The following is a 230,686-nucleotide window of genomic DNA, read 5'->3' on the forward strand; positions in this document are numbered from 1 at the left end:
TAGTATTGCGTCTAATAAAGCAGTACCTGATTCATTACCGCTCACAAATCCTGAATAGCGTTGTGCTCTCACTGCATCGAGGTCGGTTAAGGCTTGAGCAGTATTTCCTAATCTGTAATTCGCTTCTGCTCGTGTGAGATACACTTCTTCTATACGAATGTATTTGCCATCTACTATATTAGCACTACCTCCATCTCTACCAAGATATTTAGAAATTGTGTTATATAACCCAGAATCATAGGTATCAGTAGAAATAGTAGTTGATTTGCGTATATCGGTATTCTGATACAATTGGTATAAATCATAGGAACAAACAAATTCAGCTTTATTTTGTCCATTTGTTTTTTGACCGTAGGCAGATCCTATTTGTATTCTATCTTTTTCAGTAAAAAGAATACGGAAAAGTACATTTTTAGTATAAGCGTCTTTCCATACATTAGCAAACTGGTCACGAGGAGCAATATTAAATGAACCATCAGCTATAGCTGCATCAGCATAATCTTTTGCTTTCTGATAGTTTCCATAATAGAGATACACTCTTGAAAGAATAGCTTTAACCGCTGTTTTATTTAGCTGACCGTCCTTTTTGGTATCGTCCATTAGGGTAAGAGCTGTTTCTAAATCGGATATAATTTCCTTATAGGTATTATCCACAGTAGTCCCATAACGACGAGGTTTTCCTTCTGGGTCAAAACTCTTCAAGTAAGCTATCCCCATACTTTGTTTAGCATCTGCTGACTGTGTAGGGATTTTGCAATATACGCGTGCTACATCAAAATGACCAATAGCTCGAAGAGCTAAGGCTTCTCCTTTTATAGCATTTTTTACAGCATCGGTAGCCTGTTTTAGGTTATCGAGATTATCCAAAATGTTGTTGGCTCTACTTACAAGAAGGTATCCTCTTTTATAGAGATTATAACCATTCTCAGTTTTATTGTAGCGCATCTCGTATAAGGTACGAAAAGTTCCTCTACCTTTTGGGTTATAGGTAAGATTGTCCGAAAGGATATCTGGGCATATAAAAAGCCCTCCGTTATTGTGATAGTAGCCATAATTTTGGAAACTTGTATATACACCTTTTAAGGCGGTTTGTGCTCCTTCGACAGTAGAGAAGAGTTTTTCTGATTCTATCCCATCATAAGGTTCACGGTCTAAATCACAAGCCATAAATAATATGGTAAGTGATAATAAAAGTCCTAATTTTTTATATATTTTTTTCATAGTTATACGATTAAAAAGTTAAGTCAAGTCCCATTGAGAAAGTGCGTAAAGTAGGGTAAGAGTATAGATATATTTCACCTGAAATAAACTCTTGACCTGCTCGTAATTGTGATTCAGCAGCCCCAATGGACACTTCAGGGTCTCCTTCAAATTTCGTCCAAGTGTACAAATTTTGTCCTTGTACAAAGATACGCAATCCTAAACCATTTACAGCATCTTTAGGGAAAGTATAACCGAGTGATAGAGTTCTGAATCGCAAATAAGAACCATCTTGCAAAAATCTATCAGATGATTGATTGAAACTTGCGTCTAAGCGTGGTAATTTGTTATCTCCTGGATTTTTCCAATAATCCAAGGCGTCTTTTCTTTGATTCATATTTACATTAGCCCCATCACTGAGCAAATCTTGGGCAACTTGGTTGTAAATATAGTTACCTAATTTAAATGAAAAATCAGCATTTAAATCTATTCCTTTATAGACAAAAGAAGTGTTAAACCCTCCAAATTGTTTTGCAAAAGGACTTTTTCCTGACAATACAAACTGACTAGCGTCTTTGTAATTATTAGTTGTTTTTAGTTCGCCTGTTTCATTGCCATTTCTATCGTATAGTTTTTGGTAATAAAGTGCATCACCATTTGCGGGGTCTACTCCTGCATAACGTTTCATATAATACACAAAAGGTAGTTCACCCACTTTTAGCATACTTGAATTACCCACAGTTAAGTCATCTCTGCCATCTCCTAAACTTTCTATATTATAGTTCATAAAGGTAATGTTAGCTCCTAGATTCCATTTGAAATTAGGAGTTTTTATCACATCTCCACTCACCGAAAGCTCAATACCTGAATTTTTCATATTACCTGTATTCACGTATTGGGTATAGCCTCCTTCTTCCCAAGAGTGAGGTATTTCAAACAAGAAGTTTTCACGAGTATTGGTAAAGTAACTACCTGTTACTGACAATCGATTGCTAAAAGCTGCCAATTCTGCTCCCACATTAAAAGATTTTTGTGTTTCCCAAGTGAGGTTAGAGTTGGCAATACTACTTTTGAATACAGCAGCTGGAAAATCTCCATAAGAAGTTGATAGATAATACCCTTTGGCAGCATAGTTAGGAATATCCCAGTTACCAGTAGTACCATATGATACCGTTAGTTTAGCGCGATTAAGCCATTCGGCACTTTTCATAAACTCTTCTTTGGCAATATCCCAACCAGCTCCTACACTCCAGAAGTTTCCATAACGATTGTCTTTTCCAAAGCGTGAAGCTCCATCTCTACGTACTGACCCTGTAAGACTATATTTTTCATTGTAATCATAGTTTAGAGCAGCCGCAACTGAGAACATTGCACTTTCAGATTTTGTAGTTTCTACATTTTCAGGTTTAGCACCATTATCTTGAGTCGTTAAGAACTTAGACATATATCCTTTACTATTTAGATAATAGTAGTGATAGTAATTATCAGTATATTCACTAAATAAGGTAGCATTAACATTATGCTTGCCAAATGACTTTAAGTAAGTCAATTGGTTGAGCCAAGTATAATTATATCTATCACTTCCTGAATCGGCTTTGGAGCCAGGGTTTGTCTTACTTCCTGTTATTTGGTCTAATATAGAACCTGGCTGAACGTAGTACTCTTTTTTGTAACGTTTATAGTTAGCCGAATAACGTGTGGTGAAAGTAAGTGCAGGAGTTATATCATAGCTCGCAAAAGCACTCGCTAAAAGCTGAGTTGTTTTTACTTCTTCTGGTTGTGCTTGAAGAGCTTCTATGATAGATAGTACTTGTGATCCCACTTCATATACGTATTCTCCTGTTTTTTTATCTTTTATAAACTGACCTGTATTCTCATCTCTTTCATATATATTTTCGTACGGATTGTACCAATACATTGCCGCAAAGGGGTTCTGTTGGTTATATCTATCACGAGGTTCGTCTGTTTTAGTTTGTGACAAACTCGAAGTAAAACCAAATTTCACTTTATCAGTCATCTTTGTATTGAGATTTAAACGAGCTGTATAGCGATTAAAACCATCTAAGTATTTCAATATACCTGTATTTTTATCCCAACCACCTGATATAAAATAATTAGTGTCTTCTGATGCTCCTGAAGCCGAAAGCATATGTGAAGTAATAAAGGTTGTTTTCAAGATATTCTTTTTCCAATCATTGTCATAACTGATGAGTCTCTCTTTCTTATCAGCTGTTCTTCTATAAGTATTTGGGTCTACGGCTTCTTCATAACGTATCTTTTCTTCAGCATTCATCATTTCGAAAGGATCTGGAGCTTTGTCTCCAAAGCCTGTACGAGCTGTATAGGTGAACTTTGTACGTCCTTTTTTCCCTTGCTTGGTAGTAATCAATACTACTCCATTAGCCCCACGCGAACCGTAGAGAGCAGTTGCCGACGCATCTTTCAATACTGACATCGATTCTATATCGTTGGGGTTTAGTATATTCATATCGTCTTTATCTACAAATACTCCATCTACTACATATAATGGTTGCGATTTATCTCCTCCTTTTACATTTAAGGATACGGCACCACGCACTTTCATATAGGCTGTTTGTCCTGGTTTACCATTTAAGGCAGTAACATCTACCCCTACAGCTTTACCCTGTAGCATATTATCGACAGAAGTAGACGGATTTAACTTACTTAAGTTTTCAGATCCAATAGTCGTTACCCCGGCAGAGACTGCATCCTTTTTAGTTTGCATATAACCCGTTACTATTACCTCATCAATCACTTGGGCTTCTTCTTGCATTACTACATCAATGCGACCTGAAGGGCCTACTTTGCGATTTTGGGTTTTCATTCCTAAGAATGAGAACTCTAAGGTCTTACCTGGAGCAACCTTGATGCTATAACGACCATTAAAGTCGGTTTGAACACCGTGTTGTTCTCCTTTTACTACTACAGCTACGCCCATCATTTCGGTTCCACTAGCATCGCGTACTGTTCCTGTCACTTCTCGTTCCTGCGCCCACGAGAAGCCTTGCACTATTAGCATTAAAAATAGTGCGAAAGATACTTTGTTTAATCTCATCTTCTATAACATTATTTTATAAACTGGTGCAAAGGTAGAAAAGTTTTCTGTTAAGCTCCAAATTTATCCTTAACAAATTTACTCATTTTGTCTGCCAAAAAATAGATGAGAAAAAAATCATAAAAACGCAATTTCTTTGCGTTTTTTGCAATAAAATAGGCATTTCTTTGATGAAAACGCAAAGAAAAGCCTATTATGCACTGTTTTTATGCAAAATTATTTCGGTAGAAAAACACTATTTTTGTTACAAAATAACTAATAGAATGTTACAAATATCACAATGAGGAAATAAGGAAATGAGAGAATTTGGAAATTATAAATTAACGTGAGTCTGATGTAAGAAAAGTGTAGCTTACGCTACAGAAATCTTACAAATCTTTAAAAAATTAAACAAATAGTAGCAAGCTACCTTTAGACACATACTCTGCTATGCCAGCTCGCAGACTACACACAGATTATGATACAAACATAGGTGTGACTTTGGTAGTTTTAAAAGCTTTTAGATAGTTTTATGAGGGAATTATAAGTTATAAGGATCAGATCACTCTTATATAAATACAAAAGAGGCTGTTTATAAAATTATAAACAGCCTCAAGTATATTGATGATAAATATTGATTACTTAGGGTAGAGGATTAAAATCAGTTTCACTTGCAGGAACATCAAACCACTCTAAATATTGATAGTCTATAGTACAAGCCTCGGTAGTACCATCAGCGGCGACTACTACATTGGCATTAGTACGACCACCTCCTTGAGCTACGGGTTTGAGAATGCCCCAACGACGTGCATCATAGAAAGAAGTCCCTTTAAGGAACAAGCCTATACGACGTTCTTTGCGGAGTTCTTCCAAAGCTTGAGCTTTAGTCAAGCCTGTACCTGCAACAGCTGTTAACCCTGCATTTTGATAAGTACGCACTGCATCTACAAGGGTTAAAGCCCCATCAATATCATTATCTTTTCTCAATTTTACCTCAGCAAGCATCAATTGGTTTTCTTCATAAGTACCTGCAAAAGGCAATTCTACAACACCAGCGCTAGTACTTGCGTAATCACCACCATCTTTAAGGGTGTAGCGAGTACCTATACCATAACCACGATCTCGAGGGTTAAAAAGAGCACTACTTCTTCTTAGTACATTTCGGGTATAGCGATTATCTCCAGCCTTAAAATCTTGCACTAAACGCTCAGAAAGGAATTCCCATCCTACGAGAATCCTATAAGGAGTCCAAGCTGTTTCACTTACAAAACACAAACTGCTAGGTGTTATAGAGCGCATTATAAAAATCTTATCTCCTTGTTGAATACCACTATTCACTAAAGTTTCTATTTGCGACAATTCAGCTGAAGTAAGCTCTGAAGCATATTTGTTTACCAAAAGATTACGCGCCATATAAGTGTTGATATTGCGGATAAACATTTGAGGAGTTATAATTCCTCCATTGCCTTCTTTAAACTGAGAGGGAATAAAAGTATCAATGAGACCACTATAAGTAGTGTCTCCCTCGGGAATAGTAGCTAAGATTGCTTTTGCTTGTTCAAAGATACGATTGGCTTCACTGATTATTGCTTCGTGTGATTGGTAGTTATTGCTAAGCACATTGTATTCATTAGTAATCACTCCCTTTGCATAAAGAGAACCAATACGAGAGTAAGCAAAAGCTTTCCACCATAAGAACCAAGCTTGGTAGGTTTTTTTCTTTACTTCAGCATTATCTCTAAAAACTACTTCATTGTTATCAAGGAGTTTAAGAGCTAAATTACAATGTCCTAATACACCATACATAGCCATCCATTCATTATTGAAAGCATTTTCAGTCCCATTTTCTCTGATATTTAATTGTTTCAACACTGCTCCTTGAGTTTTTCCTCCTAACAAAGAAGATTTAATAACAGAGCCATCGGGACGTGTAATGCTAAATATTTGGTTACTATAACAGAATCCAAAATTAAGAGCGACAGCAGTTGTGGCATCTCCCATCAAATTATGAAGGGTAAGCGCAAACCAAGCGTAATAATTAACCCCTCCTCTCATTGGAGCATACACCCCTAAGGCAAATTTTTGGATACCTTCTTCTGTTTCAAGATTTTCCAAACCAGGTTCATTAGGATTGTGTAGTTTAAGTGAATCCTTACTACAAGCAGTAAAGAGTAAAGCTACTACAGCGATTATTGTATATATCTTTTTCATCGTATTTCGGTATTAAGGGTTAAAATCTAACATTAAGTGCCATCGTAACAGTGCGCATATTAGGAAAAGTGTACAAATCGATACCACGATAGAGCGGATTGTTGAGTGATACCCCTACGGCTTCAGGGTCTAATCCTGAATAGTTAGTAAAAGTAATCAAATTTCTTACTGAGGCAGTAAGTGTCAATCCTTTGATAAAGGTATCTTTTAGGATATCGGTCATATCATAGCTAAGTGACACATTACGTACTCTTACATAAGAACCATCTTCTATAAAATAAGAAGTGGCTTGTGCCTTGTTATACAAAGATACATAATAGTTTGTATAGGGTAAATTCTTATCTACAGGTATAGGTGTATCAAGGTCACCGTGGGTTCTATTGAAATACATACGTTGTTTTGTACCATTGTAAATATCACCTCCTTTTGTCCAATCTACTTGCACAGAGAAGGTCAATTTTTTGGCAAAGGTAATATCATTAAAGAACGACATCGTAAAATCGGGGGTAGCATCACCCATTTTTTCCTGTTCAGTGCTAAATATTACTTCTTTGCTTTGTTTATTTACTACCATCCCATTTACCAATTGATAATTGTTCAAATCAGCATCAGCAATATAACGTTCACCTTTAGAATTAGTTTGAGTAAGTGAGCTGAGTGGCTTGTACCCAAAGAAAGTACCTACGCGTTCACCTTCATTGAGAGTACTTTGCCCTCCACCTGTTATACCTACTACAATACGTTTGCCGTTAGAAATTTTATCGACTACTGTTTCTCCTTTGCTAAAGCGTGCACTAAAAGTCCAATCTACTTTATCAGTGCTCAACACTCCCAAATCCAAAGAAGCTTGCAATCCATTGCTGGATAAGTCTATTGCATTGGTAGTAAGTTCTTGAGCTCCTAAGGAAGGAGGTGTTTCGATATTATAAATTGTTCCGAACGATTTACGATCCCAATACACTATATTCCCGCTGATACGATGAAACCAACCTTCTCCGAGACGGAATCCATAGTCTAAGCCTACTTCTAACTCTTTACTTTTTTGTACCTCTAATTCAGGGTTACGAGCCGTAGTAGGCAGATAGTAATATCCCTTATCACCCAACTTATCATTAGAAAGAGTAATCAAACGGTCGTAAGCATCAGGTTGAATACCTGCTTCACCATAAGCCCCGCGAAGTTTCAATTCTGTAACTTTTTCTAATTTAAGTAAATCGGCTATACGAAAATACGCATCCGCACGAGGAAAAGTAAATGGTTTACCTCCTTCACCAAAAGCAGACGAAAAGTCGGAACGTACCCCTACGGATACTCCAAAAAGATTCGCATAATCAAACTTTTGGTTCACCAAATAACCAAAAGTTACAAACTCTTGTTCAAAATCACTAGAGGTTGAAGTGTTGGCTGAGGAAATGGTAAAAGGTGGCTCCACTCCATAACCTGAACCAGTAGCAGTAACACGATAATAATTATCTTTACGCCAATCATAAGATAACTGAGTAGTAGATTGGATAGGTAATTTCAATTTTAAATCTCTTTGAAAATCAAGGCGTAAATAAGCACTTAATAAGGAGTTTTGAAGAATATGACGAATAAAACGTTCGGTAAGTTGCCCTGCTAAAGGAGAGATTCCTGAACCAGGTGTATTGGTGTTCTTTTGATTTTTAATAAATTCACTATTATCGTAACGAGTATGGTCATAACCATATTTGTAATCAAAGTCTAAGTTTTTGCTAAACTTGTAGTTAGCATTTATACTCTGTATCACACGGTTAGTTTCGGCTAAATTGCTTTGATTTTCATAAATATAAAAAGGCGATACTTCATTAGAGTCAGGATCGTAATGTACAGGAAATTTTCCTGCTGTATCTCTAAAGTGTAAATCTACATAAGCAGGAGTTCCTAAAGCACCGCCAACACCAGAGTAAATACTACTTCTACCATTTACTCCAGCTGTAGTATTTTTACTATTGATAAGCTGGGTATTAGAACGAAGAGTAAGCCCCTTAAACACCTCTACTCCTACATTAGCTGATAGATTTTTCTTTTTATAACTACCATTCACAGGGCTGGTTTGATCTAACAAAGAAGCACCTATGGCATAATCTACATTCCCAGCAGATCCTGTAATATTTACAGAATGCTGAGTAGTATAAGCAGTTTTGTAGTACTGTTTTAAATGATCGTATGTTTTCTCTTTGTATGAATAGATATTAGCTGTTGTGTCCTTAATAGTAGGATCTGGTTTTGTCCAATATCCAGTCTCTGGATCTACCTTTATGGGTCTTTTATTTTGCCCATCAATTATATAACCTTCTTTATCAGTTTTATAAGGGTGTTTTTGTGCAAACGAAAGATTTCCTGTAAGAGCTTCATCTACACTGAGAGAAGAATTATAAGTTATTTCTGTGCGTTCTCCTTTTTTACCCTTTTTGGTAAAGATCTGGATTACCCCATTAGCTCCTTGTGCTCCATAGATAGTAGCGGCGGCGGCACCTTGTATCACTTCTACACGTTCTACATTAGAAAGGTCTAAATCGGCTAAACGAGAAGAAACAGCACTGCTACCTGATGTTAAAGCATAGTTGCTTGAGTTTACCTCTACCCCATCTACAATAATCATTGGTTGGGTGGTACTGAGTGAGTTTATACCACGTAAGATGATATTAGCTTGCTGCCCTGGTTGCCCTGAGGTTGACTGGATTTGAGCTCCTGCAATCTTACCGCTAAGGGCATCGTCTATGCTTTTTACAGGTGTACGTTTGAGACTTTTCTCAGAAACGGCATCTACTGAAATCGCTACTTTGCGCTTATCGGTAGCGACCCCAACACCCGTAACCACTACTTCGGTGAGCTCTTGGGCTTCTTCCCGAAGAATCACATTAATACTACGAGCTTTGCCTACCGCCTTTTCTACGGTTTTCATACCTATTTGCGAAAAGACTAACACTGCTTTGTCGTTAGGCACTTTAATACTATAGTTTCCATTGAAATCGGTGGCTACTCCGTAAGAAGTGCCTTTTACAACCACAGTTACTACAGCCAAAGGAGTGCCTGCTTCATCTTTTACTGTTCCTGTCACTTCTCGTTCCTGCGCCCACGAGAAGCCTTGCACTATTAGCATTAAAAATAGTGCAAAAGATACTTTGTTTAATCTCATCTCTATAACATTATTTTATAAACTGATGCAAAGGTAGAAAAGTCTTCTGTTAAGTTCCAAATTTACCCTTAACAAATTTACTCATAATGTTTACAAAAATAGATGAGAAAAAAATCATAAAAACGCGATTTCTTTGCGTTTTTTGCAATAAAATAGCCATTTCTTTGACGAAAACGCAAAGAAATGCCCTCTATACACTGTTTTTATGCAAAATTATTTCAGTAAAAAAACAGTGTTTTTGTTACAAAATAACTAATAGAATGTTACAAATATCACAATAAGAAAATGAGGTGCGAGCCGCACGGGCAGGGAAAAAAATTAGAGAATGAGAAAATGAGGGAATTTGGAAATGAGAAAATGAGAAAATGAGGGAATTTGGAAATGAGAAAATGAGAAAATGAGAAAATGAGAAAATGAGAGAATGAGAAAATGAGAAAATGAGAGAATGAGAAAATGGGGAAATGGGGAGGTAACTTTTTGGAACATCAACTTTGCCAAAATTTCAAACTTTGGCAAAGTGCGTACCGCAAAAGTGATGTGTTAGGGCTGTTAGGAGTGCTCGAAAGAGAACGGAGAGATTCGGAAGAGGAGAGGGAGAGTTTTTGATGAAAAAAGGGTATTAGATGGGTGGGGTTAGCTTATAGAGAGCTTATAGGAAGCTTATACGAATCTTGGACGATTGGTATAGAAAGGATGTGTAAAAAGTTGATTAATAGCTTAATACAACAAAGCTAAAAATGGTAAAAACGGGGTTTCGAGGCGAAAGAAAGAGAATCCTCACCCCGTTCACATACTCTCCTATTCGGAGACTTCTCCCAAGGAGAGGGGGTGTAGTGACAAGGGAGGAGTGACGAATGACGAGAAGCAAGTGAGGAAAAAAGGGGAATGTAGCGACGGAAAGATGAACTTACAAGGTGAAATTAGCAAGATAGGAAAAGACTACTTTGGAAAAGTGCCGTATCTTTGCCACAGAAATTCAAAATAAATCTGTATGAAATTCATTACTCATAACGATTATACTCAGCGTATCAACAAAGTGGCGGAATACATCAATGGTCATCTCGATACTTCTATAAAGATAAAAACACTCGCCAATGTGGCTAACTTATCTGATTTTCATTTTTGTCGCATCTTTAAAGCGCTTAAAGGAGAATCGCCCATTGCCTTTATTGCTCGTTTGCGCATAGAAACGGCAGCTCAGCTGTTACGCTATTCGACGCTTTCGGTAGAAGAAATAGCTTTTAATATAGGGTATGAAACGCCTGCCTCTCTTTCCAAAGCGTTTAAAAATCAATATGGTATTACCCCTACTCAGTATAGAACAAACAGAGATATTTATATTATGAAGAAAGAAATAAACAATCCAGAAGTAGTGCTCAAAGCTCCAAAGATAGTAGAGCTTGAGCCCAAAAGTCTTATTTACATAGCTCTTACAGGAGAATACGGGACACTTAACTACAACAAAGCTTATGAACAATTGTGGGGTGTTGTAAAATCGCAAAAACTCTTTACCAAAGGCATTGAGTCGATATGTGTTTCGTATGACGACCCTAAAATTACCGAAGCCTCTTTGCAACGTTCCGAGGTGAGTTTGGCTATTCACAAGCCGGCTAAACCCTCAGGTGAAGTAAGTTGCAAAACCTTAGCAGGAGGCAAATATGCAATCTTTTTCTATCAAGGTAGTTATACTCAGCTCTCAGCCGTCTACGATGCTGCTATGCGCTGGGTGGTAGATAGTGAATACGAAGTGCGCGATGAGCCTATGTTCGAAAAATACCTCAACGACTGCCGTCGTACCCCCGAAGAAAAATTGAAAACTGAGATATATATCCCAGTGCAAACTGCACGGGCAATTTCCTAACTTCTAATTTCTAACATTATGAATCTTACAAAAACAGAAAAAATCACAGGTATCGCTTTGGCGATTGTCTTATTATTGCTTACGCTTTCAGGGAGTGGTTACTTCTTTTTTACTCTGAAAGTAAACTTTGTGCAATGGTTGGCTTACAACGCTTGTTCTCCTAGTAGCTTGGTGTATTTAGGTTGCCTTATCGTCTTTTGGGTGACTAAAAAGACTGTTTGGCTACCGCTTGCCTTCCTGCCAATGTACTATTTTGGTACGATGGGGCTCTTTACTTTTACGTGGAGTGGTGCTAACATCTTTGCTCAAATGTCGCATATTACAATGACACTCAACCTAATTTGGGCAGGCTATGTACTCTATCGCATTGGTGATTACAAAGCGTTTGCTCGCGGTTTAGTGTGGAGCATCGTTCTCTTTGTGCCTTACATTGCTTTTGTGATGTACTACTGTCGTACACACGCTGAGGAAATTAGTCAATTACTTGAAATGGCGTGAGCTATATAAGCAGTTTATATCAGATTTTAAAATAATAGCACAATGAAAGAAGCTTGTCCTGAGTGTTATGCGATAGATAGTCGCATCACGCCTTTGTTAAACCCCAAAGAGTGCTTGCTACACCACAGACAGTATATTTGTAGTACTTGTGGCAGATGTATCTGTGCTGATGTAGATGATAAGGGGAAGTTCCGTGCTCTCTTCCCTTTTAAAACTCTTGCTATTGCTACCTTATATTTGCGTACTGCTGAGGTAATATGGAAGCAAGCCTGCGGTATTTACGAAATAGAAGATATTAAAGGCAGAAAACAATACAAAATCTTTCCTTCTTTATCGGAATTGAACAGCTATTTGCAGAAGAATAAGCAAAAGCGTAGCCTGCTGTCAGAGCCTTTATTAGTCACTCCTCAGTATAAGGCTTACCAACCTGAGCAGTTGCGAAAACTATCGACGGAAGAAGTAGCTATTTATATGAAAGAGAAATCAGCGAAAGGTTTGTAATTAAAAAGAGTAGTTGTGTTTTTGCACCAATAGTAATTTAAAAAAGTAATAAACGATGAAAAAAGCAATTCTATTATTAGTAGCCTTTGTAGGAATGTTTGCTTGCGGAAAAGACAACAACAATGGTACAGAAGAAGGGGACATCTCTACGGCAAGATTTATGCCTCCAAAGTGGATTCAAGGCTCTTGGACAACGAACAACAAGCAGTTCGGTTATGCCTTTAAAACCGATGACTTTTGCCAAATAACCTTAGGTAATACCAACTGTTTTAAGGAAAAGAATCTGCCGGTTACTAATATAAAAGACCTAAAAACAAATAATACTTATAAGGTTAGCTATAAAATAGGTTCCTATGAACAAGTTTTTGTATTCGAAAAAGAAGGAGATAAGAAGATAAGAGTAACTCATAATGGTCGTGTTGAAGGAAGCTATACCAAACAGTAAATTAGTTGAAATGGGGAGAGCCACACAGTCTATTACAGTATGAAAAGCAATAGAACAAAGTCCTTTATTCTAAATGAGTAAAAGACTTTTATTTGTTTAACTTGCACAGTTCTTCCACAGTGATGCCGAACACCTCAGCATATTGTTGTAGCGTTTTAGAAGATAGTTTTTTGAATACCGAAGGTTTGGCGTGATGCTTGATAACCCATTGCCAGCGGCGCATTGCATCGGCAAGGACTGCCCAATCCATACGGTTGAGGAGCATATAATACACTATGGGGCTTTTGCGTCCTGCAAGCACATCGGCTTTTGCTTGGTCAATCTGCTCTTGCAAACGGCTGAGCGAGGCTTCTAAGGCAATGCTCTTCACCTCCCAGCCCGAACTGGATAGGGTGGTGTAGTTGCCTTCGTCATCGGTTACATAGCACAGTTCTGTAAAGTCCTGTAAGGCACCTTTTTCCTGAGGTAGTTCGGTTTCTTTCATTCCGTTAGATTTTTAATTACTAAGTTCATTTCAGCAGTTGCCATAAGAATATCTCCTACAAAGGCATTACAGCGCATCGAGCAGATGTAATACTCATCGGTATCGAAACGAGAAAGCAATTCGGCTTCGGTGCGCACGACCTCTTGTACCTTAGGCAAGGCGAAGAGTTCCAATCTCTTAATCGCACTGATATAGCCTATCACATAGTTTGATGTGTCTTCTATACCAAAGAGAAACTGTCCCACAATTGCCGAACAGGTTTGCGCCATATTCTCAATGAGTCCTACTTCGGCGAACTTCCCCTCTTCCACAAATATGCAAGTAGACTTCACCTCAAACTCAGTAACTACGTGTGTATTACTGATGTCGGTAATGGTATCTACCATTTGCATCGGCGGACGGTGGGGGAGGTATTTGTGGATTGATATGTTCATATTCAGGGGTCAGGGTCAGGGGTTAGGGGCAAGTACGGTTTTCATTTCGCCTTGGGCAATGAGGGTATCACCTACAAAGGTTTGCATTGTTACCAAAGTAACATCCATAAACTCTTGCTGGATAGTGATGTGTGTTTTGAGCGTGTCGCCTACTTTGGGTAGCGATTGTATCTCTATGTTTTTAATCGCTCCTATATACCCCATAGGAGCAGGTTTTCCGTTCAGATAGTAGTAATAACCTTTATGCAAGGCAATGCTTTGGGCGATGTGTTCTATAAGTCCGCTTTCTAAGAATGTCTCTTGCTGTACAAAAAGGTTGCTGGGGGCAATGGTGAGCCCTGCTACCCCGTTAGTAGGGGTATACTCCCAAAGAGCATCTACCATTACAATGGGAGTACGCTGGGGTATAAGAGTGAGGATTTCGTTTTTATCTGTAATTGGTAAAACCATAGTTAAACAACCTTTAAAAAAGCATAAGAATAGGAGAATCTACCACTCTCAGGCACTGATAGCAACACCGTATCGCCCGTTTTGAGTTTGCCTGAGTGCATCAAGGCTTCTAACATCAAATAAGCAGAAGCAGAACCTACATTGCCTACTTCGGGTAGATTGATAAACCAACGTTCTAACGGAAGGTCGATACCTACTGTTTTGAGGGCTTCATACAAGCGTTCTTTGAAATAACAAGACGAGATATGAGGCAAGAAATAGGTAATATCATCTGCCGATAGTTGGTGTTTATCTAAGGTAGCACGCATACTTTCAGCGCCTTTTAGCAAAATATTCTCGTTAAGTAGCTTCACATCTTGCTTGATAGCAAAGATAGATTCACTAAGCCACGCTTCGGCAGGGTATTCACTCCAAGCTTTGAGGTTGCCATCGGGGAGCTTGTCGCCACCGGCATACATACACGCTTCGAGCTCGTGAGCATACGAATAAGCGTCCATCCACTCTATTTGCAAAGCACCTTCACGCGGTTTGTTTTCTAACAGAAAAGCCCCAGCCCCATCGGAGAGCATAAAGCGCAAAAAATCTTTTTTAAAGGCAATGGCTGGGTGTGCTTCCAATTCGGCTAAGAGTTGTACTTCGTTTTCGTATTTATCGGCACGCAACCACGCCGATACACGTTCAGAGCCCGTGCATACTGCATTCACACTATTGCCCGCCTTTACTGATAAGTACCCAAATTTGAGGGCATTCATTCCTGAGTTACACACCCCTGAAGAGGCATTCAGTTCTACCGAGTGTCCGCCCAAGAGTCCGTGCACCATAGAAGTGTGCGAGGGCAAGAGCACATCGGGGGTAGAGGTACCGCAAGAGAGCACCTCGATAGTATCCCAAGGCACTTCGCCGTCCAATAGATTCTGTACTGCTAAAGCCGTAAGCTGGGCATTGTTATGAGTGGGGTTACCTTGCTCATCGAGGGCATAGTAACGGGTGAGAATACCATTGTTGCGGAGCACGAGGCGTCGTGCTTTAGAGGCATTTTGGTTTATGAGACCTAAGAAAGTCTCCATTTGCTCATTGCCAATGGGATTGTTAGGTAAATATTTACTTGCTTTTGTTATATAAACGTTCATATTATTCAGGTGACAGGTTTTTATTGAAAACAACTACTACAAAGTTCCATTCCTCTTCGCCTGTTGTTCCATATAATCTTTTGCTTGTTCTGTTGTTAAAGAATTCATAAATTCTTTTGAACGTCTCGCCGCCAAGAGCCCGTCCATTGTTTGTTGTAGCCATCCAATACCGTAACTCTCGTAACCGTTCAGTAGCATATCGACTGTTAATAGGTCTTTGTGCGGTCCGAATTGCAGATTCTTATTTTCAGAGATATTTTGTTGTTCCATTTTATTATTTTCTTTGTATATGTTTATCAAAAATAGACTATACTATTCCTGATGAAATACTATTCTTCTATGTTCTTCTAAGTAAGGTTTGTTTTTAGGATAAACCTTAAAGAGTCTATCATTAGGACTAATACCTAAAACTTTATACTCTTCTTCTTTTATAAGAGGAGAAATAATTATTTTGCCATTATCTTCAAAAGAAATAAGTCCTTTGTCAAATAATTTGTCGTAGTTAGGTAATAGCAAGAGTCCATTATAAGAGTCTAACTTTTCTATATTAGTAGATTTTCTCCAAGGTTTTATATGTGATGCGATTAATAATTCTGTCATTTCACATTTAGAAACAGCACATTTCTTCCAAAGATTTATTAATTTGTTTCTATAATTTCCTTGTCCTATTCTTGCAGATATTAATTGCTCTTTCTCGGTTTTAGGAATAATTTCATCTTTTATAATTGTTTCTATATCATCAATTAAATCAGATTTCTCAGCAATAAACTTTCTGTACTTATTGAGAGCCGCTTTAAAGTCGGAATAATCATTGTTGTTTTCATTTAGATATATGCTTCTCTTAGATTTATTTTTTTCAAGATGATTTATAATAGTATTATTATCATCCATATTTCTTCCGATTCTAATTCCCTCTTTCGCTATAAAACGCAACCAACTAATATAATGAGCTTTTAAACCTTCTTTTTTCATAAAGGCTTTAAACTCATTTTCAAATTCTATATATTCCATATTCTTTAATTATCAATTGTCAATTCTCAATTGTGAATTTTTTCTTGTCTCTCTCTACTTTCCAAAAGAACAGAGGATAGGTGAGCCAGTATAGCAACCATACTATGGGCATTAGCGCCCAAATAGCGATGTACAGATAGATGCGGAAGCATTTCAGCAGGAATTTACGCTTCTTACTGCCGTAAATCATCTTTGCCCAAATGCCGAAAAGGCGGTTACCTTTCTTCTCTGCCGAAAGGAGAAAACGCCTGTAATGCACGCCTCCGTGGGCTACTATTGCTTGTTGCAGTCCTGTGTAATCACCGGTTTGCAGGTGAGGGGCAATGAGCGTGCCGTATACACTTGCACTCTCTATGTCTTTATCGGCAACGCCCGCTTTGGGAAACACACCGAGATAGCGTTTGTTCTTGTCGCCCGAAAAGAGCCACTGCACAATGGTAATCACGCTGATATAATTGTGGTGCCTATCGGTAAGGGCAATATTGCCCACTAAATGCGCCCCACAGTCGGTTAAGAGTTTTTTCACTTTCTGGTGCGCCATTACCCACATATTGCGTGTGCCCGACACAGTAATTACAGGTTTGCCTTGTAACAGTTGCTTACCTGCTTCACTCTGCAAAAAGGAATTAAACGGAATAGAAGGCGACAAATACCACACTTGGTAGCCCAAAATCACTAAATCGTAATCAGTATGCACCAATTCAAAAGGCTTTAAGGGCTGAGGTATTTGCAAATACGACTCTGGGAAAGCTCCAAAAAACGCCTCGCCTGTCCACGGAAAAGGAAAAGATTCTGCCGTATCAATAGGCAAAAAGTCGATAGTTACCTCCGTGAGTGGGGATAGTACACTATCGATAATCTCTTTGAGTTGCCCCGATTGGGTGTAATATACTACCAATACGCGTTTCATTGTTCATCCCAAAAGTTGAAATAATTAAACCATTGTAGCGGATACTTTCGTAGCATCTGCTCCATATTCTCGGTATAAGCATCAAGTAGTGCTTGGGCATCGCGACTTTTCACCTCAGCTACTTGGGCATACAAGTGGTAATGCAATCTACTTTCCTTCATCACATAAACGAAAAGCACCGGCACTTTCAAGCGCGAGGCTATAAAGAAAGGACCTGCGGGGAAGGTAGCTTCTGCGCCCAACAGTGTTCCTTTGAGCGAACGCACTCCCTCAAAATATCGGTCTCCCGTGAAACACACTATCTTATTGTCGCCAATAGCATCGTTGATTTTGAAGATATGCGACATATCTTCTTTCACATAGATAAACTGATTCGAGGGTTTATTTTTAGAAATCGACTCCAAATACTCCTTAATTACCGAGTGTTCCATATCGGTAGTTACGGTGCTTATCTTAAAATCAATATCTATTTTCCTGAAAAAAGGTTCAGCAATTTCAAAGTTGCCTATGTGTGCGGAAATAAGTATTCCGCTCTGCTGTTCGTCTAATAGTTTATGTAAGCTTTCTACTCCATCAAACTCATAAGTAAATTTCTCTTCCAAGCCCGCCAAGATAGCAATCTTATCAATAATAGTTTGCCCGAAAGTAAAATAATTTAAGTACAAGTTCACTACCGCTCTCAGAGGCGAATAGCCCAAGCGGTGACGGAAATAGTAGTACATATAGCCATTGGAGCGCCACTCAAACAAAAAGTAATAGAACGCTACAAAGATGAGCAAAGCATAAGCAGCATAAATACCCAAGTGTTTCATCAGCCACACAAAGATACTATAGCCTAATACGGTACCCTTAGATTTGCCTTGCCATTTCGTTTTGGCTTGTTCGTTAGCGTGCATTCACTTTATTTTCTAAGGTAGTATAAAAGTCGTTGAAGGTTACGATAGGCTTAAAATCGGCTTCTACCAATTTCACACCAAATTCTTGTTCAATCAGCACCACCAAATCCACATAATCAAGGCTATCTAATCCTAACGATTCGCGGAAGTTTGCCTCAGGGGCAATCACACTGCCTTCTACTTCAAATTCCTCAACAAAAATACGAGTAGTAAGGTCTATAATCTCCTGTCTGTTCATTCTTCTTTTTATTAGCTAATACTTTTAAGGGGCAAAGATACGAATATTTTGTCAATAACCAATTTTCCTAACAAACATCATCTTGCAAAAAGACCAAAACTACATCGTTATAATCGAACAACCCTCTAAAAAGTCACTTTTGCGTCACACACTTTGCCAAAGTTTAAACTTCCAGCCCCTCTCTTCCAGAGCTTCTCCCCAACCTATCCATTTTTCTTCAACAACCCATACTAATTTAACGTCAGTTCTATATATATCAATACTGATTTACAGTTGTGTTTATATTGTAATCTGTGAAATCCAGCAACGCAGTTGCCAATTCGTGTCCATCACATTTGTCAATTATCAATTGTCAATTGTCAAATGAAAGACTATCCGTGCAATCCGTGTAATCTGTGCGAGATTTTTAGGCAATTTGTTGCCTATTTGTTTGATTTTTTTAAAGATTTGTAAGATTTCTGTAGCGCAAGCTACACTTTTCTTACGTCGAACTCACGTTAATTTACTAATTTCCCAATTTGCTAATTTCCCAATTTACTAATTCTCTAATTTCTCTCCCCTTTCCCGTCACCACATTCCCCCTTTGAACAGAAGTCCGCATTCGTCACTCGTCATTCGTCATTCGTCATTTCTCCCCTTTTTCGTCATACTCCCGCCTAGTGCCTATGGCCTAAGGCCTATCACCTATTCCTTTTTCTTTCGCCTCGAAACCCCGTTTTTACCATTTTTAGCCTTGTTGTATTATACTATAAGCCAATCATTTATATACCCTTCCTATACCAATCGTTCATCATTCGTTCATCATTCCTATATCCTTTCTATATCCTAACCCCACCCTTCTTACACCCTTTTTTCATCAAAAACCCTCTCTCCTCTCTTTCGAACTTCTCCGATATCTTCCGAAAGTTCAGAACTTCTCTAAGATTCTCCCAAAACTCCGACGAACCTCTCTCCCCATTTCACAAGGCATAGCCTCATTCCTCTAACTCAAGCTCGAACCTCATTTCCTCATTTCCAAATTTCCTCATTCTCTCATTTACTCATTTCCCTGCCCGTGTGGCTCGCACCTCATTTCCCAATCTCCCCTTCGCACAAATATTTCTCCTCTTTTTATTCGTATTTCATAATTATTTCTTATCTTTGCCCCATCTATTCCTCATATCCTAACATCTAATTATTAAAACATTATGAAAAAAACACTTTTTTCAGTGCTCTCACTGATGGCGTTTAGCCCTCTGTTATGGGCACAAGAAACTGAAATGATTACCCATCCACAAAGCCAATACCAAAAGGCAGTGGAACTCTACAATCGCAAGCTCTATCAGCCTGCACAGAACTTGTTCCGAAAAGAACAAACCTCCAATCCCGATAGAGCTATCCAAACCCAAAGTGAATACTACGTAGCCACTATTGCCGCTATCCTCAATCAAGACGGAGCCGATGCGCTGGTGAATAACTTTATCGTCAATCACCCCGACTCTCCTCTGAGCTCCGAAGCCTATTTGCAAATGGCTAACATCTATTATCAGCAGGGCAACTACGAAGATGCGCTCGCTTGGTACGAAGCTATCGACGACCAAAGCATAAGCAGTAGCGATAAAGCTAAATACAACTTCCAAAAAGGTTTTTGCCTCTTCCAAACCGGAAAACAAGCCGAATCTAAACCTTATTTCGAGTCGGTACAAAACACCAAAGAATACGGTGCCAATGCCAAGTATTACTTAGGATATATCGCCTATGATAAAGACGATTATTCTAAGGCTGAAAGCTACTTCCGCGAAGTACAAGAAGAAGATGCTTCACTCACCAAAAACGTGTCTTACTTCCAAGCCAATATGTACTTCAAACAAGCTCTTTATCAAGAAGCTATCACCGAAGGACAGAAACAGCTCGCTAAAACCAAAAATGCTCAAGAAGTATCTGAGCTCAATAAGATTATAGGCGAAAGCTACTTCAACCTCAAAAAATACAAAGAAGCAATCCCTTACTTACAAAACTATAAAGGTAAAAAAGGTAGGTTCTCCAATACCGATTATTACTATATCGGATACGCTTATTACAAAAATAACGACTATAAAGCGGCTATCGAGCAGTTCAACAAAATCGTAGGAGGAAACGATAGCGTCGCTCAAAATGCCTATTATCATTTAGCCGAATGCTATTTGAAAACCAACCAAAAACAAGAGGCGCTTAACGCTTTTCGCAATGCCTCTCAAATGGACTTCGATAAGCAAATTAAAAAAGATGCTCATCTGAACTACGCCCGCCTCAGTTATGAAATCGGGAACCCTTACGAGAGTGTCCCCAATGTGCTACAAGCATACGCTTCGGCTTATCCTAACGACCATAAAGACGAAATACAGTCGCTCTTAGTCGACTCTTATATTTCATCTGGTAACTATCAAGCCGCTATCAGTCTGCTCGAAAAGTCTAACGACCCTAAGGACAAAGAAACCTATAAAAAAGTAGCCTTCTATCGCGGGTTAGAGCTTTTTAATGAATTGCAATACAACGAGGCGTTAAAATATTTGCAGAAAGCCATCGGTGGTAATTCTGCGCTTGCCGCTCGCGCTACCTATTGGGCTGGTGAAACTGCTTATCAGCTGAAAGATTACAAAGGTGCCGAGTCCTATTTTACTCAGTTTCTCCATAATTCATCAGCTCCTAAAACCGAAGAGTATGCCAAAGGCTTTTACGGTTTAGCTTATGCTAATTTCAATCAAAAAAACTATGCAGGTGCTATCGCTAATTTCGAGAAGTACCTCAAACAAAACCCTAAGAACAGTAGTTGGAAGCACGACGCTATACTCCGTCTCGCCGATTCTTACTTCGTAACAGGTAAATACTGGCCTGCAATGGAAGGGTATAACAAACTCATCGAAGCTAAATCTTCTGACCAAGATTATGCCGCCTACCAAAAGGCTATTAGTTATGGGTTCGTAGACCGCCTCAATAGCAAAATTGAAGACTTAGAGCGTTTCGTTAAGAACTACAAAAGCTCTAATCTGCGCCCTAACGCTTTGTTTGAATTAGGGAATGCTTATGTAACCAAAGGAAATACTCAAAAGGGATTACAGTACTATCAGCAACTCGCCAAAGAGTATAAAGGCAATGTACTCGTACCTCGTGCAATGCTCCGCGAAGGTTTAGTGTATTATAATAGGAACGAAAACCAAAAAGCCTTAACGCTTTTCCAAACTATCGCGAAAGACTATCCTAATACCAACGAAGCCTCACAAGCGGTAGCTTCCGCAAAACTCATTTATGTAGATATGGGTAACGTAAACGAATACGCATCGTGGGCTAAAGGGTTAGGATATGTAGAGGTAACCGACCTCGAACTCGAAGGTGCTACTTATGAAGCTGCCGAACGACAATATATGCAAAACAATACCAAAGAGGCTATTTCAGGTTTTGAAAAATACCTTAAAGAGTTCCCTAATGGTATGCGTCGCACCAATGCCGAGTTTTACTTAGCACAAATGTATTTCAATAGTGGACAAAAGTCCAAAGCACTTACGCATTACGAAAATGTAACCAAAAGCGGTTCTAATGAATACGGCGAGCAATCGCTTACTCGTGTGTGTCAAATCCTTCTTGAAGCAGGTAGCTACCTAAAAGCTAAACCTTATCTCGAAGACCTCGAACGAACCGCTACTATCGCACAGAACAAAACTTATGCACAAAGCAACCTAATGCGCGTGTGCTATAACGAAAAACTGTACGATAAAGCTATCGAATATGCCAATAAGGTATTAGAAGAAAAATCTATCGATACCCGTATCAAGAACGATGCTTATATAGTGTTGGCTCGTGCTTATAGTCAAGCAGGAAATGAAACCCAAGCTCGCAAATATTACCAAGAGGTACAGAAAACCGCTACGGGTAGCCTTGCTGCCGAAGCCTTGTATTACGATGCTTATTTTAAAAATAAAGACGGTAACTACAAAGCCTCTAATGACGTAGTTCAAAAGATTGCTAAAGACTATGGCGGACACAAAGAGTTCGCTGCTAAGAGCCTTATCGTAATGGCTAAAAACTTCTACGGACTCAAAGACGCTTATCAAGCCTCTTACGTCTTAGAAAGTGTAATTAAAAACTTTAAAGAGTTCCCTGAAATAGTAGCCGAAGCCAAAAAAGAACTCGCAGTAGTAAAAGCCGAAGCCGCTAAAAGTAATTCATCAGTAAAATAATGGTTAATGATTAATGGTTAATGGTTAATATACACTTTGTCAAAGTTTTTGCCTGTGTGGCTCGCACCTTTGGCAAAGTTGAATCTCCCTCCTAAACCCTAATTTCTAAACAAATGAACAAACACATCACATATATTCTAACAATGCTTTTGTTCTCTGCCTCAACAATGGCAGTCGCTCAAAGCCGTAAAGACAGCCTCTCTACCAAAGTGGTAGATGTGGTAAAATCATATGCTCCTACAATTGCCGACGCCGACAAAAAGCGTGAAGATGCAAACGTAAAAGATTCGCTTACCGTTAAGAAAAAGCAAATCAACTATACCATCTATTCGGTACCGGTAGCCTCTACTTTTGTTCCCGAAAAAGGCAAAGCAGCTTCGGTGAAACCAAAAGTCGTTCGCGAAGACTATTTAGATTCTTATTTCGGTGGAGGTTTCGGTATGCTCAATACCTTTTATGCCGATGCCAATATCACTCTCCCTGTAACTGATAACAGTAACGCTTCTTTCTTACTGAATCACATCTCAGCCAATGATGATATGGACGAGGTATACACCGATACCAATTATGTGCTCTCATCGGCTGAGTTGCGTTATGATTTTCAGAACCAAGATGTACTCTGGGGGCTCAATGCCGATATAGGTCGCCGTTTGCACAACTGGTATGGTATCCGTCCCGCTTCTTATACAAGACAACAATTGATTGGAAAAGTAGATGACGTACACCAAACCTATTTCGATTATGGTGTAGGAGGTTACCTCCAATGGTCTAATCCTTACTTTAAAGGACTTGATTTCAGCGTACGTGGGCTCTACGACCATTTCGATAGTAAAGAATTGAATGTAAAAGCACAACCCACCTTCGAAATTCCTCTTACCGATGACCAAAAAGTTCGTACCAATGTAATTCTCGATTATTACAATGGTAGTTTTACTCGTCAAAATAACTCAGTAAACGAGCTTAACAATCGTTGGACGCTCTTTGGGGTAAATCCTTCTTATCATTTGTCTATTGAGAATTTAGACTTAAAATTAGGCGTTGCTTTGATGTATGTAGATGCAAACCAGTCCGATGAAAGCAAGTTTAAAGCTTATCCCGATGTAGAGGCTTCTTATCCACTTACTGCCGATGCTATTTTGCACGCAGGTATACGCGGTATTATGCAACAAAACACAGTAGAGAAACTCACCAAAGAGAATCCTTTTCTCTCACCTATGCAAGAAATTAAGCCTACCAATGTGCAAGCCGATGCTTTTGTAGCCCTTAAAGGAAAAGTAACTTCCGATTTGCTTTACCGCATACAAGGAAGCTACCGCCAATACAAAGAGATGCCTCTGTTTACTACCAATTCCGAGACACCTACTATCGCCACCGAAATATTGCCTTATCAATATAACAACTCTTTTAAGTTAGTGTACGACGAAGTAAACGATATGGAGCTTTTGGCTTCTATCGGAGGAAATATAAAAGATGTTTTCTCTTTTACCTTCGAAGGAAGATATAATAACTATAACGCCCGTGTACAGAAAAATAAAACCGCTTGGAACTTGCCCAGCACACGAGTATCTCTCTTCACTGATTTTAGAATATTACCCAATCTATTTGCTGGATTCGACTTCTTTTATGTAGGAAAACGTTACGACCTCGATTACGTAACTGTTGCAAATCCTATTCCCGAGAAGCTCTCTTTGGAAGGTTATTTTGATATCAATTTCCACGCCGATTACACTTTCAACAAACATTGGCAAGTATTCTTAAAAGCCAATAACCTCACCAGTGAACACTATAAAAAATGGTTGTATTATCCTTCACAAGGTGTACAAGCCTTTGCAGGAGTACGTTATCTGTTTAGCCTAAGTAACAAGTAACAATTATATACTAACAAAACAAACAGCGGTATGAATAAAGCATTCATACCGCTGTTGCTGTTATTTAATCTCTCTAAACAACTGGGTCATCTTATTGTTCCAGACCTCCCAATTCAATCGTTTTTTTGCATCTTTCTGAGCCAATATACAAAGAGATTTATATCTCCTCTTATCTGTGTAAAGCTTAATAATTTGTTGAGCATATTCTTCTCCCTTGGCTTCAATTGGCAGTAAATATCCATTAATCCCCTCTTTGATTACTTGCCTTACTCCTCCTACATCAGTACCAAAAGAAGGTATCCCAAAAGAAGCTGCTTCAGCATATACAATACCAAAGCAATCAAACCTAGTAGGCATCAAAAAGATATTTGCTTCTTTATATTTTTTTATTAAAAGCAATAAATCTTTAGGATTTGATTTATCTAAATAACCTATTACCTCAACATCAGGATTTTTTAAATCTATAGAACAACCTATAACCGTAAGTTTATAATGAAAATCTTTTGTTTTTAAATATTTACAAGTCTCCAAAACAATTTCTCCCCCTTTCTCTCTCCAGTCCTTTGCAACAAATAGTAAATGACAACATTCTTTCCATTGTGGTACAGATGAATAATCAGTAGTAAAATTAGCTCCAAATTCAATTACTTTTATTTTTTCAAGAGAAGCTTTATAATGCTCAATCGCATTTCGTGCAGCCCATTCCGAACTGTAAACCACAAAGGTAGCTTGTTGTATAGCCAATTGTTCTATCTCATCTGCAAAAGCAATAAATTGAGGAGAAAGTTGTAAGTAAGACTTCATTAAATCTAAAGTAGTATCTCCTATGTATACAATAGGGATGTTAGTTTCTAATTGTGCAATAAAAAATAATCTCTTGCAATAATAACATCAAAGATATGATGTTGAAAAAAATCATTGAGTAGCTCAGCCCAATAATCTATATACATCTCTGGAATAAAAACACGTTTAGGATATTGTATAGAGTGAACACTACGTTTCTCAGCAAAGAAATCTCCTCCTACCCAACAGACTTGATGTGAATGTTGTAAGACCGCAAGCATTTGGTATAGTGTTCCCGACCAAGACTGTATATTATAAGGGTCTAAAGATGATAAAAAAGCAATTCGCATAATAATTGTAATGGTCGAGATATATTATTCTTTATACCGCAGAATACGTTCTAAAGGTTCCCAATATTTTTGAAATTTAGTTTCATTGGTATAAAAACAGGTATTATCTATAAGGCTATTTTCTTTATGAATTATAAATAACTTCTCAATATTTTTATATTCTTTCCCATTTTCTTTAAGGTAAAGTGTAGGAAGTAAGCTAAAAGTATACTTAAAAGCTGTATTAGCATTAAAGACTTTTTTAGCTTGCTAGGGAGTGTAATGAGTTACTTTTTCTTGCCTTTTCTCGGCTGTTTTTTCCAAGTAAGTAGTTATCTATGGTTCATCTTCCATTTTCTTTATTAGTAGCATTGATGACAGTATCAAGAGATAGAAATACAAACATCTCATTATCTTTTGATTTAAGAAATGAATAATCGCATCCCCAACCATTAGAAACGCTACACCTCTATGCAAAATAAAGTTTTATATCAGATAGGCTGTAATTTAATGAGTCATAATCTTTTAAACATTTTTGTTCTTATCCTTTATTTAGGAGTGATTTCATATATAGCATTTAATCCTTTAATCTTAGCAGTAGGACATAGTAATTATAAATTCTAAAGCCCTCACTATTAAGAGTTATACTTTCTAAAACTACAAAAACTACAATAGTTGGTAAATCTATCTAAAAATGATAATTATTTCCCTATACTGCATTTGCCTAAATAATCTTTTAAAAAAGCTCGATAATCCTTAATGTCTTTACTAATAGCACCATAGCCTTCTATCAAAGTACCTGCTCTTTGATAAAAGCAGAAATTATCTTCCAAATAGCTAACTGCACACTTACAATTAAAATTCTTCTCCAATAAGCCTTCTATCACCTCTTTTGCTTTTTCTTTATTTAAATACTTCTCTATAACTTGATTCAAAGAAATTTTAATTGTTAGAGGGTCTATTTGTGTGAAATTGGTAAAATCAAAATGATTAAAAATAGATATTAACTCGGAGTTTTGAGGTTCTTTTAAACCGTACTCTTGGAGTTTCTTACCTGACCATTCACTCATTTTCCTAATTTGCTTAATAATCTGTTCTCTTTCCTTATGAGCTACGCCGTAACTCTCCAATTGACTATTAAGAACTTCTAATGCTTTATTAAAATAACCATATACTGAATATATCTCAAAATCTTTTTTTATAGTTCTGAGCCTTATAGTCAATTGTTGTCCTGTATACATCTGTCCTACTCTGAAATTTTCACAGTCAAAAGGGTGTTCTTCTTGTGCAAATAAAAAAACAGATAAAAAAAACAAAAATAAAGTCATTATTAATTTCATATACCGCATTCTTTCCACCAATCTTCGTTATTTTTGTATTTCCGATCCTCTCCCTCTAATCCTTTCATCCCTTTTATAGATCTCATTTCGTGAAATTTTGTAATATCATATTTAACTTCCCTAATGCCCGTAGAACTTAGAGAATCAGCAATTGTCAGTTTGTTGGTTTTCGAATCATATCCTACAATAACTACCGCGTGCCCATCTTTTACAGAATTTGTACGCCCATCATAGTCTCCATAAACAGAAATAATAGGGTTACCCAATTTCAAAGACTCAGTAACTTTATAAAATTCATCACTGTAAATCTTCTCATTCTCAAAAAATGTATCTGCAATCTTCTTATATCCATCCCCGTCTATCCCTATATTCTTAAAAAAGAAGTTATCAAATGCTTTTTCTTTACTATCTATCCCTATTAATTCCGCAAAATCACTTTTGTTTATTCCCTTTTTATCTCCACCATAAATTTTAGAAATATAATCAAACGCAAAGATACCACACATAGCTGTTCTTCCTACCTGTGGGCACATATGAGGTAAGTTTTTTAATTTTAAAGGAGGGTCTGTAGGTGGCGGAGTGTTAGGAATATATCCTTCTCCTCTACCACCATCATAACGAGGTACATATGGAGTTTCTTCTCGATTATCATTGGGATTTGTAGGATAATAAAAAGGATAACCTTTATAGTCTCTCACATCACCATAATTATATGATGGCTGAGGTTTGGGTACCGTAACAGTAACTTCATCTAATTGAAAGGGATCTTTTTCACTTCCTTTTCCAGGCACAGTATCCCAATCACTACCTCTTGAAACTCCTCCTCCTACATTATCCGAAGGATAAATAGGATTATCAGACGGGGACAAAAAACCTCCTGTACCCCCTCTAATCACAAAGCCCGAAAGATTACCATACTCGTTATACCCTCCAAAACCTCCATACCCCGCTTTACAACTGTCCAACTCCTCTGACTCGAGGAGTTCTAATTCGGCTTCGAGCTCTGCTAAAAGCAATTTAGCTCTTTCTCTGTTTTTTGATGTGTTTTTCATCTATATAAGTTTAAATTTGTTTTATATAAGATATTATACTACTCCTTAAATCTCACCGACAAATACATCTGATTAATAAGATCACTTATATATTCTTCATTCTCCTTATTATAGAATAACAAAATAGAAATACGACCTACACCTTCCTTTTGTATATAAACTTTTTTGCATAAAGAATATTTAGATTCTAATGATTTTCTCATTTTTAAATAAAAAAAGGCCCCTTCTGTAGCATTATACTTATCCCTAAGCACATTTTTATCAATATAATAAACTCTACCTAAATCTATATCTGCTTCATAAAGAGGGACAAACATATTACAATCATTACACACTTCTTTACCATCAATTCTCTTAGGAAGAACTTCATATACTGCACAAATATCTTTTTCATTATTTACTGTTTTATGCATAATAACAAAACAATCTAATCTTGGGTGTGAGCAAAAAGATTTTGTCTCTCCTACGTCTATAACATCAAAACCTTTAAAATCTTGATATTCTATTTCTGCATTTTTTAACATATAAGCAAAAAAGCGTTCCGTATCATTCTGTGAATATCCACAAAAAAACAACAATAAAGCAATTACTACTAACTTATTTTTCATCGTTAAATTTTAATGACAGTTACCCGTTACAGCGAGATAATTTACAATTTGATCTTTTTTAATTACTTTATAACTACTTTTATCTTGCGGATCTACACAAAGTATTGTATCTCCAAAGATACGTTCTACAACGACAGCGTGTTGTTCAAACACCCCATCAGAGCCCATTCCAACATTATAAATAACTATTAAAGAGTTGTTAGGATTAGCTACAAAGTTCTCCATTGTGTTAGGAGAATCAAGGTTTAGATATGAACGTGAAAAATAGTTTGAACTAAACGAATCTATATAAGAAGGATTTATTCCCATTCCTCTTTCACCATAATTGGAATAGTATTGATTTTCATAATATGAGGAATCATAATGATACCCATATTTACTAGAGATGTATCCTAAGCACTGAAAAAAGCAATCCGTTTGTGGAGTGACTCCCCCATAAGAAGAAGAAGAAGAAGAAAAAGAAGAACTTTCTCCACCTCCCCCTCCATTAGAAAAACTTCCTCCTTCGTAAAATGAACTTCCTCCGTAAAATGAACTTCCTCCATAAGAAGGGTTACTACTTGAAGATCCTCCAACTTCCACTTCCTGTAGCTGGTAAGGGTCTTCTTCACTTCCATTTCCAGGCACAGTATCCCAATCACTACCTCCTCCATTAGAGTTAGAGTTATCGTGAAAAAATCCTCCTGTTCCTCCCGCAAAAAAGTACCCCGTAGGAAAGTTAGGCACAGGACCTCCATAACCTGCTTTACAACTGTTCATTTCCTCTGCCTCGAGGAGTTCTAATTCGGCTTTGAGCCCTGCTAAAAGCAATTTAGCTCTTTCTCTGTTTTTTGATGTGTTTTTCATTTTGTTTATTTTTTAATTTATCTCGCAAAGGTATGTATAAAGCAAATACTTGTCAAGCTTTTATTAAAAAAATAACATAATTTTTTGAGTCACTTTCTAATGTGTTTTTCTGTTTTTATATAGTAAAATCCCTTATAACTATTAAGTTTTCAATTGTTTTATGAGCATACAAAACATTAACTAATTTTAATATTATCAAGTCAAGAATATGTGTATTCTCTCTTGCATATGTATCCTCATTTGTTCGTATGGGTCACATCGTACTACAACCGTTTATCAGTTGTTTAGTTTCTCTCGAAGTATATTTCAATATAAAATACTATAAATAAAGTATATACACCCCTTTTATATAACAATTGTCTAAACTTTGTATAAGCTAACCATAAAAATTCTTTAAGCAAGAAAGCTCTTTTTTGTTTTTTTATAACTTTCCTTTCTTATCTTATCTTAGCAAAAAGTTCTACCATTTATCACATCTTCACTTCAGAAAATTTTCCCTAAAACATTTCCAATCTCAAAAAAATTAATACTTTTGCATCCAAAATAAAATCTCACTGTTTAATTTACCAATCCTATGAATATAGATAATGTAGCTATTCCTACCTATGTGGTAAACCTAAAATCTCGCCCCGACCGTTTAGCCCATATAAAAAGAGAGTTCGAAAACAAACCAGAATTTAATATTAAATTTATTGAGGCTATTACGCACGAAATAGGAAGTTATGGACTATATCTATCATTGAGAAAAGTAATTGAAACCGCTCAAAAAAATGAAGATGACGTAATAATTTTCGTAGAAGATGACCATTTTTTTACTAAACATTACTCTTGGGAATATTTGCTGAAAAATATCATCATAGCCGGAAAACAAGAAACCGATATCCTCTTGGGGGGCATTGGAGGTGGTTTCAGAAGTATTATTCCCATCGCAAAAAACCGTTTTTGGATAGACGCTTTTTGGTGTACCCAATTCGTTGTTATTTACAAACCGTTTTTTTCGAAAATTTTAAATACCAATTTTGTAAAAGGACAAGATGTTATTGATGAATGGCTATCAAAACTTACCAACAAAAAAGCAACCCTTTTCCCCTTTATTTCTGAACAAAAAAACTTCGGTTATTCTGATATTACAACCCAAAGAAATAGAAGTATTTCAGAATTTTTTGAATATAGTCGCAGAGTATTTACTGATTTTACTTCAAAAGCGATAAATATTAATCCTAAAAACAAACTAAAACAACTATGAAGTTTAAAACCTTCCCTCTTGATAGGCAGATGGATATGATGGACTGCGGAGCAGCCTGCTTGAAAATGATTTGCAAATACTATGGCAAATACTACTCTCTTCAGTACTTGCGAGACTTGTGTGGAGTAACAAAGGAAGGGGCTTCATTACTTGATTTATCGTATGCTTGTGAAAACCTTGGACTAAGGTCTCTCTCAGTGAAATGTACCATTGATGATTTACTTTATAAACTCCCTCTCCCTGTAATCATTCATTGGGATAACAGCCATTTTATAGTAGTCTACAAAACCAATCCTAAAACATCTAAAATTTATGTAGCCGACCCTGCCAAAGGCTATCTTACCTATAACGCTGAAGAATTTAAGGAAAAATGGTATAAAAAAGGTGAAGAAAAGGGAGTGGCGATGGCTATAGAACCTCAATCTACCTTTTATGAAAAAACCGCTGAACAAAAAGAGAACCGACGTAAAACCTTTGAATCCTTTTTAGGCTATTTACGTCCTTATAAAAGTAGTTTTATCACTCTTTTTGTGGTAATGTTCTTAGTCACTGTATTGCAAGGACTATTGCCCTTCATCTCCAAAGCTGTAATTGATGTAGGTATACAAACTCACGATATTGATTTCATCAACATCCTACTCATCGGCAACATCGCTATCTATGTGAGTATACTGCTTGCCAACTTAGTACGCGACTGGATACTACTACACATCACTTCGCGTGTCAATATAGCTCTCATATCCGACTACCTTATCAAGCTAATGTCTCTCCCTATCACTTTCTTTGAAAATAAAATGACAGGAGACATCCTCCAACGGGCTAACGACCACGAGCGTATTCGTAGTTTTATAATGAACAACTCCATTGGTATGCTCTTCTCTATGCTCACATTTGTAGTATTTGCGGTTATTTTAGCTCTTTATAACAGCATTATTTTCTATATTTTCCTCTTTGGGAGCATTTTGTATGTAGTATGGGTAATGGCATTCTTAAAACTTCGCAAAAAATTAGACTGGGAGTATTTTGAGTTAGTTTCTAAAAATCAAAGTTATTGGGTAGAAGCTATTGAGGGTATTCAAGATATTAAGATTAATAACTATGAGCGCCCTAAACGTTGGAAATGGGAAAATATTCAAGCTAAACTTTACAAAGTGAATGTCCGAGTCCTCAATGTTACTAATTTGCAAAATATAGGAGCCCAGTTTATCGATAATATTAAGAATTTAGCCATTACTTTCTTCTGTGCCAAGGCTGTGATAGCAGGGCAAATGACCTTTGGAGTAATGATTTCTACTCAGTTTATCATTGGTATGCTCAACGCCCCTGTAAATCAGTTTATCCAGTTTATCATTTCTTATCAGTTTGCCAAAATTAGTTTCTTGCGACTTAATGAAATACACGAACTCAAAGACGAACAAGAAGGTGTAGGTAATAACACGCTTGACTTATCAACTTCTAAAAATATCTTTGTAAACAATGTGAGCTTTCAATACTCTCGTAATGCCCCTTTCGTACTGCAAAACGTATCTTTGCTTATCCCCGAAGGAAAAGTAACCGCCATCGTAGGCGATAGTGGTAGCGGGAAATCTACTTTGCTAAAACTCATTTTGCGCCTTTACAAGCCCTCGTATGGCGAGATTATGATAGGCAATATGAACATCAACAATATAGGATTAAAACAGTGGAGAGAAAAATGTGGATCAGTAATGCAAGACGGTAAGATTTTTAATGATACTATTCTCAACAACATTGTGCTCGACGATGAAAATATCAATTATGAACGTCTAAAAAACGCCCTCGAAACAGCTAATATTGCACAAGAAATTGAGCGTCTCCCGTTAGGATACCAAACTAAAATGGGAGAACATGGTCGCGGGTTAAGTGGCGGACAAAAACAGCGTATCCTAATCGCTCGTGCCCTTTATAAAAATCCCGATTTTCTCTTTTTAGATGAAGCTACCAACGCCTTGGATACGGTAAACGAACAGAAAATAGTAACTGCTCTAGACAATGTTTTTAAAAACAAAACAGTAGTGGTCATTGCTCACCGCCTAAGCACAATTCGTAAAGCTGACCAAATAGTGGTAATGCAAAACGGAACTGTGGTAGAAATAGGCAATCACGAAGTGTTAATGCAGTTGGGAGGACGCTATAGTCAGCTTGTAAAATCTCAATTAGATATTAACACATAACCTTACGACTTACCAACACAATACATCAACAAGTTTTCTCGCAAATCATTGTCTTTAACATTAAAGATTTTTATCAATTTATCTATCCAATAAACTAACTTTTCTTTCTTTTCTGATGAATCGAAATACAGTTTCATTTTACGAGAGAGAATCGCTGCCTGCATTTTCATTTCTTCTGTGTCTAAAACTACTCCTGCATTCTCTAAATTATCTAACACTAATTCTAAAGCACTTTCTTGCTGCTTTTTTTGGTTTTTTAATGATAAATTTTCTTTATGCAACCGGTAATAAGTAGTATATTGAGGAATATTTCCCACTTTATATTTTCTAGATATATCAAACCACAATGCATAATCTTCACAATATGAATAGACATCATAGTAAAGAAATTCTTTAAATACAAAACTTCTAAACATTACAGTAGGATGCGAAAATGAATTAAAAAAATATTTAAATAGTTGTATTTCGGCATTAGTTTCAGGATAAGATACATATTGCAATATATTATCTTGTTCATCTACCAGTATATGATTACTCCCTACCATAGCATAAGTAGGATTTTTATCTAAAAAATCTACTTGTAAAGCAATTCTGTTAGGCAACATCATATCATCAGCATCTAAACGCGCAATATATTTCCCCTTTGCCTCAGCAATTCCTCTGTTTAAGCTATATACAATTCCTCTATTTTTTGTATTGCGAATAACCTTTAGTCTACTATCTTTGATCTGAGAAACTATCTTATAAGTTCTATCCTTTGAAGCATCATCTACTAAAATAATTTCTATATTCTCATAAGTTTGATTCAATACGCTTTCAATACATTGGTTCAAATATTTTTCGCCATTATAACAAGGAATAACTACACTTACCAAATCAGTAATGTGAGAGACGTATTTTTCAGGATTAGTAGCAAATGCTCTTTCATATACTTGCATCGTCTTGGTAGCCATTACCTCAGCACTGAAATTGTCTCTTACCTTTTGCAAAGATTTTTCACTATATTTTCTAATCTGTTCAAGATCAAATAAGGCAGTGTGTATATTATCTGCTAAATCTTCAATATTAAAAGTAACTTTCTCAGAAGTAAATTCTAAATGAGACATTAATCCCACTCCATCATTTATTATTTCATTTAGTCCTTCTATGTCAGTAGCAACAATAGGTAGCTGGTTAGCTAACATTTCAATAGCCGTATAGCTACATTGTTCTGCATACGAAGGGATAACCCCTACATCTGCTAGAGTATAAAATTCATATAATTGTTCTTTTGAGAGATTCCCTGTAAGAGTTATTAAACTATAATGATGGATTTTTGAGTAAACCCAATCATAATCTCCCTTACCACAAATAATCAATCGGTAATTTTGAGAGGAGTCCTTCTCTATAAGTTTTTCAAAAGCCTCTATTAGCTCTGCGACTCCTTTATTTTCGCATAATGTCCCTGCAAATAACACAATCTTTTCAGAAATAGAAAAATGATATTTTCTTCTCAACTCTCCTTTATTCTCTCTTACATTAATCTCGTTCAAATCAATACCATTATGAATAATAGTAATCTTATTTTTAGGAATATCGAAAAGGTGCTGTAATATATCCGCCGCATCGCTCGTAACAGTAATAATATGGTCTACACTGTAATATGCTTTCGCTTCATTCCCTAATCTATTTCTTAATATAAATGATATTTTTTGTCTTTGAATAAAAGCCTTCCGTATTTTAAAAAACAAAAAATAATCCGACTTTATAAAATCTCGCCAAGGCACACAATGCACCGTCAGAACAGTTTTACACTCTGGCATATAGCGCTTCAAAACACGAGCAAAAGGTGCCTGATTTATCCAATTGAAATGAAACACAACCTTCTCTTGTCCCTTCGTTTTTTCTTGTAGAAACAAACCTATCTTATTCTCTTGTTCATTTATTGCGCTGGCAGAAACAAGATCACAAGGCAAATAAATATGCTCTACAGCATCAAGCATCTCCGTTTTAATAGTTGTTACAAAAGCCACCTTCACCCAGATGAGATGCAATACCACTCCTTCAGTTTTTTTTAACTGCTTAGTAAGTTGAGTAACGTAACTATTCAAACCATTATTTTGTAATGGGTTGTGATAATCTATCAAATAAATGTGTATCATATTTTATAGTGGTTTTACTGTTTTAGATATTTTCGCCTACTGTTGATAAAAGTAACCTCTTAAACTTATCTCTTTTAAATGCAATAACAATGAAAACCAATGCAAATACAATAATAGGAATATATATATGCTCCAACAAATATAGATAGAAAGGCGCATAATACTGACTTGGTATATAAGTAAATAAATTAATGAAAAAATGTGCTAAAATTAATAACAATGCATTCCCTGAGTGTATGAATAAATAGGAAAGTATCACTCCCATTACAAAAGCTGCTATCACAAAGTTTATATTCTTTATGTGCAATATTCCAAAAAGCAATGATGTCCCTATTATCAATAACCAGTTTGGCAACTTCCCTTTAAAAGTATTGATAATCCCTATCCGTATACTTAATTCTTCTAAAATAGGAGCAATTATCAAAACACCTAATACAAAATTTTCACTCATAAATGATATACCTTCTTGTGAAATTTCATTAAGTACATATCCATAATAATTTATCAGAAATAACAAAGGATGTAAAATAACCGCTAAAACAAAAGCAAAGAATACAGTCCTAAATATATTCACTTCTTTAAACTGCTCTTTCTTAATTTTTTTTTACAAATAAAAATTACAAGAATAAGGGTTATAATCAAAGAAAAAACACCTGTTCTTATAAAAAAAATCTTATTCCAACTTATAGGCTTCCATAACTCTATGAGAAAAATACATAGAGGTATGAAAGCCAAGATACCTATAAACTTTATTAGGTTGATAATAAATTTCATTATAGAGGTGCTCTATTAAATTCCTAATATCTTTTCATACAATTTCTTCGGGCGCTTTCTATCTTGCTCACATTCTCCATAATGATTATAATATTCATTTTTATGGTGGTTAGAATGGTTCAGAGTCTGCCCTGCAATATTTCCAAAACTAGGCTCTAAATGGCTCCCTTTTGTTCCTATTCCACAAGAGCATTCTGAACAATTGTCAATATCATACTTCCCTACTTTTTTCCAATGATCATTCATATCATTTTGCTTATCACCATTTTTATAGCCAAAATACATATTCCCATTATTGTCTTTCACCCAACCTCCTTTAAATGAGGGATTAGTATGCAAGTTGTTGAACTCCGTTTGTGTGTAGGGGTTACTCTTTCTGCCATCACCTCCTCCATAATTACCAAAACTGGTAGGATAATAGCCACTATAAGGGTTATTTTCTGGTTGAGGAGGAGTCAAAGGATCAAATTCTCCTAAACCTGTAGGAAAAGGACGCCCTGCATAACCCGCTCTACAACTGTTCATATCCTCTGCCTTGAGGAGTTCTAATTCTGCTTCAAGAGCTTCTAAAAGTAATTTTGCACGCTCTTTGTTTTTTGTCATTTTTGTCATTTTTTATTTATTTAATAATAATTAGTTTTGCAAAGGTACGTAAAAAGAAAATTCTTGTCAAGTATCTATATAAAAAAAACATAATTTTAACACTGTTTTTAAATGGTTTTCATTCTTTTATAGCAAAAATATCTTATAAATATTGCTTTCTTATCATTACTCTTGCTCTAGAATATTAAAAATTTAACATCGCTATTTTTGAAAAACAATAGACATATTTAATATTTTAATATTGCTATTTTTATATCTCTAAGTATGTTTTCATAAAAATATATCTACAATGAATATTATGAAAAAGTAAAAAAATATTTTTCTTTTAAAGATTAATACTTACTTTTGCATTCGAAAGTAATCTATATAAATCAGATAAATTAAGAAGAAACTAAAATATACATAATGGAAACAGATACCAACATATACTACAAACATCAGCGTACTGAGGAAGTACAAGATATTATAGACAGGATGCCCCATAAATTTGGTAGATATACCTCCTATATCATCATCTTTATAGTTGTCGCATTCTTTTTCTTTGGTTTCATAGTGAAATATCCGGATATTATTGTAGGAAAAATTACCATTAATAGTACAGCCAAAGAAATAAAGTTAGTTGCCAATAGCTCCGGAAAAATACACTTATTTTCTGATAAATTCCTGTCAGACGTAAAGGAAAATGAGCCTATTGCTTATATCCAAAACACGGTTTCTTACGATACAATCATAAAAATAAAAAACAATTTGTCAGATTTTTTAACCTCTCCTCAATATACTGATATTTTGAAGAAGCTACCTAATAAAATTACCTTAGGAGAACTTACCGTCTCATACTATGACTTTTTATCCAATGTAGAACAATTATATCTCTATGAAACTGAAAAACTTTATGATGTACAGATAAATAATCTACAGCATATCTATCAAAAACAACTACGAGAGTTACATATTTTTCAAGAACGATTAGCAATTGATGAAAACTACTATATCTTTGCTAAAAAAATACACCGCAGAGACTCCTTATTATTTTCTTCTCAAACAGTTGCTGAAGCCGATATGGACAAATCGAATATGACGCTCTTACAAACCAAAAATAATATAACCTCCGATAAAGAAAATTTTGCCTCTATGGAAAAACAAACTAAGCAAACTACCAATACCATAAAAGAACTTACTACACAAAAAGCAATTAAATATAATGATTTAAAAACTAATATTATTACCTCCTATAATAAACTTATGGAAGAAATAAATAAATGGGAACATCTATATATTATCAAATCTCCTATAAAAGGTAAAGTACAAACTCTTAACTTTTGGACAGAAAACCAATATGTAACTGCAGGTACAGAAGTTTTTTCGGTAATACCTACGCAAGAAAAGAGTTTAGGACAGATGCTTTTACCTACCCTAGGAGCAGGTAAAGTAAAAGTAGGACAAGAAGTAGTTGTAAAATTAGATGATTTCCCTTATTTAGAATATGGTTCAGTACGAGGAACTGTTATTTCCATCTCAATGAGTAAAAAAGAAGAAAAAACTACACAAGGAGAAATGGAGGTTTATTTAGTACTTGTACAATTTAATGAAGGACTAAAAACTAATTATGGAGAGTATATTAAAACTGATAAAGCAACTTCTGGTACAGCAGAAATCATCACCAAAGACCGCCGTCTTATCCAACGACTCTTTGACAATCTAAAATATGTAATAGAAAAATAAAAGAGTAAACTATATAGCTAATCACTTACCATCGACTTCTTATAATTCCTCCATTTCTCTATACACTGTTGCATATCATTAGGAAGTTCACTATCAAAGCTAAGGTACTTGTGAGTTACGGGGTGTTCAAAACCTAAGGTTTTAGCGTGCAAAGCTTGGCGAGGTAATACCGCAAAGCAATTCTCTACAAACTGCTTGTATTTGGCAAAAGTCGTTCCTTTCAAAATCTTGTCGCCCCCATAACGTTCATCGTTGAAAAGGGTATGCCCTATGTGTTTTAAATGCACCCTTATTTGGTGTGTACGCCCTGTTTCTAACTTGCAAGAAATGAGTGTTACATAACCAAAACGCTCTAACACCTTGTAATGGGTTACTGCCTCTTTACCGTGAGAACCATCGGGGAAGACGTCCATTTGCAGGCGGTCTTTTAAGTGTCGCCCAATATGACCACACACCGTTCCTTCGTCTTCTTCTATATTACCCCATACAAGGGCTATATATTCGCGCTGAGTAGTTTTATTAAAAAACTGTTGAGTAAGGTGTAACATCGCCTCTTCGGTTTTAGCCACTACTAAAAGTCCACTAGTATCCTTATCGATACGATGTACCAACCCAGGACGATTGCTACTGTTGTTAGGCAAGTTCTCAAAATGATATACCAATGCGTTGATGAGCGTTCCGCTGTAGTTGCCGTGACCAGGGTGTACCACCATACCCGCAGGTTTATTTACCACCAAAAGGCTATCGTCTTCGTATACTATGTTTAAAGGAATATTCTCGGGCACCAATAAATCCTCGTGAGGAGGGTGAGGAAAAAGTACCTTTACTTCGTCATTAGCTTTCACACGATGATTAGACTTTACAGGCTCGCCATTCACAAAAATATTACCCTGCTTGGCTGCTTGTTGCACCTTGTTACGGGTGGCGTTCTCTACAAAATTCATCAAGAATTTATCCACGCGCAAAGGTTCTTGCCCTTTGCCCGCCGTAAAGGAGTAATGCTCGTAAAGAGAAGGAGCTTCCTCTCCGTCTGGTTCTAAATCGTCTAAATCTTCTATCTCGTCTATATCACGCATTACCTTACATTTGCGCCACAAACTTTGCCAAAGTTTCTAATAGCGTGCGTACTACGCCCCTTACCAAAGTTTAAATTTATAATAGCCTGCATTGCTCACACTTGCCCGTGCGACTCACACTTGCTAGTGTGGCTCACACCGCCCGTCGTGCTACGACTGCCTGTGCGGCTCGCACTAGTCCCCCATCAGTTCTTCAATAGGTATTTCGGTAGGGATAGTATCCCGAGCCTCTAAGCCGTTGCCACACACAAGGTCTATACGTGAGGTTTTAATAAGCTTATCGCCAGGTTGTACGGGTTTACCGTCGTGTTGCATCTCCAATACCATATCCTTCCCTATATTGTTCACATAAGTAACTCTACCGATGGCAAGCCCTACCGATTGCAAGGTAGCTACTGCATTCCGCCGCGTTACTTGTATCACCTTAGGCACTGTTACTTTATGATAGCCCGACGGATTGATGTTAAGGTATATTTTGCGGTTCTTCTTTACTCTCTCGGTAGCCTCAGGCGTCTGACTGATTACCGATAGAGGAGGGTATTTAGGGTCGTATTCAGTAGAATCCAACACCTCATAACGCAATTGTTGCTTATCTAATATCACCCCTACTTCGGTAAGTGTTTTCTTGCTCAAATTCGGTACTGTAATGTACTCTCCGTGCGCCGTATAGATGCGCAAGAGTTGCAATACACACCAAACTAATATAATACACGCCACTATGGCAAAAGCAAATTGCCAAGCTAGTTTCTTTCCTGAGTTTTTTAAGAATTCTTTAATCTTTTCCATACTTTGCAAGTATTGTTATGGTGCAAAGGTACAAATATTTTTGAAAAGGACAATACAGCCCCCTACAATATCCTCAACCACACCTTCTCCCCTTTCTCTATGGGGGTATCGTTGTAGAAGTACACTTTCCCTTCTACCGAAGTAGCTTCTATAAGGTATTGTGCTCCTTGAAAATAACAGTATTGTACAGTAGCTTCCCAATCAGAGGTTGCTGTAATGGTAATCTGTTGGGGTTTGAAGAGCTTACCGTTATGCCAACTCACTTCTCCAAACAAAGAAGCAGTGTAATAATCGGTATTTTGAAAATAAACTGAGAGCGTATTGTTAAAAAACAATAGCTTTCCGTCGCGCATTATAAGGGTTTTATCGGAGTAAGAAAGTGCGTCTTTACCGTCGTGAGTAGCCACTATACAGCTAATGTTTTGCTCTTTCAAATAGGTGAAGAGAGTGCGTTGTAGTTCGCTCTTTCTAAAATTATCCACCTGACTAAAAGGTTCGTCAAGCAATAACAATTGAGGTTCTTGTGCCAATGCCATTGCCAATGCCACACGCTGTTTCTCACCACCGCTGAGGTTCAGTGCTTTTAAGGGCGCAAAACGTTCCATTCCCACCAAGGTAAGCAACTCCATTACACGCTCTTTTTTATAGGTTAGATCGAGGTTAGAGATAAACTTTCCTACATTTTCAGCTACTGTGTGATAAGGACCTAACCCAAAGTCCTGTGCAAGGTATTTCATCGTTTTAAACCCAGGCACTAACTGCCAAGAAGGTCCTCTTACGCGCTCGTTATGGAAGTGTATAGTACCTTCTTGCACATCAATGAGACCATAAATAGCTTTCAGCAAGGTACTCTTGCCACAACCACTTTCTCCCATCAGCGAAAGGTGCTCACCTTGCGCCAACTCAAAAGAAATGTCTTGCAGTATAGGGTCTTGCCCTTCATAAGCAAAGAATATATTTTTAAGGTTTAGCATTGTTTATTTATATGTAAATATTGGCGCTTTGCAAATTATGCAATTCGTATATTGCTTCCTATACTTTGGCAAAGTTTCCCTGTGACCTAAGAACTCATTTCCTCATTTCCTCATTTCCTCATTTTCTCATTCCCTAATCGGCTCGCACTTAAAGCGCACTTTTAAACTGTTCCAAGAAACGCATATCGTTCTCATAGAACATACGTATATCCCCTATTTGGTACAAAAGCATTGCAATGCGTTCAACGCCCATACCGAAGGCAAAACCACTGTATACCTCACTATCAAAACCACAGTTTTTAAGTACGTTAGGGTCGGTCATACCACAACCCATAATTTCCAACCAACCAGTACCTTTGGTAATGCGGTAATCCACCTCGTTATTGAGTCCCCAATAGATGTCTACCTCAGCACTCGGCTCGGTAAAAGGAAAGTACGACGGACGCAAACGTATACGCGACTTGCCGAACATCTCCTTAGTAAAGTACAACAAAGTTTGTTTCAGGTCAGCAAACGATACGTTTTTATCTATATATAAGCCTTCTACTTGGTGGAACAAACAGTGTGAACGTGCCGAAATAGCTTCGTTGCGGAATACTCTACCCGGCGAAATCGTCCGTATAGGTGGCTGATGTCCCTCCATATAGCGTATTTGCACCGAACTGGTATGGGTGCGTAGGAGAATATCCGGATTAGTTTGTATAAAAAACGTGTCCTGCATATCACGAGCAGGGTGATATTCAGGAAGGTTGAGGGCAGTAAAGTTATGCCAGTCGTCTTCTATCTCAGGTCCGTCCGATACGTTAAAACCTATATTGGCAAAGATATTCACAATTTCGTTTTTAACTATCGAAATAGGGTGGCGCGCCCCGATAGGCGAAGGGGTCGCAGGACGACTCAAATCGCCGTATATACCTTTGCTTTCACTGTGTTCTTCCAAACGCTCGCGCCATTCTTGTACTTTGGCCTCTACTTTTTGTTTGAGCTCATTCACTACCTGCCCAAAAGTCTTTTTCTCCTCCTTAGGCACCTCTTTAAAAGCGGTAAAAAAGTCGTTGAGCACCCCTTTTTTACCGAGGTACTGAATGCGGAATTGTTCAAGTTCTTCCTTAGTTTTCGCGCTAAAATCTTCTATCTTAGCAATATGCTCTTTTATTTTATCAATAATCATACAGTAATACGATTTCTCTTTTGTTTTTCCCAAGACGCAAAAGTATAAATAATTTTCCATTTAGCAAATTTACCAATCTACTAATTTTTTAATTTGCCAATTCTCACATCTGCCAATTCCCTCATTTTCTAATTCTCTCATTTCCTAATTCCCCTTTTTCGTCGCCACATTCCCCCTTTTTCGTCACTCGCTCCTCGTCATTCGTCTCTCGTTCATTCGTCATTACTTCCCTTTTCCGTCATACTCCCCCCTAGCACCTATGGCCTAAGGCCTAATGCCTTTTCTCTTTCTTTCGCCTCGAAACCCCATTTTTGGCATTTTTGGCATTGTTGTATTAAGCTATTAATCAATTTTTTACACACCCTTCCTATACCAATCGTCCAAGATTCGTATAAGCTTCCTATAAGCTCTCTATAAGCTAACCCCACCCTTCTTACACCCTTTTTTCATCAAAAACCCTTTCTTCCCTCTTCCGAAACCCTCCGTTTCCTTCCGAATTCCCCTAATGCCCCAAATACATCGCTTTTGCGACACACACTTTGCCAAAGTTAATCGCCCGTCGTGCTACGACTGCCCGTGCGGCTCGCACCTCATTTCCTAATTACCCTGTCGTACCACGACCTCGCTCCTCCGAGTTTCTCCGAAAAATCCGACTAACCCCCCCCTTTCCACAAGGCACAGCCTTGATTTGTTTAAATTTTGTTTAATTTCTGAGGCACAGCCTCATCTCCTCAACTCAAACTCGCACTTCATTTCCTAATTCTCTCATTTCCTCATTTGCTAATTTCCTAATTATTTTCTACTTTTGCACCCCAAAATCAAATACTCTCAGATCAGACGTGTCTAACAAGTCTAATCCCTGACACCTAATAATGAAAAAACACTTACTTATACTTTTCCTATCATTTACAACAATGATTTTCGCGCAGAAAATACCTGCTGTGAAAGATACCATTACTAAAGATACTACTAAAACCAAAACAACTGAAAAACCCGAAAAGACTCCTGAGCAAAAGCGCGCCGAAGAGTACGCTAAACTCATCAAAAAAAAGGGTATAGAGCGCAACGGACTCTTTACGATTCGCAAAATTGAAGATAAGTGGTACTTTGAAGTCCCCGATTCCCTCCTCAATCGCTATTTGCTATGCGTAACGCGACTCAAAGCAGCTCCTCATAACTTCGGACTCTATGCAGGCGAAAAAGTGAATGAACAAACCGTCTATTTCGAGCAGAAAGGCGAAAAAACACTCCTCTTGCGCTCGTTTCTAAATCTGCAAGAAGCCGGCACCGACGATAATATCTCGGTGGCAGTAGCCAATTCGAGTGCAAATCCTGTGGTGGCATCATTCACCGTTATCGGGCGTAACCCCAAAACCAAAGCACAGCTCATTGATATCACCGATTTCTTCAAGCAAGACAACAGTGTTACCTCTTTTTCATCGAATACAAAAACCCAAATGAAAATAGGCGCTATCGCTACCGATCGTTCTTTTGTAGACGATATACGTCCTTATCCTATCAACGTAGAGGTCAATGCTCTCAAAACGTTCAGCGCTTCACCCAGTACCATCCCGTCGGCAAACAAGGTGGGGGCTATTACCTTAGAACTGAATATCTCTATGGTGCTTTTACCCAAAACACCTATGCAAAAACGCCTCTTCGACCCTCGTGTGGGCTTTTTCGCTACCCGATACATCAAGTTCAGCGACCAGCAACAACGCACCGAAACTGAATATTATATCCACCGTTTCCGCTTAGAACCTCGCAAAGAAGATGTTAAAAAATACCTCAGCGGTCAGTTAGTACGCCCCAAAAAGCAAATCGTTTTCTATATCGACCCAGCTACCCCTAAACAATGGCAAAAATACCTCATTTTGGGCGTAAACGATTGGAATGTTGCTTTTGAACAAGCGGGATTCAAAGAGGCTATTGTCGCAAAACCTTGGCCTAACGACCCTTCTATGAGTTTAGAAGATGCCCGCTTCAACGTAATTCGCTACCTCCCTTCCGAAAAAAGTAACGCCTACGGTCCTAACATCGCCGACCCTCGCAGTGGTGAAATTATAGAATGTCACGTGGGTTGGTATCACAACGTGATGAAACTCCTCAATCAGTGGTATATGATTCAGGTAGGTGCTGTGGATAAACGCGCTCGTACTATGGAGTTCAACGAGGAACTAATGGGCGACCTCGTGCGTTTTGTGTCCTCTCACGAAATAGGGCACTGCTTAGGCTTGCGCCACAATATGGGCGCCAGTAGCCAAACGCCTGTCGAAAAACTCCGCGACAAAAAATGGGTTGAAGCCAATGGGCATACTGCTTCTATTATGGACTATGCGCGTTTTAACTATGTGGCACAGCCCGAAGACAATATTAACAGCAAAGGACTCTATCCACGCATAGGCATCTACGACAAATGGGCAATTGAATGGGGATATCGCTATTACGGCAACAAATATAAAGACGAGTATGCCGAACAAGAAGCTCTTGCCGAAATGGTTACCCAAAAACTCAAAGCCAATCCGCGATTGTGGTTCGGAGGGGAAGGCAAAGATGAAGACCCTCGCGCACAAACTGAAGACCTTTCGGACAACGTGATGAAAGCCAATACCTACGGATTAAAAAACCTCCGCTACATCGTGCAACACCTCCCTGAATGGACAAAACAACCTAACGACAAATACGAACATTTAGACGAAATGCAAACCGCTGCCTATATGCAGTATTTCCGCTATTTGAAGCACGTGCTCAAACACATTGGCAATAGATATGTGGGCATCATCGGTGAGAAAGAAGTTTATAAAGAAGTACCCAAAGAGAAGGTAAAAGAAGCTATTAACTACTTAGATAAAGAACTTTTTGAAGCGCCTTTGTGGTTATATCCTCAGGAAATAGTAGAAAAAACAGGAGCAACCCCCGATAAGAACATCATCAGTATGCAAAACCTTACCCTGAGTGTGCTTTTAGGAGAGTCAACCCTCTACAACCTTTATAACCAATCGCTCACCTCCAAAAATCCTTATCCGCTAAACGAATATCTGCAAGATGTATTCAAAGCGGTATGGAAACCCCTCAACAACCCCGATGCGCGTCAAAACACCTATCGCCGTGGTATCGAACGCTTGTACCTCTCTCAAATCGATAGACTCATCAACGCGCCTGCTGAGGCTAAAAACAGTAAAGCTGCGAGCATACAGCAAGTATCGGATGTGCGCCTCTTTGCCTTGCAACATTTAGATATGATTGAGGCTTTTGCCAAACAAGCTCTTGCTAAAGAACCTGCTTCATCTATTAACCATCTACACTACCAAGAAATTGTAAAGGAAATAGAACGTATTAAAGACCCTAAAAAATAGAATCTCTCTTCGGAAGAAAAATTAAACAAATCATTTAAATGCCTGCTGTGCTATGGCTTGTTCGATTTGTTTTTATATTTGTAAGATTTCTAAGACGTAGTCTTATCTTTTATTTTTTCAAAGATTTTTGTTCAATTCTGTAGTGCAAGCTACACTTCTTTTTTCTAATTTCAAGAAACTGATAATGCAACAACAACACGAACCCAAACCCGACCTACTGTTTATCCTCATTATGGGACTCCTATCGATGCTCACCCCGCTGGCTATCGATATGTATCTCCCTGCTTTTGTGAAGATTGCTAACGATTTGAACGTATCTGAAGAGATGATTTCTCAAACCTTAGCGCTCTTTACCCTTGGTTTTGCTTTTGGGCAACTCTTCTGGGGACCTCTTTCCGATAGTTATGGGCGCAAACCTATCATTCTCATTGGGATTATCACCTCGGCACTGGTGTCGTTAGCGATTACGCAAATTCATCATATCCATCACTTTTATATACTGCGCTTTGTACAAGGCTTTTTTGGAGCATCGCCGGCGGTAGTAACGGGCGCGCTCTTACGCGACCTTTTCGCCAAAAATGAGTTCGCCCGCCAAATGTCAATGATTATGATTGTCACGATGATTGCCCCTCTCATCGCCCCCGTACTGGGCGGTCACCTCACCGACTGGTTTCATTGGCATATCATCTTCTACGTGCTGATGGTTTTAGGACTCTTGGCGGCGCTCTTAGTGAGTTATAAAATCCCTGAAACGCTTCCTAAGTTCAAGCGTGTTCCTTTGAAAATAGGCAACACCTTGCGTATTTATGGAAAGCTCCTCAGCAACAAAAAGGTATTGGGGTATATTTTCTGCAATTCGCTTTCCTATTCAGGAATGTTTTGCTTTATCACCACGGGCTCTATTGTGTACACCAAACTCTTTGGGGTAGCCCCTCAACACTTTGGGTATTTTTTCCTTCTCAATGTAATTGTAATGATGACAGCAACCTCACTCAATGGCAAATTCGTCACCAAAATAGGCGTAGAAAAATCCTTGCGGTTGGGGCTAACTATCCAACTCATTGCAGGAGCGTGGCTGGTGATATGCGGTATTTTCCATTTGGGATTATGGGCTACGGTAGCAGGCGTTTCAATGTTTGTAGGTTTGGTATCGGTAGTGTCCAGCAGTGCCAATGCCGCCATTTTGGATATGTACCCCGAAGTAGCGGGTACCGCCAATTCACTCACAGGAATGTTGCGTTTTGGTATCGGTTCAGTAGTAGGAGCAGTGCTCTCGCTTTTCGCCATCACCTCCGAGCGCCCAATGGTATTTGCAATGGCAATATGTATAGGAGTAGGTGCCCTCAGTTATGTGCTGTTAGTCGCCCCTCGCACCATTAGCAAATAACTATACCATTTCTCTGCCCCTCTAAGTCTCTCCAAAACAAAAATTTTATAGTTTATCATAGCTCGATATTTACCTTATATCTATCATCAATCAGTATCAAATTAGTGTTATGTTTCTTTGCAAGGGCTAAAAATTGTGCATTATCATCTAAAACACTTTCCATTGTACACCAATCATCATCTAAACGCTTTTCTATGGCATTTGCATATTTCTTTATATCCTCAAAGTGGGTTTTAATATAGTTTTCACTCATTACAAGACAATAACATTTAATATCATCGAGATATTTTTTTGTAAAATCTTTTTCCCAGTCAAAAGGAATGTATACTCCTTCAATGATAAGATTTTGTTTGTTTTCTATGGCTGTCTTAATCATTTCACGAATAATAGGCCACATATAATCTGTAAGTGCTTTATCATTTTCTAAGGTAAGTTTAGTATAACCACTGCGAATTAATCCCATTTTCAAGTGATCTATTGATAGATATGGGTATTTATATTTTTCTAATAGCTTTTGAGCTAAAAAAGTCTTACCTGTGTGTGAAGCTCCAGTAATTAAAACAATCATTTTTATACCTCGTTTACCTCTGATAAAACCGCACCCAATCAATATACATTCTCACCGGTTTATCAAATGGCTTTACTTCGCCTACCCATTCACCTCCCAGTTGCATATCAATAATCAAATAAAAAGGCAAATCAAACGGGAATTGCTTTTCACTCTCCTTACCAGGCATACGCGAGTAGACAAATGAAGGCAGTCCGTTTACGTAAAACCGTATCACATCTCCTTCAAAATCCACTGCATAAGTGTTGTAGTCATCAGGATTAATAGGGAAAGAAGTAGAGTTTTTTGGTCCTGCTTTCTTTTTATATGTAAACGGCGAATGCACAGTGTGATACACAAAAGGGTCGTAATTTAAGCGTTCTATAAGGTCTATCTCTCCTCCTTCTTCAGGCCATTTAGTGTCTTTGGTAACCAACCATATAGCAGGCCACGCTCCTTGCGTACCTTCTAACTTACAGCGTACTTCTATCTTCCCTTTTTGGAAAAACTTCTTCCCTTTAGTCCAAACTCCCGCAGTAAGGTAAGGCGAAGGGTCTTTTTCTAAATCTTTATTGGTCACCCCTAAAAGAATCATCTTCCCGTCCTTTATCTCAAACAAACTCGGGTCACTGCTCATTGTGTTGCAACAGTTATCTCCCCAACGGTTCATTTTTGTCCACACACCCGTTGAGAAAATATCTCCCCTATCGAAATTATCTTCCCATACCAATTTCCAAGGTTTCTCATTAACCTCCTCTTTCTTTGAACAACCCCAGCTCATAAGAGCCAACGTAAATAGTAATAATGTAAAAGGTTTCATATTCATACAGTTTAAGTTATTATCTTTTCATTTTCTCTTTCTTCATATGCCTTACCTAAAAGCGCTAAAAACTCTTTGCGAGGTATTTCCTCTGCTCCCAAACGCTCTAAATACTCGCTGTATATTTGGCAATCTACCAATGCTATATCGGGGTGTGCTTGCAGGTAGGTGATAAAGCCGTATTCTGACGCATTATTGCGCTTGCTAAACATACTCTCCCCACAAAAGATTTCGCCCATTTTTAGCCCGTATAAACCTCCTATGAGCACATCTCCTTCCCACACCTCTACCGAGTGCGCTATCCCTCTTTTATGCAAGCCTGTATAGGCTTCTATCAGTTCAGGGTGAATCCACGTACCGTCTTGGTTTTTACGCGGAACAGTAGCACACTGTCGCATCACCTCAGTAAAACAACGGTTATAAGTAACGCTATAAGGTGCTTCGCGTAGCATCTTGCGCATATGCTTGCTGATATGCAATTTCTCCCGAAACAGTACAAAACGCGGGTCAGGACACCACCAGACTACCGGCTCTCCTTCGTTATACCAAGGGAAAATACCCTCCGAATACGCCTCAATAAGCCGTTCAGGGGTAAGGTTCCCTCCTAAAGCAACAATTCCTTCCTCCGAAGCCGTATCGGGGGAAGGAAAAGATGTTTTATCGTTCGTTAAGTATATCATTCTTTAGAATGGCAAATCGTCTTCCTCAGTAGGGGCAGAAGCTCCCTGTGCGGGGTCTGGTGCACTAAAAGCCTGTTGAGGGGCTTGTGGCGGATACTGAGGGGGCGTTTGTTGGTATTGTGGTGGGGCTTGCTGATATTGCGGAGGCGCTTGCTGATATTGTGGTTGTGCATATCCTTGTGGCGGATAAGCAGGTTGCCCCTGTGGTGGATATTGCCCTTGCGGAGGGGGATAGGCTCCTTGTGCCACCTCAGCATTTTCAATACGCCATCCTTGTAAGTTCACAATATATTTAGTTTCACCTTGCGGGTTTACCCATTCACGACCGCGAATATTGAAACTGATGCGTACCAATTGCCCTACCTGAAAGTTGTCGAGAAGTACACATTTTTCTTGTACAAAGTCAAAGGGGATATACTGAGGGTATTGCTCCTCAGTAGAAATCACCACATCACGGCGTTGGAAGCCGTTTTGTCCTACGGTTTGTGTAGGGCTAATCTTTATAATTCGTCCTTGAATTTCCATATTGGTATTCCTTTTTATTGCTTATTCTGATAATATTTACAAGGGCAAAGATACTATTTTTTTAGTTATCGGCAATACTTATACCCTAAAATATTACAAAACATTTTACTTTTTGCCCAAAAATATTCTATTTACAAGTCTTTGTATAATCATCTACCAACTGTATCATTCCTTCTTTCGTTTTGGTGTTGTATTTAGTAACATCTAACGAAGGACAGTTGATATATTTAGCCAATATTTTTTGTATTTTATCCGCACTCTTCGAACCAAAAGTTGCTTTATCTCCCAAATATACCGCTTTGTCAGCTCCCTTAATCTTCAAATAGTAATCCTCAGGATATCTGCTGTGTGCCAACACGTAATTGCCATTGTTATCATACAGAATTTCAAAGAACTGAGCAGCCCCCGAAAGTACGTTTAGCTGTGAACCTCCGTGAGCAAAAAAGCCGTCTTCTGCACTTTTTGAACCTATAAAACAACGCTCTTCTATGCAGAATTTCACACCGTCTTTCGCTTTAAAATAAGCGTCTTTCTCACCTTCCTTTTTGAGTTTCATCGTTGCTCCATATGAAGTAAGGTCTGATACATTCTGCTCTTTGTTAAGTATCGCTCCTACCGACTGGAATTCAATCGTAATAAGCCCCTCTTTCTTATCCCCTTTAGCATCTATCACATAACCCGGAGCATCGTAAATATTTACCGTTTGCTTTTTCGCTTCCTCCAACATTTCTTTATTTTGCTGGTCGATAGCATTCTTTCTACCTTCTAAATATTGACTAAAAGCCTCAGTCATATCGCCAAACGGATAGCCATTGGCATAAAGCCTATTCACAATTCTTTTATCAGCCACCCCTATTTTGGTAAGAGGAACAAATACCGGAAACTCTTTTTGGTCGTAGGTTTTTATAACGAAATAATCTTCGTTTTTATACGAATGATGATGCGCAGTAGCCACTACGTGACCTTTGATATCTGTTACCGTAAAATCAGTGATAACAATACCCCCATCTCCGTTTTGCACTTTGCGCACAATAATGCCTATCTGCTTGCCGTTTTTAAGAATCGCTTCTCCCTGTACCAAAATTTTATCAGCCATAGCCAAGTTATCTTCCGTTTGAATAGTATTCCGCTCTTGTTCAAACACAGCGTCCCATTTCTCTGAGAACGGACGATGAGTACTCTCAAAAAAAGCCGTTACCACCGCAGGGTCAATACCCTTTTCTGTGAGCATTCCAGTCCCCGATTTAAACACACAGTCAAGCAGGTACTTCTCACCCGAAAAAGTAAATTTCAATTTATCCGGAATTGCCACTTCCCGAATTACCCCATTAGCATTAGAAAACTCTATCCAACGGTGAGGAGCTAAATTACCTTGTGCCGTTTCAGCCGTAAGAACCACCCTGTACAACAAATGATTCGAAAGGTCACTAAATTGATATTTACCGTCCTTTTTCTCAATCTTAGCAACGGAAGTACCATTTGATAGAAGTTCACCCTTTTTCACTTTAAAATCTTGCGCACAAACATTCATTACTGAAAGTACGCCTATTAAAAATAAACATTTCATTTTATTCATCTTGAAAAAACAATTAAATTACAACCGCAAAAATAATGATTTTTGTAATATATACAAAATACATAAAAGAAAACTCTATCATTTCCCCCTTCACCCTTCTGTTTTCTCTCGCTACATTCCCCCTTTTCCGCCACTCGCCCCTTGTCATTCGTCACTCGTCACTCGTCATTTCTCCCTTTTTCCGTCTCTATATTCATTCTTTTGCGTCACTACATTCTCCCTCTCCTTGGGAGAGGGACGGGGTGAGGATTCTTTTTCTTTCGCCTCGAAACCCCGTTTTTAACATTTTTAGCACTGTTGTATTATAGTATGAATCAACTACTTATATGCCCTTTCTATACCAATCGTCCAAGATTCGTATAAGCTTCCTATAAGCTCTCTATAAGCTACCCCCACCCATCTTACACCCTTTTTTCATCAAAAAACCTCCCAGTCTTTTTATGATTTCTTCCGTTTCCTTCCGATAGCTCAGATGTGTCACTTTTAGGGGGATACACTTTGCCAAAGTTTCAAACTTTGGCAAAGTTAATCTTCTCTGGTGCAAGCTTGTAACTCGCACCCCATTTGCTAATCTCTTAATTCCCTAATTTTCTCATTCTCTAATTTTCTCATTCCCTCATTTTCTAATTATTTATTGTAACTTTGCCAAAAGTTTAAACAGATTTTGTTATATTTATCTTTGTCTTGTAATATTTCTCGTATTATTAACGTATAAAACTAAACTTTTATGGATACCATAAATTGTATTTTAGGAGTGTTTTACATAACAATGGGATTCCTAATCTCAAAATTCCCTAACTTATTATCAGGCTATAACACATTGTCTGATGAAGAGAAAGAACCTTTAAAAAACACAGATTATACGCTGTATCTGCGTAATGTCTTTATTATTTGTGGATTAGCTTCTATTTTTTTAACTTTTTTGTCTCGTTCCGTTGTTTGGGACATTGGTATTTCCATATTACCAGGCTTGCTTATTCCCATTTTATCCGTACTACGATTTAATCCTATAAAAAAACAAGCTTTTTCTAAAAAAGATTTTTACATTGTTCTTTTCTTAATCGGGGCTGTGTGTATTTTTCTTTTTTATGGGATGAGAGAAAGTGATATTGAGGTTAGCAAAGAAAGAATTGAGAATTCAGGTCTTTATCATTTTAATATTAAAATGAAAGATATTGATTCAATAACTCTTGTTAACGAATTACCTAAATTTGTTTTGCGAACTAACGGATTTGATGTAGGAATCATCAAAAAGGGATTTTTTAAAACCGAAAAAGGAGATGTATATAAACTTTCTTTACGTGTTAATACAAAACCTTACATTAAGATTTATCACTCCAAAAATCAAATACTTCTTTTGAATTATGGCGATTCTATACAAACTTTACAATTATTCAATAATATCAAAACACATATGAAATGAACCCAAATTTTATAATTTCGCCTAAAACATTAACTCTTATTACAAACATTCAGTTGTACAGCCACATAGTCGTGAATCCCCTTTAAATTTTGTAGTTTTTCCATTGATAACAACTATTAAAAATTGTATAACGCATTACAATGGCATAATTATTGCAACAAACTTTAATATTAATTTTTTAAATTGAATCAAGTATGAAAAAAATTATTGCTTTAGTATCAGTGATTTGTTTATCACTAGTAGCTTTTTCTTCTATATCTTGTAGCAAGAATGATGACCCAGCAGACAATGACCTCTTTGTAGGAACCTACAAAGGTAGTATCTCTTACTCAAATGGAAATGAGAAAAAATCTGCTGATAACGGAGCCGTAACAGTTGTTAAAACAGGAAATGACTATTATTTCCGTTTTTCAGATGGTATTCCTGACCTTAAAGGTGTTAGCTTCAAAAAAGAAGGAGATAACATTTTAGTAAATGTTGATTTGCAAGATGGTTTAAAAGTAATCAGAATTAACGCCTCTTCATTGTACATTCTGTATACTACAGATGGAAAGACCTGGACTGCTAACGCCAGTAGGTAATTCTAAAAGAAGTACTAAAAAACCCCCGAAAATATATATTTTCGGGGGTTTTTCATTTTTAATATGTGCTCTTCCTTCCTTATTACTTCTTTTTAAATATCAAATTTATCAAGAATAAAATAACGATAGCTCCAATAGCTCCTGTCAAGATAGCACCAATCCATCCTCCTCCAAGTGAGACGTGAAACACATCTCCTAAAAGCCAATATCCCACGATACTTCCAAGAATACCAATAATGATATTGCCAATAAGACCTAATCCACTACCTTTGTAGATAGTTCCTCCTAACCATCCAGCGATGGCTCCAATAATAAGTGTTGCGATAATACCCATAATTTTTAATATTAAATTAGGGTACAAAGGTAAGAATTATCATCTAAAAAAACAAATAAAAATCATAACGTTGTATTGTGAATTGTTTTCAAATTTTGTAGTTTTGCGATTGATAACAACATCACTGCCCTATTGGCTCTGGCAAGTCTGTTGTGAATTGCTTTCAAATTTTGTAGTTTTGCGATTGATAACAACCCTGCTATTTCTGAAACACAATTCTTAGATGTTGTGAATTGCTTTCAAATTTTGTAGTTTTGCGATTGATAACAACCTTGGGTTATATTCGTAAGGGACAAGTTCCGTTGTGAATTGCTTTCAAATTTTGTAGTTTTGCGATTGATAACAACTTTTTATTTAATCTTCATCAGCAGGACACGTTGTGAATTGCTTTCAAATTTTGTAGTTTTGCGATTGATAACAACGAACCTTGCATTATAGAGGTTGATAAGCAAGTTGTGAATTGCTTTCAAATTTTGTAGTTTTGTGATTGATAACAACAATTTTCAGATGAACAAATTGATATACTAAAAAGGTTGTTATTTAGAATTTGTTAAAAACAATACAAAGTCTACAATTAAAAGTTAAAACAATCTTAAACTTTGTTAACTTACTTGACAGAGAAGAGAATATCTTATAACTTTGTCGCAAAACTCTAAAATATTTAATCAAGAGAAGAAGGAGAAGAACTAATACTCCCATAATTAATCATTTTTATTATGAAAAAGTCAGTACAAATCTTTTTAGAACTTATCTCAGCTATTGCACTTTACTTGTTTATAAATTCAATAGCCTATGGAGATCATTTGGTAACCCTACCCCTATACTTAACAGGTGTAGTGATTATGAGTTATCTCTTTGTAAGAGAGAGACCCCAAGAATGCCTACAAAGTGCCTTACGCATTGTTCTTCCGTTTACGGGGTTAATGCTTATTGCAGGGAGTCTGCCTGATGCACATTTCAGTTTAGCTCTGATTTATATTGTGAGCACAGGGGCAGCTTTTTTATTAGGAATGCTCATTGCCACCGTGAGCAAGACGTACCAGAAGATAGGCTTATCGGCATTGACTTTTCTGCTGGTAGTTGCCGTACGGTTGTCGTTTTCAGCGGAGTTTCAATATTTGATAGGCGTACATTGGTATACCTTAGGAAGTTAATCATCTAATAGAATATAGAAAGAGGTTGCTCAGAAGTCTGGGCAACCTTTTTTATGCTTTGTTACTTATAAAATATTTTTTTTGTGTCTTTGCGCTTTATTGTTGAACTATTTGATAAATCAAACATTTATGTTGTGAATTGCTTTCAAATTTTGTAGTTTTGCGATTGATAACAACAATGCCCTTAATAAAAAGGTACATTTGGGCGTTGTGAATTGCTTTCAAATTTTGTAGTTTTGCGATTGATAACAACACTGTCATTAAATTCTTTTAATCCCATCTTGTTGTGAATTGCTTTCAAATTTTGTAGTTTTGCGATTGATAACAACTTTCCTATGTTTCTGAGTTTTTTGAGGTAGGTTGTGAATTGCTTTCAAATTTTGTAGTTTTGTGATTGATAACAACGGACTCTCAAGACTTCCTACGCTCAGCTTTGTTGTGAATTGCTTTCAAATTTTGTAGTTTTGCGATTGATAACAACAATAAAATACTATATCAACTAAGCATACAAGTTGTGAATTGCTTTCAAATTTTGTAGTTTTGCGATTGATAACAACCAGGAATAATACCACTGTTTACCTTCTCGTGTTGTGAATTGCTTTCAAATTTTGTAGTTTTGCGATTGATAACAACTAAGTGAGTTATATGAATATCTAATCAGTAGTTGTGAATTGCTTTCAAATTTTGTAGTTTTGTGATTGATAACAACGTGCACCCCGATAGGCAAGCTCTCACGTTCGTTGTGAATTGCTTTCAAATTTTGTAGTTTTGCGATTGATAACAACGTAGTAGCAAGGCACAAGGAACAGTACACGGTTGTGAATTGCTTTCAAATTTTGTAGTTTTGTGATTGATAACAACATAATGCTTGTACCTCCTTTGCCCGAACCAGTTGTGAATTGCTTTCAAATTTTGTAGTTTTGCAATTGATAACAACGTTTAACAATAACCTAAATAAATATACAAGGTTATGAATTGCTTTCAAATTTTGTAGTTTTGCGATTGATAACAACTTAATGACTCATATAACTTCAAATGAGCAGGATTGCCTATGTAAATAGAACGGTATAACATAGTTTAAAGAGTGTTTTATTGGTTTTTAAAAAGGGGTTTTAATATTCGCCTATGCTTACAATATCGCCTAAGTGATTAATACGGACTTTTACGATATCTTTTAACCCTGACAAGCCTTCTCTTTTCCAAGTTGTATTTTTTAGAACATTATCTGTCTCTACATTAGTTTCTAGGTGATGTCTAAAGAAATAATCTTTAGTAGCTATTTTTTGTACTCTAAACAAATTGGAGCTTATCAATTTTTTATTTTTAGGATCTAACAAATCTATTTCAGCGGGATTAAAACCTGTTGTTGCATTAGGAAATACAAACATTTCATTCTGTTTCATCGTAAACAGAAATTGCCAACCTTCTTCTTGTTTATAGGTTTTATCAATAATAGGAAGCCCTTGTTGAGTACGTACTACCGCTTCAAAGAAGGAAACTATTTGTTCCTGCAAATTACCTTCTTTATCCCGATAAATAGCCACGTGGTGGTTATTGCCTGTACTTACATAATCTACAGGAATTTCATTTCCTTCTTTATTCAATGTAGTTTTTCCTAAATGGTCTTTTCCTATGTGCAAAGGTTGAGCGTTGTTCACGCCACTTATAGTAACGCGTTTAATCGCAATCCCTTTTTCTTTATTGAGCCAAATAGGATTCTTTTCTAAGTCTACAAAAGCTTTTTTAGGATCATTATCGTAGTCTTGGAGTCGCTTGATAAGAATGCGTTTTACTCCTTGGTCAATTACTTTTTCAATAGATTTCAAATCTTTGAAATTGTCAGGAGAAATATCCTTGCGGATAGAAAAGTCTTCTTCCAAATAGGTGAGATTTACTTTTTCTGGCAAAGTTTTAGTTTTTGCTTCATCTAAATAAATAGGTTTTTTAGATAGTGCGTTCTTACCTGTAAAGGCTTTTTTAGGGTCGTTGTCATTAGCTTGCAGTCTTTTCAGCAATGCTTCGCGATAAACAGGATTAGAGACTTTTGCGATAGTTTCTTTATCAAACTTTACACCTATTTTTTCTTCTTTATTGACATAATATTGGTATTTACCATATATAGTTTCTTTGTGTAGCTGACCTCGTGGCGTGAGTGTGATTTGTTGTTTATCAGTGCCAGCAGGTTTATTTACATTTTTGGTAACTACTTTATTCTTTGCTTTGTGCGAAATGAATATTTCTTCGAGGTGTTTTTTTGCTACTTGTCTAAAGTTAGGTATAGGTTCTATAAAAACTCTTTTTTCATTACCATTTTCATCATGTATTTTAATGGTTTCTTTTCTTTCTATACCTGAAATATCAGTATATAGTTTATTGTTTTCATCTTTTCGAGCATTTAGATGATTGAGATATTGTATATAGGAAGGTTTAGTAAAGGCGACAGTAAGGGCATCCATTGCGTGGTGGCGATGGTCGTTACGCTTTGTCCAATCTTTTATTACTTCTACTTTTCTACCATCTCGACGTTCTATTATTTCAGTAAGTCCTAACGACTGATATTTAGGCATATTTAGCTCTTTCATCACATCTACCAAGCCCCAGTCTTCGCGCAATCTATCGGTGATACTTCCTGAGGTAGAAAGTACATTTTTAGTTACTTGGAAAAGTATTTCTTTAGCTTTTTTAGCTATGTACTGAGTATCTCTCAGGTCTCTATTGATAAAGTCATCACCTATTTCAGAGGCTTTTTTGAGCAAATTCTTGTATTTAGCAGGAGAAATGCTTTTTGTTTTATAAGCATTCTCTACTCTGGTGAGATATTGATTGAGTTCTTCTTCACTATTTAAAGAAGTAATATAATCAAAAGCAGTATATTCTCCTTTGTCACTATTTATTCTATGGAAAGTCAATGTTTTATTAGAAAAACTATCATCGAACACTCGTGCCTTAGGAACAATGTGTTCTATCTCAATATTTTTACTAAACAACATATCTTGAGCTATAGGGGCATTAGTATATAGTTCTTTATAGCCATTGTGTTCCAATTCTTGATACAAGCGATAACGAATAATATCAGATTTCGTAGGATTCTTGATGCCAAACTGTTTCTGAAGTATTTCGCTAATTTTTTGATGTTCTGATTTAGCTTTGTTTATATTTTGGGTCATTTCATACCTCTTTTGCGCATTTTTCTTTAACTCACGAGCTAATTCAATGCGAATTTCATCGAAATGGAAGTATTTTGTAATTTTCCCTTCAGCATCTCGTTCACTGTTTTTCTCAATCAAAGCGTTCACTACATTGATCATCTGATTGAGAATCTTCTCAACCACTGGATTTCTCAAAGCGTTCTTTTTAAGTAGTGGAATAATATTTTTCAGTTCACGAGCCTCTAATTCTTCTGTGGTTAGAGATAGTTTAGAGTGCTTATAACCTGCCTTTTCACAAGCTGTGCTATACTGATTTTCTTTTATATTAGGGTATATCTTGCGGATAGCTTTAGTAGATAGGCTACCGTAGTCATCTTGCAAGGCTACATTGGCGAGTATTCTAGCGTGTTCTCTCTTAAAAGCGTATTTCTTTTCTAAGATTCGGTAAAGAGTTTCGTTACCAGAAGTAGAATCATCACTTTCATAGGAATAAAGCAAATGCCACAACTGATAGGAATCCTGCTTTTCAAACTCTTTTACAGGCAAAAGAGGGTCAAAATAAAGGATTTTAGTACATATTCCTAATGCTTGGAAGATAGCTTTTACACTTTCTCTGATTTCGGAAGCTGAAAGAGGAGATTCATCTAAAGACCAATCGTCTTTTGTAGATTTTATTTGTAAAATATCTTTCACATCGTGAGCTTCCATTTCAACAATCTTCAAATAGGCTTCATAGAGTGCTTTTTGAGTACGATTTCCTTCTAATTGATTGTAGTTGATTTCCCATTCTTGAGGAGAATAGCCTAATAATTTCAGTACTTTATCCGATTTTAGGTCTCCTTTTAGGTTCAGTTCGTCAAAAAGGAGTTGCTTGCATTCCATATCCAAACTAAAAATCGTTTGAGAAGATTCATTGAGCAAATCTAACTGAGTAGTCTTAGCAGAGATTTTCTTTTTCCTAATACCTTTTCTTTTGCAGATAACGTTATTGAGTATTTGCCAAATCTTAAATTCTTGAAACAAAGGAGAGGATTTAGGGACAACACGAGCTCCTATGCTTTTAGTTATAGTTTTTCCGTCTTTTTCTATCTCAATTTCTTTGCTCTCAAACTCACAAAATGATATCAATCCTTTTTGAGATTTAGGTTTACGTTGATAAAAAATTACCACATCACGGATTTGCTTTTTAAGTTCCTCAGTCAATTCTTTGTGAAATGAAGCTTGAGTTTCCCAAATGCGTTCAAACTCATCTAAGTAATCCTGACGGTAAAACACTTTATTTTTAAGGCTATTATGTCTATTTTCCTGAAGCTGTGCATACAAGTATTGCCCTACTGTTTGAAGATTGAAATAGAGTTCTTTACTTCTATCGGAAATAGCGCCTAAATAGCCACTTGCATTGTTCAAATTGTTGTTGATTTCGGTTAAGACATAAGCTACTTCTTCTTTTGAAAGTTGTTTAGATACAGCCTCCGCACGCCACTGATAGGCTTGCAAACGAACAGATTCTTTAGAACCTTTGTTTTCAGCTGTGTCAAAATGATATCTTTTAGAAAAGGCTTTTGAAGTAGCATCCTTACCTTTCCCTTGTAATTCTTTGTAAAAACTATCTGTTAGGATATCAGGGTAAAACTGTTTTTGAAAATTCCAAACGAGGTCAAATTCTTTTTGTAAATCTGAACGATAAAAGTCTGGGAGGAGTTTTTTATTTTGTTGAAGTAATTGTAGCGATAACTGTCCTGGAGTTAAGTTTTCATCATAGAGGCGCTTTGCTATAGCCATTCCATCTATTGCTTGTCCTTCATCTTCAGTTTTTGCTTTTCTGCTACTTTTATAGCCTCGTTTTTTATTAATAGCTAGTAGTATCCTAGCAAACTCTTCTTTTTCGACACGTTCGGTAACAGCTTTAGCTCTCAATTGCCAAGTAGAATGTGTGGTATTTTTGCCATTTTCAGCTAAGATAGAGGAGGGAGTAATTAGGTTTGCTTTCTGCAATAAATCTATGAGATATTTTCGCCTTTGTTGATAGCGATCAAGATTTAGTCTTGCTCCGTGTTTAAGGGTTCTATTGGCATTAGTAGTTATTGATTTTCCTTTTTCAAAGTCGGATTGTTCATCTGTGGTTAAAGACACAATACGCACTCCTAATTCCTTAATCTCTGATTTTTCTTTGTTCTCATCTTCTACAATATGGGCAAAACTTATTGAAGTGGTGCCTAAATCTAATCCTAAAATGTTTTTCATTCTTTTTATATTTTGGTGAGGCAAAGATAACGAAAAAAAGTTAAAAGTAAAAAATAAATTAAGAAATATTTGCACATTAAAAATATTAAACTTACTTTTGTCGCACAATTTGAAAGCAATTCACAATAAGGATGATTCCGTTGTGAAAACATTTAAAGGAGCCCTATCATTATATTAGTGATAGGGTTCTTTTTTATTCCCTATTTTTTGTATCTATAAGAATAGTTACAGGACCGTCATTACACAAGGCTACTTGCATCATCGCCCCAAACTGTCCTGTGGGCACTCGCTTGCCTAACAAACTTTCCACTTGCTTTATAAACGTCTCATAGATAGGAATTGCAACTTCTGGACGTGCTGCCTTTATATAGCTGGGGCGATTACCTTTTTTAGTAGAGGCGTGCAAGGTGAATTGCGACACGATAAGCACTTCTCCTCCTACATCTTTTACCGAAAAATTCATCACCCCATTTTCATCGTCAAAAACGCGTAAATTCACCATTTTGGCCGATAACCACGCTATATCCTCATTGGTATCGCTATCTTCTATACCTACCAATACTAATAAACCTTTATTGATATAAGCTACTGTTTGCTTATCTATATCCACCGATGCGTGAGTTACACGCTGAATAACTACTCTCATAAAATATCTTTTTTTATTACTCTCCAAGCCCTTCTGAGTTTCTCTCTCAGATTTGTTAATACGCTGTTTTCTCCTCATCAACGGAAGCATTCCACTTACATCTTCCTTCTTACCTTGCCAAAAAATTCATCATTACATCTTCTTTCCTTCTCCTTAGCTTCACTTTAAATTCGTCTTAGGTTCGTCTTTTCTTCGTTCATCGTTCGTCTTTCCTTCGTTCATTGTTCGTCTTTCCTTCGTTCATTGTCCGTCTTTCCTTCGTTCACTGTTCGTCTTTCCTTCGTTCACTGTTCGTCTTTCCTTCGTTCATTGTTCGTCTTTCCTTCGTTCATCGTTCGTCTTTCCTTCGTCTTTCCTTCGAATAAACCCTAAATTCCAAATACCTCTCCTACCCTACAATTTTTTTACTATTCATTGTCCATTCAAAAAACTTTTAATTCCTTAATTAATTATACACCTTTTCCATAATAATCATACAAGATTCTCCTGCCAATTCTTCTCACCTTTTGCTAATTATCACCTACCCGTGTGCCTCGCATTGCCTATCGTGCTACGACATTCTGAGACATAATCTCTCACATAATCAGCTCCAAGCATTCACTAACATCTTTTACATCGAACTCACGCTATTTTTTGCAAATTAACACATTATCCGATAATACTTTCACTCTATCACCATACGATTGTATCTCCCTAACAAAGTCTGGTGTAATTTTTAAGCGCAGTTTGAGTACAATTTCATTGTCAGTTTCTCTCACTACCTCTTGCGAAGGATGCAGAGGCATCGCTTTGAGGTATTCCGCCGGATTAGGCATAAAAACTGAATCATTGGGCAATTTTTTAAAGGCAAGTACCACCTCTTCTGCTTGTGTGTGCTCACTATCTACCCACGCCCCAAAACTATCGTCGAAAAAACACTCCACACCCTCAGGTACAGTGTGCTGATATTTAATATCTTTGCTGTCATCTAAATGGGCAATCCTATCCAAGCCAAACACCCGTAGCGCTTTCTTCTCCACATCCCACGCCAACACATACCAACGTCTTTGCGCCTCTTTTAGCAAATAAGGCTCTATCGTACGCACTTGGGGTTGTTGTTTTTTATCCCAAAACTTATAATAGTGCAACTTTAGCTGACGATGTTCTTTAATAGCCCTAAGCAAGGGTGAGAGATACTCCGTCCCCGCAGGCAATCGCCTATCAAACTGAATAACTTTAGAAAGATTACCGTAATTTTGCAAAGCTCTGAACACATCAAATGCCTCGAAGAGATTTTGGGTATAGGGGTCATTATCTTCTGTGATTTCGTATGCTTTAAGAGATTTGTTAAACTTAATAATTATATGGTAAACTTCTTTAATAATTTGAATATCACGTTGTAAAGTACGTTTAGCAAGAGGTTGCCCCTCTGTATTCTCTATACTTCTCTCCCAAGCATTCTCTAATTCTTCACTAGTACAGGGTTTGATACGCAATCGTTCAACAATAAAACGATGCCTTGAAAACATTTTCGATAAACTCATTTTCAATATTTTTTCAACAAAAGTATAAAGTTTTTTCAAAACGACAAGTTGTTGCGCCCTATTATTATATTTTTGCTTCCGAAATAAAAAAACAAAGCAAAAGGACGCACATATCATTTTATTTTGTATATTTGCTGGCAGAAACTCATAAAACATATTTTATAGTAAAAACCAGATAAACACAAAATAAACATATTAGTAGCGTTTCGCTTTTATTTTCTAAGCTCGAAATACGACCAATAGAAAAGAAACATAAACTAAAAAAGAAAATATATGAAGAGTAACTTTTTGAAAATGGCAATATGCCTTATAGGACTATTAGCTTTACAGGCTTGTAGCACTGTAGATAGTCATAGATATCCTCACGGGAAAAAAGCAGCTACAAAAACTGCAAATATAAAAACAGGCATATATAAGACGAATGTAACAGCTACCTATTATCACGATAAGTTCAACGGAAGAAAAACTGCTAGTGGGGCTGTATTTAGCAATAGTAAGCTCACCACGGCACACCCCTCGTTGCCTTTTGGTACTCAACTAAAGGTTACCAATCGCATAAATGGCAAATCAGTAGTTGTTACTGTTACTGATAGAGGTCCCTTTACCAAAGGGAGAGAGCTCGACCTCTCTAAACGCGCCTTTATGGAAATCACTGACAATAAAAACAAAGGATTGATACAGGTAGATATAGAGATTGTAGAATAAGGAGTAAAACTCCTTATTTTTTTTACATTATTAGAACAAATAAAAAAAAGAGCAATTCTTTATCAGAATTGCTCTTTATAAGAAGGCGGCGACATACTCTCCCACGTGACCGTAGTACCATCTGCGCTAAAAGGTTTAACTGCTCTGTTCGGAATGGTAAGAGGTGAGACCTTTGACTATAACCACCTTAAATCGTTTTAGGTAAGAGGTAAGAGGTAAAAGATAAGAGCTTTTTAAAACTCCTTTTTGTATCTTAACCTAAAATACCAATTCCTAATCATATTTTTAACATATAGGGATAAAAAACATATTTTTAACTAACAACTTCTTAAGAGATTGATAATTGATAAAACATAAGTAGTATTACACTTTCTTACTTCTTATCTCTTAACTCTTATCTATAAAAAAGAATGCTGCGCGAAAAGTCTACGGGTGATTAGTATTACTCGGCTATGATGTTACCACCGTTACACCTGTAACCTATCAACGTGGTCATCTCCCACGACCCTTAAAAGAAATCTCATCTTGTGGCGGGTTTCGTACTTATATGCCTTCAGCACTTATCCCATCCGCACTTAGCTACTCTGCTATGCCCTTGGCAAGACAACAGATACACCAGCGGTGCGTCCAACTCGGTCCTCTCGTACTAGAGTCAGATCCACGCAAATTTCTAACGCCCACAGTAGATAGAGACCGAACTGTCTCACGACGTTCTGAACCCAGCTCGCGTGCCACTTTAATGGGCGAACAGCCCAACCCTTGGGACCTTCTCCAGCCCCAGGATGTGACGAGCCGACATCGAGGTGCCAAACCCCCCCGTCGATGTGAGCTCTTGGGGGAGATCAGCCTGTTATCCCCGGCGTACCTTTTATCCTTTGAGCGATGGCCCTTCCATACGGAACCACCGGATCACTATGCTCTACTTTCGTACCTGATCGACTTGTAGGTCTCTCAGTCAAGCTCCCTTATGCCATTGCACTCTTCGCACGGTTACCAAGCGTGCTGAGGGAACCTTTAGAAGCCTCCGTTACTCTTTTGGAGGCGACCACCCCAGTCAAACTACCCTCCACGAATTGTCCCCTACTCTTTGTAGGGTTAGACCTCAGATAAGCAAAGGGTGGTATTTCAACAATGACTCCACAACTACCGGAATAGCCACTTCTTAGTCTCCCACCTATCCTACGCATCACTTATCCAAGACCAATACGAAGATATAGTAAAGGTGCACAGGGTCTTTTCGTCCCACTGCGGGTAATCGGCATCTTCACCGATACTACAATTTCACCGAGCTCATGGCCGAGACAGTGTCCAAATCGTTACACCATTCGTGCAGGTCGGAACTTACCCGACAAGGAATTTCGCTACCTTAGGACCGTTATAGTTACGGCCGCCGTTTACTGGGGCTTCAATTCAAACCTTCGTGTTGCCACTAAGCTCTCCTCTTAACCTTCCAGCACCGGGCAGGTGTCAGACCCTATACCTCATCTTTCGATTTTGCAGAGTCCTGTGTTTTTGATAAACAGTCGCTTGGACCTTTTCACTGCGGCCTATCTTACGATAGGCGACCTTTCTCCCGAAGTTACAGGTCTATTTTGCCTAGTTCCTTAGCCATGAATCTCTCGAGCGCCTTAGAATTCTCTTCCCAATCACCTGTGTCGGTTTACGGTACGGGCATTAATCTTCGCTTTTCTTGGAAACGTTGTCACCACTCTATCACCTCGGCCGAAGCCTCAGTGTACTATCAAAGCTATAACAGCTCCTTTAACGTACTATTCCGTCAGTACGCGGTAGTTATCTCGTTCCGTCACTTTTATCAGATTAATGGTACAGGAATATTAACCTGTTGTACATCCACTTCCCCTGCTCGGGTACGCGTTAGTCCCCGACTAACCCTCAGCTGATTAGCATAGCTGAGGAAACCTTGATCTTTCGGCGGGCAGGTTTCTCGCCTGCCTTATCGTTACTTATGCCTACATTTTCTTTTCTATAAGCTCCACTATGTCTCACAACTTTAGCTTCTACGCCTATAGAATGCTCCCCTACCGGTAGGTACTTCTGTACTACCCCATAGCTTCGGTAATATGCTTATGCCCGTTTATTATCCATGCCCAACCGCTCGACTAGTGAGCTGTTACGCACTCTTTAAATGTATGGCTGCTTCCAAGCCAACATCCTAGCTGTCAGTGCAGTCAGACCGCGTTTGGTCAACTTAGCATATATTTGGGGACCTTAGCTGATGGTCCGGGTTCTTTCCCTTTAGGATATGGACCTTAGCACCCATACCCTCACTGCTGATGAGCATTTAATAGCATTCGGAGTTTGTCAGGAATTGGTAGGCGATGAAACCCCCGCATCCAATCAGTAGCTCTACCTCTATTAAACTCAAATCAACGCTGCACCTAAATGCATTTCGGGGAGTACGAGCTATTTCCCAGTTTGATTGGCCTTTCACCCCTACCCTCAGGTCATCCGAAGTCTTTTCAACGACAACCAGTTCGGTCCTCCACGCTGTGTTACCAGCGCTTCAACCTGCCCAAGGGTAGATCACCAGGTTTCGCGTCTACTACTACCAACTTAACGCCCTATTCAGACTCGCTTTCGCTGCGGATTCGTATCTGAAATACTTATCCTCGCTGGTAACAGTAACTCGTAGGCTCATTATGCAAAAGGCACGCCGTCACAGCCTAAAGCTGCTCCGACCGCTTGTAGGCGTATGGTTTCAGGGTCTGTTTCACTCCGTTATTCACGGTTCTTTTCACCTTTCCCTCACGGTACTAGTTCACTATCGGTCTCTCAGGAGTATTTAGCCTTACCGGATGGTCCCGGCCGATTCAGTCAAGGTTCCTCGTGCCCCGACCTACTCAGGATACCCATAAGATTTATAAAACTGTGCCTATACGAGACTTTCACTCTCTGTGGTGTGTCTTTCCAAACACTTCTAATCCAGCTTTACAACCTATATCTGGGTCCTACAACCCCCACTCTGCCGTAACAAAGTGGGTTTGGGCTAATCCCATTTCGCTCGCCACTACTCTGGGAATCACTTTTGTTTTCTTCTCCTCCGCCTACTTAGATGTTTCAGTTCAGCGGGTTTGCCCATCTTTACGATGTAGTACATCTTCAATGTACTGGGTTGCCCCATTCGGATATTTGCGTATCAACTCGTATGTGCCAATCCACGCAACTTTTCGCAGCTTATCACGTCCTTCTTCGCCTCTGAGAGCCTAGGCATCCCCCATACGCCCTTACATAACTTTTCGCGCTTGTAGTCCTAGTCAATTGACAATTAACAATTGATAATTGACAATTATCTAGGTACCTCTCGTTCTCTTTGATTCTTTTTAATATTTTTTCGTTAGATTATCAATAAATCCTTATTGATCTCTTATGCTCTTTATCCCAATATGTCAATGTACGGTTTCCTCCCCCTTCCCCTCCCAAGGAGGGGTGTTTGTGGGGAAACTGTTGTGGAGAATAAGGGATTCGAACCCTTGACCCCCTGCGTGCAAGGCAGGTGCTCTAGCCAGCTGAGCTAATTCCCCATTTTCAGGTGTTAGGGGTTAGGGGTTAGGTGTTAGCACCCGTAGCTCTAACTTCTTTTTTCTCTGCTTTGTAGTCCCAGGCAGACTCGAACTGCCGACCTCTACATTATCAGTGTAGCGCTCTAACCAGCTGAGCTATGAGACTTTGTTCTAATTAGCAAATTTGTAAATTAGCAAATTTGCAAATTTTATTTTGTTGTCAGCAAGATTTAAAGAATGAGGCTCCTTTTTATCAATTTGCTAATTACCAAATTTTCTAATTTGCTAATTAAATCGGTCGTCTCTAGAAAGGAGGTGTTCCAGCCGCACCTTCCGGTACGGCTACCTTGTTACGACTTAGCCCCAGTCACTAGTTTTACCCTAAACAGCTCCTCGCGGTGACCGTCTTCAGGTACTCCCAGCTTCCATGGCTTGACGGGCGGTGTGTACAAGGCCCGGGAACGTATTCACCGGATCATGGCTGATATCCGATTACTAGCGATTCCAGCTTCACGGAGTCGAGTTGCAGACTCCGATCCGAACTGTGACCGTCTTTATAGATTCGCGCCTGCTCACGCAGTGGCTGCTCTCTGTAACGGCCATTGTAGCACGTGTGTAGCCCAAGATGTAAGGGCCGTGATGATTTGACGTCATCCCCACCTTCCTCACGGTTTGCACCGGCAGTCCCATTAGAGGGCTCGACTTAACTCGTTAGCAACTAATGGCAGGGGTTGCGCTCGTTATAGGACTTAACCTGACACCTCACGGCACGAGCTGACGACAACCATGCAGCACCTTGAAAACTGTCCGAAGAAAAAGGTATCTCTACCCCTGTCAGTCCCCATTTAAACCTTGGTAAGGTTCCTCGCGTATCATCGAATTAAACCACATGCTCCACCGCTTGTGCGGGCCCCCGTCAATTCCTTTGAGTTTCATTCTTGCGAACGTACTCCCCAGGTGGGATACTTATCACTTTCGCTTAGCCACTCAGATTACTCCAAACAGCTAGTATCCATCGTTTACAGCGTGGACTACCAGGGTATCTAATCCTGTTCGCTCCCCACGCTTTCGTCCATCAGCGTCAATTAATTGTTAGTAATATGCCTTCGCTATCGGTGTTCTGTGTAATATCTAAGCATTTCACCGCTACACTACACATTCCAACTACTTCACAACCATTCAAGACCAACAGTTTCAAAGGCAGTTGCTTAGTTGAGCTAAGCGCTTTCACCTCTGACTTACAAGCCCGCCTACAGACCCTTTAAACCCAATGATTCCGGATAACGCTCGCATCCTCCGTATTACCGCGGCTGCTGGCACGGAGTTAGCCGATGCTTATTCATAAGGTACCGTCATCAAACTACGCGTAGCCCTTATTCTTCCCTTACAAAAGCAGTTTACAACCCATAAGGCCGTCATCCTGCACGCGGCATGGCTGGATCAGTCTTCCGACCATTGTCCAATATTCCTCACTGCTGCCTCCCGTAGGAGTCTGGTCCGTATCTCAGTACCAGTGTGGGGGACATCCCTCTCAGAACCCCTATCTATCATAGCCTTGGGGAGCCGTTACCTCTCCAACTAGCTAATAGAACGCATACTCATCTTTCACCACCGTAGCTTTAATAAGTGCACGATGCCGTGCTCTTATACCATAGGGTATTAATCCAAATTTCTTCGGGCTATCCCCCAGTGAAAGGCAGATTGTATACGCGTTACGCACCCGTACGCCGGTCTCAGTCACCCGAAAGTAACTTCCCCCTCGACTTGCATGTGTTAGGCCTGCCGCTAGCGTTCATCCTGAGCCAGGATCAAACTCTTCATCGTTAAAATCTTTTATATCTTCTAACCGATTCTTAAGTTATTGACTTCAGGTTTCACTCAATTCTTTAAATCTTCTTTGTGCTGTACAACATTATGTCAAGGTACGTGTTGTTCTTTCCGCTCCAAAGGCACTACTCTCCTCTTTTGCGGGTGCAAAGGTATAACCTTTTTATTTTCCTACAAAATTTTTATATACTTTTTTTTGAAAAAGTTTTATGTATTTTGGTAAGTGGTTGATTATAAGGTTTATAATTTTTCAATGTTTCTTTATTTGTCCTTAAAAAATCGTAGAAAACTCTAAGAATACCCAAAACTTAAGTCTCCTATATAAGAAAAAAGGATAGATATGAGCTACAAGAAACTCATCTATGGAGTAGTAGCGCGATAGACTACTAAAAATATACATCTAAAAAATTAAGAACAAAAGAGCTTTGTTATAAATTATAGAAACGCCCCTTTACCTATCAGAATATTAGCGGAATAACAAGATATGCTACCAGCGCAGCTATCACTCCATATACCATCATAGGTACAACGGTAATTTTCATTATTTTCCCTTCGGCTTTATCAATGCCTAATACTGAACATACCGCAATAATATTGTTGATACACACCATATTACCCATCGCTCCCCCTACTGATTGTAAGGCGAGTATCAGAGGTATCGAAAGTCCTGTGGTATTAGCAACTGAGTATTGCACGGCTCCAAAAGTAAGGTTCGATACGGTGTTAGAGCCTGAAAAGAAAGACCCTACCGCTCCTAAATACGATGAGAAGATCGTCCAGTGACTGCCTGTGGCTTGTGCCAATCCGCGACCGATAATTTGCACCATAGAGTTTTCACCTCCCATCAGCATTACATTTACCATAATAAGCGCTCCTACCAAAGCCAAGAAAGGTTTCTGTATCTGCACAAAACTAGCCGAAAAAAGCTCTTTAGTTTGCTTCCATTTCAGCGAGAATAACGGAATGGAAATGAGTACTGTAACCACAAACGGAATAAGTGCAGGCACGTAGAGCAGTTTGTAGCTTTCATTTTCGCCCGTAGCAAAAATATTATTCAGTGAAAAAATAAGTCCTTTAGTAACCTCAAAATCGCCTAGATAACCCAATTTTATAGTAAACCACTCAGTTGTATCATTCAAAAGTGCTTTTAGTGGAAGTTGTTTAATGCGGGTAAGTGCTAAAATGATAATGAGTGAAGCCGTAGGAAAAAGGGCTTTGATAAGTTCTGAAGCTTTTACCTTCTCGTGATGCACTTCACGGTTATCAGTTTTAGATAGTCCTATTCCTTTGCTTGCAACGCCCACCGAGATAAAGAGCCCAATAGCCCCTCCTACCAAAGCGGGGAACTCGTAATTGAACCACGCAATAACCACGTAAGGCACCGTGCACGAGAGAATACTAATGAGTATAAAAACTATGTTTCGGCGTATCTGTTGCCAAGATACAATTACCTTGAGTGCCATCACAGGAATTACAAAAGCAGCAAACAGATGCACAATAGCCGTAATCCTACCTATGTCGGAAAGCTCAGTGTCAGAAATAGCTCCATTACTGATAAGCGTACCAAAACCAAACCACGTAGGGGTGCCCACTGCTCCAAACGATACGGGTACCGAGTTCATAATAAGTGCGAGAATGGCAACTTGCAACGGCTTGAAGCCTAATCCTACCAATAAAGGTGCTGCGATAGCCGCAGGCGTACCAAAACCACTGGCTCCTTCAATCATAAAGGCAAAAGCCCAGCCTATAATCATCAGCTGTGCCACAGGATTCGGACTGATGTTGCCTAACCAACGACGCAACACATTCATTGCCCCTGTCATCTCCATCATTCGGTTGAAGAGCACCGCCCCAAATATCACCGTAATAGGCGTAGCTACCGATATGATAGCCTTAATAAAGTTAGCATTTACGGCTACAAAAGAGCCTTCAAAATAAGTTAGGTGCAACACATACACCAATCCTGCAATAAGCGGGAGTGCTATATACGAGGGAAGTGCGTTCTTTTTAACCATCAAATAGATGAGTAGTACTATCGGAAGTACGCTAAGAAATAAAGCCATAGGTTTCTTTTTTATTTTCTTTTGAGGGCAAAGATAGTGCTTTTTATTTAATATGCAAATATTACGAAAGAAATATGTTTTCGAGCGAAATAGCAAAGACAAAAAAGAGTGAGCCTCCAAAAAAGGCTCACTCTTTTTGAATAAATCCAAAAAACTTCTTTTCTACTGGAAGTCTAGATCGGTTTCTTTTTCGTATTTAATTTGCTTAGTGGTTACATTATTCTTATTGGTATGTTCTCCTAGAGTACCTATAACAATAAGTTTGGTACCTGCTGTTTTCAGTTTGGCTTTAGTTTCTTTGGATAACGCTTTAAATACAGTATTAGTAGCATATAGTTGTATTTCGGTATTATCCGTAGTAAAAACTATGAAAGAAGAGGAACCTTTTACAGTAATTGTTCCTTCTAATTTCACTTTTTTGTCTTTGTATTTATTGAAATCAGCAACAGTAGCGGTAGCTGCATTTAGCTCAGGAAGCTGTACTACTGGGGTATCACCAAATACAATATCACCTTCCACAGCATAAACCAATTGATGTACGGTATTTCCATTTACACTATAATCTTCAAATTTTCCTTTAATTGAAGTGAGCTTTTGTCCGTCAGTACCCAATTTAGTTTGAGCGTCTTTACTAAAAGATTTGAGATTAGGAGAGTACAACTGTATTTTATTACCATCAGAGAAAACAACGTAAGATTTTCCACCTTCAACTTTTAGAGTGGCATTCTTTAAATTTACGTGCTTACCCACTTGGTAATCACTGGCAAGAGTAGCGGTTGTAGCGTCTACATCTACGTAAGTAATCGCAGCAGGCGCTTTTATAAATTCTATATCACTTTCTTTGCTGTACAGTATTTCTTTTACAACAGTACCATTCTTAAGGGCATAATCAGTAAAGACTCCTGTAACGTTTATTTCATAACCTTCTGTTGCCAATTTTTCTTTGGCTGCATCTGAAATAGTTACGCCCTTAGCTGAAAACACTTGTATTTCGGTACCATCTTTGAAAACAATGTAGGTTCTTCCGCTTTTTACTACTGTCGTACCGTGCAGTTTTACGGTTTTGCCTACTACATAATCAGCTACAGTAGCATTGCTCGCTTCTAAGGTCTCAACAGTTGTAGAGGTCTGTGTACCAGTTTGTGTATTGGTAGAAGTACCTCCTTTTACTACCAAATCAGCATAATTGCTTATCATAAATTGGTAGTCTTTGTTAAATTTGGTAAGCACTCCTGTTACTTCCACTTCACCGGCAGGCACTTTCTCGTCTTTAAACTTAGCATAACTGCTAGTTCTGAAGATAATGGTCTTCCCATTAGCATCGGTAAGCTTGTAGTTAGTGGCATTCCCAAGGGCATTATTCTTGTCGTAAAGTGTTTTACCTACGGCATCAGTAGGGAAATGTACCCCTTTAAGGGTAATGAGCTGGTCTACGTGTGCATCGGTAGATACTTCTTGTATAGAGTTACTCACTTTGGCTAATTCGGCAACAGTCTTGCGCTCACCTGTGTCAAACAAGTGTTTTTTATAAATCGCCTCAGCCATTGTGCCTACACTCACTCTTCCGCTTTTGGCTGTATAAGTACCGTGACCTACCTCTATAGCACTGTTGTTAAGCTGAGTGGTAAGGTCTTTCAAGCGCAATTGTACTTTAGCTCCTACGGGGAACTCGGTATAAAGACCACTTTTGTCAATCGCTACTGAAAGTCCTTGATTCTTATCAGCGTTCTGTATGTAAATTTTCTTGTAGAAGTTACCTCCTTCATCACTGGATATTACATACCCCTCAATAGCTTCATCAGCAGTATAGGTAGCCACTGAGGCAGTTACCTTTGTGAGTACGTTAGCAAAACTTACTACTTGACCACTATAGTCAGGCAGTGGCTTTTTCCCGTTAGGATCGGGAATATCATAATCGTCGTCCTTTACACACGATGTAATAGCGAATGCCGTAAGTAGGGCTATCGCCACTGGTTTTAATAGGTTTAGTTTCATATGGCTATAAGTTTACAGTTATCAGTGTTTTGTTTTATTTTAAGGTTTGCTTATTGGCAATACCCTATAGTCCATTTCTTTTTTTCCAAAGTTTGCTTTGTTTGCTTCTCTTCCGGACTGTCGATAATTTTAGGGTTCATATAAACAGTGCCCCCTCCGTTTTCGTGCATAGTGCTCACAACTTTCTTGAGTTTTTCGCCCGAAAATGTAAGGTTAAAGCGTAATTCGGTGAGCTTTTTATTAGCGGTAAGATCTAAGCCTTCAAGAGGCAAAGCCGATACTTTCAAATAAACAAGCTCAGTGTTATTGCGCAAGTTCACTTCTTTTATTTTATTATGGCTCATATCCAATCTTTCCAATACGGCATTGCGAGTTACATCTAACGAGGTCACTTCATTTTCATTACAATAGAATTTGGTTACCTTACCATAAACTCTCACTGTATTACCTCGAAGTTTATACTTTGCCGTAGTAGCACTCAGGCGAACATCAGTACCGCTGTCGTACATACCATTGTTGTTTAAGTCTACCCACACATCTTTTTTATCCGCTTCTTTGGCGTTTATTGTCAGCGTTATTTCGCTCCCCACCTTTTTATCAGTGGTAAAAATCATATAGGGTGTCCCTTTAGGATTGTTGGGGTCAGGGTTTGAATTATTGTCTTTAGAGCAACTTACTAATACAGTAGTTACTACAAGGAACGCTAAAGCTCCTCTTCTGAAAATAGATTTTTTATTCATTATATTTATTAATGTTCAAATGAACAACGTTTTGTTTTGTTCTTACTCTACAATTGCCCACTAAGTAGGCAAGGCTACTTTTAAAACTTTACCTTTTATCTTTTACCTTTTCAAAGGCTCACCGCTAAGTTCACCATATAAGTACGTCCGTAACCCACAAAGTAACGATTGCCAAACGAAGGTACGCCTTGTGCGTTATCCTGTACCATCTTGCCATAATTGGCAGTACGCGATTGTTCAAAACCTCCTGAAAGGAATTGAGTGTCAAACAAGTTATTCACACTCACCATTAGGCTTACATAGGTTTTGTTGAGTCTCCACGACTTACCACCCACAAGATTTACCAAGAATACATCGTCCAAACGTTCTTGTTTGAGAAGCTTCCGAGCTAAGTCAGTATCAATATTAGTAAAAGGCGCTTTCGTGGTCGGGTCTATAAAGAACTGCGAAGTGCGGTTCAAAGCCGATAACGATACGTAGTTTTGTGCCAAGAAATTAGCCGTTGCTCCTACCCACCAATACTTAGGGTGGCGATATTCCAAACCTAATGAATAGGCTTGTTGCGGACCGCTGGGCACGTGGTAATTCTTCATCGTTACCTCATCAATAGCCTTGTTCACCTCTCCTGATGAAATGTAAAGCGACGGATTATTGATGTAAGTATATTGTCCTACCGAAGCTACTGCCGTAAGTTTAAGAGTAGGTATAAGTTGTGCTTCCGCTCCAAACTCCAACCCAAAATGGCGCTTCTTGATGCCTTCTACCGTTTGAGCCACAAAGTCTCTGTCTATTTCATCAGTAAGAGCCGTTTCAGTATAGAAGAAATTTGTTTCCGCAGTATTCTCTATCTCGGTAAAGAACCCTGTAAGGCGTCCTTTTAGGTAAGGCATACGCAAAATATAACTCGCATCGGCAGTGTAAGCCAATTCGTTCTTGATATTAGGCAACAAACGATTAGAATTGCGGACATTTGCATAGATATTGCGCACTGATTGTGGAGTATTAAAATACCCCACGTTCGCTTGTAACAAATGGCGACCGGTAAGTGCGTAGGTAAGTCCAGCTTTGGTACTCATTCCGTTTTGCACTTGCATAGCACCCTTTCCGTAAGAATCAGCATAGAGAGGATAGTTGAACTTACCTTCGCGTTGGATATCAGTATAATGGTAACGTCCTGCTACAAATAACTCGACGTTTTTAAACGTAAATTCAAACTGCGAGAAAGCTTCAGCCACATTGCTTTTAAGCGCATAAAAGTAATTCCACTTGTCGCCTTGCTTTTTCTTCATATCTGTTTCATCGGCATTGTAAGGCTTCCCTTCAAAGTAATCGTAGTTCATAAAGTAATCACCGCCAAGCAAATCGTCTATTTCAGCAAAGTTATCCGAAGAAACATTGCGGTACACTACACCCGATGTCCATTTGATGTTTTCGTGAATAGGCGTAGAAAAGTTCACATTGGCTGAGAACGTGCGTTCGCGATTGATATCATTGCTCACAATAAAAGCACTGCGCTTATCGGTAGTGTTGTAGTTCGCCCGATAAAGCTCTTCCCAGTCCAGTTGCGAATGCGTTAAGAAATAGTCTTTCTGTAAGGCTGCCATCGTTGGGTCAGAAGGGTTTTGGTTTAGGTAATAGCTTGGCAGAAGTTTATAGTAATTAGGCTCAGGATTTTGAGCATTCGAATAACTAATACGCGTATTGCCTATTTCACCAAACTGATAACCCAAGTCCACATTCAGGCGCGTGTCGTTTTTCAAATAGTTATAAGAGAAAACGAAGATAGGCTCTGAAACGATACGGTTACGCGAATTGCGCTTGTCGCCATTTTGTTTACCCCAATAAGGATTGTATTGGTAGCCCATCAAATCGAGTACCTCACGAGTCAGTGGCGAGGTCTTACCGCGCTTCACCGGTGAAAACATTCCTATCAGGTTAAAGCTACTATAGTTATTAAGCTGATATTCTATTCCTGCTGCAAAAGCATAAGCGTTGTAGAGCGTACCGTCTACCCAACTACCCTGAGGCGCAAACCTGCGTGAAGCCGAAACCATATACGCCAATCCGTTGCGCTGTACTCCCGAGTTGTAAGTAGCCATAAGCCTACCGGTATAACTGCGGTTGCTGGCTGAAGTCGTTACGCGAAGTCCTGCACGGTTAAGCGACGGACGTATATTGATGTAGTTAGAGCCCATCAATCCTCCAAAAGTATAGTCGGATTTTACCAATCCGTTGCTCATTTCTTGGTTGCGAGTGATGTCGTTAAGCCCTCCCCAATTCGCCCATTGGGCACGACCGTTTTCAAGTCGGTTCATAGGGATACCGTTAATGAGCACCGTTACGTCTTTGGAGTCATAACCACGAGGTTTGAAAAACACCGAACTGAAATCGAAAGCCGCCCTACGCATAAACACGTCTTGTGAACTTTGTAAAAGTCCAGACATCGCATCAGCACCACTTTCGTCGTCTTCTAGTTCGCTTTCAGTAATCACTGCCAATTGCTCAGCTTCCTGCTGATAGTCACCCGAGAGGGAAACCGTAGGCACGGTGTAAGGATGAGTGTCTCCTAATGAAACGAGTTGCTCAGCACTGCTATAACCACTAAGAGAGAAGAGTAGCAAGTGTTCCCCTTCTGGCAATTGAAGTGTATACTTACCTTTACTATTGGTAACTGCTTCGCGCGGAGAAGTGCTCACACGCACTTTTACCCCTTGCAAAGGCTTGTTGCTTAGTTCATCTATCACTGTTCCTTCCACTTTCACTTGCGAAAACGCCGAAACCGATACGAACAATAGCACATAGAGATATAATTTCCTTAACATAATACTATGAGGTTGATTTCTTTGAAATATGTGCCAAAGGTACAACAAAAAAATGAAATAGCAAAACAAACGAAATAAAATTATTTCACAAGAGGTTAAATAGAGTATTATAGCTGTCATACCTTTATATTTTCTTTAAGAAAACCCCACCCATTTTACCTTTTACCTCAACAAGTCCTTCCAAACCTCTCCGTTTTCTTCCGATAGCTCAGATGTGTCACTTTTAGGGGTACACACTTTGCCAAAGTTAATAGCCCGTCGTGCTACGACTGCCTGTGCGGCTCGCACCTAATTCTCTAATTTGCTAATTTTTACCGCTCTTTTGGTATCTTTGGTAATTTTAAAACGGTCGTCTAAGCGTTTGCCTACCACCCACACAATATCCTCACCACTGCATAAAAGCACTTGCTCTTCGCGCTCTATTTGGGTGTATTTCTCATCGGTAAAGAACTTGCTGAGCTTCTTCTCGCTGTTCATTCCAAAAGGATAAAACACATCGCCTTCTTTCTTATAGCGCAACATAAGTGGGTACTGCAATTTGTCGGCATCTACATATATTTCAGTAGGGATTGGATTTTTCACTTTCACCTTGCCCTCTATAAATTCAAAACTAAGATGAACGGGGTCGTATACCTCAGCCATATCTTCCGAAATCAGCAAACTTAAACTGCGTTTTGCTTCATTTGGCTTTAACCAAAGACAAGTGTTGTCTTTTATGAGGATATGGGTAGGCGAAAGTACTTGTTTACCCGCTTCGGCATTCAGCAATAGGTTTTTGAGGTCTTTTACATTGCCAAATCCGTAAGGGTAGAAGAGTTTATGTAAAACAAAGTCCAATTCAGGGACAACTTGTAGTTTTTCTATGTCTATTTGTATAGGATTATGTCCTTCAAAACAAGTTTCTTTGAGTTTTCCTATATAAAAGTCTATAAATCGCGCTGATTGGTGTAAGTATTCCTGCGTTTGATTAAAATTCTCTAAGTAATTAGGGTGTACTAATGCTAATTTTGGTATTATATCGTGGCGAATTACATTGCGCACGTATTTATTTGTTTCATTACTGCTGTCTTCACGCCATTTAAGGCGTTTTGCTTGCGCATATTCGTATATCTGCTGACGAGAAAATTGTAATAACGGACGTATGATAGTATCTTTTTTTTCTGGAATGCCTAAAAGCCCCTCTAAACCACTACCTCTGGAAAGGTTAATAAAGAAGGTTTCGAGGTTATCATTAGCGTGATGAGCCGTAGCGATAGCATCGCAGAAATGGGTGCTTGCCAACTCATCGAACCACTGATAGCGCAATTCGCGAGCTGCCAACTGAGTATTCAACTGATGAGAACTCGCATATTGATGTGTATCAAAACGCTTTACTTGTAAAGGAACACCAAGCTCCGCAGCAAAAGTGCGTACAAAAGCCTCATCGTCGTCACTTTCTGTTCCGCGCAATTGAAAGTTGCAGTGTGCTAAAAGCAGTTCTATACCGTGAGTGTACAGTAAATGTGCGAGCACTACGCTATCGATACCGCCACTAATGGCAACCAATATTTTTTTCTCTTTAAGTTTTTTAATCTCAACATTCATAATTTATTCACCTCTTTTTAATTGCCCGTGTGGCTCCCGCTTATACCACTCCAAATCGGGCACTAGTATTCAGTTTACCGATAAGGCTTTTGGCAGTAGTACAAGGATATGCTTTTTTGCGATACTGACTGATGGGCTGAATCCCTACAAGACTATTGGTAAAGAACAGCTCGTCGGCTTTTTGAAGTTCAAAAGGTGAAATAGAGGTCTCTATCACCTCGTAATCTTCGGTTTTATTAAGGGTTTTAATAAGCATCTTGCGGGTAATACCATTCAGTGCTCCATCGGTTAGTGGGGGCGTTTTTAAGGTATTGCCTTGCACTACAAAGAGGTTGCCGTTCAGCATTCCTGCAATACTCTTGTTGCTGTTCAGCAAGATGCAATTCTGATAGTCGTTTTCTTCGGCAAAAATACTGCCTAACACGTTCACCGTGCGATTAATATGCTTTACATTTGCCAAGAGGTCGGATTGTACAAAAAAGTCTTTAAAGAGTTCTACCTCGTAGGGTTCTTCGTTGAGTACATAGAAAGGATTGTTCATTACTTCGGTTTCTATGATATAATCTACTTCATTGGTAATAGGTGTATACTTACCCCCATCTTTACGGAAAACAGTAATACGCACTCGTACCGGATTATTTTCAAGGCTATTGGCTTTAATAAGTGTAAGGATTTCCTCTTCGAGGTACTCCATAGAGAATACCATAGGGATATCCATACGCAAGATACGCATACTTGCCATTAGGCGCAGGTAGTGTTCTTCCCAAAAGATTAGTTTTTGGTAGCTGTATTTGCAAGTATCGAACACACCATCACCGTAGAGGAAAGCACGGTTTTTAATAGTTAAAACAGTATCGCTATCGGTAATGAGGTTACCGTTATAATTGAGTTTCATATTTAGCTTGCTCCTATTTTAGCTTTAAGGTCGTTTATTTGGAGTTCCCAAAGCTGTTTAGCTTCTTCTATTTCATTAGGGAGGGCAAAATCAGTAATGATAAGGGAGACTTCTTGAGTCATATCATTCACATTGATTTTAATTTCGAAATAAGTAGAAGCGTCGTTATCGTCTTCCCAATGGAAACGAATATGGTCGTCCAACTTTTTGCGCAATATCTGAGCTGCTTCTTCTACTCCATTCCATACAAAAGTGTAGATTTCTTCATTAGCGCGCACATCGTCGGCGTACCACGAAGCGAGACCTGCTGGGGTAGAGATGTATTGATAGAGCAATTGCGGAGAGGCGTTTACGGTAACTTCTAATTGATATTTTTCTTTTGTTTGCATAGACAAATAGGGTATTATTACACTGTTTGATGGGCGCAATATACAACTATTTTTTGAAATAGCAAATTATTTTACCCCTTTATCACCTGTGCGAGTTGCTCCACGAATAACGCTGAGGGTTTGTTGAGTAATACCTAATAGAGAAGCTATGTGCCCTAAGGGGGCACGCAGAAGTATTTGAGGATAAGTGTGCAAGAGGAGGTCATACCGCTCTTGGGCAGTTTGGAATTTTATAGTATGTAGGCGTTCAGTAAGCGATTTGATGGCTGACACCAATAGAAATCGCATCAGGCGTTCGAGTTCTTGATGTTCGTTTATTACGCGTTCTACTTCGGGGAAAGAAGCTACCCATACTACACTGTCTTCCAGCGTTTCTAAAGAGAAGAGTGAAGGCTGGGAGAAATAGATATTTTCTACGGGAAAATAAAACTTTTGTTCCAAAAGGAAGGTGTGGGTAATGTCTTTATCTTCTTTGTTATAAAACAGGCGCAAGAGTCCCTTTTCAACATAAAACAACTGCTTGGAATGTGAGCCTTCTTTGAGCAACAAGTGGTATTTTTTGTACTCTTGTTGCTCAAATAGGCTATTGATAAAAGCAAGTGTCTCGGTGTTGATTTGAGTTTCTTGGTGTAAGTACTCGGTGAGCGTCATTTTTGGGGTATGGCTATTGCATATTTTTAGCCTCGATGCTAAGAGTAGCGTGAGGTACTGCCATAAGGCGACGTTTATCGATGAGTTTACCTGTTACACGACAGATGCCATAGGTTTTGTTTTCGATACGGATAAGTGCATTCTTGAGGTCGCGTATGAACTTTTCTTGACGAATAGCCAATGCGGTATTTTCCTCTTTGCTGGTTACCTTAGAGCCTTCTTCAAAGGCTTTGAAAGTGGGAGATGTATCGTCGGTACCATTAGTGGCACTGTTCATATATGAACTCTTGATAAGCTCTAAATCGGTTTGTGCCTTTTTGATTTTTTCTTCTATAAGCGCTTTAAATTCTTCTAATTCCTTATCGGAATAGCGCACTCTGATGTTTCCTTCTTCCATAAAAATTATAGTACTTATTTAAATTGGGGCGTAAAATTACTATTATTTTCAGAACTACCAAAATAAAAATGTTATTTTTTTTATTTGGGATTATTATTTCTGATAAAAACGCACCCAATCTACGTACATTCTTACCGGTTTGGTAAAAGGTTTTACTTCGCCTACCCAGCTACCGCCTAATTGCATATCGATGCGCAACATATAGGGGCGAGCAAAAGGGAATTGCCCTTCACTTTCTTTCCCGGGCACACGTGCATAACTAAAAGTTTGTTTGCCGTTTACATAAAAGCGCAATTGATCGGTGTCGAGCTCTACGGCATAGATATTATAATCATCGGGGTTGATAGGAGCTGTAGCGGTGCTTTTAGGAGTTTTATTACCTGCTTTGGTGTAAGTGGAGTGTATCGTATGGTGTACAAAAGGCTCGTAATTGAGTCGCTCGACGATGTCTATCTCACCACCCGTAGGCCAAGTAGCATCGGGTGTCATCCAGATAGCAGGCCAGGCTCCTTGAGTGGCTTCGAGCTTACAACGGATTTCTAAGCGTCCTTTCTCGAAGTATTTTTTGTCCTTGGTAGAAACACCCCCAGTGATATATTTAGACTTGTCTTTGGCGGGGTCTGTACTGGGCTTGCCTAAAAGAATAAGATTACCATTCTTTATCTCGAACAAACTAGGGTCTTGACTCATTGTTTTGCACCAATCGGCATCTGATTTTGGGCAAGCCCCTATTTTTGACCATATACCGGTAGCAAAGATATTGTCGCGGTTGAAATCGTCTTCCCAAACTAATTTCCACCCTCCTTTTTTTTAAATAATCGTTATTTTCTTTTGTTGAAGGGTCTTCCTTTTCTTGCTGAGAGCAGGCTATGCTAATGCTCATCACGCATAAAATAATAAATATGTTTTTCATATTGATATTGTTTTAATTAAATGTAAATATAAGGGCAAAGGTACAAAATAATTTTTTATTAGCAAAAAGAAGATGCGAGGCATTAGGTAGGGAAATGAGGTAAATGCCAATAATGCCAGAAATACCAATAATACCACCAAAGAGAATGGACGGGTCGGAGTTTTCAGACGGGTCAGACAGGTTAGAGGAGTGATTGGAGGATTCGGAAGGAAACGAAAAAGTTCGGAAGAGAGCTGAGAGAAGTTTTGGTGAAAAAAGGGTGTGAGATGGTTGGGGTTAGGATATAGAAAGGATATAGGAATGATGAACGAATGATGGACGATTGGTATAGAAAGGGTATATAAGTAGTTGATTTATACTGCAATACAACAAGGTTAAAAATGTTAAAATCAGGGTTTCGAGGCGAAAGAAAAAGAATCCTCACCCCGATCACATACTCTCCTATTCGGAGACTTCTCCCAAGGAGAGGGAGAATGTAGGGACGGAAAGGAGAATGGATAATTAGAGGATTAGCAAATTTGGAAATGAGAAAATGGGGAGGTGTAGTGACGGAAAATCAAAAGAAACCTCCCCTCTATCACATACTCCGCTCTCGCGGGGTACATACCCAGCTGTTGCTGGCTACCTCAAAGAGGGGGAATGTGGGGACGGGAAAACGACTATGAGGTTGTAAATCAGAGACAATTATTTCTCAAAACCTTGATTCACACTGATAATTTTCTTACATTTGTGTGCTTTCGCAAATTGTGAAATTTGCTCATTTGCTAATTATACGCTACCTTTGCGCTTTATTACTCAATATGACAATAGATTTTGAACATAAACAGTCGGCGCACTGTGAAAATGGAGTAGCATCTAATTTGTTGCACTTCAATGGAGTGGAACTAAGTGAACCTATGGTCTTTGGGATTGGGTCGGGACTGTTGTTCTTCTACTTTCCTTGGATAAGAGTGAACGAAGCCCCTGCTATTAGTTACCGGACAATGCCTGGACACATTTTTAGCAAAGTAGCCAAACGCTTAGGATTTAAGGTGAAACGCCAAAAATTCTCTTCTGCTGAAAAGGCGCAACAAGCCCTCGATGACAATCTTGCCAAGGGTATCCCTACGGGCTTGCAAGTGGGGGTGTTCAACTTGCCTTATTTCCCCGATGAGTACCGCTTTCATTTCAACGCACATAACTTAGTGGTTTATGGCAAAGAAGACGGCAAGTACCTTATTAGCGACCCTGTGATTCCTTATACTACAACGCTTACACCTGAGGAACTCAGCAAAGTGCGTTTTGCCAATGGGGTATTGGCACCCAAAGGACACCTCTACTACCCTACCCATTTGCCCAAAGAGTTTCAGTTGGAAAAGGCGATTTGGAAGGGTATCAAGCAGACGTGCAGTACGATGCTCGCTCCTGTGCCGATAGTGGGTGTAGCAGGGATTAAAAAACTCAGCAAGGATATACTGAAATGGCACCGCAAGAAAGGTGCGAAGACTACTAATCATTACCTTGCTCAGCTGATACGTATGCAGGAAGAGATAGGTACTGGAGGAGCAGGTTTTAGGTTTATCTACGGTGCTTTCTTGCAAGAAGCAGGCAAACTCCTGAAAAACGATGCCTTATTAGAACTCTCAAAAGAAATTACCGATATAGGCGATGCGTGGCGCGATTTTGCGGTAGCCATAGCCCGCGTATACAAGAACCGCAGCACCCAAGCTGATGTGTATAACGCCCTCTCACAGCAGTTGTACACCATAGCCGAGCGGGAAGAAACGTTTTTTAAGAAACTTCGGAAAGTAAAAGGTAAAAGATAAACTTACCAATACCAAAATAAATCCTTATATTTGCAGAATTAATGATTAAAAACATTATAAAATGAAAAAACTAATTAACGTAACATTTGCATTATTACTACTATGCTCAGCAGTTACCTTAGTTTCTTGTGGAAAAGACGATGATAAAGGGAGTGGTAAAGAGTTCCCAGAAGGCACTAGAGAAGTTACCCAAAATGGAATTAATGCTAAAATAGCTCAAGAGCGATGGGGAGGAAATGGAGGTAACACAGTGCTGTATGTAAACTTGTTATTGACAAAGTCTGACGCCAACTCAAAACCAACAGGAAAAGTTTATATGCAAGCGAGAACTAGCGATGGACAGGTTTTGCAGCCTTGGAGCAATGGCATTCAAGGACAAGGTGCAGAATTTGGAAGTCGTTGGATTGGAAATAATCATTACCTTGAATTTTCATTTTCCCTCCTCAACGGGAAACAAATGAAAGCAAACTCTGTAACCATTTCAAAAATTGAAGTGAACTAAAATAAGCGAGGAGTGAAAAGATAAACCAAAGCTATAAGAAGCTTCCAGAACTCCGATTAAAAAACTACTGATTTATAAGAATGAACAAAATCAACCTTTTACTTTTGTTAGGCGTTGTTGCTACAAGCTGGGCGCAACAACAGCAGACCCTCGAAAAAGGGTGGAAATTTACCCGTGAGGACAAACCAGTGTTCTCGCAAACTAACTACAACGATGCGAAATGGCAACGCGTTACCGTGCCTCACGATTGGGCTATCTATGGTCCTTTTGATATGGAAAACGATATCCAGCGCACGGCTATCAAGCAGGACGGACAAAAAGCGGCTATTGAACACACAGGGCGCACAGGAGGCTTGCCTTTTGTAGGCGTGGGTTGGTACCGCACGCAGTTCAATGTGCCTGAACTTACGTCAGATAAGCAAGTGTTTGTACAGTTTGACGGGGCGATGAGTAACCCCGAAGTGTTTGTAAACGGACAAAAAGCGGGTGAGTGGCACAACGGCTACAACACTTTCTTCTTGGATATCACTCCTTACGTAAAAGCCAATAACAACACTTTGGCAGTGCGACTCAACAACCTTACCCAGATGTCGCGTTGGTATCCAGGGGCAGGCTTGTACCGCAATGTGCATATTATCACTAAAAACAAGACGCATATCCCTATTTGGGGTGTGCAGATTACCACCCCCGAAATAACAAACACCTTCGCCAAAGTAGTAGTAAATACTGAGTTTGTAGCTGATAAAAAGACTGCCATCACAGCAGAGACTATTATTTTCGACGAACGAGGTGAAAGAGTAGCATATGCTAATACCAAAGCGACTCCTTACACTACCGATAAGATTTCAGCAAAGCTGTATATTGATAATCCCCGTTTGTGGGACATCGGCAAGCCGTACCTCTATAAAGCTGTTACCAAGCTCTATGAAGGTGATACTGTAAAAGATGAGGTAACCACTACTTTTGGGGTTCGCTCTATCGAACTCAAGCCTAACGATGGTCTGTACCTCAACGGGCGCAAAATCAAAATACAAGGGGTGTGTATGCACCACGATTTAGGTCCGCTGGGCGGGGCAGTAAATGAGAGTGCTATACGTCGACAAATACGCATTATGCAGGATATGGGAGTGAATGCTATCCGCACTTCGCACAATATGCCCGCACCTGAATATGTGCGCGCTGCCGATGAAATGGGTATGCTACTCGCCGTAGAGAGTTTCGACGAATGGGCTATCCCAAAAGTAGAAAACGGTTATCACTTGTACTTCAAAGAATGGGTAGAAAAAGACCTTACGAACCTTGTAAAACACTACCGCAACAACCCTAGCGTGCTGATGTGGTTCATCGGGAATGAGGTGGAAGAACAGAGTGTAGAAAGTGGCTCGCAAGTAGCGCGCTATTTGCAAGATATCATCAAAAAATACGATACTACCCGCCCCGTGAGCAATGGTATGGATAGACCCCACGATGTACTTAAAAACAATATGGCAGCAACGATGCAGTTAATGGGTTTTAATTACCGTCCGTTTAAGTACAAAGAGGCTTACCGCAAGTTGCCACAACAGCTTATTTTGGGTAGTGAAACCGCCTCAACAGTGAGTTCGCGTGGGGTGTATAAATTCCCCGTAGAGCGCAAATCAATGGCTAAATACCCCGATATGCAATCGTCGTCTTATGACGTAGAACACTGCGGTTGGTCGAACTTGCCCGAAGACGACTGGATACATCAAGAGGACTTGCCTTATACCATAGGAGAGTTCATCTGGACAGGCTTCGACTATCTGGGCGAACCTACTCCTTACTATGTAGAATGGCCTTCCCACAGTTCCTATTTTGGGGCAGTAGATTTGGCAGGACTACCCAAAGACCGTTTCTATCTCTACCGCTCGCATTGGAATAAGGAAGCCGAAACCTTGCATATCCTCCCTCATTGGAATTGGGAAGGGCGCGAGGGGCAAACAACTCCTATCTTCGTTTATACTAATTATCCCTCAGCCGAATTGTTTATCAATGGCAAAAGTCAAGGAAAACGCAGTAAAGACCTTTCGGTAAAATTAGAAAAGGAAGAAAAAGACGGCAATCCGTCAGACCTCAACCGTCAGAAACGTTACCGCCTAATGTGGATGGATACTAAGTACGAACCTGGTACTGTGAAAGTAGTAGCTTATGATGCCAATGGTAAGGCAGTAGCCGAAAAAGAAATCCGTACTGCTGGCAAGCCTTATGCATTGCGCCTTACCACTGAGCATAAAACAGAGCTCACCCCTAATAGTAAAGACCTCGCTTTTATCACCGTAGAAGCGGTAGATAAGGACGGCAATCTATGCCCAACAGTGAATGACCTTGTACAGTTCAGTGTGAAAGGAGCAGGCTTTTATAAAGCGGCAGCCAATGGCGATGCTACTTGCACCGACCCATTTCACTTGCCTAAAATGCACCTCTTCAACGGGAAATTAGTGATGATGGTACAAGCAGGTGAAAAAGCAGGAGAGATTACTATTGAGGCAAAAAGTAGAACGCTAAAAGGAAAGATTTCAGTAGAAGTTAGGAAATAGAACATAGAAATTAGATGCTGTTATTTTTATATGCTTTGCCAAAGGACAAGAGCCTTTGGCAAAGTTTTTTATAGTAGAGGTAGAGCTGAGAACAATTGGTGTATTAACAAAAATATTATATCTTTGTACTTTCATCTACAAATCGTCTACTTATGAACTACCGTCTTGCCTCTCCCGCCGACGCTCGCAAAGTAGCCACTGTGCTCACCGATGCTTTTGCTAACTACAATATGTATCGTGCAGTGCTCAACTCTTTTTTTACTACCGATAGCAAGTATATAGACTATCTGAACAAATTGCATTATGTGCAAGTGATGAGCAATATCCGTAAGGGGTATTGCCTGATAGCCGAAGAAAACAGCGAAATTATAGCTGTTGCCGTGATGCAATCACTGCACCACACCCGTATTACCCTTTGGGACTACCTGCGCTCAGGAGCTTTTGCCCTTTGGCATTATGCCAAACCTACTCAATGTTTTTTGCCTTTCTTAGACAAGAGTAGCGAGCACGCCAAAAAACAAACTTCTGAAAACAAGTGGTATTTAGAGAGTTTTGTAGTGAGTCCCGCGTGGCAAGGTAAACACGTAGGAGGTAGATTTTTAGAGGAAGCCGTTTTGCCTTTGGTAGCGCGTGAAGGAGGTAGCCAACTCAGCTTGGTTACTAATACCGAAACCAATGTATCTTTCTACCAAAAACACGGTTTTGAGCAAATCCACCAAACCAAAATAGGAGGCGTAGATGTTTGGACGATGCTAATGGAAGTGAAGAGTTGCTATAAAGCACCCGATTATCTTGATTAGAACAGCAACTTGGTACTTTGAAACTTTTTTTCTACTTTTGCACCAACATTAACCATTCACCATTCATCATTAATTATTGTTTTATATGAAATTCAACGAGTACAAACACTTAGATCTTACTAAGATAGCAGAAGAAATATTGGCTTTCTGGAAAGCCGCTAACATCTTTGAGCAGAGTATCGCCTCACGTGAGGGTGCTATTCCGTTCGTGTTTTTTGAAGGACCGCCATCTGCCAATGGAGTGCCTGGTATTCACCACGTGATGGCGCGCTCTATTAAGGATATTTTCTGCCGCTATAAAACTCAGAAAGGATTTCAAGTAAAACGCAAAGCAGGTTGGGATACCCACGGCTTGCCCGTAGAACTCGGGGTAGAGAAAGAACTCGGCATTACCAAAGAAGATATAGGCAAAAAAATAAGCGTAGAGGACTATAACAAGGCTTGTAAGGAAGCCGTGATGCGCTATACCGACATCTGGAACGACCTTACTGAGAAAATAGGCTATTGGGTGGATATGGAAGACCCTTATATCACCTATAAGCCTAAGTATATGGAAAGCGTGTGGTGGCTTTTGAAACAGCTGTACAACAAACAGTTGCTATACAAAGGCTACACTATTCAGCCTTATTCGCCTAAGGCAGGTACAGGTTTATCATCGCACGAACTCAACCAACCTGGTTGCTATCGCGATGTGAGCGATACTACGGTTGTGGCGCAGTTTAAAGTAAAAACATTAGCAGCAGCGGCAAGTAAAGCCTTGAGTAACGCTACAGCTCCTATCCATATCCTCGCTTGGACAACTACCCCTTGGACATTGCCTTCCAATACCGCGCTTGCCGTGGGCAAAGAGATTGACTATGTACTCGTAAAAACATTCAATCAATATACTTTTGAGCCGATTACTATCATCATCGGCAAACCGCTTTTGGCAAAACAATTCGGCAAGAAATTCGTAGAGGGCGATGCAGCTGCTCTGGCGGCTTACACACCCGAAAGCAAAACTATCCCTTACCAAATATTAGGCGAGTGCAAGGGTGCTGACCTTGTGGGTACTACTTATGAGCAACTCATTCCTTGGTGCACTCCTGCCGAAAACTCTACTGAGGCTTTCCGCGTGATTGCAGGCGATTTTGTTACCACCGATGATGGTACAGGTATCGTACATATCGCGCCTACTTTTGGTGCGGATGACGCCCGTGTAGCCAAAGAATACGGCGTGCCACCAATGCTTGTGAAAGACGCGCACGGCAATTTGATTCCGCTCGTAGATTTGCAAGGAAAATTCATCACAGGACACAATATTCCTGAGGCTTTTGCGGGTAAATACATCAAAAATGAGTATTACGATGCAGGGCAAGCGCCTGAAAAATCGTGGGATGTGAGCTTGGCAATTCTCCTCAAAGAAGAAAACAAAGCCTTCAAAGTAGAAAAATACGTACACAGCTATCCGCACTGCTGGCGTACTGATAAACCGGTGTTGTACTACCCGCTCGACTCGTGGTTCGTACGCGTAACCGATTTCAAAGAACGTATGTTCGACCTCAATGAAACCATCAACTGGAAACCTAAAGCTACCGGTGAAGGGCGTTTTGGCAACTGGCTCAAAAATGCTAACGACTGGAACCTTTCGCGTTCGCGCTATTGGGGTATCCCGTTACCTATTTGGCGTACAGCCGATAAGCAAGAGGAAATCTGCATCGGTTCGGTAGAAGAACTAAAAGCCGAAATACAAAAAGCTATTGCAGCGGGCGTAATGACAACCGACCCTTATAAAGATTTTGTAGTGGGCGACAACTCCGAAAGCAATTACGACAAGGTAGATTTACACAAAAATATAGTAGATAACATAGTGCTCGTATCGCCATCAGGCAAGCCAATGCACCGCGAAACCGACCTTATTGACGTATGGTTCGACTCTGGGTCTATGCCGTATGCACAATGGCACTATCCTTTTGAAAACAAGGACTATATAGAAAATCATACCGCTTACCCTGCTGACTTTATAGCCGAAGGGGTAGACCAAACACGCGGTTGGTTCTATACACTTCACGCCATTGCTACTTCGGTATTCAATAGCGTGGCGTACAAAAACGTAGTGTCTAACGGTTTGGTGCTTGACAAGAACGGACAAAAGATGTCGAAACGCTTGGGCAATGCGGTAGACCCATTCACAACCATAGCCGAGTACGGTGCCGATGCCACTCGCTGGTATATGATTTCCAACGCGAACCCTTGGGACAACCTCAAATTCGATTTGGAAGGGGTAGCTGAGGTGCGCCGCAAATTCTTCGGTACACTTTACAACACTTATTCATTCTTTGCGCTCTATGCCAATACCGACAGCTTTACATACTCCGAAGCGGATATACCATTAGCTGAACGCCCTGAAATAGATCGCTGGATACTTTCGGAACTCAACACCCTTATCAAAGAAGTAGATGCGCTCTACGCTGATTATGAGCCTACCCGTGCTACCCGTGCTATCTCCGATTTTGTACAAGAAAACCTTAGTAACTGGTATGTGCGCTTATCACGTCGTCGTTTCTGGAAAGGAGAGTACGAAACCGATAAGATAGCTGCTTACCAAACGCTTTACACTTGCTTAGTAACCATTGCTAAACTGATGGCACCTGTAGCACCTTTCTATGCTGATAGATTGTACAAAGACTTGGTGAGCGTTACCGGTAAAGAAAACAAAGAGAGTGTACACCTTACTGATTTCCCTGTGGCTAATGAAAGCTACATCAATAAATCATTAGAAAGCAAGATGCAGAAAGCGCAGACTATCTCGTCTTTAGTACTATCATTGCGCAAGAAAGAAAGCATCAAGGTGCGTCAGCCATTGCAAAAGATAATGATACCGATAGCCAACGCCACCGAGCGTGCTGAAATAGAAGCGGTAGCAAACCTCATCAAGCACGAGGTGAATGTGAAAGAAATAGAGCTTTTGGAAGATGCATCGGGTATATTGGTGAAACAAATCAAACCGAACTTCAAGACCTTAGGACCTAAGTTTGGCAAAGATATGAAAGCCATTGCCACAGCGGTACAAGAATTTGGTCAGCAGGAAATAGCACAGTTTGAAAAAGCACAAACGTACAGCTTGCAACTGCCCGACAAAACGGTTACTTTGAGCTTGGACGATGTAGAAATTAGCACCCAAGATATAGAAGGCTGGTTGGTAGCTACTGCTGGTAGCTTATTGGTAGCTTTAGATATTCACATCACCCCCGAACTGCGCCAAGAAGGTATTGCTCGTGAGTTGGTGAACCGCATTCAGAATATCCGTAAGGACAATGATTACGACATCACCGACCGCATACAAATACGCCTCCAAACGCACCCAGCCCTACAAGAGGCAGTAACCGCGAACGAGGCTTACATCAAGAATGAAACTCTTACCGACAGCATTACTTTTGTAGATAGCCTGCCAGAGGGTGAAGAAATAGCTTTCGATGAAGTAGCGACAAAAATAGTAGTTGGTCGGTCGTAATACAACAAGCTGTCACACACTTTGCCAATATCCCTAGATTTTGACAAAGTGATAAGAAAAGCGCGATGTTTAAGATAATAAACATCGCGCTTTTTTATTGACTTATTTACTAATTTTTCTTCTCTTTTCTTTCGCCTCGAAACCCCGTTTTTAACATTTTTAGCGGTGTTGTATTACTTTATGAATCAACTACTTATATACCCTTTCTATACCAATCGTCCAAGATTCGTATAAGCTTCCTATAAGCTCTCTATAAGCTAACCACACCCATCTTACAGCTCATTTTTTACCTTTTACCTCAACACGTCCTTCCGTTCTTTTCCGTTTCCTTCCGAATCCTCCAACCTATCCTCTAAACTGTCGGACTCGTCTGAAAAGTCCGCCTCGCCCATTCCCCTTGGTGGTATTATTGGCATTTCTGGTATTTCTGGCATTATTAGCTTTTACCCCATTTTCTAATTAAAAGTATATTTCAAAAAGTGTTTAGGTACTGAAAACTTTTATTTTTAGAATTAGAAAGATAAAAAAGTGAGGTTTAACGGCAGAAAATTTTAGAGCATTTATAACTTATAAAGATAATTTTGTCCTAACTTTATAACTATCAAAATGTTCACCGAATTTGTTAATAACTGTGTTGATAACTATTTTGTTTTTGTTGAAAACTTATTACTTTATTCCGTACCTTTGCCCCAGCAACTAAGAAAAAAACACTTCCCCTTTTTAGGGAACTTATAAAAGCAATACCATTCAATGCATTATAAATGAGTGATTTATATAAGTCTCTCCGTGCTTTCTTTCTCTCTAAGAAAAAGGAAAGAGATAAAAAATAAAGTCATTAGGCTGTGTTTGTATTATATAAACATTCCTTTGCATTACATACTTGAAAATTGTTAATAAAATAGGAAAATTAGTAATCGTTATCATTACAATTTGGAGGCTTAACTCTCGAGAAAATAAATTTGTATCTGAAATAATAATAAAAATAAAAAATTATGTCTAAATTCACTAAGCTTACAGCTGAACAGCTTCAAACAAAGCGTAATTTCATCGAAAATTACCTACAATCTCACAATGCCGCTACTGGGTCTCTCTTCGATGCCAATGCCAATGTGGCACATAAAAACATCGCTACAATGGAGGCAGAACTCAATAAAGATATCAATATCCAAGTGAACCGTTCGCTCGTGTCTCACAAAATCGAACAGCTCTTTGGCAAAGAATTAGCCGATGAGTATATCCGTCAGATTGAGGAACACGAAATCTACGTGCACGACGAAACGAGCCTCAAACCTTATTGTGTGAGCGTTTCGATGTATCCTTTGCTCTTGGACGGACTTGTAAAACTCGGCGGTGAAAGCAAAGCTCCGCAACACTTGGCTAGCTATTGCGGGTCGTTCGTGAACTTCCTCTTTTCCGTTTCCTCTCAGTTTGCAGGAGCGGTAGCAACGGTAGAATTCCTAATGTACTTCGACCATTTTGCTCGTAAAGACTATGGCAACGATTACCTCAACACCCATCGTGAGGTGATAGAAAACGAACTGCAACACGTAGTATACGCTATCAATCAGCCAGCGGCAGCACGTGGCTATCAGTCGGTATTCTGGAATATATCGCTGTATGACCGTCCGTATTTCGACTCTATGTTCGGTACATTCGTTTACCCCGATGGTAGCAAGCCTACTTATGAATCTTTAGACAAGCTCCAACAGTTCTTTATGCATTGGTTCAACATCGAGCGCACCAAAGCGATACTCACCTTCCCTGTGGTAACCGCAGCAATGCTCACTAAGGACAAACACGTGTACGACGAGCATTTTGCACGCTTCTGTGCCAAAGAGCTCAGCGAGGGCAATGCCTTCTTCATCTATCAATCGGACAACGCCGATTCATTAGCAAGTTGCTGTCGCTTACGCAATGAAATTTCCGATAACACTTTTAGTTATTCACTTGGGGCAGGAGGGGTTTCTACCGGTAGTATTAATGTGATAACTATTAATATGAATCGCCTATACCAAAAACACTTGTCGTTGGAACGCACCTTAGATAATATCCATAAATACCAAGTAGCTTACCGTGCTATTGTGCAAGAGTACAAAGATGCGGGTATGTTACCAGTGTACGATGCAGGCTTTATCTCACTTGATAAGCAATTCCTCACCGTTGGTATTAACGGAATGGTGGAAGCTGCCGAGTATTTAGGCATTCGCATTTCCGACAACCCTGACTATAAAGCGTTCATCAACAAGAACCTCAAACTAATTTACGACAAGAACAAGGAAGCTAAAGCTAAATACGGCTTTATGTTCAATACCGAGTTTGTACCTGCCGAGAACTTAGGTGTAAAGAATGCTGCTTGGGACAAAGCCGATGGCTTGCAAGTACCTCGCGATTGCTACAATTCTTATTTCTATATCGTTGAGGACAACTCTCAAAACCTTATCGATAAGTTCTATTTGCACGGAAACGACTATATACAGTACTTAGACGGCGGTTCGGCTTACCACTGCAATCTCGAAGAATACACCACTGCCGAAGGTTTTTATAAGTTGCTAAATGTAGCCGCTAAAACGGGTTGTAACTACTTCTGCTTTAATATATGCGTAACCGTGTGCAACGATTGTGGTTATATTGATAAACACACGCACGACCATTGCACCCATTGTGGTTCTGAAAATATCGACCACGCGACACGGGTGATAGGCTATCTCAAACGCATCACTAATTTCTCTAAAGACCGACAAAAAGAAGCTAAAATACGTTACTATGGGAACGCTACGGTATAGCAGTTACGATATAGTCCTCCAAGAAGTACCCAACGAGATATCCCTGTGTTTTACCATCACAGGGTGTCCGTTGGCGTGTGAGGGTTGCCATTCCGAATATATTTGGGACGGTAGCAAAGGCTGTGCGCTTACTAATGAAGGTTTGGAACAACTGCTTAGCAAGTATGAAGATATGATAAGCTGTGTGCTGTTTATGGGAGGCGAGTGGCAGGTAGAGACCCTGCTCTCGCTTATCTTCCAAGTGAAGTGCAAACGGCTGAAAACGGCACTCTATACAGGGCTTAACCTCAAGCAAGTACAGCGCAAATACCCTGAGTTGTTAGGGTGTTTAGACTACATCAAAACCGGCAAATGGTTACCTAAACTCGGTGGCTTAGATAGCCCCACCACCAATCAAGAGTTTTTAAACCTGCAAACCGGAGAGGTGATGAATAAAGTGTTTTTAAAGGTAAAAGGAAAAGCCTGACTGCAGGCGTAGCTAGGTGTGTGAATAAGGAAATAATACCAAGATTTCACACATACAGCTATCTCCTCTTTTATTGTTGCTTGTGTGATGGGAGTGATAGACTACAAACATACGAAAGACAAACAGGAAGTAATAAAAAAAGAACGACTTAATTAAGCCGTTCTTTTTTTATTACTTGTTTAACACTCTCCTTAGGGTAAGGGTGGCTAATACTAAATATACCAAACACAGTGCCCACATTCCCAGCCAATATGGCATAATGGTAGTGATATGAGCTCCCATCTGGGTAATAGATATAAAACCCTTGCTCCCTAAAGTAGTAGGTACAATATACGAAAAAACACTCAGCCATTCAGGCATCGCTACGGTAGGCCACGAAAAGCCAGTAAGCATCACCGCAGGCAAAGAGGTATACATAATGAGCATAATGGCGTCTTCACGTCGATGTAAAAAGTTCAGCAAGCAAAGTCCCATAAATACAATCGACAGGATAAAAGGTATCATAAAAACCATAGTACTTAGCATCGTACTACGTACAGGAATGCCAAACAGTGGCATTATAATTCCTAAAATAATGAGTAATATCACCATTGAAAAGGCTAAATAAGTAGTAGCTTTCCCCATCACAATAGGCAAAGCTCCCCAAAAACTATCGGAGTTAGGATATATTTTTTTAAGTTTATTACCCTCTCGCATCGTTCCTCCTAACATACCTACGGCAGTGAGTATGGTAGTTTGAAAGATAATCACAAGCACTATGGGAATAAGGAAAGTAGCATAACCTAAAGAGGGATTGTATAAGCTCACTACTTGGGCACTCACGGGCATTGCCTCATCGCGTGCTTGGGTAGGGAGTTTGCCTTGTGCCGAAGTGCGTTTCACCTCAACCCCTGCATTCAGGTAAGTAGCCGACACTTTAGCGGCGGTAAGTATTTGCTTGTAATAAAGCATATAGGAAGCATCGGCATAGACCGATATAGTGGGTTGTTCCCCGCGTTGTAGGTCACGTGAAAAGCCGTTGGGAATGGCTACTATCCCGCGTATTTTCTCCTGCTGAAAGGCTTTCTGAGCTTCGGTGAGGTTGAGGTAACTGCTGTAAATAGCGGTCTGACTCGTGGCATCAATCATACGTAACAACTGACGGCTTTGGGCAGTATTATCCTCATCTACTACTCCAATAGGAAGCTCTTGCAAGGTCTCTTCGGAATAGAGATAAGTATAGATAAACGACACGGCAATCGCTACAATTACAAACGAAAAGAACACCGCCTTGTCGCGAAATATATATTTGGCTTCCCAAAGCATCGCACGAGTGAAATCGGCTGAACTTTGATATATGTAACTTCTAAACTGTTTCATAACCTCCTGATTTTATCTTTTTCACAAACATAGGATAAGCCACTATAAGCAACAGTCCAAAGAGCAATAATGCCAAAAGTGGTTGCCACGTCATCTCTACAGGAATGCCCTTAATGGCGCGATTTACATAGTATTTCATAAAATGAGCATACGGAAAGATTTGCGCTAAATACTGCATACTCTTAGGGAGCCCTTCCATAGGAAAAGTATAAGCGGCAAATGAGAAGGCAATCGCTGTAAAACCACTGCCTATGGTAAGTGCCGACCTAAAATTAGGCAATATAGAAACGAGTGCAATACCTATAATCTGATAGATTACTACTAAGGCAAAAGTAATAAGCACCACATTCAGCATTGGGATATGCAAAGGAGCCCCGATAAGCTCAAAGAGGAGGTAATTCATCCACCACGCTACAAAAAAGAGCACTAAGGTATAAGGCAAGAGTTTTCCCACAAGGGCTTTCAGCGGATTGCCACCTGCTTGCTTGAGCCACTGTTTCCCTCGATGGTAGCGGAACTCTATTCCTAATACATACACCGTTACCATCATCACAATCATTTGGAGCATCATCGGCAAGAGTGCTGTGAGTAGGTAATAGGCATAGTTAGAATAAGGATTGTACAAGGCGTGGTCATCTACTCTTATGGGTTGGGCTTCGGCACGTACCTTCTCGGTTTGTTGCCCTTTTTGCATTTTCTTCTTCATCACCAAGCCTGCTGAGAACATCCCTACGGTAGTTTGGAAATCCTTTTGGATAAGACTTGCCCCCAGCATAAACTGACTATTAGTATAGCAAATCACCGATTGGTTTTCACCTTTGAAGAGTTTCTGCTGAAAGTCGGCAGGAATAACGATAAAGCCCATTATCTGCTGTTGCTGGATAAGTTGTTGGGCTTCTTGTTCATCGGTGAGTTTGATTTTCAGGTCGATGTTTGGCGTAGCATCAAGCATACGCAAAAGGTTCTCGGACAGCTGACTTTGGTCGTAATTGATATACGCCATAGGCAGGTCGCGAGGCACGCCTTTGTAGAAAATAGCTGCAAAGAACCCAAAGATAACCAAGGGAAACACCAAAACGTAAAACAGCCGTTTGGGTGATAGGAAAAAGTTCTTGCATTCTTTTTTAAATAAATACATAATTAATTTGTCAATTAGCTAATTAGTTAGATTTCTTCAGCATCTTCTAAGTTTTCTATTAGGATAGGTTCTTTGTCTTTAAAATGAAAAGAAACACCATAAGGTTCGCAAAAGCTGAAACTACCTTCGGCAAAATGCAATATCCACTCTTTGTTGTCATAGAACAGGAACTGTGGACTTTCAAAAGGAACTTCTTGCAAGGGAACACTTAACAATCGTTTTTCTTCTTCTGAAAGATGAAAGCTATCTGAGCATATCAGCAGTTGTTTTTGAAAATAAGAAAGTGCCTTGGCTACCAACTTATCTGCGCTGACAAGGATTTTTTCAATAAAAGCAATAGTATCTGCTGTGATGGTTTTACTTTTGCTAAACACAGAAAAAGGTAGCTGTAAAGTTTCTTTGTAGAAATCACTTTTCCACTGATATGAAGCCTCCCAAAAATAGTCGTCTCCCACTTTTTGTGAGAAAGTAAGAGTGCTAAACTTGGTGGTATAATTAGATATGTTCATTGCTTTAACCAATTAATTTCTTCTTTACTAAGGAGAAAATATTTATATACAAAGTTTTCGCAGGCTTCTTGTTCGCTATCAAAAGACTGTTCATCACAGAAGCAACGAGTATCGGCAAGGCATACCGCCCATTGGTTTTCTCGTTGCAGAAGACAAGCGTTATCCACAGCTACATTTCCTTGCTCAAAAGTATTTGTTTTAAAATAGCACTGAGCAGGGTTATAGTTCAAGGCTTCTAAAGCTTGTAACAACTCTTTGAATGTGGGAATAGGGAATTGTTCTTTTATCTGGGCTAAAAGTTGTTGCCTTTTCTTCCTTTCTTGTTTGTTTTTCTTGGAAAACCAAATGAGTATAAACGCCCAAGCCAAAACAGCTATTAATAGAGGGGCAAGTATATTGTAATTCACAAGAGCATTCCACATAGGCTTTTAGGTTTATTCAGATATAATGAACAAAATTGAGGCTATTCTGAGGGTGATTTTGTTATTGTCTTCTTGTTTTTAACGAGTGTCGTAATTCCTAATACAAAAAATAATACCAAAGAAAGTACCACAAAGATACATTTCATAAGAGAAAAATAGGGCGCTAAGGTCTCTATCCATAAGTTTTCAGGATAGTGTGTGAGCATTGTAATGGTACTAAAATTTTCTAAATAATCAGAAATACCTCCTATTATTGGGAAGTATGATAAGAAAAGGAGCTTTCTTTGGTTGAGTTTTTCTAAAAAGAAATGTATCAGTTGATAGTAGGTAATAGCAAACAGACCGGGATATATCATATCCACAGGAATTTGTCGGTATAAATAGAAATGGCGACCTTCTTCACCTAAACGCCTAAATAGCTCTTGAATGTAAGCTGTGTCATAAAACGGAGGCACATCTAAAATATCCATTCCTCCAGCCATTACTTTAAGGGCTGGTATGGTTACTAACATCAAGTAGGCATATAGCGAAGTGGTAATGATAAAAAGTATCCAAAGTTTTTTCTTTTTCATTTCTAATTAATTTTTGTTGTTTTACTAAATTATCACGGATATTCCCAATCCTAAGAAAGATTACGGAGTTTACACCCCTAACGCTTCTCTTTCCTTCTTTGGTACTTTTGCAAGTACTTGGTCGTAAGAGTGCTGTACCATTTCTTTGATGAGGACTTCGGGAAGACTCTCTAAAAGGATGGTATTCCAATGTTTTTTATTCAGGTGATAGCCTGCTACAATCTTATCGGGGTACTGCTCGCGGAGCTCTACCGCATGCTCAGGTTCGCATTTGAGGCTAACACTCATAGGCACGCGGTTTAGGTTTATCAGTGCAAAGATACGATTTGCTATACGGAAGACCAAAAAGTCCTCCCCGAAAGGCATATCCTCAGTAGTGTGAGGTAAAGTTAAGCAAAAATCTCTAAAGGTTTCTATGTTCATTTCTTCCGAATGTTATATAATTCTCCGCCACTATCACTGTCTTTATAAATCAAGACCCTATCGCCCCAAAGGTCTTTTATTTGTATTATTTTCCGTGAGCTTTTGGTGTTCCATTTAAATTGGATTGAGTCATTGCCTATCTTAAAAGTATAGTATTTATAGCCGTAAGGATAAAACCAAAATGCAAAATGATTTCCTCCGCCCTGATTCCCCAAAACTACCTGATCAAATGAGTACAAATTATTGGTGATTTTATTATCTACTAAATTATAGCTTGGTGTTTGGGTATATTCTATTTCATAAAAAGTATTGTATTTATAATCTTCCGTAAAATATTCGCCTTTGCTTCCTATGCACACAATAGACGAGAAACCTACAGGAATTATTTTTTGTATTACACCTAATTGCTCGTCAATATATTGTCTGCCTATCTTTCTAATAGCTTCTAAATCATATTTTCCATTCTTATCTTTTGGAATAGAGTAGTTTTTAATAATACTATCGTGGCCTAAATACTGTAATTCCTTTACTTTTTCAGCTTTTGCCCAAGGATAAGTGTATTTATAGATAATATCCTTATATTTTTCATCTTCTTTCTTATCATAAAAAGTTTTATTTCCCTGAAAAACACCTTTAGCATTTATCTTTTGTTTGATTTTAAAGTTTTTATCAAGTAAAAACCAATCGTATTCTTTGTTTAAATATATAAAATCGTCAGTTGGGTCGTAGATAATCCTATCAGAGCTCATAACATCTTCTTCAGTAAGTAGTGTATCTACTATAAAAAGATTTTTGTCAAAGCCGTTAAACTCAGGAATCTCAGGGTGCTTGTCTTTCCCTGGTACTTCATAACCGCAACTGCTATATAAAAATAGTATTGCTAATAAAATTACTGTTTTCATATGTGAACTATTGTTTTATTCTGGTTATCTTTCGCTGAAAGCTTAAACAGATTTCCTCTATTGATGTCTATTTAGTTGTTAGGAATAGGCTAAAAGTTCTTATTATGATAGGCACGAACTAGAAGAATCGCACCAGTAGGGGATAAATCTATTAATGAGCCGATTGGCAAATTAGCTAATTGCCAAATTACTCTTCACCATCTTGTATTTTTTCCTTTCTCCTTCAACAGTGGCTACTACTTTAAAACCAAGTTTTGTATAAAGACCTTTAGCTATGGAGTTGTCATCAAATACATTTAGGCTAATAGAATGAACTCTTTTATCCTCAAAAAGCATTGCGATAAATAACTGCATTGCTGAGGTGCCTAATCCTTTTCCTGTAAGCGAAGGATTGATAATAAATCTACCAATATGTACGTTGCTCCCTTCTACTCTTATTTGCTGAATCATTCCTATAAAACTACCCTCTACCTCAATACGAAAACAGTGAGGCAAAGCATTGAGTGCTTCTATGGTAAGAGGATAAGGCAAAGTATCTCCCGCCCATTGTTGCAAGAAATAAGCATCTTTGCTATTTGTCCAGCGTATAATAGCTTGCTTATCTTTAGTTGATAATCCTTCAGTTATTCTCATTTTTCACTTACTAATACTGACATTCCGGGTCTTAAATCCTTTACTTTTTGGGTAGGGTAGGCTTTGATAGCGAAAGTTTTCTTGTCGAAGTCGCCTTTGCTTTTGGTAGCTGTCCAAGTGGCGAAATCGGCTTGTACGGCGATGTGTTTTACTTCCAACTCTATCTCCTGATTGCCGAGGGCGGGTACGATGCCTTTGAATTTAGTGCCTATCTTGAAATCTGCCATTTTATCTTCGCGTATGTTGAACACCACCCACTCGTCCTGAGTATCAATGAGGTTCATCACAGGGTAACCCGCATTCACGATTTCGCCTTCATTGGGGATAATGGTTTGTATCTCGGCATCGGCAGGGGCAAACACTTTAGCACCATCTTTATAGGCATTTACCTCAGTAATAACCCCTTGCGCTTGGGCTACAAGGGCTCGGGCAGCGGTTTTATCCTCTACACGAGCTCCGTTTTTCGCCATTTCGTATTGTGATTTGGCTGCTTCGGCTTGTTTTTGTAAGGCAACCATTTGGGTATAAGCCTCGTCTTTCTTTTGAGCAGGCAATACCTTTTCGTTATAGAGGTTGCTCACGCGCTGATAGGTTTTCTCAGCGAGCTGGGCAGCTGCTTGGGCTTGTTGCCATACATTGTAAGCCCCTTGAATTTGTTCGCTACGAGCACCGCGTTGTGCTTTGTCGGATTGAGCTTGTGCTGCCAAACGTGCTGCTTCGGCTTGAGAGAGTTTGGCATCGAGTTCAGTGCTTTCGAGTTCCAAAAGGAGGTCGCCTTTGTGCACTTGGTCGCCTTCCTGCTTGTAGATAGCTTTCACCCTACCAGGTACTTTTGGGGCAACGTTGATTTGTTTGGCTTCTACTTGTCCTTGCAAATATACAGGTTCGCGGTTACTAAAAAAGTAGATAGAAAGAATAAGAACTACTGCAAATACAGTGATTGTTACAATAAGACCGGTGATGTTTTTCTTTTTCATTGTTTATTTAGTTAAGAGTTTATGAGAGACACGAGCTACAAGCTCGCGCCAGCGTATGTTAAGAGCATTTGTGTCGCTCTACCTTGTTGTTTGTTCGCTGAATTTATCGCTCATTCCGCAGGTTTCGAGGAGCTGGGCGAGGGTTTTGTCCATTTCAAAAAGGGCTTGGTAGCGTTTGATTTTGATAGAAGCCAAATAAAGGTTGGCATCGGCTACATCGGTGGAGGTGGAGAGACCTTCGGCAAAAGCCTTGTCGCGGGCACGTACGAGCTCTTCGGCAAAACGCAAACTCTCTTCTAAGCTGAGGTATTGTTCGCGTTGCTTTTCAATCTCGGTGTACTGTTTTTTCACTAAGGTTTGTACGTCTTTTTCGGCTTGTGCAGTGATGAGCTCCACACTCTCACGCATTGCTTTGGCTTGGGCTATTTTGTTCTTGTCCTGCAAACCGTTGAAGAGATTCCACTGTAACCCTACGCCTACCACCCAGTTATCGGGTTCGGTTAAAGGCAGATTTTCGCTCCACAAGTACTTTTTGCCTACTACGGCTACATCGGGCAAATAAGCGGCTTGTTGCGCTTTTACGCTTTGGGTAGCCATTTGAGCTTTCAGTTTGGCTTGCACAATCATAGGGTAGTGCTCTTTGGCTTGCTGTTGGTAGTATTCGAGCGATTGGAGAGGTGCCACCTCAAAAAGTTCGGTGGTGAGGGCTGTGAGCGGTTGCTCGGTAGTGCCCATTACGCCATAGAGCGCTGTTTGCGCTAATTGTATGTCCTTTTCAGCAGCCATCACCTCACGCTCGGCATCGGTAACGGCTTTTTTAGCTTGCATTGTTTCTACGGAAGCTATCATTCCGTTCTTTTCGAGCTTTTGGGCATTCTCATAGTGATGTTGCGCTGTTTCAAACGACTGTTTTCTCACTTCCAACGCTTTTTGGGCTAACTGTACTTGAAAATAACGTTCCGCCAACTCACTGATGAGGGTATTTTCGGTTTTTTTGCTCTCTACGGTGGCTATTTCGGTGTTGAGCGCACTCACACGATTGCCTACGCGCACCTTTCCACCAGCAAATAGCACCCATTTGGCATCGGCGCTTACTTTCCAAATGTCTTGTTTCTGGAACTCATAACGCCAGTCTTGGGCAAAAAGCGGTTGCAACCTGCCAAGTAGGGGGGTGATTAGCGGACGCATAGAGGCAGGCACTTGGGTTGCGAATCCTTGTAAGCCACTTTGTAAGGGTGCTTTATACTCGTTAAAGCTCAACGAAAGCGGGTCGGCGAGGTGCATATAACTAGCGTTAAGACTCAATTGGGGCAGATAGAGCCCACGGAATGACTTGCGGTTATAATCGGCTGCTTCAGTTTGTTTTTCGATGCCTTTGAGTTTTTGGTTGCCTGAACGCATCTGGCTAAGCGCTTCATCAAACGATAGTGATTGCGCTCGTAATGAAGCTGTTATCCCTATAACGAAGAGGCATAGTAAAGTATATTTTTTCATAAAAGAAAACTTTTTATTTCTGCGGGGCAAAATTACGGCGTTTTTTCCAGATGAACGACTCGTTTGTTTGCAAAGTTTTTAAGATAGATTAAAAAATAAAGCCTCTTAATTTATTTCTTCTCTATTTGACAGCCGTATGACTTTGTTTTATCAAAGGTTAAAATATATCGTTTTCCTTGATAGGTGAATCTTACCCCTATTTGAGCTGTATTTTCAAAGGTTTCAGTTTTGGGCACATCAGAAAGAGCTGTATCGCCTACTTGGATAATATGCATAAACAAGTCTTCTTTAGAAGCTGTTTGTGGGCTCACTTCTATACGCCAATGTCCCAATTGTGGGTGATTGGCAGGAGGGAGGTTCATATTATACCCGTAATCTTGTGGAGTGAGTTTGGGTAGAGGCCAGTTGCGTCCGTCAGACCAGAAATCCTTTCCACTTCCTCCTATTTTAGTAAGTGTAGCATTGGCAGGGAATAAAGTACAGCAAATCATCTTGCCTCCGTCGGAGGTTTCCGAGAACTCTCTGCTACCTTTCATCACAGGTTCGTTGATGGTGTGTATCAGCCACGTTTTGGGATAATTTTTGTCGGTAGATGCTACCCTATCGAACACTACAAAAAGGTCGGGGTAGAAATATATAAATTCACGCACGACTAACGAGGCTTTTTGGCTGTTGTAGCTTTTAGTAGCATCGGAGGCGAGATATACATAATCGTCAGTGATACGCTTCTCTTTCAGCACAGAGCCTAATATGTTGTTTTGTCCGCCATCGTTGGGGATAGGTTCGAACTTGTTTTCGGTAGAAGCCCCTCCGCCCCAGTATTCGGGCATTTTTTCATTGGGCATTCTGATGGTTACGCAGTTATGGGCTACCGTACGGGCGTAGTAATGTGACAAATGCCAGCCAGGTTCGGGGCGGGTACCTGTATCTAACGCACGGTAACCTTTTTTGTAGATAGTGAAATGATTATTATCGAAGTGCTTGTGGTAAGAGGTTTTGCCTCCGCTCACAAAAAGAGCATAAGTGTCGTTTTCGCCCGTTCCTGAACGCATAATGACTTCTCCTGTCCCTTCGAAATACACGGCACCTTTACCCGAAGGTGTCGCTCCCTGAGTTCCTTGAGGATATTTTTGTAAGAACGGCATAAAGGGTAGTCGTTCTGTATAATGTTTCTTATTGAATAAGCCTAACAGGCGTTGTATATTGGTAGAACTTCCATAAAGAGAGGCTATCTCTCTCAGGTGATAATTGATGTCTCTTTCGGGGAGCAAGCAATCGTAGTGATAACTGTCGCCAAAGCCAAACTCGCGATTGTTTGGTAAGCGATTCCAATCGATATAGTCCAAATATTTGAATACGTAGTTGAGCCTTTGAGAGAGGTCTACGCCTGTGGCTGCGCGATGACTGCGAATGAAATTGAAATCGGCGATAGGATAAGCACCTAACGAATAGCCTACACACCCTGTGACAGCCCCTCCGCTCATACCGATAATATCACGACGATATTCTGCCATTTTCATATTCAGGGCAAATCCTTTTTGAAACATATCTTCACAGCGTGCGTTATCAATACCGTCGTTGTGAAAAGTGATACCTATATACCACGGTAGGGCGTCTGTGCCATAAAACCCTGTATTGTATCCCCCTGTATTCTCCCGATTGCGCTCTGGGCGTAATCCTTTTCCGTGCCAAGCAATATCCATCATTACCTGATAAAGAGGTTTGCCTATTTGCTCGCGTTCTTTGGGGGTTAAGTAGTTGTAAATCCAATCATAAGCACATAATGCATTGATTTGAGGAAACACATACCAATCAGCATTCAAGTTGTGACTTACCCGAAGGCGGTAATATTCAGTGATTTTTTGTAAGAATTTTTTGGTATAGTCGAGATATTTTGCTTCACCCGTTATCAAATATAATATGGCGACTTGCGATACTTTGGAGATTTTCAAACCGTTATCAGTACCATTCACCGCGGTAGGATTTTCAAAAGAGATAGGTTCATTTAAGAGCTTATCCACATCTCTTTTAGTTTCGGTATACGTATCCAGAGCCGAGCTTTGGGCAGCGTTTTTGATATTCGGAATATCTTCTTTAGTAATAAAAAGGCGTGGGTGTTCGGTGCGAACAGTGCCTGTTATCTCTTGCTCATCAGGGTCTGTATCTTTACGACACGATAGCATCGCTATTAACAGAGTCCATAGCATCATAAATACTGCTTTTTTCATAAGTAAAGAATGTTTTAGTTTATTTAATTGTTCTTGTTGCTTTGCTATATTTAAGGTGAGTTCGACGTAAGAAAAGTGTAGCTTGCGCTACAGAAATCTTACAAATATTTACAAATCAAACAAATGGGCAACAAGTTGCCTTTAGACACATACTCTGCTATGCCAGCTCGCAGACTACACACAGATTACACGGGTTTGACTCGGATATTGTTTATAAAATGGAATGTGATTTGTTTCAACGATGCAAAGTTACGATGAAAAAATGAGATAAGCAACTGTAGCAAGACAGGTGCGAGCCGCACAGGCAGTGTGAGCCACACGGGCAGATTAATTAGTAAATTAGAAAATGAGAGAATTAGCAAATGGGGAGGGTTGAGGAGTTCGGAAGAAAACGGAGATTTCCAAAAGGAGGTTGAAGGGAGTTTTGATGAAAAAAGGGTGTAAGGAGGGTGGGGTTAGCTTATAGAGAGCTTATAGGAAGCTTATACGAATCTTGGACGATTGGTATAGAAAGGGTATATAAGTGATTGACTTATAACACGATATAACAGTGCTAAAAATGTTAAAATCGGGGTTTCGAGGCGAAGGAAAGAGAAAGTAATAAAGCTCTCACCTGCCCTCTATTTAAGAAAAGAGATATAGAGAGGTAAAGGTTGGGGCGGAAAAATATAAAAGTACGAAAAACTTTTTTTAAAATCAATATTGACTGGTGTTTATTATTTTTATATCTTTGTACCTTATTAAGGTTATACTTTGTATTTTTTAAAGGCTTAAGATATGAAAGGAAGAATTATTATAATCTTTATCTTAGTTTGCATTGCGTTGTTTTTCTATGTAAATTTCTTTTATGCTATAAAAGTTCCTTATTTTAGCTATGAGGCGATGTCGAAAACATTTTCTGTGCTGATCTTCTCTTTTGTGGGGATGTTTGTCTACTTTTGGTTTCAAAAAAAAGATTCTGAACATTCTTGAGAGTCCTCTTCCGCTACGCTCTCAAAAAGGATTGATAATAAAAGTTATATTGACGTCGGTTAGACATAAAGTAGCAGGGGAGGTGAGAGGCTAATCATCGGAAATCAAGGCTACGAATTACGAAATGACTTTTTAAGACTTCGCTTGAAGATTAAAATTGGGGTAAAGTTTGAGACATTATCAGAATGAGAGACACAAAGGAAGAAAAAAAGCGCCTAATATATGGTATTGCTTCAACGTATTTTGTGATTATATATAATATTATAAGTGTAAACAAATTGAAATAGAGATATGAAGACAAGTGTTATTTTATTTATAGCAGGTGTTGTGCTTATTGTTTTAGGAGCTCTTGCTAAGATATTGCATTGGGAAGTGCCTATTAGCGGTTCTTTATTTATAGCATTAGGTTTTATACTGGAAATTATAGCTTTATGCTCACTTTTAGCGAGAAGCAGGAGAAGCAGATAGTCTTTCTTGATAGTTAGAGATTTTCTTTATAAAAGGAAGTAAAAAAGCACCAAAGGTAAGGGAGAATAGTTCTTCCTTACCTTTGGTGCTTATAGAAAACGGATTTTAGATTCTATTTTTTGCTATTTTGCTTGCCTAAATAATGGTCGAGTGCTACGGTCATTGAGGGGCTCTCAGGTGAGGGAGCTTTAATATCAATGATAAGACCGGCTTCTTCGGCAGCTTTTAGGGTCGCATCGCCATAGACGGCTATTTTGGTTTTCTTCTGTGAGAAATCGGGGAAACTTTTAAACAGCGCCTCTATTCCTGCGGGCGAAAAGAAAGTAAGAATGTCGTACTTATTTTCTTTAATGGCTGAAATATCGCAATATACAGTGCGATAGAACACTACGCGTTCCCATTTTATCTTGATATCGTTTAAAGCTGCGGTAGCCTCTGGCTTAGGGGCATCGGAACCTGGGAAGAGAAATTTCTCTTCTTTGTATTTTTTGAGGATAGGCAAAAGGTCAGCAAACTCTTTTTTACCTACGTATATTTTGCGTTTGCGATAGGTAATATACTTCTGCAAATAGTAAGCGATGGCTTCGGACTGACAGAAATACTTCATAGTTGTAGGCACCTTAAAGCGCATTTCTTCAGCAATACGAAAATAGTGGTCTACCGATTTACGGCTAGTGAGGATAACGGCTGTAAAATTAGTAAGGTCAATCTTCTGCATTCTGACGTCCTTAGCGGTCATTCCTTCGACCTTAATAAAGGGCACAAAATCCACTTTTACCTTGTGGTTTTCAATAATTTGTGCATAAGGTGAGCTTTCGGCTTTCGGTTCTGGTTGCGAAACTAATATCGATTTTACCTTCATAAATGTTATTTCTTTACACCTCCTAACGCCCTATTATGAAACAAATTGAGCCATTTTCTGTACTTCAATTAAGTATTTTGTTCCATAGATGAGAAAGATATAGGGTGCGATTTCGAGGGTGCAAAGATACAAAATAAAATAGAATAAATAAGGTTTTATTTCTTTTTGATTGTTTTTTATGATTTTAATCCAACCTAATACATTGATTGCTAACAATATGGATACTAACACAAAAAGTAATAAAAATAGCTGTTTTTTATTGGTAAAAGGGATATAAACTCCCAAAAAGAGGAGTATAACCATTACAATTGCGGCATAAGATGAATAAGAAACTCTGGTGAAGATGTAATCTCTTGCGAAATCATAAAGGTCGAACAGGCTACTAATCCATTGTTGTAAGAGGAGTTTTGTGATTAACAGTGAGAAGACTACAAGCACCAATTCCAGAAACATAAACTGAGAGTTGTAAAGTTCTGTGATGCCAAAATTCTTTAGCATAACATAGAAAAGAAGAGCTAAACACACACATTGCAGGAGAAAAAGCACTGTCATAAAGAGGTGCAATCGGCGTTCCTTTTTGCCGTAAATTACAATATATTTATTGTTAAACAGTAAGTTTTGATAATCGGCAAAGTGTTTAGGGTAGAATATACGCAGGAAAGCCACCAACCCAAAGATGAGAAGGAAGGCAGGAAATATCCACGAAAGATAAGACTGATGTAGTTCTAAGGCTTCCAAATACTGTATTTTATTATGGTTCGACTGTTGCTGGGTTCTCTTTTAGAGATTCTGAGGGTAGCTTTCCAATGCTATCGCGTTGTTTTTTGAGTTTTTCTTCTACCTTTTTCACTATACGGTCATAGTCTTTAGGCAGGGAGGCGTAATAGACCATATTTTGTGCGAGCGAAAGGCTATCGAGTTGATATTTCTTGTAGATGAACTGTTGCGAATTGAATTGTAAAGAATCTAGCATTTGGGCTTGTGAAACTTTCATAGATTCTAAAACAGCCAAATCGTAGAGCAGACTTTCCATTTGCTTTTCGTCTAAAAACTTATCGGGTTTGGGTACGATGTTCTTTTTGCAAGCTACTATAATGAGTAGCAAAGCGAATATATAAATGATTTTTCTCATAGTCTTATCTGTTAAAAGTGATGCGTTGCCCCTGAGGCTCTGCAATTACCTTGCCATTGTGGTACACCTCTTTGCCATTTACGAAGGTACTCACTACAGCCGAGTGAAATTGTTGCCCTTCGAGCGGACTCCATCCACACTTGTAGAGCAGGTTGTTTTTTTGTACCGTCCACTGTGTATCCATATCCACCAAAACAAGGTCGGCGTAATACCCTTCGCGTAAGAAACCGCGTTCTTTTACCTGAAAAAGGATTGCGGGATTATGACACATTTTCTCTACTATCTTTTTGATAGAAATAGTACCTTTATAAGCTTTTTCGAGCATTGCCACGAGCGAGTGTTGCACCAAAGGCGCACCTGAAGAAATATTTACATAGCCCTTGCGCTGTTTTTCTTCGAGGGTATGAGGTGCGTGGTCGGTAGCAATCACATCGAGACGGTCGTCTAAAAGGGCTTGCCACAGCGCAGTACGGTCATCGGCAGTTTTTACAGCAGGATTCCATTTAATGAAAGCCCCGCGAGTAGTATAGTCTTCATCAGTAAACCACAAGTGATGCACACATACCTCAGCAGTGATTTTCTTTTCCTTTAGCGGAATATCATTACGAAAGAGTTCGGTTTCTTTAGCCGTAGAGAGGTGGAACACGTGTAGGCGTGCGCCCGTTTTTTCAGCTAAAGCAATGGCACGTAAAGAGGACAGATAGCAAGCCTCAGCACTCCGAATATGAGGGTGCATCGCAATAGGGATATTCTCGCCATACAAGCCTTGATAGTGGGCTAAGTTCTTTCGGATAGTTGCTTCATCTTCGCAATGGGCAGCAATTACTAAATCGACATTATTGAAAATAGCTTCTATGGTTTTCTCGTTGTCTACAAGCATATTCCCCGTAGAAGAGCCTAAGAAAAGTTTCACCCCTGCACAAGCATTTTTATCTAAGCGTTTCAATTCTTCGAGGTTATCGTTTGTTCCTCCCAAGAAGAAAGAATAGTTTGCAAACGACGACTGTTTGGCAATGGCAAATTTCTCTTCCAAAAGCGGAATAGTTACGGTTTGGGGTACCGTGTTAGGTTGCTCAAAAAAGGTAGTTACGCCCCCTGCTATCGCAGCACGGCTTTCGGTAGCGATAGTAGCTTTATGAGTAAGCCCAGGTTCGCGGAAATGCACTTGATCGTCAATCACCCCAGGAAGGAGGTATTTGCCTTCGGCTTCCACCACCTCATAATTCCCTTTGGGAGTGATGTGAGTACCTATTTGGGCAATGCGCTCTCCCTCAATCAGGAGGTCGCCTTGAAAGAGGGTATTTTCGTTTACGATGATTGCGTTTTTGATGAGGGTTTTCATTTCAATTATTCATTGTACACAAGATGTTTATACATTCCGCCAGCGAGGGCTTGGTGGTTTACATACGTAAATCCTAAACGGGTGTAAAGGCGTTCGGCAGCGGGGTTTTGTACATCTACGAGTAAGCCTATGGGCTGAGTAGTGACCTTTTTGAGATGGGCTACCAATTGTGAGCCTATGCCCTTGCCTTGAGCAGAGGGCAATACGCTAAGGGTATCTATATAAAGTTCACCTTCGGCGGTCTCGTCCTCTAAAACAATATCAATACCATAGCTACTGCGAATGAGTGCTAGCACAGGGGCACGCAAGGTGTGCAAGTGAGCACCATCATAGGCAATAACTGACCCTATTACAGTGTTGTTTTCCTCGTATACCCAAGTATTCTGGTAGGAATACTGATTGCCTTCCTGCTTAAAGAGATTCTGGAGTAGTGCAATGGCATCATCTCTATGTTCTTTGCCAATCATCTTATAGACGATTTCTTCCATTGCCTGAAACATCAGAGGAGCGACAGCAGAGGCATCGGTAGGGGTTGCGGGTCGTATCATCAGTTTAAAAATATCAGTTTTTGAATGAGAGGTTCCCCTAAACGTTCGTTGAGGTTATCAATAATCTTACTCTTGCCATAACTCAGTTCGTTACTAAGTGCAGGCGAGGTAAGGTGGATGTATAACGTACTGCCTTTTAGCTCTACTGAGGAGGTATACTTAGCGATTGCTTTGCCCATCAGTTCATTCCACAGTTCTGGTAACGAGGCTTTCTGTAGTCCGTACGTTAAATGATTTTGTTTGACAATTTGCTGAATGACCTCTGAAAGAGTATTTGTATTTCCGTCCATAAATGCAAAGATACAAAATAATTGCGAATGACGAGTTACAAATGACGATTTTTTATTTTTCTCTTCTCATAGGACATTTAAAGTTCTAACTTTTTCAATTTCTCCCTTCTTCTAAATATTAGAATATCTCTCTGATGTTTAATTTTATATTACATTAAAAAACAATAAATTATATTCCCAAAAGAAAAAAAACATCACTGAAATTTGCTCAGTAACATTATTCTTTGTAATTATGCATTAAAATTATAAAAACACCAACAAAAATGAAAAAAATAATAATAATTTTTACTATCACTTTAGCAGTGATATCTACTACTTACGCACAAGAAGTAGTAACAGAAACAACAGAAGAGGTGACCGCCAGCAGCACACAAGAACCTATTGTAGTACAAGAAAAAAATCCTCTCTCTAAACGCCTCTTTTTTGGTTTTAGAGGTGGCTTAAATGTATCGACTCTTTCTTTTTCAGAAGTGTATGGCGCTGTAAAGAATGATCAAAATACTTTTTCTCGCTATAATGCTGATCTAGGAATGGGTAGCAAAGCAGGGTTTCATATAGGAGTTTTGGCAGAATATAAAGTAAGTGATAAACTCTTTTTAGAAGGAGGAATTGCTTACTCTAAACAAGGTGCCAAGTGGAAGAAAATAACTATGACTTTTATCGGGACACCTCCGACTATTAACGGAATACAATTGCCTTATAGCATATCTGGAGACGTTAAAGATGCTTCTTTTATTCTTCACCAAATAAATATTCCTTTATGGTTAAAATATGATATCTCATATTTTCGCCCTAAAGTAGGTTTAAATTTTGGTTATGTTGCAAGTATCGCAAGCAAAATTTCTCAAAACAATCTCTCTATGGCAATGTCAGAGGATTTAGATAACACTTTTGACTTTGGAATGGGCTTTGGAATGGAATATAATGTGCCTTCTGGTATCTTCTTTGATATAAACTATATTATAGGGCTTTCAAACCTCAGCGATGCTGATAGCGTTACGCAAGTTAAGTTTAAAAACCGCGTCTTACAATTAGGTGTAGGATATAAGTTTTAATTCCTCACCATCGAAAACGGCATAAGTAAAGTAGTGTATCCAGTCGCCGGTGTTGATATAAGTGCTACCCTCCCCTACTTTGATAGTCATTGGTAGGTGGCGGTGACCAAAAAGGAAATAGTCGTAATGTTGCGTCTCAAGTTTGCGTTTGCAATACTGTACCAACCATTCGTTGTCTTCACCCAAGAAACGCACATCTTCATCACCTGAGATGAGCTTGTTTTTCACTGAGAGGTATTGCGCCAATCGCACACCTATATCGGGGTGTAACCAGCGGAAGAGCCACTTACAAAACGGATTGGTAAAGACTTTCTTCATCCGCTTGTAGCCTTTATCACCGGGACCTAAACCATCGCCGTGTCCTATCAAGAAGCGTTTACCATTACATTCCACTTCTAGCGGGCGACGGTATACAGGGATTCCTAATTCTGTTTCAAAATAATCGTTCATCCACAAATCGTGGTTGCCTACGAAAAAGTAGATAGGGATACCACTATCTCGCAGTTCAGCGAGCTTGCCAAGAGTGCGCACAAAGCCTTTGGGGACGACCATTTTGTACTCAAACCAAAAGTCGAAAAGGTCGCCTAAAAGGAATATTGCCCCTGCATCGGCTTTGATAGTATCAAGCCATTGCACAAACTTTGCTTCTCGAGGTTTGCTTTCGGCAGCAGTGGGAGCTCCGAGGTGATTATCGGAAGCGAAGTATATCTTTTTATTTTCAGCTAATTCTATGGATAACATTATTTTTTAAGTTATCATTGATACAAAAATGTCTTTTCGTTTCAATGAGCAATTTGATATGGAAAAAAACAGCGTTTTTTTTCCACGTTATACCATACGTGGCAAGAAATGGCGTTTTTTCCACGTTATACTTTTTCTCTTTTAAGGAAAGGGTATTGATAAGAATTTGCTCATTAGGTATCGTTTTTACTACCCCTTTCAGTTCAGCTAAATGCCTATGTGAGAGCGTGAGCTGTTTGAGTATCTCACGGGTCTCAATTTCTGGTGGAGGTGGTAATAAGGGTAATGTAAAATCTGTTTTCATTATCAAACATTCATCAGTTCAGTGAGGTCTTTTTGTAAAAACTCGGTATCGACATAAACTTCCTTGAGGTTTTGTGGATTGTAATACACATTGATATAGCCTTGCACGTTGAGCTTTACTTGTGCCACACTAGCATCTATATCGGCAACAGTAGTTTGATATACTTTTACAGGAGTGCTACTTTTGTCGTAACATCTTATATAACTGAGTTTCATTTTTTCTTCTCCTAACTGTAATTTATTAAATAACATTGCTTCTGTAAAAAGCATTGTTTCCTCAAAATCGCTTTTCATACGATTGTTTTCTACCGTATGTAAATCGAAGGTAGTATTTTCATTCATCACATCGCAATGGTCAGCATCAATACACACCTTTTGCCAATTGTTACGAATATAGTCCGGAGTATTCTTCTTTAACGAATTTTGTGCAAACGAATTGTGTAAACGCTTTATGATGTTCCTTTTGTAAAACAAAAGGATAATGAGTACTATAATTAATAGAATAAGCCCCATAATATATTGTTTTTATGTTATTAATACGCCGTATTATCTGAGGCGAACCATTCGGCATAGGAGCTTTCGGTTTCGCATAGGCGTACTGAAAAGAGCTCGACTCCGGCGGGTAGTTGGTAGGCGATGCGTCGGGCAAAGTCGGTTACGAGGTTCTCACTGGTGGGCTGATAGGGCACGGTGATGATGCGATGACCTTTGGCGCGCAGTTCTTCGGCTAATGCCTTGTGAGGAGAATGTTCGTTGAAGACCATAGCGTGGTCGAACGCTTCGATGATTTGCTCCTGCACGATGCGTTTGAGGTCGCCGAAATCTATTACCATACCGTTTTTGACGTTATGGGGGTCGGTAATAGGTTCGCCTATGACAGTTACGTAGAGCTTATAGCTGTGTCCGTGCAGGTTTTTGCATTTGCCATCGTAGCCGTAGAGCGCGTGTCCTGCTTCAAAATCGAATTTTTTAGTAATGCGAATCATAGTTTAGACATTAGGGTATAGGAATTAAAGTGCAAAGGTATGAAATAATTAGGAAATTAGAAAATTTGGAAATGAGAGAATGGGGTACTGGCTACAAGAAAAGCACCAACGGAGGGAGTTCTGAAGAGAGGAAAAATAAAAGAGATAATGGTGAGATATGTGGTTAACAACTTTGGTAAAGTAGGGAATAAAGGCTTTGAGAAATTGGTAATTTGAGAAATTATCAGTATTTTTGCACCTATTAAAATCACATTTATTAAATGTCAATAAGTAATGAGAAGGGTATTTTTGTTTTGGCTATTAGCTTCCTCTTTTGTTCAAGGGCAGACTTCCATTTGTATAGGTGAACAATTATCGGTTTCTTCTAAAGTGTTAGGTGAAACGCGTACTATAAGTGTGTATTTGCCGGATTCGTATTACGACTCTACTTTAAAAAAGACAAACTATCCTGTGGTGTATCTGCTTGATGCAGAAACAAACTTCAACTATTTTACTACTTTGATGGGGAAATTGGCTCAGGGAATCCCTAATGTACCTGAAATGATTGTCATTGGAATTGAAAACACACAGCGCGAAAGGGATTTTGGGAGCGATAGTGACCGTTTTTGGCAGTTTGTGGCTGATGAGCTTATTCCTTTGGTTAAAAAGCAATACAGATGTAGTGATTTTCGCATTTTAGTAGGTCACTCATTAAGTGGTTTGGCGGTGGTTTCTGCTCTTAACAAACATACAGAGCTATTTAATGCTTATATTGCACACGACCCAAGTTTGTGGTGGGGAGAAAACGATGGAGAGCGGTTGTTCGAAGCGAATAAAGGAAAGGATTTTAAACATCGGATTTTTTATTTATCGTATTCGGGGAAGAAGGTGCGCAACAATGGACGCAGTAGGCATCGGGAGGCGATAGAGGCGGTGCAGGCAATGGCGACAAAGGGAGCTTTTAAGAATTTGGAGACTTATTTTGTTGAATACCCCAACGAGAATCACGGCACAATACAAGTGGTAGGAAATATGGATTTGATGCGGAGGCTTTTTGCAGAGATGTTCATCGACCGCAATGATATTGAGGAGAATCCAGCAGTTATCCAGCAGCGGTATGAGGCGCTTTCTAAAAGGTTACATTATAAGTTTGTGCCGAGTGAGAAGTATTTGAGAAATACCGAGAAATGGCTGAAGAAAGTAAAAAGTGAAAAGTAAAAATAGAAAAGGTGCTTAGAGAGATTGTTTTCCAAGCACCTTTTCGTTTTGTTATTTAAAGCGACCGATAGCGTTGATAAAAGAAGCTCCTTTTACAGTGAGACCTTTGGTGGCAACATTGGTAGCAGGATCAATTACATAGATAGCAGGGTCACTGTTTTTTACATTTACTGGTAGATAGACTTTACCATTATAGACAGCAAGCTCTACGGGGTTTGACGTCATATTGGCAAAATCAGAGAGAGCTGGCAGTCCGGTTACCCAGTTGAAGGATTTAGCTTCCATATCTACAATAGCAAAGCGGTTTACATCTACTCCATTGAGGGCAGCTTTTGAAGCATCATTAAAGAACTCAAGCAAGAACTTATTACCGGTGATATGCCATACACGACGGAAGATTCCGTTACCGGATACTGCTGAAATATCAAAGAAATAAGAGCTATCAAAGTCGGTAACACCTTGTTTGATACGCAAAGCACCTGCAGGTTTTGTTGAAGCAACATCGGGGGTTTGAGGAGCTTTTACTTTAGGAGGATTCTTAGCAATTGCTCCTGAGAATACATATACATCGCCATTATCGGCTTTACCCATTTCTAACAAATATTGAGATTTGAAACGACCTGCGCTATAGCTGAGCTTATCGCTTTTATAGCTACGTTTGAGGTTCAAATCTTTGTCGAGTACTCCTACATACACTACATCGGGATTGTGGATTTTACCAGTGCTTGAACCTTGAGCTACTTGCACATCTTTGTAATCAGAAACTATCATACCGCTGAAGAACTCACCGTTACCATTGTCTAAGATACCAGCAAACGACACAATTTCTTGAGTAGAAGAGGAGGTGTTCATCTCAGGAAGGAGATTTGCTGTATGGATAGTTTTGGTAAAAGCTTTGGTATAATTGTTGGCATTGCGGAAGTTGAAGGTTGCGCCGTCCTTTTTGCCTTCGTATTCTTGTCCGCCTACTACAGTTATCCAATAATCACTGAAGAAACCGAAAGTGGTGGCACGTTCGGCTACGTCAAAATCAGTAAGATGTTTTACACCTTGAGCTGTTTTTTCGTAAGAAATACCGATACCAGCTCCTTTAAAGCCATAGGATAGACCTACTGCTGTGTTCTTGTTGAACTGCCAGAAATAGCCATTAGCTTCTTTGAATTGTTCTTGGTTAGCAGAAAGAGGGAGTTCACCATTTTCTACGTTTTTAGCGACCAATAGATAACGAGTTTTATTTTGATCACCTCCAGCATCGATGAAGAAGTTAGCTCCCTCTGCAGAAGGAGGAGGAACTGGAGTATTATCGTCTTTTTTGCAAGACGTAAGGGCTACGAAGCTAACTAATGAGCCTACAAGTAGCGTTTTTTTGAATGTTTGAAAATTGATATACATATATATTTAGAAATTAGTTGTTAAAAATTAGGGGTTAGTAGAATCGGTAGGAGAGTTTTGCATAGAAAGCGCGACCGGCTTTTTGGAGGCTGTAGTTATCGTACAACAATTCGTCGGTGATATTTTTGGCTTCTACGGAAAGACTTAACCGTTTGTTAGGAGTGTAGTAGGTAAGACTCACGTCGTGAGAAAGTTGGCGAGGGACTTTAATTTTTGTTCCTTCGCTTTGCCACGAGGTAAAAAACTCTTCGGTGAAAAAGAGATTATAGTTTAGTGATAGTTTGTCGCGTTTAGCAATGAGGCTTTCTATATTACAAGTAGCATCGGCGTTGCCAAATAGATAAGGCATATTGGGCAAACGGTCGTTATAGATAGCAGAAGGGCGACCTGTTTCAGTAAATTCTTCTTTGTTGCGCAAGTTCATATAAGACAAGTTGCCACCTACTGAAAATGCATCTTTATAGAAGAAATAGCGCAGGGTAGCATCGACTCCCATATTGAGTACCTTACCGTGATTTCGGCTTCCTGCGGAGCCTTCATTAGCTCCTGCACTGATAATACTTCTGATGATATAATCTTTGATATAACGATAGGCAAAACCCACTTCTATTAAGAATGAATGCACTTTGAACGCAGGTTGATAAGAGAGATTTACATTCAGGTTATCGCTATTTTCGGGTTTGAGCTTATAATTACCAATCTCTAAATCGCCATCGCCAAAGAGTTCGGTATCAGTAGGTAGACGGAAGCTCTTTTCATAAGAGAGTTTGACTTGTAGAGGCTTTAAGAGCTGATAAGTAGTCGCCCCACCATAACCCCAAGCCTGAGTGTGATGAGTTTCTTCTTCATATACCGCGCGACTTCCATATCCAGTAACAATTACTGGACCTGTTACAGCTGTATTGTAATATTTACCGAAAGCTAATATATTCCAACGCTCGGAAGGAGTAAACTTATATGATAATCCAGAGATATTTTTCTCATTGACGCGCCTCATAAAATCGGAATCGAGGGTATAGTTGGTAATGAGCATATTTTTGTTACGCCGAATGTAATTACTGAAGGTGTGTGTGAGTTGAAAGGAGTGTTTCTCAGTGAGTTGATAGTCTAAGTGTGAAGTAATATAGCCCGTTTTACCTTCAAAAATAGTATTCTGAAGTTGCGATTCACCACGAGTAACCATTGGTTCATACTCACCCGTCCAGCTATAACGGCGAGCTTCTTCATCTACATTTTGAGTGGTGGTAAAATCATAACGCCCTGTAAGGAAGAAAGAGAGACCGTTGAGGATATTCTTTTTCTCATATTCTACTGAAGATGAATAGTTATGAGATTTGCGGTACTTACCTCCGAAGACTTTTTGCATTAGGTTGGCGTTTTGGAGTTGTTTATTCTCTTGACTATAATTGAGTGCAAAAGAAAGTTTATCAGCCCATTTTTCATCGAAGATATTTACGCGACCTATGATAGCCTCGTTGTGATAACGGTCGTGAAAGCGTTTGAACCAACGTTTTTCTTTAGAGTAAGAGCCTGTTTGGAGGTCGAGATATTCGGTAAATACTTTATAGCTGTTATCGGAGTAATTTTGGTAAGCATTGAGTTCTACACTGATGTTATCGGTGAGGAATTGCCCGAGATTTAAGGTACTTTTATGGGTGTTGAAAGAACCAAAAGTATAGGATAGATTGCCGTAGTTGTATCGACTTTTGCGTGTTACTACATTGATAGCGCCCCCAAGAGCATCGGCACCAAAAGTAACAGGTACCACACCTTTGTAAATTTCGATACGTTCGATAAGTTCAGCGGGAATATTGTTAATACGAAAAGAGGCATTCGCTTCGTTCATAGGTACCCCATCGATAAAGATACGCACGTGACGACCGGTAAAGCCATTAAGATTGATTACTGTCTCTGCCCCTACCCCACCAGTTTCGCGCATCTTTACCCCCGATACACGAGCAAGGATATCGGCAGCATTGCTGTTGAGATTGCGGAGCTGTTGAGCTTCGATAGCAACCACGTTGTAAGCTGCTTTTTGCACTTGCTTGATAGGTGATTGCCCAGTGAGTACCACCTCACTGAGCTGCGTAACTTCTTCTTCAACAGGTTGAGAGAAGAGTTGAGTTGCACAAAAAGGAGTGAGTAAAAGGATTATATTTTTAGGTGATAAAGGCATTAATATTATTTCTGATGAGAAAAAAAGAGGGTGCAAAGATAGTAAATAAAATGGAATGATTCTAAAAAAATAGAAAATATTTAATGTTAATAATCTCAGAAGTGCTAATAATCAACCTTTATGAAGTTTCAAACTTAGGCAAAGTGTGTATTGCTAAAAGTGATACATCGGAGTTTTTAGATTTTTAGGAAAATCTCGGAGAGACTAGGGATTTTCGGAGGAAAGTTTGGAAGAGAGCAGAGAGCTAAGGAGGTTCGGAAGAAAACGGAGAAGTTCGGAAGAGGGTTGAGAGAAGTTTTGGTGAAAAAAGGGTGTGAGATGGGTGGGGTTAGGATATAGAAAGGATATAGAAAGGATATAGGAATGATGAACGAATGATGGACGATTGATATAGGAAGGGTATATAAATAATTGATTAATAGTACAATACAACAATGCCAAAAATGTCAAAAATGGGGTTTCGAGGCGAAAGAAAGAGGAAGAGGTGCTAGGCCTTAGGCCATAGGCACTAGGGGGAGTAGGGAAGAAAAATTAGAGAATTAGAGAATTAGCAAATTTGGAAATGAGAAAATGAGATGGTGTGGGGGGCTTAGAGAATAGGCAACAAGTTGCCTGAATGTCTGGCACAGATTAAACGGATAGTCTTTCAATTGATAATTGACAATTGACAAATGTGATGGGTACAAATAGGCAACTGCGTTGCTGGATTTCACAGATTACAATATAAACACAACTGTAAATCAGTATTGTATATATAGAACTGAGGTTGATTAACAAAACATTTATATCCAAAAGTATGTGAGATATTGGAAAAAAGTGTACCTTTGCAGTCTCTTATTACTCATACTACCCTGCTAACGCAGACTTTACCTAAAAAATGAAACTTTTCTATTCTAAAATACTCCTCTTTGGCGAGTATGGCATTATCAAGAACTCCAAAGGCTTGGCAATCCCCTATAACTTTTATAAGGGGACACTGAAAAAGTGCGAGTCGCACCAGCAGTGTGAGCCGCACAGAGAAAAAGAAGAAGATGCTCGCAAATCGAATGAGGCTTTGCGGGAGTTCGCTACTTACTTACAAAACCTTATGGAGGAAGAAAACCCTATTGTGCGCTTCAATCTTGAAAAGCTCAATGCCGATATAGCAGAGGGTATGTACTTCGATAGCAGTATCCCACAAGGCTATGGTGTGGGCAGTAGTGGCGCCTTGGTAGCTGCTATTTACAGTGAATATGCTATTGAGCCTATCAGTGCAATGGAAAACCTTACCCGCGAAAAGCTATTACAACTCAAAGCGATTTTTGGCAAGATGGAATCGTTCTTCCACGGCACTTCTTCGGGCTTAGACCCACTGAACAGCTATTTGAGTTTGCCGATACTTATCAATTCGCACGACCATATAGAACCTACGGGCATTCCCTCGCAGACACCTAACGGAAAAGGCGCAGTGTTTTTGCTCGACAGTGGTGTGATAGGCGAAACGGCTCCTATGGTACGCATCTTTATGGAGAATATGAAGAACGAGGCTTTCCAGAAGATGCTTAAAGATGAGTTTATCAAATATACCGATGCTTGTATAGATGACTTTTTGAAGGGGCGCTTCAAATCGCTGTTTGGGAATATCAAGAGTCTATCGGGCATTGTGCTGAACCACTTCAAACCGATGATTCCGAAAGAGTTTCACACGTTATGGAAGCAGGGAATCGACTCGGGCGATTATTTCTTAAAACTATGTGGTTCGGGTGGTGGAGGCTATATTTTGGGCTTTACTGAGGACTTAGAGAAAGCCAAGCGTGCTCTTAGCAAACATAAATTAGAAGTAGTATATCAATTTTAAAACCTATATAAAGGCGTGCCTATGCAACGCCTTTTCTTATTTGTAAATGAGTGACACTATCAAACACGAGTGCGGGATTGCTCTTATCCGCTTGCTCAAACCTTTGGAATATTACAAAGAAAAATACGGCTCTGCCTTCTATGGCGTCAATAAAATGTACTTGATGCTGGAAAAGCAACACAACCGCGGGCAAGATGGTGCAGGAGTGGCGAGCATCAAACTGAATATGCAACCCGGAGAACGCTATATCAGTAGGATTCGTTCCAACGAGGCGCAACCGGTGCAGGATATCTTTACGCGCATCAACCAGCGTATCAACGAGGGGTTTAAGGCGAATCCTGCACTGAAAGACAATGTGGCTTTGCAGAAAAGAGAACTCCCCTACATAGGCGAAGTGATAATGGGGCACGTGCGCTACGGTACCTTTGGCAAGAACAGCATCGAGAATGTGCACCCTTTCTTGCGCGAAAACAACTGGATATACCGCAACCTCATTATGGCGGGTAACTTCAATATGACCAATGTAAACGAGCTCTTCGAAAACCTCGTACACCTTGGACAACACCCCAAAGACAAAACCGACACTGTGATTGTAATGGAAGGTATCGGTCATTTCTTAGACGATGAGGTAGAAAAGCTCTATCTCCAACTGAAAGAAGAGGGCTATACCAAACAGGAAGCGTCGCCTTTTATTGCGGAACGGCTGAATATAGAACGCATCTTGAAGCGCGCGGCTAAGTATTGGGACGGTGGTTATGCAATGGAAGGAATGATAGGTAACGGCGATGCTTTTGTACTCCGCGACCCTGCGGGTATTCGTCCGGCGTTTTACTATCGAGATGAAGAAGTGGTAGTGGTAGCATCGGAACGTCCGGCTATACAAACGGTCTTCAATGTAAAATACGAGAATGTACACGAGTTACCGCCTGGGAATGCAATTATCATCAAGAAGAGTGGAGAGGTGGCAGTAAAAGAGATACTTACCCCAAGGACACGCAAAGCTTGTTCGTTTGAGCGCATTTACTTCTCTCGTGGTAGTGACCAAGATATTTACCGCGAACGCAAGATGTTGGGCAAGTTGCTCTTTCCTCGCATTGCCCAAGCTATCGACCACAACTTGAAAGATACAGTTTTTGCTTATATTCCTAACACGGCTGAAACATCGTATTTGGGACTTATAGAAGCAGCGGAACAATACCTCAACGAGCAGAAAGCAAAACAATTAGCAACCGCCACTGAAAGTGACATTCTTACGATTCTCTCTGAAAAAGTACGCACTGAAAAGGTAGCGATTAAAGATGTGAAGTTGCGCACCTTTATCACCGAAGACAGTAGCAGAGACGACCTTGTGGCGCACGTGTACGACATTACCTACGGTTCGGTACAAAAAGGCGACACTTTGGTGATTATAGACGATAGTATTGTGCGGGGTACGACCCTTAAAAAAAGTATTTTGAGCATATTAGGCAGGTTAGAGCCCAAAAAGATAGTGATAGTCTCTTCGGCACCTCAAATACGCTATCCCGATTGTTATGGGATAGATATGGCGCGTTTAGAAGACCTTGTAGCGTTTCAAGCAGCATTGGCTTTACACCACGAAAGAGGTACTTATCACATCATAAAAGAAGTGTACAAAAAATGTCTTACCCAAGTAGCGCTAAGTGATGACAAGGTAGTGAATTACGTAAAAGAAGTGTATGCTCCTTTCAGCGATGAAGAGATTTCGGACAAGATAAGAGATTTGCTTTTGCCAAAGAACTTCGCCTCAGAAGTAGCAGTAATCTTCCAAACGGTAGACAACCTGCATAAGGCTTGCCCTATGAATTTGGGCGATTGGTATTTCACGGGTGATTACCCTACCAATGGTGGCAATAGGGTAGTAAATAGGGCGTTTATTAACTTTTATGAAGGGAATAAAGAGAGGGCGTACTGATATATGAGGGTAATTAGGAAATGAGAGAATTAGAGAATGAGAGAATGAGGAAATTAGAAAATGAGGAAATGAGGAAATGAGAGAATTAGAGAAAAATCGACTAAATAAATTAGGTGTGAGTAAAAAGTAGTGGCGGTTATTAGGGTGAAAGACAAGGGTTGCTCGAAGGTGGAGCGGAGGTAAGATAAAGGTAAGGCGAACGATGAGTGGCTCTACAGTGGGTCTACAGTGGCTCTACAGTGGGTCTACAGTGGGTCTACAATGAATGATGAACGAAGGAAAGGTGAAGGTAAAAGGGTTTTAAATACTGTTTTGTTTGTATCGTTTTAATTTATTATCTTTGCAGTTCATATTACCTTATTATTAGAGTGAGCAACTATGAACATCGCTTTTGACGCTAAACGGGCTTTCCATAACACACGCGGACTGGGGAATTACAGTCGGGATTTGATTCGCATACTACAAGAACACAAGGTGGGACATTTATACCTCTTCAACCCACAAAAACGCGAAATTCAGGGAGTGGTGATTGATGAACACACCACCGAAATCACTCCACAATCTTTCTTCTGGCGCAAGCTAAAATCATTATGGCGCAGTGTAAAAATCACTGATATAGCTAAACAACTTCCTATTGATATTTATCACGGACTTTCAGGAGAAATTCCTAAGGGAATTTATAAACACATACCTACGGTAGTTACTATTCACGACCTTATTTTTATGCGTTATCCTGAACTGTATTCGTTTTTCGACAGAAAAATACATTATCGCAAGTTCTTGTATGCCGCACAACATTCAGAACACATCATCGCTATTAGTGAGCAGACGAAACAAGATATCATCAGCTATTTAGGCATTTCAGAAGAGAAAATAACGGTGGTATACCAAGGCTGTCACCGAGCTTTTAAGAAAACATATACCGAAACGCAGAAGGAAACTATACGCAAAAAATATCATCTTCCCGAAAAATTTGTATTGAACGTAGGTGCTATTGAGCCCCGCAAGAACGCACTTGAAATAGTGAAAGCTATTGAACCCCTGCGAGATATTTCGTTAGTTTTGGTGGGTAAGCAAACGGCTTATTACCAACAAATAGAGGCGTATTGTGAAGCACACCAACTTAAAGACCGCGTGCAAGCGCTGAGTAACGTGCCTATGGAAGACCTCGCTATTATCTACCAGCTGGCTGAGGTGTTTTGTTATCCTTCGATTTTTGAAGGTTTTGGGATTCCTATTATAGAAGCGTTATTTAGCAAAACCCCTGTGATTAGTTCGCAGGGCAGTTGTTTTGCGGAAGCAGGAGGAGCGCATTCGGTTTATGTGAACTTACAAAATGCTGAAAAAGAGATACGTAAAGCCATTGTAAGCATTACTACCGATGAGGTGTTGCGCCGGCAAATGGTAGAAGAAGGGTACCAATATGCTCAGCATTTTACCGACGAGGCAGTGTTTAAAAACTTGATGAAAGTGTATAAAAAAGTAAAAAGTGAGTGGTAAAAGATAAAAATACGACAACTGGTGACTTGTTTAACTTATTGACTTTATGATATATCATAATTTTTTCTTAAAAAAAAGTAAAGAAAAATTTGTTTATATAAAAAACTTCTGTACCTTTGTACCAATTTTAACACTTATAAAGCAATAAAAGATGAGAAAGATGATCTTGTTGATGAGCGTTTTTGCTATGCACCTCGCTATGGCACAGCAACAAAGCTCGCCTGACGGCAATGTAGTACTCACTTTTTCACTGAAAGCTGACGGAACGCCTTCGTATAAGGTGTCTTACAAAAACAAAGCAGTGATCAACGAAAGTACTTTGGGCTTTAAAATAAGAGAAGTGCTATCCTCCTATTTATTGAAAGCGGACGGGACACCTCTTTATAACGAAAGCTCTCTTGGCGACTCTAAAATAAAGAAAATTGAGCCGTTGACCCAAAACTTTAAAGTAGTAGGCACCAAAAAGTCTACTTTCAAGGAAACGTGGAAACCTGTATGGGGAGAAGAAAGCGAGATTCTTAACCATTACAACGAACTTCTCGTACAATTGGAACAAGAGAAGACCCACCGAAAGATGAACATCCGTTTTCGTGTGTACAACGAAGGAGTGGGATTCCGCTATGAGTTCCCTTCACAAAAAGAGCTCACCTATTTTGTAATAGAGGAAGAACTCTCGCAGTTTGCGATGACCGGAGACCACACCGCTTGGTGGATTCCTGGGGACTACGATACCCAAGAATACGACTATACGGAAAGCAAACTCTCAGAAATTCGCGGATTGATGAAACAAGCGATGACTGACAACGTATCACAGTTTATTTTCTCGCCTACCGGCGTACAAACTTCCTTAATGATGAAAACCAAAGACGGCTTGTATATCAATCTTCACGAAGCAGCTTTGGTGAACTACTCGTTGATGAACCTCAATTTGGACGACAAGACTTTCATCTTCCAATCGTGGCTAACGCCCGATGCAGAGGGAGCTAAAGGTTATTTGCAAGCCCCTTGCCACAGTCCTTGGCGTACTATTATGGTGAGTGATGACGCTCGTAAAATCTTGGCGTCACGCCTTATCCTCAACCTCAACGAACCTTGCGCTATTGCCGATACTTCGTGGATTAAACCTGTGAAGTATGTGGGCGTTTGGTGGGAAATGATTACCGGTAAAAACTCTTGGAGTTATACCAACGACCTTCCTGCAGTAGACCTTAATACCGTTGATTACAGCAAAACTAAACCCAATGGTACCCACGGCGCTAACAACGAAGAAGTGCGCAAATATATCGATTTTGCGGCTAAACACGGCTTCGACCAAGTGCTTGTAGAAGGTTGGAATATAGGTTGGGAAGATTGGTTCGGTCACAAAAAGGACTATGTGTTCGACTTTGTAACTCCTTACCCTGACTTCGACCTTAAAGCTCTCAATGAATACGCTCACTCTAAAGGTGTAAAACTGATGATGCACCACGAAACTTCGGGCTCTACGCGCAACTACGAGCGCCATATGAAAGCCGCTTACGAGTTGATGAATAAATACGGTTATAATTCCGTAAAAAGCGGGTATGTAGGCGATATCCTCCCTGTGGGTGAACACCACTACAGCCAATCGACTATTAACCACTACCTCTATGCGATTAAAGAAGCTGCTAAACACAAAATAATGGTGAATGCGCACGAAGCCGTACGCCCTACCGGTATTTGCCGTACTTACCCAAATATGATAGGTAACGAATCAGCTCGCGGTACTGAGTACGAGGCTTTTGGAGGTAATAAAGTATTCCACACCACTATCTTGCCTTTCACTCGTTTGCAAGGAGGCCCAATGGATTATACTCCTGGTATCTTCGAGACCGAAATGAAGTATGTAAATCCTAATAATAACAGTCAGATACGCAGTACCTTGGCACGCCAATTAGCGTTGTATGTAACAATGTACAGTCCGCTACAAATGGCAGCCGACTTGCCAGAGAACTACGAGAAGCATATGGACGCTTTCCAATTCATTAAAGATGTACCCGTAGATTGGCAAAAGAGCGTATACCTTGAAGCAGAACCAGGACGTTACATCACCATTGCGCGTAAAGATAAACACAGCAACGATTGGTACGTAGGTTGTACGGCTCACGAAGGCGGACATACCTCAGAGCTTCTGCTCAACTTCTTAGACAAAGGCAAGAAGTACGAAGCTACCATCTATGCTGATGCCAAAGATGCCAACTGGAAAACCAACCCAAAGGCATATACCATCACCAAACAAAAAGTAAATGCTAAAACAAAGCTAAAACTCACTGCCGCTCAAGGCGGAGGGTATGCTATTAGCATTAAAGAAGTAAAATAATCCCCTCCCCAGCCCTCCCCCAAGGGGAGGGTGTTTGGGAGGTTTATGTTTAAATTACTCCGTTTTCTGAAAAGTAAAAATCTTTTTAGATTGCCCCCTCTCCTTGGGAGAGGGGAACGGGGAGAGAAACTAAATTTATTATATATGAAAGTAAAAATGAACAAACTACTTTGTACAGTAATGTTTTTCTTGTGCGTAGCTTTTGGTTATGCACAGCAAATCACTGTAAAAGGAACAGTGAAAGACGGCTCTGGACAACCTTTGATGGGAGCCAGTGTGCTTGTGAAAGGTACCTCTCACGGTACTGCTGTCGATTTTGACGGTAATTTTGAGTTAAAAGTAGACAAAGGGGTTACCCTTGTGGTCTCATCAGTAGGCTATAAAAGCCGAGAAGTAGCTGCTAAAGCAGGTACTATGAACATCGTTCTCCAAGAGGATGTACAACAACTCGGCGACGTAGTGGTTATCGGGTATGGAGCTGTGAGAAAAAAGGACTTAACAGGCTCTGTAAACTTGGTGACCGATAAGGACTTTAACAAAGGTCAAACCCTCTCTGCCGACCAATTGTTACAAGGTAAAGTAGCAGGGGTACAAATTACCTCCGCTGGTGGTGCTCCTGGTGGTGAGCAAAATATCCGTGTGCGTGGTATAGGATCTCTTACTTTGAACTCTAATCCACTTGTAGTAGTAGATGGTATACCAATGAACGATGGAGCTGTTGGCGGTTCACGTAGTATTTTGAACTCTATCAACCCCGAAGATATTGAGAGTATGACCGTACTAAAAGATGCTTCATCTACCGCTATCTACGGTTCACGTGCTGCCAATGGGGTAATTATGATTACCACCAAAAAAGGAAAGATGAACCAAGATACCCAAGTAGCGGTAAATTCTAGTATCTCTTTAAGCCAAGTATCCGATTATGTAAACCTCCTATCTGCTGATGAGTTTCGTGCCTTAGTAAACCAAACTGGTACTGTTGCTCAAAAAGCAATATTAGGTGATGCCGATACTAATTGGCAAAAAGAAATCTACCAAATAGCACCTACTACCAATACAACTGTAGGTATTTCCGGAGCTCTTAAGTCTATGCCTTACCGCCTTTCTGTAGGACATACTTATGCCGATGGTATTCTCAAAACTGATAAATTCCAACGTGCAACGGCTAAATTGTCTTTAACTCCTCAGTTCTTTGATAAATCATTGCGCACTGAGTTCAACGTATCAGGTTCTTTTATCAAAAACCGCTTTGCCGATAAAGGGGCTATAGGTGCTGCTATTGAGTACGACCCTACACAACCTGTACGCATTAACTCTACTCGCTACAACGGTTACCACACTTGGCTTGACAATACAGGCAGCAAAAATAACAATGCTCCTTCTAACCCATTGGCATTGCTTAACTTGCGTGATAATACTTCTACTGTAAACCGTTTGATTTCTAACGTAAAAGTAGATTATAACTTGCCTTTCTTCAAAGATATTACGGCTACTATCAACGCAGGTATTGATTATACTAAGAGTAACGGTGATGACATTACCGATCCTCGTATGCCTTCCTCATCAAGTACTTTCAATGGGGTACACGATCATTATACACATATTGCCTCTAATGCCCTATTTGATGCCTATGCAAACTATATGAAAGAAATTGGCAAACATAACCTTTCATTTATGGTGGGACACTCTTACCAACGCTTTTACTTCAGTAAAGAATCAAAAAAAACAGAATCTTTCATCGGTCAAAGTGACATCGTAAAACCCGTAGACGACAAGAGCCGAAATGTACTTATCTCTTTCTTCGGTCGTGCTAACTATAGCTTCAACGATCGCTATATGCTTACCGCTACCCTCCGTGCCGATGCTTCTTCTAAATTGAACCCAGACGACCGTTGGGGTTACTTCCCTTCTGTAGCCTTGGCTTGGAATGTGAAAAACGAATCTTTCTTAAAAGAAAAAGAAAAAGTAAACGAACTTAAACTCCGTATCGGTTATGGTGAAGTAGGGAACGTAAATGGTCTCGGCGACTATCTATTCCTCACTCGCTATGTAGGTAGTATCAATGAAGGTGCTTATTATCAAATAGGTAATCGTTATATTGCAACAGCACGTCCTGAGAGTGTGAATAAACACCTCAAATGGGAAATCGGTAATACCCTCAATGCCGGTATCGACTATGGTTTCTTTGGCAATCGCTTCTTCGGTAGTGTGGATGTGTATCGCAAGATCACCAAAGACCTTATCGCCGAAGCTAACGTAGCTCCATTTACGAACTATGGTAGCCGTATCGCCAGCAACATCGGCGATATGGAAAATAAAGGGATTGAAGCTATTGTAAGCGTAGTGCCTGTGCGCAATGATGAGAAAAATATCAACTGGACACTCACTTATAACGTTGCTTACAACAAGAACGAAATCACCAAACTTACAAACCTTCAAAACGTAGGAGGTATTAATGGAGGTACAGGGAATACTGTACAACGCCACCAAGAAGGCTATGCCCCTTACACTTTCTTCCTCTATGAACAAGTGTACGGAGCTGACGGTATGCCTATTGAAGGGGCTTATGTAGATAGAAACAATGATGGCAAAATAGATGAAAACGACCGTTATATGGGAAAATCTCCTTATGCCGATATCACTATGGGACTTACTACCAACATCACTTACAAACAGTGGGATTTGAATATCGCTACCCGTGCAAGCCTTGGTAACTATGTGTACGACAACGTTTCATCTGCCAATGCATCGCTTGACCGCGTGTATTCCGATAACATTTTGCGCAATACACCAAGTACTTACTACGACACTTTGTTAAGTCAGCGTAAAACGCAAACAATGCTTAGCGATATGTATTTACACGATGCGTCTTTCTTCAAGATAGACAATATCACCTTAGGTTACAACTTCCCTGAAGCTAACAAACTAAAAGTACGCCTCTATGCAACTATGCAAAATGTACTTACCCTTACTAAATACAAAGGATTAGACCCAGAAGTATTATCTGTGGATGCGAATAACAGAGCAACTTCAGGTATTGATAACAACGTATACCCACGTCCTAAAACTTACCTATTTGGTATTAACTTAAATTTCTAAGCGTATGAAAAGTAATTATATCAAAATATGGGGATTGGCAGCAGCTTTGTCTCTCAGCAGTTGCTTGAAAGACTTAGACCAAGACCCCTCTATCGACCCAGATAGTAAAACTGAAAATTCAGTAAAATCAAACTTAGAAGAAGCAGAACAAGCTTTAGCAAAAATATATGCTTCTTTAGCTCTCACAGGACAACAAGGACCTACGGGGTCTCCCGATGTACAAGGAATTGACGAAGGTACTAGCCAGTTTACCCGATTGTTGTTCTATATGCAAGAACTCCCTACCGATGAAGCTGTAGTAGCGTGGAGCGACCCTGGCGTGCCCGATTTCCACAATATGAACTGGACTCCCAGCAATGGTATCATCGAAGGTATGTACTACCGTTTGGCGCAAACCGTTTCATTTGCTAATTCATTTATCTCAACTAACCAAGACAGCCAATTTGAGGAAATGAAAACTTACGGAGTAGCCGAGGCACGCTTTATCCGTGCTTATGCCTATTATTACTTGATGGATTTATTTGGGGCAACTCCTATTGTAACTGAAGTGAAAGACAAACTTACTGAAAACGACCGTAAAAGCCGTGCAGAGGTGTTTGATTTCATTGAAAGTGAACTCAAAGCTATTGAGAACGAACTCAAAGCTCCTAAAACCAATCAATACGGACGTGTAGATCAAGCAGCTGCTTGGGCTTTGCTCTCTCGCTTGTACCTCAATGCCGAAGTGTATACAGGCAATGCTCGTTGGGCTGATTGTATGACCTATGCTAAAAAAGTAATCGACAATGGCAGCTATACTTTAGTAAATGATTACAACTATTTATTCTTAGCCGACAATGATACCAATGGCGCTCAAAACGAGAATATCTTTACTGCCAATTTCGACGGTTTGAACTCTCAAACTTGGGCAGGAAGCACTTTCTTAGTACACGCCGCTATTGGGGGAGAGATGAATGCCGAAAACTACGGCGTAGGTAGCGGTTGGGGTGGTATTCGCTCTACCAAAGCCTTAGTCGAAAAATTCAACGGTACTGGTACTCCTCCTACTTCTTGGATAGATAAACGCGCAATGTTCCACATCCAAGGTCAAGAGTACGAAATCACCTCTGTTTCTAACTTCAAACATGGCTACGCCATTACTAAGTACAAAAATATTACTTCAGCAGGCGTAAAAGGTAAAGACCCAGGAGGAAACTATGTAGATACCGATGTAGCTCTTATCCGTTTAGCTGAAATGTATCTCAACTATGCCGAAGCTGCTTTCAAAACTGGTAATCAAAGTGACGCTCGTACTTATCTAAATCGTTTGCGCCAACGTGCTGGTGTATCTGATCTCTCCTCTCTTACTGAAGAGGAAATATTGAATGAACGCGCTCGCGAACTCTATTGGGAAGGTTTCCGTCGTACCGACCTTATTCGTTTCAACCGCTTTACTGAAGGCTCTTACTTGTGGCCATTCAAAGGTGGTGTAGCAGCAGGTACAGCCGTTGATAACTTCCGTAAACTCTATCCTATACCTGCTAACGTAGTCTTAGCATCTGGTGGAGTGATCAAACAAAATACTGGATACTAAAAACTGAATAAGCAATGAAAAAAATAACCCAATTAGCCTTGCTATCCTTAGTACTGTTAGCTGGCTGTGAAAAAGAAGATAAAACTACGGTTGATGTGAATGCGGTAACGCTCACTACAGAACTATCGGCTACTACTTTTGTGTTACAAGAAGCTGATGCAGATAAAGAAGCCCTTACCATCACTTATAAACCTGTAGTAGAAGCCAATACTCCCGTGAAGTATCAAACCGTTTTTTCTTACGGTGAAAAGTCTACAACTAAAGAAGTTACTACTAACAAAGTAACTTATACTGTAGCCGAACTCAACTCCATCGCACAAAGTTTGAAACTCCCTATAGGGGTAGCTACCGATGTAAAAGTTAAAACTACCGCCATTATAGGAGAAAAAAAAGTAACTAAAGGAGTTGCTGAAAGTACTATCAGTATAACTGCTTACCAAACGGTAATCAAACCTTCAGCTTGGGGCGTGGTAGGTAGTGCTACTCCTAACGGTTGGAACAAACCCGATGTCCCTATGTGGAGAGCCGACAATGGTACCCTCGTAGCTTACGTTACTTTAATTGATGGCGAAATCAAATTCCGTAAAGATCAAGATTGGAAAGAAAACCTTGGTGGTTCTCTTGATAATCTTACACAAGGTGGAAGTAACATCTCTGTAACTGCAGGTACTTATAAAATCATCCTTGATATAAATAAAAAAACCTGCAAAATGGAGCTTTACTCTTGGGGTATCGCTGGTGATGCTGCCAATGGTTGGGATGCTGATAAAGGCACAGACGTTGTCTTCACCTATGAAGGGGCTTCTAACACTTGGGTGGCTAAGAATGTAGCTCTCAAAGGAGGTAAAGAACTTAAGTTCCGTTTGAATAATAAATGGGATACCAATTTCGGTGCTGATAGTTCTGATAACCCTACCTCTCAATTAGAAGGAAAAATAAAAGACGGAGGAAGTAATATCAAAATTACTACCGCTGGCAATTACAATGTCTCCTTCTCATTTGATGAAAACAAAAAAGGTACTTACAAAATAGAAAAATTATAACATAATATAGGCTGTCCGACAGTGTCGGACAGCCTATATTATATCATTTAAATACCAAAAATATGAAATATTATATATACCTCCTCGTAGGATTGCTCTTTTTTTCCTGCGATACAGACAATACCGACCCTCCCTACCCTCGAAACTTAAAAGTACTCGACCTTACTAAAATAGACAACGGCAACCGTGTGATGATGCAAGCCTTCTATTGGGACGTAGAACCCCGCGGAGAATGGTGGAACACTATTACCTCTAAACTCACCGATTGGAAAGCCAACGGGGTAGACCGCATTTGGCTACCACCTGCCACCAAAGGCGCTTCCGGAGGCTATTCTATGGGCTACGACCCTTCCGATTATTTCGATTTTGGGGAATACTTCCAGCACGGCACTACCAAAACCCGCTTTGGTTCACGTGCTGAACTCGAAAACCTCATCAGCAAAGCCCACGAAAAAGGCTTGCAAGTAATCGCCGATATCGTTATAGGGCACAACAATGGCGGAGGCAAAGAATGGAACCCTTACCGCAATAAAGAAACCTACACCCTTTTCGATGAAACCCACGGTAATGCTTCTGGAAGATTTAACCGCAACTATGAGTGCTTTCACCCTAATAAATATGCAACTTCTGACGAAGGAGCTGACTTTTACGGAGAACAAGACCTCTCGCATAAAGTACCCTATGTACGTGAAGAACTTTGGGAAAAAGATAACTCAATGGCTAAGTATTACAAGAATACAATGAAGTTTGACGGTTGGCGTTTCGACTATGTGAAGAGCTTTGGAGCTTGGGTAGTACGCGATTGGCTAAAAGCAGTAGGTGGTTTCGCCGTAGGTGAATTGTGGGACGGCAACCCCGAAACGCTTAAAAAATGGGTAGACGAGAGCGGTGCAAGTGCTTTCGACTTTGCCTGTTTTTATGCCCTCGAAAAGGCATTAGACCGCAATAAAGATATGCACGAACTGATGACCGATACCCACCCAATGCTTAGAACCTTGCGCCCCGAGAAAGCTGTCACTTTTACAGCTAACCACGATACCGAGAAAGACAAAATAGCGGACAATACCATTGCGCCTGACAAAAAACTAATGGCGTATGCCTATATCCTTACTCATAGTGGCTACCCTTGTATTTTCTATTCCGATTACGAAAATGAGGCTTTCAAAGCCAAGCTACAAAAGCTAATGCTAATCAACCGCAGTTTGGCAGTAGGTGAAGAAAAATTCCACTTAGCTTCTAATACAGAGTATGTAGCCTCACGTCTGGGCAACGAGAAAAGTCCGGGCTTAGTGCTCTTTATCAACAACAGCACTCTCCCAGCCAAGCGTACTATTACCACCCATTGGAAAAACAAAACCTTGATAGATTACTCTGGTAATAGTCATTTATTTTTTGTTACCGATGGCGATGGCAATGTAACCATACAAGTACCCGCCAATAGCTACACCGTGTGGTCAATAGGTAAATAACATAAAGTTATACAGATAAAAAAACGAGCTACCTCGCGATGAAGTAGCTCGTTTTTTACTTAAGTTTTAAATCTTCTGTTTAAAACGCTTATATCTCCAATATACATAAGCTAAGACTACGAGCAATAACAACCAAAGAATATACCTTAATGGTGTACTTTTGGTGTGTTTTTGTATTTGCTCAGCTTGCTGTATTTCGTGCTTTCGAACTTCAGTTTGAGTACTTGCGTAGGATTGCTTATAAAGAGTAGTATCAGCCTGCTGTAAGCTCTTAGAATGGGCTCTGATAGCTTTAATCTTTACCTTGCCATTGCGTACCCTTATAGTCTCACTATTGCCGTCGCGAGTGCGGGTATAGGTGAGTTCTTTAGCATTGCCGAGGCTGTCTTTGTCGTTTTGGAGTTCAATCTCGAAAGACGTGGCGGACAGGTCAGACCATTCAGACCTGTGAGACTCCTGAACAAAGAGCTGGGAGCTATCTTTATTGGTGATAAAGTGCTCTTTCTGTATTTGTCTTTGTCTGTAGGTTTCTACTTTTTTGGTTCTGCAACCAATCACTGACAAAAGGAGTAACATTGATAATAAAACTCTTTTCATACATAGTTATTTTGCTTGTTCAATCATTTTAATCACTTTTTTCAAAGTATCCGCATAGTTAGGAGCAGTAGCGTAACCCGCTTTAGCAACCTCCTCTGCAAACTTATAGGGGTCACTTTTCACTTTCAATGCCTCTGCATAGCGTTCGTTTTTGATGAAGAATTGAGCGTGGTCAGTGAAGCTCTCTTCTGGGGTATCGTACTTCCTAAACCAATCCCTCACCACGTACAAATATTTGCCGTCCGCACGCTTAGTAATGCTGATAATCTCAGGAAAAAGTCCCTTTGTTACCATAGGCACGGAAAGTACCTCCGTAGTACGCACTAACTGCTTCTTGCTTACAGGCGTATCCTTGCTAGCTTTCACGCCGAACATCATATTACCGGGCACATTCTTGCCCCAGCCCGTCTCTAATGCCGATTGCGCCAGTATAAATAGGTGTGATATTCCCGTTTTACGCTGAGTCTCGAGGGCATAAGGCTTGTATTTTGTTATAAATTCTTTCATTTTCTTAGAATATTAAAGTGAATAATAAAACAAGAGTTATAGCTGTTGCTACTGGGTTTAACCATAGAACCCAACAGGCGTTGTAGCTTTTTGGTTCAGGACTTGAGCACCTGCACAAGGTTTCATACTGCCAACGTTGGGTATCGTCGAGCGAGTAAAAATCTTTGTTGGTAATCGGACAAAAGAGAAAGTACCCAAAGCCAAAGAAACAAGCTACAATAAGCAAAGTCAGTAGTGTGTAAAGTAGACTATAAGGTTCTGTGCAAACGATAAGTCTACCGATGAGCTTTAGATGACGTTTTTTTACATAGTTTTTAATTATTTGGATACAAATTAAAAGTATAAAAAACTGTATCGCTCATCTTTTTCGTTTCCTTATTAATTAATTGTAAATAAAATCTCAGTTGTATATTTTCATCTGATGTCTCAAAATCATCTGTTTCTATTACATTTTTTGTATTTTCTAGCATAGGGAAATAGTACCCTTTTGGAGCGACTATTATATTTGTTTTATCTTTATCATTCAACTTACTTGAAATTTCTTCTTTTTTTAAATTAAATACTTTTATAAAGTATTTTTCTGGTTTATTAATAGTCAAATGAACATTAGAGATTTCTGAAAGAATTTGTTTTTTAGACTTACCCAATGAATCAAAATAACCGTGGCTATTTAAACCAAAACTAAAAACTATAGGATCTAAAACATTAAAATTTATTGAATTAATTCCTATAACGCTTGCTGTTACCTGTTTATATCTTGCATCGACTCTTATAGTAACTAATTCTTTTCTATCCATTTTATCATCTACCTGATTCTTTACTGATCCCCATTGAAAAAATTGTATTGCATTCATAGTTAAATATTTCTTATATCAATGTAACAATCGTTTTCGTAGATAGAAATCACCGCTGTAGAGCCTTTCTTACCGTTGAAAGTAGTATCACCTGTGTAGATGATGTTTTTTCCTGTGCAGGTAAAGGTTACTGTTCCATCATCAAAAACCTTACGAAAAGAAACTGAACCCATATTCTGAATTTGATTTAACTCAATACTACAAGCATTGGCAACAAAAACCACTTGATTTTGATGGTTTACATTTAAAGTTGTGTTTTCACCAACTCTAACACCAGCACTTATAACATCATCATACCAAGCAAGCTGTTTAAAAAATCCTGCATAACGAACTCCATCAATACTGTGTCTTACGCTCAAACGAGTTCCATAAATGTAATGACTCATTAGAAATTCTAACGAAGATGCCGAAGAACCACTTCGCCTAAAGACCAACAATAAACCTCCCCAATCATCATTGCCATATTTTACAACATAAGAACCTGAAGGTCTATTTACAAAATCATTCAGTTTGCTTGCCTCAATTTTGAAACCTTCTTGCATTTTTTCTTCAAAAAAGTTTTGTGTATCAATGAAAGTGTTAGGTTTCCCTTCTATATCTCCCCACGAATGTTTATGATTCTTGTCTGCTTTGTCATCAATCTGTTTTTTTAAGTCTTGTGCCGTACCCGTATAATCTCCTTTTGGTAAGAGTCCCGAAATATCTACTTGATGAAGCCCCTCTAACTTCTCTTTATATTCATTAGTAAAGTCATTAGAACTTAATTCTCTCCCCTCTACCTTATCCACTTTTTTGTCAAATAACACCTTATGTGCTTGTGTATCGTTTAGGTGATTACTCAATTGCTCAGCCGAAGCCGTTCCTTCTACAAGTTTATCCAAACCCTCAACGCTTGCTATTGGTATCTTCTCGCTCTTGTGCCAAAAGCTATCTAACCACGCCCAAAACTGCTCTTGTGTGGGTTTTTTAAGGTTAGAAAACCACTGCTTTAATGTTTCTATTGCTGTCATAATATTATTTTATTGTATAAATTAAAATCCTACAAACTCTATATAACGAATCACTCGGTAAGGAGGCATATTGTTGTGAAGTTGATCGTTACCCTTTATTTCACTAGTTCTTTTCTTATAAAAAAGAATATTATTATCTTGGTCTTTCGCCCCTGGTATTCTTGCCCCTATATCATCCCATCCATCTAAAAAATTTCCTCTTCTTAAAATCTCTAATCTATCATTATAACTAACATTTTCAACAGTTATAGTATCCTTATATAAATGATTATGGCTAGGCATTTCATCAATAGTGAGTCTATGCATTTTTTCTCCTCCTACCTTACCTATCACTCCTAAATCATTATCGGCAACATCTTGCCCCACAGCCATACGTCCTCGTAAAGGTTCATACTCTCGCCAGCCTTCTGGCAAAGGAATGTTAGCTGGTTTTCCCCATATTGCTACTAACCCCAAGGGTACTGTTTTCTTTACGCGCTCTTCTAATTTCTCCAAGCGTTTCAACAAAGAGGTTTCTTCTGTAAAAGATTTCTCTTCTATTTGTCTGTTACTTAACACTCGTCTGAAACTCTCCCACGGATAACTCTTTGTACTACTGCCAAAAGTAGCTACTTTCTCCACAAGCACTGTTTTCTGTGAGCCGTCTTCAAAAATTTTAGATGTGTTCACTTCCTTAATAAACACGTGAGAGCCAAGTGTCGTACCCTGAAAAGGGTATATTTCTCCTTCAATGGCTACTACTCCGTCTGACACCGTGTTCCCTACTACTTCACACCCCGAAAGAATAATTAAATCTCCTGAAATACCACTCATTGCATTGAATATCTTATAAGCATTCTGCATATAACTTAATATATCGGTAGTTAGTGGGAAACCTCCCGTTTGGTTTACATTAATACTGTTCATAATTTCTATACTTCTATAATATATCGTTTACTCGCTAATTTGTAAAAGTCTATTAGGGCTTCTATCTCAAAGAAACGGTACTTCCCTATTTCACTTGTAGGAATCTTCTTCGCCTCCCATATCTCCAAAGGTATTTTTACGATAAAGTCTACTCCTGTATCGCTGTAATCTACCTCACGATGTAAATACATAGTCCCTAAAAACTTCGGTTTTTGTTCTCCTTCAGTATAAAGATACTGTCCTTTGTACTGATTGCCGTCCCATATACGTATGCGCCGTTGCTCAATATCGAATGCATCATTTAGCGCTTTGCGTAAGTAACACACTTGCCCATTCAGTCCAAGTTTCTTAATATCCAAATATCTCTTCTGAATAAAGTCATAATACAACTGACTGATAGGAGCACTAAGCGTTCTTATCCATCCTACCATTCTTGCCTTTCGCAAAAAAGAAGGTATAAGTAGAATGACCAATTTTTCTATTTTGAAATTAAATATCATTTTGTGATGTATTTTATTTGTGAAGCATTCCAGTCTACCTCAAAGTAACCACTTTGCGGTATTTGGGTAACTCCTATGTTTTGTAATGCTCCATAGCCTTTGGTCTCGGGGTCTATCCACGCTGTTTTGAGTTCTTTTAAGTGTGGTATTTTCACCCCATTGGCTTGTTGCAAAGCATCTACAAGATGTGCTACAATAAGTTCGCCGTTAAAAGGTAAGTTTTTAAGATAACCCTCTATGGCTTCTTGTATAGGGCGTTTGCCGTAAAGCACATCGGTTCCATTACTATCCAATACTAACGGGTCGTAATATACATCAAGGTTCAGAACAAGCTTATCAGGCAGATAATTAATAACCGTAGTGCGCACTCCAGCATCTTTAATTTCTGATAAATAACCGCTAAAAGCATTTTGTTCATCTGCTGTAATAGGCTGTAACCTCTCCCCGTTTTCAGTGGCTATCTTTACTATCAATCTACCGTCATTACTCTCCACCACTGCCGAGTATTTTATAATCTTACTCGCCTCTACCTGCTCGTTTGTCTTATCTTTGTTGTTAAACTTATCGCTGTCGGGTAAGAGGTCAAAACCATACTGAAAGGCAAGTGCTTTACTTCTATACCACCGTGCAGTATGAGGTTTTAATTCCGTAAGGCGTTTATCAATATCTGTCCTATGTAAGTCGAATAACTTTTCTAAGCTCCAAATAGCTACCGAGATAATATAAACCCACAGTCGCCATATAGCTACTCTTGAGTTTGAGTTAAGTACGTTTAGAGCTTCTTCTCGCTCTTTCGCATTATAGATAATCTGTTGTATTTCTTGTATTGTACGTGCCATAATTCCGTAAATAGTGAAAAGTGAATAATTACTGTCCGTCGTGGCTCACGACAAAATCTAAGTTTATCGCCCATATGCTAATACCTTCCTGGCGTTCGCTTATTCTTTTGTCCTCTTGCGTAAAAGCTGTTGCAGGCTGTATCTTCTTTGCGATGTAGTAGGTCAAAATATCATTATTAGTGAATGATTCTGTAGGTATTGTTAATACTTTTCCTGCTACCACATCATCGGTAATACTCAAATTGTTGAGCATTGCCAATTCAAAGATGCTTTCAATAGTCCCTGTGTGCTGTAAAGCAAGGTCTAAAAGACTCTGATTATGTAAAACTACTACTTGCATTATTCTTTTGATTTTCCATTTAGTTGCTTGTATTTCTTTAATTCAGTTAATAGCCCTTCAACAGAGTTTTCTAAATCTTTAATACGCTGATTTGCTTTTTTGAGCTCCTCAATAGCACTTGCGTATTTAGCCCCTAAATCTTCTATCATTTCTCGATAGATTTTCACGGCTTTATCCACATTCTCAAGTTCGCTGGTCTGTAGTTCCATACGTTGTTTGGGTCTACCAAAGAACCAACCCACTACTCCCGATAGTACCATTCCTATAAAAGATACAAAATGCTCTTTAAGTCCTTCTATAATTATTCCCATTGTGTTATTATGATAATTTACTAATCTACTAATTAATCGTTCCTTTTCCCATACCAGTAGTAACTCCTGTATAAGTGCCTGCCAATACGGGTATGCCCGTTTGCACTATTACCTCTCCACTCTTTACATAAGCTTCAATGAGAGAGGCAAGTCGTTCGGCATATTCTTCTATCCCTGCTTCTGTTTTAGTAAGCATTTCTTGTTGCAGACGTATAATCCCTGCTTTTAGTGCTTGTTTATCTAATGCCATAAGTTTAGTGCTTAATTTTTAGTAGTCAGTTGCAAGTACTTGCAACTGACTACTAACTACTGATTACTGTAATAATTCGTTTATCTTATTATTAATCTCCTCAAACTTCATCACGTTGTTCGGAGAAAAATTTCCTACACCCGAAGGTGTTTGTATCACCGCGTTTTTAAGTTCCGTTAGAAGCTCGTTTAAAAGACTTTTTAAATCCACTTCTCCGCGTTGCAAGTGCAAGCCTGCTTTGTCTATTGTAAGCTGTGTTTCTTCTATACGTAAGCTCACACTCTCTATCTCACTATAAGCTACCACGTAATAGCGGTTCTCGTCTTCCCCTATCGAAGCTATCAACACACTGCTCCCCTCCTTGGGGAAGAGATAAAACCGCTCAGCATTATCGTTAATCACCGAAGCTAAGCGCACGGTATATTGTAGCTCGTCGTCCTTCACCTCACACGTGCCCCTTTCTTTGTCTACCGATACCACTTCTACGGCTATGGTAGGTGTTTTGCGTCTTCCTATCTGCCTAAGCCCTTCTGCTAATTCTCTGTCTATACTCATAATTTTGCTCCTATGGTTACTTGTCGACGTGCGCCATTACGTCCGAAGGTAATCTCTACTTTCTTAATAAAGTAACGTTCGTCTATCTCTTTCAATTCATCATCTATCATATGAGCTTGCATACCCCTCGTCGCAAAAGGTACCAAGAAACTTGTTATAGAGCCGTCAAAGCCATCGTATTTCAGCCTTTCCATCTCCACTCTTGCCATTTCTCGTAACTTAGGTTCCTCACTCACTACCGAAGTATGAAAGGTTCTTAGCTCACCATCGGGGTCGCCCTCTTCCACTGTTTTCTTTTTGTTATTTTTGTCGATATAAGTGTAACGTACTTTCAGTTTGCGTTCCTCCTTAGTCCTATACTCCAAATCATTGGCAACAATGTTATAATTGAGGTCATAGCGTGCCGTTTGCCCTATATTGGTAAGCTCCGAAAGTCCTGCGTACAGCTTGCCTTTATCATTGATAAACACGCTTAGCCTAAATTCTTCTTTCAGCTTCTCCAATACCTGCGTACCGTTCGCATTGCGAATAATCCACTGGTCTAACTGTATTTCTGGAATATTGTCCGCCAGCACAATGGGCGTGTCCTTCACAACTTCCTGCAATACTTCTCTAAGTGTTGTTTTTTGCCACGACTTGCTGATATTTTTACGTCTAAGTAAGTACATAGCGTCTTCACATTCTATGCTTACAGGAATGCTCGGTTTAACCTTCTTTACATAGCCTTCAAACTCCACTCCGCTATACACACCCTCATAAGCAAGGGTAACACTCACTTTGTCACCCACCCTGATAGCCTTTTCAGTATAAAGGCTTTCGCCCCCTTTGGCTACTTTAAAATGGGTTGGCAGTTCAATCGTACAGGTGTCCGCCAATTCGTCTACCGATTTAGTGATTTTAACGTTGTGTACTGCTCTAAAAGTGTAATCACCTATTTTTATAATCGCTTGTAATACAAACATTAGTATATCTTGTTAAGTTGGGTTCGTTTCTCATCTAATTCCGCATAAAAGTCCATATCCGATACAGCTTTAATAGTGTACTTCTGTATACCTTCTTTGCCTTCCATTTCCTCAAAGCTAATATCTTTGAGCACGATGTTACCAATGTCAAAAAGAGTAAAGAGCTTATTGCCTATCACCTCCAAACTCTCATTCTTTTCAAACAATTTGTTAAGGCTTTGTACTTGTGCCGTAGGATATTGATCGGGATTTTTGGGGTCTACACACAGTCCTCTTATGGTAATTTGCCAATCTTCAGTAGTGATATATTCCTTGACCTTACCTTTGCGTTGTTTGCCTACCGTTGCCGTTTCTACAATGGTTTTAGTAAGCGAAAAACTCACCAAAGGCTCATTGGGAAAAACCGTCTGCTCCCCCGATTTATCAGCCACTTTTAACGTCATAAAATACTGACTGCCATTACTGCGTGCCTCACTAATGTTAGACAAACTCGGCAGTACAAATTTCGTCTTATTGTTTGCCCACCACTGCGGAAATGCTGGACCTACATAGTCCAAAAAAGCCCGTGCGGTGAGTTCTTTTATATCAAATTCCATAAATTACACTGTTTGCATTTGGTTTACACTGTTCACAATTCTCAAAAGCTCTTCTTTCAGTTGCGCCCCAAAGTTTTCCACTCCTTCCCGTACCGATGATACGTAAACTTTGGTATCCGTGCCCAAGTTGCCTATCTGTACGTTGATATGCGTTTGACGGGTACCTCCTGTTACAATATTATCTTTGGTTTTATTACCCATCTCTGAAAAAGGTGTGCTGGCAATAGGTGTTGCTAACGGACTTGTTTTTTGTCCCGTTTGCCCTATGCCTAACTTGCCCATTAGCCCGTCTTTCACACTCGAAAGGCTCTTAAACTCCAAAGAGTTCCACGCTTTACCAAAATATTCTTTTGCTTTAGCTCCTGCCTCACCTGCTTTCTTATAGCCTTCTGCTACCGATTTGGCACGTTCTTGCAAGTCGTTTTGTATTTGGCTTATCATCGCTTGGTTCTCTTTGCTATCGCCCAAGCCTACTGCCTCTTTAAATTTGTACCACGCCAACTTACAAAGGTCTACTCCTGCCATAAAAGCGTTGATAGCTGTGTTCCAATGTGCCTTAAATCCAAGTATAAAAGCCTCCCACAGATACTTCATTCCTTGCACAGTGTTATCCCACGCTTTGCCCCAACCGCTCACGCCTACAATGCAATAGGTGATGATGGCAATGAGAGCCACAATACCTGCTATAATCAATACAATAGGATTAGCTAAAAAAGCAAGGTTCGTTTTAATCACTGCCCACGATAGTCGGTTCTGCCACGCCGCAGCAATAGCCATATAAGTGTTATGCAATATGATAGCTGTAATAAATACTCCTAACACTCCTGCAATACCAAGGATTATGGGGTTCCCCTCTTGAAGTTTTTGGATAAACCAACTCAATCCGTCATTCAAAGCTCCAAATACCATCGTAGAAAGTGCTACCAACGGAATCAGCAACGGACTTATAACCTCATATACTTTTACAGCTATAGATTGTATCGAAGCCATTAAAACTGCAAACCTGCCTTGTAGAGTGCTGTTCACATTCTCAGCTCCTTGATAAAAATCTCCTTGTGCGTCAGTTGCCCATCGGAAAGCCTCAGCCAACTCTCTTGCCGAAATCCTTCCTTTGTCCATTCGCTCTTGCAGAGAGGTCATAGTCTCACCCGTCCGCTCACTTATCACTTGCAAAGGATTAAATCCTGCCTGTTGCATTTGTGTGAGTGTAGCTTCTTGTAACTTCCCTTGTGTGGTCACTTTGGCAAAGGCAGTAGCCAAGGTTTCTATCTTTTTGCTATCCCCCAAGGCAATATCTCCTATTTGTTTGAGCATTCCTAATGCTCCTTCAGGAACCAACCCTGCTCCCATCAAGCTCTCTTGAGCCTTCACAAGCGATGGTACTTCATAAGCCGTTTGCCCACTGTATTGTGTGAGATTCTGATGTATTTCTTGTGCCTTTTGCATATTACCTTGCACAAAAGTAGCCAGACTCATCTTTTGGGTGTCTGCCGTAAAACCTTGCTTAAATATTTTCTGTAAAGACGAGATAGGGTCTATAATGTTATTAACCACCTCCTTTAACCTTTTAGTCTGATCAAAGAAAGAAGATATCGTGTTTTTTGGATTTTCTGCCATTTATAAACTTTTTTCTTTACTTTTTTATTCTCCATACGATTCACTCTCCTTTTGGCGAATCCATTCCAGTTCTTTCACTCGCATAGCCCACTCAGTATCATTGAGGGCATCGGGATTGGCAATGTGCATATAGTAACGCAGTGAGGCATTGGTAATACGCAACCAATCCCGAGGCTCGTCAATTTCCGCACTGCTTAAAGCTTTTCCAAGGTAGCTTCCTTAATCTGTATCAATTCGCCAAGCTTACTACTTGCCGAAAGGAAAAGTGCATCATCAGTCTTAATCTCTTCATCTCCTCCCAACCAACAGTTGGTAAGGATAGCCTCATTAAACTTCATTGGGTCTTTCGTTGCCAATGTCGAAGCATAACTCAGGGTAGCGCGGTCAGGCGTTCTCAAGTATGCCTCTTTGTCATCTACTCGCAATACAAATACTTCTTTGTACTTGGCTTTCCATTGTTTGATTTGTTCTTTTGTTACGTCCATTTTTTATCAATTTGCTAATTTCTAATTTCCCCGCCTGTGTGGCTCACTTTCGCTTGTGTGGCTCACACTTGCCTGTCGTGCTACGACTATGGTTCACACCTACGATTGGCGTTTTACATCAGTGAAGATAATAGGAAGCTCTACAACCATATTTTTATCCCCCTGCTTCATTGCCTTTTTCACTTCGGTAAATTCTACATTCTTGAGAATATCGGTTACTATTTGTCCTCCTTCTGAGGGCACGTAAGCAACAACCAAGTCGAAGTTAAGGTTCAAAATGTCGTTGTTTTTGGCATCACGCGTCATTGCTTCTAATTCACTTTGCCAAATGCTCAACTTCCCCTCAAAACTGTGATTACCTCTTACAATACTCAAAGGTTTACTCCCACGTCCGTAAAGTGCTGATTTTTCTTTTTTCTCAGTGTATTCTACTTCTGTCACCCCGGCAATAATACGCCCTCCAAAGGCAATCGAAATATCGCTCCACGCATACTGTTTACTACTAAATGTTCCCATTTTTTTTCTAATTTATTAATCTACTAATTTATTAATTTGCTAATTCTCTGCCTGTCGTGCTACAACTAATTTGCTAATTCTCTTCCTTTTTTGTGGTAAATCCAATATTCACCTCAATAAAATCAGCATAACCCACAGGAAGGAGTTTTAATCCTACTACCACTTTACCTGTTTGCAACACCTTCTGTTCAGGGTCGATATTGATGTTCACTGCCGATAGCTCCCCTTTCGAAACCATTTCGCTTTGCAAAGTGTTCTCCAACTTGGTTTGCCAACTCTTGATAATAGCAGGGTGAATGCTTCCCTCTTCTGAAAGTAACACCTCATCGCTTAATTCCTCTACCAAAGCCCCATAAGCAAGAAGTAACGCCTTGTCCATTACCAATCCGCTACTAAGACTCTTAAAATCATCAGTAGGTTTGGTAAGCGTATTATCTCCTGAAAAATAGTAGCCTGAACGCCCTACGAAGGTACGAAAGAAAATATACCCTTTGTCGTCTAAGGCGTCCCACTGGTCAGCTTTACTGTCAATAGTAGTTCCGTCAGTAAAATAAGCCACCAATGGCAATACACTACCGTCCTTCACACGGTGAATTTTGCGCTGTACGGGTATAGCACTCATTTTGCCTAAGAACAAACCTACTGATGCTTCTTTCTCCTTATCGTCATTACCGATAAAGCAAGCCACTTTGTTGAGTTCGTTTTCCGAAAAATTAGTAAGGTCAGCTACTTTGCCGTTCCAGCTGTTGCCCGATACCACTACTCTAAAAGGCATATACTTCTTTTCAAAGTGCTCAGCAATAGCTTGTGCTTTCACTACGGCTGTTTGTACATCAGTGTCTAAGCCCGCGGTGATAGTTTCGCTACCAGTTGCTTTTTTCACCACACCCAATACCCTAATAGCACCTTTGGCATCAGCTATGAGAGTTGGAGCAAAAGCACCGTCTTTGTCAAGCATTGCGGTCATAGTCGTAGCGTCCGATACGAGCATTACCCACAGAGGTGTACCCGTAGGAGCCTGGTCGTAAAATGCTTTAATATGCTTGTAAGCAAAAGCGTTTTCAGCCTCCGAAATACCCAATGCTACGGCTTCATTTAAGGAAAATACTTGGTACGATTTCCCGAGTTCTACCTTACTGGCTACTCCACTACCTGTAATAATAAGACCAGTAACTTTTTGAATGTTATTGCCTGTACGGTTCATACCATCCTTGGCAATGTTAAATAATACTTTTGGTAATCCCATTTTTTAATTATGTGTTTTTGTTAATTATTTAATAAATGTCCCCCTACCCCTCCCTTATTATATCCTTAATTGTAACTCTCCTAATAAAAAGGCAAAATAGCTAAAAACAACTGTTCCCTCTTAACTCTCAATCGTTAAAGGCTTTCCTCTTTTTTAGAATTGTTACCAGGGCGGTCAGTAGCGGTTACTATTATTTTATCACCTGTAAGCGAAGGATTAGTAACCGTAGTGGTGTACACCCATTTGCCCTGTACAAGAGTTGCGCTACCTTCTTCCACAAGAGTAGCATCGTGGTCTTCAATACGCACTTTCACAGCTACGACCTTAAAAGCATCGCCCGCCTCTATCATTATTTTCTCTCCTGTGGCACTACCTGTATAGCCTGAATGGTCTATATGGGCAATTTTAGGAGCGCGCAAATAGTCAGTCATCGCCATATTATAAGCCGATACATTCCTACGCTTTTTAGCCTCTGCTGTATAATCCTCTTTTAGCGAAGGGTCTTGCAAAGCGTTTTTGGCATATGCCGAAGCGCGTACAAATCTCTCTTGTTGTGCTTTCTGAGAAGCACTGGGAGCTTTGGTGTGTGAAGGAGGGGTAGCGACAATAGTTTCTCCTCCGCGTTGGCGAAATACAAACACTTTCCCTACTTTACCACTAAGCCCTGTAATGGCATAGTTTGATTTACTTTTTCCCATTTCTTTAATTTTTTTTGTTATACATTATTTTAATTGTAAGTGCACTTCTATCGTTTGTTTTACGGTGCAAAATTCCGGCGGTTTTTTCAGTTCTGAAAATCGGCAAACAAGCCTTGTACTTATTTTCACCAACCATTGTACTAATTTGGTACAAGCGTTGAACGTCTTTTTCCTTACCTCATCTATATGTACGACCTTTGCACCATCAACAAATAACAAATGTGTAAAATGAAAGATTTACTCTTAATCAAAAACGATTTGCACCTTGCTGAAGGTGATTTTCAAGTAGGCTTATCTGAGCCCCAACATCAAAAAGCTATTCTTACTGCCGAAAAAGGACAGTGGAAAGAGCACCCCGAAGTGGGTGTGGGTATTGCCCAAATGCTCGCCGACGACCTTTATACCGAAATGCTTATTGAGGTAAAAAAGCAATTGGAGTACGACGGTATACCCGTGAAAAACGTAACTCTTACCCCTCAGGGCTCACTGCTGATAGAGTAATAGTTCTCCCTTTTGTGGGGACTATCTTTCGGCATAACCGCCCTGAAAAGAAAGTATTGCTACAATAGTACGAGGTGATAAAAACATAATGTTCGCCACCTCCTCTACAAGAGCATCTACCTTCCACTGAGGGTGCTTGGCACTCAGTTCTTCAAAAAGTTGACGCACTTTTTCATTGCGTTTTTGCAAGCGCTCTTTGCGCTGTTGTGTATTATCACATTTCATATGTTTCATTTTTTTAATGTTAAACTTCTTACCAACTTTGGTAGAGCTTTTTTCAACTCTACCAAAGTTTTTTTCACCTTTGCTTCTCACTCCCTATTGCCTGAGACCTGGGGCCTATTACCTAAGCATTCACTTCCACAAAAAAAGTCTCATCTTGAGTCACCACTACTCCTATTTTTGGAAAGAAGTCAGCTATTTGCTCATTGTTGCGTTCGGCAAGTAGCTTATCTTTAGCTGGTTCTTCGGCTATGCGCACATAAGCAGGCAAAAATTCTTTCAGCAGGTTTGTTACCGTATTCCACGTAAAACCTTTTAGCGTTTTCAGTTTCGGCGTACCTGTGCGGAATCCTATGGTACCGTGCAAACTGTCGAGTGATTTCTTCTTGACAAATAAACTGTCTTTATTTGCCAATGCATAGGCTTGTAACACATCAAAATTGGTGTCTTTTATTTCTTTAAGAGTCGCCAATTCATTCGTGTATTTATTGCGTATAGTTGCAATTTGCTTCTCTATCAACGCATTTATTTTACTCATTCGCGCCTCTGCCTTTGCATAAGTAGAAAAAGCATTCTCCATTTGTGTTTTAGTTACCCCAGTAGGGATTATTCTTTTTGTTCTTGCCATTTTTGTATTGTTTTTTAATTGTTAATTTTAAATGTAAATAGAGAGAGGTTCATAATCAATTTGTTAATCCAACCCTTGATTGGTATTACTAATTCTAAAATTCTCCCCCCTACCCTACCTTTAGCCCATCGCCTGTTTTATCTTTTACTCACATACCCAGCTGTGAGCCCTCGCTGGCTTTATCTTTTACCTTATAAAGCGGGTGTTTTCTTACTGGTTGCCACTCCCTTTGCTCGTCTAGCCAAAGCAGGTGTCGCTCTTCGTCGTATTTAAAGATGGGAGCACGCCAACCATTCTGTTCCACCCACGTTTGTAGTTCTTGCACGCGAGCAGGTACCTCATCCGTACGTCCTGCGCGGTATTGTGAGGTTTGTAGTCGTTCCTCAAAAGTAAGCACCTGCAAAAAACTATCAAGAGCAAGCGCTTGGGTATATTCTAAAAATCTATTCATTGTAATTTTTTTGTTATTTGTTATTTTTCAATTTACTATTCACTATTCACTTTTGCATCACTTTTCCCAATGCCTAAGGCCTGAGGCCTGAAACCTGAGACCTAATCTCTATTCACTACAAGCCGTCCATATTTTTTTAGCTCACTCCACCAGTTCACCTTATGCCCACTAACTCTTCTGGGCAAATAGCGCACAGGCTGATGATAACTTTTGGCTTTTTCTAACAACACAACCGCTTGCTCGCGGAGTTTGCGCTGTATATACTCATAGTCACTGACTTCATTTAAATGTATTCTCATTGTTTTTAATTTTTAATATTAATTCAATTTGTAATTCTAATAATCAATCGTCACATTCTCAGCAACACTAACTTGCCGACTTTACAGGATTTCTTTTTAATAATCCCTTAAACTTCATACGTCTTCTTACGTTTAATTGCCATTCTACAAGGGGAAGCCTTGATTTTTTTATTCTGAAACTAATTTGTTTTTAATTTCTACCCTTTTTTAGGCGCTCTTCATTAAAAATATAATTTCTTACGCTTCTCTCTTTTTCTAATTTCCAAATCTGCTAATTTGCTGATTTTCCTTTTGCCTATGTGGCTCACACCTGCTTGTGTGGCTTAGGTATTCTTCTTCAAAAAAGAAATTTCCGCACCCCTACGGAGGCTTTTCTACCGCACATCTATTCAACTTTTGTCCTACACATTTTTTTAACCAACCTCCCCTCAACAATAATTTTTCTACTGCCGTAAGGTCGATTATCCATAAATTTTTTGTACTTTTGCTCACTGTTCTATTCATTTTGTTTTACGGTGCAAAAATATAGGATATTTTCTACACTTCCAAATTTTTTGTAGAAAATTTTTTATGTCTTTGCCTATCTGATTAATTGCCAATAAAATATTTTTCTCAGTATGTCAAATATTGTTAGTAGAGTAAAAGATTATATCGATTTCAAGGGATTGTCGGTTAGAAAGTTTGAAGAGCTTGTGGGCTTTTCCAACGGTGCTTTTGCTACTCAGTATAAAAACAACAAGTCTATTGGAAGCGATAAAATAGAAAATATTCTACAATCCTTCCCCGAACTAAATGCTGAATGGTTGCTCACAGGTGAAGGTCCTATGTTAAAAAACAACGATGTTGTTGAAACTCCTCGTGTAGAAATTATCAAACCTTTAAAAGTAGAAGGAAGAGATTTAACTCCCAAGGTGGTAGTGGTTGAAGAAGACGAACTTTTTAACCCCATACCCTTAGTGCCTATATACGCTCAAGCCGGCTATCTCAATGGTTATGAAGACCCTGAATACATAAAGGAACTCCCTATGTACAACCTCCCCGAAATGCGAAACGGCACTTTCAGAATGTTTCAAGTAAACGGACTCTCTATGTTCCCCACCCTGCAAGACGGCAGTTACGTGGTAGGGCAATTCGTCGAAAATTGGGAGTGGCTCTCAGATAACAGGGTGTGCGTAGTAGTTACAGAGCGCGACGGAGTGATTGTAAAACGGGTTTTAAACAAAATAAGAAAGTATGGCAGTCTCTATTGCAAATCCGATAATCGCGACTACCCACATATTACCGTTAGGGCTGAAGATATTAAAGAAGTATGGGAATGTAAAATGCACCTCTCTTTCGAGTTCCTCGACCCTATCCCTGAGTACCAAAAAATCGCTGATTTAGAAGCCAACGTTCAGTTCCTAACCGAACGTGTAGAACAATTAGAACATCACAACAAACCTATTTAGCCTATCAGAATTGGTTTGCGAATTTTTTTTGTCCTACACTTTACCAAAGTTATACTACGTCTCGTGCCACAACCTCATATTCGCCTCATCATTCGTCATTCGTCATTTCTTCTCTTTTCCGTCCCTACATTCCCCCTCTCCGAGGAAGTCCGCGAGAGCGGAGTATGTGAGAAGGGGGAGGTTTCTATTACACTTCCCCATTTACTAATTTACTAATTTGCTAATTCTCTAATTATCCATTCTCCTTTCCGTCATACTCCCTCCTAGTGCCTATGGCCTGAGGCCTATCACCTATTCCTCTTTCTTTCGTCTCGAAACCCCGTTTTTAACATTTTTAGCCTTGTTGTATTACACTATTAATCAATTATTTATATACCCTTTCTATACCAATCGTCCAAGATTCGTATAAGCTTCCTATAAGCTCTCTATAAGCTACCCCCACCCATCTTACACCCTTTTTTCACCAAAATCTCTTCCTTCCTTCTTTCGAACTTCTCCGATATCTTCCGAAAACTCCTAACAGCCCCAACACATCGCTTTTTCATCTCAAACTTTGCCAAAGTTAATAGCCCATCGTGCTACGACTGCCCGTGTGGCTCGCACCTTTGCAAAGTTGAATAAACTGGCAATACCTCCGCTGGTTTACAAGGCGCAGCCTTGATTTTGTTTAAAATTTGTTTAATTTCTGAGGCACAGCCTCATTCCTATAACTCAAACTCACGCCTCATTCCCTAATTCTCTCATTTCCTCATTTCCTCATTCTCTAATTTTCTCATTTCCTAATTATTTCATATCTTTGCACTTTCTTAACTTATTATTTTAATAAAACAATGGCTCGTGTATTAACAGGCATTCAAAGTACAGGTACTCCCCACTTAGGAAATATCCTCGGAGCAATCCTCCCAGCAGTGCAAATGGCATCAGACCCTTCTAACGAATCGTTTCTGTTCATCGCCGATATGCATTCCCTTACTCAAATAAAAGACGGTGCGCAACTCCGCGCCAACACTTATAGCGTTGCTGCCACTTGGTTGGCTTTCGGTTTAGATACTGATAAAGTAACCTTCTACCGCCAGAGCGACGTACCCCAAACCGCTGAACTCTCGTGGTACTTGGCTTGTTTTTTCCCTTACCAACGCCTCACCCTCGCCCATTCGTTTAAAGACAAAATGGACTACCTGCAAGACATAAATGCAGGGCTCTTCACTTACCCTATGCTAATGGCAGCCGACATACTCTTGTATGATGCTGAGGTCGTACCTGTGGGCAAAGACCAGTTGCAACACCTCGAAATTACCCGCGATGTAGCTTCTCGTTTCAATCACCAAATGGGCGAAACTTTCGTATTGCCACAAGCTAAAATAGAGGAAAAAATAATGATTATACCAGGTACCGACGGCGAAAAGATGAGCAAGTCACGCAACAATTTCATCAATATTTTCTTGCCCGAAAAACAACTCCGCAAGCAAATAATGGCAATCCAAACCGATAGTACACCTTTGGAAGCACCCAAAGACCCCGATACTTGCAACGTGATGAGGCTCTACCGCCTGTTAGCTTCTCCTGAGCAAATACAAGCAATGGAAGAGGCTTACCGCGCAGGAGGTTATGGCTTCGGTCAAGCCAAACAAACCCTTTACGAACTGATATTAGAAAAATTTGCTACCCCACGCGAGCGCTATGTTTACTATATGGAGCATTTAAGCGAACTCGATGCTATATTAAAAGAAGGTGCTGCCAAAGCACACCGCGTAGCCGATGAAACTTTGCGCAGGGTACGCGCCAAAATAGGATATTAAAATGACAAAATTAAAAGCTGGCGTCCTCGGTGCAGGACATTTAGGAAAAATACATTTGCGATTGCTCAACCAATCCGAAAAATACGAACTCGTAGGCTTCTACGACCCCGATGAAGCAAACGCTAAAAAAGTAAGCGAAGAGTTTGGCTACAAGCGTTTCGATAGTATAGATGCGCTCATCGCCGAATGTGATATGGTAGATGTGGTAACCCCTACCCTCAACCATTTTATGTGTGCCGAAAAGATTATCAAAGCAGGGAAACACCTCTTTATCGAAAAACCTATCGCTACTACGGTAGAAGAGGCCGAAGCAATTATCGCTCTTGCCAAAGAACACCACGTAAAAGGACAAGTAGGACACGTAGAGCGCTTCAATCCGGCTTTTATTGCCGTACGCAACCAAATTCACAACCCTATGTTCATCGAGGCACACCGCTTAGCTGAGTTCAACCCTCGTGGTACCGATGTGCCCGTAGTACTCGACCTGATGATTCACGATATCGATGTAATCCTAAGCGTCGTAAAGTCTAAGGTAAAACACATTTCGGCAAGTAGTGCAATGGTTATTAGTCATTCCCCCGATATTACTAATGCCCGCTTGGAGTTTGAGAACGGTTGTGTAGCCAATATCACTGCCAGTCGTATCTCTATGAAGAATATGCGCAAAAGCCGTTTCTTCCAGAAAGACGCTTATATATCCGTAGACTTTTTGGAGAAAAAAGTAGAAGTAGTGAAGATGAAAGACGCCCCAGAAGTACCAGGAGACTTCGATATGATACTCCAAAATGCAGAAGGAGAGCGCCGTCAAATCTATTTTGAATATCCCGAAATACATAATAACAACGCTATCTTAGACGAGCTCGAAAGCTTTGCCAATGCCATAGTAAACGATACGACCCCTATGGTCACTCTCGAACAAGGCACCGAAGCCCTCCGAATTGCCAAGAAAATAGTAAGTTTATGAAACATATCATCACATTGCTCGCTTCCGTGGGACTCGCTTTCTCCCTAAAAGCACAATCTACTACCGATTTTAACATTAGGTACGAAACCTTTATCAAAGGGGATATCAAAATTATAGGGAATAACATTCTTAACCGTAAAGAGAAACGCAATAGCCCTAACGACCCTTATAACGACCGTAGTCCGAAAGCTAAACTCAACGACGAGTTCGATATGCAATATATCGATATCGATGCTGACCCTAATACGTTTTCATCTAGTAGTGCCAATTTCTCTTACGAAGGAACAGGCGGAAAGGTAGCTTATGCAGGTTTGTATTGGTCGGCTACCTATCCATATGCTAAGGGCACCCTAAGAGGTAATAAAAATATCCCTGTTGATACTAATAGAGAAGACGCCAGTAGTGTACTACTGAAAATACCCGAAACCAATACCTATACCCCTATCGCTGGTGAACTCATTTACGACGGACGCACTGACGATGAGCTAAAAAACTCAGCACCTTATGTGTATTACGCCAATATCACCAATCTTTTAGCTCCGGCAACTAAAATAGAAGGCGATTATACCGTAGCCAATGTAAAAGCTGCTTTGGGGCAAATAGAAGGCGGTTCGGCAGCAGGCTGGGCGTTAGTAATAGTATACGAAAACCCCGATAGCAATGTAAAGAAAATCATTACTTACGATGGCTTTTCGGCTATTACCAATGAAGCTTCCAAAACCTTTACTTTTAGTGGATTTAAAACCCCTGAGGCAGGCGACTTTAAAACGCGTATTATGGGAGTAGCCCTCGAAGGCGATTTTAATATGGCAGGTGATAACGTAGCCGTTGGTGTACCTGCCAGTGGTAAAACCTCCTCTTTGGAAAGCAAATGGCGCCCTAATCAAAACTTTTTTAGCAGTACTATTACAAATAACGATGAGGTAGTAAAAACACGCACCCCTAACAGCGAAAACACTTTGGGCTTTGATATCTTCCGTATGGATATCAGAAACGACAATCAATACCTGATTCCTAACAACACCAATTCATTAGATTTGAGTTATACACGTAGTCGCGACCGTTATTATTTGTTCCTTACCGCTTTGGAGATAGAAAATAATCCGAAGGAGATTACCCATTTACACCGTTCAACGAGAATAAGCAAACTGAAAGTCACCGATACTCAGCAGGGTTATTATGTGGTAGTGGGAGTCTTCTTAAACTTCAATAATGTAAACAAACGGGTAGAAGAAATGAAGAAATGGGGGTATGATGCCCAAGTGTATTACAATAAAGACCAAGTACTAAACTACATCTATATAGCCCGTTATAATACCTACGACGAAGCTATGAAAAAGGTAGAAGAAGTACGCGAAAACACTGAAATCCCCGACCCGTGGATATTAGATGTGGCTAATTACGAATAATAAATGCTAAACAAAGATACACAGATAGCCTTGCAAAAGGGGGAACTCCTCCCCCTGATGGAGGCTTTTTATACCTTACAAGGCGAAGGTTTCTACAAAGGAACAGCAGCTTATTTCATTCGCTTAGGCGGTTGTGATGTAGGTTGCCATTGGTGTGATGTAAAGGAAAGTTGGCAAGCCGAAGCTCACCCCTTAGTGCCCGTAGATACTATTGTAGCCGAAGCCTTAACACACTCCAAAACCATTATTATTACAGGGGGTGAACCACTGATGTGGAACTTAACTTTACTTACCGAAAAACTGAGAGCAGGAGGTGCACGCACTCATATAGAGACCTCAGGAGCACACCCGTTGTCAGGCACTTGGGATTGGATATGCCTATCACCTAAAAAAATAAAACGTCCCGTAGGAGACGTTCTTCAAAAAGCTAATGAGCTCAAAATGGTAATCTATAACAATCACGATTTCATTTTTGCCGAAGAAATGGCAGCGCAAGTATCGCCTGAGTGCTTACTTTACCTCCAACCCGAGTGGAGCAAACGCGCTGAGGTAATGCCTAAAATTGTAGATTACGTAATGGCTCACCCTCAGTGGAAAGCCTCTTTACAAATGCATAAATACTTTGACATTAGGTAAGAGGTAAGAGGTAAGAGGTAAGAGGTAAGAGAAATTAAGGGTTAGATAGTTTTGCAAGGTAATCAAAATGTTCACCTTCGGCGATGAGTTCGCATTGTAAGCCTACTGAAAAGGCTACGTTTTGTAAAGTGTTGTAATCTACATACATCCAGGGGAAGGGCTTTTCTTTTTCACCTTTATACTTCACCACGTAATCTACCTCTCCGTAATAATCGAAATAGAGCGGTACATCATAACTGCCATCGGGGTTCTCATCGAACATATAGATAATATCAGAAGAATCGGTGAGGATTTGTCCGTGTGGAGCTAAGAGTGTTTTCAGATGAGCATAAAAAGCACCCATTTGTTTCAATCGTCCACATATACCTGCACCATTCATCAGTAAGAGAATGGTGTCGTACTGCCCTGTTGTTTCCAATATATTCTGCACTTTGGCATTGCGTAAACCTCTCAACAGGCACGCTTCAATAGCCTTAGGTGATAGGTCGATAGAATGTACTTCAAGCTTGCGTTCGTTCTGCAAATAAAGACCGTGAGAGCCTGCTCCACACCCCACTTCCAATACTTTACCTTTTGCCATTTGTAGGGCTTTTTGCTCTAACGCAGGCATCTGTTCAAAGGAGCGAAACAAATAAGGCAAGGGCAATACATCTTCTTCGGAAATAGTAGTTTCCGTTTTAATATCTTCGGTGTATTGCCCTTGCTGATAATCTAAAATAGCTTGTCCGAATAAGTCTTTCATTAGTTATCCCATTCTAATAAGCGACGTTCACCTTCTATTTTTTGAATATCGGTGATATCTTGCGACATTTCAATCACGCCTTTGTAGTTCTTTTCTTTATCACGTACCGCAAAATAACGCACATAGATAAGGCGACCGCGATAATTGAACCAGAAATTAGCTTCGTTTTGAGTACCTGCTTTGAAGTTCTCTACGATTTTAAGCACCGTGCCCACGCTCTTAGGAGGGTGACAGAACTTCACTTCGCGCCCTATAATACCGGCACTGCGAGGGAATACGCGCTCTTCGCCACGGTTGTAGAAAATCACACGATCGTGTTCATCTACAAAAGTGATATCAATAGGGAGGGTTTTGAGCAAGAGGTTTACCTGTTCAACCGTCATATAACCCTCGTCGTAATGCGTAGCATCGTCGCTAAACTGCACATCGGTGCGGCGTTCCGTATCCATTGAAGGGTGTACGTAAACCGGTTCGCCGGGGTTGCTGTTAGGGTAAGGTGCAGGCTCTTCTTTCAGCATCCAACCTATTTCCTCTTCGCCTTTACGCATTTCAATCCAATCTTCTTCGGTGAGTAATTGCAAGGCGTTAGGGAACAGGATATTCGCTTCTACATTTAGCAAACGACCTAAGTTATCTTCGATATAGCGCACATTGGTTTGCGCCGCATCAAGGTCTTTTTCTTCTAAGTTTTTGCGTACCAAACGGAAGATATCGCGAATGGTATCGTGAAAAGACCACATATTCTGTGAAGGATTCATCCAACCGCGTTTTTCCAAGAAAGGAAAGAGCTGGTTTTCTTTGCGAGCAAAGTGTTTTTCTACCGTTGCCAAATGATTAAACACGTTGTAGAATTTCTGATAGTCGGTATGAGGGTCTATGCTGAGCAACTCGTCCATAAGTGAGTAAATAAGTTCAGCTTCAAGCATATAGGTATGCACGGGGTGTCCTGCGGGTAAAGTTTGTTCCATAAATGATTTTATTTTAGGAGGCAAAGGTATGAAATAATTAGGAAATTAGAAAATTAGAGAATTAGGTACGAGCCGTACAGGCAGTCGTAGCACGACGGGCGGGAAATTAATAAGTGAGAGAATTAGCAAATGAGTAGTGATAAAAATGTTTTTTTTGATAAGTCAGACTTATTGAGCAAATCGGACAAGTTAGAGGTATAACGATAACCCTTTCTTATCAATCTGGGAATTCTAGTTTTAGTTGTATGTACATTGGCTTCTTTACTTCTTCTTTTTCGGGTTCGTTGTTGAGGTGAGAAAGCGAGATACCTAAGAGTCGTACTGATTCGGCAGGGCGTTCTTGATAGAGCAGTTCTTTGATGTGCAAGAGTATGTCGTCTTTACTACTTATGAAATCTTTAAGGGTTTTACTGCGCGTTTGCACCGTAAAGTTACTGTATTTGATTTTCAGGGTAACGGTTTTGCCGGCTACTTGCTGTTTGTCGAGACGACGGGCTACGTCTTCGGCTATATGTTCGAGTTCGCGTAGCATATACACCTCGCTGGTAAGGTTCTCGGCAAAAGTTTCTTCTGCACCTACTGATTTGCGTATTCTGAAAGGTTGTACCTCACTGCGGTGAATGCCTCGTGCGAGTTCGTAGTAATAATTGCCACTATTGCCAAAATTCCGCTCTAAGAACTCCAATGATTTGTCGCGCAGGTCTTTTCCTTTAAATATCCCCAGCTGGTACATCTTCTCGGCTGTTACTTTGCCTATGCCGTAGAACTTGCGCACATCGAGTCTGTCTAAAAAATCTTGCACTTCGGCTTCGGTGATGGTGGTTTGTCCGTTGGGCTTACGGTAGTCGCTGGCGATTTTAGCGATAAACTTGTTTACCGAAATGCCTGCCGAAGCCGTGAGTCCGGTTTGTTGGAAGATGCGTTGGCGAATCTCTTGGGCGATAAGGGTAGCCGAAGGGTTGCCCTTTTTGTTTACGGTTACGTCTAAGTAAGCTTCATCAAGGGAAAGAGGTTCGACCAAATCAGTATATTCGTGGAAAATAGCGCGTATTTGCATCGATATTTGCTTGTAGCGCTCGAATCGAGGTTTTACAAAAATGAGATGTGGACACAGTTTGCGCGCTTGTGCCCCACTGATAGCACTGCGCACCCCGAACTTGCGTGCCTCGTAGCTGGCGGTAGCTACCACACCACGCGGTTCCCCTCCGCCTACTGCAATTGCTTTTCCGCGGAGTTCGGGGTAGTCGAGTTGTTCTACCGAAGCATAGAAGGCGTCCATATCGATATGTATGATTTTTCTGTTCAAGGGATTAGGATTCAGTAATTAGATTGCTTCAAACCTCTTGCCTGGGAGGGGTTTTATCACTCCTTTGATTTCCATTTGAAAGAGGAGATTGGAGAGTTGGTAGATGGGCATTTGGCACCCCAAGGCGAGCTCGTCTAAACTTTGTTTGCCATTGGCTTTGAGAAATGCGCTAATAGTTTCTTCCTCAGGGGAAAGAGTTACGAAGAGTTCTTGCTGTACGGCTTTTGGGGCTGGGGTATCCCAATCTAATTGGTAAATGAGGTCTTTGGCTGAGGTGAGTAGGGTTGCTTTACCGTTGCGTATCAGTTCATTGCACCCCATACTATACGGGTCGGTGGTGCGCCCTGGCACGGCAAATACTTCGCGGTTGTAGGAGAAAGCTATATCGGCAGTGACTAAGCTACCGCCTTTTAGTCCGGACTCAACAACTACGGTCGCCTGTGAAAGCCCTGCGATAATGCGATTACGGCTGAGGAAATTCTTTCTATCGAACGGACTCTGGCTACTGAAATCGGTGATGAAACCGCCGTTTTCTTCCATTGCCTCACAATACTTGCTATGAGTAGCGGGGTAGATAGTATTGAGTCCGTGGGCAAGACAAGCCACCGTTTGTAGGCGGTGTTTCATCGCTGCCTTATGGGCGGTAATATCTACTCCATAGGCATACCCACTGACGATTACCACATCTAACGAGGCGAGTTCTTCGATGAGTTTTTCGCAAAAAGCTGTGCCATAGCTGGTAATATTGCGAGTGCCTACAATACTGAGCAGTCGTTTATTCTGCAAGTGGATATTTCCTTTTTGGTAAAACAGTATAGGGCTGTCTACACATTGTTTGAGTGAGGAGGGATACTGTTCATCGGTATAGGTTATAATGCTGATGTTTTGCTTTTGAGTGAATTGCAATTCGGTTTCTGCTTCGTGCAAACACCGAGCACTGAGTATGTTTTGAGTAATCTTAGAGCCAATACCTGCTACCTTCTCTAAAGCGCTTTTGGGTTGAGCGAATACATTTTGAGCACTTCCAAAGTGGGAAATGAGCTTCTTGGCAGTTATATCGCCTATGAGAGGGATTTTCTTTAAGGCAATAAGATACAACAAATCGTCTTTCATAATAAAGTATTAATGCGTAGTGCAAAGGTATAAATATTTTTTGAAATGGATATAATTTTCCTCACCCCCGTTCCCCCTCTCCAAAGGCGAGGGGAGCAAGCTATAAAGGGGGAATGAGAAAATGAGGGAATGAGAAAATGAGAAAATGAGGAAATGAGGAGGTGTAAGGCATTAGGGCATAGGCAATAGGCCTTAGGCACTAGGGTAGCGACGGAAAGGCGTTAGGCTTTAGGGGGAATGTGGGGACGGTGATTGTACACGAATGTTTTTGTAATATTCTCTCTTTAAAATAAAAAAAGAAGTATATTTGCGGGCTTTTGCGTATTTAACTGTATTTGGCTTTGAAACATTTGGTATACGACAGTACTTTTGAGGGGTTCCTCACAGCGGTATTTGCTGTTTTTGAGTATCGTTACAACGAGGTGACTATTGTAGCGAGACATCGGTTTGCGCCTTTGCTTTTTGGCGAGGAGGAAACGGTGTATACCGATGCTAAGAAAGCGCAACGGGTACTTAGCAAAATAGAACAGTGTTGGGGTAAAGAAGGGGTGGCGATTGTGCTAAGGGCTTTCTTATCGGAAGAAACACATATGGAAGACTACTTATTGGAGGCTATTAGGCTGATGGTGAAATACCCTGAGGGGAAAGTGTTGGAGAACTTTGCCCATAGGGCTATTGCTTCTATACGCAAAGCAGCTAAGAGTGTGGGACGTGAAGTGCACCGAATGAAAGAGTTTGTGCGTTTTGAAAAGGTAGGCGAACTTTACTTTGCCAAAATAGTACCTGAGTATGACGTGTTGCCACTGGTTGTTCCTCATTTCAAAACGCGTTTTTCTGACCAACAGTGGGTACTCTACGACCCTGAACGGGGGTATGGTTTTATTTACAATCTGCACGAGGTGTTGCCTTTTACTCCTGCGGATAAGCATTTTGGAGCGCTTACTCCGGCTACTGCTGATGCTTATCAAACGCTTTGGAAGACTTATTTTCAGCATATTAACATAGCCGAGCGCAAGAACACAAAATACCAAATGAGGAATATGCCGAAACGCTATTGGCAGTACTTACCGGAAGTGTAATTTAGTTTCTTTCAAAATAATTTGCGTAGTTCGACTCTATTTACTACTTTTGTCGCCGTTAAAAAAGTGTTTGAGGGCATACGGACGGGGGAATGAGAGAATGAGAAAATTAGCAAATGAGAAAATGAGAGAATGAGAAAATTAGCAAATGAGAAAATGGGGTAAATGCCAATAATGCCAGCAAGGGAATGGACAGGGCGGACAGGTCAGAGGAGGGGTTGGAGGATTCGGAAGGAAACGGAAAAGTTCGGAAGAGGAGAGGAAGGTTTTTTGATGAAAAAAGGCTATGAGATGGGTGTGGTTAGCTTATAGAGAGCTTATAGGAAGCTTATACGAATCTTGGACGATTGGTATAGAAAGAGTATATAAGTGATTGACTCATAATATAATACAACAAGGCTAAAAATGTTAAAAACGGGGTTTCGAGGCGAAAGAAAAGGAATCCTCACCCCGTCTCTCTCCCAAGGAAAGGGGGAATGTAGCGACGGAAAAAGGGGGAATATAGTGACGGGAAAGCGATTGAAAAATAGTTTTTTGACCTACTGGACTTATGGGAGAAGTGGGACGAGAGTGATGACTTTATTAATGTATATAAAATATTTATAAGAGGTATTGTTTACCAATAAGACTGTTTATGAAAAAATATGTAATAGCGTGGGGGTTCTTCCTCTGCTGTTTTGTGGGCACTTCCGCCCAAATGATTAGTGTATCGGGCAAAGTAACCGATGTGACAAACCACCCTTTGGAAGGTGCAGCAGTAGTGGTTAAAAACGACAATATACTGCTATCTATGGGAACCCTTACCGATATCAAAGGGGAATTTCGGATTTCTGCAAAAGCAGGAGAAGTGATAAGGATTTCGTACTTAGGTATGAAATCTCGTGAATTTACCGTTTCGGCTGAACAACCTTTCTTAAAAGTGCATTTGGAACCGGAGATTATCACTTTAAGTTCTACCGATGTAGTGGCTACGGGCTACCAAAATCTTCACAAAGAGCAAACTACTTCGGCTTATACCAAAATAAGGACAGACCAGCTCAACCGTCAGCTTAATAGAACCGTACAAGAAGCTATTGAGGGACAAATAGCAGGTGTGCGCTTTACAAAAGACCCTTTTACAGGGAAAGAGGTGCCTATACTGCGCGGGGTAGGTACTTTTTCGGGCAATGTGGGCTATTCGCCTTTGGTGGTGATTGACGATATCCCTACCGATACGCCATTAGAGGATATCAACCCCAAAGATATCGAGTCGGTAACGGTACTGAAAGACGCTGCTGCGACGGCTATCTACGGGGTGCGCGCTGCCAATGGGGTGATTGTGATTGTCACCAAAAAGGGCTTGCAGAACGGTTTGCGTATCAACGTGCACACCGACCTGTTCTATACTTTCAAGCCCAATATGAGTCGTATGCGCTACGCTTCGACGTCCGACCTTATTGACCTCGAAACGGCTTTCTACCAAAGCAAATTGGCTGATAGCAATGGGAATGTAGATGACCTTTTTGCTTCCTACGGAGAAATTGGGGGCAGGCAAACGGTGAGGTATTATTCGCCTCTCTTCCAGCTATACCGCGACCAAGCCAAAGGAAAACTCAGTCAACAAGAAGTGAACAGCACGCTTAACGAGTGGCGCAACCGCGATTACGTTCGCGACTTCAAGCGTTATGTGTGGCAACCTATTATCAGCAAACGCTACAATATAAGCGTAGAAAGTGGTAATAACCGCAGTCAGAATTACGCTTCGTTGCAATATGAAGACACCGATGAGCGTATCGTTACCGAAAAGACCCGCGCTCTCAACCTTTATTTAAAAAACACTTACCAGCTCACGCCTTGGCTAAAAAGCACCATAGGGGTGAATAGCAGATATACCGCTGTTGATGCCGTAGCTGAACAAGTGCGGAATTTGTATACCGATTACTTAAAGCAACCGCGTTACACTCGGCTATTGGGAACGAATCCGTATGCGGGTTTTAATTTAGTTGCCCCCATAAACGAACATATTTTAGAACAAATTGCGGGCAACGACGCTTTCCGCCCGTATAGCTTCAATTTATTGGAATCGATAGCACAAGAACATCAAAAACAGTACAACCTCAGTTTGCGTCCGTTTGCAAATCTGCAAGTATCTATCCTCAAAGGCTTGCAATACCAAAGCTATTTTCAATATGAGTTAAACACTCGCAACAGTGAAACTTTCTTTGGCAAAGACACTTATTATATGCGTTTGCGCCACAACCAATTGGTAAAACAAGATGCTACTACTCAAAAATTCTCTTCTGAACTGCCCGAAGGCGGTTATTACGAACAGGAGAAAGGGCAGACACAGCATTATACCTTCCGTCAGCAGTTGGATTTCAATCGCACTTTTGCGGAGGCACACAATGTGACAGCGCTATTGGGCTTCGAGATGCGTCAGCACTACACCCCGCGCAATACTGAGGAAATGCAATATGGTTACGACGAGCAAACGCTCTCCTTCCCTACCCTGAACTGGAAAGACCTCTACAATCCTGGTGTTACTACCTATCTGTACGGCAGGCAGTCGCTATCGCTGAGCCGTAATCAGCAAAGCGAAACCAAACACCGCTTTATCTCTTTTTATAGCACGTTGGGCTATTCATACCGTCAGAAATACAACCTCACAGGGAGTGTGCGCGTAGACCAAGCTGATATGTTTGGGGCAGACCCCAAGTACAAATACCGTCCACTATGGTCAGTAGGCGGTAGCTGGAATTTGCATCGCGAAGATTTCTTCTATGGTAATGTAGTAAACTTGCTAAAACTGCGCCTTACCTATGGTGTCAGTGGTAATGTAGACCAAACTACTACCCCTTTCTTACGCGGACGTTTGCTTACCGATGTGCGAGGCGCTTACCCTAACCAACAGTATTTACAGTTCAACGATACCGATTTGCCTAACCCTAAATTACGTTGGGAAAAGACTGAAACCACCAATTTAGGTATTGACTTCGGTATGTGGTATTGGCTCTCAGGAAGTATCGACCTTTATCGTCGTTACAGTTCCGACCTGTTGGTACTGACCGAACTCGACCCTACCGTAGGTGCTCAAAGACGACTCATCAATAACGGAGCTTTACTGAACAAAGGAATAGAAGTGAGTTTGAATGCTACGCGTGAGTTAGCCAAAGATTTGCAACTTACTGTAAGAACTACTTTTGCCTACAACAAAAATACCATTGAGAAAGTGAGTAGCAAGCCTTCTAATGCTGTGGAATACGCTCGTAACCCCTTGCGTTATTACAAACAAGGAGACGACTTTAACTCGCTTTATGCCTATCGGTACAAAGAAACCACCAATGGCTACCCTATTTATTTAGACGAAAACGGCAACCCTAATACCACTTTCGACGCCAATGGTGTGCCCACTATTAAAGATATCATAAACGAAGATGCCCTCGTAAGATTAGGAACGATGAACCCCACCTTTAACGGAGCCCTTAGCTTGCAACTGCGCTATAAGGCTTTTGAGCTCGGTACGATGTTTATATATGCGGGTGGACATAAACTTCGCAAAGACACTTATTCCATCAATCAAGAAAGCGAAACCCATCGCGATATTACCCAACGTTGGACAGCTGCGAACCCCACCGATATGCCCCGTATGTCGTTCGACTATCCAGCCACTTTGAGACGCACTGCTAATACGGTGAATACACTTTGGCAATACGGCGATAATCACGTGGTAAACGCCGATTATATCAAATGGCGCAATGTGTTATTTTCGTGTTATATTCCTAAAAACATTTGCGAGAAATTGCGCTTACAAGAGGCTAAAATCACCGCTCAGCTCAACAACCTACTCACTTGGTGTGCTGCTGGCGACGATATAGACCCCGAAACCTATCACCTCAACTCTGGAAGTCGCGCTTTGCCCGTAGCAACAGCAGCGTTTTTCGGTATATCATTTAGTTTTTAGCCAGCCGTAGCAGCCGTGGCACGGCAGGCAGACAGTTTTTATACCTTAATAATTTTACAATGAAAAGAATTGCAACCATCATATTCATAGCCCTGTTTCTCAGCGCTTGTGACAAATACACCGACCTCACGCCCAAAGGTGAAAAGATTATCAACACCGCCGAGGAATACTACGATTTGGTAGTACTCCCCACTAAAAACTACCCTCCTTTTAACTTCCGCACTCTGGTAGACGATAATTGGGTGAAGGAGAGTAGCATCATCGGTAAGACACCCGACCTGAACAGTATTAATTTTTATTACGAAGAAAGTGCTCCACGTGCCGATTACATCGAGTCGTCACCCTTTTATAACAATGTATACAGCTATATAGGTAGGTGGAATATGATTATCACTACCGTTGATAATGCCAAAGGCGATACCTCACTAAAAGCACGTGTCAAAGCCGAAGCGCGCTTGCTAAGAGCTTTTGACTATTTTATGCTGGTAAACGTTTACGCCAAAGGCTACGACCCTGCCACAGCAGCTACCGATGGTGGTGTGTGCCTAATGCGTGAATTCGACTTAGAAGCTCACCCCACAAAAGCTACCGTAAAAGAAGTGTATGACTTTATTCAAGAAGATATCGAGGCGGCGTTGCCCCTTTTGCAAGAACACCCTGTGAATGTATATCACCCCTCATTAGCTTTTGGCTATGCCTTGAAAGCCAGAGTGCACCTATTCAGAAGAGAATATCAGCAGGCATTAGTGGCAGCCCAAAAGAGTCTGTCGTACAACAACCAACTGATAGATATGGTGGCTTATGAGGCGAATCCTACCCCTATCACGATAGATAAAAACCCCGAAGTACTCAACTTAGCCTATATGAACGGATATACCGAGATGAACTCTTGGTACATCTACCCCGTGAGTCCTGAGTTTTGCAACCTTTTTGATACAACAAACGATATGCGCTTCAAGCTCTTCTTCAATAAAAACCACCGTTATAACGATAAAGGTTCGGGTACTGCCAACTGGGATATGCTCGCCACTAAGTTCTTCTACCCTACCGTAGGAATGAAAACAGGTGAGATGTACCTTACTTTAGCCGAGTGCAAAGCGCGCTTGGGCAACCTCAGTGGGGCGATGCAAACCGTAAATATCCTCCGTAGCAAACGCATAAAAGGCAATGGTGCGACCCTCGCTACCCCTGCTACTACTGAGGAGACTGTAAAACTCATCATCGAAGAGCGCCGTAGAGAGCTCGCTATGGGCTTTAATCGCTTTTTCGATTTAAAACGATTGAACACCGAGCCTGCTTATGCCAAAACCTTGCAACGCACCTTCCCTCTGGTGAATACCACCGTACCGCAACGCACCTATACCCTGCCTCCCAATTCGCCTATGTACATCATTCCCTTTCCTAAGGACGTAATGGAGAAGAACCCATCGCTTACACAGAATTATTAATCAAAATAACGACAACTGCCCACCGAAAAGCTCCTTATGCTTGTTGTGGCTATTAGCGATAAGCAAATGGCGAAGTTTGGCGGGCTCCATAGTGCCTGCCAACGGCGTAGCCCCGCTACAAGTGATGAAGTATTTTGCTCTGTTTAAGGTTACCCCTATCTGTTTGAGCGAGTAATACGTGAGCTTCTGAAAAGTACGCGCCGCAAGTATCTTCTGTACCGACCGTACTCCCACCCCTGGAACGCGCAAGAGCATTTCACGCGGAGCCGTGTTCACATCTACGGGAAAAAGATGAGGGTGACGCAATGCCCACGCTAATTTAGGGTCTATCTCCAAATCGAGGAACGGTTGCCGAGCATCTAAAATCTCATCAGGAGCAAAGCCGTAGTAACGCATCAGCCAATCGGCTTGGTATAGGCGGTTTTCTCTCACTATGGGCACTTGGCTGTGGATAGACGGTAACCTACTGTCCTGCAATACCGGCACATAACCCGAATAATACACTCGCTTCATTTCAAGCTTGTCATACATATAGCTGGCAACCTTTATAATCTTATGGTCGGTTTCGTCAGTCGCGCCTATAATCATTTGGGTGGTCTGTCCGGCAGGCGCAAACTTAGGCGTATGCTTAAACTTTTTCTTTTCAAGCGAATGCATTGCCAACTCGTTCTTCACCTGTTGCATCGGGGTAAGCATCTGCCGGTGGTCTTTCTCTGGCGCAAGCAGTTTCAACCCCTCTTTGGTAGGTATTTCAAGATTGACGGACAAACGGTCGGCATAAAGTCCTGCTTCGTGAATCAGTTCTTCGCTTGCCCCAGGTATTGTTTTCAGGTGAATATAACCATTGAAGCGCTCTTCTGTCCGCAACTTCTTAGCCACACGCACCAATCGTTCCATCGTAGTATTAGGATCTTTGAACACTCCCGAACTCAAGAACAGCCCCTCGATGTAATTCCGTCGGTAGAAATTAATAGTAAGGTCTACCACTTCCTGCACACTAAAAGCCGCGCGCTGTATATCGTTACTGCGTCGCGACACACAATAAATACAATCGTAGATACAGTGGTTCGTAAGTAAGATTTTGAGCAAAGAAATACACCTGCCGTCCTCAGTAAACGAGTGGCAGATACCGAAGTTCGCAGCGTTGCCCAATTCACCTTTCACCGCCTTACGAGCGCTCCCACTACTCGAGCAAGACACGTCGTATTTGGCAGCATCGGCAAGGATAGCTAGCTTTTCTTTGATACGTTCAAAATCCATTTAATTTATTTTAGCATAACGAATCACGGGTGCAAATGTACTACTTTCTATTGAAATATTACACAAACAAACTTACTTCAACTCATCACAATAAAAACTAATACGTCCCCCTGTGTCGCCTATTTCAATACTCTCGTCATACCAACTCACAATTTGCAGTTTAAAATAGTGCAACCCATCGGCAGTACGGATGATATAAGTGTGAAATGAGGGAGTATAAGAGGGGGGTGGACCTGAGAATACCAATGCCTTATTGAGTAACGGATTAGCATTGGTTTTGGTTTGTTGGGGGCCTTTATTGGGGTCAAACCAAGGTATCCCCGTGATGTTATGAGCTACGGTATAGCTTATCCACTCGCGTTGTGACATAGTGATAGATACGTTGTCGGTATCTACTACCCATTGCAGGTCGTGAGGCAGTTGCGAAACAGTCGTCCAGCGGTCATACCCCTGAAAGCCCATATCGGCAGCTCCTCCGTGTCCGTTGCCACTGGTGCCGCTATTGGTGCGAAGTTTATTACCACAGAATGCTAAATCCCAGTCTAATCTATTTTTCTGATTGCCTTCTATAATATCGGCATTCACTTGGTAGGCATTGAATATCTCACCTGTACGGAGGTTATAGTATATCCAATCGTTGGTGACATTATTGATGTACCCCGAACGACGCGGTAGCACTTTGCCTGTAAAAGGCAGAGCCTCATATTTCACACAAGCCGTACTCAACAAAGCTATCAGTATACTATATAAGATTCTTTTCATATTTGCTAATTTAAAAATCAATCTCTACCTGCACGAAAAACCTACGCCCTGCAGTAGCAGGAATGTTGAACATCGTTACGCCAGAGCCCAAGGTTGAAGGTTTATAATCGAAAATATTATTTGCCCCGACGTTCAGCTTGTAATGCTTCAAAAAGCGTTGTTGTACATTTAAGTTGAAGAGTGCGTAAGCAGGCAATTCACAACGGAAATATGCCTCTTTGCTCACAGGGCGCCGTTGCGTACCACCACCGTATAAAGGTACTTCTTCCTGCACCGTGATGCGATCTTGCACATCAAAGGTTTTCTTACCCATCATACTCATCGTCAGGTTTGCCGATAGGTCGTAGTTGTCGCGATACCATTTGTATTCAAGCCCTGCGGTAGCGGCGTGAGGCGAGGTAGTGTTGATGCGCAAGCCTTCTGTTTTACTTACATCTACATACGAATAGGAAGCGTTGAGCGTAAGGGCGGGCACTATCTTCCAGCGGGTGAGCAGGTCAAAGCCTAAGAGACGTTGCTGGCTGAGGTTCATATACTCAAAGTTATACTGAAACTCGTAGATTTTCCACACCCCCTCTATCTTATCCTGAAACTGATTGATAAAGGCATTCCCCGAAATAAAGAATTTAGGTACCGCATATTCAGCCCCTACCGAAAAGTAATGGTTCTTCTCGGGTTGTAACATCTCATTGCCTACAATTTGAAACATTCCCAAGTGATCCCAATTGAAGAACAATTCTTTAATAGACGGTGAGCGGTAGCCTTTGGCGTAATTCAAGCGATACGAAAGGGCTTCGGTGGGCGAAAACTTCAAAGCTACCTTAGGCAGAGCCATTGTGCCAAACTGCAAGCTGTAATTGGTGCGCAATCCGGCTTCCACTTGCCACTTAGGGCTTATGGTATAAGTGTCCTGAAAGAAGAACTCCCATTCCTTCAACCCTCGTGTGAGCATACGATTGGCTGCAAAGCGGTCGCTGGTGAGGTCGTCTTGAAAATAGTCAATCCCCAAGATAAGGTCGTGCTTTTTGAAGTATTGCGAGGTCAGCGTCAGGCGTGGCTGCATAATTTTAGAGTCGTATACCTTTTTATCCACATCACGTCGCTCGTGTCGTTTGTAGCGTTCGTAAAAGTCGGTATGGAAAGTGCCGTGTAGTGCGAAATAGTTTTTAAGACGGTAGGAGAGTTTTAGCCCTCCGGTGAAGTCTTTGGTTTGTGAGAAATAGAGGTCTTGCACCATATCATACGAGTTCATCAAAAAGCCCGTGCCATATAGCTGTACGCTTAAGTTTTTGCTGTCGTAATACAGTTTTTGTGAAGCCGATAGATGCTCAACCCCCTCAATACCCATTGGCGGACGCAAAAAGGTGGCTTGCACTACAGTATCTTTACTGAGAAACGGATTGGCTTCTTTGGTATACACCTTGCGATCGGGTTCTTTTTGGTAAAGGTAATACGCATCCTGACTGCTGAACCACACATCCGTTTGGGTAGTAAACTTTCCTATCTTAGCCCCTGCCGATACCCACGATTGCAGGTTGGGCTTATCGGCATTCTTTTCAAACATATAGAGAAAATCTCGCCGCTCAGGGTTGTGGTAATTGCGCTCGTTCATCTCGGCGTGTCGCGAACCTACCGTAATAGCAAAAGGCTTATCTGTTTTCTTGGTGATAATATTGATGACTGCTCCTGCTGCCCTCGAACCGTAGAGGGTAGACGACGCCCCTTTCATCACCTCAATGCGCTCTACAGCGTGCAGGTTGAACCGCTCGTAATCGAGGTTGCCCGCCATTTCACCCGTCATACGCTCGCCGTCCATCAAGAAGAGGATATGGCGCGCATCCAAGCCCTGCATACTTATCTCGTTGCCGAAACCCACCTTTTGGATATTCATCCCAGGGGTTTCCTGCATCAGCGCCTGCTGGATATTGCTATAACCCGCTTTCACTAACTCCTGCCCCGTGATGACCTGCACCACCGTAGGTGTTTCTTTGGTGGGGCGCACGGTAGCACCCGTCGTTCTACCTGTGAGCGTAGTGCCCGCCAATTGGGTAGTTTCCTCACTGAGGTATACCGTGAGCTCGTTTTCTGCGTTTAGCGTACCTTTTAGCAGTGTGTAGCCCAGCGACTGCACCGTGTAATGCAGTACACCCCCCTTGCGCCTTTTCAGGAGGGCAATGCCATTGTCATCGGCAATGCTGTGTTGTAGTTTGTCACTATAAGCAGGCTCAGTATAACTCACCACAGCAGCAACTATAGGCAAGCGGGTACTCTTGTCGAGCACCCGCATACGCATTTGTTGGGCTGAGAGGATTCCTCCTAATAGAAATAGTAAAATGGATATAGTGATTCTCATTAACTTAAGGTCTTATAGCTACTTCTTTGGCATAAATGGTAAGTCCTAATTCTTTGTTAAGGTAAGAGAAGGAGGTTATTTTTTTCTCTACATTCACAATCATTCGCACTTCGCCTTTAGCTGAAGTTTTAAGCGTTTGTGTACCCGTAGCGTCCCAAAGAGTAGTGGTTACGTCCGCTGCTTTGAGTTTGGTTTTATCGGTATTGCCTTGCCCGTAAATAGTCTTCTCATTTTGGGTAAGCACATCTATAAAACGCGCTTTGCCACTGAAAGCCAATTGCAAGTTCACTCCACTCACTGCCGTTTTGGCAAGCGATAGTTGCATACGCCCTGTTACATTGTTAGGCTCTTTACCGTCCCATACAAAGGTGATAGGCAAGGCTACCTCTGTAATTTTACCCTCGTAGGTGAGCTTAGCCGTAATAGTTTGGGTAGCACCCAAAAGCGTAATAGCTTTCTGGTTGTTATCACTGTGGAAGATTTCAACCCCTGTGTCCAATTTTGTTTCAGCCAATGCCTCTTCGTAGGCATCGAGCTCTTCTTGAAAGTGAGCTAAGCGAGAGCGGTCAATTTTTTGTTTAAACACCGTGCCCACTACGTTCGCCATATTGTACTGGATTAAGAAATACACCTCGTGTGTATCTACGTTGAAGAAGCCCGTAACAATGGTACTCCCTTCTTTAGTGATAGTAGGACCTTGGTAATTGTCAGGTATATAAGGGGTAGTTACTGCCGCTTTGTCGTAGAATTTTATCCAATTGCCCTCGTATTCCTGTTTGTCCCAATAGCTGAGTTCCATTGCCTCCAAGGAGGCGTGCATTGTTACAGCAAAAGGCATAGTGCCCGGTTGTATTTTTTCGAGGTGCATTTTGAGGCGTTTGCTGGGCTCGTCCCAAGTGAAAGTAAATTTAGTAGGTACGCCCGAAGGCAATAATGACTTGTCCGTACCCGCCAATTTCACGTGTTGCCCTAATACCATATCGCCTTTTAGTACGCTGATAGCTGTTTGCAGTTTAGGGTCGGTATTTTCAATAGGCTTGTTTTGTTCTTCTTTTTTGCAAGCCAAAAGAGCAAGCCCTATAAATAATAAAAGTATTTTTTTCATAGTAAGGTTATTTTTTCTGATTAATCCAATTTGTCTGACTTATCAGATTAATCCGATAATTTATGATTTAACTTCCCGCTCTATAGCTTAGCCTTGCATTCCTCATTTGCTCCCTAATGCCTCCTTTTTTCAAGAATATTTCTTGTTGTTTTTCGAGCAATCGGCGGAGCATATAAGTAGCCTGATGAATAAGAGTAATACACAAGTTTGCTATTTCTTCATCACTACACTTATCAAGTAGTGAACGGTATTGCGAGAATATTTGTTCACTACGAGCAAAAGCTCGCATCTTGTTAAAGCGAGGGTGTCCTGCATTCCACTGTGGAATATTGCGCACGCGCAAGTAATCTTCATAGTCTATTAGGAGCTCCTCCAAACTGGCTTTTGCAACATTCGTGAGTTTAATTTGTGTTTCATAAGAAGTACTTGCTGCTTCACTCCCTTCGGCAATATTTTGTTTTCCAGAGCGTGCAGCTTGCACCATTTGGTCAATAGTACGGTCTCCTTTTTCTAGAAAATGCTTGGTAAAGAAGAAAGTAATATCGTAAATAACTTGTGTTACTTGGTAGCAACGCAAGTGCCTATATCCTCCTTTGGTTTTTAGAAAGGAAGTTTCCATAACGTTATTAATAATTATTTAGCTCCTGCAAAGGTAAGATTTTTTTTGATTTACCCCCCAATCCTATCAATCTAACTTATCTTATCAATCTGATTTATGATTTATCCTATCAATTCGATAATAAATGCCTAAGGAGAAAGTTAGCGCTTCTCCTTAGGCTTAAAGTTACTACTTTTTAGTAAGTGTCAAAGTGTACAGAGGCTGTGAATTTTTTGAAAATCAAGTATCTTCCGTAACTTTGCAAAGTAAACTCTATTTTGGTATCATTACCACTCTTAAAGAATTTACCATTGATGATGGCAGGATAATTTGTAAGAAGTAATGATACTCCTTTGTTAAAACGCCCTGAAAAAGTTCCATCACTATTTAGGGTAATACCTTCAACATTAATGTATAAGTTGGCAGGCATTTTTCCTACACTAAAACCATCGACAGTTAAGTTAAATTTATTACTACTATTAGGAGTGATTTTCACCGTCCTATTAGGAACAGAGGCTTTATCATCTCCATTCATATTCACACGGTTAATTTCACCTTTGTAATTTCCCACTACACCATCTACAGTGAAGTTAAAAGTAACAGAGGCACGTTCGCTAACCACTGCCACTGTATTAGCTTTTTGTGAGTTCCCTCCATTGGCTGGGTTATCAGCAATGTTCAACTCTTCTTTTTGGCATCCTACTAATGCCATTCCTGTGATAGCTACAAAAGCTACCGATTTAAAAAAATGATACATATAAAATTGATTTAGTTACTACTTTTTTCTTTTAGCTCTATTAGATTCCGCTAAATCTTTTAAAGTATACCCTTTTGTTTTACGGATAATATTCCTACCACTTTTATTTTCTGTAGCAGTATAGTCATAAAACTCTATATCTTTTGAAAATTCTCCTATTCCTCCAAAAAAGTACAAGCGTTTTTTAGGAAGGTATTTATTGATAAACGCTTTGGTCTCAGCTCTATCAAATATATCTCTACCTATATCAAAATTTAACTGTCCTGGGAATTCGGGTTCCTCTCCATCTAATTCTTCATATGAAAAGTATTTAATTTCGTTAGGATAAGTGATTTTGGGAACGAGTGGAAGTCCTGCTAATTCTATGATTCCCGCAGCTTCTAATTTGCTTATATCTACAACCGATTTAAGTTTAGGAAGCTCTAAAAGCCCGAAAAGACCAACTACAGTAGGAGTAACAACTCCTTTAGAAAGATTAGGGAATACTATATTCTCTAAGTTAGGACATTTGGAGAAAAATAAATAATCACCTGCAAAACCATCATACCCTATAGTACCTCTTTTCATTATTTTTGTAGAAGAAACATCTATGTCTTTCACTTCCTTATTACCAATAGAAACTATTTGGAATAAATTTTCTGCCTCTGATAAATCAAGTACAGAAGTGGTCAAATTAATAAGTTTTACACTTGCTGTTTTCTTTGATATTTTTAGCTTAGGTAGGTAGAAATTCTCATTGGCTAATAACCATACTTCTACACTTCCACTAAACAAAGGACTATTTATAATATACTCAACCCCCTCTAAGTTTTTAAGATTAGCAAATTCAGGCTTATTATAGCCGTCTATTCCTTTTAATATTTTTACAGCATTGGCTCTTTCATCTACTTTTATACTCTTGCTAATATCAATCTTATCACCACTAAACACACTTGCAAAATTAGCTTTCAAATATTGCAACAACACAGGGTCAGGCACCTCGCGCAAGGTAGTATATTTCTCAGCTGTACCCTGTGCGTTAAGCATTTGTACATCACTTTTAGGAGCGAGTTTTACGTAGGCAGGCAATACGTCCATATTGTATTTAGCGGTTGCAGGCAATACCAGCTTATCAAAACTGCGAATCAGCTTATAAGGCTCTTGGGCATTGTCGCTATAGTCGGTAGTGGCGAGATTCTTAAAGTCGTACAGCTCATTACCACTGAGGTTTACACTCTTTACCGTAGAAGGCAATGTGCCAAAATCGAACGTTTGTGCAAACTTGTTGTTGCTGAGGTTTACCTCACTAAGGGCAGGAAACGCCTCCAAGCCTTTTACATCGGTGAGCTGTTTGCCACTGAGGTTGAGTGAAGTAGTGGTGCGCACCTTGTCGTTTACTACAAGAGTGTTGCCTTCAAAAGTGAAGCCTTGTTCTTTTAAAGCAGTTACCAAAGCCGGATTTTCAATAGCTACTTTGCCATTCTCTGGTTTTGGGGGTTCTGGGCTATCACTTTTCTTGCAAGCACTGCCCAAAGCGATGAACGCTACAGCTATCATCACTTTTACTGAATGTTGGATATAATTTCTCATACGATAAAATGTATTAAATGTGTTTGTTAAAACGAATTGATTTAAAATTTTGGGGACAAAGATACAAATATTATTTAGAACAATAATAAAGAAGTGGTAAAAGATTTATCATTCTTTTATTGGCATCCGATAAAGTATAGCATTCGTATATCACAACCTCCGCTATCTTGTTCTTTTCTTTTACCTCACCATCATTCATTATTTCTTTATACAACTTCTACCTACCTATACAGCTCGCTCCTCCCCATTCGCTAATTCTCGTATTTGCTAATTCACTAATTATCCCTATCTTTGCCAAAAATTCTTAGTTTTCTGCTTAAAATGAAGATTGCTATTTACATACGTCAGTACTCCGAGGAAAACGAAGCCATTCTCAATGAGCTTTTTACCCTTCTATTGCCCTCCGATAAGGTGTTTATAGAACGCGAAATCCTCAGCGACCTCAACGATCGCTCCGAGCAATTCCTCAAAGCAAAATCTTTTGCTTCCTTCGAAGACCTCAACTCCTCTTACGATGTAATGCTCACTATTGGTGGTGACGGCACATTGCTCAAAGGGGTTACTTATGTACGAAACCTGCAAATCCCCATTCTCGGTATCAATGCAGGACGCTTGGGCTTCTTGGCAAATGCCCATAAAAACGACCTGAAAAACGTACTAACACAACTCCGCGAACGAAATTACAAAGTAGTAGAACGCTCAGTTATCGAAGCCGTTTATGCCGATACAGGCGAACCCGTAGCCCCTGTGAACTTCGCTCTGAACGAAATAACCTTTACTCGTAAGGATACCGCCTCTATGATTACTATCGATACTGAACTCAACGGCGATTTCCTCTCCTCCTATTGGGCTGACGGGCTCATCATTTCCACCCCCACAGGCTCCACAGGCTACTCTCTTAGCTGTGGCGGACCTGTAATACTCCCTACTGCCAAAAACTTTGTGATTACCCCCATCGCCCCTCACAACCTCAACGCGCGCCCGCTGGTAATCCCCGAAGATACCGAAGTAAAACTCACTGTATCAGGCAGAGAAAAGAAGTTTTTAATGTCGCTCGACTCACATATCAAGCCCATTGCTAACAAACACTCCATTATAGTCCGTAAAGCTCCCTTTGTCGTGAAAATGATACGCCTCGACGGAGACAGCTTTATAAACACCCTGCGCTATAAACTACTCTGGGGTGAAGACCGACGTAACAAGTAACTAAAAAAATGAAAGGATATATTTTCGACTTAGATGGTGTGCTTGTCGACACCGCAAAATACCACTATATCGCGTGGAAAACCATCGCCAAAGAATTCAATTTTGAGCTCACTCCTCAGCATAACGAACAGCTGAAAGGCATCGGGCGCGAAGTTTCCTTGCATCAAATCCTCCAATGGGCAGGCAAAACACTTTCCGAAACCGACTTTACCGATACCGCCTTGCGCAAAAACAAATTGTACTTAGAGCAAATCAGTAGTATCGATAGCTCCGAGTTACTCCCTGGTGTGTTAAACTTCTTACAGCTCCTCAAAGCCCATCACAAAAAGATAGCCTTGGGCTCCGCAAGCCGTAATGCCCGTTTAGTGTTGGAGCGCACCGGCATTCTCCCCCTATTCGATGCTATTGTCGATGGCACAATGGTAAGCAAAGCCAAACCCAACCCCGAAGTATTCCTCAAAGCCGCCGAAGGTTTAGGGCTTCCCCCTGCTGATTGTTGCGTATTCGAAGACGCTCCTGCAGGCGTACAAGCCGCCAAGAGTGCCGGAATGAAAGTAATAGGAGTCGGAAATCCCGAAGTCCTTAAAGCCGCCGACACCGTGATTCCCAACTTTTTAAATATGAAGATATAAGCACCCAATATAGCTAATAGTTGGAGAAGCCTCTCAGAGTCTCTCCAACTAATTTCCTAATTTTCTATTTTTCTAATTTGCTAATTCTCTAATTATCCCTTCCCTTTTCCGTCATATACCCCCTAGTGCCTATGGCCTAAGGCCTATCACCTCTTCCTCTTTCTTTCGCCTCGAAACCCCGATTTTAACATTTTTAGCACTATTGTATCATATTATGAATCAATTATTTATATACCCTTTCTATACCAATCGTCCAAGATTCGTATAAGCTTCCTATAAGCTCTCTATAAGCTAACCCCACCCTCCTTATACCCTTTTTTCACCAAAATTTCTTCCTCCCTTCTTCCGAACTTCTTCGTTTCCTTCCGCTCCCTCAGATGTGTCTCTTTTAGGGGTATACACTTTGCCAAAGTTAATAGCCCGTCGTGCTACGACTGCCTGTGCGGCTCGCACCTTTGCCAAAGTTGAATAAACTGACAATAGCTCCGCTGGTTCACAAGGCGTAGCCTTGATTTTGTTTAAAATTTGTTTAATTTCTGAGGCGTAGCCTCATTCCTCTAAGTCAACCTCACACCCCATTTACCAATTCTCTCATTTCCTAATTTTCTCATTTCCTAATTTCCTAATTTTTACCGCTCTTTTGGCATTTTTGGTATTATCAGTATTATTCCCTATCTTTGCACCATAAATAAACAAACTAATGGAAAACAACAGACAAAAGAAAATAGCAGGCATTATTCAAGAAGAATTAGCCAAAGTGTTGCAGCAATCCATACGCGATGCAGGGCAACAAAACCTACTCATCTCGGTAACCAAAGTAAATGTAACAATCGATTTATCAGTAGCCAAGGTGTACCTCAGTGTATTCCCAGAAGCAAAGGCAACTGAGGTACTCAAAGGCGTAACCTCTAATGCGCCCCTCATCAAGCACGAACTGTCGCAAATCACCAAACACCAATTCCGTCGTATGCCCGAGTTGTATTTTTATATCGACGATTCTTTGCAATATATCGAAGGTATCGAGCAATCCCTCAAAGAGGAAGAAAACCCCATCGAAAACCGAGACTTACTCTACAAAAGAAAAATGACGTAAAAATATTAATAAAAAGTTTGCTAATTTAACCTGCAAAAAATGGAAAACCAAAAAGGAGAAATTTTATTCTATCAGCGAGAAGATGGTTCAGCCCAAATAGATGTAAGACTTGAAGAGGATACCGTTTGGCTTACACAACAATTAATGGCTGAGCTTTTTAACACTTCCAAACAGAATATAAGTTTACACATTCAGAATATTTTTGAAGAAGGAGAACTTATACCCGATTCAACTGTCAAGAAATTCTTGACAGTTCAAAAGGAAGGTCCCCGAGATGTTAGAAGACCCTCAAAGGCAATGGAGGAGGTAATTTTAGAGAGTTTAAAAGTATTAGAAAAGAACACAGCTAAATTATTAAAGAAATAAAATGCTTTTAAAACAATTATTACAAGAGAAAGAAACAAAGCTAAAGGGCGGTATTTATCACCGCACTCAAATAGATTTTTGCTATAATTCCAATCATATAGAAGGTAGCCAGCTCACGCACGAGCAAACGCGCTATATTTTCGAAACTAATACTATTGGCATTACAGAACAAGCGGTAAAAATTGATGATATTCTCGAAGCTATTAATCATTTTAAAGCTTTTGATGCAATGTTGGAATGCGCTACTGAACCTCTTACCCAAGAGATGATTAAAACCTTTCACGGCATTCTCAAAGCAGATACTTCCGATAGCAATAAAGATTGGTTTGCCATAGGCGACTATAAGAAACTACCTAACGAAGTAGGAGGCAATGCCACCACTCTGCCTGAAAATGTAGAACAGGAAATGACCGCTTTGTTAGCCGATTACCACCAAAAACAAACCAAAACCTTTCGTGATTTGGTCGATTTTCATTGGCGTTTTGAAACCATTCACCCTTTTCAAGACGGCAACGGACGCATAGGGCGTTTGTTGCTCTTTAAAGAATGTTTAGCTAACAACATAGTTCCTTTTATCATTACCGAACAACTCCGTTGGTTCTACTATCGCGGGCTACAAAATTGGCAACAAACAGAAGGCTTTTTGCTCGACACTTGCTTAACAGCACAAGATGAGTACAAGGCAGTAATGGCGTATTTTAGAATTTGCTAATTCCCAAATTTTGCCATTTTGCTAATTACTCCATATCTTTGCACTTTTCATTAACCACTAACCATTAATCACTAATCATTAACAATGACTTCAATTTTCTACATAGCAAAGCGTTATATGTTCGCCAAAAGTTCGCAGAACGTTATCAACATCATCAATAGGGTTACGGCTTTTGTGGTGGTGTTGGGTGGTGCTGCCCTCTTTATTGTGCTCGCCGGCTTTGCAGGTCTCAAAAACTTTACGCTTTCCTTCTCCTCTACTTTCGACCCCGACCTAAAAGTGTTCCCAAAAACAGGCAAATACCTATCACTCACCAATCAAGATACGCTCAAATTAAGCCAACTCTCATCGGTAGCACACTTTACCAAAGTGTTAGAAGAACAGGTGTTTCTCACTCACAACCAAAAAAACCACATCGCCTATATCAAGGGAGTAGATGCTGAGTACCCCAAAGTAAACGATGTCGATAGTATCCTCGTGCTGGGCAATTGGGAGCTCTCACCTCCTAGTGTGATAGTGGGCGCTACTATTTTCAATAATCTCGGTTTAAATCTCCTCGATGGTTCTTCTCCTCTACAAATAGTAGTTCCCAAGGCAGGCAAAGGCAGTATCCTAAACGACCCAATGCCCTACCGTCAAGCCTTTTCAGTAGTACAAGGCATCTACCAACTCACCGAAGAATTAGATAAGAAATACGTATTTTCATCATTAGACGAAGCCCAATTCTTATTGGGGCTAAGTAAGAAGCAGGTCTCAGCGATAGAAGTGAAATTAGCTCCAAATGCTGATGAAAAGCAAGTCGCCGAACAGCTCTCACAACTCTTTCAAGAGCCCGTAGTAGTGAAAAACCGCGCACAGCTAAACGATGCGCTTTATCGTATGCTCAATACCGAAAATATAGCGGTGTATCTGATTTTCATCTTGGTACTCATCATTGCACTTTTCAACCTCGTAGGTGCTATCATTATGATGATACTCGACAAGAAAGACGACCTGCAAACGCTCTATGCGCTCGGTATGAACGAAAAACAAATGCGACAGATATTCTTTTGGCAAGGCACTATGGCATCGGTAATCGGCGCTCTGATAGGCATTGCCTTAGGCGTTGCGGTAGTCCTCTTACAACAACATTTCGAGTTTGTAATGATAAGCCCTACCTTAGCCTACCCTGTCGCTATTACTCCTTTAAATGTACTCATTGTATTGGCTACGATTGTAGTTTTGGGCGTTTTAGCCTCATTAGTAGCTTCCTCACGAGTACGAGTAAAATAAAAGGAAACAGGAGACCTTCTTTTTTTGGCGCAATTATTGCAGGATAATCACACACCCAATGATTTTTGAAAATGAATTTAATAATAGACGAAGGTAATACGTCCATAAAAGTAGCGCTGTTCAAAAAAGGAATACAAACATTCTTTCTTTCCTTTGCCAAAGACGGTTTTCAAGAATCTTTTTTAAGCAAAGTACCTTTAAACGAGGTAACTCATTGCATCATCGCTTCGGTGGTAACAGAGGTTAAAGAGCGTTTCTCTTTCTTAGAACAACTCCTGCCAGATGTGTTATACCTCACAGCTGAAACCCCTGTGCCTTTCGTCAATAAGTATGCAACCCCTCACTCGTTAGGTATTGACCGTTTGGCTCTGGTAGCAGGTGCGGTGACACGTTTTCCCAACCGCAACGTACTCATTATCGATGCGGGTACCTGCATTACTTTCGATATAGTTACCGATAGAAAAGAGTACCTCGGGGGAGCTATCGCCCCAGGCATAGCAATGCGCCTAAAAGCGATGCACCATTTCACTTCCAAACTGCCATTAGTATCCGAACAGCTTTTTGATACTGAACAGTTTATAGGAAATACTACCGAAAGCTGTATGCTCTCAGGTGTCTATCACAATGTGGTGTGCGAAATCGAGGGAGTGATTAAAAAATACGAAGCAAAATTCCCTTCGCTTATCTCTATTTTAACAGGGGGTAATCAAAATTATTTGCAAGAAAGAATAAAAAATCAGATATTTGCAGGCTCATACGTGTTGCTCGAGGGGCTCAATGCCATCTTAGAATATCAAACAAAAGAAGGAGAAGCACACGTTACTAATATTGGATAAATATTTATGAACAAGAAACTAATCACACTTATTAGTGCTTTATTTACAACCGTTTACGTGAGTTTTGCGCAACAAACTACTGAGTCGCCTTACTCTTTTTACGGAGTCGGTGAACGCAATTTTAACGGTATAGCCGAGGAAAGTGCTATGGGCGGAATTGGTGTTTATGCCGATTCTACTCGTATCAATATGCAGAATCCTGCCTCACTTTCGCACTTAAAATTCACCGCTTTTTCAGCCGGATTTACAATGCAAAGCAAAAATATTGTTACAAATGAAACAAAAATAGGTACTAAATCCTCCGCCTTCGATTATTTTACACTCGGGTTCCCTATTCTCGAAAACTTTGGGGTATCGTTTGGGTTGGTGCCTTACTCATCGGTAGGTTATAAACTGAAGCACACCACAAGCGAAACAGTAAACCAGTTTGAAGGAAAAGGAAATGTGAATCAGTTTTTTCTTTCCTCTGGGATAAAGATATTCGGCGGATTCAGTTTAGGAGCTTCTTTCCGTTATAACTTTGGAACCATTGATATGACCGACCTCTTGCAACAAAAAGATGTACAATTCTATACCCAAGAGTTTAGCAAATCACGCCTAAAAGGAGGTGCTTTTAACTTAGGTTTGTATTACGAAGAGACTTTGAAACACCGCTTGCGTTTGTATACCTCATTGGTATATACACCACAAAGCAAACTGTCTTCTGAAAACCAACGCAATATCTCTACCTTAGGCTATGTAACAGGAAATAACAGGCGTTCAGCACCACAATTAGCAATACGCGAAACACGTGCTTTAGATTTAGAAGCCTTAGGGCTCAAAAACACCTCACTTACCTTGCCCACTCAAATAGAGTTTGGATTAGGTTTAGGAGAACACCAAAAATGGTTTACAGGGATTGAGTATACCTATGCCAATACAAAAGCTTTTTCAAATCCGTTCCTTACTACCACCAATGTCAGTTATACCGACGGATACAAAATAGCCTTAGGAGGTTTTTGGATTCCTAACTACAATTCCTATTCAAGTTACTGGAAAAGAGTAACCTACCGCATAGGTTTGCGCTATGAAAATACAGGAATTGTACTCAATAATCAAAACATAAACGACTTTGGCACGTCTTTTGGACTTAGTTTACCCGTAAAAGGATTTTCAAATCTTACTCTTGTGGGAGAATACGGCATAAGAGGTACTACCTCAGCCAATTTAGTAAAGGAAAATTATTTCAACTTAAAAATAGGTTTCACTTTAAACGATAAGTGGTTCCAACGAACAAAATATCAATAAAAAACAAACAAAGAATGAGAAGAAGAATTTTATTAGCCACAGTAGTTGCAAGTTTCTTTTATGCTGCCTATGCACAAGCACAAGATTGCAAAAACAACGAAGAATTAAAGCAAAAACTCTCTATATTTAGTGAGTATGCCAAAGCCAAAAATTACAAAGAGGCTTATCCTGTATGGAAGGAAGTATATACCCAATGTCCTTCTTTACACTATGCTACCTTTGCCTATGGCGAACGCATCTTGCAAGACAAAATGAATACAACCACAGGTGCTGAAAAGACTCAAAATGCCAAAGAATTGTTACAACTCTACACCGATTATAACAAAACATTCCCTACACGTCTTTCAGCTACTGAAATGCGTATTCGTCAAGCCCTCTTGATGTTCGATGAAAAAATAGGAACAGATAAAGAGATTTACGACCTTTTGCACAAAGCCTTTACCGAAGATAAAGCTAACTTTAAAAACGAAAAGGCTCTGTACTTGTACTTCTCTGAATTAGTTTCTTTACACGAAAAAGGACAAAAAGAATTGCAAGAAGTATTCGATGCTTATGACAACGTATCCGATAAAATTCAAGACGAAAAGAATGAGCTTTCTGAAACTATCAACAAGTATTTAGCTCAAGAAGAAGCAGGTACTCTTAGCGAAAAAGACAAAAGGCTCTTGGACGGTTGTCGTAAACGCGTAGATAACTACGAAACTATTGCAGAGAGTGTAGATGCTAAACTCGGTCAGCTTGCTGATTGTAAAAACCTTATTCCTCTTTACACCAAGAACTTTGAGGCAAATAAGAACAATGAAGAATGGTTACGCCGTGCAGCAGGTAAAATGTCAGATAAAGATTGTACTAAAGACCCTTTATTCGTGAAAATCGTAACCTCATTGCACAACGTAAAACCGTCAGCAAACTCAGCTTACTATTTAGGGGTAATGAATGATAAAGCAGGAAATTCTGCTAAAGCTATTCAGTACTACAATGAGTCAGTGAACTTAGAGACAGATAACTTTAAGAAATCAAAATTACTCATTCGTATCGCCTCTAAACACAGCAAAGCACAAGCGGTTGCCTATGCTCAAAAAGCACTTTCTTACAACCCTTCAAACTCCGATGCTTATCGTATTATGGCACACGCCTATGCAAGCTCAGCTAATGAATGTGGTAGTACTCCTTTTGAAAAAAGAGCCGTATATTGGTTAGCTGCCAAAACTGCTCGTAAAGGAGGTTTGGAAAGTTTAGCTGCTCGTTACGATGCTTTAGCTCCTTCAAAAGTAGATGTATTTGAATCTGGTTTAGCAGGTAAAAACATTACTTTTAAATGCTGGATAGGACAATCTATCACAGTGCCACGTTTGTAAAACATATGAAGGTATTGATTTTAGATATTACGAAAAGTATTGCCGTACTAATGAGTATGGCAATGCTTTTTTCGTGTAATAACGATATGCGTAATCTTCAACAGCTGAGCATTCAAAAGAAATTCCCGCAAGGAGAAGCCTTTGATTTTAAACTCGTATATACCGATTCTACTAAGGTGGTTGCTGTTGTTACCAGTAAATTAAATAAAGATTTTACCAATCAGCGTATGCCGTACTCTGAATTCCCCGAAGGGGTGAAAGTAGAGTTTTACGACCAAGCACGACATAAAAATATTGTAGAGGCTAATTACGGTATTATCTATCCGAGCTCCGATATGGTAGAACTGCGCGACAATGTAGTACTCACTACTTATGACGGTAAGAAACTAAAAACATCTCAGCTCTTTTGGGACCAAAAAGAAGATTGGATTTTTACCGATAGAGAATTTAGTTTTACCGATGAAACTAAAGGTACTGTTACTAATGGTATAGGTATGGATTTCGACAAGAAATTTTCGACTGTAAAAGCGCATAAAACTACAGGTATCTTAGCTATTGAAGATAACGAAGAAGAAGAATAACAATATAAAATAATATGAACGCACGTATATTTTTTGAATATGCCTATTTGGCAATCGCTCTTTACTGTGCCTATGAGGTTTATAACTTGTGGGGCACTGCTGACCGCACTCAGTGGTATTTGTACATCGCCTTTGCTTTGGGAGCTTTGGCAATGTTTTGGTTCAGACGTCAAACCCGACTTAAACATAAAAAATAATGATTGAATTTATTGGTTATGCTGCTTCACTTTTTGTAGTGCTCAGCTTTTTGATTAAAGATAATCTTGTGTATATACGCCTTACTAATTTGGTGGGGTGTGCTCTCTTTGTTGTTTACGGTTACTTAATTAATAGTATTCCGGTGATACTACCTAACAGCTTTTTAATAATAGTACAAATAGTATATATTTGGCGAGAATTACGCAAGAAGAAATAAAAGAACTTTCTTGCATAATTATTATTTATCTTCATATAAAATCTTTCAATAAAAAAACGTTTCTTCCTATACAAAAACACCCTACTTTTGCACCCGTAAAACAAAACACAATATTATATGTCATTTGTAGGAAAACAATTCCCCAATATCGAAGTGAATGCTATGAGCGACCTTGGGGATACATTCAAAATAAACGTGCTTTCAGAAGCTGTGAACAACAAAAAGAAAGTTCTTCTTTTCTGGTATCCTAAAGATTTTACCTTTGTATGCCCTACTGAGCTTCACGCTTTCCAAGAAGCTTTGGCTGACTTTGAGAAACGTAATGTGAAAGTAATAGGCGCTTCTTGCGATACTCCCGAAGTACACTTTGCTTGGCTCAATACTCCTAAAAACAATGGAGGCATAGAAGGCGTAACTTACCCTATCCTTGCTGATAGCAACCGCAACCTCGCTCGTATTTTAGGTATTCTCGACTCTCGTGAAATTTACGATGAAACAGCTGATGCTTACCTTCTTGAAGGCGATGATGTAACTTTCCGTGCTACTTATCTTATCGATGAAACGGGAAAAGTATTTCACGAAAGTATTAACGATATGCCATTAGGACGCAATGTAAAAGAATATTTGCGTTTGGTAGATGCCTATACTCACGTACAACAACACGGTGAAGTGTGCCCTGCTAACTGGGAAGAAGGTAAAGAGGCTATGCACGCCGACCGCAAAGGAGTAGCCAGCTACTTGGCTTCTCACTAAAAAGTAAACAACACTCTTATAGATAACTTGATCATTGTAAGGAACTCATTCTCCCCCTCTTCTCTTTGCGAGAGGGGGGATGAGAATGAGAAAATCACACACTAAAAAACTCATCACTATTTTATTTTTATAATGACAGAACTTACCCAAGATAACTTGCAAGAAATAATAGCTTCTAACCCTCTTGTATTTGTACAATACGGCGCAGGATGGTGTGGTAATTGCAAGATAATGAAACCAAAGTTTAAAAAGTATGCCAGCGAAACTCCTAATGCTACTTTTATTTATGTAGATGCAGAAGCTTTCGCAGAGTCACGCAAATTAGCCAAAGTAGATAATTTGCCTACCTTCGCTGCTTTTAAAAACGGTACTTTGGTGAACCAAATACAAACGAATAAAGCCGAACTCTTAAAGCAATTTATAGATGAGATTACCGGTAATTAAACACATCGTTAAATTTATTGAGACAAACGACCAAGATTACGTGAATGAGACAGTAGAAACGCTCGAAAATCTCATAGAATGTGAGCAACTCAAAGATGAGGAGCTAGACGTAATAGGCGAATTGCTCTCCAACTTCTACGGAGCTATCGAGGTAGACAATATGATTAAACAAGGTACTCCACAGAAAGACGCCCTTAACAGCTTTATGAAGCGTGTAGTAGGGTCTATTGACAAGTAAAATTATTATTATTTCTTTCACTAACTAGAAACGAAAGAGCCGTTCAGACATCTCTGAACGGCTTTTTCTATTTTATATACTTCCGAAGGTAAGACGAAGAAAGATTAGACCGACGCAACATCAGTTTGAGTTAAAGTAAGCTGTGAAAGCTCGGAAGTTGAGGTATGTTAGAACGTTAAATATTTGTTAAACACTTTGCTTTATATCTCTTTTATAACTACCTTTGTAGGGTAATTTAACTACAAAACGGAATTATTCATTTTAAAAACGTATATATTATGAAACAAAGAGTACCTGTATCACAAATTATGAGTAAGGAGTTAGTAACTCTTACTCCTACTCAATCGCTTTATGAGGCTGAGCGACTGTTTAAGAAGCATAATATTCGCCATATTCCTGTGGTAGAAGGAGATAAGCTTATAGGTATCGTAAGCTATTCTGACCTTTTGCGCATTAGTTTTGCTGATATGACTGATGGCGAAGAGGAGGTTACTTCGGTGGTGTATGATATGTATACTATTCCGCAGATTATGGCCAAAACACCTCTTACGGTGAGCGCTGATACCTCGATTAAAGAAGTGGCTGAAATACTCGCTGACCAAAGTTTTCACTCTATTCCGGTGGTGGATAATGGCAGGTTAGTGGGATTGGTTACAACCACTGACCTTATTAAATATCTTTTGGAACAATACTAAGTGTGAGTCATACAGGCGGTGTGAGCCACACGGGCGGGGAAAATTAGCAAATGAGAAAATGAGAGAATTAAGAAAATGGGGTACGAGCTACAAGCTCGCACCAGCGGAGGGGTGTGAGGCGATGGGAGTGGAGGATTCGGAAGAAAACAGAGAAATTCAAAAGTTAGTTGAGAGAGATTTTGGTGAAAAAAGACTGTAAGGAGGGTGGGGGTAGCTTATAGAGAGCTTATAGGAAGCTTATACGAATCTTGGACGATAGGTATAGAAAGGGTATATAAGTGGTTGATTCATACCATAATACAACAAGACTAAAAATGTTAAAAACGAGGTTTCGAGGCGAAAGAAATCGCTCCTTATAAAGGGGCTGAGGTATTGCGGAGAGCTTTGAAAGTAGGGAAGTATAGCTATACCATTTTTATAAAAAAAGCGACTTATTTTTGAGTCGCTTTTTTGATTCTCGGCTATGAGCTCTCATTGACTTCCTCGCTACCCTCAGCTGTTCTCATTTCTAACAACTAACTACTAATGAATAAAATTTGCTGATTAACAATTTATTATTACTTTTGCATCTAAATTCATAAAATATTACATTCAATGAAAAAAATTTTATTCAGTATCGCAGCAATGGCAATGCTCGTAGGCTGTAGCAGTAAAGACGATGATACCCCTAATGGCGGTAATGGCAACGGCGGTAATGGGACTACTACCCCTACTACGCAAAGCGACTACTTGCCTACTAAAAAAGTACAAACAATTACTTCTAAAGCTATCATAGTGGAAATAGACTATACAGGTGGTGCTCCTGCTCCTTCTCTTGAAAGTACCTTAGAACCCACTCTCAACGGTCAAAAATTTGTAGCAAAAACTTTGAACTTTGCTTATGAATACGATGAAAAAGGAAGAATCAAAAAGATTACTAGAAAGGAAGAGGGCAAAAGTGATAATGTAAAAACATTTATTTATGGAGATAGCTCTGTGAAAATAACTTTTCCCAATGAAGATACAGGGGGTGTAGAAAATCTAGAAATGGGACTCAATGCTGCTGGTAATATGTTAGCTGGTACTTATGATAGCAATCAACGATTGACTAACACTCCAAAAATAGGGGATTTTGAGTGGACAAATGACAATTTGACTAAGATTAACAGAAAGAGAAATTGGGACGGCAAAATTACCACCTTTGAAAATCAGCTTTCTTATAACAACAACTTGAACAAAAATAAGTTTTTATTGTACAACTTTGAAGGAGATGCTGTGACTAGTTATATGCAGTATTTCGATTTTCAAATAGGTTGGATACAGGGGGTAGCTCCTAAGAACTTGTTACAACAAAGGGTTTTAACAAAAGATGGCACGGCTTTAAATTATACTTATAACTATACTTATACTTTTGATACTGATGGTTTTGTAAAGACTATCAACGAAACCCGAAATGCAAGAGCTGGTAGAAATACAGGTCTTGGTTATTTTACTGATGCCAATTATTTAACGAAATTGAACACACTTATTACTAACATTCAAAATGGTACTGAGAAAAGCAAAAAGTACCAATTGGTAAGCGATAAAAGTGATGAAAAAGTGTTTGATATTATTATCCCTATAAAAGTAGAGAAAGATAAGAATGGTAAAACTATCGACTTAATAGTGAATAAAGTAGCTCGCCACACTTTCAAACTTAAAACTAAAAATGGAACACAAGTAATAGATAATATTGATATTGATATTAGTTATAACAGTGATATGACTACTACCTATCAGTTGAATTACTAATATTTGTAACAAAGTTTCCAATACACAAATAATAAAAAAAGCGACTCGAAAATGAGTCGCTTTTTTGATGCAAACTTTGCAAAATTAATATGAATATTAAATTTTAACTTTCAAACCTACAAACACGGTGCGAGGTAGCGAAGGTCCATAGATGTAATCGGCGTCGCGTTCAGCACCTTTGTCGAAATCTTTTTGATATTGGTTGAAGAGGTTTTTGATACCGCAACTCACTTCTAAGGGGAAGAAAGTTTGGAATTTAAACTCATAAGCGGTGTTCACGCCTACATCCCACATCGCAGGAGTGGTTTCTAAGCGTGTATCGGCTATATAACCTTTCAAGTGAGTGGTTTTCATACTACCTGTATATACCGTTACAAAGTTGATATCCCAATTAGGGCGTGGTTTATAAGTTGCCATTAGGTTGCCATACACATTAGGCGTGCGAAGAATTTCATCGGTATAGACGTTTTCTTCGGGGTTTTGCACACTATTGTATTTAGAACTTTGGATAGTAGTGGCGAGTTGTACCATAAATTTGGGATTGGGGCTGTACTTCACTTCTATATTTACTCCCTTCACTACGGCACCATCGGAATTGCGTTTCTCACGGATAGGCAATCCGTTTTCTAAACCTGCATCTTCATAAGTAAAACGATCGTGCAAAGCCGTATAAAACCCTTCAATCATCGCTACAAATTGGTGATTATCGTGAGCGTGGTTATATTCAAAAGAAGCGGTAAAGCTATCAGAAGTTTCTTTTTTAAGATCATCGGCGAGTTTTACACGTCGTGCTTCACCCCCTTGCAATTCGCTGTGTACATCTTCTGAATAGAAGAAAGGCGCTCTAAATCCTCTTGAATACGACCCCCGAGCGATGAAATTCTCATCGATATTGTAAAGCACGCTCGCGCGAGGATTGAGCGCTGTAACACTTTTCTTCATTATATCGGAATTTACATTATCGAATCGGACACCTCCGAGCACTTTGATTTTCGGAGAGATACGCCAATCGGCTTGAGTGAAGAGACCAAATGTATTTGCTTTTTGGTTTACGGCAAGCACATTAGGATTCTGACGCTTTTCGGCTATCTTGTCGTATTGATATTCGGCGCCTGACGTCCATTGCAAATTGCCGTTGCCCGTAGGCACATAAGCCGTATGTTGTCCGCCAAGTAACCAAATATTCTCTTTGGTAACCCCATAGTTGCCAGAAGAGGCTACTATATCGGTGCCGTCGAAGCTACCGTAATAGTTATCGGCGCGAGTGCGTTCGGCGCTGGTATAGGCGGTGAACTTATGGTTATAGGCAGGAGAAAAGTAGTCGAAACTTGCATTCCCTCCAAGCATTTGAGTGCGAATGCTCTCGGCAAGGTCGGCAAGGTGTTCGGGTTCGTCGAGTTTATTACCTCCGCGACGGTTTTCGTTGCTCACGTTCAGTTCGGCGGTGAGCTTATGGCGGTCGCTGAAATCGTTAAAGAGTTTCGCACCAGCATTGAGATTGCGCAAACGAGTGATTTCGGTAAAGTCATCGCCATTATCATCATAAGACTGACGTGTGCGTTGCATAGCGTGGAAAGAGATACCGCGCATATAATTCTCACTCACGAGTGAACCGTTAAAAGAACTTACCACATCGGCTGATTTACCGCCTATGAGGTTGCCCACAATACCTGCTTGTGCCTCGTTTTTGGTAGGGTTTTTAGTAATCACGTTGATAGTACCAGCAATGGCATTAGAGCCAAAGAGGGCAGAACCACCTCCACGGATTACCTCTATGCGCTCAATCATATTGGCAGGGATTTGGTCTAAGCCATACACGCCATTGAGCGAGCCAAAGATAGGACGGCTATCGATGAGGATTTGCGAATAAGCACCTTCTAAGCCATTGATACGCACTTGGGAAGTACCACAGTTCTGACAGTTTACTTCGGTGCGCAACCCCGGTTGGAAAACAAGCCCCTCCATTAGGGTATGAGCTTTCACATTTGCCAGTTCGCGATTGGTAGTAACACTCACCAGTACAGGTGCGTCCTTACGGTTTTCTTTGGTTTTGGTAGCTGTTACGACCACTTCTTCCATTCCGACCACATCTTCTTTGAGAGAGACATCTTGAGAGAGAGTCTCTTCTTCTGTGATAACCACTTTATCGTTATAAGGAATATACCCCAACGAACGCACTTTTAGCCTGTATTCGCCAGCGGGTAAGGAAAGAGAATACTGACCATTGCGGTCGGAGGTTGTCCATTTTTTGAAGGTTTTACCTTCGAGTTGAACAGTTACGGCTTCTAAGGGCTGCCCCTCTGCCGTGATAGTACCTTTGATAGTACCTTCCTGAGAGAAACTCAAAATACTAAAAGCTAAAGAGATAGCTAATAAAAAAGTTTTCATATATTACTAATATCATTATTTTAGGGCAAAGGTAGTATATTTTTAGATACTACGAAAATAAATTAGAAATTATTTTTACATAAATCTAAAAATAATTAAAGAGAGAACATTAAAGGCTGAAAATCAACAGTAGTTGTTTACGTTTTGCGAAATACACCTTGTGTGTGGTTACATCTATGTTAGCCGATTATAAACATTCCTCCCTATTCACATACTCAGCTACGCCAGCTCGCTGACTTCCTTCAAAGGGGGAAGTAGCGATGCTTATTATACACGAAGAACATAACTCTTAATAAAACAATATACTATTTTTCTTCAACTCTTAATTGGCTTCGTACATATCGAACTGAGTTATAGTTGATAATTTTGCGCAGTTGCTCTGTGAGACCTCTGACGGACTTTAAATAAACTTTAAACGGAAGTATAGTGGGTCTACAGTGGGTCTACAGTGGGTCTACAGTGGGTCTACAGTGGGTCTACAGTGGGTCTACAACGATGGTTAATAAAATTATAATCGAACATTAATTGAGCTTATGGTGCTACTATCTGCTCATATCAGTCGTTTTATAGGTTAGAATTGTCGGATATAAAATAAGTAACGTGGGCTGGAGGTAAAATGCTTGGGGTGGGATATGTGAGAGATAGTGAAAGAAAGGTGGTTTATTGCCACAAATAAGTAAAATATTAAAGGTAGCAATATGATTACTAAGTAATAAAAAAAGGCTGTTCAATATATATTGAACAGCCTTTTTTATAATATGAAAACAATATTTTTTTATTGTTTATATAACTTTGCACTAATTGTCTGTGCGACTCGTACTATTTTTGTTGAGCGTCAATTATTGCAAGGGTAGCGAGATTTACCATTTCGTCGACAGTAGAACCGATAGTGGTAATGTGAATAGGTTTAGAAAGACCTAAAATCACAGGACCTATGGTGTCTAAGTGTTGGGTTTCCTTGAGGAGCTTGTAACTGATGTTTGCCGCTTCGAGATTAGGGAAGATGAGTACATTAGCCCCTTTGCCCTTGTTGAGCTTAGAGAACGGATAGTTCTTGGCAATCTTCTCAGGATTGAGAGCAAAATCGGCTTGGATTTCACCATCGACTACTAAATCGGGGTGGTGCTTGTGGAGGTAAGCTACTGCCTCACGTACTTTCAGGCTACTTTCGGATACTGCCGAACCAAAGTTAGAATACGACAACATCGCTACCGAAGGTTTTAAGCCGAAGAACTTCACGGCACGAGCTGTAAGCAAGGCGATGTTAGCCAACTCTTCGGCAGTAGGGTCGATATTGATAGTAGCATCTGAAAGGAATAAAGGACCCTGTTTGGTGAGCATAATGCTGGTGGCAGCGATACGCTCTACGCCCTCGTCTTTTTTGATAATTTCGAGTGCTGGACGAATAGCATTAGGATAAGCGTGAGAGTAACCAGTAATCATTGCATCGGCTTGACCGGTTTCTACGAGCATCGTACCAAAATAATTGCGCTCGCGCATTAGGCGTTCGGCTACTTCGTAGGTGATACCACGGCGTTCGCGCAGTTTCCAATAATGCTTTACAAACTTCTCACGACGTGTTTTTTCGGCATCACTTTTAGGGTCGATTACATCTACACGACCGGTGAAACCTATTTCGTATTTGAGCGCTTTTATCACTTCTTTATTACCCAAAAGCACAGGAATACCGATACCATCTTCATAAATGCGTTGAGCAGCTTTAAGCACTTCCAATTGGTCGGCTTCAGCAAATACTACGCGTTTAGGATTTCGTTTGGCACGGTCTTGCAATAACCGTATTTCTTTGCTACCTACACCAATTCTGTCCATTAGTTCGCCTTTATAGGCTTCCCAGTTGGTAATAGGTTTTTGTGCTACCCCTGATTCCATAGCGGCTTTGGCAATAGCGGGCGGTACTTCGTATATTAAGCGAGGGTCGAACGGCTTAGGAATAATATAGTTGCGACCAAAGGTAAGATTTTCACCTCCGTATACCAAACTTACTTGCTGAGGTACAGTTTTTTTGGCAAGATCGGCAATAGCACGTACCGCAGCGAGTTTCATCTCTTCGTTGATTTTAGTAGCGCGAACGTCCAACGCTCCACGGAAGATATAAGGGAAACCGAGCACGTTGTTCACTTGGTTAGGGAAGTCGGAGCGACCTGTTGCCATAATGATATCTTTACGGGTTTGGATAGCCAAATCGTAATCGATTTCAGGAATAGGGTTTGCCATTGCAAATACAATAGCGTCCTTATTCATAGAGAGCAACATCTCGGGGGTGAGCACATCTCCCTTAGAAAGACCGATAAACACATCAGAACCTTTTACCGCTTCTTCGAGAGTACGGAGATTGCGGTCGGTAGCAAATTCGGCTTTTTGTTCGGTGAGGTTAGGAGCGTCTTTACGAATCACACCCTTACTGTCGCACATTACGATGTTCTTAGGGTTCGCACCCAAAGCCACGTACAAGCGCGTACAAGAGATAGCGGCGGCTCCTGCACCATTTACTACTATCTGCGCTTTGGCAATATCCTTACCTACTATTTCTAAGGCATTGACAAGGGCTGCTGCCGAAATGATAGCTGTACCGTGCTGGTCGTCGTGCATTACAGGGATATCCAATTCCTCTTTTAGGCGACGTTCAATCTCGAAAGCCTCAGGCGCTTTGATATCTTCGAGGTTGATACCCCCGAAGGTAGGAGCAATAGCTTTTACGGTTTCTACGAACTTATCGACATCAGTAGCATCTACTTCGATGTCGAACACATCGATACCTGCAAATATTTTGAAGAGCAAACCCTTTCCTTCCATTACAGGTTTAGAGGCTTCAGCACCTATATCGCCTAAACCGAGCACGGCAGTACCGTTGGAAATTACGGCTACGAGGTTGCTCTTGGCAGTATACTTATAGGCGTTGCTTTTATCTTCGGCAATTGCCAAGCAAGGTTCGGCTACTCCAGGAGAGTAAGCCAACGCGAGGTCGTGTTGTGTAGAATGTTTTTTGGTAGGCACAATAGCGATTTTACCAGGTTGTGGAAACTCGTGATAGTGTAGTGCCTCTTCTTTTTTTCTTTGATCCATTTGATTTAGGTAAGAGGTAAGAGGTAAGAGGTAACGGCATTTGTTACCTAATTACGTGTTACCTATTATTTGTTTAGGGGGCAAAGGTAATAAATAATTACGAATGACGAATGAGGAATAGTGAGAAAGTTATTTAATTTAGATTTTATATGGTCATTTTAGTAATTTCCTTTGCTTCAATGGTAACGCTATCGCCTAATTGTAAGGCTTTTTTATACCAATATTTTTTAGGGTTGTCTTCACTATCCATACACTCGGTAGCTACAAAATCTACAAATATTTCACACTTGTCTTTATCACTTAGCAACGTAGCAATCAAATGAATACTTCCTTTCCTTATATGGGCAGAAAGCACCTCTTCTCGAACTGTCACTTCAAGACCTATGTTTGAAGGAACTTTGACAAAGTTTTCTCTATTAGCTCTATTTTGAAGAGAAGTCGCAATTTCATTACTACTAAGTTCTATAACTTTTACAGTAATGGTATTGTTTATAGGTAATTCCTCATCTAACCAAACTGTATGGCTGTCAGTCTCTTTATCGTATCCTCCAAAATTAATAGCTAAATAATTTCGGTCATCTAAAGCTAACCGTTCTATAATAACAGAGATAACTCCATCTTGAATTCCTCCTACAAGAGATTTTTTATTAATGATAACTTCAAATCCTATCATTGGCGATTCTAATTTCCTTGTACAATACAATTCTAGGGTTTATTATTCATTATTTAGAGTATACATAACCAATACCTAACCAGACATTACTGTCTTTAACATCTATTTCCACAAAAGAGAGGAAAAGGAAGGGTGGGTTAGTTAACTTCCTTTAATCATTTTGTTATCTCTGTTTTCATTGAGCTTTTCAAGGGCTTGCACATATTGAGTCACACCAACTTTCCTCACCGCAAAACTATTTGCTTGGAGTTCTGATTATTTCTTCATCATCTTTGCTGAAAATATAAAAATAAGCAGTACAATCACTCCCATTACCCACCAAAGGAGTTGCTGATGAGATTTTTCGGCAGGAGAGGAAGATGCTTTTACAGAAGCGCTTTCTGTTTTGGGTTGTTTGAGCACTTCGCCATATTGCAATTCGGTGAGTTGTTTTGGGATATCGGTTATGAAGTGCTCTATATCATATTCGGGGGTGTAATCATCTTCTTTGCCATAAGCTAAATAATAGGTGCGATTAGGGTCTAAAAAACGAGCTGCTAAGGTATAACGTATTGCATACACTACGACTTCGCTAATAGGAAGAGGCTCGTTATCTCCGTTTTCTATTATTATTTGTCCGTATTTCACAAGAATATCATCAAAGGAGAAGGTATTATTGGTTTTAGAACTAAGAGGCGCTTCTCTTAAATCGTAAGAACAATAACTATCACAACGCTTTTGCGCATACGATTCGGTAACAGAAGTAGCGAGATTTAGCTTCCTGTAATAATCATAAGAGGCTTGAGGGACAACGCGTATCTTACAGATGCGAAGAGCCTGAGGCAGACTGAAGTTTATGTAACTGCATTTGGTTTCTTTACTGTTTATTACTGAGAAATTGACCTTGTGTTTTACGATGTTATTAGTGTCGATTACTGTATAAGGGACTTCGATGGTATCAGTAGCTGATACGCCATAAATACGGAGGTCTGTGCCATAACTTTGGAATTGTGCAAAGGTATGGTCGGGTAAAATGAGTTTATGCCAAGCGTTCCCCTTTACACCTTTAAGTTCTTGCTTATAGGTGTAAGAAGAGAGTTGTGCATAAGTTGTAGCAGTTAGGAGTGTAAAGAGCAAAAGAAAGCGTTTCATATCATTGCTTATTAAAATATCTGTGCAAAGATAGCCTGTTTTAACTAAAAAAGCAAATGTTTTTAGGTTATTACCACAGTTTTGCCACCAAAAAACACACTACTATGCCATATAGTACGGGCAAGAGTGTAGCAATGAGCGTCCATTTCTTGCTATGGGTTTCTTTGTATATCGTGTAGATAGTAGTACTACAAGGATTATGTAACAAGCTGAATAGCATCAGGTTTACGGCAGTGAGGAGCGTCCAACCTCCAGCGTGTAGCAAGGTACCTACTTGAGAGGTTGAGGCTTCCATCAGTACGCCTGCCCCCTCGCCTACTGCTGTTTGCCCTAAGACCATAGTGGTGAGCATCAGCACGGTGGGAATGACGATTTCGTTGGCTGGAATGGCAACGATATAGGCAAGCAGGATTACGCCGTTTAAGCCTATAAACACGCCTATGGGGTTTAACCCTTGAATGAGCCAGAGAGCAATGGGCTGGTGAGCTATTTGGAGATTGCATATTAGCCATATTACTGCTCCCGCAGGCGCAGCAAATACAACAGCGCGCCAGAGTACAATAAGGGTTCTATCGATAAGCGATGTGTAGAGCGTTTGGAAGAAACGCGGTGGACGATAAGGAGGCAACTCCAATACAAAGAACGACGATTCGCCTTTGAGAAGTGTCTTGCTCAATAGCCACGAGGTGAAGAATGAAAAGACAATCCCCAACACGGCTATGCCTATAACAGCAAGCATTGCTACTGTATCGCTCCACTGCTTGGGCACTAAAGCCCCGATGAACAATGTAGCGATAAGTATTTGGGTAGGCCAACGACCGTTGCAGAGCGAAAAGTTATTGGTGATAATAGCAATGAGTTTTTCACGCGGACTGTTGATAATACGCGTTGCTACCACTCCTGCGGCATTACAACCAAAGCCCATACTCATTGTGAGGGCTTGCTTGCCGTGAGCGCCTGCTGTGCGAAAGAGCTTATCGAGATTAAAAGCCACACGAGGCAGGTAGCCAAAATCTTCGAGGAGGGTGAACAGCGGAAAGAATATAGCCATTGGGGGTAACATCACTGAAATGACCCATACCGTAGCCAAGTACACTCCATCGATAAGGAAACCGCTAAGCCACCAAGGGAAATGCAAGGCATTCGCTCCATTTTTCAGGAGCGGATAGAGCCACCCTACAAATAAATCGGAGAGCCATTGTGAAGGGTAATTAGCCCCGATAATGGTAATCCACAGCACACCTGCCAAGAGCAGAAACATAATAGGGAAACCCCAAATTTTATGTGTTACGACTTTATCTATCGCGCGGTCGATGCGGAAAGAGCGCGCAGTAAAATCGGTACTGACGGAGGCATTAATAAGGGCAGTAGCTTGGGCATAGATTGCTTCTACCAAATCGTTGCGGTACGTATCGCCTAAGAGATGGTGGTATTCTTGGGCAATACGCAAGATACGCGCCTGCCTTTCGGGGTTATTTTCAGCAGAAAAAGCTCCTTCTTCTATACCTTTTTGTACGCTCTCATCGCCTTCGATGAGTCGCATTGAGAGCCAACGTGTATTTGGTAAATCGGGATTTAGTTCAGAAAGTGCCTTCTGTAACTCAGCAATGGCTTCGGCATTTTGCTTAGGAAGGTCGATAAAGGTTTGTTTTTTCGTTTGGAATTTACCACTTACCACTTCTTCGATAGCAAAGAGCAAATCGGCGATACCTTCTTTGGTACGTGCAGATGTTGCCACTACGGGAATGCCCAAATCGCGTGAAAGGGTGCGCGTATCGATATTGATGTGATGCCGGCGTGCCTCGTCCATCAGGTTGAGACAAAGCACTGCTTTATCGGTGATTTCGAGTATTTGAAGCGCCAAGCTGAGGTTGCGTTCTAAACGACTTGCATCTACTACGATGACTGTTACATCGGGTTTGCCAAAGAGAATAAAGTCGCGTGCTACTTCTTCGTCTTCGGAAGTAGAAAGCAGAGAGTAGGTGCCAGGTAGGTCGATGATGCGGTATCGTTCCTTATGGAATGAGAAACTGCCTTCGGCACGTGTTACGGTTTTACCAGGCCAGTTGCCAGTGTGTTGGCGCAAGCCGGTAAGAGCGTTGAAGACGGTGCTTTTGCCGGTATTAGGATTCCCTGCGAGGGCAATGGTATAGTTATAAATGCCTGCCTCTTCGCCTAAGGGTCTTAGGGAAGCGGAGGGGTTAAGAGCACAAATATCGCAAGTGTTTTTCATAGTTGTATAACAAGCCGAACGCTTGTTTGATTTGTTTATATTTTTTCCTTATTTACAAGGATTATCAACTTTGCCAAAGGTGTGAGCCACACAGGCAAAAACTTTGGTAAAGTGTAGCACACCTGACACCTAACCCCTATCCCCTGCCACCTGAATCAGCACACAGAGGGCATCAGTTTTGCGAAGGGCGATTTGGGTGTTGTGAATGCTATAAGCAACGGGGTCGGATAGGGGACTGACGTTTTCTATCTTGATTTTTGACCCGCGTACGAAACCTAAGTCGAGCAAGCGTTGCCTTACTTCTTGTCGGCATTCAGGGATAAATCCGGTAATGACAGCGGTTTGTCCTATTTTCAGTGAGGCTAAGGTAATGGTCATATAAGCGTTTGTATTATCAAAATATATTTTTAGACAAGCAAAATTACAAACTTTTATTGAATTGACAAAATTATTTTAGGTTTTTAGATTTGAGGTCTTAGGGCATAGGTACTAGGAATGGCGGGGCAAAAGCGATGAGTGGAAAATGAGGAAATGAGGAAATGAGAGAATTAGAGAATTAGAAAATGAGAGAATTGGTAAATGGGGTGCGAGGTTGTGTTAGGGGAATGAGGCTGTGCGTCAGAAATCAAACAAAATTTAAACAAAATCAAGGCTACGCCTTGTAAACCAGCGGAGGTATTGTCAGTTTATTCAACTTTGGCAAAGGTGCGAGCCGTACAAGAGAGGGAAATTAGAAAATTTGGAAATGAGGAAATTAGCAAAAAGGTAGTGATAAAAATGGTTTTTTGACAGGTCTGACTTGTAGGACAAATCGGACTGGTTAGGGTTTTCGGAAGAAAACGGAGATTTCCAAAAGGAGGTTGGGAGAGATTTTGGTGAAAAAAGGGTGTGAGGAGGGTGGGGTTAGGATATAGAAAGGATATAGGAATGATGAACGAATGATGGACGATTGGTATAGAAAAGGTATGTAAATAATTGATTAATAGTGTAATACAACAGGGCTAAAAACGGTAAAAACGGGGTTTCGAGGCGAAAGAAAGAGGAAGAGGTACTAGGCCTTAGGCCACAGGCACTAGGAGGGAGTGTGACGAAAAAGCGGAGGAAACCTCCCCCTTCTCACATACCCAGCTTTCGCTGGCTACTTCCAAAGGGGAGTGTGGTGACCAAAGAGGGGGTTGTAAAAGGTTTTGGGGAGGTTAGAAGGGACTCGGAGGTGGGGTGTTATGATGATTTTTTGGTGAAGATAAATTAATTTTATAGTTTTGCGCCCTCAAACTAAAAATACTAACACATATGAAGAAATTTTTATTTGGGGCATTTGTTGCCCTTGCCACAATGATTTCGTCTTGCGGAAGCAAAGATGATAAAACACCTGAGCCACCACAGAAGACTGTCGAACTGATAGGAGCGTGGCAAATGGAATCGTCTACCATAGACGGGAAACCGTCTTCGGTTTCAGAATGTACACTAAAAGAAACGATTGTTTTTACTGAAAAGACAATAGAACGTCTTTCGTTTAAGAAAAGAGATGGTAATTGCTCCTATGAGAAACAAGACCCTTTGACTTACACTCTTTTGGGGAACACCTTTACAACCAAAGATGGTACCACCACTTTTACCATTACTGAGGGTAAACTTGTGATAGAGGGAGTCTATACAGATGTACAAGGAAACAAAAAGCCTTCTACCACTACCTATAAAAGAATTACCGAAAAAGAATTGACAGCCCTTAGAGCGATGGAGTATAAAGCTCCTGATTACAAAAAGCAACTGATAGGAGCGTGGCAAATGGAATCGGCAACTCTTGATGGTGAGAAGTTAGCGTTTTCGGAGTGTTCTTTAAAAGATGCTGTTATTTTTACTGAAAGCACAGTAGAAGAGCTTATCTTTAAAAAGTATGATGAATATAATTGTACCTATAAAAAACAAGAAATAAAACCTTATACTATATCGGGGACAACTATTACAATTGAAGGTAAGACAGTTACTTTTACTGTGACTGAAACTAAACTTGTAATAGAGGGGACTGGATTAGATGAACAAGGGAGAAAGCGTTCTTTTTCATATACCTATAAGAAAATCAGCGAAAAGGAATTGACAGCCCTTAGAGCGATGGAGTATAAAGCTCCTGAAAAAACTACCGACCCCAAAGCACTCATAGGGGCGTGGCAGATAGAAAAAGCTACCTTTAATGGACAACCTATCGAAAAAGAACCCTGTGAAGATAAACAAGTAGATATTTATACCGCTAATACAGTAACTAATTATGACTTTGGCTTCAATAATAATACTAATCGTTGCGAGTTTGAAAAAGGCAGAGCGGTGCCTTATACTGCTTCTAATGGTACGATTACTAAAAAAGACGATACTCCTGAGAACTTTTTTGTAAGAGGAAATAGGCTTGTCATTTCATTTATAGATAAAGATGATGACGATAATCAAGGAACGTATGAGTATACATTTAAGAAACTTACAGAGGCAGAACTTGCGGAGATAAATAAATTGGAGAAGAAATAAAAGCAAGACAAGAAACACTGATAATCAGAGATAAAGACATTATAGATGCGTTAAAGTTTTGTTAAACTCTGGAATTATTTTGGTAGTTAAAAAAAACGCCGTACCTTTGCCGACGCAATGAGGGTGGTAGCTCATTGTAAAACTTCAAATAATAGTTTTCATAATTTAAAGTTTTGGTTGGTTAATGGAAAAGTCCGATAGTAATATCGGGCTTTTTTTTTGCAGAAAAAGTATTGTTATTTAAAAAAGATTTTATACTTTTGCGGAGAAAAACTGATATAAAGAATGACACCCATATACAGCCAATTACTTATTCCGTTTCTCATTGCAATGGCAGTAGCCATTACGATGGGAGGTAGCGGTACGGCTCCTGCATTCTCGGCAAGCTATGGCGCTAATGTGATTAGAAAGACTGTTATCCCGGGGTTATTTGGGATAATGGTGTTTGTAGGAGCGTTTTTGGCAGGGAAGAAAACGGCAGGTACGATGGGGAGTGGCATATTACCCTCGGAGTATTTGGATTTTACGGTGGTATCGATAGCCTTATTTTCGATAGCGGTAACGATGCTTATTTCGAACATTTCCGGGATACCACAGTCCACCAGTCAGGCAGCAGTATTAGCCTTAGCGGCACCAGCGTTGTATTTTGAGAAGTTAGACACGAATAGGCTATTTATGGAGATTATACCTGCGTGGTTTATATTGCCTGTGATTGCTTATTTTCTGAGTTATTTTGCGGGGAAATACATTTACCAACCGATGCGCAGGCGGGGGCTGACGATACAGCGGGCGCAGAATGAGAACAAGAAGCATATTTGGGATGTAGCGTTGGTGATAATGGCTTTGTATGTATCGTTTGCGATAGGCTCTAACAACGTAGCTAATGCGACGGGACCTTTGTATACAATGACGATTAATGAGCTACACATTCGCGAGAGCGACCATATTGTTATTTTGATGTTGGCTACTTTGGTGGTAGCCCCGTGTTTTGGCATTGGCGCTTCGCTTTTTGGACATAAGATACTGAAGAATACAGGGAAGGAAATAATACTTTTTGGGAAGTTTGAGGCGGTGATTATCGCATTTATATCGGGGAGCTTGTTGTTACTGGCTTCGGTTGTAAAAGGAATACCCACCTCATTGGTACAAGTGAATGTAGCAGCTATCTTAGGAATAGGCGTAGCGAAGATGGGGCACAAGAATATTTTTCGCAAGACTCAAGTAAAGCGATTCTTTGCGATGTGGATGATAGCGCCTATTATAGCGTTCTTTTTGTCGTTGTTATTGGTTTTTTTAGCTGATAAGAACCAAATGTTATAAACAAAATACTTAAAGAATTGTTAAAAAATAGGGTGGGAGAAGAGGAAATACGAGAAACAAGAGAAGGAGGAAATAGAGTGTATAAAACTATAAATCAAACATATATAAAAAATACACAAAAAATAGAATATTAATATATAGTTAAAATTGAGAAAAGATGATACTACATTAAAAAAAAGTAGTATCTTGCGCCCGAATTTTTATGCTAACAAGTGTTTTTACTATGAAAAGAAATTTATTAAAAGTACCTGTTTATATGGCCTTAGCAGGATTGTTGCTCACAGGATGTGGCAAGAAGACTGATAAGAACATATCAAGTGCAACAGGTTGGAAAATCAACGCGAAAGAAGGTGGTTTTCAATACAATACAGATTTTAAAGACCAAGAGACAGGTCCTGGTCTTGTGCTCATTGAGGGAGGTACCTTCACTATGGGAGAGGTGGAAGACGACATAATGCACGACTGGAATAACACCCCTACCCAACAACACGTACAGTCTTTTTATATGGACGAAACAGAGGTAACCAACAAGATGTATATGGAATACCTCGATTGGTTGAAACGTGTATTCCCACCAGATGAAGAGCAATATAGAAATATATATATAGGTGCCCTTCCTGATACCTTAGTATGGAGAAGCCCTCTAAGTGCTAATGAAGCAATGGTTAGCAATTACTTGCGTCACCCTGCTTATGCTGAGTATCCTGTAGTAGGGGTAAACTGGGTGCAAGCAGTACAGTTTAGTTCTTGGCGTACTGACCGTGTGAACGAGGCAATCTTGGAACGTGATGGTTATCTTGCAAAAGATGCTCGTTACCAAGTAGATGCTACTAGCACATTTAGTACCGATACTTACCTAAACGCTCCATCACAAACTTACGGAGGTAAGATAGCTGGTGAAATGGGAGGTAAGAAAACTAATAAAGAAGGAGAAGCAACTTATGCTAAACAAACTAGTGGTATTTTATTGCCTGAGTATCGTTTGCCTACTGAAGTAGAGTGGGAATACGCTGCCAAATCTTTGGGTGGTATTCGTGAATACAATTCATTGCAAGGTAGAAAGAAATACCCTTGGAATAGCCAATACACTCGTTCTACCAAACGTAGAACTCGTGGAGACCTCTTAGCTAACTTCAAACAAGGTAAAGGTGACTACGGCGGATTGGCAGGTTGGTCAGATGACAAAGGTGATATCACTGTAGCAGTTAAAACTTATCCACCCAATGACTTTGGTTTGTATGATATGGCAGGTAACGTAGCAGAGTGGGTAGCTGATGTTTATCGTCCTATTGTTGATGATGAAATAACAGATTTCAACTATTACCGTGGTAATGTGTATATGAAACACGCTATAGGTGAAGACGGAAAACAAATAGTAGTAACTCCTGAGAATGTGAAGTATGACACTTTGATGAATGGTAAAATTATCGCTCGTAATTTGCCAGGTAACCTTGCTACTGTTCCTATCGACTCAAACGAAACCTATTTGCGTTATAACTTTACACACTCCGATAACCGCAGTTATCACGATGGTGATAAATCATCTACACGCAACTATCGCAACCAAAGTGACTTGATGGCAGAAGGTTCAGAGTATACAAACTCAATGTACAACGCTCCTCGTCCTAAAAAACCAGGAAGTGATATCAACGGTAAGGACTATGATACTTCTAACGACCGCACTTCACTTATCGACGACGAAGTACGCGTATTTAAAGGTGGTTCTTGGAGAGACCGTGCCTATTGGCTTGACCCAGCACAACGTCGCTTCTTACCTCAGTACATCGCTACTGATTATATAGGGTTCCGCAACGCTATGAGCCGTGTAGGTTCAAAAGCTAAAAAGAACCATAAAACTCCTAAAGGATAAAAAACATAAAATTTTTCATAAACAGAGAGCCCTCTTGAAAAGTTCAAGAGGGCTCTTCTCTTTTTTTATAGAAAGTAACAAGAACTATTTGCTTAACTCAAAAAAACGCTGTAGTTTTGCATTATAAAAGAACTAATAGTTTATGATAGAAGAGCTTTATCAAAGATATATAACTTCAGCGGGCGTAAGTACTGATACTCGCAATATAACGCCTAATAGTATTTACTTTGCCTTGAAAGGAGCTTCGTTTAACGGCAACACCTTTGCTCAAGAAGCTCTTGCCAAAGGAGCCTGCTATGCAGTTATTGATGACCCTGCTTATCACATCGCCTACAAAACACTTTTGGTAGACGATGTCCTCACTACACTCCAACAGCTCGCTACTTACCACCGCAGGAAGCTAAAAACACTCGTTATTGGTATTACCGGTAGCAATGGAAAAACCACCACAAAGGAGCTTATCAAGTCCGTATTATCACAACAACTGAACATAGTAGCTACACAAGGCAACCTAAACAACAATATAGGAGTACCTCTCACTTTGCTCACAATTAAACCAGAAACCGATATTGCTATTGTGGAGATGGGTGCCAATCACCCAGGTGAAATAGCCTTCCTATGTTCTATTGCTGAACCCGACTACGGCTATATTACCAGTATTGGTAAAGCGCATTTAGAAGGCTTTGGTTCTTTTGAAGGCGTGATAAAAACCAAAGGCGAGCTCTATGATTACCTCAAAGCGCACCATAAAACCATTATTGCCAATGCCGATAATCCTATCACCGAAGCGCTTTTGGAAAACTATAACAATGTGTACAGTTTTGGAGTAGGCGAAGGAGTAAACGTCTCTGTGCAATGTCTCAGCACTCAACCCGTGAAAATACAGTTTGCTGACACGTCCCTACAAACCACCACAGAAGGATTCCCTGCCAATATAGAGGGCTTTACTGATACTCCCACTGTCGCAACTTCTCATCTGGTAGGAAGCTATAACTTCACTAATATTGGTGCTTCGGTAGCTTTTGGGCGTTACTTCAAACTCTCTACAAAGGCTATTCAGAAGGGCATAGAGAGCTATATTCCTCAAAACAATCGCAGTCAGTTATTGCAATGGGGTAGTAATACTGTTTTGCTCGACGCCTATAACGCCAATCCTAGCAGTATGACTGCTGCTATCGACAATCTCCTTTCTATGAACAGCTTCCCTAATAAAGTGCTTATTCTCGGCGATATGTTTGAGCTTGGCGATTACGCTACTCAGGAGCATCAAAGTATTGTCGATAAACTCACAGAACACCAATGGGCAGGGGTCTACCTCATCGGAAAGAATTTTAAACAAACTAAAGCACCTTATCCGCAGTATGAAACCTTTGAGGAATTTCAAGAGGTCTTTAAGAATCTTTCTTTTCAAGACAGCCTAATACTCATCAAAGGTTCAAGAGGAATGGCTTTAGAAAGACTTATAGCCAACTCTTAAAGAGCATTAAAAAACAGCGAAGGGCTGTCGGCAATGCCGGCAGCCCTTCGCTTATCCTCTGATAACTACTGATTGTGTTTCTTCACATAATCAATAATTCTTTCTGTAAGATTGATATGGTCAGTACCCCGTACACCGTGTGCGTGCATCGGGTAGATAAATAACTCTATAAAGTCGTTTTTCTTGATAGACTCACGCGTAATACTCATCAGGTGCTGAGGTACTACAACATCGTCTACACTGCCGTGAATAAATAGTAGAGGGCGCTTCAAATTCGTGAGGTATTTGCCCACTCGGCTATTCTCGTAACCCTCTGGGTTTTCTTGTGGGGTGTCCATATAGCGCTCGCCATACATCACTTCGTAATACTTCCAATCGGTTACAGCCCCTCCTGCCACAGCAGTTCTAAATATTTCAGGGTGACGAGTGAGCAAGCTCGAAGCCATAAATCCTCCAAAACTCCACCCGTGCACTGCTATCCTATTGCCGTCTACATAAGGCAGACTCTTCAAATAATCCACCCCTTTAAGCTGGTCTTTTACCTCTATTTCTCCCAAACGACGGTGGATTACGCTCTCAAAAGCAAAACCTCTGTTTTCACTACCGCGGTTGTCTAAGGTAAACACAATATACTGTTCGTTTTCTACAAAAGCGTGTAACCACAAGTAAGTATCTGCCAACCATTCGTTCTTCACCTGTTGGGCGTGTGGTCCTCCATATACATAAATCAGCACAGGGTACTTTTTATTAGGGTCAAAAGTCTTAGGTTTGTGCAATTTACCGTAAAGAGGCGTACCGTCTTCGGCTTTCAGCGTTACAAACTCAGTAGTACCTACTGCAATACCTTCCAGCGGATTCTTAGCCGTAAGCAAACGCTGTCTACTGCCTTTATCCGTATTTACAAGGTCTATATTTTGTGGAACGCTGATACTGCTATAGCTATCCAAAAGATATTTCCCGTCACTGCTCAGCTGTACGTTATGAGTTCCTGCTTCGGGAGTAAGAGCAGTCACCTTTTTAGGGTTTTTAAGCTCTATCTTAAAGCAATGTTGCTCACGTGGGTCAGCACCTGTACCGGTGATAAACACGTATTTCCCTTGTGCGTCGAAACCTAAAATATCTTGCACTACCCAACGGAAATTGCTAACTTGCTTAATGAGTTTACCGTTCACATTGTAATGATATACATTTGTAAAACCATCGCGCTCGCTTAGCCATAAAAACTCATTTGCGTTGTTAGGCAAGAACACAGCAGGCTTTTCAGGCTCTACCCATTTAGCATTGCGCTCTTCAAAAATTGTATTTACCTTTTTGCCCGTACGTGCGTCGTAACGGTTTAAGGCAAAGTGGTTCTGCGCTCTGTTTATTTCAGCCAAAAGAATATATCGCTCATCAGGGCTCCAAGCCAAATTCGTGAGAAAGTGCTCATCGGTAGTGTTGATGTCTAAATAAGAAACCTTCCCGCTTTGGAAATCGTAAATCCCTACTGCTGCCTGCTCGCTCGGCTGACCTGCCATCGGGTATTTAATCGCTTTTAAGGTAGCAGGAGTAGTGGTAATATCCACCAAAGGGTAATCAGCCACCTTGCTTTCGTCTTTCTGATAGAAAGCTAAATAATTGCCCTTAGGCGAAAAGAATATACCTTTATTAATGCCAAATTCGTTGCGGTGAATCGATTTACCCGCTACAATATTCGCATCAGTAAAAGCAGTGACCGCTTGTTTTTCATTCTTTTCAGTAGCCAAATACAAATTATTATCTAAGGTATATGCCACTGATTTTGTAAGAGGATTGTATTCAGCGTTTTCAGCCCCTTTGGGTAGCGTAATACTACTGAGCACATTCTTGCGCTCGTAATTGTAACGGTAATAAGTATTATCCACTTTTAAAACCATTTCCTCTTTACCGATATAGGTGATAGGAGGCAACGAACCGCTGTTTCGCAAGTAGCTTTGCAACCACTCAAACCCCATTGTGAGCTCACTGCCAATAGCGCCCACTTTTTCACCTTTGGGGTTGAAAATCTCATACGTATCACCTTTGCTGTACAGATACAGGTCAGTGCCCTCAATCCATTGCAAATTATCCAAAGTTTCAGGAGAGAGCAAGCGGTATCCCATTTCAGAAGAAGGGTCTTGTACCGCGTGAAAAACCGCTTCGGCAACCGTCAGTTTACGGTCTTGAGCTAACGCCGAAAGCGTAATAAAAGCTACGAATAGCGAAGTAATAACTCTTTTCATAATTCAGTTTTACCAATGTAATGAATTGTTTTTACAGCGCAAAAATAAAACATTCTCTTCAAATAGCCAAAGCCTTCACCACTTATTTTTACCCTTTTTCTCGAAAAAAATCCCTATAAATTTGGTCAATTCATTTTTAAATACTACTTTTGCACCGTCTTAATTAAAAACAGACAGGTCTCATAGCTCAGCTGGTTAGAGCATCTGACTCATAATCAGAGGGTCGTTGGTTCGAGCCCAACTGGGACCACCCTCAAAACAAAAGCACTTACAAACATTTGTAAGTGCTTTTTTATTATACCCCAACTTCGGTTTAACTATATTTTCCGTCACCACATTCCCCCCTAATACCTATGCCCTAAGACCCCACACCTCCTCATTTACTAATTTTCTAATTTGCTAATTCTCTAATTTTTCTTCCCCTTTTTCGTCACACTCCCTCCTAGTGCCTATGCCCTAAGGCCTAGTGCCTCTTCCTCTTTCTTTCGCCTCGAAACCCCGTTTTTACCGTTTTTTGCATCGCTGTATTATACTATTAATCAACTTTTTACATGCCCTTTCTATACCAATCGTCCAAGATTCGTATAAGCTTCCTATAAGCTCTCTATAAGCTAACCCCACCCTCCTTACACCCTTTTTTCACCAAAATCTCTCCCTCCCTTCTTCCGAACTTCTCCGTTTCCTTCCGAATTCTCCTAACAGTCCCAACACATCGCTTTTTCATCTCAAACTTTGGCAAAGTTAATAGCCTGTCGTGCTACGACTGCCTGTGCGGCTCGCACCTTTTTTTCACTATTTATTATTATTCAAAATAATTTTCTTATCTTTGCACCGAAGTTTTCATTACATTAATGTTAACCTAATATAAAGGCAATCTATAAATCTATTAATTAAATTACCCATCGGTACACATCACAATTGTCAATTGAAAGACTATTCGTGTAATTTGTGCGAGACTTAAAAACAGCGAAGCTGTTCATTTGCTCGATTTTTTTAAAGATTTGTAAGATTTCTGTAGCGTAAGCTACACTTTTCTTACATCGAACTCACGTTAAAAGCAAGCATTTTACAAAGCATTACCTTGATTTTGCTTAATTTCTGAGGCACAGCCTCACCTGTTCACATAAAACCTTTTTGTCTAATTTATAAAACAATCTGTTGTCGTGCTACGACCCACAGCAAATAAGATGAAAAAAAAGATTCTATCCATCATTGCCCTGCTCCTTATAGTAATAGCAGGTTATTTCGTATGGCGAAAATACATCGCCCCCACCCGTATCGCATTGGTGAACTTCATCAGCTATCAGGCGTCCAATATCGCCCTTTCTAATTCCGATAAGTTTATCAAAATCGAAGAAGTCCCCCTCGACCAACTCGATAAACTCAAAAACTACGACTTCGTCCTCGTATGGGCAATGGGACTGAAAATTAGCGACGAACAGCGCAATCAGCTCATCGATGCTGCTAACCGCGTGCCTTTTCACAGTTTCGCCGTTACCAATCCCGATAACGATATCAGTAGCCTCAACGAAACCGAACTCAAACACGTAGGCGACTATCTGATGAGTGGCAATAAGGCAAACTACCAAAACCTCGTTCGTTATGTCCGCAAATATATCGACAAGAAATGGTTTGCTACCGAACCTGCACCGCCTATCGAACGCAAAGAAAACGTCTACTTTCATTTAGACGACGAGCGTTCTTTCAGCTCCCTTAAAGAATATCAAGAGTATATTCAGAAGAATAATTTCTATAAAGAAGGCGCTCCTCGCATCGCCATAGTAGCAGGCTTACACGAGCCTTTTGGCGGAAATAAAGAACACCTCAATGGGGTAATAAACGCCTTGCAGAACGAGGGTATGAACGTCTATCCTTTCACCGCTCAAGAAAAACGCATCGACTTCCTTACCGAAATCAATCCCGATGCCATTGTTTATTTTCCTCACGGACAAATGATGATGGGGCAACCCGAACTGTTTATCAATTGGGCTAAGGAGCACAACGTACCCCTCTTCACGGGATTATCGGTCTTAGCAATGAAAGACGATTGGGAAAAAGACCCTATGGGTATGTCGGGCGGCTTTATGGGGCAAACCATTGTAATGCCCGAGTTAGACGGGGCGCTCTATCCTTATGTAGTGATTGCCCAAGAACAAAACAAACAAGGTTATTACTTCCTCAACACTATCGAGAACCGCGCCCGGAAGTTCGCCAAAATCATTCATAACTTCACCGATTTAAAACGTAAACCTAATGCCGACAAGAAGTTGGCGATTGTTTACTTTAAAGGTGTGGGGCTTACTCCTGCTGCCGCTCAAGGGTTGGAGGTCGAACCTTCACTATTCCGCTTTTTACATCAACTCAAAAACGAAGGTTATAACGTAGGAACGCTCCCCGCTACACAAGCCGAATTCAATCAGCTACTGCTCACGCACGCCAATACTTATAGAGCCAATGCCAAAGGCGATATCGAAAAGTTCATCAATACAGGTGCACCTGCTTTGGTAGAAGCTCACGAATTAGATGCTTGGCTCAAAAAAACTTTACCCGAAAAACTCTATAAACAAGTAATCGAAAAGAACGGCGCCGTACCGGGCTCTTACCTCAACACTTCTAAGGACGGTAAAAATTATCTGGCAGTAGCCCAACTCACTTTCGGTAATATCACCATTCTCCCTCAACCTCCTGCCGCTATTAGTACTGATGATGATTTTAAAGTGTTGCACGGCGTAAAAGAAATCCCTCCTTATGCCTATATGGGGGCATATCTTTGGATACAAAACGGCTTAAAAGCCGATGCGCTCATTCACTTCGGTACACACGGCTCATTGGAGTTCACCCCTAATAAACAAGTAGCCCTCTCCGATTACGATTGGGCAGATATCTGTGTGGGTACCGTACCACATTTCTACTATTATACTATCGGAAATATAGGCGAAGCGATGATGGCAAAACGCCGTTCGTACGGCAGTATTGTGTCTTATCTTACCCCTGCTTTCACCGAAAGCGATATGCGCAATACCTTCAATAATTTAGAGAACACCATTCTTTCTTATCAGAAAGCAAAGAACCCTATCGATAAACAAACCATTGGGTTACATATCAAAAAGTTAGCCGTAACAATGGGCTTACATCGTGATTTGCGTTTGGATAGTATCCTCTCCAAACCGTACACCGAAGCCGAAATCGACCGCCTTGCTAACTTCGCCGAAGAGATTGCCACCGAGAAGATTAATGGCGAATACTACGTAATGGGAGTCCCTTATACTCCTGATAAAATTAATTCTACCGTCTTGGCTATGAGTGCCGACCCTATTGCGTACAGTTTGGCTACCTTAGATAAGTACCACGGTAAAGTTACCGAAGCCGACCTTAAACGCAAAGCCTTTTTCACAACTCATTATCTAAACCCTGCTAAGAGCTTAGTAAACCAAATACTCGCAGGCAAACCAGTTACTACTGAACTGATTTGCAACTATGCTCATATCTCTGCTGACGATTTGCAAAAAGCCAAAGCTACAATGGCTAAAGAAGAAGGAAGTGGTATGCCTTATTTCTTACAACAGCAGATGAAAAAACAAGCTACGGCTTCAGCAACCGCTACTGCTACTCACACAACAGCCACAGCTTCGGCTACTGCTAAGAAACCTGATGCCGTAGGTCGTCCTACCAAAATCAAAGCTCCAGCCAAAAAAGAAGACCGCAAGCCTCTTACTAAGGAAGAGCTGGCTGCTCTCAACGCTCAAAAGGCTAAGATAGATTATGCACGTGCCTTGGTAGATATCGAAAGAACCATTACCAATGTAGCGCTCTATAAAGACGCCTTGCAAAACAGTCCGCGTTTAGAAGAAAAGGCTTTCTTCAATGCTCTAAATGGTGGTTACACCCCTCCTTCCTCAGGAGGTGATGCAGTAGCCAATCCTAAAGGTGTACCTACTGGTCATAACCTCTATGGGGTGAATGCCGAAAGTACACCGTCTAAACTCGCGTGGGATAGAGGTGTGGCTTTAGCCCAAAATGTAATTAGTGAATACCAAACCAAACACCACGAATATCCCAAGAAGATAGCCTATACTTTTTGGAGTTCCGAATTTATAGAAACCGAAGGTGTATCTATCGCCCAAGCCTTGTATATGTTAGGTGTTGAACCCGTATGGGATAGCTTTGGTCGTGTAGGCGATGTGCGCGTCATTCCTTCTGAAGAGTTGGGTCGCCCTCGTATCGATGTAGTGATTCAAACCTCAGGTCAGTTCCGCGATTTAGCAGCTTCTCGTTTGTTCTTGCTTACCAAAGCCATTCAAATGGTATCAGCTCTTCCTGAGGAAGCATATGCCAATGAAGTGAGCGCAGGTAGTGTAGATATCGAAAAACAATTGGTAGAAGCCGGAGTATCGCCCAAAGAAGCCCGCGAACTTTCTACCGAACGTATCTTTGGTGGCTTGCAAGGTCGTTATGATACAGGCACTAAGGAGTTGATTAATTCCGGCGATAAATGGGAAACTCAAAAGGATATCGCTGAGGTTTATATGCATAATATGGGCGCTTTCTACGGCAGTAAAGACAATTGGAGCAAGTTCCAAGAAGGTATGTTCCGCGCCGCTATCAAGAACGCCGATGTGCTCATTCAGCCTCGCCAAAACAACACTTGGGGAGCGCTTAGCCTCGACCACGTCTACGAGTTTATGGGGGGTATGAATGCTGCTATCAAAGAAGTAAACGGCAAAGACCCCGATGCCTACCTCGCCGATTATCGCAACCATAAGAATATGCACGTGCAAGAACTCAAAGAAGCCGTAGGGGTCGAAGCTCGCAGTACAATATTCAATCCTAAATACATCAAAGAAATGATGAAGGGTAAGGCTTCAAGTGCCGGGCAAATAGCCGAAATCGTTACTAATATGCACGGTTGGGAAGCTACTCGCCCCGAACTCATCGACGATGCAATGTGGAATGAGGTATATAATACTTATATAGAAGATAAACATCACCTGGGCATCACCGATTTTATAAAGAAAGAGAACGTAGCAGCCTTGCAAGAGGTAACTGCTGTAATGCTCGAAGCTACCCGCAAAGGTATGTGGAAAGCCTCCGATGCTCAAATCAGTAAACTTGCCGATATCCATACCGACCTCACCAAGCAATTCGGTGTAAGCTCTTCTCAATTCTCTTCCGAAAATAAGAAGTTGCAGGATTATATCAGCAAAAAGGCTTCTCCTGCCAATGCCCAAGCGTATCAGCAAAAGCTCGCTCAATCGCACCAAGGCAGTCAGGCTCAAGCCAATACCCAAGATGCTAAACTCCTCAAAAAAGAAGAAACCTCTGCCGGAAGTCCTCAAGAAAAAGTATCGCTCAGCGCCCTTTGGATAGGCGGAATAGTGCTCCTCGCTTTCGTCGGTCTCATCATCTTTATTCGCAAAAGAAGAAGATAATTTAAAGTTATAGCAAATAAGAAAGGCTACCCAATAGGGTAGCCTTTCTATTTTTAATTTCATTATAAATTTAATAACTCCTCCACGTACTCCCTACTGTTCGAGAGTCGGGGTACTTTGTTTTGCCCGCCAAGCTTGTCCTTGTGTTTAAGCCAGTCGTGAAAAAGCCCCGTGCGAGCTTTGTGCACTTTGGGCATATTCAGCGTCATATTGTTGTAGCGTTTAGCTTCGTAATCCGAGTTGAGTTTTTGCAGTTCACGGTCTAATATCTCGGTAAATTGCTCCAAACTCTCAGGAGGTGCATCAAACTCTATTACCCATTCGTGCCCGCCTTTCAGCTTGTCTTGCATAAATATAGGCGCTACCGTGTAGTCTATTAAGTGACTATTTGTCTGCTCACAAGCCTTTTCTAAGGCGCGCTCGGCATTCTCTACGATGAGCTCTTCTCCAAATACATTAATAAAGTGCTTGGTACGACCCGTAATCTTAATCCTATAAGGCACTACCGAAGTAAACCTTACCGTATCTCCTATCATATAACGCCACAAACCGGCATTAGTAGTAATCACCATCGCATAGTTCTTACCTATTTCCACCTCACTTAGCGGAATTGCCTTTTGCTCCGCAGTACCAAAAGTCTCCATCGGTATAAACTCATAGAAAATCCCGTAGTCGAGCATTAGCAACATTTCGTCCGAATTGTTGCGGTCTTGAATTGCAAAGAACCCTTCGGAGGCGTTGTATATTTCGTAATAACGAAAACTATCCGAAGGAATAATATGCTTATACTGTTCGCGATACGGTATAAAACTCACCCCTCCGTGAAAGTATACTTCTAAGTTGGGCCACAACTCCAAAAGATGTTCCTTTTGGGTTTCTTCTAAAATCCTATTTAAAAGCACTAACATCCAGGAAGGAACCCCCGCAATACTAGTCACATTCTCTGTTTTCGCCTCTTTGATAATCGCTTGTAACTTACTCTCCCATTCACTCATCAGCGATACTTTGTTGCTGGGGGTACAACTCCATTCTGCCCAAAAAGGCAGGTTTTCAATCAAAATCGCCGATAAATCCCCAAAATAAGTACCGTTTTGTTCATACAGTTGCTTGCTCCCTCCCAGTCGCAAACTCTTGCCCTTAAACAAATTCGAATCCTCGTTGTTATTTAGGTATAAGCACAGCATATCCTTCCCCGATTTGTAATGGCACAGTTGCAGTGCCTCCTCACTTACCGGAATAAACTTACTCTTAGCATTAGTAGTCCCACTGCTCTTGGCAAACCATTTTATCGGCGTATGCCAAAACACATTCCGCTCCCCTCGTCTTGCCCTTTCTACGTAAGGCTCAAAGGCTTCATAAGAAACTAATGGTGTATTTCTACTGAATTGTTCATAGTTTTTCACCTCAGCAAAGTTATATAGTTTGCCGAGTTCAGTGTCTTTGGCAGCATCGAGAAGCTCCAAAAGCACACGTTCTTGCACCTTATGTGGGTGCTCTACAAACTCTTGTATTTGGTCAATACGGCGTTTTAAAAACCACGAAGTAATAGAATTGAATAAAGCTAATGGCATATCCTGTATAACAAATTACAAGTGACAAAAGTAATAATTATTTCTGAACTAACAAGAAACTACTATTACAATTAAGTTACAAAAGTAACTTTTCTCCGCCGGTTTGTTGTCTTTCTGCAAGTTAAACATCTTATTCTTTTCAATAATCAGCAAGCAACCCTCCTCTAAGCACTATCTTCCCCCGATAACAAAAAGTCCATTCCATAAATATCCCCCTCCCCTATCCGCCCCATTAAGCAACTTCCCCGTCACCACATTCCCCCTTTGAAGGTAGCCAGCGACAGCCACGTATGTACACAACGATAGCCGAATATGTGTAAAGAAAGATATTTTCACCTCATTACCTTCGACCTTCCGTCCCTACATTCCCCCTCATTGAGGGGGCTAGGGGAGGTTTCCTCCGCTTTTCCGTCACTACATTCCCCCTCTCCTTGGGAGAAGTCTCCGAATAGGAGAGTATGTGAACGGGGTGAGGATTCTTTTTCTTTCGCCTCGAAATCCCGTTTTTACCATTTTTTGCATCACTGTATTATGCTATGAATCAACTACTTATATACCCTTTCTATACCAATCGTCCAAGATTCGTATAAGCTTCCTATAAGCTCTCTATAAGCTAACCCCACCCTCCTTACACCCTTTTTTCACCAAAAAACCCCTTAGTCTCCTTCTGAAAAATTCCGTTTCCTTCCGAATACTCCAACCCTCCACATTTTCTCATTCTCTAATCTGCTAATTTGCTAATTTTTCCCCGCCCGTCGTGCTACAACCTTTGCCAAAGTTCAATAAACTGACAATCTCTCCGCTGGCTTACAAGGCATAGCCTTGATTTTGTTTGATTTCTGAGGCACAGCCTCATTCCTCTAATACAACCTCACACCCCATTTTCTCATTTTCTCATTTCCTAATTTACTCATTTCCTCTGCCTGTCGCTTTTGCGTCGCAATTCCTAGTGCCTATGGCCTATGCCCTAAGGCCTAGCTCCTAATTTTTAACCCTTTTCGTGCTACGACTTGCTAATTTGCTAATTACGTCGTATCTTTGCACCCAATAATAAAAGAAAACATCAAGAATGAATACACCGCAAGAATTGTGGCGCAACAAGTAATTAGTAATAAACACCGCAAACTTTGCCAAAGTTGAAACTCACTAAAAAATGACAGTAAAGATAAAAAACCTATCAAATAACGAGCTCCCTTCATATCAAACCGAAGGAGCCGCAGGCGTAGACCTAAGAGCTAATTTGCCTAGCAGCAACATCACCTTACAACCCTTAGAGCGCACCCTCGTGCCTACCGGCTTATTCTTAGAAATACCTGAAGGTTATGAAGCACAAGTGCGTCCGCGTAGCGGTATGGCAATCAAGCACGGCATTACAGTAATCAATAGCCCAGGTACTATCGATTGTGATTATCGTGGCGAGGTAAAAGTTCCTATCGTAAACCTATCCAATGAACCTTTTACCATTGCCCACAGCGACCGTATTGCCCAAATGGTATTTGCCAAGTATGAGAAAGCCACTTTTGAAACTGTAACCGAGCTTTCACAAACTGAAAGAGGTGCCGGAGGCTTCGGAAGCACCGGAGGTAATTAGCAGATTATAAATGACAAATTACGAATTGAAATATGAGTTACAAACTATCATTTGCGGAACGGGCAAAGTTAGCTATGGAGATACTATCCAAGCAGCCTCCCGTTACCTTAGAGGAAGCAAGAGCTCAAGTGGAATGGCTGAAGAAAAAAAGTCGGTCAAAAATAAAGAAACAGAGAATCTCTGCCAATGGATAGAGAAGCAGCAACTTTGGTTTAATAATATTGATATGAATTTGTTTCTTTCACAAGGTGCAGAGCAAAAAGTATATTTAAATAGTGAAAAAGAAGTACTAAAACTCAACGATGCTATTTACTACACCTCGTGGATAGATTATTTCAACAATTTATTGCTGAACAACTATTTTTTCCCTGATACTGCTTATGAATTAAAAGGTTTTTACAAAGATAACGATACCCTTTATGCAGTAGTAAGGCAAGAATATATAAAAGCTGACACCCCTACTTCATTAGAAGAGGTAAAAGTTTTTATGGAGAGAAATGGTTTTGTAAATATACGTAATAACGACTATCGCAATCCTGAATTAGGGATAATCTTGGAAGACCTTCACGAGGAAAACGTACTTACGCGCAATGGTTCTTTGTTCTTTATTGATACTGTTTTTTATATAGAACCCACATTTTGGCAAATTGATAGATAAGCAAAATGCTCGTGCAACTCGCACCAAATTAATTATTATGAAAAAAATCATCTTAATCCTTACAGCCTTGCTATTGGTGAGCTGTAAAACCAAACAAGCAGTGGTAACCCCCGCTGGTAGAACAAGCGTTGATAAACAAGCCAAAGAAATTATCAACCGCCACCTAAAATCGTTTCCTGCTTTTAAAACACTTAGCGCTAACCTGCAAGTAACTTATAAAGACGGTAAGAATGAGCAGAGTTTACCTCTATCTTTCCGTATGGAGAAAGACAAAACAATATGGATATCCGCTCCTTTGGGAGTAGCCAAAGCACTCATCACCCCCGAAAAAGCCGAATATTATAACCGTTTAGACAGTTCTTTTTTCAGCGGTGATTTTAGCTATATCAGCAAACTATTAGGCATTGATGTAGGTTTTAACGAATTACAGAATCTATTATTAGGCAATGCGCTTTACAGTCTCAACTTTAAAAGCGAAGGTTTTATCAAGCTCCTCCCTGAGGACAACAACCGCTATAATATTGAAGTCACCGGCGAGTCGCCCGTAGAAGTGATTTACCGCTTTTTTCCTGATAATTACCGTGTGGAGGTTACCGAAGTAAATCATTTAGGAGCAAACCAAAAGGCAATAGCAACTTACAGCTATCAGCAAGTGGGGGAACTCTTATTACCTCTCTCCATTAAGATAGTTGCCAGCGAGGGAGAGAATAGCACCCAAATCACTTTAGAGTTCAAAGGATTGGATTTAGATAAAAAACTGTCCTTCCCTTTTAAAATCCCATCGGGAATGAAAGAAATAACAATAAACAAGTAACAAATGTGTCGCAAACTTTGCCAAAGTTCTTGCCTGTGTGGCTCACACCTTTGGCAAAGTTAAAAATACGTTAAACTGTCCGTCGTGCTACGACCTATGAATATACTAAAAATCACACTGCTTTTGCTTTGCTTTCCGCTACTCCTTACAGCGCAAACTAAGCAAAAAGAATTAGAACAACGCAAGAAGGCACTGCTCGAACAAATCAAGCAGATGTCCGCTTTACGCCAACAACAAAGTCAGCAACACAAAACTACTATTCAGCAGATAGAAGTTGCTAATGAGAAGATATTAGCGCGCACACGCCTAATACAAATCAATCAGCAGCAGGCGAATTTGCTTTCTAAAGAAATAGCTGACAACGAGGAACAACTGCGTACCCTCAAAAAAGAATTGGAATACCACAAAGGCGAATACGCTAAGATTATCAAACAGTCGTTCAAAAGTAAGTCGGCACAAAACCGATTGCTGTTTTTGCTCTCTTCCGAAAGTTTTTCGCAAGCCTACAAGCGTTTGGCTTATATGAAACAGTATGCCAACTATCGCAAAGAGCAGGTGAGCCTCATACGAGAAAAGACTGATAAAATAAAGACTATCAACAATACTTTGGTAGCCCAACGCAATACTAAAAACCAAGTATTGGAAGAGCAACGCCAAGAGCAAGCTACTTTGGAGACTGAGAAAAAGGAACTGGAAGTGTTGGCTACCAATATCCGTGCCGCAGAACGCAACTACGAAGCACAGATACGCGAAAAACAAAAACAAGCTAACGCTATCGACCGCGAAATACAGCGCCTGATTCGTTTAGCTATTATAGAGGCAAATAAACGTGAGAAAGAGCGTTTAGCTGCTTTAAACAGAGGAAAAAATGCTCCTAAAACTACTTCTTCCCCTTCCTCAGGTTCTAATACTGAAATTATTTTTGTACTTACTCCCGAATCGCGTAAAGTAGCCGATAGCTTCGAAGCCAACAAGGGTAATCTTATTTGGCCAGTGGCAAAGGGCTACAAATCGCAAGGTTTTGGGGTGTATTACGACCCTGTATATCCTGAGTTGCAACATTACAATAATGGGGTGACCATTGCTACTGAAAAGGGTTCAGAAGCCCGTTGTGTGTTTGAAGGTGAAGTATCAGCCATACAATCGATACCAGGAAGTAACAAAGTAGTGCAGGTGCGACACGGTAACTACATTACTATTTATTACAATCTCACTGATGTGTATGTAAAGAAAGGAGATAAGGTAAAAGCCAAAGAGCCTCTTGGCAAAATCTTCACCGATAGCAATGGCAAGACCGAAATGAAGTTCTTTATATATAAAAATACTACCCGCCTCAACCCCGAATTCTGGATACATAAAATGTAAATTACAAGCCTCTTCACTTAGAAGAGGCTTTTTATATTTGTCTATTTACTAATTTTCACTACCTTTGTCCCCTCAAGAAATACAACTTATGAAAAGTAAATGGACTTTAGAAAATGATGTAAACGATTGGGTAAAAGAAAAACTCAATAGCCTAAACCTAAAAAAACATACCGATTGGAACGAAGAAACCTCTATGAGCAACTACCTAAAAGAAGCCCTAAAAGGTTCTGCGAAAACCAAGAATAAAACCAATTTCGGAATCCCCGATTTCCATATCGAAAAATATAACCTCCCCATCATTATCGAAGATAAATTGAACCACTCCAAACTCATCTCTCAAAACAAAGACGGAGTAAAGTTCGATGATAAATCCATTAGCCAATATGCCGTAAATGGCGCCCTGCACTACGCTTTCAATATGATTGCAAGTGCTAAATATACCGAAGTAATCGCCATAGGTATCGCCGGAGATAGCCAGCAAAATGTAGAAATAAAAGTCTACTACGTATTCGGATCCGCCAAAAACGCCTATAAAGAGCTTGAAACCGTCAAAGAACTCGACTTCTTAGAAAATAAAGCCTCTTTCCAAGCTTTCTACAAAGAAGCTGTCCTCAGCGAAGAAGAAAAACACCAAATCCTCATTGAAAGCCAAGCCACCCTACAATGGTATGCCAAAAAGTTAAACAAACTAATACATAGCCATAACATAACCGCACCCCAACGCGTACTCTATGTATCAGGAATGCTCCTTTCTATGCAAGATATTGAAGACCTCAATGGCAATAAAGAATACGGCTTAACCCCCGACGACCTACAAGGCTCACAAACTGCCACCAAAAGAGACGGCAAAAAAATCGTAGACCAAATAAAAGCCTTCCTTGATGTACGCCAAATCCCCGAAGAAAAGAAAAACCTAATGCTCGCCTCCTTTAGCGAAATATCCAAAGACGCACAACGCGATGAGTTGACCAACTGCCACAAAGAAGTAGCCGAATTTATAAACGGTAAAGCCTCCGTTAGCAAACAAGTCTTCACATTCATCTACGAATACATCTTCAAATCCATCGACGGATTAGGAGGGCATATCGATATTATGGGCGAAATGTATTCCGAATTCCTAAAATACGCATTAGGCGATGGCAAAGAATTAGGCATCGTCCTAACACCCCCCTACATCACCAAAATGATGGCACAAATACTCAATATCACTAGCGATAACAAAGTGATGGACTTAGCCACAGGCTCCGCCGGATTCCTCGTATCCGCAATGGAGCTAATGATCGAAAACGTAAATACTCAATTCGGAAAAAACACCACCAAAGCACAAGAAAAAATAAACCATCTCAAAAAAAACAACCTACTCGGTATTGAGCTTAATGCCGAAATGTATACGCTCGCCACCACCAATATGATACTCCGTGGCGACGGTTCCAGCCGAATAGAAAAAGGCTCCGCCTTCAACCGCCCCGAATACCTCTTTACCGACTTCAATGCCGACAGAGTACTGCTCAACCCCCCTTTCTCCTTCGAAGAAAAAGGACTCCCATTTATTGCCTACGGATTAGATAAAATGCAAAAAGACGGCTTAGGCGCCATCATCATTCAAGACAGTGCAGGAAGCGGAGAAGCCATCAAAACAGCCCGAGAAATCCTCAAAAAACACACCCTACTCGCCTCTATCAAAATGCCCGTCGACCTCTTTATGCCAATGGCAGGAGTACAAACCTCCATCTACATCTTCAAAGCACACACCCCTCACGACTACGAAAAAACTGTTAAGTTTATCGATTTTAGAGAAGACGGGCACAAGCGCACCAAACGAGGTATTTTAGAAAAAGACAACCCTACACAGCGCTATCAAGACATCATCAAAATATACAAAGCAGGACACCGCGCCCAAGTCGATAATACCCTTTGGAACCTCAAAAAAGCCTATATAGAAGACTTCATCACACCCGAAGGAAACGATTGGAACTTTGAAAAACACCAAACCCCCGACACCATCCCCACCCTCGCCGACTTCAAAAAAACAGTCGCCGACTACCTCGCTTGGGAAGTAACCAACCTACTGAAAACCCAAAACACCCCCGATGAACACTTGGGAAAATAGACGCCCACTTAACACAAAAACTCCAAACAGTTAAGTGGGCAGAATTTCTAATTGGAGATCTGTTCGAAATAGCAACAGGAAGAGACGTCATTATAAGAGATGTCCAACAAGGTAATATACCCCTTATTAGTCATCAACACGAAAATAATGGAATTACAAAATATATAAAACCTCTAAAAGACAGAACTTTATTTAACCACCAAACTACCATCTCATTAGCCGATAGAGGCGTTTTTTATGCTACAAATCAAAACGAGGATTTCCACATCGGAACAAGAGTAAAAGCCTTATCTTTCAAACAAGGTAAAATAAGTAAAAAAGTACGATTATTCTTAGTTTCTGCTATAAATAAACTACAAGTCCTATTTACAGAATATTCTCAAAATGCAACTGACAAACTACCTTTCTTAAAAATCACCCTCCCCACCCATAACGGAGCCATTGATTTCGCCTTTATGGAAACCTTTATAGCTGAGCTGGAAGCTCAGCGTATAGCTGAGCTGGAAGCTTACTTAACCGTTACAGGGCTTAAAGACTACACCCTTACTGAGCAAGAAGAAGAAACCCTAAATAGCTTAGATAAAGTACAGTGGAAAGATTTTACCATTGGAGAATTATTTGATATTAATCCTACAAAATATTATAAACTACCCAATGAAGTAATTATTTCTAAAAATGGTAGTATACCCTTAATATCTAATTCATCAACTGATAATGGTGTTATGGGATACTCCAATATGAAAGCCAATAACAAAGGAAATACTTTAACTTGTTCAGATACTACTATGGGAGCTGAAACAATGTTTTATCAAGAAAAAGATTTTATTGGGTATTCTCATATACAGCATTTAGTGCCTAAATTCAAAGTATTTAATAAAGCTATTGCTTATATGATTATTACCGCATCGCGAATTGCTACTGCTAATAAATATGACTATGGCACAAAATTTAATCGAGAGGCTATGAACGCTACTAAAATCACCCTCCCTACCCATAACGGAGAGATTGATTACAACTTTATGCAAAACTTAGTTCGCACTATCGAGAAATTAGTCATCAAAGAAGTCGTCCTATATGCCGAAAAGAAAATACAAGCCACTAAAGAAGTCATAAAATAACAATCCCTACCCCCCCATACAAATATAACAAAAGCCAGCCCCCCAGCTGGCTTTTCCTATCCCCTAAAACAAACTCAACTGTTCCACGGGCAGTAACTGAAATGTTTTGCGGTGGTGCTCAGTAGCACCGTGCTCGGCGATAGCCTTGCGATGTTCGGGGGTGGGATAACCTTTGTTTTGCTCCCAATGGTACTCAGGGAACTGCTGAGCAAGGTCTTCCATATAAGCATCGCGGTAGGTTTTCGCAAGTATCGAAGCCGCTGCGATGGTTTGTATTTTGCCGTCGCCTTTTACTATACAAGCGTAAGGTATTTTCTGGTAAGGCACAAACTTATTACCGTCTACCGCAATAAATTCTGGAGTTACTTTCAGCTGAGCAATAGCACGGTGCATAGCCGTGATAGAAGCGCGGAGGATATTCAGTTCGTCTATTTCGGCAGGGAGTACGTGACATACAGCATACGCTACTGCCTCGCGCTCGATGATAGGTCGCAGGAGGTTGCGCTGTTTTTCGGTGAGTTGTTTAGAGTCGGTGAGGAGGTCGTTTTTGAAGTCGGGGGGCAATATCACAGCTGCCGCCGTTACAGGACCCGCCAAACAGCCGCGCCCCGCCTCATCAGTACCCGCTTCTAAGGAAGAATGATAGAATAATTGCAACATAGGTAAGAGATAAGAGGTAAGAGATATAAGTAGTTGTAAAAAAGTGAAGAATATCTACTCCCTCCCCTTATAAAAAGCAATAAAAAACCCGACTTTAGGTAATAAATCGGGTTTTTCTTAATTTTATTTTTGTGTAATGAATCTCGAGTAGTAGCTTACATCAAATATTTCATTTGTCCCTGAAATTTCGTTGTAGGTAGCGACACTAATAACAGATAAGGCTATGATTCCTGCAAAAAACAGAACTTTTCTTTCTGAAAATATAGCACAATATACCAAATATACAACAGCAGGTACAAAAAGCAAATAAGGAAGTACTACCCTTATATTGTTGAGAAACAAAGCAGCTACCATTAAAATTAACAGAAAAGGAGCGTGCATAAGTAATAATCCCTTGCGGGTTTCCTCTTTACTTTTTCTTCTGAACAAAAAGTAAGAAACTGTTGCCGATAGTATCAGGAATACAACTAACATATAAGGTAGGTATCCGTTGAAGATAAATCCCGCTAAAATGTAAAGCGATACGACTATCAAGTTGTTTTTAAGAGTCTGTTTCATAATATGATTACTTTTAAGATTAGAGTACAAACCTATATAATAAGAACCAAACAAACAAATAATTAATAAAGTTTAACTTTTCATCTGAGTAAAAAACTAAAAACAATCACTGTGCCAAACTATTGTTTTTCTTTGTCCTATCACATATTTTTACCGTTTTTTCTGCAACTCTATTTTAAGGATAAGACAATTCTTACTTCTTACCTCTTACCTAAAATAAGCGTTGAGCAGTTGCCTCCAAAGCCAAAGGAGTTGGAAAGCACGTGCTGTATAGGTTTGTATTTCAGTTCGGTTTGTGGGCGGATGGGAACTTCTTCCATTGGAGTGCTGAAGTTGAGGTTAGGGAATACCACCCCGTGTTGTAAGGCTAACACACTAAATACCGCTTCTACTGCCGAAGCTACTGCCAAAGTATGTCCCGTAAAGGCTTTGGTAGAACTAAAATCAGGGATGTGCTCACCAAAGATACGCATTAAGGCGCGACTTTCGGAGAGATCGTTGTTTACGGTAGCGGTACCGTGTGCATTGATATAATCGATATCAGTAGGGGTTAATCCTGCTATTTGTAGGGCTTTTTGCATTGCTAAAAACGCACCTTCACCATCGGCGGAGGAGGCTGTTTGGTGATAAGCGTCATTGGCATTGCCCCACCCTTTGATTTCTGCTAATATAGTAGCCCCGCGTTGTAGGGCATTTTCTTCAGTTTCTAATACCAAAAAAGCACCTGCTTCCCCTAAGTTTAAACCCTTGCGATGTTGGTCGAAAGGAGTGCAGTCGGTATCAGAGAGAATCATCAGAGTATTAAAGCCGTTGATAGTAAATTTAGAGAGGGCATCGGCACCACCGGCAATGAGACAGTTGGCTCTGCCTGTACGAAGCAGGTTGATAGCTGTTATGATGGCATTTGCCGAAGAAGAGCAGGCAGTACTCACGCTGGTTACAACGCCTTTTATGCCTACATAATCGGCGATTTGGTGAGTTACCTCGCCTATGTTGTGAGTAGTGATATAGCGTCGCAGGGGTTCATCATCGCCATAGCGGAAGAAATAGTTTTCGGTCATATCCATACCGCCCACAGTAGAAGCCATAATAAGTCCGCTATGTGAGAGGTCTTTTGAGGTAAGACCAGCATTGGCAATCGCTTCTTGTAAGGCGATAATCCCCAAGAGAGAGGTGCGTGAATAGGCGTTCACTTCGGGTAATTGCAAAGCAGTAATAAGCTCAGCGTTCGTGCGTTTGATTTCGCCTACTTTGATGTGGTCGGCGTGAATGGTTGCTACATTTTCAATCTTGCTGATACCTGCTTGGCGATGGGTAAGGGCATAAAAATGCTCTCCGACAGTGTTACCTATCGAAGAGTTGATACCCATTCCCGTGATGACTACTTTTTTCGGCATCGCTATTTGGTGCGGTGAGCAGTGATGTAATCAGCCATTGTTTTCACCGATTGGAAGATTTCTTTTCCTTTTTTAGGGTCATCTAAGCGGATACCGTAATTCTTGTCGAGTAGTACGATAAGTTCGAGAGCATCGATAGAGTCGAGGGCTAAGCCTGTGCCAAAAAGGGGCTCGTTTTCATCGATATCCTCGGGGGTTAGTTCTTCTAAGTTGAGTACTTCAATAATCTTGTTCTTGAGTTCTAAAATAAGTGCGTCCATTATAAATAAGTTATTAGGGGGCAAAGATAGTGAAGAATTAGCAAATGAGCAAATTTCGGAAATTGGCAATTTTTACTAATCTATTAAAGTTGCTATGGCTCTATAATCGCCCTCTAAGAACTCTACCCACGCCATTAGCACATTTTCGGCTTTGCCTTGGGCTAATAGCGCTTGGCTATACTGTTGTAGGAAAGGTTCAGCTTGCTCGTAGCTATCGAATACAAAAAAACTGTTTTCGGTTTTCAACTGGTGGCGTATGCTTATCTCGCCTAAGCAGATGTTGGGTAGTGTGTAAACAAACACAGCGGGGCTGGGGTAATATTCCTGTGGGTTCGAGATAGTAGCTTGATGTTTAAGGTCGGTATCGAGGCTGGCAGAGCGATTAGCAAATACAAGGGCAACGCTATTTTTCTCCGACTGCGAAAACGGACGCAAGAGGACTTCGGCTGCTAAAAAAGCGAGCTTGCTGAGATTATCCATTTTGAAGAACTTAGGATAATCCATTTGCAGGGCTTTGAGGGCTTTTTTTGAGAAATCGACGAAAGAAGTACTTTTATCGGAGAAAAGCACAGAGTCGTTGAGAGTTATGGTATTATTTTCTATCGTACAAGTTTTCATATTTTAAGTGATACTATATAAGGGAGCTCCTATGAGTTCAAAATCTTTCTTATTCAAGGTATAGATACTCATATCATAATAAATAGCAGTAGCTCCTATCAGTGTGTCGGCAACTTTTGAATGAGGTTTTTGAAAAACAAGTTTCATTGCGACGTTACAAATATCATCGTTGATATTAATTACTGGAATGCTATTTATTACTGTTTTTAGCTTCATTCGCTTAGCCCTTTCAATACCCTCATAGAAAGCGAGCCAATTCATCAATTCAATATAAATAACAGGAGTAATGCATATATTTTGTATTCCTATAATTTCATCAATGGTTATCGTTATTTCTGCACTACTATTAAGAATATAACGGCTTATTACATTCGTATCGCAAATTACCTTTTTCATTTTATCGGATAGGGTCACAAGGAGAAATTAACCCTTTTTTATAAAGGTCGGCTCCCACTTTTTGGGCTTCTTTTATAAGAGTAGCTAGGTTTTCTTCTTGATGTGAGTCTTCTTTTTCTTCTTTTATAAGAGCAAAACCTATTTTTTTATTACCTACGTCTAAGGTAGTTTGCTTTTTTTTCTTTTCTAAAACATCTGTTCCCATAATATTCATTATTTTCTGCAAAGATATAAATATTTTGCTAATATACTAACGTGATTTGTAAACATTTCTTATGATATTTTGGAAATATCTAATCGTTAATCACTTTTATTGCTAATGCTGTGTTGCTTCCGCCAAAACCTGAGGCGGTTTTTAGGAGGTGTTTTACTTCTGTGTGTTGGGTTTGTTTTAGTACATTGATGGGCTGCGAAACGCCTAAGGTTTCATAATTTAGGCTCTTTAAGAGGATTTTATGGCGAGCAAATTCGATGGTGAGTACGGTTTCGAGCAAACCTGAAGTGCCTAAGGTATGACCGAAATAACCTTTGTAGCTGTTTAGCGGAGGAGACAAGAGTCCGGCGCGCATAAAAGCATTGCTCTCCATCTCGTCGTTATAAAGGGTACCGGTGCCGTGAGCGTTGATAAGGTCTATTTGTTCAGGGCGTAACTTTGCCTCATCGAGGGCGTTTAGGACGCTTAAATAAAGCCCTTCGCCTGTACGTGAAGGTCCTGAAATATGGTTGGCATCGTTGATAGAACTGCTACCCAAAAGTTGTGCTTTAGCGCCTGTTGCCTCACGGGTTACATAAGCGACTGCGGTAGCCTCGCCTAAGGTAATACCATCGCGTTGAGCATCATAAGGTCTGCAAGGTTGTGCACTCATCGCTTGAAAGGATTGAAAGCCCGAAAGCACAAATTCGCTTATCTCATCGCCTGCTAATACTATGGCACTATCGTAAGCATCGGCTTTTAGGAGTCTATCGGCTACCGAGAGTGCCATTGCTCCTGAGACACAAGCGTTGGAAACGACTATGGGAGTAGTGGTTACCCCTATGGCATTAGCCATTTTTTGAGCCAAAGTTGAAAGCAGAGGAGCGCTATCGCCATTGGCAAGCGCTGAAATATTGCCTTTGGTAGAGGAAAGGATAAGAGCGGTTCGAGGGGTGATTTTGATTTTATGAAAAATAGGTGCTATTGCCAAGAGCAGAAGCTTTTCTAAGCGTGAAAAGTCATTGCGTTCTACCACCTGCTGAAATCGGCTTTCGATAGCTCCGTCGCCAATCTTAGAAAGGCAAACATCGGTGAGCTGTCCGTACATAGGATAACGGGCAATAGCTGAGCGTTCGCGCAGTAACAAACGGGCGGTGGTGGGGAGGTCGAAGCCTAAAGGGGTTACTATATTATAATGCTGGATATACATTTTTGGTGGCAGGAGCCTTATAAACTTTTGATATAAAGTGCAAATATACGACGTAATTAGCAAATTAGCAAGTCGTAGCACGACAGGCATAGAAAATTAGCAAATTAGCAGATTAGAAAATTAGAAAATGGGTAGTGATAAAAATGGTTTTTGATAGGTATGACTTGTTGGACAAATCGGACTGGTTAGAGCTTCCGGAAGGAAACGGAAATTTTCAAAAGGAGACTAAGAGATCTTTTGGTAAAAAAAGAGTGTAAGAAGGGTGGGGTTAGCTTATAGAGAGCTTATAGGAAGCTTATACAAATCTTGGACGATTGGTATAGAAAGGGTATATAAGTGATTGACTCATAATATAATACAGAGATGCAAAAAATGGTAAAAACAGGGTTTCGAGGCGAAAGAAAAGAGAAGAGACACTAGGCCTTAGGCCATAGGCACTAGGGGGAGTATGACGGAAAATCAAAAGAAACCTCTCCCTAGCCCCCTCAATGAGGGGGAATGTGGAGACGGAAAAAGGGAAGAAATGACGAGGTACGAATGACAAATGACGAGGGGAATGTGGTGAAAATGTCTTCCTTTACACATACCCAGCTGTCGCTGGCTACCTTCGAAGGGGGAATTGTAGCAACGGGAAAGGGGAATGTAGGGACGGGAAAAGTATTGAGGGCTTTCCAAAAGAATGGGGATGTAGTGATGTTTTCTTCTGTTTGTCAATTATCGAAAATGAACTTTTTGCCATCTTCGGCTAAAAAGACGTTGTTAAAGACTTCTTGTGCTTCCTGCTTGAAGAGATTGACATCGGGATAGCGAGAGGAGTAGTGCCCTAAAATGAGGGCATCGGCGTGGGCATTCTTAGCTGTGAGTCCTGCTTGATAGGCGGTGGAGTGCATTGTTTTAACTGCGAGTTCTTCGTTTATCTTTAAAAAGGTAGATTCGTGATACACGACTCTTGCACCTTGTATTTCGGTAGCCAAAGCTTCGAAATAAAGAGTATCGCTACAATAGGCATAGCTTTGCGGACGGTGAGGGTCGAAGGTGAGCTCGGTATTGGCAATAGTTTTGCCGTTTTCTAATGTTATATCTTTGCCGTTTTTGATGTTCTGATAGTCGCACGTTTGTATCTCGGGATACTCAGCAATTGCGTCGATATTTAGGCGACGTTCGCCTTCTTTTTCTTGAAAGAGAAAACCATTGGTATAGACGCGGTGTTGCAACGGAATGGTACGCACGAGCACTTTGTCGTCTTCGTATAAGAGTTCGGAGGTTTTGGAAGATAGCTCGTGAAAATGCAAGGGGAAAGGGGTATAAGCGCCGCCGAGTTTGAGGATGAGCAAAACGGCTTCTTTGATGCCCTTAGGACCGTAGATGTGCATTTCGGCTTCGCGACCGAGGAGTTGGAAAGTAGAGATGAGTCCGAAGAGTCCGTAGAAATGGTCGCCGTGGAGGTGTGAGATGAAGATGTGCTTGATGCGGGAGAACTTAGCATTGGCATTGCGGAGGGCGATTTGGGTAGCCTCTCCACAATCGATGAGGAACAGATGACCGCGCATTTCGAGCAGTTGTGCCGAAGGGCGGGCATTGGAGCGAGGGGTCGCACTGTGACAACCTAAGATAGTTACTTCCATAAGTCGCGTTCTATTTCGTCGAGTTCAATAAGGTCGTACGCCTCTTGGAGGGTAGGAGCGATATGCAGGGTGAGTTCAAAATCTTCGAGCGCTAAGGCACGTTGCACCACCACCACTGATTTGTGATGTTGCTGATTGTGCTGTTGGGCAAAGACGACGAGCGGTTTGAGGTCTTTCTTTAGCCAGTGTTCCTCTTCGGGCAGGGTAATGATGATGTGCTGTTTTTTAAGAGTTTCGTTGGTATTAAAATCGGCTACCCAAGAGGGAAGTTGCGTTTTAGTGAGGGTAATTACAGTAGTTTCTTTCATTGAGTAAAATTATTTGCGCAAAGTTATGAATAATATTTAAAATACAAAATAATCTTTTCAAATAAATACTCTAGAAGGTCGTAGCACGAGCCGTAACACGACAGGCAATAAAAAACTTTGCCAAAATTTGAAACTTTGGCAAAGTTGTATAATATGTAGTTCGCACTAATTAATAATATCGAAGCCTGTGTATTTTCTGAGGACTTCGGGTACTACAATACCGTTGTGGGTTTGATAGTTTTCTAAAATACCGGCTAATACGCGCGGGAGGGCAAGTGAACTACCGTTGAGGGTATGTGCTAAGCGGTTTTTACCGTCGGCGTCCTTGAAACGCAATTTAAGACGGTTTGCTTGAAAGGTTTCGAAGTTAGACACTGAGCTTATCTCTAACCACTTTTCTTGAGCGGTGGAATATACCTCGAAATCGTAAGTAATCGCTGAGGTAAAGCCTAAATCGCCACCACAAAGGCGCAAGATATGGTAAGGGAGTTTCAACTCATTGAGAATGCCTTTTACGTGTTCTATCATTCCTTCGAGTGCTTTATAAGAGCGGTCGGGGTGTTCGATGCGTACAATCTCCACCTTGTCAAACTGATGCAAGCGGTTGAGTCCGCGTACGTGAGCACCATAGCTACCAGCTTCACGACGGAAGCAAGGTGTATAGGCGGTACAGCAGATAGGCAAATCGCTTTCGTTGAGCAAGGTATCGCGGAAAATATTAGTCACAGGCACCTCAGCGGTAGGAATAAGGTAGAGATTATCTACCCCTACGTGGTACATCTGTCCTTCTTTATCGGGTAACTGACCGGTGCCATAGCCTGAGGCTTCGTTTACTACGTGAGGCACTTGGTATTCGTTATAGCCTGCTTCGGTGTTCTTGTCGAGGAAGTAGGTAATGAGAGCGCGTTGCAGTTTTGCTCCTTTGCCTTTGTACACAGGAAAGCCTGCACCAGTGAGCTTTACGCCTAACTCGAAATCGATGAGGTCGTACTTCTTGGCGAGTTCCCAGTGAGGAAGAGCGTCTTTACCTAAATCAGGAATAGTACCCGCCTCGAATACCACTACATTGTCGGCTTCGGAAGTACCTTCGGGCACCAACTCATTAGGGATATTAGGGACGCGGTAGAGCAAATCGTTAAGCTCCTCTACGGTAGTGTTGAGAGTATCGGTAAGGGTTTTGATATCTTCTTTAAGGGTAGCAGTTTGCTCTTTAAGGGTATTAGCTTTATCGGTTTCACCTGCTTTGAAGAGGTTGCCTATTTCCTTAGAAAGGTTGTTGGATTTCGCCAGTGTTTCATCTAATGAAAGCTGAGTGCTACGGCGTTTTTCGTCTAAGGCGATAATATCGTCTATGAGAGACAACTCTTTAAAGTTGCGCTTTTTAAGACCGGTGAGCACGCGGTCTTTTTCTTCTCTAATAGTGTTTAGTTGTAACATATCTTTTCAATTAACAATTGACAATTGACAATTAACAAGGGAGTAGGAGGTTAATCTTTATCTTTATAATGTCCATAAGCTGACAAAATTTCTATGCGCTTTTTCTCTTCAAAAATCTCGTACATTAGTCTATGTTTTGCATCTATTCTACGAGACCAAACATCACTTTCTCCATAATGCCTAAGAGCTTCAGGATTTCCTACTCCACGAGTAGGATCTTGTGCTATCTCTTCTAAAAGTTCAGCAATTCTTTTAAGAATTTTTACCTGCTTTGCTTTTTTGTGTTTCTTAATATGCTTAAAATAAGTATCAGAGTAAGAAAGCTCATATAAAACTGCATCTTCTTCCATTATTCTAAAAGCATTTTACGCATTTGTTCTTTACTAACTTTTGTCTTTTTCTCAGCACGAGCCTTATCAACCATACTAAAGAACTCTTGCTCTGTCATTTCAGTATCATCTGTTACTTTTAGTATCTTAAATTTTAAACTTTTAAGTGCTAATTTAGCTTCTTCTAAGGATATTCCTTTAGGAGGTTCAATGGTTAAAGTTCCTGTTCTCATTTGTTATTATTTTTTAAGTGTTAGGATTTGACGTAAAATGTAATAAGTATTTTCAACTTTGCCAAAGTTTCGAGCCACACGGGCAAGAAACTTTGGTAAAGTGTGTGATACCTCAATTACAAAGCAGTTGCAAAGGCAAATAGACCAAAGACAATACCTGGTAAGTTCGCTAATAATATAGGATAGTCTCTTTTGGGTTTTTTGAAAAAGCCATATATCACCCATAACGAGCAGTTAATTGCTGCTACCAAAGGCTGTATAGGATTCCCCTTGTGTCCTGCAAGGTTATCACTGATTTGTGGTATGTATGACACATACATACTAATAGAGGCAGCCATTGCTACCCAACCTAAAATGTTAAAGAGTTTTCCGTTCTCCATATATAATTATTTTTTAAGTTTATATACTACGATAAATTTGTAAATAGATAATTGCTCGTGCGACTAACATCTAATTACTCCGTAGGTGATAAGAAAGCAGTTTTATCAGCAATTTTTTGAGCAAAGGAGGCTATGGAGTTCTCGCTAAGTTCTCGCATAAAATTATCTCTGAAAGGCTGTACGGAAGCGTGTAACGGACAGGGTTTCTCTGATGAACACTCTTTGAAGCCCATCGCACAGGCGATAAACTTATCGGCTTCACCTATTTGCTCTACAACAGTCATTAAAGGAGCTTGTTTTTCCTCATCGGAGAGCCAAAAGCCTCCCCCAGGACCTTTGTTGGAGCTAATTACCTTTTTGCGGGCTAAAGTTTGCAATATTTTTGCCAAAAAGGGCGTAGGAATATGTAGCGCTTCTGCCACGTCTTTGGGCGCTATTCTATGGCTTGCCGACGAGTGTATGGCAAGGTATATTACTGCATTGATGGCATACTTGCTGGAATTGGATAACATATTCGTTCGTTTTTTATTATGAGTTCTTATCTATTTGTCGACTGATGACTAATTTCTGTATTTCGGTTGTTCCCTCGCCTATGGTACATAATTTAGAATCACGGAAGAATTTTTCGACCGGAAAATCTTTCGTATAACCATAACCGCCGTGAATTTGAATGGCTTCGGTAGCTACGCGCACACATACTTCGGAGGCGTACATCTTTGCCATTGCACCTGATAGGGTTACGCGCTGACCGTTGTTCTTTTGGAAAGCCGATTTGTGCAAGAGCAGTTCGGAAGCTTCTATTTCGGTAGCCATATCGGCGAGTTTGAAACCAACGGCTTGTAGGTCGATGAGGCGTTTACCAAACTGCATACGTTCTTTGGCGTATTTGAGGGAGGCTTCGTAAGCGCCTTTGGCAATACCCAAAGAAAGAGCACCGATAGAAATACGTCCGCCGTCTAATATCTTCATTGCTTGAATAAAGCCATCGCCTACTTCACCCAAACGATTGGCATCGGGGATACGACAATCTTGAAATATCATTTCGGCGGTTTCGCTGGCGCGCATACCGAGTTTGTTTTCTTTTTTACCACTGCTAAAACCCTTCGTACCACGTTCCACTACAAAGGCTGTGATGGCGTGTTTGTTACCTTTTTCGCCGGTACGAGCAATGACTACGGCTATTTGTCCTGTTTTGCCGTGAGTAATAAAGTTTTTAGTACCGTTCAGTATCCACTCGTCGCCGTCTTTTACAGCCGTAGTAGCCATACCTCCGGAATCAGAACCGGTATTGTGTTCGGTAATGCCCCAAGCACCTATCCATTCACCTGAAGCCAATTTGGGCAACCAGCGTTGTTTTTGCTGTTCGCTACCAAAGCTAAGGATATGATTGGTACAAAGAGAGTTGTGAGCTGCTATTGAGAGCCCTATAGAAGGGTCGACTTTTGAGATTTCTTCCACAATCGCGATATAATCGTGGTAGTCGAGACCTGAGCCACCGTAGGCTTCGGGTACTAAAACGCCCATAAAGCCAAGTTCGCCTGCTTTGCGGAATACCTCCACAGGAAATTCCTGACTTTCGTCCCATTCCATCACGTGCGGACGGATATATTTTTCGGCAAACTCTTTAGCCGCATCGGCTACCATTCGTTGTGTTTCAGAATAGTTAAAATTCATTCGTTATATGCTTATTCTAATACCAAGGGGCAAAGATACAAAATAATTACGAATTACGAATTA

The 230,686-nt window shown here is 40.2% G+C and carries 193 protein-coding genes, 3 tRNA genes, 3 rRNA genes and 1 pseudogene (1 of these 200 running past the window's edge); 70 read left to right on the forward strand and 130 right to left on the reverse strand.

Annotated features, from left to right (window positions below; translation table 11 throughout):
• The 4 genes from HW279_RS02490 to HW279_RS02505 form a co-directional block, all read right to left on the reverse strand.
• Positions 1 to 1,221 carry the 5' portion of a RagB/SusD family nutrient uptake outer membrane protein gene (locus tag HW279_RS02490; protein WP_178957835.1) on the reverse strand. Its footprint begins 246 nt before the window's first position, so only the first 1,221 of its 1,467 coding nucleotides appear in the window; its start codon is at positions 1,219 to 1,221; the stop codon falls past the left edge of the window.
• Between the two features lie 10 nt (positions 1,222 to 1,231).
• Positions 1,232 to 4,276: a SusC/RagA family TonB-linked outer membrane protein gene (locus tag HW279_RS02495; protein ID WP_255495755.1), complete on the reverse strand. Its 3,045-nt coding sequence runs from the start codon at positions 4,274 to 4,276 to the stop codon at positions 1,232 to 1,234.
• Positions 4,277 to 4,897: 621 nt separating this feature from the next.
• Positions 4,898 to 6,466: a RagB/SusD family nutrient uptake outer membrane protein gene (locus tag HW279_RS02500; RefSeq protein WP_178957836.1), complete on the reverse strand. Its 1,569-nt coding sequence runs from the start codon at positions 6,464 to 6,466 to the stop codon at positions 4,898 to 4,900.
• Positions 6,467 to 6,485: 19 nt separating this feature from the next.
• Positions 6,486 to 9,626 (reverse strand): SusC/RagA family TonB-linked outer membrane protein, encoded by a 3,141-nt coding sequence (locus HW279_RS02505; RefSeq protein ID WP_255495756.1) that lies wholly within the window; start codon positions 9,624 to 9,626, stop codon positions 6,486 to 6,488.
• A gap of 991 nt (positions 9,627 to 10,617) precedes the next feature.
• Here HW279_RS02505 and HW279_RS02510 point away from each other — a divergent pair.
• From HW279_RS02510 to HW279_RS02525, 4 genes are read left to right on the forward strand one after another with little or no spacing between them, the layout of a single operon-like run.
• Positions 10,618 to 11,487, forward strand: a complete 870-nt coding sequence (locus HW279_RS02510) for a GyrI-like domain-containing protein (RefSeq protein WP_178957837.1) — start codon at positions 10,618 to 10,620, stop codon at positions 11,485 to 11,487.
• Between the two features lie 18 nt (positions 11,488 to 11,505).
• Positions 11,506 to 11,985 carry a hypothetical protein gene (locus HW279_RS02515; RefSeq protein ID WP_178957838.1) on the forward strand — a complete coding sequence of 160 codons (480 nt, stop codon included), beginning with the start codon at positions 11,506 to 11,508 and terminating at the stop codon, positions 11,983 to 11,985.
• Positions 11,986 to 12,027: 42 nt separating this feature from the next.
• Positions 12,028 to 12,486: a hypothetical protein gene (locus HW279_RS02520; RefSeq protein WP_178957839.1), complete on the forward strand. Its 459-nt coding sequence runs from the start codon at positions 12,028 to 12,030 to the stop codon at positions 12,484 to 12,486.
• Between the two features lie 55 nt (positions 12,487 to 12,541).
• Positions 12,542 to 12,931, forward strand: a complete 390-nt coding sequence (locus tag HW279_RS02525; protein ID WP_178957840.1) for a hypothetical protein — start codon at positions 12,542 to 12,544, stop codon at positions 12,929 to 12,931.
• 88 nt (positions 12,932 to 13,019) lie between these two features.
• Here HW279_RS02525 and HW279_RS02530 read toward each other — a convergent pair whose 3' ends face one another.
• From HW279_RS02530 to HW279_RS02570, 9 genes are read right to left on the reverse strand one after another with little or no spacing between them, the layout of a single operon-like run.
• On the reverse strand, positions 13,020 to 13,415 hold the full coding sequence (locus tag HW279_RS02530) for a hypothetical protein (RefSeq protein ID WP_178957841.1): 396 nt from the start codon (positions 13,413 to 13,415) through the stop codon (positions 13,020 to 13,022).
• The gene (locus HW279_RS02535) at positions 13,412 to 13,849 is read right to left on the reverse strand and encodes an acyl carrier protein (protein WP_178957842.1); all 438 of its coding nucleotides are present in this window, start codon (positions 13,847 to 13,849) and stop codon (positions 13,412 to 13,414) included. Before HW279_RS02535 ends, HW279_RS02530 begins: the two co-directional genes overlap by 4 nt.
• Positions 13,850 to 13,864: 15 nt before the next feature.
• Positions 13,865 to 14,299, reverse strand: coding sequence for a hypothetical protein (locus HW279_RS02540; RefSeq protein ID WP_178957843.1), 435 nt, complete (start codon positions 14,297 to 14,299; stop codon positions 13,865 to 13,867).
• Positions 14,300 to 14,301: 2 nt separating this feature from the next.
• A complete protein-coding gene (locus tag HW279_RS02545) occupies positions 14,302 to 15,429 on the reverse strand; it encodes a beta-ketoacyl-ACP synthase III (protein ID WP_178957844.1) in 1,128 nt (375 codons plus the stop codon).
• Between the two features lie 36 nt (positions 15,430 to 15,465).
• Positions 15,466 to 15,729 (reverse strand): hypothetical protein, encoded by a 264-nt coding sequence (locus HW279_RS02550; RefSeq protein ID WP_255495757.1) that lies wholly within the window; start codon positions 15,727 to 15,729, stop codon positions 15,466 to 15,468.
• A 12-nt stretch (positions 15,730 to 15,741) separates the two neighbouring features.
• The gene (locus tag HW279_RS02555) at positions 15,742 to 16,440 is read right to left on the reverse strand and encodes an HNH endonuclease (RefSeq protein ID WP_178957845.1); all 699 of its coding nucleotides are present in this window, start codon (positions 16,438 to 16,440) and stop codon (positions 15,742 to 15,744) included.
• A 19-nt stretch (positions 16,441 to 16,459) separates the two neighbouring features.
• Positions 16,460 to 17,350 (reverse strand): dialkylrecorsinol condensing enzyme DarA, encoded by an 891-nt coding sequence (locus tag HW279_RS02560; protein WP_178957846.1) that lies wholly within the window; start codon positions 17,348 to 17,350, stop codon positions 16,460 to 16,462.
• Entirely contained in the window at positions 17,347 to 18,246 is a 900-nt protein-coding gene (locus tag HW279_RS02565) for a lipid A biosynthesis acyltransferase (RefSeq protein ID WP_178957847.1), read from the reverse strand. The genes HW279_RS02560 and HW279_RS02565 overlap by 4 nt, the downstream gene beginning before the upstream one ends.
• Positions 18,236 to 18,484, reverse strand: a complete 249-nt coding sequence (locus HW279_RS02570) for a phosphopantetheine-binding protein (protein WP_009410297.1) — start codon at positions 18,482 to 18,484, stop codon at positions 18,236 to 18,238. Before HW279_RS02570 ends, HW279_RS02565 begins: the two co-directional genes overlap by 11 nt.
• A 1,187-nt stretch (positions 18,485 to 19,671) precedes the next feature.
• Here HW279_RS02570 and HW279_RS02575 point away from each other — a divergent pair.
• Together HW279_RS02575 and HW279_RS02580 are read left to right on the forward strand one after the other, a co-directional pair.
• Positions 19,672 to 22,677 carry a tetratricopeptide repeat protein gene (locus tag HW279_RS02575; RefSeq protein WP_178957848.1) on the forward strand — a complete coding sequence of 1,002 codons (3,006 nt, stop codon included), beginning with the start codon at positions 19,672 to 19,674 and terminating at the stop codon, positions 22,675 to 22,677.
• Positions 22,678 to 22,790: 113 nt separating this feature from the next.
• The gene (locus tag HW279_RS02580) at positions 22,791 to 24,545 is read left to right on the forward strand and encodes a TonB-dependent receptor (protein WP_178957849.1); all 1,755 of its coding nucleotides are present in this window, start codon (positions 22,791 to 22,793) and stop codon (positions 24,543 to 24,545) included.
• Between the two features lie 60 nt (positions 24,546 to 24,605).
• Here the strand turns inward: HW279_RS02580 and HW279_RS02585 are convergent, their stop codons facing one another.
• The 5 genes from HW279_RS02585 to HW279_RS02605 form a co-directional block, all read right to left on the reverse strand.
• Positions 24,606 to 25,349 carry a glycosyltransferase family 4 protein gene (locus HW279_RS02585; protein ID WP_178957850.1) on the reverse strand — a complete coding sequence of 248 codons (744 nt, stop codon included), beginning with the start codon at positions 25,347 to 25,349 and terminating at the stop codon, positions 24,606 to 24,608.
• 1,009 nt (positions 25,350 to 26,358) lie between these two features.
• Positions 26,359 to 26,997, reverse strand: coding sequence for a hypothetical protein (locus tag HW279_RS02590; protein WP_255495758.1), 639 nt, complete (start codon positions 26,995 to 26,997; stop codon positions 26,359 to 26,361).
• Positions 26,994 to 28,049, reverse strand: coding sequence for a C39 family peptidase (locus HW279_RS02595; RefSeq protein ID WP_178957851.1), 1,056 nt, complete (start codon positions 28,047 to 28,049; stop codon positions 26,994 to 26,996). The genes HW279_RS02590 and HW279_RS02595 overlap by 4 nt, the downstream gene beginning before the upstream one ends.
• A gap of 38 nt (positions 28,050 to 28,087) precedes the next feature.
• A complete protein-coding gene (locus HW279_RS02600) occupies positions 28,088 to 28,657 on the reverse strand; it encodes a hypothetical protein (RefSeq protein ID WP_178957852.1) in 570 nt (189 codons plus the stop codon).
• 9 nt (positions 28,658 to 28,666) lie between these two features.
• Positions 28,667 to 29,503 (reverse strand): hypothetical protein, encoded by an 837-nt coding sequence (locus HW279_RS02605; RefSeq protein WP_178957853.1) that lies wholly within the window; start codon positions 29,501 to 29,503, stop codon positions 28,667 to 28,669.
• A gap of 574 nt (positions 29,504 to 30,077) precedes the next feature.
• Between HW279_RS02605 and HW279_RS02610 the strand changes: the two genes are divergently transcribed.
• On the forward strand, positions 30,078 to 30,749 hold the full coding sequence (locus HW279_RS02610) for a glycosyltransferase family 25 protein (protein ID WP_178957854.1): 672 nt from the start codon (positions 30,078 to 30,080) through the stop codon (positions 30,747 to 30,749).
• Complete coding sequence (locus HW279_RS02615) at positions 30,746 to 32,941, forward strand: peptidase domain-containing ABC transporter (protein WP_178957855.1); 2,196 nt, start codon at positions 30,746 to 30,748, stop codon at positions 32,939 to 32,941. The genes HW279_RS02610 and HW279_RS02615 overlap by 4 nt, the downstream gene beginning before the upstream one ends.
• A 2-nt stretch (positions 32,942 to 32,943) precedes the next feature.
• On the opposite strand, the gene HW279_RS02620 is transcribed toward HW279_RS02615, so the two are convergent.
• The 3 genes from HW279_RS02620 to HW279_RS02630 all read right to left on the reverse strand — a co-directional run bounded on the left by HW279_RS02620 (position 32,944) and on the right by HW279_RS02630 (position 36,459).
• On the reverse strand, positions 32,944 to 35,082 hold the full coding sequence (locus tag HW279_RS02620) for a glycosyltransferase (protein ID WP_178957856.1): 2,139 nt from the start codon (positions 35,080 to 35,082) through the stop codon (positions 32,944 to 32,946).
• A 22-nt stretch (positions 35,083 to 35,104) separates the two neighbouring features.
• Positions 35,105 to 35,656 (reverse strand): CPBP family intramembrane glutamic endopeptidase, encoded by a 552-nt coding sequence (locus HW279_RS02625; RefSeq protein WP_178957857.1) that lies wholly within the window; start codon positions 35,654 to 35,656, stop codon positions 35,105 to 35,107.
• Positions 35,657 to 35,871: 215 nt separating this feature from the next.
• A complete protein-coding gene (locus tag HW279_RS02630) occupies positions 35,872 to 36,459 on the reverse strand; it encodes a hypothetical protein (protein ID WP_178957858.1) in 588 nt (195 codons plus the stop codon).
• A gap of 405 nt (positions 36,460 to 36,864) precedes the next feature.
• On the opposite strand from HW279_RS02630, the gene HW279_RS02635 reads away from it, so the two are divergent.
• Positions 36,865 to 38,181, forward strand: coding sequence for an HlyD family efflux transporter periplasmic adaptor subunit (locus HW279_RS02635; protein ID WP_178957859.1), 1,317 nt, complete (start codon positions 36,865 to 36,867; stop codon positions 38,179 to 38,181).
• Between the two features lie 17 nt (positions 38,182 to 38,198).
• Here HW279_RS02635 and HW279_RS02640 read toward each other — a convergent pair whose 3' ends face one another.
• The 4 genes from HW279_RS02640 to pheS form a co-directional block, all read right to left on the reverse strand.
• Positions 38,199 to 39,257: an RluA family pseudouridine synthase gene (locus HW279_RS02640; protein ID WP_178957860.1), complete on the reverse strand. Its 1,059-nt coding sequence runs from the start codon at positions 39,255 to 39,257 to the stop codon at positions 38,199 to 38,201.
• Positions 39,258 to 39,431: 174 nt separating this feature from the next.
• On the reverse strand, positions 39,432 to 40,043 hold the full coding sequence (locus HW279_RS02645) for a PASTA domain-containing protein (RefSeq protein ID WP_002673909.1): 612 nt from the start codon (positions 40,041 to 40,043) through the stop codon (positions 39,432 to 39,434).
• A gap of 62 nt (positions 40,044 to 40,105) precedes the next feature.
• Positions 40,106 to 41,017: an ABC transporter ATP-binding protein gene (locus HW279_RS02650; RefSeq protein ID WP_178957861.1), complete on the reverse strand. Its 912-nt coding sequence runs from the start codon at positions 41,015 to 41,017 to the stop codon at positions 40,106 to 40,108.
• A gap of 148 nt (positions 41,018 to 41,165) precedes the next feature.
• Positions 41,166 to 42,188, reverse strand: coding sequence for a phenylalanine--tRNA ligase subunit alpha (gene pheS / locus HW279_RS02655; RefSeq protein WP_002673912.1), 1,023 nt, complete (start codon positions 42,186 to 42,188; stop codon positions 41,166 to 41,168).
• Positions 42,189 to 43,060: 872 nt separating this feature from the next.
• On the opposite strand from pheS, the gene HW279_RS02660 reads away from it, so the two are divergent.
• Positions 43,061 to 45,544 carry a zinc-dependent metalloprotease gene (locus tag HW279_RS02660; protein ID WP_178957862.1) on the forward strand — a complete coding sequence of 828 codons (2,484 nt, stop codon included), beginning with the start codon at positions 43,061 to 43,063 and terminating at the stop codon, positions 45,542 to 45,544.
• A gap of 184 nt (positions 45,545 to 45,728) precedes the next feature.
• Positions 45,729 to 46,931, forward strand: coding sequence for a Bcr/CflA family multidrug efflux MFS transporter (locus HW279_RS02665; RefSeq protein WP_178957863.1), 1,203 nt, complete (start codon positions 45,729 to 45,731; stop codon positions 46,929 to 46,931).
• A gap of 55 nt (positions 46,932 to 46,986) precedes the next feature.
• Here the strand turns inward: HW279_RS02665 and HW279_RS02670 are convergent, their stop codons facing one another.
• The 5 genes from HW279_RS02670 to HW279_RS02690 form a co-directional block, all read right to left on the reverse strand.
• The gene (locus HW279_RS02670; protein ID WP_178957864.1) at positions 46,987 to 47,499 is read right to left on the reverse strand and encodes a zeta toxin family protein; all 513 of its coding nucleotides are present in this window, start codon (positions 47,497 to 47,499) and stop codon (positions 46,987 to 46,989) included.
• Positions 47,500 to 47,512: 13 nt separating this feature from the next.
• The gene (locus tag HW279_RS02675) at positions 47,513 to 48,304 is read right to left on the reverse strand and encodes a glycoside hydrolase family 16 protein (protein WP_178957865.1); all 792 of its coding nucleotides are present in this window, start codon (positions 48,302 to 48,304) and stop codon (positions 47,513 to 47,515) included.
• 5 nt (positions 48,305 to 48,309) lie between these two features.
• On the reverse strand, positions 48,310 to 48,978 hold the full coding sequence (aat, locus tag HW279_RS02680) for a leucyl/phenylalanyl-tRNA--protein transferase (protein WP_178957866.1): 669 nt from the start codon (positions 48,976 to 48,978) through the stop codon (positions 48,310 to 48,312).
• Positions 48,979 to 48,981: 3 nt separating this feature from the next.
• Positions 48,982 to 49,503, reverse strand: a complete 522-nt coding sequence (locus HW279_RS02685; RefSeq protein ID WP_009411581.1) for a DUF3127 domain-containing protein — start codon at positions 49,501 to 49,503, stop codon at positions 48,982 to 48,984.
• Positions 49,504 to 49,630: 127 nt separating this feature from the next.
• Positions 49,631 to 51,070, reverse strand: a complete 1,440-nt coding sequence (locus tag HW279_RS02690; protein ID WP_255495759.1) for a hypothetical protein — start codon at positions 51,068 to 51,070, stop codon at positions 49,631 to 49,633.
• 736 nt (positions 51,071 to 51,806) lie between these two features.
• Here HW279_RS02690 and HW279_RS02695 point away from each other — a divergent pair.
• The gene (locus HW279_RS02695) at positions 51,807 to 52,502 is read left to right on the forward strand and encodes a DUF3784 domain-containing protein (protein ID WP_178957868.1); all 696 of its coding nucleotides are present in this window, start codon (positions 51,807 to 51,809) and stop codon (positions 52,500 to 52,502) included.
• 194 nt (positions 52,503 to 52,696) lie between these two features.
• On the forward strand, positions 52,697 to 53,083 hold the full coding sequence (locus tag HW279_RS02700) for a hypothetical protein (protein WP_178957869.1): 387 nt from the start codon (positions 52,697 to 52,699) through the stop codon (positions 53,081 to 53,083).
• Positions 53,084 to 53,165: 82 nt separating this feature from the next.
• Here the strand turns inward: HW279_RS02700 and HW279_RS02705 are convergent, their stop codons facing one another.
• Positions 53,166 to 53,417: a GlsB/YeaQ/YmgE family stress response membrane protein gene (locus HW279_RS02705; RefSeq protein WP_009411577.1), complete on the reverse strand. Its 252-nt coding sequence runs from the start codon at positions 53,415 to 53,417 to the stop codon at positions 53,166 to 53,168.
• Between the two features lie 716 nt (positions 53,418 to 54,133).
• Between HW279_RS02705 and HW279_RS02710 the strand changes: the two genes are divergently transcribed.
• Positions 54,134 to 54,571 (forward strand): hypothetical protein, encoded by a 438-nt coding sequence (locus tag HW279_RS02710; protein WP_009388479.1) that lies wholly within the window; start codon positions 54,134 to 54,136, stop codon positions 54,569 to 54,571.
• A gap of 1,112 nt (positions 54,572 to 55,683) precedes the next feature.
• On the opposite strand, the gene cas9 is transcribed toward HW279_RS02710, so the two are convergent.
• The 3 genes from cas9 to HW279_RS02725 form a co-directional block, all read right to left on the reverse strand.
• Positions 55,684 to 59,964 (reverse strand): type II CRISPR RNA-guided endonuclease Cas9, encoded by a 4,281-nt coding sequence (cas9, locus tag HW279_RS02715; RefSeq protein ID WP_178957870.1) that lies wholly within the window; start codon positions 59,962 to 59,964, stop codon positions 55,684 to 55,686.
• A 193-nt stretch (positions 59,965 to 60,157) separates the two neighbouring features.
• Complete coding sequence (gene dtd, locus HW279_RS02720) at positions 60,158 to 60,610, reverse strand: D-aminoacyl-tRNA deacylase (RefSeq protein WP_178957871.1); 453 nt, start codon at positions 60,608 to 60,610, stop codon at positions 60,158 to 60,160.
• A 626-nt stretch (positions 60,611 to 61,236) separates the two neighbouring features.
• The gene (locus HW279_RS02725; protein WP_255495760.1) at positions 61,237 to 62,133 is read right to left on the reverse strand and encodes a helix-turn-helix transcriptional regulator; all 897 of its coding nucleotides are present in this window, start codon (positions 62,131 to 62,133) and stop codon (positions 61,237 to 61,239) included.
• Positions 62,134 to 62,406: 273 nt separating this feature from the next.
• On the opposite strand from HW279_RS02725, the gene HW279_RS02730 reads away from it, so the two are divergent.
• Complete coding sequence (locus HW279_RS02730) at positions 62,407 to 62,838, forward strand: septal ring lytic transglycosylase RlpA family protein (RefSeq protein ID WP_178957873.1); 432 nt, start codon at positions 62,407 to 62,409, stop codon at positions 62,836 to 62,838.
• Between the two features lie 80 nt (positions 62,839 to 62,918).
• On the opposite strand, the gene rrf is transcribed toward HW279_RS02730, so the two are convergent.
• From rrf to HW279_RS02805, 15 genes and pseudogenes are all read right to left on the reverse strand, one after another.
• A 5S ribosomal RNA gene (gene rrf / locus HW279_RS02735) occupies positions 62,919 to 63,028 on the reverse strand.
• A gap of 226 nt (positions 63,029 to 63,254) precedes the next feature.
• Positions 63,255 to 66,098, reverse strand: a 23S ribosomal RNA gene (locus HW279_RS02740).
• A 208-nt stretch (positions 66,099 to 66,306) separates the two neighbouring features.
• A tRNA-Ala gene (locus tag HW279_RS02745) sits at positions 66,307 to 66,380 on the reverse strand.
• Between the two features lie 71 nt (positions 66,381 to 66,451).
• Positions 66,452 to 66,525 (reverse strand) — tRNA-Ile (locus tag HW279_RS02750).
• Between the two features lie 142 nt (positions 66,526 to 66,667).
• Positions 66,668 to 68,183 (reverse strand): 16S ribosomal RNA (locus HW279_RS02755).
• Together the 16S, 23S and 5S rRNA genes with 2 tRNA genes alongside form the textbook arrangement of a ribosomal RNA operon.
• A 461-nt stretch (positions 68,184 to 68,644) precedes the next feature.
• The gene (locus HW279_RS02760) at positions 68,645 to 70,249 is read right to left on the reverse strand and encodes an L-lactate permease (protein WP_178957874.1); all 1,605 of its coding nucleotides are present in this window, start codon (positions 70,247 to 70,249) and stop codon (positions 68,645 to 68,647) included.
• A gap of 162 nt (positions 70,250 to 70,411) precedes the next feature.
• A complete protein-coding gene (locus HW279_RS02765; RefSeq protein WP_178957875.1) occupies positions 70,412 to 72,244 on the reverse strand; it encodes a DUF5689 domain-containing protein in 1,833 nt (610 codons plus the stop codon).
• A gap of 50 nt (positions 72,245 to 72,294) precedes the next feature.
• Positions 72,295 to 72,984, reverse strand: a complete 690-nt coding sequence (locus tag HW279_RS02770) for a hypothetical protein (protein ID WP_178957876.1) — start codon at positions 72,982 to 72,984, stop codon at positions 72,295 to 72,297.
• 110 nt (positions 72,985 to 73,094) lie between these two features.
• Positions 73,095 to 75,806, reverse strand: a complete 2,712-nt coding sequence (locus HW279_RS02775; protein ID WP_178957877.1) for a TonB-dependent receptor — start codon at positions 75,804 to 75,806, stop codon at positions 73,095 to 73,097.
• Positions 75,807 to 76,094: 288 nt separating this feature from the next.
• Entirely contained in the window at positions 76,095 to 77,390 is a 1,296-nt protein-coding gene (gene tilS / locus HW279_RS02780; protein ID WP_178957878.1) for a tRNA lysidine(34) synthetase TilS, read from the reverse strand.
• A 40-nt stretch (positions 77,391 to 77,430) separates the two neighbouring features.
• The gene (locus tag HW279_RS02785) at positions 77,431 to 78,285 is read right to left on the reverse strand and encodes an aminotransferase class IV (RefSeq protein WP_178957879.1); all 855 of its coding nucleotides are present in this window, start codon (positions 78,283 to 78,285) and stop codon (positions 77,431 to 77,433) included.
• A 2-nt stretch (positions 78,286 to 78,287) separates the two neighbouring features.
• Positions 78,288 to 78,674, reverse strand: a complete 387-nt coding sequence (locus HW279_RS02790) for an START-like domain-containing protein (protein ID WP_002673936.1) — start codon at positions 78,672 to 78,674, stop codon at positions 78,288 to 78,290.
• 66 nt (positions 78,675 to 78,740) lie between these two features.
• Positions 78,741 to 79,325 (reverse strand): Crp/Fnr family transcriptional regulator, encoded by a 585-nt coding sequence (locus tag HW279_RS02795; protein WP_128091224.1) that lies wholly within the window; start codon positions 79,323 to 79,325, stop codon positions 78,741 to 78,743.
• A 13-nt stretch (positions 79,326 to 79,338) separates the two neighbouring features.
• Positions 79,339 to 79,722: a TraR/DksA family transcriptional regulator gene (locus HW279_RS02800; protein ID WP_002673934.1), complete on the reverse strand. Its 384-nt coding sequence runs from the start codon at positions 79,720 to 79,722 to the stop codon at positions 79,339 to 79,341.
• A 93-nt stretch (positions 79,723 to 79,815) separates the two neighbouring features.
• Positions 79,816 to 80,635: pseudogene (locus HW279_RS02805) on the reverse strand (glycoside hydrolase family 16 protein).
• 800 nt (positions 80,636 to 81,435) lie between these two features.
• Between HW279_RS02805 and HW279_RS02810 the strand changes: the two are divergent.
• The 7 genes from HW279_RS02810 to nrdG all read left to right on the forward strand — a co-directional run bounded on the left by HW279_RS02810 (position 81,436) and on the right by nrdG (position 93,039).
• Entirely contained in the window at positions 81,436 to 82,440 is a 1,005-nt protein-coding gene (locus HW279_RS02810) for a BtrH N-terminal domain-containing protein (RefSeq protein ID WP_178957880.1), read from the forward strand.
• A 61-nt stretch (positions 82,441 to 82,501) separates the two neighbouring features.
• Positions 82,502 to 82,942 carry a hypothetical protein gene (locus HW279_RS02815; protein WP_016478115.1) on the forward strand — a complete coding sequence of 147 codons (441 nt, stop codon included), beginning with the start codon at positions 82,502 to 82,504 and terminating at the stop codon, positions 82,940 to 82,942.
• Between the two features lie 80 nt (positions 82,943 to 83,022).
• On the forward strand, positions 83,023 to 85,497 hold the full coding sequence (locus HW279_RS02820) for a DUF4982 domain-containing protein (RefSeq protein WP_178957881.1): 2,475 nt from the start codon (positions 83,023 to 83,025) through the stop codon (positions 85,495 to 85,497).
• Positions 85,498 to 85,649: 152 nt separating this feature from the next.
• Positions 85,650 to 86,297 carry a GNAT family N-acetyltransferase gene (locus HW279_RS02825; RefSeq protein ID WP_178957882.1) on the forward strand — a complete coding sequence of 216 codons (648 nt, stop codon included), beginning with the start codon at positions 85,650 to 85,652 and terminating at the stop codon, positions 86,295 to 86,297.
• 85 nt (positions 86,298 to 86,382) lie between these two features.
• Entirely contained in the window at positions 86,383 to 89,790 is a 3,408-nt protein-coding gene (ileS, locus tag HW279_RS02830; RefSeq protein ID WP_178957883.1) for an isoleucine--tRNA ligase, read from the forward strand.
• A 992-nt stretch (positions 89,791 to 90,782) separates the two neighbouring features.
• Entirely contained in the window at positions 90,783 to 92,573 is a 1,791-nt protein-coding gene (gene nrdD, locus HW279_RS02835; protein WP_178957884.1) for an anaerobic ribonucleoside-triphosphate reductase, read from the forward strand.
• Positions 92,554 to 93,039, forward strand: coding sequence for an anaerobic ribonucleoside-triphosphate reductase activating protein (nrdG, locus tag HW279_RS02840; protein ID WP_002674056.1), 486 nt, complete (start codon positions 92,554 to 92,556; stop codon positions 93,037 to 93,039). The genes nrdD and nrdG overlap by 20 nt, the downstream gene beginning before the upstream one ends.
• Positions 93,040 to 93,210: 171 nt before the next feature.
• On the opposite strand, the gene HW279_RS02845 is transcribed toward nrdG, so the two are convergent.
• From HW279_RS02845 to HW279_RS02925, 17 genes are all read right to left on the reverse strand, one after another.
• The gene (locus tag HW279_RS02845) at positions 93,211 to 94,398 is read right to left on the reverse strand and encodes an ABC transporter permease (protein WP_178957885.1); all 1,188 of its coding nucleotides are present in this window, start codon (positions 94,396 to 94,398) and stop codon (positions 93,211 to 93,213) included.
• On the reverse strand, positions 94,385 to 95,536 hold the full coding sequence (locus HW279_RS02850; RefSeq protein WP_178957886.1) for an ABC transporter permease: 1,152 nt from the start codon (positions 95,534 to 95,536) through the stop codon (positions 94,385 to 94,387). The genes HW279_RS02845 and HW279_RS02850 overlap by 14 nt, the downstream gene beginning before the upstream one ends.
• Positions 95,537 to 95,562: 26 nt before the next feature.
• Positions 95,563 to 96,045, reverse strand: a complete 483-nt coding sequence (locus tag HW279_RS02855; protein ID WP_178957887.1) for a hypothetical protein — start codon at positions 96,043 to 96,045, stop codon at positions 95,563 to 95,565.
• On the reverse strand, positions 96,042 to 96,467 hold the full coding sequence (locus HW279_RS02860) for a hypothetical protein (RefSeq protein ID WP_178957888.1): 426 nt from the start codon (positions 96,465 to 96,467) through the stop codon (positions 96,042 to 96,044). Before HW279_RS02860 ends, HW279_RS02855 begins: the two co-directional genes overlap by 4 nt.
• Before the next feature lie 41 nt (positions 96,468 to 96,508).
• A complete protein-coding gene (locus HW279_RS02865; protein ID WP_178957889.1) occupies positions 96,509 to 97,039 on the reverse strand; it encodes a hypothetical protein in 531 nt (176 codons plus the stop codon).
• A gap of 69 nt (positions 97,040 to 97,108) precedes the next feature.
• Positions 97,109 to 97,462 (reverse strand): MmcQ/YjbR family DNA-binding protein, encoded by a 354-nt coding sequence (locus HW279_RS02870; protein ID WP_178957890.1) that lies wholly within the window; start codon positions 97,460 to 97,462, stop codon positions 97,109 to 97,111.
• Positions 97,459 to 98,364: a hypothetical protein gene (locus HW279_RS02875; RefSeq protein WP_178957891.1), complete on the reverse strand. Its 906-nt coding sequence runs from the start codon at positions 98,362 to 98,364 to the stop codon at positions 97,459 to 97,461. Before HW279_RS02875 ends, HW279_RS02870 begins: the two co-directional genes overlap by 4 nt.
• 171 nt (positions 98,365 to 98,535) lie before the next feature.
• Complete coding sequence (locus tag HW279_RS02880; RefSeq protein ID WP_178957892.1) at positions 98,536 to 98,997, reverse strand: GNAT family N-acetyltransferase; 462 nt, start codon at positions 98,995 to 98,997, stop codon at positions 98,536 to 98,538.
• The gene (locus tag HW279_RS02885) at positions 98,994 to 99,974 is read right to left on the reverse strand and encodes an HlyD family secretion protein (RefSeq protein ID WP_048746859.1); all 981 of its coding nucleotides are present in this window, start codon (positions 99,972 to 99,974) and stop codon (positions 98,994 to 98,996) included. The genes HW279_RS02880 and HW279_RS02885 overlap by 4 nt, the downstream gene beginning before the upstream one ends.
• Before the next feature lie 78 nt (positions 99,975 to 100,052).
• On the reverse strand, positions 100,053 to 101,468 hold the full coding sequence (locus HW279_RS02890; protein WP_178957893.1) for a TolC family protein: 1,416 nt from the start codon (positions 101,466 to 101,468) through the stop codon (positions 100,053 to 100,055).
• A gap of 110 nt (positions 101,469 to 101,578) precedes the next feature.
• Positions 101,579 to 103,696 (reverse strand): heparinase II/III family protein, encoded by a 2,118-nt coding sequence (locus HW279_RS02895; protein ID WP_178957894.1) that lies wholly within the window; start codon positions 103,694 to 103,696, stop codon positions 101,579 to 101,581.
• A gap of 1,552 nt (positions 103,697 to 105,248) precedes the next feature.
• Positions 105,249 to 105,998 (reverse strand): uroporphyrinogen-III synthase, encoded by a 750-nt coding sequence (locus tag HW279_RS02900; protein WP_009410955.1) that lies wholly within the window; start codon positions 105,996 to 105,998, stop codon positions 105,249 to 105,251.
• A gap of 33 nt (positions 105,999 to 106,031) precedes the next feature.
• Complete coding sequence (locus HW279_RS02905; protein ID WP_048746870.1) at positions 106,032 to 106,736, reverse strand: DUF4271 domain-containing protein; 705 nt, start codon at positions 106,734 to 106,736, stop codon at positions 106,032 to 106,034.
• Positions 106,737 to 106,749: 13 nt separating this feature from the next.
• Positions 106,750 to 107,130 carry a DUF4296 domain-containing protein gene (locus HW279_RS02910; RefSeq protein WP_178957895.1) on the reverse strand — a complete coding sequence of 127 codons (381 nt, stop codon included), beginning with the start codon at positions 107,128 to 107,130 and terminating at the stop codon, positions 106,750 to 106,752.
• A gap of 4 nt (positions 107,131 to 107,134) precedes the next feature.
• Positions 107,135 to 108,472 carry a dihydroorotase gene (locus HW279_RS02915; protein WP_178957896.1) on the reverse strand — a complete coding sequence of 446 codons (1,338 nt, stop codon included), beginning with the start codon at positions 108,470 to 108,472 and terminating at the stop codon, positions 107,135 to 107,137.
• Between the two features lie 5 nt (positions 108,473 to 108,477).
• Positions 108,478 to 109,020, reverse strand: a complete 543-nt coding sequence (locus HW279_RS02920; RefSeq protein ID WP_178957897.1) for a GNAT family N-acetyltransferase — start codon at positions 109,018 to 109,020, stop codon at positions 108,478 to 108,480.
• Positions 109,020 to 109,310, reverse strand: coding sequence for a DUF721 domain-containing protein (locus HW279_RS02925; RefSeq protein WP_178957898.1), 291 nt, complete (start codon positions 109,308 to 109,310; stop codon positions 109,020 to 109,022). The genes HW279_RS02920 and HW279_RS02925 overlap by 1 nt, the downstream gene beginning before the upstream one ends.
• Positions 109,311 to 109,573: 263 nt before the next feature.
• On the opposite strand from HW279_RS02925, the gene HW279_RS02930 reads away from it, so the two are divergent.
• Positions 109,574 to 110,365: a porin family protein gene (locus HW279_RS02930; protein WP_178957899.1), complete on the forward strand. Its 792-nt coding sequence runs from the start codon at positions 109,574 to 109,576 to the stop codon at positions 110,363 to 110,365.
• Here the strand turns inward: HW279_RS02930 and HW279_RS02935 are convergent.
• From HW279_RS02935 to HW279_RS02950, 4 genes are read right to left on the reverse strand one after another with little or no spacing between them, the layout of a single operon-like run.
• Complete coding sequence (locus tag HW279_RS02935; RefSeq protein ID WP_178957900.1) at positions 110,342 to 111,106, reverse strand: UDP-2,3-diacylglucosamine diphosphatase; 765 nt, start codon at positions 111,104 to 111,106, stop codon at positions 110,342 to 110,344. The genes HW279_RS02930 and HW279_RS02935 overlap by 24 nt on opposite strands.
• Positions 111,084 to 111,410 (reverse strand): Fic/DOC family N-terminal domain-containing protein, encoded by a 327-nt coding sequence (locus HW279_RS02940; protein ID WP_255495761.1) that lies wholly within the window; start codon positions 111,408 to 111,410, stop codon positions 111,084 to 111,086. The genes HW279_RS02935 and HW279_RS02940 overlap by 23 nt, the downstream gene beginning before the upstream one ends.
• 2 nt (positions 111,411 to 111,412) lie before the next feature.
• Positions 111,413 to 111,922: a hypothetical protein gene (locus HW279_RS02945; protein ID WP_178957901.1), complete on the reverse strand. Its 510-nt coding sequence runs from the start codon at positions 111,920 to 111,922 to the stop codon at positions 111,413 to 111,415.
• A 20-nt stretch (positions 111,923 to 111,942) separates the two neighbouring features.
• Entirely contained in the window at positions 111,943 to 112,395 is a 453-nt protein-coding gene (locus HW279_RS02950) for a 6-pyruvoyl trahydropterin synthase family protein (RefSeq protein ID WP_178957902.1), read from the reverse strand.
• A gap of 273 nt (positions 112,396 to 112,668) precedes the next feature.
• On the opposite strand from HW279_RS02950, the gene HW279_RS02955 reads away from it, so the two are divergent.
• Positions 112,669 to 113,592, forward strand: a complete 924-nt coding sequence (locus HW279_RS02955) for an alpha/beta hydrolase (protein WP_178957903.1) — start codon at positions 112,669 to 112,671, stop codon at positions 113,590 to 113,592.
• A 51-nt stretch (positions 113,593 to 113,643) separates the two neighbouring features.
• Here the strand turns inward: HW279_RS02955 and HW279_RS02960 are convergent, their stop codons facing one another.
• The gene (locus tag HW279_RS02960) at positions 113,644 to 114,984 is read right to left on the reverse strand and encodes a DUF4374 domain-containing protein (RefSeq protein WP_178957904.1); all 1,341 of its coding nucleotides are present in this window, start codon (positions 114,982 to 114,984) and stop codon (positions 113,644 to 113,646) included.
• A 34-nt stretch (positions 114,985 to 115,018) separates the two neighbouring features.
• Complete coding sequence (locus HW279_RS02965; RefSeq protein WP_178957905.1) at positions 115,019 to 117,160, reverse strand: TonB-dependent receptor; 2,142 nt, start codon at positions 117,158 to 117,160, stop codon at positions 115,019 to 115,021.
• An 877-nt stretch (positions 117,161 to 118,037) separates the two neighbouring features.
• Here HW279_RS02965 and HW279_RS02970 point away from each other — a divergent pair.
• From HW279_RS02970 to HW279_RS03005, 8 genes are all read left to right on the forward strand, one after another.
• Positions 118,038 to 118,997, forward strand: coding sequence for a mevalonate kinase (locus HW279_RS02970; protein ID WP_178957906.1), 960 nt, complete (start codon positions 118,038 to 118,040; stop codon positions 118,995 to 118,997).
• A 46-nt stretch (positions 118,998 to 119,043) separates the two neighbouring features.
• Entirely contained in the window at positions 119,044 to 120,930 is a 1,887-nt protein-coding gene (locus HW279_RS02975) for an amidophosphoribosyltransferase (protein WP_178957907.1), read from the forward strand.
• Positions 120,931 to 121,308: 378 nt separating this feature from the next.
• Complete coding sequence (locus HW279_RS02980; RefSeq protein WP_178957908.1) at positions 121,309 to 122,430, forward strand: glycosyltransferase family 4 protein; 1,122 nt, start codon at positions 121,309 to 121,311, stop codon at positions 122,428 to 122,430.
• 151 nt (positions 122,431 to 122,581) lie between these two features.
• Complete coding sequence (locus tag HW279_RS02985; RefSeq protein WP_178957909.1) at positions 122,582 to 124,768, forward strand: glycoside hydrolase family 97 protein; 2,187 nt, start codon at positions 122,582 to 122,584, stop codon at positions 124,766 to 124,768.
• A 144-nt stretch (positions 124,769 to 124,912) separates the two neighbouring features.
• Positions 124,913 to 127,867 (forward strand): SusC/RagA family TonB-linked outer membrane protein, encoded by a 2,955-nt coding sequence (locus HW279_RS02990; RefSeq protein ID WP_178957910.1) that lies wholly within the window; start codon positions 124,913 to 124,915, stop codon positions 127,865 to 127,867.
• 4 nt (positions 127,868 to 127,871) lie between these two features.
• The gene (locus tag HW279_RS02995; RefSeq protein ID WP_178957911.1) at positions 127,872 to 129,440 is read left to right on the forward strand and encodes a RagB/SusD family nutrient uptake outer membrane protein; all 1,569 of its coding nucleotides are present in this window, start codon (positions 127,872 to 127,874) and stop codon (positions 129,438 to 129,440) included.
• 14 nt (positions 129,441 to 129,454) lie between these two features.
• A complete protein-coding gene (locus tag HW279_RS03000; RefSeq protein WP_178957912.1) occupies positions 129,455 to 130,483 on the forward strand; it encodes a SusF/SusE family outer membrane protein in 1,029 nt (342 codons plus the stop codon).
• Positions 130,484 to 130,545: 62 nt separating this feature from the next.
• The gene (locus HW279_RS03005) at positions 130,546 to 131,952 is read left to right on the forward strand and encodes an alpha-amylase (RefSeq protein ID WP_178957913.1); all 1,407 of its coding nucleotides are present in this window, start codon (positions 130,546 to 130,548) and stop codon (positions 131,950 to 131,952) included.
• A gap of 66 nt (positions 131,953 to 132,018) precedes the next feature.
• On the opposite strand, the gene HW279_RS03010 is transcribed toward HW279_RS03005, so the two are convergent.
• The 19 genes from HW279_RS03010 to HW279_RS03100 form a co-directional block, all read right to left on the reverse strand.
• Positions 132,019 to 132,549 carry a hypothetical protein gene (locus HW279_RS03010; protein WP_178957914.1) on the reverse strand — a complete coding sequence of 177 codons (531 nt, stop codon included), beginning with the start codon at positions 132,547 to 132,549 and terminating at the stop codon, positions 132,019 to 132,021.
• Between the two features lie 6 nt (positions 132,550 to 132,555).
• Positions 132,556 to 133,056 carry a glycoside hydrolase family 73 protein gene (locus tag HW279_RS03015; RefSeq protein ID WP_178957915.1) on the reverse strand — a complete coding sequence of 167 codons (501 nt, stop codon included), beginning with the start codon at positions 133,054 to 133,056 and terminating at the stop codon, positions 132,556 to 132,558.
• Between the two features lie 314 nt (positions 133,057 to 133,370).
• On the reverse strand, positions 133,371 to 133,910 hold the full coding sequence (locus HW279_RS03020; protein WP_178957916.1) for a hypothetical protein: 540 nt from the start codon (positions 133,908 to 133,910) through the stop codon (positions 133,371 to 133,373).
• Between the two features lie 2 nt (positions 133,911 to 133,912).
• Positions 133,913 to 134,920 carry a hypothetical protein gene (locus tag HW279_RS03025; protein ID WP_178957917.1) on the reverse strand — a complete coding sequence of 336 codons (1,008 nt, stop codon included), beginning with the start codon at positions 134,918 to 134,920 and terminating at the stop codon, positions 133,913 to 133,915.
• A 21-nt stretch (positions 134,921 to 134,941) separates the two neighbouring features.
• Positions 134,942 to 135,826, reverse strand: coding sequence for a hypothetical protein (locus tag HW279_RS03030; RefSeq protein ID WP_178957918.1), 885 nt, complete (start codon positions 135,824 to 135,826; stop codon positions 134,942 to 134,944).
• Positions 135,827 to 135,831: 5 nt separating this feature from the next.
• Positions 135,832 to 136,326 (reverse strand): hypothetical protein, encoded by a 495-nt coding sequence (locus HW279_RS03035; protein WP_015781911.1) that lies wholly within the window; start codon positions 136,324 to 136,326, stop codon positions 135,832 to 135,834.
• Positions 136,323 to 137,165, reverse strand: a complete 843-nt coding sequence (locus HW279_RS03040; protein ID WP_178957919.1) for a nucleotidyltransferase — start codon at positions 137,163 to 137,165, stop codon at positions 136,323 to 136,325. The genes HW279_RS03035 and HW279_RS03040 overlap by 4 nt, the downstream gene beginning before the upstream one ends.
• A gap of 28 nt (positions 137,166 to 137,193) precedes the next feature.
• The gene (locus HW279_RS03045; protein ID WP_178957920.1) at positions 137,194 to 137,505 is read right to left on the reverse strand and encodes a hypothetical protein; all 312 of its coding nucleotides are present in this window, start codon (positions 137,503 to 137,505) and stop codon (positions 137,194 to 137,196) included.
• Complete coding sequence (locus tag HW279_RS03050) at positions 137,505 to 137,816, reverse strand: hypothetical protein (RefSeq protein ID WP_002674113.1); 312 nt, start codon at positions 137,814 to 137,816, stop codon at positions 137,505 to 137,507. Before HW279_RS03050 ends, HW279_RS03045 begins: the two co-directional genes overlap by 1 nt.
• Before the next feature lie 28 nt (positions 137,817 to 137,844).
• A complete protein-coding gene (locus HW279_RS03055; protein WP_178957921.1) occupies positions 137,845 to 138,066 on the reverse strand; it encodes a hypothetical protein in 222 nt (73 codons plus the stop codon).
• Between the two features lie 63 nt (positions 138,067 to 138,129).
• Entirely contained in the window at positions 138,130 to 138,621 is a 492-nt protein-coding gene (locus tag HW279_RS03060; RefSeq protein ID WP_178957922.1) for a hypothetical protein, read from the reverse strand.
• Entirely contained in the window at positions 138,618 to 139,583 is a 966-nt protein-coding gene (locus HW279_RS03065) for a late control protein (protein WP_178957923.1), read from the reverse strand. The genes HW279_RS03060 and HW279_RS03065 overlap by 4 nt, the downstream gene beginning before the upstream one ends.
• Positions 139,583 to 140,179, reverse strand: a complete 597-nt coding sequence (locus tag HW279_RS03070; protein WP_002674106.1) for a DUF6046 domain-containing protein — start codon at positions 140,177 to 140,179, stop codon at positions 139,583 to 139,585. Before HW279_RS03070 ends, HW279_RS03065 begins: the two co-directional genes overlap by 1 nt.
• Before the next feature lie 3 nt (positions 140,180 to 140,182).
• Positions 140,183 to 141,796 carry a tape measure protein gene (locus tag HW279_RS03075; protein WP_178957924.1) on the reverse strand — a complete coding sequence of 538 codons (1,614 nt, stop codon included), beginning with the start codon at positions 141,794 to 141,796 and terminating at the stop codon, positions 140,183 to 140,185.
• 24 nt (positions 141,797 to 141,820) lie between these two features.
• Positions 141,821 to 141,958: a hypothetical protein gene (locus HW279_RS03080; protein WP_002674103.1), complete on the reverse strand. Its 138-nt coding sequence runs from the start codon at positions 141,956 to 141,958 to the stop codon at positions 141,821 to 141,823.
• Positions 141,959 to 141,990: 32 nt separating this feature from the next.
• Complete coding sequence (locus tag HW279_RS03085; protein ID WP_178957925.1) at positions 141,991 to 142,281, reverse strand: hypothetical protein; 291 nt, start codon at positions 142,279 to 142,281, stop codon at positions 141,991 to 141,993.
• A 99-nt stretch (positions 142,282 to 142,380) separates the two neighbouring features.
• Entirely contained in the window at positions 142,381 to 142,797 is a 417-nt protein-coding gene (locus tag HW279_RS03090) for a hypothetical protein (protein WP_009411049.1), read from the reverse strand.
• Between the two features lie 73 nt (positions 142,798 to 142,870).
• Positions 142,871 to 144,043: a DUF2586 family protein gene (locus tag HW279_RS03095; protein ID WP_178957926.1), complete on the reverse strand. Its 1,173-nt coding sequence runs from the start codon at positions 144,041 to 144,043 to the stop codon at positions 142,871 to 142,873.
• A gap of 134 nt (positions 144,044 to 144,177) precedes the next feature.
• Positions 144,178 to 144,741, reverse strand: coding sequence for a hypothetical protein (locus HW279_RS03100; protein ID WP_002674095.1), 564 nt, complete (start codon positions 144,739 to 144,741; stop codon positions 144,178 to 144,180).
• A 228-nt stretch (positions 144,742 to 144,969) separates the two neighbouring features.
• Between HW279_RS03100 and HW279_RS03105 the strand changes: the two genes are divergently transcribed.
• A complete protein-coding gene (locus tag HW279_RS03105; RefSeq protein ID WP_009418684.1) occupies positions 144,970 to 145,242 on the forward strand; it encodes a hypothetical protein in 273 nt (90 codons plus the stop codon).
• 21 nt (positions 145,243 to 145,263) lie between these two features.
• Here the strand turns inward: HW279_RS03105 and HW279_RS03110 are convergent, their stop codons facing one another.
• From HW279_RS03110 to HW279_RS03125, 4 genes are all read right to left on the reverse strand, one after another.
• On the reverse strand, positions 145,264 to 145,467 hold the full coding sequence (locus HW279_RS03110; RefSeq protein ID WP_016478228.1) for a hypothetical protein: 204 nt from the start codon (positions 145,465 to 145,467) through the stop codon (positions 145,264 to 145,266).
• Positions 145,468 to 145,588: 121 nt separating this feature from the next.
• Entirely contained in the window at positions 145,589 to 146,092 is a 504-nt protein-coding gene (locus tag HW279_RS03115; RefSeq protein ID WP_178957927.1) for a host-nuclease inhibitor Gam family protein, read from the reverse strand.
• Between the two features lie 148 nt (positions 146,093 to 146,240).
• On the reverse strand, positions 146,241 to 146,543 hold the full coding sequence (locus HW279_RS03120) for a hypothetical protein (RefSeq protein ID WP_015781925.1): 303 nt from the start codon (positions 146,541 to 146,543) through the stop codon (positions 146,241 to 146,243).
• A gap of 101 nt (positions 146,544 to 146,644) precedes the next feature.
• Entirely contained in the window at positions 146,645 to 146,842 is a 198-nt protein-coding gene (locus HW279_RS03125; RefSeq protein WP_178957928.1) for a hypothetical protein, read from the reverse strand.
• Positions 146,843 to 147,459: 617 nt separating this feature from the next.
• On the opposite strand from HW279_RS03125, the gene HW279_RS03130 reads away from it, so the two are divergent.
• The 5 genes from HW279_RS03130 to HW279_RS03150 all read left to right on the forward strand — a co-directional run bounded on the left by HW279_RS03130 (position 147,460) and on the right by HW279_RS03150 (position 153,098).
• Positions 147,460 to 148,290 carry a S24 family peptidase gene (locus HW279_RS03130; RefSeq protein ID WP_178957929.1) on the forward strand — a complete coding sequence of 277 codons (831 nt, stop codon included), beginning with the start codon at positions 147,460 to 147,462 and terminating at the stop codon, positions 148,288 to 148,290.
• Positions 148,291 to 149,120: 830 nt separating this feature from the next.
• A complete protein-coding gene (gene trpS, locus HW279_RS03135) occupies positions 149,121 to 150,089 on the forward strand; it encodes a tryptophan--tRNA ligase (protein WP_178957930.1) in 969 nt (322 codons plus the stop codon).
• 1 nt (position 150,090) lies between these two features.
• On the forward strand, positions 150,091 to 151,053 hold the full coding sequence (locus HW279_RS03140; RefSeq protein WP_178957931.1) for a Gfo/Idh/MocA family protein: 963 nt from the start codon (positions 150,091 to 150,093) through the stop codon (positions 151,051 to 151,053).
• Positions 151,050 to 152,462, forward strand: coding sequence for an SPOR domain-containing protein (locus HW279_RS03145; RefSeq protein WP_178957932.1), 1,413 nt, complete (start codon positions 151,050 to 151,052; stop codon positions 152,460 to 152,462). Before HW279_RS03140 ends, HW279_RS03145 begins: the two co-directional genes overlap by 4 nt.
• A 3-nt stretch (positions 152,463 to 152,465) precedes the next feature.
• The gene (locus tag HW279_RS03150; RefSeq protein ID WP_178957933.1) at positions 152,466 to 153,098 is read left to right on the forward strand and encodes a 7-carboxy-7-deazaguanine synthase QueE; all 633 of its coding nucleotides are present in this window, start codon (positions 152,466 to 152,468) and stop codon (positions 153,096 to 153,098) included.
• Positions 153,099 to 153,132: 34 nt separating this feature from the next.
• On the opposite strand, the gene HW279_RS03155 is transcribed toward HW279_RS03150, so the two are convergent.
• The 4 genes from HW279_RS03155 to dprA all read right to left on the reverse strand — a co-directional run bounded on the left by HW279_RS03155 (position 153,133) and on the right by dprA (position 157,227).
• On the reverse strand, positions 153,133 to 153,840 hold the full coding sequence (locus HW279_RS03155; protein ID WP_178957934.1) for a class I SAM-dependent methyltransferase: 708 nt from the start codon (positions 153,838 to 153,840) through the stop codon (positions 153,133 to 153,135).
• Complete coding sequence (locus HW279_RS03160; protein WP_178957935.1) at positions 153,840 to 154,808, reverse strand: DUF438 domain-containing protein; 969 nt, start codon at positions 154,806 to 154,808, stop codon at positions 153,840 to 153,842. The genes HW279_RS03155 and HW279_RS03160 overlap by 1 nt, the downstream gene beginning before the upstream one ends.
• A gap of 217 nt (positions 154,809 to 155,025) precedes the next feature.
• Entirely contained in the window at positions 155,026 to 156,114 is a 1,089-nt protein-coding gene (gene dinB, locus HW279_RS03165; protein WP_178957936.1) for a DNA polymerase IV, read from the reverse strand.
• Positions 156,115 to 156,132: 18 nt separating this feature from the next.
• A complete protein-coding gene (dprA, locus tag HW279_RS03170) occupies positions 156,133 to 157,227 on the reverse strand; it encodes a DNA-processing protein DprA (RefSeq protein WP_178957937.1) in 1,095 nt (364 codons plus the stop codon).
• A gap of 335 nt (positions 157,228 to 157,562) precedes the next feature.
• Between dprA and HW279_RS03175 the strand changes: the two genes are divergently transcribed.
• The 3 genes from HW279_RS03175 to HW279_RS03185 all read left to right on the forward strand — a co-directional run bounded on the left by HW279_RS03175 (position 157,563) and on the right by HW279_RS03185 (position 163,694).
• Entirely contained in the window at positions 157,563 to 158,306 is a 744-nt protein-coding gene (locus HW279_RS03175; protein ID WP_178957938.1) for a TIGR03915 family putative DNA repair protein, read from the forward strand.
• Positions 158,307 to 158,940: 634 nt separating this feature from the next.
• Positions 158,941 to 162,246 (forward strand): SusC/RagA family TonB-linked outer membrane protein, encoded by a 3,306-nt coding sequence (locus HW279_RS03180; protein WP_178957939.1) that lies wholly within the window; start codon positions 158,941 to 158,943, stop codon positions 162,244 to 162,246.
• 59 nt (positions 162,247 to 162,305) lie between these two features.
• Positions 162,306 to 163,694: a RagB/SusD family nutrient uptake outer membrane protein gene (locus HW279_RS03185; RefSeq protein WP_178957940.1), complete on the forward strand. Its 1,389-nt coding sequence runs from the start codon at positions 162,306 to 162,308 to the stop codon at positions 163,692 to 163,694.
• On the opposite strand, the gene HW279_RS03190 is transcribed toward HW279_RS03185, so the two are convergent.
• The 7 genes from HW279_RS03190 to HW279_RS03220 form a co-directional block, all read right to left on the reverse strand.
• Complete coding sequence (locus HW279_RS03190; protein ID WP_053581221.1) at positions 163,695 to 164,954, reverse strand: putative DNA modification/repair radical SAM protein; 1,260 nt, start codon at positions 164,952 to 164,954, stop codon at positions 163,695 to 163,697.
• Positions 164,955 to 165,026: 72 nt separating this feature from the next.
• The gene (locus tag HW279_RS03195) at positions 165,027 to 165,716 is read right to left on the reverse strand and encodes an HmuY family protein (RefSeq protein ID WP_178957941.1); all 690 of its coding nucleotides are present in this window, start codon (positions 165,714 to 165,716) and stop codon (positions 165,027 to 165,029) included.
• A gap of 10 nt (positions 165,717 to 165,726) precedes the next feature.
• Positions 165,727 to 168,069 (reverse strand): TonB-dependent receptor plug domain-containing protein, encoded by a 2,343-nt coding sequence (locus HW279_RS03200; protein ID WP_178957942.1) that lies wholly within the window; start codon positions 168,067 to 168,069, stop codon positions 165,727 to 165,729.
• Positions 168,070 to 168,073: 4 nt separating this feature from the next.
• The gene (locus tag HW279_RS03205; protein ID WP_178957943.1) at positions 168,074 to 169,174 is read right to left on the reverse strand and encodes a DUF4903 family protein; all 1,101 of its coding nucleotides are present in this window, start codon (positions 169,172 to 169,174) and stop codon (positions 168,074 to 168,076) included.
• Between the two features lie 67 nt (positions 169,175 to 169,241).
• Positions 169,242 to 169,793, reverse strand: a complete 552-nt coding sequence (locus HW279_RS03210) for a four helix bundle suffix domain-containing protein (RefSeq protein WP_178957944.1) — start codon at positions 169,791 to 169,793, stop codon at positions 169,242 to 169,244.
• Positions 169,794 to 169,968: 175 nt separating this feature from the next.
• On the reverse strand, positions 169,969 to 170,529 hold the full coding sequence (locus HW279_RS03215; protein WP_178957945.1) for a calycin-like domain-containing protein: 561 nt from the start codon (positions 170,527 to 170,529) through the stop codon (positions 169,969 to 169,971).
• Between the two features lie 18 nt (positions 170,530 to 170,547).
• Positions 170,548 to 172,098: a leucine-rich repeat domain-containing protein gene (locus tag HW279_RS03220; RefSeq protein WP_178957946.1), complete on the reverse strand. Its 1,551-nt coding sequence runs from the start codon at positions 172,096 to 172,098 to the stop codon at positions 170,548 to 170,550.
• A gap of 321 nt (positions 172,099 to 172,419) precedes the next feature.
• On the opposite strand from HW279_RS03220, the gene HW279_RS03225 reads away from it, so the two are divergent.
• The 17 genes from HW279_RS03225 (at position 172,420) to HW279_RS03305 (ending at position 185,756) form a co-directional block, all read left to right on the forward strand.
• Positions 172,420 to 173,304 (forward strand): NAD kinase, encoded by an 885-nt coding sequence (locus HW279_RS03225; protein WP_178957947.1) that lies wholly within the window; start codon positions 172,420 to 172,422, stop codon positions 173,302 to 173,304.
• A gap of 8 nt (positions 173,305 to 173,312) precedes the next feature.
• The gene (gene pgmB, locus HW279_RS03230; RefSeq protein WP_016478245.1) at positions 173,313 to 173,936 is read left to right on the forward strand and encodes a beta-phosphoglucomutase; all 624 of its coding nucleotides are present in this window, start codon (positions 173,313 to 173,315) and stop codon (positions 173,934 to 173,936) included.
• Positions 173,937 to 174,636: 700 nt separating this feature from the next.
• The gene (gene rbfA / locus HW279_RS03235) at positions 174,637 to 175,029 is read left to right on the forward strand and encodes a 30S ribosome-binding factor RbfA (protein WP_009419969.1); all 393 of its coding nucleotides are present in this window, start codon (positions 174,637 to 174,639) and stop codon (positions 175,027 to 175,029) included.
• 39 nt (positions 175,030 to 175,068) lie between these two features.
• Complete coding sequence (locus tag HW279_RS03240; protein WP_015782029.1) at positions 175,069 to 175,395, forward strand: virulence protein; 327 nt, start codon at positions 175,069 to 175,071, stop codon at positions 175,393 to 175,395.
• Position 175,396: 1 nt separating this feature from the next.
• A complete protein-coding gene (locus tag HW279_RS03245) occupies positions 175,397 to 176,107 on the forward strand; it encodes a Fic family protein (RefSeq protein WP_009419972.1) in 711 nt (236 codons plus the stop codon).
• Between the two features lie 117 nt (positions 176,108 to 176,224).
• Positions 176,225 to 177,379 (forward strand): ABC transporter permease, encoded by a 1,155-nt coding sequence (locus HW279_RS03250; protein WP_178959020.1) that lies wholly within the window; start codon positions 176,225 to 176,227, stop codon positions 177,377 to 177,379.
• A gap of 71 nt (positions 177,380 to 177,450) precedes the next feature.
• Positions 177,451 to 178,215, forward strand: a complete 765-nt coding sequence (locus HW279_RS03255; RefSeq protein WP_178957948.1) for a type III pantothenate kinase — start codon at positions 177,451 to 177,453, stop codon at positions 178,213 to 178,215.
• A 6-nt stretch (positions 178,216 to 178,221) separates the two neighbouring features.
• Positions 178,222 to 179,502: a hypothetical protein gene (locus tag HW279_RS03260; protein ID WP_178957949.1), complete on the forward strand. Its 1,281-nt coding sequence runs from the start codon at positions 178,222 to 178,224 to the stop codon at positions 179,500 to 179,502.
• A 14-nt stretch (positions 179,503 to 179,516) separates the two neighbouring features.
• Positions 179,517 to 180,860, forward strand: coding sequence for a hypothetical protein (locus HW279_RS03265; protein ID WP_016478252.1), 1,344 nt, complete (start codon positions 179,517 to 179,519; stop codon positions 180,858 to 180,860).
• A gap of 5 nt (positions 180,861 to 180,865) precedes the next feature.
• The gene (lptC, locus tag HW279_RS03270; RefSeq protein WP_178957950.1) at positions 180,866 to 181,441 is read left to right on the forward strand and encodes an LPS export ABC transporter periplasmic protein LptC; all 576 of its coding nucleotides are present in this window, start codon (positions 180,866 to 180,868) and stop codon (positions 181,439 to 181,441) included.
• Positions 181,442 to 181,455: 14 nt separating this feature from the next.
• Positions 181,456 to 181,638 (forward strand): hypothetical protein, encoded by a 183-nt coding sequence (locus tag HW279_RS03275; RefSeq protein ID WP_002674183.1) that lies wholly within the window; start codon positions 181,456 to 181,458, stop codon positions 181,636 to 181,638.
• On the forward strand, positions 181,638 to 181,856 hold the full coding sequence (locus HW279_RS03280; protein ID WP_009409978.1) for a YgjV family protein: 219 nt from the start codon (positions 181,638 to 181,640) through the stop codon (positions 181,854 to 181,856). The genes HW279_RS03275 and HW279_RS03280 overlap by 1 nt, the downstream gene beginning before the upstream one ends.
• 117 nt (positions 181,857 to 181,973) lie before the next feature.
• Positions 181,974 to 182,609, forward strand: coding sequence for a peroxiredoxin (locus HW279_RS03285; RefSeq protein WP_178957951.1), 636 nt, complete (start codon positions 181,974 to 181,976; stop codon positions 182,607 to 182,609).
• Positions 182,610 to 182,741: 132 nt separating this feature from the next.
• Positions 182,742 to 183,053: a thioredoxin family protein gene (locus tag HW279_RS03290; RefSeq protein ID WP_009419978.1), complete on the forward strand. Its 312-nt coding sequence runs from the start codon at positions 182,742 to 182,744 to the stop codon at positions 183,051 to 183,053.
• Positions 183,034 to 183,291, forward strand: a complete 258-nt coding sequence (locus tag HW279_RS03295) for a DUF6952 family protein (protein WP_048747710.1) — start codon at positions 183,034 to 183,036, stop codon at positions 183,289 to 183,291. Before HW279_RS03290 ends, HW279_RS03295 begins: the two co-directional genes overlap by 20 nt.
• Positions 183,292 to 183,569: 278 nt before the next feature.
• Positions 183,570 to 183,986 (forward strand): CBS domain-containing protein, encoded by a 417-nt coding sequence (locus HW279_RS03300; RefSeq protein ID WP_002674193.1) that lies wholly within the window; start codon positions 183,570 to 183,572, stop codon positions 183,984 to 183,986.
• Between the two features lie 594 nt (positions 183,987 to 184,580).
• Complete coding sequence (locus HW279_RS03305; RefSeq protein ID WP_178957952.1) at positions 184,581 to 185,756, forward strand: DUF4595 domain-containing protein; 1,176 nt, start codon at positions 184,581 to 184,583, stop codon at positions 185,754 to 185,756.
• 96 nt (positions 185,757 to 185,852) lie between these two features.
• On the opposite strand, the gene HW279_RS03310 is transcribed toward HW279_RS03305, so the two are convergent.
• The 6 genes from HW279_RS03310 to HW279_RS03335 all read right to left on the reverse strand — a co-directional run bounded on the left by HW279_RS03310 (position 185,853) and on the right by HW279_RS03335 (position 195,643).
• Positions 185,853 to 188,144: a TonB-dependent receptor gene (locus tag HW279_RS03310; RefSeq protein WP_178957953.1), complete on the reverse strand. Its 2,292-nt coding sequence runs from the start codon at positions 188,142 to 188,144 to the stop codon at positions 185,853 to 185,855.
• A gap of 819 nt (positions 188,145 to 188,963) precedes the next feature.
• Positions 188,964 to 191,228, reverse strand: a complete 2,265-nt coding sequence (locus tag HW279_RS03315) for an NADP-dependent malic enzyme (protein WP_178957954.1) — start codon at positions 191,226 to 191,228, stop codon at positions 188,964 to 188,966.
• Positions 191,229 to 191,373: 145 nt separating this feature from the next.
• Positions 191,374 to 191,901: a hypothetical protein gene (locus tag HW279_RS03320; protein ID WP_178957955.1), complete on the reverse strand. Its 528-nt coding sequence runs from the start codon at positions 191,899 to 191,901 to the stop codon at positions 191,374 to 191,376.
• Positions 191,902 to 192,156: 255 nt separating this feature from the next.
• Entirely contained in the window at positions 192,157 to 193,032 is an 876-nt protein-coding gene (locus tag HW279_RS03325) for a hypothetical protein (protein WP_178957956.1), read from the reverse strand.
• A 70-nt stretch (positions 193,033 to 193,102) separates the two neighbouring features.
• Positions 193,103 to 195,265, reverse strand: a complete 2,163-nt coding sequence (feoB, locus tag HW279_RS03330) for a ferrous iron transport protein B (protein WP_178957957.1) — start codon at positions 195,263 to 195,265, stop codon at positions 193,103 to 193,105.
• A 129-nt stretch (positions 195,266 to 195,394) separates the two neighbouring features.
• Positions 195,395 to 195,643 carry a ferrous iron transport protein A gene (locus HW279_RS03335; protein WP_009417090.1) on the reverse strand — a complete coding sequence of 83 codons (249 nt, stop codon included), beginning with the start codon at positions 195,641 to 195,643 and terminating at the stop codon, positions 195,395 to 195,397.
• 915 nt (positions 195,644 to 196,558) lie between these two features.
• Here HW279_RS03335 and HW279_RS03340 point away from each other — a divergent pair.
• The 4 genes from HW279_RS03340 to HW279_RS03355 all read left to right on the forward strand — a co-directional run bounded on the left by HW279_RS03340 (position 196,559) and on the right by HW279_RS03355 (position 202,449).
• A complete protein-coding gene (locus tag HW279_RS03340) occupies positions 196,559 to 197,782 on the forward strand; it encodes a lipocalin family protein (protein ID WP_178957958.1) in 1,224 nt (407 codons plus the stop codon).
• Between the two features lie 285 nt (positions 197,783 to 198,067).
• A complete protein-coding gene (locus tag HW279_RS03345) occupies positions 198,068 to 199,102 on the forward strand; it encodes an inorganic phosphate transporter (protein ID WP_002674226.1) in 1,035 nt (344 codons plus the stop codon).
• 202 nt (positions 199,103 to 199,304) lie between these two features.
• A complete protein-coding gene (gldJ, locus tag HW279_RS03350; protein WP_178957959.1) occupies positions 199,305 to 200,972 on the forward strand; it encodes a gliding motility lipoprotein GldJ in 1,668 nt (555 codons plus the stop codon).
• A gap of 142 nt (positions 200,973 to 201,114) precedes the next feature.
• Positions 201,115 to 202,449 carry a UDP-N-acetylmuramoyl-tripeptide--D-alanyl-D-alanine ligase gene (locus HW279_RS03355; RefSeq protein WP_178957960.1) on the forward strand — a complete coding sequence of 445 codons (1,335 nt, stop codon included), beginning with the start codon at positions 201,115 to 201,117 and terminating at the stop codon, positions 202,447 to 202,449.
• Positions 202,450 to 202,514: 65 nt separating this feature from the next.
• Here HW279_RS03355 and HW279_RS03360 read toward each other — a convergent pair whose 3' ends face one another.
• The gene (locus HW279_RS03360) at positions 202,515 to 204,689 is read right to left on the reverse strand and encodes a S9 family peptidase (protein ID WP_178957961.1); all 2,175 of its coding nucleotides are present in this window, start codon (positions 204,687 to 204,689) and stop codon (positions 202,515 to 202,517) included.
• Between the two features lie 176 nt (positions 204,690 to 204,865).
• Between HW279_RS03360 and HW279_RS03365 the strand changes: the two genes are divergently transcribed.
• Together HW279_RS03365 and HW279_RS03370 are read left to right on the forward strand one after the other, a co-directional pair.
• Positions 204,866 to 204,939, forward strand: a tRNA-Ile gene (locus tag HW279_RS03365).
• Positions 204,940 to 205,876: 937 nt separating this feature from the next.
• Complete coding sequence (locus HW279_RS03370) at positions 205,877 to 210,118, forward strand: cobaltochelatase subunit CobN (RefSeq protein WP_178957962.1); 4,242 nt, start codon at positions 205,877 to 205,879, stop codon at positions 210,116 to 210,118.
• Between the two features lie 62 nt (positions 210,119 to 210,180).
• On the opposite strand, the gene HW279_RS03375 is transcribed toward HW279_RS03370, so the two are convergent.
• The gene (locus HW279_RS03375; protein ID WP_178957963.1) at positions 210,181 to 211,689 is read right to left on the reverse strand and encodes a GH3 auxin-responsive promoter family protein; all 1,509 of its coding nucleotides are present in this window, start codon (positions 211,687 to 211,689) and stop codon (positions 210,181 to 210,183) included.
• 1,153 nt (positions 211,690 to 212,842) lie between these two features.
• Between HW279_RS03375 and dut the strand changes: the two genes are divergently transcribed.
• The 6 genes from dut (at position 212,843) to HW279_RS11240 (ending at position 219,345) form a co-directional block, all read left to right on the forward strand.
• Positions 212,843 to 213,280 (forward strand): dUTP diphosphatase, encoded by a 438-nt coding sequence (dut, locus tag HW279_RS03380; protein ID WP_178957964.1) that lies wholly within the window; start codon positions 212,843 to 212,845, stop codon positions 213,278 to 213,280.
• A gap of 10 nt (positions 213,281 to 213,290) precedes the next feature.
• Entirely contained in the window at positions 213,291 to 213,938 is a 648-nt protein-coding gene (locus HW279_RS03385; protein WP_255495762.1) for a hypothetical protein, read from the forward strand.
• A gap of 37 nt (positions 213,939 to 213,975) precedes the next feature.
• Positions 213,976 to 214,752: a DUF4292 domain-containing protein gene (locus HW279_RS03390; RefSeq protein ID WP_178957965.1), complete on the forward strand. Its 777-nt coding sequence runs from the start codon at positions 213,976 to 213,978 to the stop codon at positions 214,750 to 214,752.
• A gap of 96 nt (positions 214,753 to 214,848) precedes the next feature.
• Complete coding sequence (locus HW279_RS03395; RefSeq protein WP_009409901.1) at positions 214,849 to 216,117, forward strand: murein hydrolase activator EnvC family protein; 1,269 nt, start codon at positions 214,849 to 214,851, stop codon at positions 216,115 to 216,117.
• A gap of 88 nt (positions 216,118 to 216,205) precedes the next feature.
• Entirely contained in the window at positions 216,206 to 218,227 is a 2,022-nt protein-coding gene (locus HW279_RS03400) for a class I SAM-dependent DNA methyltransferase (protein WP_178957966.1), read from the forward strand.
• Positions 218,224 to 219,345 carry a restriction endonuclease subunit S gene (locus HW279_RS11240; protein WP_317165729.1) on the forward strand — a complete coding sequence of 374 codons (1,122 nt, stop codon included), beginning with the start codon at positions 218,224 to 218,226 and terminating at the stop codon, positions 219,343 to 219,345. Before HW279_RS03400 ends, HW279_RS11240 begins: the two co-directional genes overlap by 4 nt.
• A 63-nt stretch (positions 219,346 to 219,408) precedes the next feature.
• Here the strand turns inward: HW279_RS11240 and HW279_RS03410 are convergent, their stop codons facing one another.
• From HW279_RS03410 to HW279_RS03485, 16 genes are all read right to left on the reverse strand, one after another.
• Positions 219,409 to 220,005, reverse strand: coding sequence for a ribonuclease HII (locus HW279_RS03410; RefSeq protein ID WP_178957967.1), 597 nt, complete (start codon positions 220,003 to 220,005; stop codon positions 219,409 to 219,411).
• Between the two features lie 123 nt (positions 220,006 to 220,128).
• Complete coding sequence (locus HW279_RS03415) at positions 220,129 to 220,563, reverse strand: hypothetical protein (protein ID WP_178957968.1); 435 nt, start codon at positions 220,561 to 220,563, stop codon at positions 220,129 to 220,131.
• A gap of 200 nt (positions 220,564 to 220,763) precedes the next feature.
• Positions 220,764 to 221,960, reverse strand: coding sequence for a beta-ketoacyl-[acyl-carrier-protein] synthase family protein (locus tag HW279_RS03420; RefSeq protein WP_178957969.1), 1,197 nt, complete (start codon positions 221,958 to 221,960; stop codon positions 220,764 to 220,766).
• A gap of 2 nt (positions 221,961 to 221,962) precedes the next feature.
• Complete coding sequence (locus tag HW279_RS03425) at positions 221,963 to 222,220, reverse strand: phosphopantetheine-binding protein (protein WP_178957970.1); 258 nt, start codon at positions 222,218 to 222,220, stop codon at positions 221,963 to 221,965.
• A gap of 75 nt (positions 222,221 to 222,295) precedes the next feature.
• Entirely contained in the window at positions 222,296 to 222,838 is a 543-nt protein-coding gene (locus HW279_RS03430) for a 3-oxoacyl-ACP synthase (protein WP_178957971.1), read from the reverse strand.
• 3 nt (positions 222,839 to 222,841) lie between these two features.
• The gene (locus HW279_RS03435; RefSeq protein ID WP_317165710.1) at positions 222,842 to 223,252 is read right to left on the reverse strand and encodes a type II toxin-antitoxin system VapC family toxin; all 411 of its coding nucleotides are present in this window, start codon (positions 223,250 to 223,252) and stop codon (positions 222,842 to 222,844) included.
• Positions 223,236 to 223,439, reverse strand: coding sequence for a 3-phosphoshikimate 1-carboxyvinyltransferase (locus tag HW279_RS03440; protein WP_255493794.1), 204 nt, complete (start codon positions 223,437 to 223,439; stop codon positions 223,236 to 223,238). Before HW279_RS03440 ends, HW279_RS03435 begins: the two co-directional genes overlap by 17 nt.
• Positions 223,440 to 223,527: 88 nt before the next feature.
• A complete protein-coding gene (locus HW279_RS03445; RefSeq protein WP_178957973.1) occupies positions 223,528 to 224,637 on the reverse strand; it encodes a beta-ketoacyl synthase N-terminal-like domain-containing protein in 1,110 nt (369 codons plus the stop codon).
• A gap of 710 nt (positions 224,638 to 225,347) precedes the next feature.
• The gene (locus HW279_RS03450; protein WP_178957974.1) at positions 225,348 to 226,262 is read right to left on the reverse strand and encodes a ribonuclease Z; all 915 of its coding nucleotides are present in this window, start codon (positions 226,260 to 226,262) and stop codon (positions 225,348 to 225,350) included.
• Positions 226,253 to 226,570: a hypothetical protein gene (locus tag HW279_RS03455; protein WP_111972128.1), complete on the reverse strand. Its 318-nt coding sequence runs from the start codon at positions 226,568 to 226,570 to the stop codon at positions 226,253 to 226,255. The genes HW279_RS03450 and HW279_RS03455 overlap by 10 nt, the downstream gene beginning before the upstream one ends.
• A gap of 165 nt (positions 226,571 to 226,735) precedes the next feature.
• Positions 226,736 to 228,007, reverse strand: coding sequence for a serine--tRNA ligase (serS, locus tag HW279_RS03460; protein WP_178957975.1), 1,272 nt, complete (start codon positions 228,005 to 228,007; stop codon positions 226,736 to 226,738).
• A gap of 50 nt (positions 228,008 to 228,057) precedes the next feature.
• Positions 228,058 to 228,357, reverse strand: a complete 300-nt coding sequence (locus HW279_RS03465) for a Txe/YoeB family addiction module toxin (RefSeq protein ID WP_009422408.1) — start codon at positions 228,355 to 228,357, stop codon at positions 228,058 to 228,060.
• Complete coding sequence (locus HW279_RS03470; protein WP_009422414.1) at positions 228,357 to 228,569, reverse strand: hypothetical protein; 213 nt, start codon at positions 228,567 to 228,569, stop codon at positions 228,357 to 228,359. Before HW279_RS03470 ends, HW279_RS03465 begins: the two co-directional genes overlap by 1 nt.
• 116 nt (positions 228,570 to 228,685) lie before the next feature.
• Positions 228,686 to 228,949, reverse strand: coding sequence for a SemiSWEET family transporter (locus HW279_RS03475; RefSeq protein WP_009412761.1), 264 nt, complete (start codon positions 228,947 to 228,949; stop codon positions 228,686 to 228,688).
• Between the two features lie 74 nt (positions 228,950 to 229,023).
• Positions 229,024 to 229,461, reverse strand: a complete 438-nt coding sequence (locus tag HW279_RS03480) for an RrF2 family transcriptional regulator (RefSeq protein WP_009419476.1) — start codon at positions 229,459 to 229,461, stop codon at positions 229,024 to 229,026.
• Positions 229,462 to 229,477: 16 nt separating this feature from the next.
• The gene (locus HW279_RS03485; protein WP_015781992.1) at positions 229,478 to 230,623 is read right to left on the reverse strand and encodes an acyl-CoA dehydrogenase family protein; all 1,146 of its coding nucleotides are present in this window, start codon (positions 230,621 to 230,623) and stop codon (positions 229,478 to 229,480) included.
• Positions 230,624 to 230,686: the final 63 nt, after the last annotated feature.

Source organism: Capnocytophaga sp. oral taxon 903 (genome assembly GCF_013394785.1).
In the GTDB taxonomy this organism is placed as follows: Bacteria; Bacteroidota; Bacteroidia; order Flavobacteriales; family Flavobacteriaceae; genus Capnocytophaga; species Capnocytophaga ochracea.

Bases quoted from the DNA above. Each gene is read 5' to 3' on its own strand.
- HW279_RS02495 (WP_255495755.1), bottom strand. From the start codon at position 4,276: ATGAGATTAAACAAAGTATCTTTCGCACTATTTTTAATGCTAATAGTG.
- HW279_RS02500 (WP_178957836.1), bottom strand. From the start codon at position 6,466: ATGAAAAAGATATATACAATAATCGCTGTAGTAGCTTTACTCTTTACT.
- HW279_RS02505 (WP_255495756.1), bottom strand. From the start codon at position 9,626: ATGAGATTAAACAAAGTATCTTTTGCACTATTTTTAATGCTAATAGTG.
- HW279_RS02510 (WP_178957837.1), top strand. From the start codon at position 10,618: ATGAAATTCATTACTCATAACGATTATACTCAGCGTATCAACAAAGTG.
- HW279_RS02515 (WP_178957838.1), top strand. From the start codon at position 11,506: ATGAATCTTACAAAAACAGAAAAAATCACAGGTATCGCTTTGGCGATT.
- HW279_RS02520 (WP_178957839.1), top strand. From the start codon at position 12,028: ATGAAAGAAGCTTGTCCTGAGTGTTATGCGATAGATAGTCGCATCACG.
- HW279_RS02525 (WP_178957840.1), top strand. From the start codon at position 12,542: ATGAAAAAAGCAATTCTATTATTAGTAGCCTTTGTAGGAATGTTTGCT.
- HW279_RS02530 (WP_178957841.1), bottom strand. From the start codon at position 13,415: ATGAAAGAAACCGAACTACCTCAGGAAAAAGGTGCCTTACAGGACTTT.
- HW279_RS02535 (WP_178957842.1), bottom strand. From the start codon at position 13,849: ATGAACATATCAATCCACAAATACCTCCCCCACCGTCCGCCGATGCAA.
- HW279_RS02540 (WP_178957843.1), bottom strand. From the start codon at position 14,299: ATGGTTTTACCAATTACAGATAAAAACGAAATCCTCACTCTTATACCC.
- HW279_RS02545 (WP_178957844.1), bottom strand. From the start codon at position 15,429: ATGAACGTTTATATAACAAAAGCAAGTAAATATTTACCTAACAATCCC.
- HW279_RS02555 (WP_178957845.1), bottom strand. From the start codon at position 16,440: ATGGAATATATAGAATTTGAAAATGAGTTTAAAGCCTTTATGAAAAAA.
- HW279_RS02560 (WP_178957846.1), bottom strand. From the start codon at position 17,350: ATGAAACGCGTATTGGTAGTATATTACACCCAATCGGGGCAACTCAAA.
- HW279_RS02565 (WP_178957847.1), bottom strand. From the start codon at position 18,246: ATGCACGCTAACGAACAAGCCAAAACGAAATGGCAAGGCAAATCTAAG.
- HW279_RS02570 (WP_009410297.1), bottom strand. From the start codon at position 18,484: ATGAACAGACAGGAGATTATAGACCTTACTACTCGTATTTTTGTTGAG.
- HW279_RS02575 (WP_178957848.1), top strand. From the start codon at position 19,672: ATGAAAAAAACACTTTTTTCAGTGCTCTCACTGATGGCGTTTAGCCCT.
- HW279_RS02580 (WP_178957849.1), top strand. From the start codon at position 22,791: ATGAACAAACACATCACATATATTCTAACAATGCTTTTGTTCTCTGCC.
- HW279_RS02585 (WP_178957850.1), bottom strand. From the start codon at position 25,349: ATGAAGTCTTACTTACAACTTTCTCCTCAATTTATTGCTTTTGCAGAT.
- HW279_RS02590 (WP_255495758.1), bottom strand. From the start codon at position 26,997: ATGAAATTAATAATGACTTTATTTTTGTTTTTTTTATCTGTTTTTTTA.
- HW279_RS02595 (WP_178957851.1), bottom strand. From the start codon at position 28,049: ATGAAAAACACATCAAAAAACAGAGAAAGAGCTAAATTGCTTTTAGCA.
- HW279_RS02600 (WP_178957852.1), bottom strand. From the start codon at position 28,657: ATGAAAAATAAGTTAGTAGTAATTGCTTTATTGTTGTTTTTTTGTGGA.
- HW279_RS02605 (WP_178957853.1), bottom strand. From the start codon at position 29,503: ATGAAAAACACATCAAAAAACAGAGAAAGAGCTAAATTGCTTTTAGCA.
- HW279_RS02610 (WP_178957854.1), top strand. From the start codon at position 30,078: ATGAATATAGATAATGTAGCTATTCCTACCTATGTGGTAAACCTAAAA.
- HW279_RS02615 (WP_178957855.1), top strand. From the start codon at position 30,746: ATGAAGTTTAAAACCTTCCCTCTTGATAGGCAGATGGATATGATGGAC.
- HW279_RS02620 (WP_178957856.1), bottom strand. From the start codon at position 35,082: ATGATACACATTTATTTGATAGATTATCACAACCCATTACAAAATAAT.
- HW279_RS02630 (WP_178957858.1), bottom strand. From the start codon at position 36,459: ATGACAAAAAACAAAGAGCGTGCAAAATTACTTTTAGAAGCTCTTGAA.
- HW279_RS02635 (WP_178957859.1), top strand. From the start codon at position 36,865: ATGGAAACAGATACCAACATATACTACAAACATCAGCGTACTGAGGAA.
- HW279_RS02640 (WP_178957860.1), bottom strand. From the start codon at position 39,257: ATGCGTGATATAGACGAGATAGAAGATTTAGACGATTTAGAACCAGAC.
- HW279_RS02645 (WP_002673909.1), bottom strand. From the start codon at position 40,043: ATGGAAAAGATTAAAGAATTCTTAAAAAACTCAGGAAAGAAACTAGCT.
- HW279_RS02650 (WP_178957861.1), bottom strand. From the start codon at position 41,017: ATGCTAAACCTTAAAAATATATTCTTTGCTTATGAAGGGCAAGACCCT.
- pheS (WP_002673912.1), bottom strand. From the start codon at position 42,188: ATGATTATTGATAAAATAAAAGAGCATATTGCTAAGATAGAAGATTTT.
- HW279_RS02660 (WP_178957862.1), top strand. From the start codon at position 43,061: ATGAAAAAACACTTACTTATACTTTTCCTATCATTTACAACAATGATT.
- HW279_RS02665 (WP_178957863.1), top strand. From the start codon at position 45,729: ATGCAACAACAACACGAACCCAAACCCGACCTACTGTTTATCCTCATT.
- HW279_RS02670 (WP_178957864.1), bottom strand. From the start codon at position 47,499: ATGATTGTTTTAATTACTGGAGCTTCACACACAGGTAAGACTTTTTTA.
- HW279_RS02675 (WP_178957865.1), bottom strand. From the start codon at position 48,304: ATGAATATGAAACCTTTTACATTATTACTATTTACGTTGGCTCTTATG.
- aat (WP_178957866.1), bottom strand. From the start codon at position 48,978: ATGATATACTTAACGAACGATAAAACATCTTTTCCTTCCCCCGATACG.
- HW279_RS02685 (WP_009411581.1), bottom strand. From the start codon at position 49,503: ATGGAAATTCAAGGACGAATTATAAAGATTAGCCCTACACAAACCGTA.
- HW279_RS02690 (WP_255495759.1), bottom strand. From the start codon at position 51,070: ATGAAATGTTTATTTTTAATAGGCGTACTTTCAGTAATGAATGTTTGT.
- HW279_RS02695 (WP_178957868.1), top strand. From the start codon at position 51,807: ATGGATACCATAAATTGTATTTTAGGAGTGTTTTACATAACAATGGGA.
- HW279_RS02700 (WP_178957869.1), top strand. From the start codon at position 52,697: ATGAAAAAAATTATTGCTTTAGTATCAGTGATTTGTTTATCACTAGTA.
- HW279_RS02705 (WP_009411577.1), bottom strand. From the start codon at position 53,417: ATGGGTATTATCGCAACACTTATTATTGGAGCCATCGCTGGATGGTTA.
- HW279_RS02710 (WP_009388479.1), top strand. From the start codon at position 54,134: ATGAAAAAGTCAGTACAAATCTTTTTAGAACTTATCTCAGCTATTGCA.
- cas9 (WP_178957870.1), bottom strand. From the start codon at position 59,964: ATGAAAAACATTTTAGGATTAGATTTAGGCACCACTTCAATAAGTTTT.
- dtd (WP_178957871.1), bottom strand. From the start codon at position 60,610: ATGAGAGTAGTTATTCAGCGTGTAACTCACGCATCGGTGGATATAGAT.
- HW279_RS02725 (WP_255495760.1), bottom strand. From the start codon at position 62,133: ATGAGTTTATCGAAAATGTTTTCAAGGCATCGTTTTATTGTTGAACGA.
- HW279_RS02730 (WP_178957873.1), top strand. From the start codon at position 62,407: ATGAAGAGTAACTTTTTGAAAATGGCAATATGCCTTATAGGACTATTA.
- HW279_RS02760 (WP_178957874.1), bottom strand. From the start codon at position 70,249: ATGGCTTTATTTCTTAGCGTACTTCCGATAGTACTACTCATCTATTTG.
- HW279_RS02765 (WP_178957875.1), bottom strand. From the start codon at position 72,244: ATGAAACTAAACCTATTAAAACCAGTGGCGATAGCCCTACTTACGGCA.
- HW279_RS02770 (WP_178957876.1), bottom strand. From the start codon at position 72,984: ATGAATAAAAAATCTATTTTCAGAAGAGGAGCTTTAGCGTTCCTTGTA.
- HW279_RS02775 (WP_178957877.1), bottom strand. From the start codon at position 75,806: ATGTTAAGGAAATTATATCTCTATGTGCTATTGTTCGTATCGGTTTCG.
- tilS (WP_178957878.1), bottom strand. From the start codon at position 77,390: ATGAATGTTGAGATTAAAAAACTTAAAGAGAAAAAAATATTGGTTGCC.
- HW279_RS02785 (WP_178957879.1), bottom strand. From the start codon at position 78,285: ATGAAACTCAATTATAACGGTAACCTCATTACCGATAGCGATACTGTT.
- HW279_RS02790 (WP_002673936.1), bottom strand. From the start codon at position 78,674: ATGCAAACAAAAGAAAAATATCAATTAGAAGTTACCGTAAACGCCTCT.
- HW279_RS02795 (WP_128091224.1), bottom strand. From the start codon at position 79,325: ATGACGCTCACCGAGTACTTACACCAAGAAACTCAAATCAACACCGAG.
- HW279_RS02800 (WP_002673934.1), bottom strand. From the start codon at position 79,722: ATGGAAGAAGGAAACATCAGAGTGCGCTATTCCGATAAGGAATTAGAA.
- HW279_RS02810 (WP_178957880.1), top strand. From the start codon at position 81,436: ATGACAATAGATTTTGAACATAAACAGTCGGCGCACTGTGAAAATGGA.
- HW279_RS02815 (WP_016478115.1), top strand. From the start codon at position 82,502: ATGAAAAAACTAATTAACGTAACATTTGCATTATTACTACTATGCTCA.
- HW279_RS02820 (WP_178957881.1), top strand. From the start codon at position 83,023: ATGAACAAAATCAACCTTTTACTTTTGTTAGGCGTTGTTGCTACAAGC.
- HW279_RS02825 (WP_178957882.1), top strand. From the start codon at position 85,650: ATGAACTACCGTCTTGCCTCTCCCGCCGACGCTCGCAAAGTAGCCACT.
- ileS (WP_178957883.1), top strand. From the start codon at position 86,383: ATGAAATTCAACGAGTACAAACACTTAGATCTTACTAAGATAGCAGAA.
- nrdD (WP_178957884.1), top strand. From the start codon at position 90,783: ATGTCTAAATTCACTAAGCTTACAGCTGAACAGCTTCAAACAAAGCGT.
- nrdG (WP_002674056.1), top strand. From the start codon at position 92,554: ATGGGAACGCTACGGTATAGCAGTTACGATATAGTCCTCCAAGAAGTA.
- HW279_RS02845 (WP_178957885.1), bottom strand. From the start codon at position 94,398: ATGAAACAGTTTAGAAGTTACATATATCAAAGTTCAGCCGATTTCACT.
- HW279_RS02850 (WP_178957886.1), bottom strand. From the start codon at position 95,536: ATGTATTTATTTAAAAAAGAATGCAAGAACTTTTTCCTATCACCCAAA.
- HW279_RS02855 (WP_178957887.1), bottom strand. From the start codon at position 96,045: ATGAACATATCTAATTATACCACCAAGTTTAGCACTCTTACTTTCTCA.
- HW279_RS02860 (WP_178957888.1), bottom strand. From the start codon at position 96,467: ATGTGGAATGCTCTTGTGAATTACAATATACTTGCCCCTCTATTAATA.
- HW279_RS02865 (WP_178957889.1), bottom strand. From the start codon at position 97,039: ATGAAAAAGAAAAAACTTTGGATACTTTTTATCATTACCACTTCGCTA.
- HW279_RS02870 (WP_178957890.1), bottom strand. From the start codon at position 97,462: ATGAACATAGAAACCTTTAGAGATTTTTGCTTAACTTTACCTCACACT.
- HW279_RS02875 (WP_178957891.1), bottom strand. From the start codon at position 98,364: ATGAAAACAGTAATTTTATTAGCAATACTATTTTTATATAGCAGTTGC.
- HW279_RS02880 (WP_178957892.1), bottom strand. From the start codon at position 98,997: ATGAGAATAACTGAAGGATTATCAACTAAAGATAAGCAAGCTATTATA.
- HW279_RS02885 (WP_048746859.1), bottom strand. From the start codon at position 99,974: ATGAAAAAGAAAAACATCACCGGTCTTATTGTAACAATCACTGTATTT.
- HW279_RS02890 (WP_178957893.1), bottom strand. From the start codon at position 101,468: ATGAAAAAATATACTTTACTATGCCTCTTCGTTATAGGGATAACAGCT.
- HW279_RS02895 (WP_178957894.1), bottom strand. From the start codon at position 103,696: ATGAAAAAAGCAGTATTTATGATGCTATGGACTCTGTTAATAGCGATG.
- HW279_RS02900 (WP_009410955.1), bottom strand. From the start codon at position 105,998: ATGAAGGTAAAATCGATATTAGTTTCGCAACCAGAACCGAAAGCCGAA.
- HW279_RS02910 (WP_178957895.1), bottom strand. From the start codon at position 107,130: ATGAGAAAAATCATTTATATATTCGCTTTGCTACTCATTATAGTAGCT.
- HW279_RS02915 (WP_178957896.1), bottom strand. From the start codon at position 108,472: ATGAAAACCCTCATCAAAAACGCAATCATCGTAAACGAAAATACCCTC.
- HW279_RS02920 (WP_178957897.1), bottom strand. From the start codon at position 109,020: ATGATACGACCCGCAACCCCTACCGATGCCTCTGCTGTCGCTCCTCTG.
- HW279_RS02925 (WP_178957898.1), bottom strand. From the start codon at position 109,310: ATGGACGGAAATACAAATACTCTTTCAGAGGTCATTCAGCAAATTGTC.
- HW279_RS02930 (WP_178957899.1), top strand. From the start codon at position 109,574: ATGAAAAAAATAATAATAATTTTTACTATCACTTTAGCAGTGATATCT.
- HW279_RS02935 (WP_178957900.1), bottom strand. From the start codon at position 111,106: ATGTTATCCATAGAATTAGCTGAAAATAAAAAGATATACTTCGCTTCC.
- HW279_RS02940 (WP_255495761.1), bottom strand. From the start codon at position 111,410: ATGAAAACAGATTTTACATTACCCTTATTACCACCTCCACCAGAAATT.
- HW279_RS02945 (WP_178957901.1), bottom strand. From the start codon at position 111,922: ATGGGGCTTATTCTATTAATTATAGTACTCATTATCCTTTTGTTTTAC.
- HW279_RS02950 (WP_178957902.1), bottom strand. From the start codon at position 112,395: ATGATTCGCATTACTAAAAAATTCGATTTTGAAGCAGGACACGCGCTC.
- HW279_RS02955 (WP_178957903.1), top strand. From the start codon at position 112,669: ATGAGAAGGGTATTTTTGTTTTGGCTATTAGCTTCCTCTTTTGTTCAA.
- HW279_RS02960 (WP_178957904.1), bottom strand. From the start codon at position 114,984: ATGTATATCAATTTTCAAACATTCAAAAAAACGCTACTTGTAGGCTCA.
- HW279_RS02965 (WP_178957905.1), bottom strand. From the start codon at position 117,160: ATGCCTTTATCACCTAAAAATATAATCCTTTTACTCACTCCTTTTTGT.
- HW279_RS02970 (WP_178957906.1), top strand. From the start codon at position 118,038: ATGAAACTTTTCTATTCTAAAATACTCCTCTTTGGCGAGTATGGCATT.
- HW279_RS02975 (WP_178957907.1), top strand. From the start codon at position 119,044: ATGAGTGACACTATCAAACACGAGTGCGGGATTGCTCTTATCCGCTTG.
- HW279_RS02980 (WP_178957908.1), top strand. From the start codon at position 121,309: ATGAACATCGCTTTTGACGCTAAACGGGCTTTCCATAACACACGCGGA.
- HW279_RS02985 (WP_178957909.1), top strand. From the start codon at position 122,582: ATGAGAAAGATGATCTTGTTGATGAGCGTTTTTGCTATGCACCTCGCT.
- HW279_RS02990 (WP_178957910.1), top strand. From the start codon at position 124,913: ATGAAAGTAAAAATGAACAAACTACTTTGTACAGTAATGTTTTTCTTG.
- HW279_RS02995 (WP_178957911.1), top strand. From the start codon at position 127,872: ATGAAAAGTAATTATATCAAAATATGGGGATTGGCAGCAGCTTTGTCT.
- HW279_RS03000 (WP_178957912.1), top strand. From the start codon at position 129,455: ATGAAAAAAATAACCCAATTAGCCTTGCTATCCTTAGTACTGTTAGCT.
- HW279_RS03005 (WP_178957913.1), top strand. From the start codon at position 130,546: ATGAAATATTATATATACCTCCTCGTAGGATTGCTCTTTTTTTCCTGC.
- HW279_RS03010 (WP_178957914.1), bottom strand. From the start codon at position 132,549: ATGAAAAGAGTTTTATTATCAATGTTACTCCTTTTGTCAGTGATTGGT.
- HW279_RS03015 (WP_178957915.1), bottom strand. From the start codon at position 133,056: ATGAAAGAATTTATAACAAAATACAAGCCTTATGCCCTCGAGACTCAG.
- HW279_RS03020 (WP_178957916.1), bottom strand. From the start codon at position 133,910: ATGAATGCAATACAATTTTTTCAATGGGGATCAGTAAAGAATCAGGTA.
- HW279_RS03025 (WP_178957917.1), bottom strand. From the start codon at position 134,920: ATGACAGCAATAGAAACATTAAAGCAGTGGTTTTCTAACCTTAAAAAA.
- HW279_RS03030 (WP_178957918.1), bottom strand. From the start codon at position 135,826: ATGAACAGTATTAATGTAAACCAAACGGGAGGTTTCCCACTAACTACC.
- HW279_RS03035 (WP_015781911.1), bottom strand. From the start codon at position 136,326: ATGATATTTAATTTCAAAATAGAAAAATTGGTCATTCTACTTATACCT.
- HW279_RS03040 (WP_178957919.1), bottom strand. From the start codon at position 137,165: ATGGCACGTACAATACAAGAAATACAACAGATTATCTATAATGCGAAA.
- HW279_RS03045 (WP_178957920.1), bottom strand. From the start codon at position 137,505: ATGCAAGTAGTAGTTTTACATAATCAGAGTCTTTTAGACCTTGCTTTA.
- HW279_RS03050 (WP_002674113.1), bottom strand. From the start codon at position 137,816: ATGGGAATAATTATAGAAGGACTTAAAGAGCATTTTGTATCTTTTATA.
- HW279_RS03055 (WP_178957921.1), bottom strand. From the start codon at position 138,066: ATGGCATTAGATAAACAAGCACTAAAAGCAGGGATTATACGTCTGCAA.
- HW279_RS03060 (WP_178957922.1), bottom strand. From the start codon at position 138,621: ATGAGTATAGACAGAGAATTAGCAGAAGGGCTTAGGCAGATAGGAAGA.
- HW279_RS03065 (WP_178957923.1), bottom strand. From the start codon at position 139,583: ATGTTTGTATTACAAGCGATTATAAAAATAGGTGATTACACTTTTAGA.
- HW279_RS03070 (WP_002674106.1), bottom strand. From the start codon at position 140,179: ATGGAATTTGATATAAAAGAACTCACCGCACGGGCTTTTTTGGACTAT.
- HW279_RS03075 (WP_178957924.1), bottom strand. From the start codon at position 141,796: ATGGCAGAAAATCCAAAAAACACGATATCTTCTTTCTTTGATCAGACT.
- HW279_RS03085 (WP_178957925.1), bottom strand. From the start codon at position 142,281: ATGGACGTAACAAAAGAACAAATCAAACAATGGAAAGCCAAGTACAAA.
- HW279_RS03090 (WP_009411049.1), bottom strand. From the start codon at position 142,797: ATGGGAACATTTAGTAGTAAACAGTATGCGTGGAGCGATATTTCGATT.
- HW279_RS03095 (WP_178957926.1), bottom strand. From the start codon at position 144,043: ATGGGATTACCAAAAGTATTATTTAACATTGCCAAGGATGGTATGAAC.
- HW279_RS03100 (WP_002674095.1), bottom strand. From the start codon at position 144,741: ATGGGAAAAAGTAAATCAAACTATGCCATTACAGGGCTTAGTGGTAAA.
- HW279_RS03105 (WP_009418684.1), top strand. From the start codon at position 144,970: ATGAAAGATTTACTCTTAATCAAAAACGATTTGCACCTTGCTGAAGGT.
- HW279_RS03110 (WP_016478228.1), bottom strand. From the start codon at position 145,467: ATGAAATGTGATAATACACAACAGCGCAAAGAGCGCTTGCAAAAACGC.
- HW279_RS03115 (WP_178957927.1), bottom strand. From the start codon at position 146,092: ATGGCAAGAACAAAAAGAATAATCCCTACTGGGGTAACTAAAACACAA.
- HW279_RS03120 (WP_015781925.1), bottom strand. From the start codon at position 146,543: ATGAATAGATTTTTAGAATATACCCAAGCGCTTGCTCTTGATAGTTTT.
- HW279_RS03125 (WP_178957928.1), bottom strand. From the start codon at position 146,842: ATGAGAATACATTTAAATGAAGTCAGTGACTATGAGTATATACAGCGC.
- HW279_RS03130 (WP_178957929.1), top strand. From the start codon at position 147,460: ATGTCAAATATTGTTAGTAGAGTAAAAGATTATATCGATTTCAAGGGA.
- trpS (WP_178957930.1), top strand. From the start codon at position 149,121: ATGGCTCGTGTATTAACAGGCATTCAAAGTACAGGTACTCCCCACTTA.
- HW279_RS03140 (WP_178957931.1), top strand. From the start codon at position 150,091: ATGACAAAATTAAAAGCTGGCGTCCTCGGTGCAGGACATTTAGGAAAA.
- HW279_RS03145 (WP_178957932.1), top strand. From the start codon at position 151,050: ATGAAACATATCATCACATTGCTCGCTTCCGTGGGACTCGCTTTCTCC.
- HW279_RS03150 (WP_178957933.1), top strand. From the start codon at position 152,466: ATGCTAAACAAAGATACACAGATAGCCTTGCAAAAGGGGGAACTCCTC.
- HW279_RS03155 (WP_178957934.1), bottom strand. From the start codon at position 153,840: ATGAAAGACTTATTCGGACAAGCTATTTTAGATTATCAGCAAGGGCAA.
- HW279_RS03160 (WP_178957935.1), bottom strand. From the start codon at position 154,808: ATGGAACAAACTTTACCCGCAGGACACCCCGTGCATACCTATATGCTT.
- dprA (WP_178957937.1), bottom strand. From the start codon at position 157,227: ATGAAAGACGATTTGTTGTATCTTATTGCCTTAAAGAAAATCCCTCTC.
- HW279_RS03180 (WP_178957939.1), top strand. From the start codon at position 158,941: ATGAAAAAATATGTAATAGCGTGGGGGTTCTTCCTCTGCTGTTTTGTG.
- HW279_RS03185 (WP_178957940.1), top strand. From the start codon at position 162,306: ATGAAAAGAATTGCAACCATCATATTCATAGCCCTGTTTCTCAGCGCT.
- HW279_RS03190 (WP_053581221.1), bottom strand. From the start codon at position 164,954: ATGGATTTTGAACGTATCAAAGAAAAGCTAGCTATCCTTGCCGATGCT.
- HW279_RS03195 (WP_178957941.1), bottom strand. From the start codon at position 165,716: ATGAAAAGAATCTTATATAGTATACTGATAGCTTTGTTGAGTACGGCT.
- HW279_RS03200 (WP_178957942.1), bottom strand. From the start codon at position 168,069: ATGAGAATCACTATATCCATTTTACTATTTCTATTAGGAGGAATCCTC.
- HW279_RS03205 (WP_178957943.1), bottom strand. From the start codon at position 169,174: ATGAAAAAAATACTTTTATTATTTATAGGGCTTGCTCTTTTGGCTTGC.
- HW279_RS03210 (WP_178957944.1), bottom strand. From the start codon at position 169,793: ATGGAAACTTCCTTTCTAAAAACCAAAGGAGGATATAGGCACTTGCGT.
- HW279_RS03215 (WP_178957945.1), bottom strand. From the start codon at position 170,529: ATGTATCATTTTTTTAAATCGGTAGCTTTTGTAGCTATCACAGGAATG.
- HW279_RS03220 (WP_178957946.1), bottom strand. From the start codon at position 172,098: ATGAGAAATTATATCCAACATTCAGTAAAAGTGATGATAGCTGTAGCG.
- HW279_RS03225 (WP_178957947.1), top strand. From the start codon at position 172,420: ATGAAGATTGCTATTTACATACGTCAGTACTCCGAGGAAAACGAAGCC.
- pgmB (WP_016478245.1), top strand. From the start codon at position 173,313: ATGAAAGGATATATTTTCGACTTAGATGGTGTGCTTGTCGACACCGCA.
- rbfA (WP_009419969.1), top strand. From the start codon at position 174,637: ATGGAAAACAACAGACAAAAGAAAATAGCAGGCATTATTCAAGAAGAA.
- HW279_RS03240 (WP_015782029.1), top strand. From the start codon at position 175,069: ATGGAAAACCAAAAAGGAGAAATTTTATTCTATCAGCGAGAAGATGGT.
- HW279_RS03245 (WP_009419972.1), top strand. From the start codon at position 175,397: ATGCTTTTAAAACAATTATTACAAGAGAAAGAAACAAAGCTAAAGGGC.
- HW279_RS03250 (WP_178959020.1), top strand. From the start codon at position 176,225: ATGTTCGCCAAAAGTTCGCAGAACGTTATCAACATCATCAATAGGGTT.
- HW279_RS03255 (WP_178957948.1), top strand. From the start codon at position 177,451: ATGAATTTAATAATAGACGAAGGTAATACGTCCATAAAAGTAGCGCTG.
- HW279_RS03260 (WP_178957949.1), top strand. From the start codon at position 178,222: ATGAACAAGAAACTAATCACACTTATTAGTGCTTTATTTACAACCGTT.
- HW279_RS03265 (WP_016478252.1), top strand. From the start codon at position 179,517: ATGAGAAGAAGAATTTTATTAGCCACAGTAGTTGCAAGTTTCTTTTAT.
- lptC (WP_178957950.1), top strand. From the start codon at position 180,866: ATGAAGGTATTGATTTTAGATATTACGAAAAGTATTGCCGTACTAATG.
- HW279_RS03275 (WP_002674183.1), top strand. From the start codon at position 181,456: ATGAACGCACGTATATTTTTTGAATATGCCTATTTGGCAATCGCTCTT.
- HW279_RS03280 (WP_009409978.1), top strand. From the start codon at position 181,638: ATGATTGAATTTATTGGTTATGCTGCTTCACTTTTTGTAGTGCTCAGC.
- HW279_RS03285 (WP_178957951.1), top strand. From the start codon at position 181,974: ATGTCATTTGTAGGAAAACAATTCCCCAATATCGAAGTGAATGCTATG.
- HW279_RS03290 (WP_009419978.1), top strand. From the start codon at position 182,742: ATGACAGAACTTACCCAAGATAACTTGCAAGAAATAATAGCTTCTAAC.
- HW279_RS03295 (WP_048747710.1), top strand. From the start codon at position 183,034: ATGAGATTACCGGTAATTAAACACATCGTTAAATTTATTGAGACAAAC.
- HW279_RS03300 (WP_002674193.1), top strand. From the start codon at position 183,570: ATGAAACAAAGAGTACCTGTATCACAAATTATGAGTAAGGAGTTAGTA.
- HW279_RS03305 (WP_178957952.1), top strand. From the start codon at position 184,581: ATGAAAAAAATTTTATTCAGTATCGCAGCAATGGCAATGCTCGTAGGC.
- HW279_RS03310 (WP_178957953.1), bottom strand. From the start codon at position 188,144: ATGAAAACTTTTTTATTAGCTATCTCTTTAGCTTTTAGTATTTTGAGT.
- HW279_RS03315 (WP_178957954.1), bottom strand. From the start codon at position 191,228: ATGGATCAAAGAAAAAAAGAAGAGGCACTACACTATCACGAGTTTCCA.
- HW279_RS03320 (WP_178957955.1), bottom strand. From the start codon at position 191,901: ATGATAGGATTTGAAGTTATCATTAATAAAAAATCTCTTGTAGGAGGA.
- HW279_RS03325 (WP_178957956.1), bottom strand. From the start codon at position 193,032: ATGAAACGCTTTCTTTTGCTCTTTACACTCCTAACTGCTACAACTTAT.
- feoB (WP_178957957.1), bottom strand. From the start codon at position 195,265: ATGAAAAACACTTGCGATATTTGTGCTCTTAACCCCTCCGCTTCCCTA.
- HW279_RS03335 (WP_009417090.1), bottom strand. From the start codon at position 195,643: ATGACCATTACCTTAGCCTCACTGAAAATAGGACAAACCGCTGTCATT.
- HW279_RS03340 (WP_178957958.1), top strand. From the start codon at position 196,559: ATGAAGAAATTTTTATTTGGGGCATTTGTTGCCCTTGCCACAATGATT.
- HW279_RS03345 (WP_002674226.1), top strand. From the start codon at position 198,068: ATGACACCCATATACAGCCAATTACTTATTCCGTTTCTCATTGCAATG.
- gldJ (WP_178957959.1), top strand. From the start codon at position 199,305: ATGCTAACAAGTGTTTTTACTATGAAAAGAAATTTATTAAAAGTACCT.
- HW279_RS03355 (WP_178957960.1), top strand. From the start codon at position 201,115: ATGATAGAAGAGCTTTATCAAAGATATATAACTTCAGCGGGCGTAAGT.
- HW279_RS03360 (WP_178957961.1), bottom strand. From the start codon at position 204,689: ATGAAAAGAGTTATTACTTCGCTATTCGTAGCTTTTATTACGCTTTCG.
- HW279_RS03370 (WP_178957962.1), top strand. From the start codon at position 205,877: ATGAAAAAAAAGATTCTATCCATCATTGCCCTGCTCCTTATAGTAATA.
- HW279_RS03375 (WP_178957963.1), bottom strand. From the start codon at position 211,689: ATGCCATTAGCTTTATTCAATTCTATTACTTCGTGGTTTTTAAAACGC.
- dut (WP_178957964.1), top strand. From the start codon at position 212,843: ATGACAGTAAAGATAAAAAACCTATCAAATAACGAGCTCCCTTCATAT.
- HW279_RS03385 (WP_255495762.1), top strand. From the start codon at position 213,291: ATGACAAATTACGAATTGAAATATGAGTTACAAACTATCATTTGCGGA.
- HW279_RS03390 (WP_178957965.1), top strand. From the start codon at position 213,976: ATGAAAAAAATCATCTTAATCCTTACAGCCTTGCTATTGGTGAGCTGT.
- HW279_RS03395 (WP_009409901.1), top strand. From the start codon at position 214,849: ATGAATATACTAAAAATCACACTGCTTTTGCTTTGCTTTCCGCTACTC.
- HW279_RS03400 (WP_178957966.1), top strand. From the start codon at position 216,206: ATGAAAAGTAAATGGACTTTAGAAAATGATGTAAACGATTGGGTAAAA.
- HW279_RS03410 (WP_178957967.1), bottom strand. From the start codon at position 220,005: ATGTTGCAATTATTCTATCATTCTTCCTTAGAAGCGGGTACTGATGAG.
- HW279_RS03415 (WP_178957968.1), bottom strand. From the start codon at position 220,563: ATGAAACAGACTCTTAAAAACAACTTGATAGTCGTATCGCTTTACATT.
- HW279_RS03420 (WP_178957969.1), bottom strand. From the start codon at position 221,960: ATGCCGAAAAAAGTAGTCATCACGGGAATGGGTATCAACTCTTCGATA.
- HW279_RS03425 (WP_178957970.1), bottom strand. From the start codon at position 222,220: ATGGACGCACTTATTTTAGAACTCAAGAACAAGATTATTGAAGTACTC.
- HW279_RS03430 (WP_178957971.1), bottom strand. From the start codon at position 222,838: ATGAAAACTTGTACGATAGAAAATAATACCATAACTCTCAACGACTCT.
- HW279_RS03440 (WP_255493794.1), bottom strand. From the start codon at position 223,439: ATGGGAACAGATGTTTTAGAAAAGAAAAAAAAGCAAACTACCTTAGAC.
- HW279_RS03445 (WP_178957973.1), bottom strand. From the start codon at position 224,637: ATGTATATCCAGCATTATAATATAGTAACCCCTTTAGGCTTCGACCTC.
- HW279_RS03450 (WP_178957974.1), bottom strand. From the start codon at position 226,262: ATGGAAGTAACTATCTTAGGTTGTCACAGTGCGACCCCTCGCTCCAAT.
- HW279_RS03455 (WP_111972128.1), bottom strand. From the start codon at position 226,570: ATGAAAGAAACTACTGTAATTACCCTCACTAAAACGCAACTTCCCTCT.
- serS (WP_178957975.1), bottom strand. From the start codon at position 228,007: ATGTTACAACTAAACACTATTAGAGAAGAAAAAGACCGCGTGCTCACC.
- HW279_RS03465 (WP_009422408.1), bottom strand. From the start codon at position 228,357: ATGGAAGAAGATGCAGTTTTATATGAGCTTTCTTACTCTGATACTTAT.
- HW279_RS03470 (WP_009422414.1), bottom strand. From the start codon at position 228,569: ATGAGAACAGGAACTTTAACCATTGAACCTCCTAAAGGAATATCCTTA.
- HW279_RS03475 (WP_009412761.1), bottom strand. From the start codon at position 228,949: ATGGAGAACGGAAAACTCTTTAACATTTTAGGTTGGGTAGCAATGGCT.
- HW279_RS03480 (WP_009419476.1), bottom strand. From the start codon at position 229,461: ATGTTATCCAATTCCAGCAAGTATGCCATCAATGCAGTAATATACCTT.
- HW279_RS03485 (WP_015781992.1), bottom strand. From the start codon at position 230,623: ATGAATTTTAACTATTCTGAAACACAACGAATGGTAGCCGATGCGGCT.